Annotated in this window: 168 protein-coding genes, 5 tRNA genes, 1 rRNA gene and 1 other RNA gene (1 of these 175 cut by a window edge); 112 read left to right on the forward strand and 63 right to left on the reverse strand. The window is 45.6% G+C overall.

What is annotated here, in order from left to right; translation table 11 throughout:
- Positions 1-344, forward strand: partial view of a DUF924 family protein gene (locus tag D5I41_RS09645; protein ID WP_119009610.1) — the 3' portion only. Its footprint begins 202 nt before the window's first position; the window shows 344 of its 546 coding nt (coding positions 203-546); the start codon falls outside the window, past its left edge; it ends in the stop codon at positions 342-344.
- On the opposite strand, the gene D5I41_RS09650 is transcribed toward D5I41_RS09645, so the two are convergent.
- The 5 genes from D5I41_RS09650 to leuA form a co-directional block, all read right to left on the reverse strand.
- Positions 341-1,120: a DUF547 domain-containing protein gene (locus D5I41_RS09650; RefSeq protein ID WP_119009611.1), complete on the reverse strand. Its 780-nt coding sequence runs from the start codon at positions 1,118-1,120 to the stop codon at positions 341-343. The two genes, D5I41_RS09645 and D5I41_RS09650, sit on opposite strands and share 4 nt — an antisense overlap.
- A 91-nt stretch (positions 1,121-1,211) precedes the next feature.
- Positions 1,212-1,814, reverse strand: a complete 603-nt coding sequence (gene leuD / locus D5I41_RS09655; RefSeq protein WP_119009612.1) for a 3-isopropylmalate dehydratase small subunit — start codon at positions 1,812-1,814, stop codon at positions 1,212-1,214.
- An 11-nt stretch (positions 1,815-1,825) separates the two neighbouring features.
- On the reverse strand, positions 1,826-3,232 hold the full coding sequence (gene leuC / locus D5I41_RS09660; protein WP_119009613.1) for a 3-isopropylmalate dehydratase large subunit: 1,407 nt from the start codon (positions 3,230-3,232) through the stop codon (positions 1,826-1,828).
- Positions 3,233-3,282: 50 nt separating this feature from the next.
- Positions 3,283-4,374: a 3-isopropylmalate dehydrogenase gene (gene leuB / locus D5I41_RS09665; protein ID WP_119009614.1), complete on the reverse strand. Its 1,092-nt coding sequence runs from the start codon at positions 4,372-4,374 to the stop codon at positions 3,283-3,285.
- 68 nt (positions 4,375-4,442) lie between these two features.
- The gene (leuA, locus tag D5I41_RS09670; protein ID WP_119009615.1) at positions 4,443-5,993 is read right to left on the reverse strand and encodes a 2-isopropylmalate synthase; all 1,551 of its coding nucleotides are present in this window, start codon (positions 5,991-5,993) and stop codon (positions 4,443-4,445) included.
- A 428-nt stretch (positions 5,994-6,421) separates the two neighbouring features.
- Here leuA and D5I41_RS09675 point away from each other — a divergent pair, with 428 nt between their 5' ends.
- From D5I41_RS09675 to ilvN, 9 genes are all read left to right on the forward strand, one after another.
- The gene (locus tag D5I41_RS09675; protein WP_119009616.1) at positions 6,422-7,072 is read left to right on the forward strand and encodes a TetR/AcrR family transcriptional regulator; all 651 of its coding nucleotides are present in this window, start codon (positions 6,422-6,424) and stop codon (positions 7,070-7,072) included.
- Entirely contained in the window at positions 7,072-8,397 is a 1,326-nt protein-coding gene (locus D5I41_RS09680) for an efflux RND transporter periplasmic adaptor subunit (protein WP_119009617.1), read from the forward strand. Before D5I41_RS09675 ends, D5I41_RS09680 begins: the two co-directional genes overlap by 1 nt.
- Entirely contained in the window at positions 8,394-11,501 is a 3,108-nt protein-coding gene (locus tag D5I41_RS09685; RefSeq protein ID WP_119009618.1) for an efflux RND transporter permease subunit, read from the forward strand. Before D5I41_RS09680 ends, D5I41_RS09685 begins: the two co-directional genes overlap by 4 nt.
- Before the next feature lie 147 nt (positions 11,502-11,648).
- The gene (locus D5I41_RS09690) at positions 11,649-12,206 is read left to right on the forward strand and encodes a phosphatase PAP2 family protein (protein ID WP_119009619.1); all 558 of its coding nucleotides are present in this window, start codon (positions 11,649-11,651) and stop codon (positions 12,204-12,206) included.
- 3 nt (positions 12,207-12,209) lie between these two features.
- Positions 12,210-13,268 carry an MJ1255/VC2487 family glycosyltransferase gene (locus D5I41_RS09695; protein ID WP_119009620.1) on the forward strand — a complete coding sequence of 353 codons (1,059 nt, stop codon included), beginning with the start codon at positions 12,210-12,212 and terminating at the stop codon, positions 13,266-13,268.
- A 378-nt stretch (positions 13,269-13,646) separates the two neighbouring features.
- Positions 13,647-14,615, forward strand: coding sequence for a transcriptional regulator LeuO (gene leuO / locus D5I41_RS09700; protein WP_119009621.1), 969 nt, complete (start codon positions 13,647-13,649; stop codon positions 14,613-14,615).
- 229 nt (positions 14,616-14,844) lie between these two features.
- A complete protein-coding gene (locus tag D5I41_RS09705) occupies positions 14,845-16,680 on the forward strand; it encodes an AMP-dependent synthetase/ligase (RefSeq protein ID WP_119009622.1) in 1,836 nt (611 codons plus the stop codon).
- 355 nt (positions 16,681-17,035) lie between these two features.
- On the forward strand, positions 17,036-18,757 hold the full coding sequence (locus D5I41_RS09710) for an acetolactate synthase 3 large subunit (protein ID WP_119009623.1): 1,722 nt from the start codon (positions 17,036-17,038) through the stop codon (positions 18,755-18,757).
- A gap of 2 nt (positions 18,758-18,759) precedes the next feature.
- A complete protein-coding gene (gene ilvN / locus D5I41_RS09715; RefSeq protein ID WP_026012667.1) occupies positions 18,760-19,254 on the forward strand; it encodes an acetolactate synthase small subunit in 495 nt (164 codons plus the stop codon).
- Between the two features lie 482 nt (positions 19,255-19,736).
- Here ilvN and pykF read toward each other — a convergent pair whose 3' ends face one another.
- Entirely contained in the window at positions 19,737-21,149 is a 1,413-nt protein-coding gene (pykF, locus tag D5I41_RS09720; protein ID WP_119009624.1) for a pyruvate kinase PykF, read from the reverse strand.
- Between the two features lie 505 nt (positions 21,150-21,654).
- Between pykF and D5I41_RS09725 the strand changes: the two genes are divergently transcribed.
- Both D5I41_RS09725 and D5I41_RS09730 read left to right on the forward strand, forming a co-directional pair.
- A complete protein-coding gene (locus D5I41_RS09725) occupies positions 21,655-22,629 on the forward strand; it encodes a Gfo/Idh/MocA family protein (RefSeq protein ID WP_119009625.1) in 975 nt (324 codons plus the stop codon).
- A gap of 114 nt (positions 22,630-22,743) precedes the next feature.
- Positions 22,744-23,658, forward strand: coding sequence for a LysR family transcriptional regulator (locus D5I41_RS09730; protein ID WP_119009626.1), 915 nt, complete (start codon positions 22,744-22,746; stop codon positions 23,656-23,658).
- A 10-nt stretch (positions 23,659-23,668) separates the two neighbouring features.
- Here D5I41_RS09730 and D5I41_RS09735 read toward each other — a convergent pair whose 3' ends face one another.
- Together D5I41_RS09735 and D5I41_RS09740 are read right to left on the reverse strand one after the other, a co-directional pair.
- Positions 23,669-24,163, reverse strand: coding sequence for a hypothetical protein (locus D5I41_RS09735; protein WP_119011489.1), 495 nt, complete (start codon positions 24,161-24,163; stop codon positions 23,669-23,671).
- Between the two features lie 102 nt (positions 24,164-24,265).
- Entirely contained in the window at positions 24,266-26,326 is a 2,061-nt protein-coding gene (locus tag D5I41_RS09740) for an alkyl/aryl-sulfatase (RefSeq protein WP_119009627.1), read from the reverse strand.
- A gap of 281 nt (positions 26,327-26,607) precedes the next feature.
- Between D5I41_RS09740 and D5I41_RS09745 the strand changes: the two genes are divergently transcribed.
- The 5 genes from D5I41_RS09745 (at position 26,608) to D5I41_RS09765 (ending at position 30,587) form a co-directional block, all read left to right on the forward strand.
- A complete protein-coding gene (locus D5I41_RS09745) occupies positions 26,608-27,039 on the forward strand; it encodes a YMGG-like glycine zipper-containing protein (RefSeq protein WP_119009628.1) in 432 nt (143 codons plus the stop codon).
- 346 nt (positions 27,040-27,385) lie between these two features.
- Entirely contained in the window at positions 27,386-27,787 is a 402-nt protein-coding gene (locus D5I41_RS09750) for a hypothetical protein (protein ID WP_147094822.1), read from the forward strand.
- Positions 27,787-28,935, forward strand: a complete 1,149-nt coding sequence (locus D5I41_RS09755; RefSeq protein ID WP_119009630.1) for an HlyD family secretion protein — start codon at positions 27,787-27,789, stop codon at positions 28,933-28,935. Before D5I41_RS09750 ends, D5I41_RS09755 begins: the two co-directional genes overlap by 1 nt.
- A 107-nt stretch (positions 28,936-29,042) precedes the next feature.
- Positions 29,043-29,639: an alpha-ketoglutarate-dependent dioxygenase AlkB family protein gene (locus D5I41_RS09760; protein WP_119009631.1), complete on the forward strand. Its 597-nt coding sequence runs from the start codon at positions 29,043-29,045 to the stop codon at positions 29,637-29,639.
- A 30-nt stretch (positions 29,640-29,669) separates the two neighbouring features.
- Positions 29,670-30,587 carry a M14 family metallopeptidase gene (locus D5I41_RS09765; RefSeq protein WP_119009632.1) on the forward strand — a complete coding sequence of 306 codons (918 nt, stop codon included), beginning with the start codon at positions 29,670-29,672 and terminating at the stop codon, positions 30,585-30,587.
- Positions 30,588-30,593: 6 nt separating this feature from the next.
- Here the strand turns inward: D5I41_RS09765 and D5I41_RS09770 are convergent, their stop codons facing one another.
- Positions 30,594-31,961 carry an MATE family efflux transporter gene (locus D5I41_RS09770; protein ID WP_119009633.1) on the reverse strand — a complete coding sequence of 456 codons (1,368 nt, stop codon included), beginning with the start codon at positions 31,959-31,961 and terminating at the stop codon, positions 30,594-30,596.
- 94 nt (positions 31,962-32,055) lie between these two features.
- Here D5I41_RS09770 and D5I41_RS09775 point away from each other — a divergent pair, with 94 nt between their 5' ends.
- Complete coding sequence (locus D5I41_RS09775; protein ID WP_119009634.1) at positions 32,056-32,946, forward strand: LysR family transcriptional regulator; 891 nt, start codon at positions 32,056-32,058, stop codon at positions 32,944-32,946.
- Between the two features lie 23 nt (positions 32,947-32,969).
- Here D5I41_RS09775 and D5I41_RS09780 read toward each other — a convergent pair whose 3' ends face one another.
- Positions 32,970-33,350 carry a hypothetical protein gene (locus D5I41_RS09780; protein WP_119009635.1) on the reverse strand — a complete coding sequence of 127 codons (381 nt, stop codon included), beginning with the start codon at positions 33,348-33,350 and terminating at the stop codon, positions 32,970-32,972.
- Between the two features lie 444 nt (positions 33,351-33,794).
- Between D5I41_RS09780 and D5I41_RS09785 the strand changes: the two genes are divergently transcribed.
- The 4 genes from D5I41_RS09785 (at position 33,795) to D5I41_RS09800 (ending at position 38,540) form a co-directional block, all read left to right on the forward strand.
- Entirely contained in the window at positions 33,795-35,756 is a 1,962-nt protein-coding gene (locus D5I41_RS09785) for a metallophosphoesterase family protein (RefSeq protein WP_119009636.1), read from the forward strand.
- A 73-nt stretch (positions 35,757-35,829) separates the two neighbouring features.
- Positions 35,830-36,363 (forward strand): DUF3299 domain-containing protein, encoded by a 534-nt coding sequence (locus D5I41_RS09790; protein WP_235868900.1) that lies wholly within the window; start codon positions 35,830-35,832, stop codon positions 36,361-36,363.
- Positions 36,364-36,565: 202 nt separating this feature from the next.
- Positions 36,566-37,417 carry a formate transporter FocA gene (gene focA, locus D5I41_RS09795; protein WP_017028757.1) on the forward strand — a complete coding sequence of 284 codons (852 nt, stop codon included), beginning with the start codon at positions 36,566-36,568 and terminating at the stop codon, positions 37,415-37,417.
- A gap of 115 nt (positions 37,418-37,532) precedes the next feature.
- On the forward strand, positions 37,533-38,540 hold the full coding sequence (locus D5I41_RS09800) for a LacI family DNA-binding transcriptional regulator (protein WP_119009637.1): 1,008 nt from the start codon (positions 37,533-37,535) through the stop codon (positions 38,538-38,540).
- A gap of 57 nt (positions 38,541-38,597) precedes the next feature.
- Here the strand turns inward: D5I41_RS09800 and edd are convergent, their stop codons facing one another.
- Together edd and D5I41_RS09810 are read right to left on the reverse strand one after the other, a co-directional pair.
- Complete coding sequence (edd, locus tag D5I41_RS09805) at positions 38,598-40,394, reverse strand: phosphogluconate dehydratase (RefSeq protein ID WP_119009638.1); 1,797 nt, start codon at positions 40,392-40,394, stop codon at positions 38,598-38,600.
- Positions 40,391-40,912: a gluconokinase gene (locus tag D5I41_RS09810; protein WP_119009639.1), complete on the reverse strand. Its 522-nt coding sequence runs from the start codon at positions 40,910-40,912 to the stop codon at positions 40,391-40,393. Before D5I41_RS09810 ends, edd begins: the two co-directional genes overlap by 4 nt.
- Positions 40,913-41,066: 154 nt before the next feature.
- Here D5I41_RS09810 and D5I41_RS09815 point away from each other — a divergent pair, with 154 nt between their 5' ends.
- Together D5I41_RS09815 and D5I41_RS09820 are read left to right on the forward strand one after the other, a co-directional pair.
- Entirely contained in the window at positions 41,067-42,443 is a 1,377-nt protein-coding gene (locus tag D5I41_RS09815) for a GntP family permease (RefSeq protein WP_119009640.1), read from the forward strand.
- 8 nt (positions 42,444-42,451) lie between these two features.
- The gene (locus tag D5I41_RS09820; RefSeq protein WP_119009641.1) at positions 42,452-43,060 is read left to right on the forward strand and encodes a bifunctional 4-hydroxy-2-oxoglutarate aldolase/2-dehydro-3-deoxy-phosphogluconate aldolase; all 609 of its coding nucleotides are present in this window, start codon (positions 42,452-42,454) and stop codon (positions 43,058-43,060) included.
- 71 nt (positions 43,061-43,131) lie between these two features.
- Here the strand turns inward: D5I41_RS09820 and D5I41_RS09825 are convergent, their stop codons facing one another.
- On the reverse strand, positions 43,132-44,325 hold the full coding sequence (locus D5I41_RS09825) for an MFS transporter (protein WP_119009642.1): 1,194 nt from the start codon (positions 44,323-44,325) through the stop codon (positions 43,132-43,134).
- A 114-nt stretch (positions 44,326-44,439) separates the two neighbouring features.
- Between D5I41_RS09825 and D5I41_RS09830 the strand changes: the two genes are divergently transcribed.
- Positions 44,440-45,354, forward strand: a complete 915-nt coding sequence (locus D5I41_RS09830) for a LysR family transcriptional regulator (RefSeq protein ID WP_119009643.1) — start codon at positions 44,440-44,442, stop codon at positions 45,352-45,354.
- A 63-nt stretch (positions 45,355-45,417) separates the two neighbouring features.
- On the opposite strand, the gene D5I41_RS09835 is transcribed toward D5I41_RS09830, so the two are convergent.
- The 9 genes from D5I41_RS09835 to rpsU form a co-directional block, all read right to left on the reverse strand.
- Positions 45,418-46,635 carry a quaternary amine ABC transporter ATP-binding protein gene (locus D5I41_RS09835; RefSeq protein WP_119009644.1) on the reverse strand — a complete coding sequence of 406 codons (1,218 nt, stop codon included), beginning with the start codon at positions 46,633-46,635 and terminating at the stop codon, positions 45,418-45,420.
- Complete coding sequence (locus tag D5I41_RS09840; RefSeq protein ID WP_017028748.1) at positions 46,628-47,527, reverse strand: ABC transporter permease; 900 nt, start codon at positions 47,525-47,527, stop codon at positions 46,628-46,630. Before D5I41_RS09840 ends, D5I41_RS09835 begins: the two co-directional genes overlap by 8 nt.
- Before the next feature lie 66 nt (positions 47,528-47,593).
- Positions 47,594-48,583 carry an ABC transporter substrate-binding protein gene (locus tag D5I41_RS09845; protein WP_119009645.1) on the reverse strand — a complete coding sequence of 330 codons (990 nt, stop codon included), beginning with the start codon at positions 48,581-48,583 and terminating at the stop codon, positions 47,594-47,596.
- Positions 48,584-49,037: 454 nt separating this feature from the next.
- Positions 49,038-49,541: a tetratricopeptide repeat protein gene (locus D5I41_RS09850; protein WP_119009646.1), complete on the reverse strand. Its 504-nt coding sequence runs from the start codon at positions 49,539-49,541 to the stop codon at positions 49,038-49,040.
- Positions 49,542-50,191: 650 nt separating this feature from the next.
- Positions 50,192-50,268: transfer RNA gene (locus tag D5I41_RS09855), tRNA-Ile, on the reverse strand.
- Between the two features lie 150 nt (positions 50,269-50,418).
- A complete protein-coding gene (gene rpoD / locus D5I41_RS09860; RefSeq protein ID WP_119009647.1) occupies positions 50,419-52,260 on the reverse strand; it encodes an RNA polymerase sigma factor RpoD in 1,842 nt (613 codons plus the stop codon).
- A 96-nt stretch (positions 52,261-52,356) separates the two neighbouring features.
- Entirely contained in the window at positions 52,357-54,120 is a 1,764-nt protein-coding gene (gene dnaG / locus D5I41_RS09865; protein ID WP_119009648.1) for a DNA primase, read from the reverse strand.
- Between the two features lie 86 nt (positions 54,121-54,206).
- Positions 54,207-54,650 carry a GatB/YqeY domain-containing protein gene (locus tag D5I41_RS09870; protein ID WP_119009649.1) on the reverse strand — a complete coding sequence of 148 codons (444 nt, stop codon included), beginning with the start codon at positions 54,648-54,650 and terminating at the stop codon, positions 54,207-54,209.
- Between the two features lie 24 nt (positions 54,651-54,674).
- Complete coding sequence (rpsU, locus tag D5I41_RS09875) at positions 54,675-54,890, reverse strand: 30S ribosomal protein S21 (RefSeq protein ID WP_001145625.1); 216 nt, start codon at positions 54,888-54,890, stop codon at positions 54,675-54,677.
- Positions 54,891-55,111: 221 nt separating this feature from the next.
- Between rpsU and tsaD the strand changes: the two genes are divergently transcribed.
- Entirely contained in the window at positions 55,112-56,131 is a 1,020-nt protein-coding gene (gene tsaD / locus D5I41_RS09880) for a tRNA (adenosine(37)-N6)-threonylcarbamoyltransferase complex transferase subunit TsaD (RefSeq protein WP_119009650.1), read from the forward strand.
- Positions 56,132-56,302: 171 nt separating this feature from the next.
- Complete coding sequence (locus tag D5I41_RS09885) at positions 56,303-56,938, forward strand: alternative oxidase (protein ID WP_119009651.1); 636 nt, start codon at positions 56,303-56,305, stop codon at positions 56,936-56,938.
- A gap of 218 nt (positions 56,939-57,156) precedes the next feature.
- Here the strand turns inward: D5I41_RS09885 and plsY are convergent, their stop codons facing one another.
- Complete coding sequence (gene plsY, locus D5I41_RS09890) at positions 57,157-57,750, reverse strand: glycerol-3-phosphate 1-O-acyltransferase PlsY (RefSeq protein WP_119009652.1); 594 nt, start codon at positions 57,748-57,750, stop codon at positions 57,157-57,159.
- Positions 57,751-57,922: 172 nt separating this feature from the next.
- Here plsY and folB point away from each other — a divergent pair, with 172 nt between their 5' ends.
- The 3 genes from folB to D5I41_RS09905 are packed head-to-tail and all read left to right on the forward strand — an operon-like array spanning position 57,923 to position 59,588.
- Positions 57,923-58,282 (forward strand): dihydroneopterin aldolase, encoded by a 360-nt coding sequence (gene folB / locus D5I41_RS09895; RefSeq protein ID WP_119009653.1) that lies wholly within the window; start codon positions 57,923-57,925, stop codon positions 58,280-58,282.
- The gene (gene folK, locus D5I41_RS09900; protein ID WP_119009654.1) at positions 58,279-58,788 is read left to right on the forward strand and encodes a 2-amino-4-hydroxy-6-hydroxymethyldihydropteridine diphosphokinase; all 510 of its coding nucleotides are present in this window, start codon (positions 58,279-58,281) and stop codon (positions 58,786-58,788) included. The genes folB and folK overlap by 4 nt, the downstream gene beginning before the upstream one ends.
- Entirely contained in the window at positions 58,785-59,588 is an 804-nt protein-coding gene (locus D5I41_RS09905; protein WP_017026803.1) for an undecaprenyl-diphosphate phosphatase, read from the forward strand. The genes folK and D5I41_RS09905 overlap by 4 nt, the downstream gene beginning before the upstream one ends.
- Positions 59,589-59,663: 75 nt before the next feature.
- On the opposite strand, the gene D5I41_RS09910 is transcribed toward D5I41_RS09905, so the two are convergent.
- On the reverse strand, positions 59,664-60,896 hold the full coding sequence (locus D5I41_RS09910; RefSeq protein WP_119009655.1) for a multifunctional CCA addition/repair protein: 1,233 nt from the start codon (positions 60,894-60,896) through the stop codon (positions 59,664-59,666).
- Between the two features lie 167 nt (positions 60,897-61,063).
- Between D5I41_RS09910 and D5I41_RS09915 the strand changes: the two genes are divergently transcribed.
- On the forward strand, positions 61,064-62,695 hold the full coding sequence (locus D5I41_RS09915) for an ExeA family protein (protein WP_119009656.1): 1,632 nt from the start codon (positions 61,064-61,066) through the stop codon (positions 62,693-62,695).
- Positions 62,695-63,519, forward strand: a complete 825-nt coding sequence (locus D5I41_RS09920) for a general secretion pathway protein GspB (RefSeq protein ID WP_119009657.1) — start codon at positions 62,695-62,697, stop codon at positions 63,517-63,519. The genes D5I41_RS09915 and D5I41_RS09920 overlap by 1 nt, the downstream gene beginning before the upstream one ends.
- Positions 63,520-63,568: 49 nt before the next feature.
- On the opposite strand, the gene D5I41_RS09925 is transcribed toward D5I41_RS09920, so the two are convergent.
- The 3 genes from D5I41_RS09925 to D5I41_RS09935 form a co-directional block, all read right to left on the reverse strand.
- Complete coding sequence (locus D5I41_RS09925; protein ID WP_119009658.1) at positions 63,569-64,180, reverse strand: TIGR04211 family SH3 domain-containing protein; 612 nt, start codon at positions 64,178-64,180, stop codon at positions 63,569-63,571.
- 156 nt (positions 64,181-64,336) lie between these two features.
- Positions 64,337-65,602 (reverse strand): inorganic phosphate transporter, encoded by a 1,266-nt coding sequence (locus D5I41_RS09930; protein ID WP_119009659.1) that lies wholly within the window; start codon positions 65,600-65,602, stop codon positions 64,337-64,339.
- A gap of 44 nt (positions 65,603-65,646) precedes the next feature.
- Positions 65,647-66,327, reverse strand: a complete 681-nt coding sequence (locus D5I41_RS09935; protein ID WP_119009660.1) for a TIGR00153 family protein — start codon at positions 66,325-66,327, stop codon at positions 65,647-65,649.
- A 187-nt stretch (positions 66,328-66,514) separates the two neighbouring features.
- Here D5I41_RS09935 and D5I41_RS09940 point away from each other — a divergent pair, with 187 nt between their 5' ends.
- The 3 genes from D5I41_RS09940 to hldE all read left to right on the forward strand — a co-directional run bounded on the left by D5I41_RS09940 (position 66,515) and on the right by hldE (position 72,530).
- Positions 66,515-68,032, forward strand: coding sequence for a CYTH and CHAD domain-containing protein (locus tag D5I41_RS09940; RefSeq protein ID WP_119009661.1), 1,518 nt, complete (start codon positions 66,515-66,517; stop codon positions 68,030-68,032).
- A gap of 122 nt (positions 68,033-68,154) precedes the next feature.
- Entirely contained in the window at positions 68,155-71,019 is a 2,865-nt protein-coding gene (glnE, locus tag D5I41_RS09945; RefSeq protein WP_119009662.1) for a bifunctional [glutamate--ammonia ligase]-adenylyl-L-tyrosine phosphorylase/[glutamate--ammonia-ligase] adenylyltransferase, read from the forward strand.
- A gap of 80 nt (positions 71,020-71,099) precedes the next feature.
- Complete coding sequence (gene hldE, locus D5I41_RS09950; protein ID WP_119009663.1) at positions 71,100-72,530, forward strand: bifunctional D-glycero-beta-D-manno-heptose-7-phosphate kinase/D-glycero-beta-D-manno-heptose 1-phosphate adenylyltransferase HldE; 1,431 nt, start codon at positions 71,100-71,102, stop codon at positions 72,528-72,530.
- A 193-nt stretch (positions 72,531-72,723) separates the two neighbouring features.
- On the opposite strand, the gene tolC is transcribed toward hldE, so the two are convergent.
- A complete protein-coding gene (tolC, locus tag D5I41_RS09955; protein ID WP_119009664.1) occupies positions 72,724-74,040 on the reverse strand; it encodes an outer membrane channel protein TolC in 1,317 nt (438 codons plus the stop codon).
- Between the two features lie 261 nt (positions 74,041-74,301).
- On the opposite strand from tolC, the gene nudF reads away from it, so the two are divergent.
- The 6 genes from nudF to parC all read left to right on the forward strand — a co-directional run bounded on the left by nudF (position 74,302) and on the right by parC (position 81,394).
- Positions 74,302-74,937, forward strand: coding sequence for an ADP-ribose diphosphatase (gene nudF, locus D5I41_RS09960; RefSeq protein ID WP_119009665.1), 636 nt, complete (start codon positions 74,302-74,304; stop codon positions 74,935-74,937).
- Positions 74,919-75,359, forward strand: coding sequence for a DUF1249 family protein (locus tag D5I41_RS09965; RefSeq protein ID WP_119009666.1), 441 nt, complete (start codon positions 74,919-74,921; stop codon positions 75,357-75,359). The genes nudF and D5I41_RS09965 overlap by 19 nt, the downstream gene beginning before the upstream one ends.
- 33 nt (positions 75,360-75,392) lie before the next feature.
- Positions 75,393-76,211, forward strand: a complete 819-nt coding sequence (gene cpdA, locus D5I41_RS09970) for a 3',5'-cyclic-AMP phosphodiesterase (protein WP_119009667.1) — start codon at positions 75,393-75,395, stop codon at positions 76,209-76,211.
- A gap of 6 nt (positions 76,212-76,217) precedes the next feature.
- Positions 76,218-76,805: an esterase YqiA gene (gene yqiA, locus D5I41_RS09975; protein ID WP_186811073.1), complete on the forward strand. Its 588-nt coding sequence runs from the start codon at positions 76,218-76,220 to the stop codon at positions 76,803-76,805.
- A gap of 453 nt (positions 76,806-77,258) precedes the next feature.
- Entirely contained in the window at positions 77,259-79,139 is a 1,881-nt protein-coding gene (parE, locus tag D5I41_RS09980; RefSeq protein ID WP_119009669.1) for a DNA topoisomerase IV subunit B, read from the forward strand.
- Between the two features lie 2 nt (positions 79,140-79,141).
- Positions 79,142-81,394 (forward strand): DNA topoisomerase IV subunit A, encoded by a 2,253-nt coding sequence (gene parC, locus D5I41_RS09985; RefSeq protein WP_119009670.1) that lies wholly within the window; start codon positions 79,142-79,144, stop codon positions 81,392-81,394.
- A gap of 55 nt (positions 81,395-81,449) precedes the next feature.
- Here parC and degS read toward each other — a convergent pair whose 3' ends face one another.
- The 3 genes from degS to zapG form a co-directional block, all read right to left on the reverse strand.
- Positions 81,450-82,532 carry an outer membrane-stress sensor serine endopeptidase DegS gene (gene degS, locus D5I41_RS09990; RefSeq protein WP_119009671.1) on the reverse strand — a complete coding sequence of 361 codons (1,083 nt, stop codon included), beginning with the start codon at positions 82,530-82,532 and terminating at the stop codon, positions 81,450-81,452.
- A 103-nt stretch (positions 82,533-82,635) separates the two neighbouring features.
- Complete coding sequence (locus tag D5I41_RS09995; protein ID WP_119009672.1) at positions 82,636-84,006, reverse strand: Do family serine endopeptidase; 1,371 nt, start codon at positions 84,004-84,006, stop codon at positions 82,636-82,638.
- Between the two features lie 113 nt (positions 84,007-84,119).
- The gene (gene zapG, locus D5I41_RS10000; RefSeq protein WP_119009673.1) at positions 84,120-84,554 is read right to left on the reverse strand and encodes a Z-ring associated protein ZapG; all 435 of its coding nucleotides are present in this window, start codon (positions 84,552-84,554) and stop codon (positions 84,120-84,122) included.
- 119 nt (positions 84,555-84,673) lie between these two features.
- On the opposite strand from zapG, the gene zapE reads away from it, so the two are divergent.
- From zapE to sspB, 8 genes are all read left to right on the forward strand, one after another.
- Positions 84,674-85,792 (forward strand): cell division protein ZapE, encoded by a 1,119-nt coding sequence (gene zapE / locus D5I41_RS10005; protein ID WP_119009674.1) that lies wholly within the window; start codon positions 84,674-84,676, stop codon positions 85,790-85,792.
- A gap of 266 nt (positions 85,793-86,058) precedes the next feature.
- Positions 86,059-86,487, forward strand: coding sequence for a 50S ribosomal protein L13 (rplM, locus tag D5I41_RS10010; RefSeq protein WP_119009675.1), 429 nt, complete (start codon positions 86,059-86,061; stop codon positions 86,485-86,487).
- A gap of 15 nt (positions 86,488-86,502) precedes the next feature.
- Positions 86,503-86,895 carry a 30S ribosomal protein S9 gene (gene rpsI, locus D5I41_RS10015; protein ID WP_017026825.1) on the forward strand — a complete coding sequence of 131 codons (393 nt, stop codon included), beginning with the start codon at positions 86,503-86,505 and terminating at the stop codon, positions 86,893-86,895.
- A 329-nt stretch (positions 86,896-87,224) separates the two neighbouring features.
- The gene (gene petA, locus D5I41_RS10020) at positions 87,225-87,815 is read left to right on the forward strand and encodes a ubiquinol-cytochrome c reductase iron-sulfur subunit (protein WP_119009676.1); all 591 of its coding nucleotides are present in this window, start codon (positions 87,225-87,227) and stop codon (positions 87,813-87,815) included.
- Positions 87,815-89,077 carry a cytochrome b gene (locus D5I41_RS10025; protein WP_119009677.1) on the forward strand — a complete coding sequence of 421 codons (1,263 nt, stop codon included), beginning with the start codon at positions 87,815-87,817 and terminating at the stop codon, positions 89,075-89,077. The genes petA and D5I41_RS10025 overlap by 1 nt, the downstream gene beginning before the upstream one ends.
- Positions 89,077-89,814 (forward strand): cytochrome c1, encoded by a 738-nt coding sequence (locus D5I41_RS10030; RefSeq protein ID WP_119009678.1) that lies wholly within the window; start codon positions 89,077-89,079, stop codon positions 89,812-89,814. The genes D5I41_RS10025 and D5I41_RS10030 overlap by 1 nt, the downstream gene beginning before the upstream one ends.
- A gap of 84 nt (positions 89,815-89,898) precedes the next feature.
- A complete protein-coding gene (gene sspA / locus D5I41_RS10035) occupies positions 89,899-90,534 on the forward strand; it encodes a stringent starvation protein SspA (protein ID WP_017026829.1) in 636 nt (211 codons plus the stop codon).
- Positions 90,534-91,022, forward strand: coding sequence for a ClpXP protease specificity-enhancing factor (gene sspB / locus D5I41_RS10040; RefSeq protein WP_017031317.1), 489 nt, complete (start codon positions 90,534-90,536; stop codon positions 91,020-91,022). The genes sspA and sspB overlap by 1 nt, the downstream gene beginning before the upstream one ends.
- Positions 91,023-91,244: 222 nt before the next feature.
- On the opposite strand, the gene D5I41_RS10045 is transcribed toward sspB, so the two are convergent.
- Genes D5I41_RS10045 through D5I41_RS10060 form a run of 4 tightly spaced genes read right to left on the reverse strand, consistent with a single transcriptional unit; the run spans position 91,245 to position 94,827 of the window.
- Positions 91,245-92,027 carry a BON domain-containing protein gene (locus D5I41_RS10045; RefSeq protein ID WP_119009679.1) on the reverse strand — a complete coding sequence of 261 codons (783 nt, stop codon included), beginning with the start codon at positions 92,025-92,027 and terminating at the stop codon, positions 91,245-91,247.
- 28 nt (positions 92,028-92,055) lie between these two features.
- On the reverse strand, positions 92,056-92,646 hold the full coding sequence (locus D5I41_RS10050) for a phosphoheptose isomerase (RefSeq protein ID WP_017026832.1): 591 nt from the start codon (positions 92,644-92,646) through the stop codon (positions 92,056-92,058).
- Positions 92,647-92,648: 2 nt separating this feature from the next.
- Positions 92,649-93,017 (reverse strand): YraN family protein, encoded by a 369-nt coding sequence (locus D5I41_RS10055; protein WP_119009680.1) that lies wholly within the window; start codon positions 93,015-93,017, stop codon positions 92,649-92,651.
- Entirely contained in the window at positions 93,001-94,827 is a 1,827-nt protein-coding gene (locus tag D5I41_RS10060; RefSeq protein ID WP_119009681.1) for a penicillin-binding protein activator, read from the reverse strand. Before D5I41_RS10060 ends, D5I41_RS10055 begins: the two co-directional genes overlap by 17 nt.
- Before the next feature lie 62 nt (positions 94,828-94,889).
- Here D5I41_RS10060 and rsmI point away from each other — a divergent pair, with 62 nt between their 5' ends.
- From rsmI to lpxC, 16 genes are all read left to right on the forward strand, one after another.
- On the forward strand, positions 94,890-95,753 hold the full coding sequence (gene rsmI / locus D5I41_RS10065; protein ID WP_119009682.1) for a 16S rRNA (cytidine(1402)-2'-O)-methyltransferase: 864 nt from the start codon (positions 94,890-94,892) through the stop codon (positions 95,751-95,753).
- A 64-nt stretch (positions 95,754-95,817) separates the two neighbouring features.
- Positions 95,818-96,198, forward strand: an RNA gene (gene rnpB, locus D5I41_RS10070) — RNase P RNA component class A.
- A gap of 203 nt (positions 96,199-96,401) precedes the next feature.
- Positions 96,402-97,352, forward strand: coding sequence for a 16S rRNA (cytosine(1402)-N(4))-methyltransferase RsmH (rsmH, locus tag D5I41_RS10075; protein ID WP_119009683.1), 951 nt, complete (start codon positions 96,402-96,404; stop codon positions 97,350-97,352).
- Positions 97,349-97,684, forward strand: coding sequence for a cell division protein FtsL (ftsL, locus tag D5I41_RS10080; protein WP_119009684.1), 336 nt, complete (start codon positions 97,349-97,351; stop codon positions 97,682-97,684). The genes rsmH and ftsL overlap by 4 nt, the downstream gene beginning before the upstream one ends.
- The gene (locus tag D5I41_RS10085; protein WP_119009685.1) at positions 97,684-99,441 is read left to right on the forward strand and encodes a penicillin-binding transpeptidase domain-containing protein; all 1,758 of its coding nucleotides are present in this window, start codon (positions 97,684-97,686) and stop codon (positions 99,439-99,441) included. Before ftsL ends, D5I41_RS10085 begins: the two co-directional genes overlap by 1 nt.
- 8 nt (positions 99,442-99,449) lie before the next feature.
- Positions 99,450-100,934 carry a UDP-N-acetylmuramoyl-L-alanyl-D-glutamate--2,6-diaminopimelate ligase gene (murE, locus tag D5I41_RS10090; protein ID WP_119009686.1) on the forward strand — a complete coding sequence of 495 codons (1,485 nt, stop codon included), beginning with the start codon at positions 99,450-99,452 and terminating at the stop codon, positions 100,932-100,934.
- Entirely contained in the window at positions 100,934-102,295 is a 1,362-nt protein-coding gene (locus D5I41_RS10095) for a UDP-N-acetylmuramoyl-tripeptide--D-alanyl-D-alanine ligase (RefSeq protein WP_119009687.1), read from the forward strand. The genes murE and D5I41_RS10095 overlap by 1 nt, the downstream gene beginning before the upstream one ends.
- On the forward strand, positions 102,292-103,374 hold the full coding sequence (mraY, locus tag D5I41_RS10100; protein WP_065599709.1) for a phospho-N-acetylmuramoyl-pentapeptide-transferase: 1,083 nt from the start codon (positions 102,292-102,294) through the stop codon (positions 103,372-103,374). The genes D5I41_RS10095 and mraY overlap by 4 nt, the downstream gene beginning before the upstream one ends.
- 3 nt (positions 103,375-103,377) lie before the next feature.
- Positions 103,378-104,706, forward strand: a complete 1,329-nt coding sequence (gene murD / locus D5I41_RS10105) for a UDP-N-acetylmuramoyl-L-alanine--D-glutamate ligase (RefSeq protein WP_119009688.1) — start codon at positions 103,378-103,380, stop codon at positions 104,704-104,706.
- A gap of 58 nt (positions 104,707-104,764) precedes the next feature.
- Positions 104,765-106,033 carry a cell division protein FtsW gene (gene ftsW, locus D5I41_RS10110; RefSeq protein ID WP_119009689.1) on the forward strand — a complete coding sequence of 423 codons (1,269 nt, stop codon included), beginning with the start codon at positions 104,765-104,767 and terminating at the stop codon, positions 106,031-106,033.
- Between the two features lie 2 nt (positions 106,034-106,035).
- Positions 106,036-107,112: an undecaprenyldiphospho-muramoylpentapeptide beta-N-acetylglucosaminyltransferase gene (gene murG / locus D5I41_RS10115; protein ID WP_119009690.1), complete on the forward strand. Its 1,077-nt coding sequence runs from the start codon at positions 106,036-106,038 to the stop codon at positions 107,110-107,112.
- A 30-nt stretch (positions 107,113-107,142) separates the two neighbouring features.
- Complete coding sequence (gene murC, locus D5I41_RS10120) at positions 107,143-108,603, forward strand: UDP-N-acetylmuramate--L-alanine ligase (protein WP_119009691.1); 1,461 nt, start codon at positions 107,143-107,145, stop codon at positions 108,601-108,603.
- Positions 108,604-108,729: 126 nt separating this feature from the next.
- Positions 108,730-109,527 carry a cell division protein FtsQ/DivIB gene (locus D5I41_RS10125; RefSeq protein WP_119009692.1) on the forward strand — a complete coding sequence of 266 codons (798 nt, stop codon included), beginning with the start codon at positions 108,730-108,732 and terminating at the stop codon, positions 109,525-109,527.
- Positions 109,508-110,773, forward strand: a complete 1,266-nt coding sequence (ftsA, locus tag D5I41_RS10130) for a cell division protein FtsA (RefSeq protein ID WP_119009693.1) — start codon at positions 109,508-109,510, stop codon at positions 110,771-110,773. The genes D5I41_RS10125 and ftsA overlap by 20 nt, the downstream gene beginning before the upstream one ends.
- A gap of 30 nt (positions 110,774-110,803) precedes the next feature.
- Entirely contained in the window at positions 110,804-112,009 is a 1,206-nt protein-coding gene (gene ftsZ / locus D5I41_RS10135; protein WP_119009694.1) for a cell division protein FtsZ, read from the forward strand.
- 93 nt (positions 112,010-112,102) lie between these two features.
- Positions 112,103-113,020 carry a UDP-3-O-acyl-N-acetylglucosamine deacetylase gene (lpxC, locus tag D5I41_RS10140; protein ID WP_017026849.1) on the forward strand — a complete coding sequence of 306 codons (918 nt, stop codon included), beginning with the start codon at positions 112,103-112,105 and terminating at the stop codon, positions 113,018-113,020.
- A gap of 76 nt (positions 113,021-113,096) precedes the next feature.
- On the opposite strand, the gene D5I41_RS10145 is transcribed toward lpxC, so the two are convergent.
- The gene (locus D5I41_RS10145; protein WP_119009695.1) at positions 113,097-113,552 is read right to left on the reverse strand and encodes a DUF721 domain-containing protein; all 456 of its coding nucleotides are present in this window, start codon (positions 113,550-113,552) and stop codon (positions 113,097-113,099) included.
- A 283-nt stretch (positions 113,553-113,835) separates the two neighbouring features.
- On the opposite strand from D5I41_RS10145, the gene secA reads away from it, so the two are divergent.
- From secA to D5I41_RS10175, 6 genes are all read left to right on the forward strand, one after another.
- Positions 113,836-116,562 (forward strand): preprotein translocase subunit SecA, encoded by a 2,727-nt coding sequence (gene secA, locus D5I41_RS10150; protein ID WP_119009696.1) that lies wholly within the window; start codon positions 113,836-113,838, stop codon positions 116,560-116,562.
- Between the two features lie 77 nt (positions 116,563-116,639).
- Positions 116,640-117,047 (forward strand): 8-oxo-dGTP diphosphatase MutT, encoded by a 408-nt coding sequence (gene mutT, locus D5I41_RS10155; protein WP_119009697.1) that lies wholly within the window; start codon positions 116,640-116,642, stop codon positions 117,045-117,047.
- A 57-nt stretch (positions 117,048-117,104) separates the two neighbouring features.
- Positions 117,105-117,929 carry a 4-hydroxy-tetrahydrodipicolinate reductase gene (gene dapB, locus D5I41_RS10160; protein WP_186811071.1) on the forward strand — a complete coding sequence of 275 codons (825 nt, stop codon included), beginning with the start codon at positions 117,105-117,107 and terminating at the stop codon, positions 117,927-117,929.
- 459 nt (positions 117,930-118,388) lie between these two features.
- Positions 118,389-119,528, forward strand: coding sequence for a glutamine-hydrolyzing carbamoyl-phosphate synthase small subunit (gene carA, locus D5I41_RS10165; protein ID WP_119009699.1), 1,140 nt, complete (start codon positions 118,389-118,391; stop codon positions 119,526-119,528).
- A gap of 16 nt (positions 119,529-119,544) precedes the next feature.
- Complete coding sequence (gene carB / locus D5I41_RS10170) at positions 119,545-122,775, forward strand: carbamoyl-phosphate synthase large subunit (RefSeq protein WP_119009700.1); 3,231 nt, start codon at positions 119,545-119,547, stop codon at positions 122,773-122,775.
- A gap of 202 nt (positions 122,776-122,977) precedes the next feature.
- A complete protein-coding gene (locus D5I41_RS10175) occupies positions 122,978-123,772 on the forward strand; it encodes a TSUP family transporter (protein ID WP_119009701.1) in 795 nt (264 codons plus the stop codon).
- Here D5I41_RS10175 and D5I41_RS10180 read toward each other — a convergent pair.
- The 8 genes from D5I41_RS10180 to gltB (D5I41_RS10215) all read right to left on the reverse strand — a co-directional run bounded on the left by D5I41_RS10180 (position 123,687) and on the right by gltB (D5I41_RS10215) (position 138,649).
- Complete coding sequence (locus D5I41_RS10180; protein ID WP_119009702.1) at positions 123,687-124,553, reverse strand: LysR family transcriptional regulator; 867 nt, start codon at positions 124,551-124,553, stop codon at positions 123,687-123,689. The two genes, D5I41_RS10175 and D5I41_RS10180, sit on opposite strands and share 86 nt — an antisense overlap.
- A gap of 67 nt (positions 124,554-124,620) precedes the next feature.
- Positions 124,621-125,235 carry a trimeric intracellular cation channel family protein gene (locus D5I41_RS10185; RefSeq protein ID WP_017243583.1) on the reverse strand — a complete coding sequence of 205 codons (615 nt, stop codon included), beginning with the start codon at positions 125,233-125,235 and terminating at the stop codon, positions 124,621-124,623.
- Positions 125,235-125,936 carry a 5'-methylthioadenosine/S-adenosylhomocysteine nucleosidase gene (mtnN, locus tag D5I41_RS10190; RefSeq protein WP_119009703.1) on the reverse strand — a complete coding sequence of 234 codons (702 nt, stop codon included), beginning with the start codon at positions 125,934-125,936 and terminating at the stop codon, positions 125,235-125,237. Before mtnN ends, D5I41_RS10185 begins: the two co-directional genes overlap by 1 nt.
- A 125-nt stretch (positions 125,937-126,061) precedes the next feature.
- Positions 126,062-126,487: a DUF1499 domain-containing protein gene (locus tag D5I41_RS10195; RefSeq protein WP_119009704.1), complete on the reverse strand. Its 426-nt coding sequence runs from the start codon at positions 126,485-126,487 to the stop codon at positions 126,062-126,064.
- Between the two features lie 9 nt (positions 126,488-126,496).
- Positions 126,497-127,909, reverse strand: coding sequence for an FAD-dependent oxidoreductase (locus D5I41_RS10200; protein WP_119009705.1), 1,413 nt, complete (start codon positions 127,907-127,909; stop codon positions 126,497-126,499).
- 26 nt (positions 127,910-127,935) lie between these two features.
- Positions 127,936-132,399: a glutamate synthase large subunit gene (gene gltB, locus D5I41_RS10205; protein WP_119009706.1), complete on the reverse strand. Its 4,464-nt coding sequence runs from the start codon at positions 132,397-132,399 to the stop codon at positions 127,936-127,938.
- A gap of 236 nt (positions 132,400-132,635) precedes the next feature.
- Positions 132,636-134,105 (reverse strand): glutamate synthase subunit beta, encoded by a 1,470-nt coding sequence (locus D5I41_RS10210; protein ID WP_119009707.1) that lies wholly within the window; start codon positions 134,103-134,105, stop codon positions 132,636-132,638.
- Between the two features lie 2 nt (positions 134,106-134,107).
- On the reverse strand, positions 134,108-138,649 hold the full coding sequence (gene gltB / locus D5I41_RS10215; RefSeq protein ID WP_119009708.1) for a glutamate synthase large subunit: 4,542 nt from the start codon (positions 138,647-138,649) through the stop codon (positions 134,108-134,110).
- 522 nt (positions 138,650-139,171) lie between these two features.
- Between gltB (D5I41_RS10215) and mnmL the strand changes: the two genes are divergently transcribed.
- From mnmL to D5I41_RS10230, 3 genes are all read left to right on the forward strand, one after another.
- Positions 139,172-140,110 (forward strand): tRNA modification radical SAM protein MnmL/YtqA, encoded by a 939-nt coding sequence (mnmL, locus tag D5I41_RS10220; protein WP_119009709.1) that lies wholly within the window; start codon positions 139,172-139,174, stop codon positions 140,108-140,110.
- 86 nt (positions 140,111-140,196) lie between these two features.
- Positions 140,197-142,566, forward strand: coding sequence for an aerobic respiration two-component sensor histidine kinase ArcB (gene arcB, locus D5I41_RS10225; protein WP_119009710.1), 2,370 nt, complete (start codon positions 140,197-140,199; stop codon positions 142,564-142,566).
- Positions 142,567-142,616: 50 nt separating this feature from the next.
- The gene (locus D5I41_RS10230) at positions 142,617-143,081 is read left to right on the forward strand and encodes a hypothetical protein (RefSeq protein WP_119009711.1); all 465 of its coding nucleotides are present in this window, start codon (positions 142,617-142,619) and stop codon (positions 143,079-143,081) included.
- A gap of 67 nt (positions 143,082-143,148) precedes the next feature.
- On the opposite strand, the gene arcA is transcribed toward D5I41_RS10230, so the two are convergent.
- Both arcA and D5I41_RS10240 read right to left on the reverse strand, forming a co-directional pair.
- The gene (gene arcA / locus D5I41_RS10235; RefSeq protein ID WP_017026869.1) at positions 143,149-143,862 is read right to left on the reverse strand and encodes a two-component system response regulator ArcA; all 714 of its coding nucleotides are present in this window, start codon (positions 143,860-143,862) and stop codon (positions 143,149-143,151) included.
- A 417-nt stretch (positions 143,863-144,279) separates the two neighbouring features.
- Positions 144,280-144,792 (reverse strand): hypothetical protein, encoded by a 513-nt coding sequence (locus D5I41_RS10240; protein ID WP_119009712.1) that lies wholly within the window; start codon positions 144,790-144,792, stop codon positions 144,280-144,282.
- Between the two features lie 427 nt (positions 144,793-145,219).
- Between D5I41_RS10240 and thrA the strand changes: the two genes are divergently transcribed.
- From thrA to thrC, 3 genes are read left to right on the forward strand one after another with little or no spacing between them, the layout of a single operon-like run.
- Positions 145,220-147,679: a bifunctional aspartate kinase/homoserine dehydrogenase I gene (thrA, locus tag D5I41_RS10245; protein WP_119009713.1), complete on the forward strand. Its 2,460-nt coding sequence runs from the start codon at positions 145,220-145,222 to the stop codon at positions 147,677-147,679.
- Between the two features lie 2 nt (positions 147,680-147,681).
- Entirely contained in the window at positions 147,682-148,644 is a 963-nt protein-coding gene (gene thrB / locus D5I41_RS10250) for a homoserine kinase (RefSeq protein WP_119009714.1), read from the forward strand.
- Positions 148,641-149,921: a threonine synthase gene (thrC, locus tag D5I41_RS10255; protein ID WP_119009715.1), complete on the forward strand. Its 1,281-nt coding sequence runs from the start codon at positions 148,641-148,643 to the stop codon at positions 149,919-149,921. Before thrB ends, thrC begins: the two co-directional genes overlap by 4 nt.
- A 123-nt stretch (positions 149,922-150,044) precedes the next feature.
- On the opposite strand, the gene grcA is transcribed toward thrC, so the two are convergent.
- Positions 150,045-150,422: an autonomous glycyl radical cofactor GrcA gene (grcA, locus tag D5I41_RS10260; RefSeq protein WP_017026874.1), complete on the reverse strand. Its 378-nt coding sequence runs from the start codon at positions 150,420-150,422 to the stop codon at positions 150,045-150,047.
- 319 nt (positions 150,423-150,741) lie between these two features.
- Here grcA and nfo point away from each other — a divergent pair, with 319 nt between their 5' ends.
- From nfo to D5I41_RS10275, 3 genes are all read left to right on the forward strand, one after another.
- The gene (nfo, locus tag D5I41_RS10265; protein WP_119009716.1) at positions 150,742-151,593 is read left to right on the forward strand and encodes a deoxyribonuclease IV; all 852 of its coding nucleotides are present in this window, start codon (positions 150,742-150,744) and stop codon (positions 151,591-151,593) included.
- 240 nt (positions 151,594-151,833) lie between these two features.
- Positions 151,834-152,514 (forward strand): uracil-DNA glycosylase, encoded by a 681-nt coding sequence (ung, locus tag D5I41_RS10270; RefSeq protein ID WP_119009717.1) that lies wholly within the window; start codon positions 151,834-151,836, stop codon positions 152,512-152,514.
- A 70-nt stretch (positions 152,515-152,584) separates the two neighbouring features.
- Positions 152,585-153,136, forward strand: coding sequence for a hemerythrin domain-containing protein (locus D5I41_RS10275; RefSeq protein ID WP_119009718.1), 552 nt, complete (start codon positions 152,585-152,587; stop codon positions 153,134-153,136).
- 57 nt (positions 153,137-153,193) lie between these two features.
- Here the strand turns inward: D5I41_RS10275 and D5I41_RS10280 are convergent, their stop codons facing one another.
- Positions 153,194-153,379, reverse strand: coding sequence for a DUF3545 family protein (locus D5I41_RS10280; RefSeq protein WP_119009719.1), 186 nt, complete (start codon positions 153,377-153,379; stop codon positions 153,194-153,196).
- A 401-nt stretch (positions 153,380-153,780) separates the two neighbouring features.
- On the opposite strand from D5I41_RS10280, the gene D5I41_RS10285 reads away from it, so the two are divergent.
- The 4 genes from D5I41_RS10285 to D5I41_RS10300 all read left to right on the forward strand — a co-directional run bounded on the left by D5I41_RS10285 (position 153,781) and on the right by D5I41_RS10300 (position 157,229).
- Positions 153,781-155,277: an alanine/glycine:cation symporter family protein gene (locus D5I41_RS10285; protein WP_147094823.1), complete on the forward strand. Its 1,497-nt coding sequence runs from the start codon at positions 153,781-153,783 to the stop codon at positions 155,275-155,277.
- A 105-nt stretch (positions 155,278-155,382) separates the two neighbouring features.
- Positions 155,383-156,156, forward strand: coding sequence for a peroxide stress protein YaaA (yaaA, locus tag D5I41_RS10290; RefSeq protein WP_119009721.1), 774 nt, complete (start codon positions 155,383-155,385; stop codon positions 156,154-156,156).
- A gap of 51 nt (positions 156,157-156,207) precedes the next feature.
- Complete coding sequence (locus tag D5I41_RS10295; protein WP_119009722.1) at positions 156,208-156,768, forward strand: GNAT family N-acetyltransferase; 561 nt, start codon at positions 156,208-156,210, stop codon at positions 156,766-156,768.
- Positions 156,769-156,800: 32 nt separating this feature from the next.
- Entirely contained in the window at positions 156,801-157,229 is a 429-nt protein-coding gene (locus D5I41_RS10300) for a VOC family protein (protein ID WP_119009723.1), read from the forward strand.
- A gap of 38 nt (positions 157,230-157,267) precedes the next feature.
- Here the strand turns inward: D5I41_RS10300 and srmB are convergent, their stop codons facing one another.
- Positions 157,268-158,488, reverse strand: coding sequence for an ATP-dependent RNA helicase SrmB (gene srmB / locus D5I41_RS10305; protein ID WP_119009724.1), 1,221 nt, complete (start codon positions 158,486-158,488; stop codon positions 157,268-157,270).
- Positions 158,489-158,562: 74 nt separating this feature from the next.
- Positions 158,563-159,288, reverse strand: a complete 726-nt coding sequence (locus D5I41_RS10310) for a tRNA1(Val) (adenine(37)-N6)-methyltransferase (RefSeq protein WP_119009725.1) — start codon at positions 159,286-159,288, stop codon at positions 158,563-158,565.
- A 307-nt stretch (positions 159,289-159,595) separates the two neighbouring features.
- Between D5I41_RS10310 and brnQ the strand changes: the two genes are divergently transcribed.
- Positions 159,596-160,909 carry a branched-chain amino acid transport system II carrier protein gene (gene brnQ, locus D5I41_RS10315; RefSeq protein ID WP_119009726.1) on the forward strand — a complete coding sequence of 438 codons (1,314 nt, stop codon included), beginning with the start codon at positions 159,596-159,598 and terminating at the stop codon, positions 160,907-160,909.
- A gap of 93 nt (positions 160,910-161,002) precedes the next feature.
- Here brnQ and fldB read toward each other — a convergent pair whose 3' ends face one another.
- Positions 161,003-161,521 (reverse strand): flavodoxin FldB, encoded by a 519-nt coding sequence (gene fldB / locus D5I41_RS10320; RefSeq protein WP_026026340.1) that lies wholly within the window; start codon positions 161,519-161,521, stop codon positions 161,003-161,005.
- Positions 161,522-161,638: 117 nt separating this feature from the next.
- On the opposite strand from fldB, the gene xerD reads away from it, so the two are divergent.
- The 5 genes from xerD (at position 161,639) to lysS (ending at position 167,879) form a co-directional block, all read left to right on the forward strand.
- The gene (gene xerD / locus D5I41_RS10325; protein WP_119009727.1) at positions 161,639-162,550 is read left to right on the forward strand and encodes a site-specific tyrosine recombinase XerD; all 912 of its coding nucleotides are present in this window, start codon (positions 161,639-161,641) and stop codon (positions 162,548-162,550) included.
- 52 nt (positions 162,551-162,602) lie between these two features.
- A complete protein-coding gene (gene dsbC, locus D5I41_RS10330) occupies positions 162,603-163,343 on the forward strand; it encodes a bifunctional protein-disulfide isomerase/oxidoreductase DsbC (protein ID WP_119009728.1) in 741 nt (246 codons plus the stop codon).
- A 62-nt stretch (positions 163,344-163,405) separates the two neighbouring features.
- A complete protein-coding gene (gene recJ, locus D5I41_RS10335; protein ID WP_119009729.1) occupies positions 163,406-165,145 on the forward strand; it encodes a single-stranded-DNA-specific exonuclease RecJ in 1,740 nt (579 codons plus the stop codon).
- Positions 165,146-165,262: 117 nt separating this feature from the next.
- Positions 165,263-166,361, forward strand: a protein-coding gene (gene prfB, locus D5I41_RS10340; protein WP_102322210.1) for a peptide chain release factor 2 whose coding sequence is annotated in 2 segments (ribosomal slippage) — positions 165,263-165,337 and positions 165,339-166,361 — 1,098 coding nt in all. Because the reading frame shifts where the segments join, the coding sequence is not laid out codon by codon here.
- Between the two features lie 12 nt (positions 166,362-166,373).
- A complete protein-coding gene (gene lysS / locus D5I41_RS10345) occupies positions 166,374-167,879 on the forward strand; it encodes a lysine--tRNA ligase (RefSeq protein WP_119009730.1) in 1,506 nt (501 codons plus the stop codon).
- 51 nt (positions 167,880-167,930) lie between these two features.
- Here lysS and D5I41_RS10350 read toward each other — a convergent pair whose 3' ends face one another.
- Positions 167,931-168,374, reverse strand: a complete 444-nt coding sequence (locus D5I41_RS10350; protein ID WP_119009731.1) for a CBS domain-containing protein — start codon at positions 168,372-168,374, stop codon at positions 167,931-167,933.
- Between the two features lie 294 nt (positions 168,375-168,668).
- Here D5I41_RS10350 and D5I41_RS10355 point away from each other — a divergent pair, with 294 nt between their 5' ends.
- The 8 genes from D5I41_RS10355 (at position 168,669) to ispH (ending at position 177,455) form a co-directional block, all read left to right on the forward strand.
- Positions 168,669-169,955, forward strand: a complete 1,287-nt coding sequence (locus tag D5I41_RS10355; RefSeq protein ID WP_162892820.1) for a S1 family peptidase — start codon at positions 168,669-168,671, stop codon at positions 169,953-169,955.
- 160 nt (positions 169,956-170,115) lie between these two features.
- A complete protein-coding gene (gene queA / locus D5I41_RS10360) occupies positions 170,116-171,168 on the forward strand; it encodes a tRNA preQ1(34) S-adenosylmethionine ribosyltransferase-isomerase QueA (protein ID WP_119009733.1) in 1,053 nt (350 codons plus the stop codon).
- A 204-nt stretch (positions 171,169-171,372) separates the two neighbouring features.
- The gene (tgt, locus tag D5I41_RS10365; protein ID WP_119009734.1) at positions 171,373-172,509 is read left to right on the forward strand and encodes a tRNA guanosine(34) transglycosylase Tgt; all 1,137 of its coding nucleotides are present in this window, start codon (positions 171,373-171,375) and stop codon (positions 172,507-172,509) included.
- A gap of 144 nt (positions 172,510-172,653) precedes the next feature.
- Complete coding sequence (yajC, locus tag D5I41_RS10370) at positions 172,654-172,986, forward strand: preprotein translocase subunit YajC (protein ID WP_119009735.1); 333 nt, start codon at positions 172,654-172,656, stop codon at positions 172,984-172,986.
- A 22-nt stretch (positions 172,987-173,008) separates the two neighbouring features.
- Positions 173,009-174,862, forward strand: coding sequence for a protein translocase subunit SecD (gene secD / locus D5I41_RS10375; protein WP_119009736.1), 1,854 nt, complete (start codon positions 173,009-173,011; stop codon positions 174,860-174,862).
- A 14-nt stretch (positions 174,863-174,876) separates the two neighbouring features.
- A complete protein-coding gene (secF, locus tag D5I41_RS10380; RefSeq protein WP_119009737.1) occupies positions 174,877-175,824 on the forward strand; it encodes a protein translocase subunit SecF in 948 nt (315 codons plus the stop codon).
- 88 nt (positions 175,825-175,912) lie between these two features.
- Positions 175,913-176,344 carry an FKBP-type peptidyl-prolyl cis-trans isomerase gene (gene fkpB, locus D5I41_RS10385; protein ID WP_119009738.1) on the forward strand — a complete coding sequence of 144 codons (432 nt, stop codon included), beginning with the start codon at positions 175,913-175,915 and terminating at the stop codon, positions 176,342-176,344.
- Between the two features lie 166 nt (positions 176,345-176,510).
- Complete coding sequence (ispH, locus tag D5I41_RS10390) at positions 176,511-177,455, forward strand: 4-hydroxy-3-methylbut-2-enyl diphosphate reductase (RefSeq protein ID WP_119009739.1); 945 nt, start codon at positions 176,511-176,513, stop codon at positions 177,453-177,455.
- A 65-nt stretch (positions 177,456-177,520) separates the two neighbouring features.
- Here ispH and D5I41_RS10395 read toward each other — a convergent pair whose 3' ends face one another.
- Positions 177,521-179,005 (reverse strand): carbon starvation CstA family protein, encoded by a 1,485-nt coding sequence (locus tag D5I41_RS10395; protein ID WP_119009740.1) that lies wholly within the window; start codon positions 179,003-179,005, stop codon positions 177,521-177,523.
- Positions 179,006-179,223: 218 nt separating this feature from the next.
- On the opposite strand from D5I41_RS10395, the gene D5I41_RS10400 reads away from it, so the two are divergent.
- Positions 179,224-179,580, forward strand: a complete 357-nt coding sequence (locus D5I41_RS10400; RefSeq protein ID WP_119009741.1) for a DUF2799 domain-containing protein — start codon at positions 179,224-179,226, stop codon at positions 179,578-179,580.
- Between the two features lie 44 nt (positions 179,581-179,624).
- Here the strand turns inward: D5I41_RS10400 and murQ are convergent, their stop codons facing one another.
- Positions 179,625-180,527: an N-acetylmuramic acid 6-phosphate etherase gene (gene murQ, locus D5I41_RS10405; RefSeq protein ID WP_119009742.1), complete on the reverse strand. Its 903-nt coding sequence runs from the start codon at positions 180,525-180,527 to the stop codon at positions 179,625-179,627.
- An 8-nt stretch (positions 180,528-180,535) separates the two neighbouring features.
- A complete protein-coding gene (locus D5I41_RS10410) occupies positions 180,536-181,654 on the reverse strand; it encodes an anhydro-N-acetylmuramic acid kinase (protein ID WP_119009743.1) in 1,119 nt (372 codons plus the stop codon).
- Positions 181,655-181,748: 94 nt separating this feature from the next.
- Between D5I41_RS10410 and nagZ the strand changes: the two genes are divergently transcribed.
- A complete protein-coding gene (gene nagZ / locus D5I41_RS10415; RefSeq protein ID WP_119009744.1) occupies positions 181,749-182,738 on the forward strand; it encodes a beta-N-acetylhexosaminidase in 990 nt (329 codons plus the stop codon).
- Here the strand turns inward: nagZ and btsR are convergent.
- Positions 182,712-183,437, reverse strand: coding sequence for a two-component system response regulator BtsR (gene btsR / locus D5I41_RS10420; RefSeq protein WP_119009745.1), 726 nt, complete (start codon positions 183,435-183,437; stop codon positions 182,712-182,714). The two genes, nagZ and btsR, sit on opposite strands and share 27 nt — an antisense overlap.
- Positions 183,430-185,115, reverse strand: a complete 1,686-nt coding sequence (locus D5I41_RS10425) for a sensor histidine kinase (RefSeq protein ID WP_162892821.1) — start codon at positions 185,113-185,115, stop codon at positions 183,430-183,432. The genes btsR and D5I41_RS10425 overlap by 8 nt, the downstream gene beginning before the upstream one ends.
- 265 nt (positions 185,116-185,380) lie before the next feature.
- On the opposite strand from D5I41_RS10425, the gene D5I41_RS10430 reads away from it, so the two are divergent.
- On the forward strand, positions 185,381-186,451 hold the full coding sequence (locus D5I41_RS10430) for a 3-deoxy-7-phosphoheptulonate synthase (RefSeq protein ID WP_017031266.1): 1,071 nt from the start codon (positions 185,381-185,383) through the stop codon (positions 186,449-186,451).
- Between the two features lie 16 nt (positions 186,452-186,467).
- A complete protein-coding gene (tyrA, locus tag D5I41_RS10435) occupies positions 186,468-187,595 on the forward strand; it encodes a bifunctional chorismate mutase/prephenate dehydrogenase (protein WP_119009747.1) in 1,128 nt (375 codons plus the stop codon).
- 329 nt (positions 187,596-187,924) lie between these two features.
- Here the strand turns inward: tyrA and ettA are convergent, their stop codons facing one another.
- Positions 187,925-189,592, reverse strand: coding sequence for an energy-dependent translational throttle protein EttA (gene ettA / locus D5I41_RS10445; RefSeq protein ID WP_119009748.1), 1,668 nt, complete (start codon positions 189,590-189,592; stop codon positions 187,925-187,927).
- A 198-nt stretch (positions 189,593-189,790) separates the two neighbouring features.
- On the opposite strand from ettA, the gene D5I41_RS10450 reads away from it, so the two are divergent.
- Positions 189,791-191,713 carry a transglycosylase SLT domain-containing protein gene (locus D5I41_RS10450; protein ID WP_119009749.1) on the forward strand — a complete coding sequence of 641 codons (1,923 nt, stop codon included), beginning with the start codon at positions 189,791-189,793 and terminating at the stop codon, positions 191,711-191,713.
- A 32-nt stretch (positions 191,714-191,745) separates the two neighbouring features.
- Positions 191,746-192,042, forward strand: coding sequence for a trp operon repressor (gene trpR / locus D5I41_RS10455; protein ID WP_017243547.1), 297 nt, complete (start codon positions 191,746-191,748; stop codon positions 192,040-192,042).
- Between the two features lie 56 nt (positions 192,043-192,098).
- On the opposite strand, the gene yjjX is transcribed toward trpR, so the two are convergent.
- The 5 genes from yjjX to bamD form a co-directional block, all read right to left on the reverse strand.
- Positions 192,099-192,614 (reverse strand): inosine/xanthosine triphosphatase, encoded by a 516-nt coding sequence (yjjX, locus tag D5I41_RS10460; protein WP_119009750.1) that lies wholly within the window; start codon positions 192,612-192,614, stop codon positions 192,099-192,101.
- A gap of 12 nt (positions 192,615-192,626) precedes the next feature.
- Positions 192,627-193,805 (reverse strand): prephenate dehydratase, encoded by a 1,179-nt coding sequence (gene pheA, locus D5I41_RS10465; RefSeq protein ID WP_119009751.1) that lies wholly within the window; start codon positions 193,803-193,805, stop codon positions 192,627-192,629.
- 128 nt (positions 193,806-193,933) lie between these two features.
- Positions 193,934-194,290 carry a ribosome hibernation-promoting factor, HPF/YfiA family gene (gene hpf, locus D5I41_RS10470; protein WP_017026914.1) on the reverse strand — a complete coding sequence of 119 codons (357 nt, stop codon included), beginning with the start codon at positions 194,288-194,290 and terminating at the stop codon, positions 193,934-193,936.
- Between the two features lie 267 nt (positions 194,291-194,557).
- Positions 194,558-196,009: an MltF family protein gene (locus tag D5I41_RS10475; RefSeq protein WP_119009752.1), complete on the reverse strand. Its 1,452-nt coding sequence runs from the start codon at positions 196,007-196,009 to the stop codon at positions 194,558-194,560.
- An 89-nt stretch (positions 196,010-196,098) separates the two neighbouring features.
- Positions 196,099-196,824 carry an outer membrane protein assembly factor BamD gene (gene bamD / locus D5I41_RS10480; protein ID WP_119011491.1) on the reverse strand — a complete coding sequence of 242 codons (726 nt, stop codon included), beginning with the start codon at positions 196,822-196,824 and terminating at the stop codon, positions 196,099-196,101.
- Between the two features lie 142 nt (positions 196,825-196,966).
- Here bamD and rluD point away from each other — a divergent pair, with 142 nt between their 5' ends.
- The 8 genes from rluD to D5I41_RS10520 all read left to right on the forward strand — a co-directional run bounded on the left by rluD (position 196,967) and on the right by D5I41_RS10520 (position 203,893).
- On the forward strand, positions 196,967-197,941 hold the full coding sequence (rluD, locus tag D5I41_RS10485; protein WP_119009753.1) for a 23S rRNA pseudouridine(1911/1915/1917) synthase RluD: 975 nt from the start codon (positions 196,967-196,969) through the stop codon (positions 197,939-197,941).
- Positions 197,941-198,663: a peptidoglycan editing factor PgeF gene (pgeF, locus tag D5I41_RS10490; protein WP_119009754.1), complete on the forward strand. Its 723-nt coding sequence runs from the start codon at positions 197,941-197,943 to the stop codon at positions 198,661-198,663. Before rluD ends, pgeF begins: the two co-directional genes overlap by 1 nt.
- Before the next feature lie 89 nt (positions 198,664-198,752).
- Positions 198,753-201,329 (forward strand): ATP-dependent chaperone ClpB, encoded by a 2,577-nt coding sequence (gene clpB, locus D5I41_RS10495; protein ID WP_119009755.1) that lies wholly within the window; start codon positions 198,753-198,755, stop codon positions 201,327-201,329.
- Positions 201,330-201,835: 506 nt separating this feature from the next.
- Positions 201,836-203,389: ribosomal RNA gene (locus D5I41_RS10500) — 16S ribosomal RNA — on the forward strand.
- A gap of 127 nt (positions 203,390-203,516) precedes the next feature.
- Positions 203,517-203,592, forward strand: a tRNA-Glu gene (locus tag D5I41_RS10505).
- A gap of 2 nt (positions 203,593-203,594) precedes the next feature.
- Positions 203,595-203,670: transfer RNA gene (locus tag D5I41_RS10510), tRNA-Lys, on the forward strand.
- Positions 203,671-203,706: 36 nt separating this feature from the next.
- A tRNA-Ala gene (locus D5I41_RS10515) sits at positions 203,707-203,782 on the forward strand.
- 35 nt (positions 203,783-203,817) lie between these two features.
- Positions 203,818-203,893: transfer RNA gene (locus D5I41_RS10520), tRNA-Val, on the forward strand.
- Positions 203,894-204,171: the final 278 nt, after the last annotated feature.

Here is a 204,171-nt window from a genome sequence, read left to right on the forward strand (position 1 = left end):
TTTCTCGTAATTTATTTAGAGAGTCATCATTGGCGTTCGCTAGTGACTCTCTAGCCCTTGCCTTAGCTCAAGAGGCAGTTTCGCTTGGCGTTGACGTTAAACTCCCGCCTATGCTGCGCAGCTTTCTTTATATGCCCTATATGCACAGTGAGTCGCTGCTGATTCACGAGCATGGATTGCAACTGTTTACTCAGAGCGATTTGCAGCACAACGTCGAGTTTCACTTAAAGCATACCGCTATTTTACGAAGGTTTGGTCGCTACCCTCATCGAAACAAGGCTTTAGGTCGAGAAAGCAGTAGTGAGGAAATTGAGTTCCTCACCCAGCCTGATTCAAGCTTCTAGTTGGCTTTGTTGAGCTTCCAGTCGTAATCAAAGCTCACTTTTCCTTTAAAGCTCGTGAGCTCTGGGCGATATCTTGCGAGGTGCTTGAGTACGCCTTTCTCCCCATCAAAATCCACTGCAAACCAGTCATAGATTGAAGATAGTTGGATCTTGCCATTGCTTAGTTTTGCCCCTTTATCACTGTTGATAAAGGCGTGCGCGCTTTGTTCTAGTAGCTGCTCAGTATTTTCGGCAGTAAAGGCCTGTGTTTGAAGGTTAGGGCAACCTAGACTGGCACAATTTACCGCATAGTGAGTACGAGGGTCTTGCCAGATTGGGCGCAGAATTCGGTGTTCAATATCATTGAGACTCAATGGCTTACCTGCTACCTCAATAATCTCCTTTCCCCATGGCCCAAAGCTAAATAATCCGCCGAGTTTAGTGATGGTTTTTACTGGGTAGTTATCTAGGATTAGGTCGACAGTCAAAGCATTGTAAAGGTTAACCCAGTACGCGTATTGCTCTGCTTGAGAGTACTGACGAGGGTCGATGTCGGCTAAAGATGAGACATAGGCTTTGAGGGCTTGCTTGTCTTTGTCTGTGACAGAGGCATAACGAAACAGTGTATTTTCCCCACGCTCAACCAGATAAGCGTCAAGCAGAGCCTGCCACTGGCTGTGATCGATGCTTTGCGTGCTTTGAGTATGCTTATCCCAAAATGGCCAAGGTTCAGATTTTGGCGCGCTAAAGGCGTTAAATGACAGCAGTGAGAGAATCAATATCCATACCTTGTACATGTCTTTCTCCAGTGTGATTGGTATTAGCAATAAAAAAGGCCTTGTATAAACAAGACCTTTCAATTGGGAACTCTATTTCAACAAATACTGTTTAACGCATAAATGCTGGGATATTGTTCTCATACTCTGTGATTTTCTCAGCGTGCTGCAACGTCAAACCAATATTATCTAAACCATTCAGCAGGCAGTGGCGACGAAACTCATCAATGTCAAAGCTGTACTGCTTGTCATTAGCTGTCACTAGCATCGCTTCTAAGTCTACCGTCACCTCAGCACCTTCGTTCGCAGCAACAAAGGTGAATATTTCATCGACTTCTTGTTCCGTTAGACGCACTGGAACCATCTGGTTATTGATAGAGTTACCATAGAAAATATCCGCAAAGCTTGGTGCAATCATTACTTGAATGCCGTAATCAGCCAGTGCCCAAGGTGCGTGTTCACGTGAAGAGCCACAGCCAAAGTTCTCGCGTGCTAGCAAGATACTAGCGCCCTTGTAGCGAGGTTCATTCATTACAAACTCTGGATTTTCTTGCTGGCCAGCATCATCTAAGAAGCGCCAATCATGGAACAAGTGCTGACCAAAGCCTGTGCGTGTTACCTTTTGTAGGAACTGCTTTGGAATGATGGCATCCGTATCCACGTTAGCAGCGTCAAGAGGAACGACTAAGCCTGTATGTTGTTTAAAACCTGACATGTTATTTCCTCTTACTGCTGTTCAAAAGTGCGAATATCAACAAAATGACCCGCGATTGCGGCCGCTGCTGCCATTGCTGGGCTAACTAGATGCGTACGACCTTCACGGCCTTGGCGTCCCTCAAAGTTACGGTTACTAGTAGAGGCACAACGCTCTTTTGGACCCAAGCGATCGTTATTCATTGCAAGGCACATCGAACAACCTGGTAGGCGCCATTCAAAACCCGCTTCGATAAAGATTTTATCTAGCCCCTCAGCTTCAGCTTGCGCTTTCACTTGCTCAGAACCAGGAACGATAAGTGCTTGAACGTGACTTGCGACTTGGCGACCTTGTGCAACTTTTGCCGCAGCACGCATGTCTTCAATTCGAGAGTTAGTACAAGAGCCCACAAATACTTTATCGACAGGGTAATCAGAAAGCGACTTGCCCGCTTCTAGTCCCATATAAGCCAGTGCCTTTTCCGCAGAGGCTTTTTCTACAGGGTCGCTGAAGCTTGTTGGGTTAGGAATTGGCGTATCAACTGAAATTACCTGACCTGGGTTCGTTCCCCAAGTTACTTGGGGTTTGATCTCTGTGGCGTCCAATGTCACTACAGCGTCAAACTCAGCGTCATCATCAGACTTTAGGCTTGACCAGTAAGCAACAGCCTCATCCCAATCATTGCCTGTTGGTGCAAACTTGCGGCCTTTAATGTAATCAAAGGTAGTTTGGTCTGGAGCGACTAGGCCTGCTTTAGCACCTAGCTCAATCGCCATATTACATACTGTCATACGGCCTTCCATAGACAGATCGGTAATGGCTTCACCACAGAACTCAACCACATAGCCAGTGCCGCCAGCCGCCGTCGTCTTGCCGATAATGGCAAGTACGATGTCTTTAGCGGTAATGCCTTCTGAAACCTTACCCTTAACCTCAATCTTCATGGTTTTAGCGCGAGATTGCTTTAGGGTTTGAGTCGCTAGCACGTGTTCAACTTCAGAGGTACCGATGCCAAATGCGATAGAGCCAAATGCGCCGTGAGTCGCGGTATGAGAATCGCCACACACAATGGTCATGCCTGGAAGGGTAATACCTAACTCAGGGCCCATAACGTGCACTATGCCTTGATACTTGTGGTTCAAGTCATAAAGGCGAACACCGAACTCAGCACAGTTGTGAGACAATGTTTCCATTTGGATACGAGCCATTTCACCAGAGGCATTGATGTCTTTGGTGGTGGTGGATACGTTGTGATCCATAGTGGCGAAGGTTTTGCTTGTTTGACGTACGCGACGCCCTTTTTCACGCAGACCATCAAACGCTTGTGGTGAGGTCACTTCATGAACTAGGTGGCGGTCAATGTACAAGATAGGGTTTTCACCCTCAGCTTCTACAGCAATGTGCGCATCGTAGATTTTTTCGTATAAGGTTTTAGCCATTATTCTTTCCTTTTTCCTTCGCAAACGAATGCGAAGGAAATTAATCTATTTTAAGAGTTGCGAATGTATTCTGCGATCTTATCGCCCATCTCTGACGTTGTCAGCGCAGGTTTGTCCCCCGCTAGGTCTGCAGTAAGCTCACCAGCGGCTAACGCTTTAGATACTGCATTCTCGATATCTTTTGCTGCTGCTTCTTCACCTAGGCTGTAGCGCAGCATTAGCGCTGCTGACAGGATTTGCGCTACAGGGTTAGCAATATTTTTGCCTGCGATGTCTGGAGCACTACCACCTGCTGGTTCGTATAGGCCAAAGTTGCTTTCATTTAGGCTTGCTGAAGGTAGCATACCCATTGAGCCTGTGATCATTGCACATTCATCAGAGATGATGTCGCCGAAGATGTTTGAGCACAGCATGATATCGAACTGAGATGGGTCCTTGATAAGCTGCATTGTCGCGTTATCAATGTACATGTGGTTCAACTCAACATCAGGGAAGTCCTTCGCTACTTCTTCTACAACTTCGCGCCAAAGGATAGAGCTTTGTAAAACGTTCGCTTTATCAATGGAGTAGACGTTTTTTTCACGTAAACGAGCAGATTCAAACGCGATACGAGCAATACGTTCAATCTCATAGCGATGGTAAACCTCAGTATCAAACGCCTTCTCATTTGCGCCTTCGCCTTCACGACCTTTCGGTTGGCCAAAGTAAATACCGCCGGTTAATTCGCGAACTACTACGATATCAAAGCCACGGTCCGAGATATCTGCACGAAGCGGAGAGAAGCCCTCTAAGCCTTTGTGGATTTGTGCTGGACGCAGGTTACAGAACAGTTGGAAGTGTTTACGTAGAGGAAGTAGGGCACCACGCTCTGGTTGATCGTTTGGTGGTAGGTTTTCCCACTTAGGGCCGCCTACAGAGCCAAACAAGATAGCATCAGAAGCCTCACAACCGTTTAGCGTTGACTCTGGTAGTGGTGAGCCGTGATTGTCGATAGCAATACCACCTACATCATGCTCACTACGCTCAAACTTAATAGAGTGCTTGCTTTCAATTGCATCAAGAACTTTGTGCGCTTGTTGCATTACTTCTGGGCCAATACCGTCACCCGGTAAAACGGCAATCTTGTAAGATTTATCTGCCATGAAATGGTCTTCCTTAAATTTATAAATGTTTGAGCTGCCCCTTGCGAATATGACAAGGGGCGAAAGTATTAAACGGTTTCTTTGTTTCTTTTTTGTTTCATCACTTCGATTTGGTCGGCACGATGAATGCTATTAATTACGTGAAGGAGTGCTTGTCCCGATGCTTCTACGATATCGGTCGCAAGACCTGTACCGTGATATTTACGCCCTTTATAGTTGGCAATGATATCTGCCTGGCCTAGGCCATCTTCACCTTCCCCTTTTGCTGTAAGGTGGAACTTATCTAGATCAATCTCATAGCCGGTTAAGCGGTAAATGCATTGATAAAGGGCATCAACAGGACCGTTGCCCACTGCGGCTTCGCATTTTTCTTCATCGCCACACTGCAATTTGATGCTAGTGGTTGCCATTACACTACCCGATTGAACGCTCAAGTAATTAAGCTTGAAGAAGTCATCTTCGTCACGAAGGTTGGCAAAGTGCATCAATGCTTCAAGGTCGTAGTCGAATACCTGGCCCTTGCGATCGGCCAATTTCAAGAAATCAGCGTACAGGGTATCAAGGTTATACTCTTCCTCTTTGTAGCCCATGCTATCCATATGGCTCTTCACAGCAGCACGGCCAGAACGGCTGGTCAGGTTCAGCGCTTGGTTTTTAAGGCCGATAGACTCTGGAGTCATGATTTCGTAGGTGTTCTTATTCTTTAGCATGCCATCTTGGTGGATGCCTGAAGAATGGCTAAAGGCATTGGCACCGACAATCGCTTTGTTTGCTTGTACTGGCATATTACAAAGCTGAGAAACCAACTTGCTGGTGCGGTGAATTTCATCGTGTTTAAGGTTGGTTTGAACACCCAAGAAGCTTTCGCGAGTCTTGATGATCATCGCGACCTCTTCTAACGAGCAGTTACCCGCACGTTCGCCAATACCGTTGATGGTGCCTTCGATTTGACGAGCACCCGCTTGTACCGCTGCAATCGAGTTTGCCACAGACATGCCTAGGTCATCGTGACAGTGCACAGAGATGATCGCTTTGTCGATATTAGGAACGCGATTAAATAGGGTCTCGATGATGCTACCAAACTCATTAGGAACGGTGTAGCCCACAGTATCCGGGATGTTGATGGTGTTGGCACCAGCATTGATTGCCGATTCCACCATACGACATAGATTGTCGATAGGGGTACGGCCTGCGTCTTCACAAGAGAACTCAACGTCATCAGTGTATTTACGTGCGTGTTTTACTGCGTTTACACCCATTTCAATAACATCATCGTAGCTACGACGAAGCTTGTCTTGAACATGAATGGTTGAGGTTGAAATAAAGGTGTGAATTCGGAACTGATCCGCAACCTTTAGTGCCTCTGCAGCAGCGTCGATATCTTTGGCGACTGCGCGTGAAAGTGCACAGATACGGCTATTTTTGATGTGCTTAGCAATGGTTTGCACTGACTCAAAATCACCCGGAGAGGAAATAGGGAAGCCAGCTTCAATAACGTCCACACCCAAGCGCTCGAGTGCATAGGCAATCTGTAGTTTCTCTTTGACTGTTAAGCTTGCAGAAAGTGCCTGCTCGCCATCTCGTAGTGTGGTGTCAAAGACAATGACCTTATCGCTCATGTTGGCATCCTTTTTCCAGCGTTGTGATTAAATTTCAGCATAAAAAAACCCGCATTCAAGTTGCGGGTTTTATCAATCTTGGTGGTGTTTTTCGCCCACTAGCAACCCGCGTGTTTAAGTCACGATCAGGAGGAGCAGTAGAGAAGTTGAAACACCAAATTTCATAATAGAAAAACAATCCACCAATTAAGTTAACAAATTAGTACCGCAATTCGCCTGCAAGCGTCAAGGGGTAAGTGGAATAAATCTTCAACATTTCTTCAAAATTAGATTTACCAGTAAAACTTGCCATCCTAATTTCATCTTTAACGCGTTGATTAAGCTAAATTAATCACTTTCAGCGTTTTTGATTAATTTAACTCCTCTCTATTTTAGTTTTACGTCACTATAATTAATCAGTTGAGTAATTAAAGAGTGGTTAGAGTTAGATGTCTAGAAAGGCGGGTCGCCCAGCAGAAAAGACAGAGGCAAGAGAGAGTCTTATTCGAAGCGCCAAGTTGTTGTTTAGCGGTATGCCCTATGAAAAAGTATCAACGCGCCTGATTGCAGAAAAGGCGGGGGTAAACTCAGCCATGATTCGTTATTACTTTGGTAATAAAGAAGGACTGTTTGAAGCTATGATAACCGCGGTAATGACACCGATACTCGACAGCATGCGCAGGCATAAGCAAAGTCCAAGCTCGCAGTCTTTAGAGAGTATCATGCGTGCTCACTATCTGGTCATGAGTAAGGACCCTGAGTTTCCTCGTATGCTCGCGCGTATCATGATGCAACCTCCTTCAGAGGTTCAGCGACAAGTGACGGAAAAAATGTTTGATCAACTCGTAGGCGCACTTGGTGATGACCTACTCTTTACTCAAAATAAACAAAATGTATTCCGCTCGGATTTAGATGTTAAGAAGTGCAAGCTTACCTTCATCAGCATGCTGATGTTTCCCTTCATCTCTCCGCCAGCAATACTGGAAAAGCATCAAATAGAGCTCACACCGACTTTTTTAGAAGAGATGCTACAACACAACCTCAGTGTCATCGCATCAGGAATGATAAATACCAAGGTTCAGAACCAGGACAACACTTAATGAAACTTAACCGAAAACTTCTGTTTTTCCCCGCGTTGGCTGTCGGGATTATCACCCTTGTTGTGATGATTGAAACTCGACCTGATGTACCCACTAAACCAGCAGGAGACAGAGCAAGACCTGTCGAAGTTATGACAATGACTCCGGTATCTATGGCGCCAGAAGCCATAGGATTTGGGCAGGTATCCCCCAAGTTTGAGTGGAAGGCGATTGCTGAGGTTACCGGAAAGGTGGTTTATAGAAATCCTGATCTTGAGCGTGGGCGTATCTTAACGGCGGGCACAGAAGTGCTCAGAATTGATCCATTAGATTATGAGCTAAAGCTGATTCAAGCCAAAGCGGACTTAGGCTCCAGTGAAACCCAGCTTAAAAAGCTGGCTCTAGAGAACAGCAACAGTAAGAGCAGCTTGAAGATTGAAAAGAACCGATTAAAGCTAGCAGAAACAGAGCTCAAGCGTATTCAAGATTTGAGGAGCAAAAAAGTGGCCTCTCAGTCTGACGTTGACGCACAGCAACAGACTTACCTTGCGCAGCAGAAGCTAGTTCAAGACATTGAAAACCAGATGGCGCTGTATCCTGATGAGAAAAAAGTTGCAGAAGCCTTGGTAGAAGTTAATCAAGCTAAAGTGCAAGAGGCGGAACGCTCCCTTGAAAAAACCAGTATTGTTCTTCCTCGCGATTTGCGAATTTCTTCCGTGGATATCGAGCTTAATCAGGTGGTAAACCTGCAACAAGAGATGATAGTCGCTCAAGGGCTAGATGTAATGGAGGTTGAGGCTCAGCTTTCCATCCATGATATGCAGCTGCTGGTGCAAAGCCTTGAAACGAAAGAGCGTGATGCGGTGGGCTCTCCACTGCCAAGTTTTTCACGCCTTAATGCAGAGGTCACTCTATCTAGTGGTAATTTGAAAGCGACCTGGCCAGCTAAGGTGGCGAGGGTGAGTGATTCTATCGACCCTACCCAAGCAACTGCTGGCGTTATTCTTGAGGTTGAACAAGACTACAGCCAGCTCACTCCCACCAGCACGCCACCTATGGTCAGCGGCATGCTGGTTCAAGCGAAGATAGAGGGAACAGAGTCTGCTGCATGGGTGATCCCAGAGCGAGCTTTACACGGCGATAAGGTGTATCTATTCGAAGACAGTAAGCTGAAAATAATGCCGGTTACCGTACTCTATCGACGTGATCAGCAGGTGGTGATTGATGGTGACTTCTCTGACGGGGATACCTTGATCCTTAACGATCTATTACCAGCGATACCGGGTATGCTGCTGAAGCTTGAAATGCTCGAAGACGATCCTAAAGCATCGGAGGGTGACGCGTGATTCGTTTTTTTGCAAGACACCCAACAGCAGCCAACCTGCTGATGCTACTCATCTTTTTAGTGGGTGTTCTTACTTTACCTACCATCAAGAGAGAAACCTTTCCAGAGTTTTCGCCCCCCTACATTATGGCGACTATTGTCTATCCTGGTGCCTCACCAATGGAGGTGGAAGAGAGCTTGTGTGTCAGGATGGAAGATGCGGTAGATGGACTGTCCAATATCGAAGAAACCACTTGTGAGGCGATTGAAGGCAGTGCTCGACTGACGTTAAAGCTGGATAATTCTGCAGATATTGGCCGTATGCTGGTGGATGTGCAAACGCAGATCAATTCTATCAATGACTTCCCTGATGAGATTGAATCTCCAATGGTGCAAGAGCTGGACTGGAACGAGCCTGTGGTGGATGTTGCGATTACTGCAGATACAAGCTGGCCAGAGCTAAAAGCTTATGCAGAGAGTCTGAAGCGCACCATGAAGCTGGATTATGGCGTCTCTCTGGTTGATGTTTCAGGCTTTTCTGATCATCAATACCGTGTCGAACTCAATACCTACATCATGCGCCAGCTTGGGCTGAGCGTAAATGACATTGCCTCCCAGATTGGCAAGCAGAACGTAAAACTGCCTAGTGGCAACGTAGAGACGCCAGAAAAGAATTTATTGATTCGCTTTGATGAAAGGCGGGTCACCCCACAGCAACTAGAGAGTATCGTGGTGGGCTCAGGACCCAATGGCTCTATTGTCCGTCTTCGTGATGTAGCAACCATTACCGATCGCTTTGAGCTGGATGAGCAGAAGGTGCTGTTTGACGAAAAGCCTTCGGCTATACTCAAAATCAGTAAAAACAAAGAAGATGATGCCCTTAGGATCAAAGACAATGTCACCCGTTTTGTTGATGATCAACGTGCAATCGCACCTGATGGCGTCACTATTGAGATGACCAACGATCTGTCATCTGTGCTTTGGGATCGATTGAGCATGATGGTGCGTAATGGTTGGCAAGGTATCGTATTAGTGTTCGCCACTATGTGGCTGTTCTTTAGTTTGCGATATTCATTTTGGGTTGCGGCAGGCCTTCCCGTTGCCTTCCTCGGTGGCATTTTCATGATGGCGAATCTGGGTATTTCCATCAATATCATGTCGCTGGTGGGCTTGCTGATGGCCATCGGTATTATGATGGATGACGCCATAGTGATTGCCGAGTCGATAGCCGCGCATCTTGATCGGGGGCAAAGCATTGATGATGCGGTAATTAACGGCGTGAAGAAGGTTCTCCCCGGAGTTGTATCTTCATTTCTAACCACAGTGTGTATCTTTGGTAGCTTACTGTTCTTAGATGGCGAGATGGGTGCTGTGTTAAAAGCGGTACCGCAAGTATTGATTCTCGTACTGAGTATCAGTCTTATCGAGGCTTTCTTGATCTTGCCTCATCACTTATCACATTCATTGCACAGTGCTAAGAAAGAGCGCCCAGACCTGCGCTTTAAAACGGCTTTTCTTGAGAAGTTTGAAGAGTTTCGTAACGGTCCGTTAGTGAGAGCGGTGGACAAAGCGGTTGAGCATCGATACCTCTTTATGGGCTCGGTCATCGCAGCCTTACTCATTTCCGTCTCTTTGCTTGCCGGTGGCCATCTTAAGTTTGTGCCCTTTCCTGAGTTGGATGGAGATATCGCAGAGGCGCGAATTATCCTACCTCCAGGTTCGTCATTGAGCCAAACTGAAAAAGTAGTAGATCGACTGGTTAAATCTGCAGAGAAATTGGATAAAGAGTGGACCGAAAACGTAGAAAATGGTGTCCCTTTAATCCAGCATATTACCGCAAGCTTTAACAGTAATGCTGATGCTAATGAGTCAGGCCCACACATTGCAACAGTGCGCTTAGATCTCCTTGGCGCAGAAGTGCGAAATACCATCCTTGATGAGTTTATTGATGCCTGGCGTGAAGATACGGGAGAGATGGCTGCGCCTATTTCACTGGTATTTAAGCAGCCGACTATGGGACCTGGCGGGCGCGCAATCGAAATCCGTTTACAACATGATGATCTCGAGTCTCTAAAGGCTGCTTCAGTAGAGATACAGTCTTATCTGAATGAGTTTGATGGCGTGCACGGCGTACTTGATGACATGCGAATGGGGAAAGAGGAGGTCTTGGTTAAGTTGCGTCCTGGGGCTGAAAGCTATGGTGTGAATGGGCAGATGATCGCAAGTCAGTTGCGCGCCGCCTTCTATGGTGAAACGGCAGATGAGATCCAGATTGGCGTTGAAAACATTAAGATTGAGGTGCGTTTAGACAAAGAAGAGGCAGGCAACCTTGAGCATCTGGCTAACTTCCCAATTATCATGCCTAACGGAGCACAGATCCCTCTCGCAACCCTAGCAAGCTTTGATTTTCAACGCAATTACGTGCGAATACAACGTATCAATGGCATGCGAACCGTTGCGGTATTTAGTGACTTAGATACCTCAAAGGCAAGCTCAGGGGAAATTATCAGTAAGTTCAAGACTCAAGAGCTTCCAAAGCTCCAGCAGAAGTACCCGGGTATTCGAGTCGATTTTGAAGGAGAGTCTAAGGACACAGCAAAAACGGGTTCATCCATGGGTAAAGGCTTCTTAGTGGGCTTGTTTGGTGTGTTTGCTATTTTGAGTTACCAGTTCCGCAGTTATCTCGAGCCCTTTGTGGTTATGTTGGCGATTCCTTTGGCCTTTATTGGGGTGATTTGGGGGCACTTCTTACTAGGGCATAACATGAGTATGCCAAGTATCATGGGGTTTGTTTCTCTTGCTGGGATTGTAGTGAACGATTCTATACTCTTGGTTCAATACATACGCTTTCATGTGGACGAAGGGGATACAGTGCATGATGCTGTAGTTAAGGCGAGTCGGGAGCGTTTCCGAGCGGTATTTATTACTTCAATGACAACGGCTGCCGGTTTGTTGCCATTGCTCCTAGAAACTAGCCTGCAGGCTCAGGTCATTCAGCCTCTGGTGATATCGATAGTGTTTGGTATCTTCGCCTCAACAGTGTTGGTGCTGTTTATGGTGCCTTGTGCTTATTCCATATTGGCTGATTTTGGCAAGGTATCTAAGCATGAGAACCTTAATGCCTAACAATCAAAGGCTTAGTCTGAGTACATCAAAACGTGCTTAAAATGTAATCTCAACTCAAACAAAACGTCACCTTCTTGTCATTTAACTTCCTTAGTTTGGGCATTAACCCAATGGGTATCCCTCTGGGAAGTTGATAAGGAAGGCGACATGAGTAGTTTTGATTTAGAAAATCTGGGTGTACAGCGAATAAACCCTATCGTTCGTTTTGATCTGGCATTTTCATTGTTCTGTCTTGAGCATAGGTTTGCTTCTCAGGTTGGTTTATTTAGCAGGGCCGTCTCTCACTCTGGAGACGGCCACCTTTACGCCGCAATTGCCCTAATCGCTTGGGTTGCCGATTCGACTATCGGTAGTCTATTTCTTGCCTGTGGACTGATTTCGTTTGTTATTGAGCTGCCTATTTACTGGGTTGCCAAGAACAGCTTTCGCCGTCGCCGTCCCCATGATTTGTCCTCTCGATTGACCAACTTTATTGAACCGTCGGATAAGTACAGTATGCCCTCAGGCCATACTGCTGCTGCGACCATTATGGCGGTATTAACCTGCGCCTTCTTCCCGAGCTTGGCCGTGATAGCGGTGGTTTGGGCTAGTCTCATTGCTCTCTCTCGAATTCTACTCGGCGTTCATTTCTTTAGCGATATCGTTGCTGGTGTGATGCTGGGGTTAGCCAGTTCATTCATCGCAATGGCAATGGTAGGGGTCTAATTTGTGAAGATACTCTATGGCGTGCAAGGTACCGGAAATGGACATATCGCTCGTGCAAGGGCTATGGCTGAGGCTTTTAAAAATCGAGATGGGATACAGGTCGACTTTGTATTTTCAGGCAGAGAAAGAGAAAAGTACTTCTCGATGGAGTCCTTTAACGGCTATCGCTCTTTTTCTGGACTCACATTCAACTCTCATTGTGGCAAGGTGGACTACCTAAAGACCGCCACCAATAACAATTTGGTGGAGTTGTTCCAAGACATTAACAGCTTGAATGTCAAAGACTACGACTTAGTACTGAATGACTTTGAGCCTATTTCTGCGTGGGCGGCTAAGAAGCACAAAGTGCCTTGTATTGGCATCAGTCATCAAAACGCGTTTCGTTTTCAGGTTCCGAAGAAGGGTTTTGGCTTGATGGATAAAACCATCATTCATCACTTCGCACCTTCAGATTTTCAATTGGGCCTGCATTGGTATCATTTCGAGCAACCCATCTTGCCACCTATTGTTCATACGTGTGCACAAGATGCAGTAACCGAAGAAGCATTTATCTTAGTCTATCTGCCTTTTGAGGACTTAAAGCAAGTGGCAGACTTGTTGCAGCGTTTCTCTGACCATTCTTTTCGCTGCTATCACCCTGATGTAAGGGATGCGGATGACATCGGCAATGTGCAGTTTCGTCCCCTGTCGTTTTCTTCTTTTCAGGGCGACCTTTCTCGATGTCAGGGCGTGATTGCGAACGGTGGATTTGAGTTGCCATCGGAGGCGCTCTCTCTAGGTAAAAAACTACTGCTTAAACCCCTCAATGGACAATTTGAACAGCAAAGCAATGTGGCGACTTTGGAGTATCTGGGCTTGGGTTCTGCAATGCTGGAACTGGAAGCGGGAACAATACGAAAATGGTTAGGGGAACAAAAGCCGGAACCAATTCGTTATCCTGATGTTGCTGGTGCTATCTCTGATTGGGTTATAGAAGGAGACTGGCATCAGCAGGAAGCATTAAGCCAAAAACTGTGGAAACAAGTGGATTTTCCTAGCCATATAACACATTTATTGGATTGATCTGAGCGACTCGCTCGATCTCATTTCTTTAGTGGTAAGCGACCATTTATTACGGTTTGCCTACCACTTTTGCTATCTGTCTTTTTCACTAATGACTGTATTTTGTCTAATTATTCATCACAAAACATGATTTAGGTTTTTTTATGCTTATATTAAGTGGTTGTTATATATAGACAATGCCTTCTTGTTGATAAAATGTACTGATTCTTTATCAATTTGCTTGTTCCTTGGTGATGATTTGAAACATATTAGCGCTATTGAATATTCATCCCGTTGATGATTCGCCGGTTGGTTAGTAGTTTCGTAACTCCTTTTTTGATACGAGCTATGCAGTAGTACTGACTCGCGGTTGGCTAAATAGAATAAAGAGAAGAGTATATGTTAACTAGCAATTCACATGATTGGCAGCAAGGATTAGCTCACCAAGGAACAACCCTACGTGGAGTCGATTTAAATCTGCTAACTGTGTTTGATGCAGTTATGCAGGAGCAAAATATCACTCGCGCAGCAAAAAATCTGAACATGTCCCAGCCTGCAGTAAGTAATGCGGTAGCGCGTTTGAAAGTGATGTTTAAAGACGATCTATTTATGCGTCAAGGTCGAGGTATTTCGCCCACTCTTCGTGCTCGTCAATTGTTTGTCCCTGTTCGTCAGGCGCTGCAATTGGTTAAGAATGAACTGCCTGGTGCTGTATTTGATCCAGCAACATCGACCAATACATTCTCTATTGCAATTGGAACGCCTAATGATGTCCGCTTTGCACCTCAACTTATTAAAAACACCACAGAGAAAGCGCCTAATGTTAAGTTGAGTCTGGACTCGCTTGGCGGAGTTTCCTTGCATGAGAAGCTTAAGCAGCAAGAGCTCGATTTTGTGATTGATTATACTCGCTTCGAACAGCCTGGCTTTGTAAGTACTGAACTATACAGCGATGAGCTTGTGGTCATTTGTGCAAACGATCACCCTCGTCTTGGGAACCAGCATCAGATCTCTATGGAGCAACTTCTGGCGGAGCAGCATGCACGCTTGTCTCCTGCTAGCGATGTGATGGGCTTGAGCGATCGAATCTATAAAAGCCTAGAGGTGACCTCTTCATACCGAGGTGCGACCTTGGGTAACTTGATCGCAGTTTCTGCGCAATCTGAACTTATTTGTGTTGTGCCGCGCTGGGTAAAAGATTTTTTCCCGACAAACCTTGGTATTCATGCATTGCCATTTCCTGGTGAGCTAGCTGAGATTAAGGCGTACCTAACATGGCATGAATCGCGTGAAAATGATGAAGCACATGTGTGGATGAGAGAGCAATTAATGACGGTTTGCGGAGAAGTGGTAGCAAAACATCGTTAGGGATCTTTAGCCAAAAATAGCGCATAAAATCATCAAGCACCAAAAACTAGGTTTTTTGGTGCTTTTTTATTAGCCATATGCAATTAGTGACTACTCTTACCAGTAAGTAAAAACTGGATATATGTCCAATTTTGTATGATGAGAAAGCTATTAGAATTGCGTTTTATTTGCCCGACTGTAAACTATGCGCTCACTCAGCTTACACCTGTAAGCCAAAAGGTAGAGGTTTATGACCAGTTCAGAGTTTCACATTGTAAAAAAGGTTCGCCAACAGGTTGTAGATGGAGGAGATCGCGCGGCACTCAAGCATAAGTTTGATGGTGCTTGGCACGATATTTCTTGGTCGCAATTTGGACAGCAAATGGACGCTGTTTCTATGGCACTTTTGGCTCAAGGATTGAGTGTTCAGGATAAGGTCGGTATCTATGCCAACAACATGCCAAAATGGACTATGGCAGATATTGGTGCGTTACAAGCGCGTGTTGTAACCGTTCCTATTTATCCTACTAATACAGCAGAACAATCTGCTTATGTTATTCAAAACGCAGACGTGAAGGTGTTGTTCGTTGGTGAACAAGAACAGTATGACGCGTCTGTGGGCATCTTCGAGCAATGCGAACAGCTGGAGCTGATTGTTGCCATGTGCGACAGCATTAAACTTGAAGACAATAGCTTCAGCCTTTCTTGGGATGACTTCCTTAAGTCCTCAGAGCAAAATGATACCGAAACGCTCAACACTGAATTTGAGCAGCGTCTTGCTGATGCGAACCTAGATGACCTTGTGACGCTGATTTACACCTCAGGAACCACAGGCCAACCAAAGGGCGTGATGCTGGACTACGCAAACTTTGCCTCGCAACTGGAAGGGCATGTTGAGCGTTTGAACCTAACCAAAGACGATGTATCTTTGTGTTTTTTACCTCTTTCGCATGTATTTGAGCGCGCATGGACCATGTTTGTTCTGTATACCGGCGCAACTAATGCCTATTTGGTTGATACCATGCAGGTTAAAGATGCGTTAGGTGAAGTTAAGCCTACTGTTATGTGTGCTGTGCCTCGTTTCTACGAGAAGATTTTCTCAGCGATTCATGAAAAAGTGTCTCGTTCTTCTTTTGTGAAAAAGGCGATGTTCACTTGGGCTGTTAACATGGGTGCACGTGTTGCACTGTGTAAGCAAGAAGAGCGTGAGCCTTCTTACTTACTAAAGCGTAGCCACGCCTTAGCGGACAAGTTAGTACTGAGTAAGCTTAGAGCCCTATTAGGTGGCAACATTACGATGATGCCATGTGGCGGAGCCAAGCTGGATGAAACCATTGGCCGCTTTTTCCATGCACTTGGCTTGAACGTGAAGCTAGGCTATGGCATGACAGAAACAACGGCGACCGTGTCATGTTGGGATGAGCCTGCATTTAACCCTGACTCTATCGGTACTTCAATGCCGGGAGCTCAAGTTAAGATTGGTGAAAATAACGAAATCTTAGTGCGTGGCCCTATGGTTATGCGTGGTTACTACAAGTTGCCAGAAGAAACAGCGAAAACCTTCGATGAGCATGGTTTCTTGAAGACGGGAGATGCGGGTCAATTTGATGACAATGGTAACCTGTTTATTACTGACCGAATCAAAGAGTTGATGAAGACTTCTGGTGGTAAGTACATTGCTCCTCAAGTGGTTGAAGGCACTATTGGTAAAGATCATTTTATCGAACAGATTGCCGTTATTGCGGACACACGCAAGTTTGTTTCTGCTTTGATCGTACCAAGCTTTGAGGCGCTAGAAGAGCATGCTAAAGAGCTTAACATCAAATACCACGACAAGGTTGAGCTATTAAAGCATAGCCAAATCGTTGAAATGCTTGAGGCTCGAGTGGCTGAACTACAACAAAACTTAGCCAAGTTTGAGCAAGTCAAAAAGTTCAAACTACTGCCTAAAGCCTTCTCTATGGAAAAGGGAGAACTGACTCCTACTCAGAAGCTTCGCCGTAAGGTTATCAATGACCGTTACCAAGACGAAATTGATGAAATGTACGATGAAACGGGCAAGAGCAAATCAAAGCCTAAAAAGTAGTGCATTAACGTAAACAATTAGAGCCCGCCACTTTATTAAGTTGGCGGGCTTTTTTTATTTAACGCTATTAAAAACAGATAGTTAAGAATCATGAGTCATATGGCTGTGCTTTTTTGTGATTTTTGTTAATGAAATGTGGTTTTTGCGTGGACAGTAGTAGGTCAAAAACGGTATGGTGGGCAAGTTATCCCACGCCTGCTATGGCCTGTGTGGGGACATAGTTGAATTGTTATTGAGGCACTTAAACGCGTTCAGTAATGATAAGGATACTTTTAGGCTACGAATAAGCCCTAGCTATGTAAAACCTAGCGGATAAGTGGACCAAACCTATTCGCAATTGGTAAGGAGAGATTTAATGAAAATGTTATCTGGCGCAGAAATGATCGTCCAGTCATTGATCGAAGAAGAAGTAGAGCAGATCTTTGGCTATCCCGGCGGTTCGGTTCTCGACATCTACGATGCCCTTCACGCAAAGACTGATAAGATCAAGCACGTCTTAGTACGCCATGAACAAGCAGCAACGCATATGGCCGATGGTTATGCCCGCTCAACAGGTAAGCCTGGCGTAGTGCTTGTGTGTTCTGGTCCTGGTGCGACGAATACCGTTACTGGTATTGCGACAGCGTATATGGATTCGATCCCAATGATCGTCATTTCAGGAAACGTGCCAAATAGCCTGATTGGTAATGATGCGTTTCAAGAGTGTGACATTGTCGGTGTATCGCGCCCGATCGTTAAACATAGCTTTTTAGTAAAGCGTGCTGAAGATATTGCCGAAACGGTTAAAAAAGCATTTTTCATCGCTTCGACTGGTCGTCCCGGCCCTGTGGTTATTGATGTGCCGAAAGATGTCATGAATCCTCAGATTAAACTCCCTTACGAGTATCCTGAATCTATCAAAATGCGCTCTTACAACCCAACCACATCTGGACATAAGGGGCAGATCAAAAAGGCGTTGAAGGCGCTTTTAGAGGCGAAAAAGCCTGTACTGTATGTCGGTGGTGGTGCGGTTATCTCAGAATCAGACCAATATCTAATTAGTTTGTCTGAGAAACTGAACTTGCCAGTGGTAAGTACTCTTATGGGCTTAGGTGCTTTCCCTGGAATGCACAGCAACTCTTTGGGTATGCTGGGCATGCACGGCACTTACGAAGCCAACATGGCGATGCATAATGCGGATCTTATTTTTGGTGTGGGTGTACGATTTGATGACCGTACCACCAATAACCTAGAGAAGTACTGCCCTGACGCTAAGATTATCCATGTGGATATTGACCCGTCTTCAGTCTCTAAGAATGTTCGAGCAGACCTACCGATTGTGGGTTCTGCCGATAAGGTTCTTGAGTGCATGGTGTCACTGCTGGAAAATCAAAACAGTGACAACGATAAAGAAGCTTTGGATCATTGGTGGAGTGAGATTGCGACTTGGCGCGAGCGTCAATGTTTAGCTTACGAAAAATCGCCAGACAAAATTAAACCGCAGCAGGTTATTGAAACGCTACACAAACTGACAGATGGTGATGCCTATGTTGCTTCTGACGTAGGTCAACATCAGATGTTTGCGGCGCTTTACTACCCATTTAAACAGTCTCGCCGTTGGATTAACTCGGGCGGTCTAGGCACTATGGGCTTTGGTCTTCCTGCGGGAATGGGGGTTAAGTTCGCACACCCTGAAGAAGAAGTAGTGGTTGTGACTGGTGATGGCAGTATTCAAATGAATATTCAAGAGCTGTCTACGGCGCTCCAATACGGCATTCCAGTTAAAATCATTAACCTAAACAACCGCTTCCTAGGAATGGTTAAGCAGTGGCAAGATATCATCTACGAAGGACGCCACTCAAATTCCTACATGACTTCTGTACCTGATTTCGCAGCCATTGCTGAGGCTTATGGGCATGTTGGTATTCGTATTTCCTCGCCAGACGAGCTCGAATCAGGCCTGCAAAAAGCATTAGATATGAAAGATCGCTTGGTATTTGTCGATATCAGCGTAGATGAAACCGAGCACGTGTATCCAATGCAAGTCAAAGGCGAAGGCATGGACAATATGTGGCTAAGCAAGACGGAGAGAACCTAACTATGAGACATATCATTTCTCTACTAATGGAAAACCAACCAGGTTCACTGTCTCGAGTAGTGGGTCTGTTCTCACAGCGTGGCTATAACATTGAATCTCTGACGGTATCACCAACAGACGATGAGACCCTTTCACGTCTGAATATCACAACAGAAACCAATGAACTGCAACTAGAGCAAATTCAGAAGCAACTGCACAAGTTGATTGATGTACTCAAGGTGCAAGAAGTGACTGAGTTTGACCACATTGAGCGTGAGCTTATGATGGTGAAACTAAAGGCATCGGGGTTTGCTCGTGCTGAGGTGAAGCGAACCGCTGATATCTTCCGTGGTCAGATTGTTGATGTCACCGCCTCTCAGTACACAGTGCAACTGGCGGGCACGAGTGAGAAGCTCGATGCCTTCATTCAAGCGGTATCTGAAATTACCGATGTGATTGAGGTGGCTCGAAGCGGAGTCGTGGGTATTGCTCGTGGTGAAAGAGCGCTGAAAGCATAGTTTTCATTTCAGGTGTATTGAAAAGCGGTCGCTTACTTAGTGGGTTTGTATCTAGATTAAGCTACTGAAAAATTGGAACTTTGTGCTTGTTGTTAAAGTCATCTCTGTCACAGGGATGGCTTTTTTAATGCCTAGAACTTTGAGTTAGTGCAAATAGTATGATTATTGTGATTGCGTGGTGCTTTTTTGAACGATACACTGCGCCCAGTTTGAATGAACACAGCATCGCTGAGTGGGATAGGGATAGCGCAACTCTGTGATCATATCGAGGCGAAGTATGTTAAAGAATGCATTTGTAAGATTAGTAGTTGGTGGTTTATTGATGATGGCAGTGACATTTAACGCTGTTTACTTTTTACCACTAGTGTTGTTGATGAACACACATAGAAGTGAATTGTTCTCCTACTAAAACTTACTAAGAAATAGACATAAAAAAAGAGAGCCGATTGGCTCTCTTTTTTGTATCTGTATCGAACTACAAATTATAGTACGTGTACAGATGCAGTGTTAGTAGTACCTGAAGCAACTAGAGCGCCAGAAACCATAACTACGATGTCGCCTTTCTTACCAAAACCAGCTTCTAGAACGTATTCTTTACCGTTTTTGTAGAAATCATCAGTGCTGTTGATTGACTCAACAAGAACTGGACGAACACCCTTAGAAAGAACTAGCTGTGCAGCAGTCTTAGGGTTAGTAGTTAGAGCAACGATGCTTGCAGTTGGGAAGTACTTACGTACAGAACGTGCAGACTTGCCGCCTTCAGTAGCAACGATGATTAGTGGAGCAGCTAGCTTCTCAGCTGTGTCTACTGCGCCTTTACATACTGCTTCAGTGATGCGTAGACGTGGGCTGTCAAGACGAGAACCTAGTTCTGCTTTTAGCGCGCTGTCAGTACGGTTAGCGATTTGAGCCATGATAGCTACTGATTCTACTGGGTACTTACCTTTAGCAGTTTCACCAGAAAGCATTACTGCGTCAGTACCATCCATGATTGCGTTTGCAACGTCACCCGCTTCAGCGCGAGTTGGACGTGGGTTGCTGATCATAGAATCAAGCATTTGAGTTGCAGTGATAACAACTTTACGTGCACGGTTACACTTCTCGATCATCATCTTCTGAGCGAAGATTACTTCTTCAGCTGGGATCTCAACACCTAGGTCGCCACGAGCAACCATGATGCCGTCAGAAGCTTCAAGGATAGCGTCAAAGTTATCAACACCTTCTTGGTTCTCGATCTTAGAGATGATGTGGATGTTTTCGCCACCGTTGGCGTTTAGAAGCTCACGGATTTCTTTAACGTCTTCTTCTTTACGGATGAAAGAAGCAGCAACGAAATCAACGCCTTGCTCACAACCGAACTTAAGGTCAGCTTTATCTTTCTCAGAAAGAGCAGGAAGTTGAACAGAAACGCCAGGAAGGTTAACACCTTTGTTTTCGCCTAGTGCGCCGTTGTTAAGAACTTTACACTTAACTTCAGTTTCAGAAGTTGAGATAACTTCCATTTCGATTAGACCGTCGTCTACTAGGATAGTGTTACCAGCAGTTAGGTCGTTTGCGAAACCAGTGTAAGTTACAGCAACGATGTCTTTGTTACCAACTACAGAAGCATCTGTAGTGAAAGTGAATTCTTGACCAGCTACTAGATCAACGTCGTTGCCGTCTTCTAGTTTGATTGTACGGATTTCTGGACCTTTAGTGTCTAGAAGGATAGCTAGTTGCTTGCCTACTTTAGACATAACTTCGCGGTAGTTTTCGATACGCGCAGCGTGCTCTTCAAAGTTACCGTGAGAGAAGTTCAGGCGCATTACGTTCATGCCTGCATTTACTAGTTCAGTTAGCTTCTCTACAGATTCAGTTTTAGGGCCAATCGTACATACGATTTTGGTCTTTTTCATGGAAAATACTCTCCGGTAAGTATTACGTAAGTTTAAATAGGGTACTGGCGGCCATATTACTTCATTTGTAATTAAATTACAAAATTTACAGCGAGTCGTTAATTTGTGACTCAAAAAGCATTTATTGGCAACCACGACGACCAATCACACATTATTAGTCAATTTAAGACCGATAATTGGATTATTTTTCGTCTAATCCGCCGTTAAAGTCTGAATGGACGCTTTAGTCAATCAGGCACTACCGGCAAAAATTCTGTAATAAAGTTTCTTTCTGGTGTCGGATTCTAACACCGAACTTAATGAAGTTCACGATTTAGAATTGTCTTAGAACAAGGTTTTAGCGCAAAATTATTATTTTTAACATTGAAATAAATCCACAGGGCTAAAACTAGGCCGGATCAGGTCTCGGCGGTGTTGTTGTTATCTAAATTTGCTCTTTCGGAACGTGTTATATTCTTCGGTTATTGACTGATAGATCATCTGAAACGTTCAAAGAGGAATTGAGATGTTGAAACTGGGAGTTATAGGCTCAAACTGGATTACAGAGCGCTTTATAGATGCAGCAAAGGCAAGCGACTCATTTACATTACAGGCTGTCTATTCAAGGAAGATAGATAACGCGAAGCTGTTTGCCCAAAAACATCAAGCAAGTGATTACTTTGACTCGCTAGAAGCACTTGCCAACAGCAATGTTGATGCTATCTATATTGCCAGCCCCAATTCATTACACTCCCCCCAAGCGATCCAAATGATGAAAGCAGGTAAACACGTTATTGTGGAGAAACCTATTGCTTCAAACTTTGCACTGGCGCAAGAGATGTATCAGGTCGCAGAAGAGCAAGGTGTCATCCTCTTTGAAGCATACATGTCTAGCTATCTTCCCAACTTCGATATTGTTAGGCAGTCTATCCCCAAGTTAGGGAAGCTTCGTAAGGCGAATATTAATTACTGCCAGTATTCTTCTCGCTATCAAAAGTACTTGAATGGAGAGAACCCTAATACCTTCAATCCTGCATTCTCCAATGGATCTATTATGGATATCGGTTTCTATTGTATTGCGGCCTGCGTTGAACTCTTTGGTGAGCCTCAATCTATAAAAGCACATGCAGCTTTGCTGGAATCTGGTGTCGACGGCCATGGCAGTGTCATCCTTAACTATGGGGATTTTGATGCGGTGGTTACCCATTCCAAGGTGAATGATTCTTACCTGCCTTGCGAAGTACAAGGAGAGGATGCCGCGCTGCAAATTGACATGATTTCTTTGTGCCAAAGCGTGGAATGGCATCAAAGGGGGCAGTCGCCTAGGTCTATTGCAGTAGAGCAACACGCTAACCCTATGTACTACGAAGCCAAAGCCTTTGCCAAAGCCATAAAAAGTGGGCGAATTCACTCAGTAGACAAACAAAGAGCCTTGATAACTTCAAAGGTCATTACTGAGATTCGAGCGCAAACAGGGGTGGTTTTTCCTGCCGATCAGTAATTCAACAAGCCGAGATATCGATAAATTTCAGAGTTTTACGCCTAGATGACGGTTGGTAGCGGTTTCTTGGTTTATTCTTAGGGCTGAGCAAATACCTGTGGGACAGCATCTTATATGCGAACTAAAAATAAACGCTTCGACCTCAATTTACTAAGAGTCTTTGTGATTGCTTATCGCAGCCAGTCTGTCACTAAGGCTGCAGATGAGCTAGACATGACACAATCAGCGGTCAGTAATGCATTAGCTCGCTTAAAAGAGAATGCCGGGCAGGAGTTATTTTCTCGAACGGGTAGGGGAATAAAGCCAACTCGTTTTGCGCAGGATCTTTATGAAAGACTATCAACGCCTTTATTAGATATAGAGGCATGTTTGTTTGGGCTAGAAAGTTTCGATCCTGCTCAAAGCAAACGCTCATTTGTTGTTTATGTGCATGAGGGCCTTATCTATACCTTGCAGCGAGCTTTAGTGGAATCTTCAATGCCAGCAGGCATAGATGTGATCACCAAAGAGTTACCAGCTACAGAAGAAGAGATCTATGACGATCTAAGTAATGAAAAGGTGGATCTTGTTATTGATGTTGTGAAGCCGACATCTCGAACGTATGCGAGTCAGCCTTTAACGAAAAGTAGAATTTGTTGTGTGGTGCGAAAGGGCCATTCTAGGCTCAGTAATAGCTCGATCAGTAAAGATCAGTATTTAAGTGAAAAGCATGCAATATTCAACCTACGAAGAAGAAACTTACCCTTTGTAGGGTGGATAGTGGATGAGGTGTTGCCGCAAAGAGCTGTCTACTCCCAACACTCTTCGTTAATGGGGATGATGAGCGCAATATCTTTTAGCGATGCAGTTGCGACGGTCCCTCATCACCTTGCCTTGCAGTATCAAGACACCTTTGATCTTCAGGTAATGGATTTTCCTTTTGATGTTGATACCTATCAATCCTATCTGGTATGGAATAGCAGAATGAATCAAAACAAGGCAAACCTGTGGCTTCGTGATCTCATATCTGACTTGATTGGTAAGGATTAGCACTTGGGTGTTAAATCATAACCAGATTGCTCGCATTAGTGGGCAAATACAGGATGCCTATTTCTGAGGCTTGTTGTGCAGTAAGTTGCTTGCTCACTATGGCATTGAGAACATCGATATCCACTATGATAGATTCCTCGCTATTTCCTTGAGGAACCTCATGCTGTCTGATCTTGATGCCCTTATCTGAGCTAATGATCTTGTAGTAATGGCCCTTACTCGATTCGAATAGGAACCACTCACCTTTATCTTGCGAGCTTAATTGTTGCTGTAGTTGAAACATTAGCATCATCATTCTTTGCTCATAATTGGCGTTATGAGTAGCCTTTAATTTCTCTGACTCAATCGCTCTAGCTGTGGCGAGTTGAATGCTGAATGTTTTTTTGGGCACCTTATAAAGGACTCCGCTTCCAATCCCATCCATAACGCAAGCCGAAGCAATCGAAGGCAACAGCAATAACACGCTTAGGAGTGATGAGGTTATTCTCTTGAAAAAACGGGTCATATAAAGCTCCAGATACAAAGACATTAAGCACTTCCATGTGCTGATAGCTTATCGGGATAAGCTTGCCTCCAAGGACTTTAGCCAACGCGTGTTATTATTCGATTATCGATTAATTGGTGATTCACCTGATGTTGAGTAGCCAACACTGTATTTAGAGTGATCTTGTGGCTCGATCACATTGAAATACATCTCAAAATTATCAAGATAGCCAGTGAGCTCTCCCAGTTTATCTAAGCTACCTTCGGCCTCAATATCACCTGATTTAATCAGCTCTTGCATCGTTGCTTGCTGCGTTAGCAATTGATTGAATACCGAGCGTGACATGGCGAGCGTAAAGTGTGGTTGAATCACATCGTAACCCTCGATGGAACTCATTCGCCCATTCTTCACCTCGATGGCAAACTTTTCCTTCTCATCATTGATGATTAGGTTTGCACGCATCTCAAAGTTATCTTGTGCTGCCTGTGGTCCATTTAAGCGCACCCCCATGTAGTTCAAGAAGTCAGACGTAGGCATGTTTTGAATCATATCTGCTGATGCTGTTTTGGTAGAGGCTCCTTTTACAATGCCTCGACGAAGTTCATCAGCGCCGACGAGGAACACGTTTCGCTCGCCAGATGATTCGCTTTGATAGCCTAGTTGCTCAAGACAATCAGCTTGTAGGTATCGAGCTTGTTTGTTTTCAGGCTGAGCAAAAACCACCTTATTCACGATCTCGGCACACCAACGATAATCGCCTCTTTCAAAGGCTCGGCTGCCTGCAGATAGGATGTTGTCTGCACCAAAGTCTTCGACATAACGTTTAGCTGACTCAGTGGTATTATGAGGAATTAAGCTCGCAGGGTTCATATCAAAATAGCCCAGATATTTATTCAGTACGGCCTTAGCGTTACGATGGTATGAGCCATGATAGCCTCGCAGATACCATTCACTGGCCAATGTTTCTGGAACCTTAAACTCATCCTGAATATCATTGATATTCACACCATGGTTAGCTAGGCGCAGAGACTCGTCATGCAGGTAACCATACATATCACGTTGCTTTTCAAGAAACTCGACCACATTCTCATTGCCCCAACGAGGCCAACTGTGCGATGCAATCAATACATCTGATTGATGCCCAAACTCATAGAGAGCTTCATTGATGACATCAGCCCATTGCAGGGAGTCACGCACGAATGCACCGCGTAGGGTGTACAGGTTGTGCAGTCCACCTACCGTCGTCTCTGCCCCCCAATAGGTTTTATACTCTGGGATATAGGTGTTCATCTCTGACGGTGCTTCAGTTTCTGGGGCGTTTTGCATGACTAAATCTAGGCCATCTACCGTAACGGTTTGAATGTCTTCCTTAACCTCTAAGGTAGGAATAATTAAAGACAACTCCCCCGAGGCGACCGACTTTCCGATAGCAGCATCAACTTGGCCCTGAGCCCCTTTTTCGAGAGACGTACCGTATTGATAAAGCACACGGCGAGCCATTGCGGTCCCTGCGAGTACGTTCTCAGAGATAGAGTGTTTGGTAAATCCGCGCGGAGCGATAATGTCCACCTCACCCGAATCCACCTGTTGCTGTGTGACTATACCTTTCACTCCACCAAAGTGGTCTGCATGTGAATGAGAATACACGACCGCTTTGATGGGCAGGTTTGCATCCTTTACATGCTTTTTGAATAGCTCATAAGCTGCCGCTGCCGTCTCTGGAATGGTCAAAGGATCGAATACGATCCAACCATTTTCTGAGCGTACGAAGGTGATATTGGCAAGGTCATAACCGCGTACTTGATAGACACCATCACGAACCCTATACAGGCCATGTTTCATATTCAATACAGCTTGGCGCTGCATACTAGGGTGGATAGAATCGAAGTCCTTGCCTTGTAGCAAAAAGTCATAACTGCCAAGCTCCCACGCGACTTTAGTGCCATCTTTGCTCATGATTTTCAGATTGTCTTCGCGAGCAATAAATCCTTTATCTGCCAATTCAAAATCCTTGTTATTGGCAAAGTTGAGTTGTGCACGAAGTGAGTTGTTAAACTCCGACGTATAGGCTGTTGGACTTTTTGATTCAGCATTGAACGTTGGAATAGCTTGATTGGCAAACGTACAAGTTGCCGATAGACAGCTGACAATGGCTAAAGATAAAGGAAGATATTTGGCTTTCATAATTTCTCTCTTGGGTGGACTTCTCTCCGACGGCAACTAGGTTAAGAGAATATGAAATTCAAAACATCGCACTAAAGTCCTTATCAGATATTTTTAAAATAAATATCAATTGAAGGCTATGATAGCCAGCTAGTATCCAACGGATTGTAGTTTTAGCCTATATAGAAGCGTTAAGATATTTCCACATGAAATATCAGATTTAGTGCTTGGGTGGTTTTTTGAATGACTGATCTTGGTTAAATTGTCAGCGTTCCAAACAATACACACTTATGAGGTCTACTATGGCAATTCGCACAAAATCAACGCTACTTCTATTGGTTGCTTCTTTATTCACGGTGACCGGTTGCGCATCAAACGAGGCGATGGACGCCGAGAATAAGAATGCGGGTCGTAACCGTGGTGCAATTGGTGGTGCATTGATTGGTGTGACTGCCGGTGCGCTGACTGGTGACGCGAGCCTAGCTGCTAAAGGTGCAGCTGCGGGTGCTGTTGCTGGGGGTGTTGCGGGTTCAATGAAAGACGTAGACGATGCCCGAGCAAAAGATCGTTCTGAGATACAAGCAGATGGCCTTAAACAAGATAACCGTTCGGATTCAGAAAAGCGCCTAGCTGAGCTAGAGGCTGAGGTCAAAATCAAAGAGTTAGAGGCGAGGTTGGCAGAGATGGAGCTAGAAGAGAAAGCTGAAAAAACAGAGCGTGAATCTGACAGCTAAACGGCGTTCGATCTTTTAGTCTGCCTTGTTCTGAATTTATTTATCTCAAACCTCACACAGGCTTGAGATTTTTTTTATTGGTTCATAATTATCTAAGTTGTTCCTCTTTCCCTTATATAGCCCCAAATTTGATCTCTATCACCTTTGGCGAATAAAGCCTCTAAAAGTTAAGTTGCATGGCACGTAATGGGCATTCGACCTAGGTTGAATTGCGTAGTATTCGGTCAACATTTTTTCAGATTCAATTGGCTAAGATTTAATAAAAGCTAGTGTCTCTGATTCCAAGTGCAAATCTCTGTAGAGGGTATTTGTGCTTCAACTACGCAGTGATGATCGGGCTAGGGTTATGTACAAAAAACACAAGAAAAAACTGTTAATAGTCATTGGGATTATTGGCTTTGTGGCACTCGCTATGTTTCTAGGGCTGGCGTTTACCGTTCACGGCAATGATATTCCCCTCGACTACTGGAGCAATGTTTCGCCCTTAAAAGCAAAGTTGTTTGATAAGCCTGTGTTTATGGGTTTTTTAGCGGCAATGACCATTTTGACTTTAGCCTTGGCATGCTGGGGATACTGGGTTGTTCATTCACTCCCTAAAAAGCATTCAGAGCATACGGGACAAGTAAAACTTGTTTTTTGGCTGTGTATGTTGGGCTTCTTTTGGGGGTGGTTATGGATTGCTGCGATTCTTATTGTAGTGACTGATTGGTCGAAGATCGCCAATGTAATGAAAGGGAGAATCGCATAATGAAAGAGCTTCTCTATCCTTATATTTTTATTTGTTGGATCTTAATAAAAACCAAGCTAGTTAAACCAACCAAATCAAACTATGCCATCATGATCTTTATTGGTGTCGTGATGAACGTTGCAGTGTACTTTGCACACCGACACTACTCTCCAGTCGATCTCACCAATAGTGCGGTTGTTCGAGCGCAATCAGCGATTCTAAGTCCCGCCACTGAGTCGGTGGAGGAGTACTTTATTACTCACAATGACAAGGTGAAGAAAGGGCAGATACTTTACACCTTGGTCGATAATAATGAGGAAAATCGTTTAGTTGACCTCAAGGCTCAATTGGCGATGTCTGATAATTCAGCGGAACTAAAGGCTAAGCTCAAGACCATTGATATCTCAAGTGAGCTTGAGGCGAGGAAATCTCAGGTTGAACTGCGAATCTCTCAAACGGAGCGAGATATTCAGCGCATGAAGTCGACTACCGACGCATACTCTCCACGTGATATCGAAAATGCAGAAAATCTAGCTCAGGAACAAAGGCTAGAGCTCTTAGTATTGCAAGCCAAGATCGACCAAATTGAATTCCAGAAACAAGAAATTAGAGCTCAGATTACTAACATTAAACACCAACAAGCTTCTATCGAGGCTCAGATTGAACAAGTGAAGTTTGAGAAAGAACGCTTGGTTGTACGAGCGCCTTTTGATGGCATGGTGACTCGTTTGGATACGGCAGCAGGTTCTCGTTTTGGTAATATCCAAATCTGGAATACCGAGACTAAGATTTTAGAGATGAGGGTGCCAGATCAGCTTTGGTCTAAGATTGAAAAGGGCATGTTTGCTGAATTTTATGTGGACGCTTACCCCGGGCATATATTTAGAGGGCGGGTACATTCCTTTACAGGGGCTACCGGTGAAGCTCAAGGCTCTCACTTCAGCGGTGAGACCACGGTATCTCAACAAATTATCCGCAACTCACGTAATATTGGCCGTACCATTTTAATTGAGTTTGAAGAACCAAAGGGTATTGATATCCCCATTGGTGCTCGAGGATCTGCGTGGGTCAGTGCCAGTAAACCATTTGAATTGCTTGGACCTATTGATATGTTAGGTGGTGCCACACTGCGGTTGTCTGCAATCAAGAGTTACTTAGGGACTTTTTAAATCCTTAGGTACCAGATTAAGCCGAGCTTTTGCTCGGCTTTTTGCTATTCATCTAAATGGAATTTACTATCGTATTAACCAAAGGTAACCATGGATACGGTACGCAGATGTCGCTATTCCCCGAGACTGAAAATGGCTGGCAACAGGTTGAGCAGGGTCGAATATACTGGCAACCTGACTTTTTTACTTCTGATGTAAGCCGCCAACTTTTTGAGCGTCTCTATCAAACGCTCCCTTGGGAGCAAGGCTCGATAAAAATGTATGGGAAATCAATTCCCCAGCCCAGACTGCATGCGTTTTGTGGTGATGTGCCTTATCGATATTCTGGATTAACCTTACAACCCTCAGCATGGACCAAAGAGTTATCTCAAATTAAACAGTTGGTTGAAGAGGCTGCAGGGCAGAGCTTCAATACTGTGTTGGTGAATCTATATCGAGATGGACAGGATTCTATGGGGTGGCACAAAGATAATGAAAAAGAGTTGGGCACTCATCCTATGATTGCTTCGGTCAGTTTTGGTGCGACGCGCAGATTTGTATTGCGGCACTGCCAAAGTAAAACAAAATTAGAATTTCTACTCAAGGAAGGGGCGTTGCTAATTATGGCAGGAGAGCTTCAGGAGTATTGGCAACATAGTGTGCCTAAAACGACAAAAATCTCACAATCTCGAATTAATCTTACCTTTCGCAATGTGATAGGCTAATGCGCATATTTATCAGAAATGGAAAGCAGCATGCAGCAAGCACACACTTACCCGATTGGAACACCAGGTCAAAAATGGACTGAGAAAGAAGTTCTTGAATGGCGTGATAGTCGTAAGATCTTGCGCTCTTATCAGCAAGAAGTGGTTTCTAAAATGGAAGAAGTTGGTGAAGACTTCGAGCGTATTCAATACGGTGAGCTTGGTTATCCGTCTGGACCGTACCCTTTGTTTGGCTTCAAATCTAAGGCATGGGATCAGAGCAAACCAACGGTACTTGTCACTGGCGGTGTGCATGGTTATGAGACCAGTGGTGTGCAAGGAGCGCTGTTGTTTCTTAAAGAAACGGCATCACAGTATCTAGAGCATTTCAATTTAGTGGTTGCGCCTTGTGTTTCTCCTTGGGGCTATGAAATCATTAATCGTTGGAATCCAGACGCGATAGATCCAAACCGCTCTTTTGTTGCAAATAGTCTTGCGCCTGAGTCAGCCTTAGTGATGCAATTTGTTGGTGATATGGGTGTGGAAATCTTTGCTCATATCGACCTACACGAGACAACAAATAGCGATGAAGAAGAATTTCGTCCAGCCTTGGCTGCTCGAGATGGATTAGAGTATTTTGAAGGGTCTATTCCTGATGGTTTCTATACTGTGGGTGACACTGAAAACCCATGTGAAGAGATGCAGACAGCCATTATTGCTTCCGTGGAAAAAGTCACTCATATTGCTCCTGCAGACCCAGATGGCACCATCATTGGGTCACAAGTGGTGCAGCATGGCGTAATTAACTACCCGCTAGAAAAGCTGGGCTTATGCGCTGGCTTTAGCAAGGCTAAATACACCACGACAACCGAAGTGTATCCAGACAGTGCCAAAGCGACAGCTGAGGAGTGTAACCGCGCTCAAGTAGCGGCGATTACCGGAATGTTAGATTTTCTTAAAGCGCTTTAATTGACGTTAAGAGGTGGCGGCGACCGCGTCGGAAATAGCCACCTCTTTATTGGTCAGGGCTTGGATATCCTTCCATAGCATTGGGGCTACGATCATTGTCAACGCAAGGTTTGACAATGGCACGGCTACCCAGACTCCTTCAACACCGAACCATTGAGGAACAAAGAAAAGAAACGGCAATTGCACCAGCATGTTGCCCACAGAAACGAACATCGCCTTTCCTGCTTTGCCCACCGCCATAAAGTACACCGAAGCCAAGAATAAGAATCCATCTAGAAATAAAGCCGCTAGGTGCAGTCGCATTCCCGTAACAGTGGTGGCTATTAAATCGGCATTTGAATCCGAGAACCAAAAGATAAAGAACTCAGGAAACAGATTCAATAGCACAACTGTTGCAACACCGGATATCAATACTACCTTAAGTGCTAAAGCAACGGTTCCCTTGATGCGACTATAACGCTTTTCTCCAAAATCGTAGCTCACGGGAGGCTGCATGCCTGATGCGATGCCCTCAGCAAATAAATAGTACATAGTCGCTATATAGCCGATGATGGCAAAGGCACCGACATGAACCTCAGTGCCGTAGTGCATCAACAAGCGGTTGTGCAGCGCGATAACAAATGAGAAATAAGCAAACATCAGCATGCTAGACGCGCCTAACTGACAGATACGAAATGCTTTTTGAAAGTCAAACGCCAGGCTTGTTAAGCGAATCTCGGCTTTATTAGAGACAAAATAAACAAGGCCAAGCACAGTCACGACTAGTTGTGATATTGCCGTAGCAATGGCTGCTCCTTGCAGTCCTTGATCAAGAACGCCTATGTACAGGTAGTCCAAGATTATATTGAGTACAGCACCAATGATGGTTAATACCGTAGCCACCTTTGGGCTGTTGTCGTTGCGGACAAGCATTGGGATAACAGTGGCTGAAATCGCCATAGGTGCACTGTAAGCAAAGATACTGATGTAATTGAAACCGTGAGTAAGTGACTCACCCGCTGCGCCCTGCAGTACCAATAGGTCTCGCCCCCATACACCAATAATTGGCATAGAGATGAGGGAGAACAGGACAGTTAAGGCAATGGCGGTTTGTAAAACATTGGTCGCTTGCTGAGGCTGTTTCTCACCGCGATACATGGAAACAAGGCTTCCTGCCCCCATACCCACGAGGATGCCAAATCCCATAATGGTAGCAATGATAGGCCATGCCATATTGATACCAGCAAGACCTGAATAGCCCACATAATGACCAACAAAAATACCGTCAATGATTTGATACAAGCCACTGATCAGCATTGCCGTTACAGAAGGTATGGCAAAGCGCCAGAATACTTGGCTAACTGATTCGTCTTGTTTTATCGCTTCGGTGGTCATGCTTTTCTATTAGGCTGAATAATTTGGCCCCATTATCTAGTAAAATATGATATATAAAAGTTAGTTACTATCCGTTTAGCGTATAGGTGAGGCCATGAACTGGACCCTAGATCAATTGCAGTCATTTGTATACTCAGCTCAATTGGGCTCCTTCTCTGCTGCTGCCCGTAAGTTAGGCAAGGCACAATCTCGAGTCAGTACCGCGGTCGCAAACTTAGAGGCGGACCTAGGCTTTGAGCTGTTTGATCGCTCTCGTAAACTACCTGAGCTTACTCCTCTTGGAAAAGAGATGCTGGTGGAGGCAAAAGGTGTGCTTGAGCAAGCACAGCGGCTGCAATCACGAGCGTTAAGTGCCTCTAAAAAGGAAGAGATTGAGCTGGTGTTAGCGGTGGATGAGGCGATTCAGGTTATGGCATTTGCCCCTATATTTGTTGAGCTGGGTGAGGCTTTTCCAAATCTAAAACTGACTATTATCAATGGATCTAGAGAAGATATTGCGCTGTATATAGAGCAAGGAAAAGCGGACCTCGGGGTGTTATTTAAGTCACGTCAAATTGATGAAGAACTAGAGTTTACATCCATTGGACAGTATCGATTGCGACTCATTGCAGGGCAAGACCATCCTCTTACTCGCTTAAAGTCACCGACCATAGTGGATCTGCAACAGTATCGGCAGTTTGTTATCTGCGATCGCAATGGAGAAGGTCGCGATGAACCTTTAGTCGCTCACCATTGGTACATTGACAGCTATTTTGTCATCGGTGATTTAGTGGGAAATGGAATGGGGTGGGCGCTCATTCCTGATCATATTGCTTCAGCGCAGTGGTATCGTGATAGTTTGGTGCAGTTACCCGCAGACAACTTGCCAGTTAGCCTTACTGCTGAGGTTGGGTTGATTCGCCGACGAGAAAATGGGATCGGTGTGGTGAGTGAGTGGTTGCATCACGCATTGAAAAATATCTTCATTCAACCATCCAGTATTTAGGCCATGTGCTAGTGAAACAGACCTTACTGTTTCTCCGGCACACTTTGCGCGGTAATGCAGTCATCATGCGTGAAATAGGCCACAGTAATAGCCATAAGAGCAAGTATCCCTGTCGGTATCAAATAGAGTGGGGTTTGATAGTAGTAAAAATAAAAACTCATGCCCGCAAAGATAACGTTCATGCCTACCGCTGACATAGAGGCGACATTCTTTTTGAGAATGCCCACCGCCATTAGCATTTCTAACACAGCAATAAAGTAGCCGTACCAAGTGGATAGGCACATATCGCTAAATGGTCGATGAATCAGTTCCATCCCCGAAAATTTGGCGATACTCGATAGCCCAAAAACGAGCGACAGTATGATGCTGAATACCTTTATCAGCCTCTTTTCTTTTTGATCCATAGATTTCCCTAGATAGCTCTCACATTTAACGGCCACTAGACTCAATCTCGGGGGGCGGGAAAGTGATATGCAACTGAGCGCTTAGTGTGTGGTGTGAATTGAAACAAATCGCGAACAATAATTATACCGTACAGCTCACAGAATAGTAACATTTTGATCCAAAAAGATTTTTTGTTGTAGTGCAGATGGAATAGCTAACGCTTTTAATTACCATCTTAGGTAAAAGGTAACGTGAACTTACATTGGCTGACATTTCCAGTTTTAGTTTTTAGAGTAATAACTAAAATTTTAAGTTCTTTTAAAACAATAATTTAGTGGTGATTGTTTGAATTGAAATGTTACGGTCATGTTTGCGTCACTATTTTCTTAAAAAACTGAAACCAGAATGCAATGTAAGCCTCTTAGTTTCCCTACCCATTAATAACCTAGTAGGGAAACACAACAATGCTACCGTCAAAAAAATCCTTTCTCGCAACCCTAGTTGCCTTAACCCTAGCTGGCTGTAATAGCGGCAGCACCGATTCAGGTAATGATACGCAAAAACCTGATGAGCCGAATATTCCAGAGGCCCAAGCAGAGCTAACCATAGGCTTGCTTCCTGATACTCAGGCTGATGGTATTAAGGTTGCTGAGCACCCAATGAGAGCAGTGCTAGATAAGCATCTTGAGCAAGGGGTTAACATTGTTATTCCTGTTGGTGACCTAACAGACAAAGGCACAACGACCGAGTGGGAAAGCTGGGTTGGAATTGCTCGTGAGTACAAGGCTCAAGGAATGGAGTTTCTACCCTTGATGGGCAACCACGAAGATAGCTTCGCTTATACCACGGAGTGGATTGACTACATGAAGGAATTCATTCCCGAGGACGCGGTGCACATGCCTAAGCGTGAGTGGTTGAACTACTACGTGATTCGTAAGAACACCCTGATTATCCCACTCGCGTATTGGAACCTGCCAATTGCTTTCCCGTGGATAAAAGACGTAGTAGCTGAGCATCGTGACAATATCGATCACGTTGTGATTGCCAGTCATGATGGCTTAGTGGGTGCGAAATATGGTGAGACACGCGAGCTTATCGTTGAAGGCACAGAGGGTGGCTATCGCGACGATAAACTGCACAGCCAGTGGGATCAGATCCGAGACTTCTTCTATGAGAATGACGTGGTATGGGTTCAGGGACACGAGCATCTTTACCAACGTTCAGTAATTAAAGCGCCAGTAGGCACAGAGACTCAATCTTGGACTCCTACAGGGGGCAATTATCGCCTTCCTCAATACACTCAGATTGTTAGCGGTAACGCGTCGTACAAAGGCTATGAGTTCCGCTATGGTGAGCGTGAGCTAGTGCAAAACGTAATTCAGATGAAGATGGGCACATATAACGAGGGGTATGACTCGTACGCCTATGATGTGAATGCGGCGCAACTTGCTATCAAGGGTGATCGCATAGATTACACGGCATTCTCTGCACCACATACCGTTAAGCACAATGACGATGGCGCAAAAGAACTTGCTGATCCAGAGTGGGTATTAATGGACAAGTTTTCACGCACCAATAATCGCTGTGAAAAAATCATCTATGCCAATAGCCTGCCTGAAGATATGCGACCAGTGATGGAGTACACCCCTAGCTATCGCACCAATGAATGTGTTGCCGATGATGGATCACGAGTGAGGGTTTTGGCTGGAGAGAACAATACCTTTAACCGTGTCGATTCAACAGAAAGAACGCTTAGTTGGACAGAGGGTTACAGCAAGGCGCAAAGCCAAAATGAGCTGATGCGTATGGCTTATCAATTCTTGTTCCAAAAGCATGCTTCTTGGACACCGAACTTAAATGGTGATGAGCGTATCTATGCCAATGAAGAGAACGAAAATGTCACCGTTCGTGCTACGACGATTGATATGAAGAAACTGTTATCACTGAGTTGGTCTGAAGCAAGCAAAGAAACGGCATCGGACATTGTGATTATCTCTGGCACTCAAAACCAATCAGGTATTTACCAAAATGCATATGGCGGTGAAAAGGATATTCAGACTGAACAAGGCATGCCAGGAAGCCAACCTGATGGCTCAGCAAAAGCGCCTCATCCTCTACCTAGCTACGCAACGGCAGACTGGGATTTGTTAAAGCAATCATCAGACCCATATGCCTTCCAATTTGAAGTAGCGCCAGGGGTAGACCTTGAAAAGCATCAGCTGGCATGGAAAAAAGGTTGGGGAGAATGGCAGACCATTACCTCTGATGAGTGTGTATTTGAAGGGCGTTTTGAAGACGAGTATCTAGATACACCGCCAAACCGAGCTCCAGGATGTCATGCCGAGCCCTTGGTCGGTATAGACGCTGCGGAGAATAACTTCTGGGTTGTACTTCATGGTGATGCAGAGATTGCTCTGATCAAGTAATTCGAAATTAGAACTATAGGGGTGGCAGAGTCCCACCCCTTATCCTTTCCCCAAACAAGTTTGTACCTTATTTATGTTAAACCGTATCTGTTTACTGTTATCCGCTATTCTGTTGGTTTGGTTTGTTAGTGGCTGCTCCGAATCAATCACTGAAACCAAACCACAAAGCCAACAGATTGATTGGCTGGATCTTATTCCTGAAGAGGAGCGACTAGCTCTATCTCAGCAAATTCAAACCTTGCAAGCAATGCCATTACACAATGAAGAAGCCCCCGGATTAGACCAGCAATATGGATTGGGAGAGGTAGATTATGCCACTTCTTTAGCGGGTGAGAATATTCGCCTAGCTGGTTTCATGGTCCCACTTGAAGGGGAAAATGGCATGGTGACTGAGTTCATCTTGGTGCCCTTCTTTGGCGCGTGTATCCATGTGCCACCACCACCAGCGAACCAAATGATTGTTGTACGCTACGAGTCAGGCATTCCAGCAAGCTATTTCTTTGATTCTATTGTGATTGAGGGAGCTTTGGAGATGACGGAATTTGAAAGCAACGGTATTGGGATCGGATACAAAATGACTGCAACATACGTAGGACCCAACGTATAGAATTAACCAACTATTGAGGGTATTTGACCTATGATAATCAAATAGATCATCATAGGTCAAATACCCTTTAAGCTGTACAGAAGTAAAAATGCTGATTGCCATAAAATCAATATAAAGTTGCATAAACACATCTATGCAATAGGACTGATGAGGAGTAGATTCTGCGTACTCTTTAACCTTTATTTATGTGTGAAATTGCGTAATGGCTGATACAACCCCCACTCCTTTTGAATCTCTTCTTCCTCCAGAAATGGCCGTACGTGCCGCTGATGTAGGTGAAAGCAAAGCAACTAAGAAGCCAATAAAATCATTTATGTTAGCGATTGCAGCTGGCATGCACATTGGTATCGCATTCGTTTTTTATACTGTGGTGACGACGGGCGCTGCGGAAATGCCTTATGGTATGGCGAAGTTGATGGGCGGATTAGCGTTCAGCCTCGGGCTGATACTTGTGGTTATCACAGGCGGTGAGCTATTTACCAGCACAGTGCTGACTCTCGTTGCTAAGGTGAGTGGTCGAATAACTTGGGGTCAACTGGCCAAGAACTGGTGCGTTGTTTACTTCGGTAATTTTGTTGGCGCCATGATGCTGGTGGGTATTATGATGGTCACTAAAGAATATATGAGTGATGGAGGGCTGATGGGGCTCAATGCCATGGCCATTTCACAGCATAAGCTTCACCATACTTTCTGGCAGGCCGTTGCGTTAGGCCTGATGTGTAACCTTTTGGTTTGTTTGGCTATTTGGATGACATATAGCGCTCGTTCCCTTACAGATAAAGTGATTATCTTGATCTTGCCAGTGGCAATGTTTGTGGCATCGGGCTTTGAACACAGCATCGCAAACATGTTCCAAGTGCCTATGGCGATTGCGATTAAAAACTTCGCACCCGCAGAGTTTTGGCAAATGACAGGGGCAAACATTGCTAACTATGCTGATCTCAACGTTCTGGATTTTGTTATAAACAACCTAATACCCGTAACTATTGGCAATATCATTGGTGGTGGTTTGTTTGTGGGTATCTACTTTTGGATGATCTATCTGAAAGACTAAGGAGTAATTTTCCCTCGAATATTGTGCCTGTCACCTTTCCATAGGCGCAATTTGTTGTATGCATTTAAGTGATTGGTCATAATGATGAGAGCATTATTAGGACCTATCGCTTTTTATGACGCAAACCCCAAAGAAGAACAGACCCACGCTACAGGACGTAGCCGATCTGGTTGGCGTAACCAAGATGACGGTATCACGTTATTTACGTAATCCAGATTCAGTAGCCGAAAAAACACGCCACAAGATCTCTGCGGTATTAGAGGAGGTCGGTTATATCGAGAACCGAGCCCCAGCCATGCTTTCAAAATCGTCTAGTAAAGCTATCGGGGTATTGCTTCCATCACTCTCCAACCAAATCTTTGCCTCTTTCGTTCAAGGAATTGAAGCGGTTACAAAAGAGCACGGTTATGAAATTCTAATTGCCCACTTCAGCTATGACGAGCAGGAAGAAGAGCGCAAGATAGCGTCTTTACTTGCCTATCAAGTTGACGGTTTAATTTTAACCGAAAGCCATCACACCAAGCGCACCTTGCAGATGATAAAGAGCGCAAATGTGCCCGTAGTTGAAACAATGGAGCTTCCTGAAAACCCTATTGATATAGCCGTTGGACTAGATCACGTGGAGGCTTCTTATGTCGCGGTCAAAAAGCTGATCGCGGCGGGTAAAACCTCCATCGCCTATTTTGGTGCTCGTCTTGATACTCGTACTAAATTGCGTATGCAGGGCTACGATAAAGCATTGCTAGAAGCAGGATTGGAGCTAAAACACATACTGACCTCAGAGCACTCAAGCTCGTCATTAGGGCATGCGTTGTTAGATAAAGCCTTGCAAACCTATCCTAATCTAGATGGTGTATTTTGTACCAACGATGATATCGCAATAGGTACTGTATTAAGCGCTCAGCAGCGCGGTATAGAAGTGCCTAAGCAGATTTCGGTAATTGGTTACAATGCCTTGGAAATGGGGCAAACCATCCGCCCAATATTGACCAGCATTGATACCCCTAGATACGAAATTGGCTCGAAAAGTGCAGACCTTCTTATTCAGCGTTTGCAGGGTACATTGACGACTAGCCCACAAGTAGATATGGGTTATAGCTTTACTCAAGGTGAGAGTGTATAGGGATAAAAAAGCCAACGAACGTTCGTTGGCCTAAGATTCCTCACATCTAATTAATAGCTAGATGATAAAGCTAGCGCCTTCTTCTGCGCTGGTGACAGTCTGGCGAATCGTCTTAAACAAGTTACGTCCCCATGTCATTTGATCCGCTTCAGTATCGATAGTTAACAATGTACGACCGCTAGTGTCAGCAAGATTGTTTAGCTCCGATGTTTGACAGTCCAAACGAATCATATCGCCATCTCTAACTAAACCAATGGCGCCACCGCGAATTGCTTCAGGAGAGATGTGGATTGCGGATGGGATCTTGCCTGATGCACCGGATAAGCGGCCATCAGTGACCAATGCCACCTTATGGCCTGCCTTTTGGATATTGCCGAGAATTGGCATGAGCTTGTGAAGTTCAGGCATGCCGTTTGCTGCTGGACCATTGTGGGTGACCACCACAACACAGTCTTTATTCAGTTCTCCGCGCTGGTACGCCGCTTCAACATCGTGCTGAGACTGAAAGACAATTGCAGGAGCTTCAATAGTGCGTTGATCTTCTTTTACTGCAGACACCTTCACCACTGAACGGCCTAGGTTGCCATCTAACACTCGAGTACCGCCAGTCGCCTGGAATACTTCATCTGTTGCTGAGATAACACCTGAATCGGCACTCCCTTGGCAGTGATTCCAAACCAATTCTCCATCATTCAAGCTTGGCAGTGTCATCTGCTCTTCGAAGCTTCCAAAGGTCGGAGTCACATCGCGATGCAGTAGGTTTGCTTCATCCAGCCTATGTAATAGAGCAGGAACGCCACCGGCTTCTTGAAACGCGTTCATGTCCGCGGGACCGTTTGGATAGACTCGAGCCAGCAGAGGAACAGTATTAGAAAGATCGCTAATGTCCTGCCAGGTTAGTTGAATACCTGCCGCGCGGGCCACAGCCAACATATGGATGGTGTGGTTGGTACTGCCACCAGAAGCAAGCAAGGCAATCACACCATTGATAAGACTCTTCTCAGTGACAACATCCGAAAGAGGGCGGAAGTTACTTGAGCCCGCGGTCATTGACGCAATCTTTTTGGAGGCAAAGTCTGTTAATGCATGGCGAAGATCAGAGTTTGGTTGAATAAACGCAGAACCCGGCAGCATCAAGCCCATCGCTTCAAACACCAGTTGATTGGTGTTTGCTGTGCCGTAGAAGGTACAAGTACCGGGTGAATGGTATGCCTGACATTCCATTTCAAGAAGGGCATCTTTACCTACTTCACCCGCAGCGTATTGCTGACGAACGCTGACCTTTTCTTCATTGCTGATGCCTGTTGGCATTAGGCCTGCTGGGATGAATGCTGCTGGCAGGTGCGCGTAAGCGAGTGCCCCCATCAGTTGCCCCGGAGCAATTTTGTCACAGATACCCAGTAGCAAGGTGGCATCAAACATATTGTGGCTTAGAGAAAGGGCCGTTGATTGTGCGATTAAATCACGAGAAAACAAAGACATATCCATGCCAGCCTGACCTTGGGTCACGCCATCACACATAGCAGGGACGCCGCCAGCTACTTGTGCTGTGTGGCCTAGCTCGGCAAGAGATTTCTTTATTTGGTCTGGGTAATGCTGATAAGGCTGATGCGCACTTAACATGTCATTGTAAGAGGTAATCAGCGCCACATTTGAGCGTGTAAAATCTAGAATCTGGCTCTTTTCAGATGAGCAGGAGGCAGCTACAGCATGGGCGAGGTTGCCACAGGACAAATGAGCACGCACCTTACCTTGTTCGGCTTGTTGCTGAGTTTGAGCCATAAAAACAGTACGACTTTTAAGGCTACGTTCAATCAAACGCTCTGTTACGGCTTGGACGGTTGGATGAATCATGCAAGGTTCTCACTTTTTTCTGTAATGGCAGCGGCAGAGCGCTCAACGACTTCTGCGATACTGCAGTCAATATCAACGGCAATGGTCTTTGGTTCTGAGTCTGGTCTTTCTAAGGCTTCAAATTGACTGGTGACCATATTCAGTTTCATAAAGTGGCCTTTACGTTGCTTCATACGCTCCATGATAAGGTCGATGCTACCGTCCAAGAATAAGAAGGTAACGTTGCCATTGCCTTCACGAATTTGGTCGCGATATTTCTTTTTTAGAGCAGAGCACACGATAACTCCATGTTCATTTTTGCTTTCTAGGCTATAGGCAGCATCACGAATTCGTTCTAGCCAAGGTGTACGATCGTCATCATCCAATGGCATTCCGGACGCCATTTTCTGAATGTTTGCTCTAGGGTGAAGATCATCACCATCGATGAACTTGTACCCTAACTTCTGTGCTAACTGAGCGCCGATAGTGCTTTTTCCACTCGCACATACACCCATTACGATAATGCTACTGCCCGCCATAATTGTTCCTTTCGATAAAGTTTGCGCGTGATCTCAATTTTCGATATCACTTCAAAATATAGGTTTATCTTATTATTGTTACGGGTAACATGTTACCCGTAACTTAGTTAGATGTGAACCAACACACAAATATTTTAATTCTAAAGGTGAGACCATGGAGCAGATCGCTCAAGCCGCAGATCCTACATATCTGTTAACTATTGCAGGGCTAGCTATAGCAGCATTGCTAATCCTAATCATTAAACTAAAAGTTCACGCTTTTGCTTCTTTGACTCTTGTGAGTCTGGGTACAGCGATTGCAACAGGCGTTAGCACAGACCAAGTGGTACCAACCATGATGGGCGGTTTTGGAGGCACATTAGCCTCGGTTGCTCTGCTTGTTGGCCTTGGCGCTATGATAGGTAAAATACTCGAGGTAACTGGCGGTGCTAAGGTGCTTGCGGATACCTTGATAGGGCGCTTTGGTAAAGAGCGCGCACCTTTAGCTTTGGGTATCGCATCCTTGCTATTTGGCTTCCCTATCTTCTTTGATGCTGGCCTTGTGGTCATGATGCCAATCATCTTTAGCGTCGCTAAGCGCTTTGGTGGCTCACCGCTTAAATATGCTCTGCCTTCGGCAGGTGCATTCGCGGTTATGCATGCCTTTGTACCACCGCATCCTGGTCCAGTAGCTGCCGCTGATTTACTCGGTGCGAACATAGGTCTACTTCTGTTTGTGGGTATCTTGGTAGCAATTCCTACTTGGTACTTTGGCGCTTATCTTTTTGGTTTGTACGCAGGCAAGAAATTCGACATTCCATTATCAAAAGCTTTCTTCAATAGTGACGCTATTGTTGATGAATCTAAGCTACCAAAATTTGGTACGGTAATGGCTATCTTGGTTCTGCCGGTTGTCCTTATCTGTCTTGATACTGGTTTGAATACACTGGCGGTTGCGGGTGTGATTGACGGTAAATCAGCAGTGGTAGAATTCCTGCGTATGTTGGGTAAAACACCGGTTGCGCTTTTGATTACTCTACTGGTTTGTTTGTTGGTATTTGCCAAAGACTACGGCATGGCAAAGCTTGAAAAACTGTGTGGTGACTCTCTTGCGCCTATCTGTGCTGTAATTCTAGTGACCGGTGCTGGTGGCATGTTTGGTGGCGTACTTCGCGCTAGCGGCATTGGTGATGCACTTGCCGGTGTGCTGGCAGATACGGGTATGCCTATCGTGGTTGCAGCTTTTGTGATTTCAACGTGTCTACGAGTGGCTCAGGGTTCAGCAACCGTAGCATTGACCACGACTGCAGCCTTGATTGCTCCAACAGTAGCGGCCACTACAGGCCTTTCTGAGCTAGACCTTTGTTTCATCGTTATCTCTATCGCAGGCGGTGCAACCGTACTGTCTCACTTTAACGACTCTGGCTTCTGGTTGGTTTCCCGTCTAATGGAAATGGATGAGAAGACCACATTGAAAACTTGGACAGTAATGGAGACGCTACTAGGTAGTATTGCCTTCATCATTGTGGCAACTCTTAGCTTCATTCTTTAGAGGTCGACATGTCGAATATTGAACAGCAACTACGTGAGATTAAGGTAGTTCCAGTCATTACTATTAACAATGCACAGCAAGCGGTGCCTTTAGCTAAAGTGCTAGTAGAAAATGGTTTACCGTGCGCTGAGGTTACGTTTCGCACCGAGGCGGGTGCAGAGTCCATTCGCCTAATGCGCGAAGCTTACCCTGACTTGCTTATTGGTGCAGGCACAGTGTTAAGCACTGCGCAAGTTGACCAAGCAATAGAGGCGGGCGCCGACTTTGTTGTAAGCCCTGGCTTAAACCCTAAGGTCGTGACCTACTGTCAGCAGCGCAGCATGCCGATTGTTCCTGGGGTAAACAACCCAAGCTTGGTGGAACAAGCGATGGAACTTGGGTTGAAGACATTGAAGTTCTTCCCTGCTGAGCCATCTGGTGGTGTACCTATGCTCAGGGCACTTACGGCTGTTTATCCAGTAAGCTTCATGCCTACTGGTGGAGTCAGTCCTAAGAACCTACAAGACTATCTTGCAATTGATGCAGTAGTGGCTTGTGGGGGTACTTGGATTGTTCCGACTAAGCTTGTTGATGAACAAGATTGGGATGCGATAGCGCAATTGATAAAGGCGCTATAACTGACTGATTTATCATATATGAGAAGCCGATAGGGAAACCTATCGGCTTTTTTTGTGCGTACGTAAAGGGACTAGTTTGCTGTTATTTGCACAGTGTCATTGGGAGTTTCGCTTTTTTCAATCTTGTTGGCTTTGATGATTAATAGCAACCCAATGAGTGGAACAACCGCTGCGGTGTAAGGAATCATGCTCGCCCCAAGCTGCCCATCTAAGACCATGCCACCAAGGAAGCCGCCAAATGCATTCGCCAGGTTAAAGGCTGAAATGTTGGCTGTAGCGGCGAGTTCTTGACCCTCACCTCCGTGGTTCATTACGCGTAATTGCATTGCAGGTACGTTAGCAAATGAAGCAATACCAAAGATAAATAGTGAGCCGACGAAGAGTATTTTACTGCCAGTAAACATACCGACTAGTAGGAGTGATGCGATGAGGGCGATGGCCCAAAACATGGAGGCCTTGGTTAGGCTTTTATCTGAAGAGCGACCACCCAATGTATTACCAATAATTAAGCCAACACCAACCAATACCAGAATCCAAGTAACCGAGTCTTGCTCAAAGCCAGTCACATGCATGGCGATAGGGGCAATGTAGCCGTAGAGTGTCATAAAGCCTGACCAAGCAAAAGCAGTAATGGCTAAACTTATCAATAGCATAGGATTCTTGAAGGCTTGTAGTTGGGTCTTGATGTCTTTCGCTTCACTGTGTCCTGAAGAGTGGATAGCAAGCATGATAAACACAAGTGCAACAGCGCCAAAACCGGCCACAGTCAAAAAGGTATTGCTCCAACCAAAGGTTAGGCTTATCCAAGTACCTGCTGGTACACCCAGCACGTTGGCTAGGGTAAGTCCTGCAAACATTTGCCCTACAGCTCTACCAGCCATCTTCTCCGAAACTAGATTTGTCGCAACCACCGCACCGATACCGTAAAAAGGTCCCTGTACTAGACCTGCGATTACGCGACTAGCGAGTAGTAAAGTGTAATTAGGCGCCAGCGCCGAGAGTATGTTGCCTAGGATAAATAGCCCCATTAGGCCAATAAGTACGTTCTTTTTATTAAACTTGGCCAGATAAATGGTCAGGATTGGGCCACCGACAACGATAGCCAGTGCGTATGCGCTGATTAAGTATCCCGCTTGTCCTTCAGTGATAGAGAGTGATGTAGCAATTTGTGGAAGGATACCTGCGATAACAAACTCGGCAGTGCCTATGGCAAAGGCCGCCAGCGTTAATATCCAAACCTGCATTGGCATTTTTTGTTGAGTCATAACTTACTCCAGTAATTCGTTTCAATAGCGCAATTATTACTCTTTATTTATATTTTGATAATTAGTTAAAAATTGAATACATTATTTATCTGAAGTTAATAGTGGGGGGTAGTTATGGATAAGCTTTCTGATATGGCGATGTTTGTTTCGATAGTGAAACAGAAAAGCATGGCAGCTACAGCGCGGGAACTGGGGGTTTCAGCCGCCTCTATCACCAATCGATTACAGGCGTTGGAAGACCGTTATGGGGTTAAACTGCTCAATCGCACTACGCGACATTTGTCACTGACTGAGGTAGGGGAGCTTTATTATCGCTCTTGCTTAGACATTTTGGAAAGTGTGAATGAAACTGAGAGTTTGATTAAACAAGGCACACGACTAACCCAAGGGCCAATTAAGATAGTGGCTCCCAAAGACATCAGCAAGCAGATACTTTTGCCTATCATCTCTGAGTTTACAGAGCATCACCCGGAGATCACGCCATCCCTTTATCTGAATGACCACGTACACAACATCGCAGACAGTGGCGTCGATCTGGTGATTCGCTATGGAGAATTGCATGACAGCAACATTATATCCAGAACACTCGGCAAGAGTGAACGCGTGCTGTGTGCCTCGCCTGAGTACTTAAAAGATCATGGTGTTCCTAAAGCTCCAAGAGATCTCACTAAGCATCATGCTTTGGTCATGTTAAGCGCCGAACAAGAATTGAAAACCTGGTACTTCAGGAAAAACTCAAAGCTAGAATCGGTAACTGTGAAGCCAAAGATGTTATCCAATGATGGTGAGATAATTAAACAACTTGCAGTAAATGGGCAGGGAATTGCTATGAAGTCACGCCTAGACATCTTATCTGAGGTTAAAGGCGGAAAGTTGGTTACATTACTCGATGACTACACAAAAAACTTCAATTCTGCCACTACCGGCACTAGTACAGACTTGAGGGTGTATTACCTAGATAAGAAGCATCAGCCGAAGCGTATTCGTTTGTTTTTGGATTTTTTGTATCAGAGTTTTGCTGAAACCTAAGAGCGAAAAGGCCTGATGACATCAAGTGCTATCAGGCCTTCGACTATAAGAAATAGAAAGAAACTAGCTTGCTTTTTCTTCTTCCTTGTCGGTTTTATCTTCTTTGTCGGAGAAGATATCCGCAACCTTTTCTTTTTCTAGGGTGCCTTCTAGTTCTCCCTCGTCGTTAATCACGGGTAGTGAATAGTCGGAAGAAATCGCCTCTGTAAGCACCTCTTCAATGGCAGACTCTGATGAGATGGTGGGCACGTCTTCATACAGGCTTGGCTCTATATTATCGATAGCATCATCTTGTGAGGCTTCTTCTAGAGTCTCCTCGGTGATCAGGCCTTGGTAGCCCTCTTCGGTAACATGGTAGCCGTAGTCGTGTTCGGACTTTCTCATCTGTCTTAACGCACCTTCGATCGTGCTGGTGGTAATGCGTAAAGAAGGCTTTTGCATTACGGTTTCCACAGTCAGAGCGCGAGCGCGATTCACGTCTTTAACAAAGGCTTCAACGTAATCGGTCGCAGGGTGCAATAGGATCTCGTCTGGTGTGCCTTGCTGTACCAATTCACCGTCTTTCAAGATAGCAATCTTGTCACCAATGCGCAGTGCTTCATCTAAATCGTGGGTGATAAAGATGATGGTCTTGTGCAGTTTCTCTTGAAGCTCAATCAACTGATCCTGCATCTCGCTACGAATCAACGGATCGAGTGCGGAAAAGGCTTCATCCATTAACAGGATTTCGGCATCAGTACACAGGGCGCGAGCCAAGCCAACACGCTGCTGCTGTCCACCAGAGAGTTGTGATGGGTATTGGTCTTCGTAGCCTTTCAGGCCTACGGTTTCTACCCATTCGGTGGCCTTTACGAGACGCTCAGTTTTATCAAGGCCTTGGATCTCTAAGCCATAGGCAACGTTGTCTATCACCTTGCGGTGAGGGAGCAGGCCGAAGCGTTGGAATACCATCGACATCTTATGTCGGCGGAACTCTTCGAGCTCTTTTGGGGCGAACTGCATGACATCGGTGCCTTCAACGTCTATTCGACCTTCAGTTGGGTCGATAAGGCGGTTGAAGTGACGAATCAAGGTGGATTTTCCTGAGCCAGATAAGCCCATGATTACAAAAATCTCTCCGTTATTGATCTCTAGGTTGATATCTTTCAAGCCCACTGTGTGACCGGTTTTAGCAAGTACTTCGTCTTTGCTGAGTCCTTCTTTGACCATAGGCAATACAGACTGTGGCTTAGGGCCAAATATCTTATATAGGCCAGAGATTTTGATCAGAGGTTTAGTCATGTCTTAAATCTCCTAGGTGAGCCTGAGTCCGTTTAGCATAAGCCTGTGTCGAACGGTCGATAAGAATAGCCAACACCACAATGGCCAAGCCATTGAGCAAGCCCAGTGTGAAGTACTGATTGGTGATGGACTTGAGTACCGGTTGGCCAAGTCCTTTCACGCCGATCATCGATGCGATAACGACCATAGATAGCGCCATCATTACGGTTTGGTTGATACCAGCCATGATAGTCGGCATTGCTAAAGGTAGTTGCACGCCAAACAAGCGCTGGCTACGGCTTGCGCCAAAGGCTGTGGCGGCTTCCATCACCTCTTTATCAACTAATCTGATACCAAGATTGGTCAGACGAATAACCGGCGGGATAGCATAGATAACAACGGCGATTAATCCAGGGATCTTACCGATACCTAACAGCATTACTACAGGTATCAAATAGACGAATGCGGGCATGGTTTGCATGATATCGAGAATCGGTGTCACGACACTCTGAACTCGATTAGAACGTGCCATTGCAATGCCAATAGGGATGCCGACAACGATGGCGAGTAAGGTACATACGGTAATGATACTGAGCGTTCGCATCGTATCTTCCCACATACCCAAATATCCAATGAAAATAAGTGCAATGACTCCGCCAATAGTCAGTTTAATTGAGCGACTGGCAAGGTAAATAAGGGCAGTAATAACGGCTAAAACAATAAACCAAGGAGTGGCGAGTAGTAATTTCTCAAACCACACCAAGAATGAAAGAAGTGGGTCAAATAGGGATTCGATTAAGTCACCATATTCTCTCGAAAAATCTTTGTAAGCACCGTCTAACGATTTGCGAATATTTCGCATAGTAGAGCGGTCTATTTCCGGAAAACTGGACAACCAACTGCTATCGAACATATATATTCCTTTATATAGTCGAAAGGGCAACTGGCTAGCTGCCCTTAATTAATGGTTTAGATGGGGTTATAGATTGGCAGCAATTTTATCTGCTACTTCAGGTGATACCCATTGCTTCCAAATTTCTGGTGAAGTTTCAAAGAAGTGGTACATAGTGTCTTCTGAGCTTGCTTGCTCATCTTCCATCCATGCTAGCAACTTGTTCATATCGCTGTTCTTGAAGCCACGCTTAGAAAGGTACTCCATAGCCATTGGGTTCTTGTCCGCAAAGGTTGCAGCAACCACAGTGTTCACTGGCGATGGTGGGTACATAGATACTGTTGGGTTTTCACAGCTCTCTAGGGCGATACAGTTAACGAACTCTTCTTCGTTCACACCGCTACCAAAGTCCACCTTAACCATCTCGTACTTACCAAGAACGGCAGTTGGTGCCCAGTAGTAACCGAACCAACCTTCTTTGCGTTCATAGGCTTTTGCAATAGAGCCTGATAGACCAGCGCTTGAGCCTGAGTCAATAAGCTCGAAACCAGCTTCTTCTAGCTCAAGCGCTTCAAATAGGTTTCCACCTGAGATTTGACAGCCCCAACCGGCAGGACAGCCGTAAAAGCCAGCCAAATCTGGATCTTCAGGGTGTTTGAATAGCTTTGCGTGTTTTTTAACGCCTTCGATTGTCGCCAGTTCTGGATACTCTTCAACAAGGTAGGATGGCACCCAGAAGCCTTCTTCACCGCCATCTACAAGGGCTTTACCTGCGTAGGCTAAACGGCCTTCTTCTACGCCTTTTTCAACGGCGTCTTTAACGGAGTTTGTCCAAAGTTCTGGAGCAATATCAGGTTGGCCTTTTTCAATCATTGAGGTTGCGGTTGGCATAGTATCGCCAGGGGTAAGCTCTGCGTCACAACCGTAGCCATGCTCTAGTATGAAGCGATCAATGTTGGCAATGACACTGGCTGAGTTCCAGTTCATATCTGCGATAGTAACAGTGCCACATTCATCAGCTTGAACGTGAGTTGAAACACTAGCGATGAATGCTAGTGAGGCTAGTTTCCATTTCATCATAAGTCCTTTTATATGGTTTAGTCTCCATTTAAGGTTACATTATATCGGTTAGTTATTGTACCCCGCGTTCCTTAGAACTAAAAATAAGCACTTGAAAATTAACTTATTTCCCTCTTTTTTGAGCAAAATGGCCTCTAAATATAAAAATAGAAAACTCGCGAATGGAATTAAATACTCAGCATTAAATTCTTATATATCAGTCACTAAGCGAACTGAAAAACGCAACAATCAAAGTATCTGTTATTCTTAAAAGTAATGCAAATATGGTTTGTTCTACTATTTTGCTATAAGCGTTAGAGGAAAGAGAATAACAGGGCGATTTGCGTGAAATTAAGTAAGAGGACTTATTTAACAGCAAGAGAAATAAGGATATTAGCAGCGAAGTTAATTCGTTAAGAACAAAAAGACATCGAGTTTTATTACCTCGATGTCATCATTGAAAGATTCAAAATTAGAGTTTGTTGGAAACGCCAAAGAACTGCTCAGGTGTTTTTTCTCGACCATTTTTCACTACGTATTCCAGTTCCGTTGCCAAAGGTGAGCCCATTTCCACAAGTGTTTGGTGGTCTTCTAATGCACGCTGTTTATCACCCATTTGGACATACAGTACGCCTCGATACATATAAGGTTCGGGCAATTTCGAATCGAGATAAATGGCTTTATTGTAGTGGGTAAGCGCAGTTTTGTAGTTTTCGGATCCTTGCTTTCTCAAGGTGTAGGCAAGGTTATTGTGTGCCTCAGCCAGCTTGCTATCCTTTCTGATAGCGCTACGAAATTTCTTCTCTGCCTTAGAAAATTTCTTGTCCATCATCAGTTTGACGCCCTGATTGTAGAGTCTCTCTGCGCTGCCGGAAGAACTAGAATGGTATGAGCCTGAGCCCGCAGCAAAGGTCTGGGAGGTAACAAGCGACGAACTAAGTAGCATGGTGAGTAGAGAAACCAATACCTTTGTCATAACGAACCCCTGCTCTAAATCTGCGATGATATGTCAGTTATCTACGAACAAAGTTAGAGTTAGGTTCAATGTAAGAGTGCAGGTACTTGGCTACTTGAGAGCTTAGCCGGCGTTGAGTAAATTCATTGGCGTTTTCATCATCTCAAGAAAGTGGCTCGACGCCTCAAATATTGCCTTAATTTGTCATTAAATGACCTAGTTAATGAGTTCCTCAATCCTTACCTTTGATTCTTTTCTCAAGGGATAAGATTATGCATTCAGTACTCAATAGATTATCCAATAATCACTTGTGTTTATGGTCACAAAGCAGAGTGTCTATCATGTGGCTCAATGTGATTCTTTATGCCGTTATTATGGCTGGATGGAAGGCCTATCAACAGGAACTCTTTGTTTACAATGAAGACGCTGTGCGCTTCACACCAATAGGAATAGCTTATTAGTTTGGGCGCTTTCTTTGGTGGTAATAGATGTGCTTGTGTCGAAGGAAACCTTAAGGCGTTTAGACAGGCATGCTTTCTCAAAGGCTGAGCTAAATGTCATGGCTAAACCATTGAACCTTCGCTCAATGTTAAAGAAAATGACAGGTTAGCGATTTTTAACCTACTAGAAACGACAAAGGCTCGTAGATTTCTCTACGAGCCTTTTGTATATGGTGGCCCCTCACAGACTTGAACTGTGGACCTAACGATTATGAGTCGTGCGCTCTAACCAACTGAGCTAAGGGGCCATGTAGGGTGAGATTATATGAGATGGATAGTGGAGTGTCTAGACGAAGAATCGGGAATGGTACTGATTTACGTATAGTTTTTATGCGATCAAACCACTAGATACAAAAAAGGTGAGCTAGTGCTCACCTTTTAAACGCAATTGCTGTCGATTACTCGTCTAGGAAGCTGCGCAGAGTTTCGGAGCGGCTTGGATGACGTAGTTTACGTAGTGCTTTTGCTTCGATCTGACGGATACGCTCACGAGTAACGTCGAACTGCTTACCGACTTCTTCTAGAGTGTGGTCAGTGTTCATATCGATACCAAAGCGCATACGCAGTACTTTCGCTTCACGAGGTGTTAAGCCTGCTAGAACGTCTTTAGTTGCAAACTTAAGACTCGTTGCCGTTGCTGAGTCTAAAGGCAGCTCTAGAGTCGTATCCTCGATGAAATCACCTAGATGCGAATCTTCGTCGTCACCGATTGGTGTCTCCATAGAGATTGGCTCTTTAGCGATCTTAAGTACTTTACGAATCTTATCTTCAGGCATTTGCATGCGTTCTGCCAATTCTTCTGGCAGAGGCTCACGACCCATCTCCTGAAGCATCTGGCGAGAGATACGATTCAGTTTGTTGATGGTCTCGATCATATGTACAGGGATACGAATAGTACGCGCCTGGTCAGCAATAGAGCGAGTAATTGCCTGACGAATCCACCAAGTTGCATAAGTAGAGAACTTGTAACCACGACGGTATTCGAACTTATCTACCGCTTTCATCAGGCCAATGTTACCTTCCTGGATAAGATCCAAGAACTGTAGGCCACGGTTGGTGTATTTCTTCGCGATAGAGATAACAAGACGTAAGTTCGCCTCTACCATCTCTTTCTTCGCACGGCGAGCTTTAGCTTCACCAATAGACATACGACGGCTGATGTCTTTAATAGACTGAACCGTTAGTGATGTCTCTTGTTCAATGCTCTTAAGCTTCTGGATAGAGCGACGGATGTCTTCTTCGTTACGACGGATCTTCTCTTTATAAGGTGCGTCTGAAGATAGAGTTTGGTCTACCCATGCATCGTTTGATTCATTGCCCGTAAAGAGCTTAACGAACTCTTTCTTCGGCATGCCACCGTATTCTACGGTTTGGCGCATGATCAAACGTTCTTGTGTACGAACGCGCTCCATAGAGGTGCGAAGTTGAGTTACCAGATGGTCAAACTGTTTTGGCGTAAGACGGAATTCACGGAATACGTCATTGACCTTAGAGGTAGCAACCTTAAAGGCTTTGCTATCGCGGCCTTCAGTGTTAGAAACCAACTGCAGATCTTGGTACGTTTTGCGAAGTTCAGTAAATCTTTCTAGAGCGAGCTCTGGATCGATACCTGTATCTTCTTCTTCGTCATCTTCGTCATCTGCGTCATCTGCATCTTCTTCTTTAAGATCAGTTTCAGCTAGCTCAGAACCAACGTGTGTTGCTGTTGGGGCTGTAGTACCGTCATCATCTGGGTCAACAAAACCTGAAATGATGTCTGTTAGGCGAAGTTCTTCAGCTTGAACTTTATCGAACTGCTCTAAAACATACGGGATTGTGCCAGGAAATTCAGCAACTGATGCTTGAACTTGATTGATGCCATCTTCGATACGCTTAGCGATATCGATCTCGCCCTCACGAGTCAGAAGCTCAACAGTACCCATCTCACGCATGTACATGCGGACAGGGTCTGTTGTACGGCCAATTTCACTTTCAACGGTACTTAAAGCGGCAACGGCAGCTTCTGCTGCATCCTCATCGACTTCTTCATTCTCGTCGTTGATAGTGTCGTCATCAATTTCAGTAGCATTTTCAACTACTTTAATGCCCATGTCGTTGATCATCTGAATGATATCTTCAACCTGTTCAGAGTCGACAATCTCAGGTGGAAGATGGTCGTTCACTTCAGCATATGTGAGATAGCCTTGCTCTTTGCCTTTTAGAACAAGTGCTTTAAGCTGTGACTGCTTATTTTGATCCATAGATGGTATCCAAATCCTGGTCTGGTGAAGTAACTAGTTTGCGAAATGCAGACCGCTAATTATAGCAAAGTTTTTACAATACAAGCGTTCAGGGTCTCATGCTTTTAAGTCTAGCATTAAAGCCAGCAGCTCCCTTTTCTCATCGACTGATAAGCCGATACTTCTTTCTTTCGCTTGTAGGGTTTCAATTTGCCTTTCGATACACTGATAAATCACCTTATCGAGTGAATCGCAAAAAATATCGTCATGATTGTCTTCTTCTTTATAAGTGGGAAGATCCCAGCTTGCGAGAAGTGACAATATTCGTTCGTCTTTTTGATCACGCCAGTGCTCTAATAACTGGCCTGTGGTGATATGGGGATGATTTATACACTTATCAACCACATCGAGTAATAAACTTAGTCCAGGCAGGTTAGTTTGCCTAATTGAATCTAAGTTTGGCATTAACTCCACGTAATGCGGGTTCTGAAGCAATAATGCTATGACCACTCGCATTGGGGTTCGCTCAATCTTTTTATGTGGTGCAGGGCGTGTTGCTTGTTCATCTGATTTTGCTATTAGCTGTTGAAGTTGCCTTTCATCAACTAAGCCTAGTTTTCGCCCCAATAATTCACGTAAGTACATACGAAGCGTGCCGCCGGGTACCTTGCTGATCAGAGGGATAGCTAGGGTGCTTAGCTTGGCCATACCCTCTTTACTGCTGGTATCTACCTGCTGCATTAGGGTTTGGAACATAAACTCAGATAAGGTTGTTGCGCTGGCAACTTGTTCTTCAAACGCCTGCTTACCGTGTTGACGAATATAGGTATCAGGGTCTTCACCATCAGGTAAGAACATAAACTTAAGCTGGCGGCCATCGTTCAGATAAGGAAGCGCATTTTCCATCGCTCTCCAAGCTGCATCACGACCTGCTCGGTCACCATCATAACAACAGACAATACTGCTGGTTTGACGAAACAGCATTTGCAAATGATCGCCAGTGGTAGACGTACCAAGGGAAGCCACCGCATAATCGACGCCAAATTGAGCCAGTGCCACTACGTCCATATACCCCTCGACTACCAGAATGTGTTCTGGTGAGCGGTGAGTTTGCAGAACCTCATATAAACCATACAGCTCTTTGCCTTTATGGAATACAGGGGTTTCCGGTGAGTTGAGGTACTTAGGGGTACCGTCACCTAAGACGCGGCCACCAAAGCCAATCACTCGGCCACGTCGATCACGAATAGGGAACATGACACGGCCACGGAAGCGGTCATATCGGTTACCCTTATCGTTTTCGATAAGCATGCCTGCGCTAACTAGCGCATCTTCTGTTGGTTTTTGTTGCCCAAATTGTTTTCGTACAGAATCCCATTCATCCGGTACGAAACCAATCTCAAATTTTTGTGCTATTTCACCACTAAGACCACGATTCTTCAGGTACTCAATAGCGGTTTTTCCTGCACTTGTTTTCAATTGCGAGCGATAGAAATTCGCAATACTACCTAGTAGGTCGTATAGGCTACGTTTCTGCTCTGTATTCGCGGTTGGGCCTTTGCTAAATCCACCCTGACGTTGCTCTCGAGGCACCTCAAGACCAAGGTGTGAGGCAAGTTCTTCTATCGCTTCAACAAACTCAAGACGTTCGTATTCCATCATAAAGTCGATGGCATTACCGTGCACACCACAGCCAAAGCAATGGTAGAACTGTTTTTCTTGGCTAACGCTGAAAGAGGGGGTTTTCTCGTTATGGAATGGGCAGCAAGCGCCGTAGTTCTTGCCTTGTTTCTTTAGTTTTACTCGTGCGTCAACGATATCGACAATATCGAGTCGAGCAAGTAGATCATCAATGAAGGTACGTGGTATATGTCCAGCCATAGATCCTAAAGAAAGTGCAAGTTGCGAGATACAAACAAGCCGTGCATTCAGAGAATAGCACGGCTTGCTTTAATTTTTATGTGGGATTAAGCCAGTTTAGAGCGAACTAAACCACTTACTTTACCCATATCTGCACGCCCTTGAATTTGCGGTTTAAGAACGCCCATTACTTTGCCCATGTCTTGCATGTCCGCAGCGCCCGATTCAGTAATTGCATTTTCAATCAATACAGATACTTCTTCTTCGCTAAGCGGTTGAGGCATAAATTCCTCAAGCACTGTAATTTCAGCTTTCTCAACATCGGCAAGGTCTTGACGATCGGCAGATTCATACTGAGCGACAGAATCGCGACGCTGTTTAACCATCTTAACCATGATAGCGACGATATCATCATCAGAAAGAGTAATTCTTTCGTCAACTTCACGTTGCTTGATTGCAGATAGAGCTAAACGAATAGTGCCAAGGCGCGCTTTGTCCTTGGCTCTCATCGCAGATTTTTGCTCTTCTTTGAGATTATCAATAAGAGCCATTACTAATTCCTAATTAAATCGGGATTAGTAAAGACGAACGCGACGTGCGTTTTCGCGAGCTAGCTTCTTAGCGTGACGCTTTTGAGCTGCTGCTTTAGCGCGTTTACGAACTGTTGTTGGTTTCTCGTAGTGCTCACGACGACGCACTTCAGAAAGAATACCTGCTTTTTCGCAAGAGCGCTTAAAGCGACGTAGAGCTACGTCGAACGGTTCGTTTTCACGTACTTTAACTACTGGCATATGCCTTTCACCTCAGGGGTTATTCGTTAATACTGGATTCCACTTTCCGGGCAAATAAACTTGCAGGGGGAAATACCAGTTTGATCAAAAATGGTGCGGAATTTTAATCCGAAGTGACTGTGTTTGTAAAGCACTTTATTGCGGAGAAAACGATCAATTATTTGTTTGAACAAATAGGACAAGGTAAACTTGCCGCACATTAAAGAAGTCGCGAGAAATTTATGCGTATTTTAGGTATTGAGACCTCCTGTGATGAGACAGGAGTTGCTATTTATGATGATGAGAAGGGCCTACTGTCGCATCAGCTGTATAGCCAAGTGAAGCTGCACGCCGATTACGGCGGCGTCGTTCCAGAATTAGCTTCTCGCGATCATGTAAAGAAAACCATTCCTTTGATTAAAGAAGCACTGAAAGAGGCTGATTTAACCTCAGATGATATCGATGGTATTGCTTATACAGCAGGCCCTGGTCTTGTGGGCGCGCTTTTGGTTGGTGCAACCATAGGCCGCAGTATCGCGTACGCTTGGGGTGTGCCAGCTGTGCCTGTTCACCATATGGAAGGGCATTTACTAGCACCAATGCTAGAGGACAACCCACCGCCGTTTCCGTTTGTTGCGCTGTTGGTTTCTGGTGGTCACACCATGCTAGTGGAAGTAAAAGGCATTGGTGAGTATCAGATTCTAGGTGAATCTATTGATGATGCCGCTGGTGAGGCCTTTGATAAGACCGCTAAGCTAATGGGTTTAGATTACCCTGGCGGTCCATTGCTTTCTCGTTTAGCAGAAATGGGCACTCCAGGCCGATTTAAATTCCCGCGTCCAATGACAGATAGGCCTGGTCTGGATATGAGTTTTTCAGGTTTGAAGACCTTTGCTGCAAACACGATTTCTGCCAATGATAACGATGACCAGACTCGTGCAGATATCGCGTATGCCTTCCAAGAAGCGGTTTGTGCTACCTTGGCGATTAAGTGTAAGCGAGCACTGCTGCAAACGGGTATGAAGCGCATTGTTATTGCTGGTGGTGTAAGTGCTAATAAGCAGCTACGAGTTGAGTTAGAAGCGTTAGCCAAGAAAATGGGTGGCGAGGTTTATTATCCGCGTACAGAGTTTTGTACCGATAACGGTGCCATGATTGCTTATGCAGGAATGCAGCGCCTTAAAAATGGTGAAACCTCTGATCTAGGTGTTAAGGCTCAGCCTCGCTGGCCAATCGATCAGCTAAAGCCTATCGCTGATTAATTACTGGTTAAGCTAGAAACTAAGCGCCCTCATTGTAGGGCGTTTTTTTATGCCTGATTGTTGCTGCTAAAGTATTTTTGAAAGATTAAAATTAATTTTAATTAAAGCTTGATCTAGATCAATTAAGTTGTATATTCAATGTATCTTACTTATGAGAAAGGCGAACACCATATGACGGGATTCAAGATCACTCATCGAGCTGCAACAAAAGCCAGTGACTACATTGCTTATAAGATCACTCAGGTCTTAAAGTTCACGCTGAACATTTTCTATGGCAACAAATACGCGAAGCGTGCGGTTATCCTAGAGACCATTGCGGCAGTACCAGGAATGGTTGCAGGTATGTTTAACCACCTTAAAGCGCTGCGTCGCATGAAAGATGATGAGGGCTGGATCCGAGAGTTATTGGATGAAGCTGAAAATGAACGTATGCACTTGATGATATTTCTCGATATTGCCAAACCAAGCTGGATTGAACGTTTGCTTGTGTTGCTTGGGCAAGGTGCATTCATTGTGGTTTATGGCGTGCTTTACCTTTTATCATCAAAAATCGCCCACCGCATTGTGGGTTACTTTGAAGAAGAAGCCTGTAAAAGCTATACCGAGTACCTAGAAAAAATTGATAGTGGAACCGTCGAAAACGTTGCCGCTCCAGAGATAGCCATCAAGTACTACAACTTGACTGCGGATGCGCGATTAAGAGACGTGATTTTGTTGATTCGTGAAGATGAAGCAAAACACAGAGATAGAAACCATGAGTTTGCCGATTCATATCAAGCTAAAGAGCTGCCTGCTCATCAAAGTTAATCAGTATTAATACCAATCGTACTAAATAACTGGTCATCCTAGCTTGTTAAAATACTCGATGACTGCGTTAGAATTTTTGATTGTAGAATAACTACTTATCGAAAAATTCCGCCTTGTCCTCGAGAATTTTTCCTACGCTATTTCTGATCACTTACTTAGTGTGATTGGTATAACCCATCAAAAACCAGCCTAAAGGGGCTGGTTTTTTGCTTCAATGGTTACTTTTTTTTTGAGCCAACCTTAGGCTCATTCCCCGCCATCAAGCGCTTAATATTCTCCTGATGGCGCCAGATGATAAGGCAACACAGCATAGCTACAGGTAAGGTGTATTGCGGTTTAATAAGCCAAGTATAGAACGGAGCAACAAGCGCAGTCACAAGTGCAGCTAACGATGAATATCGTGAGATAACAGCGGTAACCAACCAAGTTCCCATTAACATGCCCGTTAAATCAAAGCCGATGGGTGCAATAGCGCCAACAGCGGTTGCTACGCCTTTCCCCCCTTTAAAGTGGAAAAAGATGGGGTAGATATGGCCAATGCAAGCGAATATACCGATTAGTCCCAGCATAACGGGTTCTATATCCAAGTAATAAGCAGACCAGACCGGTATGGTTCCCTTAGCCATGTCACTCACTAGTACTAATGCGGCAGGTAGCTTCCCGCCAATTCTCAACACATTGGTGGCACCTGGATTATTAGAGCCAGCAGTGCGGGGATCTGGAAGCTTAAATACTCGACAAATCAAGACGGCACTCGACACCGAACCTAATAGATAGGCCAAGATGATCATGAGTAGAACCGTTGCAGACATAGAGATCCTTTACACTTTGTAGCGATTACCGCTTTATTCAGGATGATAGTTGGGTATTTGATGTAGTATATTACGTTTTTTTATACTTTTGGCTTATCCGACCTCAATCTTTGTAATTGCGCTAAGTTTACCTGCATAAGTTGCAGAAAGAGGCACTAAAGGAATCGAAATCATGAATCAGGACAGAGTCTTCATTGAGCAACTTGAGGTAATTACTACCATTGGCGTGTATGACTGGGAGCAAGAGATCAGGCAGAAGCTAGTGCTTGATATAGAGATGGCTCACAACAATCAGCCAGCAGGTAATAGTGATAATGTTGAAGACGCTCTGGATTACTTTTCGGTAAGCCAAGCGGTGCTCGCTCATATTCAAAATGGTCGCTTTCTATTAGTAGAGAGAGTTGCAGAAGAAGTCGCCGCATTAATCATGAATCAATTTAATGTACCTTGGTTGAGAATCAAGCTGCGTAAGCCTGGCGCTGTTCCACAGGCGAGTAGCGTTGGTGTGGTTATTGAGCGAGGCACGCTGTGACCCAAACCTACTTAGGTATTGGGACAAACATAGAGCGTGATAAACACGCTCATGCCGCGATCATAGAGTTGCAACGTTTAGGTGCTAACCTTCAAGTCTCAACGATTTACCGATGCCCAGCCGCCGGTTTTGAGGGGGCGGAGTTTTATAACTTCGTGATCGGTATTGATACTGATCTAGCATTGCCTGAACTCTCTCGTCGTTTGCGAGCCTTAGAAGTGGCCTATGGCCGACCTAAAAATGCTGCAAAGAAGCAAGATCGTACGCTTGATATCGATATTCTTTTATTTGGCGAGGAGACATCACAACAGTCTCCTCAGCTACCAAGGTGCGATATCTTCAAGTTCAATTTTGTACTGCAGCCCCTATATGAGCTTTGCCCCGACCTGATCGTTCCTTGTGATGGGCGCTCTGTAAGACAAATTTGGCAACAAGAATTTAAATCTATAGGCGGTATGTCTAATCTTACCGCTACATCTTTAAACCTAAGTGATGAATATCAATGAGTTATTTTGAAGCCTTTGCGCTGGCCTTAATTCAGGGCCTAACTGAATTTTTACCAATCTCGAGCTCTGCTCACCTTATTTTGCCTTCAGCGGTTTTAGGCTGGGAAGATCAAGGGTTAGCCTTTGACGTAGCGGTACACGTGGGTACCTTGTTGGCTGTGGTTCTTTACTTTAGAAATGAAGTCGTCACTCTGTTACGTGCATTCTTTGGCTCGGTGTTTAAGCAACAACACAACAAGGAATCTAAGCTCGCATGGATGATCATCCTTGCCACTATCCCTGCAGGCCTTGCCGGATTATTCCTAAATGACCTTATTGAGCTTTACCTGCGCAGTGCTTGGGTTATTGCTTGTACCACAATTATCTTTGGTCTTTTACTGTGGCACGCTGACAAATCATCAAGCTTTGAGATTGATGAATATCAAGCCACTTGGAAGAAAACGCTAGTGATTGGTATCGCGCAGGCGATGGCAATGATCCCGGGCACCTCACGTTCTGGCGCGACGATTACTGCAGCTTTATACCTTGGCTTTACTCGTGAGGCCGCAGCTCGCTTCTCTTTCTTGATGTCTATTCCAATCATCACATTGGCGGGTGGATACCTTGGTACTAAGTTGGCGCTTAGCCCTGAGCCAATGCATTTAGGTGTACTGGGTACCGGTATTCTGGTGTCGTTTATTAGTGCTTACATCTGTATTCACTATTTCTTGAAGCTGATTTCTCGTATGGGTATGACCCCATTTGTGATTTACCGACTGCTGCTTGGCGCAGGCCTGTTTGCATTCCTGCTAAGTCAGTAGACTCTGATTGCACTATGAAAATCCCCGCTGAAGCGGGGTTTTTTTATCCGTGTGTTGTGGTTGGACAGAAGAGACTTAATCCCAAAGCCAGCCTTGTTTTATCTCATCAATAGCTTTCACTCTGCGCCTATTTAGCTCCTCTCGAATCTCTTTTCCTGCAAAGCCATCCTGAATTACTTGCTGTACGTTAACCGATATAGCGGACTGATAGGCTGCCTTGATGTAATCTCTCTGCGGGTATGGCGTGGACTCATGTCCTAGGCGACCTTGTGAGTCTGCTTGGCAGGTAATCAATACTTGCTCGAGTACCGCGGGTTTGCGCCACACATCAAAGCTATCCAGTACTCGAAGCAGGGTTGAGGCCTTGAGCTCTTGAGCTCTATGGATATTGGAGTGATGCTTGCAGACATGCAGTGCCAGTTCTTTATATTGATTGGGAACTCGCAGGCGCTTGCAGAGCTTCTCTATGATCTTTAACCCAGTATGGCAATGCATTTTGTGGCTTGGCCACTCCTGTTCTGGCGTGACGCCTTTGCCCAGGTCATGCATTTGAGCGGCAAAGCGGATCTCTGGCTCGCTGGTTAACTCAGAGGCGCGCTTAGCCACCATGATGGTATGAATGCCCGTATCAATCTCAGGGTGCCATTTTTCTGTTTGTGGAACCCCAAACAATCGGCTTAACTCTGGAATGACCACCTCTAGTGCGCCACAATCTTGCAGAACCTGAACAAATATTTGAGGGTCTTGCGTCAGCAGTGATTTTTGCCACTCTTGCCATACCCGCTCTGAGGTCAGGGTTTCCAGTTCTCCAGATTCTACAATCTCGCGCATGAGCGTTTGTGTTTCCTCAGCAACGCTAAATCCCAGATGGTGCAGCTTTGCGGCAAATCGAGCCACTCTCAGCACTCGAAGAGGGTCTTCTACAAAGGCATCAGATACATGGCGAAGCAGTTTGTTTTGTATATCTTGTTGTCCGCCATAAGGGTCATAGAGCGCTCCACTGCTATCTTGCGCCATAGCATTGATAGTGAGGTCACGGCGAATGAGGTCTTCTTCTAGGGTGACGTCCTCGGAAAAATGGCAATCAAACCCCGTATAGCCAGTACCTGATTTTCGCTCGGTTCTAGCGAGCGCGTACTCTTCATGGGTTTTTGGGTGTAAGAAGACGGGAAAGTCTTTGCCCACCGCTTGATAGCCGAGACTCAACAGCGTTTGTGGTGTAGCGCCAACTACCACCCAGTCTTGGTCGTAGTTGTCGATATTCAGTAGCTTATCTCGGACAGCGCCACCCACTAAATAGGTTTGCAATTGATTTCCCTCTTTTTACGGCATGTTGGAGCAAATGATGTGAACAGTATATCTAGAACCGAATACAGCGTCATTGGGTTCACTTGCCTACAAAGGTTTACTTTACTTTCTTTGTTTCAATGGTAGCTTGGCCGTAGTAGAAAAAGAAGTGTCGATAGAAGTTCTGAATGTATAAGGATTATTTTGGCTTTGTAGAAGAGCCGTTTTCAATTGTTCCCAGCTCAAAGTATCTGTTTTTGAGTGCACGTCACCGTGAGGCTTTGTCTCATCTGCAGATTGGCCTCAATAGTGGTGGCGGTTTTGCTATGCTGACGGGCGAGGTTGGAACAGGGAAAACTACCGTATCAAAGGCGATGTTAGCCAACCTTGAGGGTAACTGGGTCGCAGGTCTAATCCTCAACCCTACCTTTTCTGAAATAGAGCTCCTAGAAGCTATTTGTGATGAGTTCTCGCTTTCTTATGAGCAGCCCACAAGCCTGAAGCAACTTTCTCAAATCATCAATCACTACCTTTTAGATAATCATCAGAAAGGCTTACAGACTTTGGTGCTAATTGATGAAGCCCAACATCTGTCTCGGCAAGTGCTGGAGCAATTGCGTTTGCTGACGAACCTAGAAACGGACAGCCATAAATTACTCAAAGTATTGCTGGTGGGGCAGCCTGAGCTGCAGCATAAACTGCAGACCATAGAACTGAGACAGTTGGCGCAGCGTATTACCGGGCGCTATCACCTGCTGCCTCTAGTCGAGAAAGAAATAGCAGATTACATCGGGTTTCGCCTGCGCATATCCGGCGTGAACGATGCGTTATTTTCCGATAAGGCGATTCGAATCATCGCCTCTCACTCACAAGGCATTCCCCGTCTCATTAATTTAATCTGTGATAAAGCCCTACATTACGCGATGCTGACTCAGCAGCGCTCTGTTGACCATAAGGTGGCGATAAAAGCGAGTGAGGATGTGTTGGCTTATCAGGCCCCTGCGCTTCATCAACCGCAGCCTATAAAATCAAGTTCCAATAACTGGCTATCTCCGACCTTACTAGCGCTAGTAGTAGCAGGTAGCTCTTATGTTGGTCTAACGGCTTGGCAACAGTGGCAGCATTTGCAGACTGAGCATCAAGTGCGGCAGCAGCAGGCTCAGCAAGCGCAAAGCGAAATGGATGAGTTAAATCAAGTCGCCAATGCAAAACAGCAACGCTTTGCTCAACTGATAGAGCAGAGCCGTTCTCCAATGAGTGCCATGCAGTCCCTGTATCGCTTGTGGGGGTACAATGCCTCAATTGTTGATGCAGACTGTGAGTATGGTACACAGCCACCATTTCATTGCTTCCAGGGCGCAGCAGATCTTCCAGAAATAGTCGCGTCCAACAGGCCGGTTGTGTTGACCTTATATGAACAGCAGCTACCTTACTTTGCGGTATTAAGAACTATTAATAGTGACAGTGTGGAACTGTTGCTTGCCGGAGAGCGAGTCCAGCTGCCGATCACGTGGTTAGATGAGCACTGGAAAGGGCAGTTTAGGTATTTGTGGTACAGCGAAATACTGCAAACCCTAAAATTGAATAGCTCAGGCGAGCAAGTTCAGATACTTGATGAGCTTCTGGCCAAAGTGTTAAATGCAAAACCTTTAAACACGGCAGTCTACAACGATGCAATGCAAAAGCGAGTTTCTGCATTTCAATCATGGCAGGGACTTGATGCTGATGGAGTTGCAGGAAATCGAACCTTGCGTCAACTCGATCGATTGACCAGTGAAAAAGCGCCGAGGTTACTGGGTGATGTCAGGGAGGGAATGTGATGTCACAAGTACTGAAGGCTCTTGAGCAATCTCAAAAACATTTTGAACAGACTTCGACATTAACGAATATGTCTAACGTTACGCAGAGAACCCAATCGGGTCTAGGTAAAGCACGATTGATGGTTGCGATAGTTGCCGGGCTAGGTTTAGGTGTCGCGGGGCATGCTATGTTAGCAAACTCTTCACTGACTCAAGGGTTAGAAGAGAGTCTAACGCCATCTCTTAGTCGCTTCATTGGTGATGACCGCCCTATAGGCAGTGAGGTAACCCGAGTTATCGAGCCTAGCTTGGATGTGGCCTTTCTTCCTGCAAAAGCACCTATTGCGCTTATTCCTTTGCCTAGGATTGAAAAGCAAACTCAGGTAGTAGCATCCTCATCTCGCCCGGCGCCTCAGCCCGTAATGACCATTGATAATATGCCTCTACCAGAGCCTGTTAGGACAGAAGGGGAGTGGAGCTTACCAGAGTTAGACCTTTCTGGTTTATCTCCAGAGCTTGCCAGCAGCGTCGCCAGTGTGCTTGAAAATCCATCCAGCTATCAAGTGGATGAAATTAATGAAGATGAGCTGAGCAATGTTCAAGTGGTAGAGCTAGACAAAGACAGTGAGCGCTTTAGAGGACGCTTACCTGCGCTGAACCTGCAAACTCATATGTACGCCAGTAATCCAAAGCACCGTTGGGTGAAGGTGAATGGCAGTGAGCTTCAAGAAGGGGATTCCATTGATGGCGACATCAAGATAGTCGAGATAGCCCCACGCTATATCGTGGTTGAATTCTCTGGCGAGAAGATAGAGATCCCTGCCCTTTACGATTGGCAAGGGTAAGCAAAAATAAAAAAAGCTGCCAATGGCAGCTTTTTTTATTTGATTGGGTTTATGCCCAGCCGTTAGGAGACTTCTTACGACGAGGAATAACGTGTGGAAGCAATAGGCCAAACAGTAGGCCTAGGCCTGCTACACCGCCACCGTACATGAAGTACTTCAATAGAAGGTCTTCTTTTTGAGTGTCTAAGCGAGCGCGGAGTTCACGAACTTCAGTTTGTGCAGAAAGCAGCTGGTCACTTACCTTTTTGTAGTTCACTTCCATTTCAGAAATCTGCGTATTACGCGTTTCTAGAGAGCGTACTAAGCCTTCTTGTTCTTGCTCAGCTTGTTCGTTAAAGCCTGCCAGCTCAGCTTTCACTTGTGCAAGCTCTTTCTCTAGACGAGGCATACGTGTTGCCATGCCTTCCGTGTTGGTTACGTACTTTGATTCTACCCAGCCTTTACGACCACGCTGATCAACGACTTCAGTGTAACCACTGTTCTTATTAGTTTGAACTAGAGTGACTGCTGCACCCGCATCTACGCTACCAATGATTCGGTACTGTGCATTCGGGCCCGAGTGCATGTAGGTAAAGAGGTTATCAGAGATGTAGCGAGTCTGAGCCCACGCCGCTGGTGCTGTCATCACAGCAGCAAGAGCGATTAAAAAAAGTTTTTTCACTGTGCGTCCTTCAGAAAATCAAATTCAGGTGAGGAATGGCATTCCGTCAATGCCTAAATAGTAAGTAGATTCGAGGTTGCCTGCAACTAAAAGAGGGGGCAATGCCCCCTCTCTAACGTAAGTTTGTCAAAATATGACAGACACTTGACATTTTTCCTAGACGAAAATCATCAACATGATTTCGTAGAAGACGATAGCAAGTAATGCACCGGCTGGAAGCGTTACAACCCAAGACACTACGATGTTACGAACAACGCCAAGGTTTAGTGCTGCGATACCACGGGCAAAGCCAACACCTAGTACCGCACCGACTAAGGTTTGTGTGGTTGAAATAGGTAAGCCAGTACCTGAAGCCAACACTACAGTACTTGCAGTTGCAAGCTGAGCGGCAAAGCCACGGCTAGGGGTAAGTTCAGTGATACCTGTACCTACCGTTGACATTACCTTGTGACCCATAGTCGCAAGACCAACCACGATACCAATGCCACCAAGAGGTAGAATCCACCAGGCAATCTTAGTCTTTTCGGCAATCTCGCCCATATTTTCAATGGTAGAAACGATAGCAGATAGTGGACCAATCGCATTAGCAACGTCGTTTGAACCGTGAGCAAATGCCATCGCACATGCTGTGATTACCATTAAGGTGCTGAACACCTTCTCAACACCAGTAAAACTGTGCTCATGGTTGTCATGATCAAGCTTGAAGCGTTTTTGGATGTATAGGTACCCTATGAACATAACCAGTAAAGATACCGCAAATGACCAGAACCAAGCTTCACCATTTGATAGGTGTAAGCCCACGTGTTTCAGGCCTTTTTTGATCGTAACTAGTGCAATAACTATGGTGGTTAAGAACATGTATACAGGCACATACTTCTTAGCGTTTTGCAGAGGCTGATCGGTGTTAAATATGAATTTTTGCGCACTGATAAAAATAAAGTAGGCAAATAAACCTGAGATAAATGGCGTAATAACCCAACTACCCACTATGCCTTGTACTGATCCCCAGTCTACTGCTTCAGAACCCACTGAAATCATAGCGAAACCAATAATCGCACCAATGATTGAGTGAGTGGTTGATACAGGCCAGCCCATATAAGAGGCAAGTAATAACCAAGTACCTGCTGCCAGCAAAGCTGACATCATACCAAATACCAGTAAGTCAGGAGTATCGACGAAGAGAGTCGTATCAATAACGCCCTTTCGAATAGTGTCAGTTACTTCACCACCGGCAAGATACGCACCGGCAAATTCGAAAATCATTGCGATAATGATTGCTTGTTTTACTGTCAACGCTTTAGAACCTACAGAAGTTCCCATTGCGTTGGCGACGTCATTGGCACCGATACCGATAGCCATCATAAAACCGAATACGGCCGCAGCAATCAAAAGTATTGTGCCGTAGTTAGCTAGAATATCCATTAAATATCCTTTGATATTAATTAGTTAAATGGGGTGGAGAATGATTAGCTACGCGCAATCATCAATTCTAAACGGGCACAAACACGTTGTGCTTGGTCCGCAATTCCACCAACCCACTCGAGGATTTTGTACAAGAACATCACATCAATTGGATTGTACTGATCTTCAATGTCTCTGAGGCTTCGGCGCAAATCTATCTGCATTTGATCGGTATCGTCTTCAATACGATCGAGTTCATCGATCATAGACTCTACCAGATCCACTTCACGTCCCTTGAAGCCTGTCTCTAGCAATTCATCTAACTCATTGATTACCTTGTGCATTTGCCCTACAGCATCCAAGCAACGTTTTACGTACACTAAGAATTCTTGGTGCAAAGCTTCAGGTATAAGTAGATTTCGGCCTAGAACACGGCCACAGATGTCTTTAGCAATGTTGGCTACTTTGTCTTGTTGGGTTAACAACTCCAACAGGTCACCCCTATCAAATGCCATGAATAGGCCAGTAGGTAGGTGCAAACGAATCTGACGTTTGAGGGTGTCAGCTTCTTTTTCTAATGTGGAGATCTGCTGACGGTAATCGGCCGCCTTCTCCCAATCATTGGCATTAGAGGCAGCAAAGAATTCTGGCAAAAGTGAAGCACACTCGTAGACCTTTGCTCCGTGTTGTTGCAATGGTTTTATTGGCGATTTTGCGAATAAACCCATGATGGTATTGACTGGCATATTTGTATTGTCATGTGATTGTCATGCTGGGGTGTAACTATAATAGGTTTTTTTCGTATTAAAAGGGTTTCCGTGACTTAAAAGTGCACAAATGTGCTTTTTTTCGTGATTTAGATCAGGAGAATGTCACTTGCTGATAAACTCTTTTCGACTTAATCTGCAATAGACAGTCGATTATGAGTGAATTATGGAAACTGAAATAGAGCTGAAATTTTTTGTTTCACCACAATTCTCAGAAGTTCTGAGAGAGAAAATTCCGCACAACAAAATTCTTCAACATAGTAGCCGAGAACTCGGTAATATCTATTTTGATACCCCAGATAACTGGTTGCGTGAGCATGACATCGGTATGCGTATCCGCCGTTTTGATGATGTCTATGTGCAAACAGTGAAAACCTCAGGCCGAGTCGTGGCTGGTTTGCATCAGCGCCCTGAATATAACGCAGAGCACACCAGTGATGACCCTGACGTATCCTTGCATCCAGAAGAAATATGGCCTGAAGGTCGCAGCGTGCAAGAGCTTGGCGAGCAACTACAGCCTTTATTTGCCACCAATTTTACCCGTGAGCTATGGCTGGTGGGTATGGCTGATGGAAGCCAAGTCGAGGTTGCTTTTGACCAAGGAGTCGTCGTAGCTGGCGAAAAGCGCTCGCCTATCTGTGAGGTAGAGCTTGAGCTTAAGTCAGGTCAAACCGATGCCTTGTTTACGTTAGCAAGACAGCTGTGCGAAGACGGTGGTATGCGTCTTGGCAACCTCAGCAAGGCAGCTCGTGGCTATCGTCTCGCACAAGGGTTTACTGGTAGTAAGACCAAGGCTCTGGGCTTGGTAGAGGTGACTCAGCAAGACAATGTAGAAAGCTGCTTCATTAAATCCTTGGAATACGCGCTGGCACATTGGCTCTATCATGAGCAGGCTTATGTGGAATCGCCATCGATGGATTGCTTGCATGAGATCTGCTATTCATTAAGTTTTGTTAGGCAAACACTCGCAGTGTTTGGTGGCATCGTTCCACGACGCGCTAGTGCTATTTTGAGGCAAGAACTAAAGTGGCTAGAGCAAGAGCTAGATTGGATCAAGTCAGCAGATTATCTGGATGATTTAACCGAAGACAGAGGCCACGCCCTGCGTAAACTAGACGCTCAAAAGGCACTAGTTAAGCAACTAAAAGTTATGCGCAATGACTTGCCATCTGAAGACGAGGTTTTGCAACTGCTAGAGTCGGCTCGTTATACGGGCATTATCCTCGATTTAAGCCGCTGGGTATTAACCAAGGGCTGGCAGCCGTTCTTGGATGAGAAGGCGAGCAATGCGATGTCTGGCAATCTAGTGAGCTTTTCTCAAAACCAACTGGATCGCACCTGGGCTGAATTAGTCAGTGCTTTCCCAGTTGAGCAAACACTCACACCAGAAGACTATATCGATGAGCACTACCATCTCAATAGAAGCCTGTTTTCGGGGATCTGCTTTGCAGCGCTCTACGATCAGGAAATGCGTCAAGCATTTCGCTTGCCGTGGGCGGACCTATCTCAGGGGATAGATGAGCTTCTCACTCTAGCGCCAGTGCGTGAGTTGGTAGGTCAGCTTGAAGGTGAAGAGCAAGAGCAGTTGCAGCGCTGGTTAGAGCGACAGCAAGCCTCTATATTGCATGCCATGGAACAAACCAGAGCTATGTGTATGGAAGTTCAGCCTTACTGGAAGTCATAGATTCCATAGATTCCATAGTTTCCTATGTATTGAAACACATTTCAGTGTCACAGCGCTTGCTCTAGGGTAAGCGCTTTTTTATGCTCTAGTTAATATTGCTTGGACGCAACAATGGAGCCCTCATGCATTCCCATCCAGATCAAGTCGAAATTAATAGGTATCAGCAACTTAGCGAGAAGTATCCCTCCGTTATCGAACAATGGCCATCGCAACGGCTAGAAGAACTGCAAAGGGTGGTTGAGTTTAGCTCGTTTATCTATGAACGATTGCTGTGTGATGAATCCTTGTTGCAGCAACTTCCTGAGATGTTAGATAGTGATGAGCGATGCGATCATTATAGAGAGGATCTTCAGCAACGCTTGGCTGAGTGCCATGATGAAAATGCGGTGATGAAGGCGCTTCGATTCTTTCGCAACCATGAGCTTATCACTATTGCTTGGCGCGATATTGTGGCGAGTTGGCCTGTTGAGCAAAGTCTCTCACACGTCTCTATGTTGGCAGAAGCGATGATCTTCGAGAGTTACGCTTGGCACTATGCAGACTGCTCCCGCCTATGGGGTACGCCAAAAAATGCACAGGGCATTGAGCAACCTATGCTGATCATCGGTATGGGTAAGCTCGGAGGAGGAGAGCTAAATTTTTCTTCCGATATCGACCTTATCTTTACTTATCCCGAAAATGGAGAAACTGAAGGAGCGAGGCGCTCAATTGCTAATGCACAGTTCTTTACTCGCCTAGGGCAACGCCTGATCAAATCCTTGGATCAAATCACTATTGATGGTTTTTGTTATCGTGTAGATATGCGACTGCGCCCCTTTGGTGAGAGTGGTCCATTAGTGATGAGCTTTGCCGCTTTAGAAGACTACTACCAAGAGCAAGGGCGTGATTGGGAGCGTTACGCTATGGTCAAAGCTAGGGTCATGGGTCGGGAGATGTATCCCCAGTACCAGGAATTAAGACAGATGCTGCGTCCATTTGTGTTTCGCCGATATATCGACTTCAGCGCTATCCAATCACTGCGCCGCATGAAGGCGATGATTCGTAGCGAAGTACGCAGACGTGGCCTCACCAACAATATTAAGTTAGGGCCTGGTGGCATTCGTGAAATTGAGTTTATTGCTCAGGTCTTCCAATTGATTAGAGGAGGTCGAGAGCCGAGCCTACGTGGTAGAGGACTACTTGAAACCCTGGAAGCGATAAAGGTACAACACCTACTTGAGCCAAGCGACGTCGATGGTATGACGTCGGCCTACAAGTTCTTGCGTCGCCTTGAGAACCTTATTCAAGCGATGGAAGACAAGCAAACGCAAACCCTTCCTGATGATGAAGAGAGCCAAGAACGATTAGCCGTTGTGATGGGCTTTAGTCGTTATCTTGAAATGCAGACCGAATTGAATGCGCACATGGCAAATGTCCACCAAGTATTCGAGTCGCTAATTGGCGACGAAGAAGAGCAGGGTCAGGAAGTAGACTCTGTTTACGCGGAAATGTGGAGTTTAGCGAAAGAGCCGGAGCAGGTAATTAGTATCCTGCAAGAACTGTCTATCGATGTAAAAGAAAAGCAGTTTTCTGAGCTTTCTACTAGCTTGTGTAACTTCAAAACGGACCTTGGTAAAAAGACCTTAGGCCCTAGAGGACGAGAAGTCCTAGGACACCTAATGCCCAAGCTTCTGCATACGGTATTGAACCACCCAGAAGGGGAGTTTGGTCTAGAGCGCGTATTGGCGGTACTGTCAAAGATCGTCACTAGAACTACTTATCTTGAGCTACTTGATGAGCACTCAGCCGCCCTCCACCAGTTAGTGAGGCTTTGTACCGCAAGCCCAATGATCACAGAGTTATTAGGCCGTTATCCTATATTGCTTGATGAACTGCTAGATCCCCAGCAGTTGTATAAACCCGTTGATCTAAGTAGCTATAAATCAGAACTAAGAGATTATCTTGCCCGTATCCCTGAAGAGGATATGGAGCAACAAATGGAGGCGTTGCGCCAGTTTAAGCAAACCTGCATTTTACGTATCGCCGCTGCGGATATTGCAGGAGTGCTACCGGTTATGCAGGTGAGTGATCACTTAACCTATTTAGCCGAGGCTATTGTTGAGCAAGTTGTCAATCAAGCGTGGCATCAGATGTCGGCAAAATATGGCGAGCCAAATCACTTACAAAATCGTGATGGCCGTGGGTTTGCGGTACTTGGCTACGGAAAAGTCGGAGGATGGGAGCTAGGGTACAATTCGGATCTTGATATTGTGTTTGTCCACGACTGCCCACTGTCCGCTTACACTGATGGAGAGAAATCTATTGATGGTAGGCAGTTCTACCTGCGCCTAGCACAGCGCATTACCCACCTGTTCTCGACACGAACCGCTTCTGGAATCCTTTATGAAGTGGATACGCGTTTAAGGCCTTCAGGGGCATCTGGTTTGATGGTAAGCCCGATTGAGTCTTATGAAGAGTATCAACTTACAGAGGCGTGGACCTGGGAGCATCAAGCCATTGTTCGTGCTCGTCCTATTTATGGTGATGCGATCTTGGTCGATTCCTTTGCTAAAGTTAGACATAAAGTACTTTGCTTGGCTCGTGAGCAGAGTCAGTTGCGAGACGAGGTGGTCAAAATGCGCGAGAAAATGCGCGATCACTTAGGTGGTAAAAAGAAAGATAGATTCATGCTTAAGCAAGATCCTGGAGGGATCACTGACATAGAATTTTTGGCGCAATATTGGGTGCTCAATTACTCCCATCTGCACCCCAGTTTGGTGAAATGGTCTGATAATGTTCGAATCCTTGAGAGCTTGGTTGATGTAGAGATACTGTCACTTGAGCAAGCTAAGTACTTAACTGATGCTTATACGTCGATGCGTAATGAAACTCATCGACGCAACCTTCTGAATCTTGATGCTGATGTCGCTTTAGATAAGTTTGTTGAACAGCGTCATTGGGTGATTGATATGTGGTGTGAATGGATGAAAGAAGCACAACAAAGTTAAATCGCTCAAATGGTTAGCGCCACTTTGATATATCCTTAGCTATGCTAGAATTGCAAACAAAAATTCTTAACGGAGCCTATATGAAGCCTATTCTTCCCGACTACAGTACATCGGGCGTTCTAATTGTTGGTGATGTCATGCTAGATCGCTATTGGTATGGCCCTACTGGACGTATTTCTCCAGAAGCACCTGTACCTGTGGTTAAAGTTGAAAACAATGAAGAGCGACCGGGTGGTGCTGCGAACGTTGCAATGAATATTGCAGCACTAGGAGGAAGTACTCATCTTGTAGGTTTAACGGGTATTGATGAGCCAGCACGAGTGCTGACTGAGAAACTGAATGCGCTTAAAGTGCAGTGTGACTTTGTTTCTCTTCCGGACTACCCAACGATCACTAAGCTTCGCGTGATGAGTCGTGGTCAGCAGCTGATTCGTTTAGACTTTGAAGATAAATTTGAGCAGGTCGATTCACAGCAGATCTTGTCCCGTATAGACCTATCCTTAAGTACTGTGAAGGCGGTGATCTTGTCTGATTATGCCAAGGGTGCTTTAGAGCATTCACGTGCAATGATAGAGAAAGCAAACAGTGCTGGCGTGCCTGTATTTGTTGACCCTAAAGGCGCCGATTTTGAGCGCTACCGTGGTGCGACACTATTGACTCCTAATATGTCTGAATTCGAGCACGTAGTCGGCTCAGTGAAAGGCGATGAAGAATTGGCTGAAAAAGGCTTAGCGTTGATCGAAAAATTCGATCTGCAAGCCCTACTGGTCACTCGCAGTGAGCATGGTATGACGCTACTGCGCCGCGGTGAGAAGCCATTCCATCTTCCAACCCAAGCGCAAGAGGTGTACGACGTTACTGGTGCTGGAGATACGGTAATTTCTGTACTGGCTGCTTCTGTAGCGGCAGGTAAGCCTTTAGACGAAGCCTGTGCGCTTGCCAACGCCGCTGCGGGTGTTGTTGTCGGTAAGCTAGGCACTTCAACTCTATCTACTATCGAGCTTGCAGAGGCTGTACATGGCTCGCAAGATACTGACTATGGAGTGATTGGTGAAGCAGCACTAATTAAGGCAGTGAAAAAAGCACAAGCCAAGGGTGAGAAGGTTGTGATGACCAATGGCTGCTTTGATATCTTACATGCCGGCCACGTTTCATACCTCAATCATGCTGCTGAGCTTGGTGAACGCCTTATTGTCGCGGTGAACACCGACGATTCAGTTAAACGCTTGAAAGGCCCTGCTAGACCTGTGAATCCAACGGATCGCCGTATGGCGGTATTGGCAGGCTTAGGCGCGGTAGACTGGGTGGTCCCATTTTCTGAAGACACCCCACAACGCATAATCTCTGAGATCCTCCCTGACCTGTTAGTTAAGGGTGGCGACTATAAGCCGGAAGAGATTGCTGGTGGTAAAGAAGTGATTGAAGCCGGTGGTCGAGTAGAAGTGTTGAACTTTGAGGACGGTTGTTCAACAACGGAAATCATTGAAGCGATTAAGGGTGGGAAGGAATAATACCAACCACACTAGCTAATCAGAAATAGCGTCGTTATCCAGCGTTTTTCCTTCGCTATTTCTGACCACTTACTTACTGTAATTGGTATAACCAGCTATTTAGTGCGCTTGGTATAACTCATTTCTAATGACAAAACAAAAGGGCTGGTCAATGACCAGCCCTTTTTTATTTCAACCATTTACTAGCGCTAGATTATGATGCTAGTGGATCTGTTTTTGAAGCAATCAAGCCGTTATTTATCTCAAGAATGTCTTGTTCGTTAAGAGTGCCAACCGCTTCTTTTAACTGAAGTACACTGATGATGTAGTTGTAACGAGCATCAGATAGGTTACGTTTTGCCTCAAACACACGGCGAGTGAAGTCTAGAACGTCAACGATGGTACGCGAACCTACTTCATAGCCTGTTTCTACTGCCGCTAATGCGGATTCAGCAGAGATCAAAGATTGCTCGAATGCGCGGATAGAGCCGATGGTTGCATCGATGTTGTTGTTTGATGCGCGAACTGTTTTCACAACTGAACGATAAGACGCTTCTAAGTCTTCGCTTACCGCTACGTAGTTGTACTCAGCTTGCTTAACTTGAGACGTAACGCTACCACCAGTATAAAGAGGTACAGAAAGGTTGATACCTAGGTTGTAGTTAGTGTCGTCAACATCTTGATCACTAAGAGTACCGTTAGCATAACCAGCACTAGCATCGAAGGTCAGTGATGGTAGGTGGCCAGAACTTGCTAGGCGAATGTTATCACGAGCAATGTCTTGGTTAATACGTGCTGCTAGCAAGCTTAGGTTTTGCGATTGAGCTTGATCCACCAGTGCGTCTGTAGACTTATCTGACTTAGAGGCAGAGAAGCGCTCAATATCTAGAATATCTAAATTCTGATGACCTATACCCGTGATTTCACGCAGTGTTTCATAGCTGTTTACTAGGTTGTTTCGAGCGATAACTTCTTCGGCTAGAACGCTATCGTACTCAGCTTGAGCTTCGTGCACGTTAGTGATCGCCGATAGACCTACTTCAAAGCGTTGTTTCTCTTGATCAAGCTGGCGTTCAACCGCACTTTTTTCGGCTTGTACGAATTCTAGGCTGTCTTGAGCACGCAGTACTTCAAAGTAAGCCGTTGCTACTCGAAGGATCAGTTCTTGCTGCTGCGCTGCATATGCAGAGTCGGCCTGACGTGCGTTCTTCTCTGCAGTCTCAAGAGTTACCCAGCTAGAGCGTTGATAAAGCTCTTGGCTTAGACCAATACCTGCGGTAAATGCATTGTCTTCTGCTCCAAAGTAGCTCTCGCCATAGTTGTAACCAGCAGTTAGGTTAATTTGAGGTAGCAAGGTACTGCGTGATGAGGTGACGGATTCAAAAGCCGCATCGCGTTGAGCAGCAGAGCGTAAAAGCGTTGGGTCGCTATTCTTGGCCTGGTTGTAAACGGCAGCTAGATTCTCCGCCATAGTGGGTAGAGATAACCCACCTAGTGAAATTGATACTAAAATGGACAGCGCTTTCTTCATTGTCGTAACTCTTCCTGCTACTTAAATTCGTGTTTAATAACTAGATTATAGTTCTGTGTTTCTATGTGGGTCGATTTTACACAGTCTTGTATAGAGTACTACAAAAACGAGTAAAAACCCTATTGTTACATGCCTTAGTTCAAAACTTTCATGATCTTATATAAGGCTGCGGTAATCTTTCTGAAGACGTGGGAGTAATTTGATGGTCAACGCTGTCTACACTTGATAGGTTTGTTCAATTACTTACTGCAGAGAACCTCTATGTCCAACGATAGCTCCTATCCTACTTTTCACAACGATGACGTCGAAATCCTTGCGACTGATACCTTGTTTAAAGGCTTCTTTAGCCTAGTCAAAGTGAAGTTTCGCCATCGTTTGTTTGCTGGTGGATGGAGTGAAGAGATTGAGCGTGAGCTGTTTGAGCGGGGGCATGCCGTTGCTATGTTGCCTTATGATCCGGTAACTGATCAGGTAGTAATGGTAGAGCAGATTCGAGTGGGCGCGCTAGGTGAGGCAAGACCCTGGCAGTTAGAAATCGTGGCTGGAATGTTAGATAAAGAGGGTGAAGACCCTATAGATGTGGCAAAACGAGAAGCGGTGGAAGAGGCTGGCCTTGACGTGACCCATATAAAACACATTAGTGGCTATTATCCATCGGCCGGCGGATGCTCGGAGCGATTGGAGTTGTTCGTCGGGCAGATCAAAGCACCAACTTCAGCTGGTGTGTTTGGATTAGAGTCAGAAGGTGAAGATATTCGTGTTCATATTTTGACCAGAGAGGAAGCTTATGAGATGGTTAAAAATGGTACAATTGAGAACGCAGCATCAATTATTACGATTCAATGGCTGATGCTGAATCACCAACAACTGAGGGCGCAATGGGCAGTTCAAGGCTAGTGGGTTCAAATTATCATGTTGATTTTGCAGGACTCATGCGACTGTACGAGACCAACTACGCCAAATTAAACGCTCTACTTCCTCGCCAACCTGAAGTTGGAAACAAGCGAACCTATCAAGTTCAATCTCAGGTTTATCAGATAAATGTGCTTGAGATAACTCGCTACACGACCTTAGTTGATGTGTTTCAGTGTGATGAAGCTCCCACTTTTCCACTTCCGCACATGACTGTGCGCTTATATCACGACGCAAGGGTTGCAGAAGTGTGTGCAAGTGAAAAAATGAGGGTAACTCATGCAAGATACGATTACCCCAACAAAAGAATGATGCAGAAGGATGAAAAGCACCAGCTCAATCAATTCCTTGGAGACTGGCTGACATTCTGCCTAAAAATGGGTATCAGTAGAGAGCCCTTACTGTGAGCTCAGGCAAAAATAAAATTGGAAAGACAGATTGTGGAACCACAGATAGTTGCGACGGAAGAGACCGTCCAATTAGTACAGATTACAGATACACACTTATTCGCTGACGACGAAGGATGTCTGCTAAGTGTTAATACAGGTCAGAGCTTCATTGCAACTGTAAACGATATCGTTGAACGAAATGTTGAGTTTGACGCGATTGTGGCGACAGGAGATATTTCTCAAGATCACTCTGCAGCTTCCTATACTCGCTTTGCTGATGGAATCAAACCCCTCGAAAAGCAATGCTATTGGTTACCTGGCAACCATGACCAAAAGTCGAATATGGTCACTGTATTACCTTCACCTCAGATCCAAGAAGTAGGGCATGTGCTCGCTGGCGAATACTGGCAAATCATCATGCTCGACAGCCAAGTTGAGGGCCTGCCGCACGGCTACCTTGAGACAGATCAGCTTGAATTGCTTCACAATAAACTGGCTGAGTTTCCAGAGCGACATACTCTCGTATTGCTGCACCATAACGCTCTGCCGATTGGTAGCGCTTGGTTAGATCAGCACAAACTGCAACGTGCTCATCAATTTTGGGAAGTGCTAGGACGACATCAAAATGTTCGTGCAGTACTAGGCGGACATGTGCATCAAGATTTTGAAAAAGAACATAACGGTGTTCGCGTTCTGGCGACCCCGTCAACGTGTATCCAATTTAAAGCAAACAACGATGAATTTGCTCTCGATACCTTATCTCCAGGCTGGCGTCACTTACAACTGCATAAAGATGGTCAATTAGAGTCACAAGTGCATCGACTAGAAGAGGGCTGCTTTATCCCTGATTTCGAGGCTGAAGGGTACTAAATGCCGATTCAGTCCAAGCCAGCACTACTTCTTTATTTGCACGGCTTCAATAGCTCTCCGCAGTCTCTAAAGGCGCAAGTTATGGCTGAGTTCTGCGCTGAGTATCGGCCAGATATTCGCTTTGTTGCACCTCAATTGCCGGTTTATCCTGAGTCTTGTGTTCAAATGCTCGAGCAGTTGTGTGATGAGCTGATCTTGGAATATCAAGTGGGACTAGTGGGAAGCTCTATGGGGGGCTATTTATCGACGTGGCTCAACAAAAAATACGGCTTCAAAGCGGCATTGGTAAACCCTGCAGTCAAGCCTTATGAACTGTTGCAAGATTTTCTTGGACCACAGCTGAACCCATATACTCAAGAACAGTATTTATTAGAATCTGTACATGTTGAGCAGCTTCGCGCCATCGATGTGCCAGAGATCAACAATACGTCTGATTTTTGGTTGCTACAGCAACAAGGTGATGAAGTTCTGAATTACCAGCAAGCGGTAGATAAATACCACGGGTGCAAACAAACCGTCGAAGAGGGCGGTAATCATAGTTTTGTTGGGTTTGAGCGCTACCCAAGCGCGATAGTAGAGTTTCTTCAACTTTAGGGCCAGAAGCCATTTACTCGTCATTGAGCGTCTTTTACTTAGATGGCTAAGCGGCAAGCCACTCGTCTCGATTAAATAACTTCTGATCGAGCAAAACTTAATCGCAAAAGGTCAGCAGGCCCTAGGCTAAACCTTAATCTCATTGCATGTGAATTGCCTGAATAGCACACAATCATCATGCTTTTTAATCAGGAAGTCAGTGCAAACTTGACATAACTGCCACAGCGCCAGACTATGTAATGTAGCCAAGTTGTATCGCGGTTTGTGGAAGACTTACGAACACTTCAAACTCAATTCATCTACATTCAACGCTAAACAGCTATTTGCACCCGATGTGGTGCGAGTCAGGGTTTCTGAGTTTCGATACACAGAAACACTCCAACCAAGTAGGTTGCGACTTTTCTCATTGATGAGAAGCGATGTTTAACAACGCCAAGAGTAAATTTTCAAATTATGACTGAACAATATAACGCTGGGGCGATAGAGGTCTTAAATGGCCTAGAGCCAGTCCGCCGTCGCCCGGGCATGTATACCGACACTGTGCGTCCCAACCACCTTGGGCAAGAAGTTATCGATAACAGTGTCGATGAAGCGTTAGCAGGGCATGCGTCTAAAGTACAAGTTATTCTTCATCCCGATCAATCTCTAGAAGTCATTGATGATGGTCGTGGTATGCCGGTGGATATCCACCCAGAGGAAGGCGTGTCAGGTGTTGAACTTATTCTATGTAAGCTGCATGCGGGCGGTAAGTTCTCCAACAAGAACTACCAATTCTCAGGCGGTTTGCACGGCGTGGGTATTTCTGTTGTAAACGCACTCTCTAAGCGCGTTGAGGTCAATGTTCGTCGTGACGGTCAGGTATATCAGATTGCTTTTGAGCATGGCGACAAAGTACAAGACCTGACCGTGGTTGGCACTTGCGGCAAACGCAACAGTGGTACAAGCGTTCACTTCTGGCCTGACAGTAAATACTTCGACTCGGGCAATTTCTCAGTCACTCGACTGATCAACAATCTAAGAGCGAAAGCGGTTCTGTGCCCAGGTCTTGAAATCACTTTTAGCGATAAAGTGAACGGAAAGGATCATAAGTGGTATTACGAAAGTGGCCTAAAAGATTACCTAGCCGAAGGTGTTAAAGGGTACACACTGCTACCAGAAACCCCATTTACTGGCCAGTTCTCTGCAGAAACTGAGGCCGCTGATTGGGCGATTATCTGGCAACCAGAGGGTGGTGAACTCATCACTGAGAGCTACGTTAACCTGATCCCTACCCCTCAAGGTGGTACTCATGTTAATGGTCTACGTCAGGGACTGCTGGATGCGATGCGTGAATTTTGTGAATTCCGCAACCTGCTACCTCGTGGCGTAAAACTGACCGGTGACGATGTATTTGAGCGCTGTTCTTACGTGCTATCAATCAAGATGCAAGACCCGCAATTTGCAGGACAAACCAAAGAGCGTCTCTCTTCACGTCAATGTGCCGCGTTTGTTTCTGGTGTGGTGAAGGACGGGTTTAGTCTTTGGTTGAATGAAACCCCGCATATTGCTGAACAGCTAGCAGACGCGTGTATTGCCAATGCGCATCGCCGCATGCGAGCAAGCAAAAAAGTGGTGCGTAAGAAGGTAGCCTCTGGCCCAGCACTGCCTGGTAAATTGACTGATTGCTCAGTACAAGATTTGGCTCGTACAGAACTCTTCCTAGTGGAGGGTGACTCTGCGGGTGGCTCGGCTAAGCAGGCCCGCGATCGCGAGTTTCAAGCCATTATGCCCCTGCGCGGTAAGATCCTTAATACGTGGGAAGTCAGTGCTGATCAGGTACTGGCTTCGCAAGAGGTACATGATATTTCTGTGGCTCTTGGTATAGACCCCGATACCGAAAGCCTAGATGGTCTGCGTTACGGTAAGATCTGTATTCTAGCGGATGCGGACTCCGATGGGTTGCATATCGCAACCTTGCTTTGTGCCCTATTTACTCGTCATTTCAGCTCGCTAGTACGTGCAGGTCACGTCTACGTTGCCATGCCACCGCTGTTCAGAATTGATTGTGGCAAAGAGGTGTTTTATGCCCTTGATGAAGACGAAAAAGAAGGGGTACTTGAGCGTTTAAGTAAGAAGCGAGCCAAGATCAATGTACAACGATTTAAAGGCTTGGGTGAAATGAACCCACTGCAACTTCGCGAAACTACGATGGACCCTAATACTCGTCGTCTAGTGCAACTGACGATAGATGATGATGAACAGACAATGGAAATGCTGGACATGCTGTTGGGCAAGAAACGCGCGGACGATCGCCGTCATTGGCTGCAAAGTAACGGCGATATGGCCGAGGTATAAGAATGTCGAACGAGATTACATATGATGGCGTAGAGCAGCTTCCGCTGCGCAAATTCACTGAAGACGCCTATCTAAATTATTCAATGTACGTGATTATGGATCGTGCATTGCCTTATATCGGTGACGGCTTAAAGCCGGTTCAGCGTCGTATTATTTATGCGATGTCAGAGCTAGGCTTATCGGCTTCGGCTAAATATAAGAAATCAGCACGTACCGTGGGTGATGTACTCGGTAAGTACCATCCACACGGCGATTCTGCGTGTTACGAAGCCATGGTATTGATGGCGCAGCCATTTACCTATCGTTATCCGCTCGTCGACGGGCAAGGTAACTGGGGTGCTCCAGATGACCCGAAATCCTTTGCTGCAATGCGTTACACCGAATCCAAACTTTCTAAGTTTGCTGAGGTGCTACTTGGCGAACTAGGTCAAGGCACGGTTGAATGGCAACCAAACTTTGATGGTTCTATGAAAGAGCCTCAAATGTTGCCTGCGCGCCTGCCGCATATTCTGCTTAACGGCATTACGGGTATTGCCGTTGGTATGGCAACCGACATACCGCCGCACAATGTGCGTGAAGTGGCCGATGCCACCATGACCTTGATTGACAATCCCAAAGCAGAATTGCCAGATGTTATGCAATTTGTGCAGGGGCCAGATTATCCAACAGAAGCCGAGATCATCACGCCAAAACCCGATATTGAGAAGATCTATCGTACTGGACGTGGCAGCATTAAGATGCGCGCGGTATGGCATAAAGAAGCCGGTGACGTCGTCATTACCGCTCTGCCACATCAGGTTTCGGGTTCTAAACTGCTTGAGCAAATAGCGAGTCAAATGCGCGCGAAGAAACTACCTATGGTGGACGATCTTCGTGACGAATCTGATCATGAGAACCCAACACGAATTGTTATCGTGCCTCGCTCAAACCGTGTGGATTGTGATCAGTTAATGAATCACTTATTCGCTTCAACGGATTTAGAGAAGAACTACCGCGTTAACCTGAATATGATTGGTTTAGACAAGCGACCTCAGGTGAAAGGCCTTGTTCAGATTCTAAAAGAGTGGATTGAGTTTCGCCGTGCAACCGTGCGTCGTCGCTTGCAGTATCGCCTTGACAAAATCATGGCGCGTTTGCATATTCTTGAGGGCTTATTAGTTGCCTACCTGAACATCGATGAAGTGATTGAGATTATCCGTACACAGGATGATCCAAAAGCGGTATTGATGTCTCGCTTTGAGCTTTCTGAGATTCAAGCGGATGCAATCTTGGACACCAAATTACGCCAATTGGCGAAATTGGAAGAGTTTAAGATCCGCGGTGAGCAAGATGAGCTAGAAAAAGAGCGTAAGCAGTTAGAGTTATTGCTTGGTTCTGAACGACGCATGAATACGCTCCTTAAGAAGGAACTTCAAGCGGATGCCGATAAATTTGGTGATGATCGCCGCTCTCCAATTGTTGAGCGTGCGGAAGCAAGAGCACTGACAGAGAAAGATCTACTACCAAGCGAACCTATCACCGTAGTCTTGTCAGAGAAGGGCTGGATTCGTCATGCCAAAGGTCATGAGGTTGATGCTTCTACTCTAAACTATAAGTCTGGTGACAAGTTCCTTACTTCAGCAAGGGGTAAGAGTAATCAGCAGGCCGTGTTCTTAGGCTCTGATGGGCGAAGTTATTCATTAGAATCGCATTCGCTGCCTTCCGCAAGAAGCCAGGGCGAGCCGATTACTGGGCGTTTGAATATCTCAACTGGAACTAGCATTCGACAGGTTCTAATGGGGGATGATGAGCAGTTATGGCTAGTGGGCTCTGATGCAGGCTATGGGTTTGTTTGTCGCGGTAGTGACTTATTGTCGAAAAACCGCAGTGGTAAGGCTTTAGTTAACCTACCGCAGGCGGCAGAGATCATGTCACCAAGTGCGATATCAGACCTTGATAGTGATGAAATCTTAGCGATAACTAACCTTGGCCGCATGCTGATCTTTGCAATAAAAGATCTGCCACAACTTGGTAAGGGTAAGGGTAATAAGATCATCAATATTCCTTCTGCAAAAGCGAAGAGCAGAGAGGAGTTCGTTACTCAGCTGATTTCTATACCTGCTGACGCAACCATTACTCTGTACGCGGGCAAACGTAAGCTTGGTCTGAAACCAGCTGACCTTGAAAACTTCAGGGGCGAAAGAGGACGTCGTGGTGCAATGCTACCGCGTGGCTTGCAGCGAGTTACCGAGATCGAAGTGCAGACTAAAGAGTAAGTTGATTTCAGTTTGATCCATTAATAAAAAACCGCCTCGGCGGTTTTTTTATTAGCTATTGTTTTTGGGGAGTGAAGTTTCTGGTGTCTTCACCAATCTCAACGGTTAGCTCTTTTTGTTTTCCATCTCTAACCACCACCACTTGTACTTCAGCGCCAGGGCGAGCATCCGTCACCGCATCCATTACATTCTGTCTATTGTCTGCAACCATATCACCAATTTTTACTATGATGTCTTGTGCCTTGATGCCGGCTTTATCCGCTGGACCGCCGGGCTCGACCCCTAAGACAATAATTCCGCCGGTGAAATTGCCAGCGAGCAAACGGTTGGTCATAGAGCTGATGTCTTGGCCATCAACACCAATGTAGCCACGGATGACGCGACCATCAGCAATGATTTTATTCATGATCTTCGAAGCAAGTTTTTGCGGAATGGCAAAGGAGATACCGTAGGTTTCAAGATCGGTGGCTTGCTGGAAGGAGGCGGTGTTGATTCCGACGAGTTCGCCTTGGGAGTTCACCAAGGCGCCACCTGAGTTACCTTCATTAATTGCTGCATCGGTTTGAATGAAGGCCTGTCTTCCATCGGTACTTATAGATGAGCGTCCAGTGGCTGAGATAATGCCAAAGGTGGTGGTTTGCCCAAGGTTATAGGGGTTGCCTATCGCAAGTACAATATCGCCGACCTTTGCCGAATAGTCTGGATTTAGAGGGATGACGGGGAGATCTGACATGGATATTTGCAATACAGCAATGTCGGTTCGTCTGTCTTGGCCAATTAATTGTGCGCTGGCTACTCGACCATCTTGTAAGGCGACAATCACCTGATCGGCGCTGGCGACCACATGATAATTAGTAATGATATAACCCTTGTCATTCACTATGACGCCAGATCCCAAACCCTGAGTTTTTAGTTTACTGCGATTATCTTCAGAGTATTGGCGACTGTAGATATTAACGACTGCTGGGGCGGCACGTCTCACGGCTTGATTGAATGAGATTGGACCGGATGCGACTAGCGCTTCATGAGGTTCGGTTGGTGCGGGTATGATTTTACTACGCAGATCGGGTACCACAGCAATTACCAAGGCGGCTGCAACCAACCCAAGTAAAATAGAGCGCAATAAAAATCTCAGCATGTTTCCCTCAAAAGTGCGGTGTATTACAGCAAAGCATAACACTCAATTTTGAGTAAAGAAAAGGGAAGCCGCTGGGCTTCCCTAATTAAGTCAATGGTTTGCTCTATCTAACAACAATAACCACTTTGCGATCACCACGCAGAATGTTAAGTGCTAATACACCATCTTGCTTTTCTAAGACATCTCGGAACTCACCGAGGTTAGCAACTTCTTGGCGATTAACTCCGACAATGATGTCGCCTTGCTCGATTTGATATGAAGCGGCCGGAGAACCTTCGGCAACAGAGGTCACTTTCACACCTTTGTACCCATCAGAGTCTTTAGTATTGCTTAGCGCAGCACCGGTCAACCCTGGATGAAGTTGTTCAGCTTTAGTTTGCTGGAGCTGAGACTCACCGAGCGTGACATCAAACTCCTTTTTGTCGCCATCACGGATAACACCTAGTTTGATCTCTTTTCCAGCTCCCAGTGTAGCTACTTTAGCGCGAAGCTCACTGAAGGTATCAATGCGCTTGCCGTCAATAGAGACAATGATATCTCCCGCTTGCAAGCCCGCCTCATCAGCCGCGCTATCTGGCATGACTTGATTTACGAAGGCACCTCGGCTTGACTCATAGCCTAGCGCTTCAGCGAGCTCAGCGGTGATTTCACCACCTTGTACGCCTAACATGCCCCGCTTAACCTCACCAAACTCAATGATCTGATCGGTTAGGTTACGCATCATATTCGAAGGAATTGCAAACCCTATACCTACATTGCCACCATTAGGCCCTAGAATCGCGGTGTTGATACCAATCAACTCGCCATTAAGGTTAACCAGCGCTCCACCTGAGTTACCACTATTAATCGCCGCATCGGTTTGGATGAAGTTCTCAAGGTTTTCAAGATTCAGCCCACTGCGACCGAGTGCAGATACAATGCCAGACGTCACGGTTTGGCCAAGCCCAAATGGGTTGCCAATAGCAACGGTAAAATCACCCACACGCAGCTTATCCGAGTCCGCTAGCTTTATTTCGGTTAATCCTTTCGCCTTCTTCTTTAGTTTGAGCAGGGCGATATCAGACATTTTGTCGCCGCCGACAAGCTCTGCATCGTATTCACGCCCATCGGTGAGCTGTACTTTGATGGTATCAGCGCCATTGATAACGTGGTAGTTAGTGACGATGTGGCCTTTGTCTGCATCAATAATAACGCCAGAGCCTAGTCCTCGAAATGGGCGCTCTTGAACTTGGTCCGTGGGAAATTCGTCACCGAAGAAGAAACGAAAGCTTTCAGGAATGCGTTGAGTTGATACTTGAGTGCCTTCAACAGCAATGCTGACTACCGCCGGTGAAACGCGCTCAAGCATAGGTGCTAAGCTCGGGAGTTCATTGCCTTCAACCTGAACGGGTAGGGCGGCACCAGCATGTAGCGGTGCAATAATAGATCCCAAGCTCAAGGCTACAACAGACAAGGCAAGCAAAGGTTTTTTCATCGTTAACTCCTTTTAATAATATGAAGTTTGAGACATAAAAAATTTGAGCAAGTTCCGTAGCTAGAGATAATTCTAGAACGTGTGGGTAGCCTCAAGCTTTTGAGTAGGCAGAACTATGTTGCCTTGATTGCTTCAGGCGCTTTCAATATTTCTTTCTGTTCTTCCTTCAGCATGCCGGTTGCACCGTTTGCATAATCCTTTGGCGCTTCATTGCCTGAGGTATTAGTTTCTGAGCTTGCTTCACTTGCTCCAAGGCGCTCGGCAAAAGGATTGTCTTGAGCTGGGAGGTTCGGTAGTAGCTCGTTGGATGTGTTCGCCATGTGCTCGTAGAGCTTGCGATATTCTTTCCCAATATTATCAAGAATCTGAGCTGATTCAGAGAAGTGATCATTCAAATCTTGTCGCTGTTGCTCAAGCTCAAACTTAGAGGTTTCTAGTTCTTTTTGTAATTCTTTCTGTTTTTGATATTGCGGGGTGGTGACGCGAGAGATGATCACACCGATGATGATACCCACGAATAGGCCGACGATCGCATAAATCCAAGGCATAGCATTTCCTTTTGTTAATCTGTTAACAATCTAGTTACCGTGTTCTTACACTGCAACATACCTCATGTTACTATGAGAATCTTATCCAATAAAGAATCTAATGTAGTTCATCATTTAAAATGACACCCTTAGAAAAATATCAATACGATATCGAGCATCACGGTTTTCAATTTGACCCTCAACAGCAAAAGGCTGTGCAAGCGTTTGAACACTTGTACGAGCGGCTTCATCAATATGCTCAAACTCCTGCTCCTGAGCCCAAAAAAGGTTGGCGTCAATGGTTTAATAAGCCTGACTCCACCAAGCCACTAGCTCCGCAAGGGCTCTATGTTTGGGGTGGGGTCGGTCGTGGAAAGACCTACCTCATGGATAGCTTTTATGAGTTGTACCCAGGCGACAAGAAAATGCGTATGCACTTTCATCGCTTTATGTATCGGGTCCATGATGAACTGAAGCAGTTGCAACAGCAAAGCGACCCCTTAGAGATTGTGGCTGATAAGTTTAAGAGTGAAGCCGATATTATCTGCTTTGATGAGTTTTTTGTCTCCGATATCACAGACGCCATGTTGCTCGGCACCTTGTTTCAGGCATTGTTTGCGCGAAACATGATTTTAGTCGCGACCTCCAACATTCCGCCACACCTGTTGTATAGAAATGGCTTACAGCGAGCTCGCTTTTTGCCAGCAATCGAATTGATCGAAAAGAACTGTCAGATCTTTGAGCTAGACAGTGAAAATGACTTTCGTATGCGAACATTGCAGCAAGCAGAGCTCTATCATTACCCGCTAGATTTACAAGCTCAACACAACTTGGATGCTTATTTTGAAACCTTGAGTGCTATAAAGGTAGAAAGCGGAGAGGCCGAGACTACGATAGAAGTGAATCACAGACAGTTAGACGTGCAAAGCGCATACAATGGCGTACTGATGGCAAGCTTTGCTCAGTTGTGCCAAACCGCTCGAAGTCAAAACGATTACATTGAGTTGTCGAAGGAGTACCACACGGTATTGTTGTCTGATGTACCTAAGTTGGATGCGAGCAACGATGATGCAGCGAGGCGCTTTATTGCCTTAGTGGATGAGTTCTATGAAAGGCGCGTCTGCCTGATTATTGCTGCCGCAGTGCCTTTGAGCGAATTGTATGCGGGTGGACGACTTGAATTTGAATTTCAGCGCTGTGAATCGCGACTCACTGAGATGCAGAGTAATGACTATTTAGCTGAGGAACACCTTGCCTAGCTAATGCTGTGGCTAGGATATAGTAGAGGCATTCACGCCTTGTGTTCTGGTGTTATGCACTAAAAAGCGTTCAAAAAACTCTCAAATAGGATTGCGTTTTTAGTAGGCTTCGGTATAATCCTGCGACCCACCGTTACTGCAGGTGATTTTCTTTATTGAAACTTACCAAAGAGTGCCACCACTCGAAGGGGTGATGACTGGGCTCTTAGACAGTGGGAGCATTTGCTCCTTTTAGTTTAAATTCAAATTAACGGGTTATTATTAGCATGAAAACTTTCGTTGCTAAACCAGAAACAGTAAAACGTGACTGGTATGTTGTAGACGCTGAAGGTAAAACTCTAGGTCGTCTTGCATCTGAAATCGCTTCTCGCCTACGCGGTAAGCATAAAGCTGAATACACACCTCACTGTGACACTGGTGATTACATCATCGTTGTTAACGCTGAGAAAGTTACTGTAACTGGTAACAAGGCTAAAGGTAAAGTGTATTACCGTCACACTGAATTCCCAGGTGGTCTAAAATCTATCACTTTTGAAAAGTTGATTGATAAGAAACCAGAAATGGTTATCGAACTAGCTGTTAAAGGTATGTTACCACGTGGTCCTCTAGGCCGCGCAATGTACCGTAAGCTAAAAGTATACGCTGGCGCTGAGCACAACCATGCTGCTCAACAACCACAAGTACTAGACATCTAATCGGGGAAATTGGAAATGGCAGAGAATCAATACTACGGCACTGGTCGCCGCAAGAGCTCAGCTGCTCGTGTTTTCATTAAACCGGGTGCTGGTAACATCGTAATCAACAAGCGTAGCCTTGATGTTTACTTTGGTCGTGAAACTTCTCGTATGGTTGTTCGTCAGCCACTTGAGCTAGTTGAAATGTTAGACAAGCTAGACCTATACATCACTGTTTCTGGCGGTGGTATTTCTGGTCAAGCTGGCGCTATCCGTCACGGCATCACTCGTGCTCTTATGGAATACGATGAAACTCTACGTCCTGCTCTACGCGCAGCTGGCTACGTTACACGTGACGCACGTCAGGTTGAACGTAAGAAAGTTGGTCTACGTAAAGCACGTCGTAAGCCACAGTTCTCGAAGCGTTAATCTTTCTTTTCAGAAAGAGCAATGCTCCAGCTTTTTGGTTGGAATTGTGTCAAAAAAGCTCGGTTTTATACCGGGCTTTTTGTTTTTTTACCTCTTCAAAAATTCCTTTCTACTTAGTATCTTCCGCAGTGAATGTTTCACTTTCACCTCTTTTGTGACCTATGCTCTGATTTGCTTCAGATATGTTGTAAAAAAGTAGCTTTATCTTGTCTTAAAGTAGCGTTTTCTTTATCATTTCCCTCATAAAAATAGAATCAAAGTTTGAATTTTTAAGCCGTGCTCTGTTGAAGGAGTAATTCTATCCAAAGGAGCAAATGGGAGAATGTTGGATGAGCAATGCGCCACTAAATAATGGACGTCGCAAGTTTCTAACCGCCACCACCGCCGTGGTCGGGGGATTAGGAGCAGCAGCTGTCGCTGTACCCTTTATCAAATCTTGGAATCCAAGTGCGAGAGCTAAATCAGCTGGCGCTCCAGTTGAGTTCGATATCAGCAAGCTAGAAGAGGGGCAAATGGCCCGTGTAATCTGGCGTGGTCAACCTGTTTGGGTTGTTAAGCGTGGACAAGGTACGCTGGATGAACTTGGTCAGCTTGCTGAACAATTACGAGATCCAGACTCAGTTGAGGAACAACAACCGTCTTACGCACAAAACCCTTATCGTTCCTTGAAGCCAGAAATCTTTATCGCAGTAGGCCTATGTACTCACTTAGGTTGTTCTCCAACCTATCTGCCGAGCAGCTTTGGCGAGCAAGTGAGCGGCGTGAAGTCAGGATTCTTCTGCCCATGTCATGGTTCTAAATTTGATATGGCTGGACGCGTTTTCCAAGGTGTTCCTGCACCTTATAACCTAGCCGTACCGCCACATATGTATCTGGATGATAATCTTATTTTAATCGGCGAAGACCAAGGAGAGGCGTAATGGAGGCTTTACTCGGCTGGATTGAAAAACGCATCCCGGCTATGAATACCTACCGCAAGCACATGTCGGAGTATCCACAGCCAAAGAACTCAAACTTTTGGTATATCTTTGGTGCGTTAGCAATGCTGGTTTTGGTCAACCAGATCGTTACTGGTATTTGGCTAACCATGAACTACGTACCATCGGCAGAGGGCGCATTCGCTTCTGTTGAATACATCATGCGTGACGTAGAATACGGTTGGCTTCTTCGCTACATGCACTCTACCGGCGCATCTTTCTTCTTTATTGTTGTTTATCTGCATATGTACCGCGGCCTCATCTACGGTTCATACCAAAAACCACGTGAACTCGTGTGGTTATTTGGTATGTTGTTGTTTGTGGTTCTGATGGCTGAGGCCTTTATGGGCTACATGCTACCTTGGGGGCAAATGTCTTACTGGGGTGCTCAGGTAATCATCGGTCTGTTTGGTGCAATTCCAGTTATTGGTGATGACCTAACGCTATGGATTCGTGGCGATTACGTTATCTCTGGCGCAACTCTAAACCGCTTCTTCGCCCTGCACGTTATTGCTCTGCCAATCGTTCTGTTGCTGCTTGTTGCTTTGCATATCTTAGCGCTGCACGAAGTAGGCTCTAACAACCCTGATGGTATTGTTACTAAGCTGCCAAAAGGCACTATGGGTGATGATTACGAGCCGGAGTTCAAGTTCCACGAAGACTACAGCAAGAAATACGACATAATCGACTCGATGCCGTTCCACCCTTACGGTACGGTAAAAGACCTGTTCTATGTCGGCGTATTCTTATTGTTCTTTAGCTATGTGTTGTTCTATGCACCCGCGATGGGCGGTTTGTTCCTTGAGCCACCTAACTTCGAAGTTGCTAACCCACTTAAGACCCCTGAGCATATCGCGCCAGTTTGGTATTTCTCTCCAAACTATGCCATTTTGCGTGCTATTCCAGATAAGCTGATTGGCTTCGTCTTCTTTGGTGGTTCAATCGTTGTGTTGTTCTTACTGCCTTGGCTAGACCGCTGTAATGTTCGCTCATTCCGCTACCGCAGTAAGCTGCACCTAGTGAACTTGATCCAGTTTACGATATCGTTTGTTGGTCTGGGTGTGCTAGGTACACTGCCTGCAACTGAGCTGTACACGAACCTATCGCGTCTATTCAGTGTGGGTTACTTCATGTTCTTCGTTGTGTTGTTTATCTACAGCAAGAATGAAAAGACTAAGACACTACCGACAAGGATCACCAAATAATGAAAAAGTTATTCGTATTGTTATTTGCGCTAGTGCCTGCTCTTGGATTCGCAGCGGGCGGTAACTTCGCTCTGGATAAAGCAAACAATGATATTCGTGACAAAGCGTCTTTGCAGCGTGGTGCTCAGACGTTTATGAACTACTGTTTTGCTTGTCACTCAACGCAGTACCAACGCTATGAACGTGTTGCAACAGACCTCGATATTCCTATTGACCTGATGCGTGAAAATCTGATGTTTGATTCAGAGGCCGCAATTGGTGAACTGATGGTTAACAACATGCCAGCAGAAGACGCCGCTAAGTGGTTTGGTGTTGCACCACCGGATCTAACGCTAACAGCTCGCGTTCGCGGTGTAGATTGGTTATACACCTACTTGCGTTCTTTCTATGAAGACCCAAGTCGCCCATTTGGTGTGAATAACGTGATCTTCCCAAGCGTGGGTATGCCTCATGTGTTGCAAGAGATGCAAGGTGTGCCTAAGCCTGTTTTTGAAACGAAAATGGTGGGTGGTCAAGAGGAGCAAGTGGTTGTCGGCGTTAAAGCTGACGGCACTGGTGAGCTAAGTCAAAGTGAATATGATGACGCAGTACGTGACCTTGTGAACTTCCTTGAATATGCGGGTGACCCTGTTCAGGTTGAGCGTGAGAACTTGGGTATTTGGGTGTTGTTATTCCTAGTGATTTTCACTGGTGTTGGCTATCTTCTATATAAAGAGTATTGGCGTGACATTCACTGATTGTGATATCATATCGTGCTGATTTCTGTAATGGAGGCGTGTTGCCTCCATTCTTCTATTTAAAATTACTATACTGGAGGGCTCATGGCTGTAGCTGCCAATAAACGTTCTGTGATGACTCTATTCTCAAGTGCTACTGATATGGCTAGCCATCAGGTACGTATCGTTTTGGCTGAGAAAGGCGTAGCCGTCGAAGTTGAACTTGTTGACGAGGCGAACCTACCTGCTGAACTTGCAGAATTGAACCCATACAAATCTGTTCCAACTCTCGTTGATCGTGAACTGACACTGTACGATTCAAAGATCATCATGGAATACCTAGACGAGCGTTTTCCGCATCCGCCGCTAATGCCTGTATACCCTGTAGATCGTGGTAAGAATCGTCTTATGATGTACCGCATCCAGCGTAACTGGTACAGCGTTGCAGAGAAAATCATTGCTACAACGGGCGAAGAACAAGAAAAAGCACGTCAAAAACTGCGCAACGATCTACTAATGCTTGGTCCTCTGTTTGCAGAAAGCGAGTACTTCATGAGTGAAGACTTTAGCTTGATTGATTGCTACCTTGCTCCACTATTGTGGCGCTTGCCTACGTTCGGTATCGAGCTGACAGGTCCTGGTTCAAAAGAACTTAAGATCTACATGAACCGTGTATTTGAGCGTGATTCATTCCTAGCTTCTTTAACTGAAGCAGAACGTGAGATGCGTCTAGTTCGTTAATGGATATTTCTGCAATGACTCCCCGTCGACCGTATCTGCTTCGCGCATTTTATGACTGGTTGGCGGAGAATGAACTGACTCCTCACTTAGTAGTTGATGCTACTATGCCGGGAGTACGCGTACCCGAAGAGTATGTACAAGATGGACAAATCATCTTGAACGTTGCCCCTCGTGCTGTAGGCAACCTAGAGATTGGTAATGAAGCATTAACGTTTCATGCTCGTTTCGGTGGTCGACCTCACTCAGTTATCGTTCCTATCTACGCTGTTCAGGCTATCTATGCTCGTGAAAATGGCGCAGGAACAATGTTTGAGCCTGAAGAGGCTTATGATGATAACTTAGAGATGGAAGAAGAGAATCATCTGGCTTCCGCTGACTCTTTAACTGCGGTTGAAGATACAGTAGAAGTTGAAGTAGAGCCTTCTCCAGACCCTGATGATGAACCGCCAAGACCTAAAGGTCGTCCAAGCCTTCGCGTGGTGAAATAATACCAATCACAGTAATTAAGTGATCAGAAATAGCGCAGATATAAGGCTTGAGAACAAGGCAGGATTTTTCGATAAGTAGTTATTCTACAATCAAAAATTCTAACGAAGTTATCAAGCCTTTTAACCAGCTAGAATGACCAGTTATTTACTACGATTGGTATAACACCAAAGAAAACAAAAAGAGGAGCCCTAGGGCTCCTCTTTTATTTTCTAAAGCGAGAGTTAGTTTTCAATGGACTCTTCGACGATATCTCCAGAGCGATCAATAACCACATCGCCTTCCATGATATCACTCTCATCTGCTGTGCTATCTACTAGCGGTGCTTGTTCAGGTGCTGCGTCTTCTACGCTAGCATCAACGACAGGGGCTTCTGCTGCAGGTGCCTTAGCATCGCTGGTAGGTGCAGGGGCTTTTTTCGCCTCTAAGGTGGCAAGGTCGGCAATCTCAAAGCCTCGAATCACCAGCTTTACGCCACTGACGTTACGAGCTGTATCTGTGGCAACATCAGCGCTTTCAGGTGTGACATAGCCAAAAAGAAAGACTTCGCTGTTCTCGGTAATTACCTTCACCGATACGCCTTTTAGTTTGTCTTCTCTAACTAGAGCGGATTTAACCTTGGCGGTGATCCAGCTATCACGACTCATCTGAGAGACATTGATAACCGGCTGTGTGCGCAGTTGGTTATAGACCTTTTTAACACCTGCTATTTTTTCAACATGTTCTTCGACTTGAGCACTAAGTTCTTCCGTCGGCGCCTGACCGATCAAGACTACTTTGCCTCTAAAGGAGCTAGCAGCAACACGCACCTTACCAGAGAACGGCGGTTTGTTACCCAAAGCGGCCGCTTCAAATTCAATGTTATTGTCGCTCCAGATTTCTCGTGTAGAGCGATCGTCGGTGACGATATCGGACGAATCGCTGACAAACATGCCCGCGCAACCAGAGAGTAGAAGACACGCCACTAAGGTCGTGACGTATAAGGAGAGTTTACGAGTGTACAACATGGATCTAAATCCTCACTAGTAGTGAATTTTATTCAACGTGTTCGGGGAATAGTACCTGATCAATAAGGTCACACAAACAGTGCAACGTCAGCATATGAACTTCATGGATACGCGCTGTGCGGTTAGATGGAATGCGGATTTCTACGTCGTGTTCGCCGAGAAGACCCGCCATTTCACCACCATCTTTACCTGTCAGGGCAATGATGGTCATGTCTCTTGTTACTGCCGCTTCCATCGCTTTGATGATATTCTTGCTGTTACCACTGGTTGAGATCGCCAGTAAGATGTCGCCCTGTTGACCAATAGCTCTAACTTGTTTTGAAAACACCTCTTGATAGTGATAATCGTTGGCTACCGCCGTTAATGTGGCAATATCTGAGGTTAACGTCATCGCCGGTAGGCTAGGGCGCTCTGTCTCAAAGCGGTTTAAAAGGCAAGAAACGAACTGCTGTGAGTTAGCGCTAGAGCCGCCATTACCACAACAAAGAATCTTCTTACCATTTAGCAGAGTACTCACCATCGCTTGAGCTGCATGTGTGATGGCGTCTGGTAACTCTTCAGCGGCCGCGATTTGAATCTGTATACTCTCTGTAAAGCTGGCTTTTATGCTATCGTGCATTTCTATCCTTCGACAATTGCGTTTTGTATCCACTCGACTTGGCTAAGCTCACTGCTTAGAGCCACCACATCGAATCGAAAATAGGTGTGATCAGGGGAGAGGTTGTTTTTACTCAACCACAATAAAGCGGTTTTTTTGAGTTTTGATTGCTTAGCTTTGGTAACGGCTTCTGCTCCACTACCGTAATGATGCTGTTTTCGGTATTTCACCTCAACAAAAACAATCTCTCGTTGATCGCGCATTATTAGGTCAATTTCACCACATTTTGCGCGAAAATTCTTTTCTAAAAAGATGAGGCCTTGCTTCGCGAGATATCGCTGCGCTTTGGCCTCATATTTGTGCCCAATGGCAAGTCTATTTAGTAGACTCATACTCTGCCCAGCTAAGCTGGCGCTGCACTACACATTGTTCATCGATGCTTAAGACGCCGGTATGTCCTTGCAGTGAATGCCCTGGGCTGACTTTCATGTTGGGCAAAGCATTGATCAGGCTGTAAGCATCCATACCCAGTGCACGTAGGCGTTTTTGCTGGTTGCTCGATTTTTCCCAGATGCCTTGCATCTGAGTGTCTAACTCTTCGTTTGGCTCCACCAACATTGGAATGTCACTGTAGATAACACCAGATAGGTCTTGAGATTCACGCTTCACCCCAGTGTTGCTGCGAGAGTTTGCATACAACTTAGGCGGTGTTGCCTCAGGGTTAATAGCGACGTTAATAAACGGCTTGATAAGGTTAAGCTCAGAATCTCCTGCAATGATGTAGACGGCATCGATGTCTCTGCGAGAGCGCTGCTCCGACTCCATCTCCATACCCATCAGCTTGTCCATCTGTGCGATGCGTTTTTGGCTATCTTGTAGGCCAAATACGGTATTGATAGCAAACTGCAGTTGGTTTTGAGAGCGGAAGTAAGAGATAGCACTCTTGGTATCGTTGTTCTTATTCCATTCTTCATTGAACGCTTCAGCCATGCGCTGGCCGTAGCTTCCACGTGGTGCAATGATTAATGGGTATTCAGCGCCAGTATCCGCTAGGTGTCTTGCCGCCTCAGCCGCTTCTTGCTCTGGAGATAGGGTTACATAACAGAAGTCAGAGCCTTCTAGAATCTGTTTCGGGAAGTTAAGGGCCAGCATCGGGACTGGGTTGTCGCTGTCTTGCTGAATATCTTGCAGCTCTTCAATAGTATTACGCATCAAAGGACCGACCACGAAGTCAACATTCTGCTCTTCCAGCTGTTGCTGAATCTGAGTTGTGTCGTTTTTGTTGCTATCAATAACAACGTACTCTGCTTCTGGAAGCCTAGCTTCATCATTCATCATAGCGAAAACAAAACCATCTCTGATAACTTCAGCTTGCTTGGCAAACTTGCCACTTAGAGGAAGAACCAGTGCGGTTTTGTTTGGTTGCACGATCTCCAAAGCCAGAATGTCTTTTATTTCCTGCGGCGTATAGAGCGCTGCGGGGTGGCTAAAGTTCTCGTCAATCCAAGCTTGCAGAGATTTTTGCAGCTTAGGAAGGTTGTGACTGTATGATTGGTTGTCGATAGCCAGTTCTTGCCATCCCTTCAACTCATGTTCATTTTCAGCAATTTGCATTGCCTTGAGTTCGTCGACAGTGACGCTGTTCATTAATGCCCAGATTTGGTCAACGTTCTCTTGCTGTTGCTCTTCAGATAGAAAGTCTGCGCGCAGTACTTGTTCTCTTGCTGCATCTAATGGCTGATAAAGATCTTGGTAGATCTCAGAGCGCAGCTCGTAGTAGCGTTGCCACTGTGTGCGTTCTAGTCGCCATTCATTGCGAAAGTTAAGTTGCTTTAAGGCATCGGTTGGCTGTTCTTCATTAAGAAGCAACTGAGCTCGTGCTAATTGCCATTCAGCTTGTTGTGTCTGTGACATGTTTTGCTGTGCTAGACGCTGGATAATACGATTAGCTAGGCCAGCATTATCTTCTTCGACTGCGGCTTTTAGAGATAAAATTAACCAATCAATTTGTTCGGAACCGTCAGAAGAATCAGCCTTAATCAGGTAGTATTCTGAGGTTTGAGTTGGCTGATTGAGAATATTGGATTGTTGCGCAGCTTCTGGATCAGAAGAGGGACTTGAACAAGCCGCAAGAAGTACAGACAATGCAATGGGAGTAAGAATGCGTGATACACTGTATCCAGATCGATTTTTTTGCGCCATGAGTTCTTTAATAATTGTGGATTAATTACCTCTATATTAATCCCTCAAGTGACGGTAAACAAATGACAGATAACAATTCTTTTGATTCTTCGACAGCGACCCTCTATATCGTCCCTACCCCAATAGGTAATTTAGGTGATATTACGCAGCGCGCGATTGAAGTTTTGAACGGTGTAGACTTGATTGCAGCGGAAGATACACGTCACACAGGACGACTGCTTTCACACCTAAATGTAGGCACGCGCACCTTTGCCCTGCATGACCACAATGAGCAACAGAAATCTCAATTTCTCGTTGGAAAACTCCTTGAAGGTCAATCAATTGCGTTGGTTTCCGATGCAGGAACTCCTCTAATTAGCGACCCAGGTTATCACTTGGTTAACCAGTGTCGTCAGGCTGGAGTTCGCGTTGTTCCTTTACCGGGAGCTTGCGCAGTCATCACTGCTCTGAGCGCGGCAGGCTTGCCGTCGGATCGCTTTAGTTTTGAAGGTTTCTTACCTCCAAAGAGCAAGGGAAGAAAAGATCGCTTCTTGGAGCTCGCTAAGGTCGAGCGTACCTGTATTTTCTATGAATCGCCGCACCGCATCATGGATTCTCTGGCGGATATGCTTCAAGTATTAGGCCCAGATCGCCAAGTAGTGTTAGCCCGCGAGTTAACTAAGACGTTTGAAACCATACAAGGTATGCCTTTGGGGGAGCTCATTCCTTGGCTTGAAGAAGACGCTAATCGTATACGTGGCGAAATGGTATTGCTGGTTCATGGTTACCGTGAAGAAAGCAATGATGAATTGCCAGAAGAAGCAAGACGTACTTTGGCTATATTGACTAAAGAGCTGCCCCTGAAGAAAGCGGCTGCTCTAACGGCAGAGATCTATAGCCTGAAAAAGAACGCGCTATATAAGTGGGGACTTGAGCACATAGAGTAGCGGATAGGCGGTTAAGCCCTTATTTGATTAGACATCTGTGATCTTTGTCAGTACAATCCGCCCCGGAGCTAACCAGATAGTCGCTGCTTCGTTGATGTCCTTCGGGAGACTGACGGAGGGGAGGAAAGTCCGGGCTTCATAGAGCAGGGTGCCAGGTAACGCCTGGGGGGCGCAAGCCCACGACAAGTGCAGCAGAGAGAAGACCGCCGATGACCTTCGGGTACAGGTAAGGGTGAAAGGGTGCGGTAAGAGCGCACCGTGCGACTGGCAACAGTTCGTAGCAGGGTAAACTCCACCCGAAGCAAGACCAAATAGGCTCTCACATTGCGTTGCTCGCGTAAGAGGGCGGGTAGGTTGCTCGAGCCAGTGAGCGATTGCTGGCCTAGACGAATGGCTATCACCGCGCAAGCGGATACAGAACCCGGCTTATAGGTAAGCTCCACCTATTAAAAAAGCCCCGCCTTGGCGGGGCTTTTTGCTATTCAAAATCGAACAAGATGCTCTTTGCTTCTTTATAAACACATCAAAGGTGCAACCCCTTGCACTGTTTAAGTAATTATTTGGTGATTTTACTTACTAACGCTGACTAAACCAGACTATTTCAGTACACTAAGCTAATAGTTATCTAAATTAAATCGAGCTTTTGTAATGAGCGAATCCTTTAAACACGTCTCCGTTTTACTCGACGAATCCGTTGATGGTCTAAACATCAAACCCGATGGCACTTATATCGATGGTACCTTTGGACGCGGTGGTCACAGCCGAGTTATTTTGTCTAAACTGGGCGAGAATGGTCGACTGTTTAGTATTGATAGAGATCCGCAAGCCATCGCTGAAGCTGCGAAGATTAATGACCCAAGATTTACCATTATCCATGGCCCATTTTCAGGTATGGAAGGCTATGCACAGGAGCGGGATCTTGTAGGCAAGGTTGACGGTGTGCTTCTTGATCTTGGTGTTTCTTCTCCACAGTTAGATGACGCAGAACGTGGCTTTAGCTTTATGAAGGATGGCCCGCTCGATATGCGTATGGACCCAACATCAGGGATCCCTGTATCAAAGTGGCTACAAGATGCTGATGTTGAAGATATTACTTGGGTGATTCGTGAGTTTGGTGAAGATAAGCATGCATGGCGCATCGCTAAAGCTATCGTTGCCTATCGTGAGAATGAAGAAAACGAACCACTTGTTCGGACGGGACAACTAGCGAAGCTGATCTCTGATGCGGCTCCGAAAAGCTTTAAAGAGAAAAAACACCCAGCGACTCGCTCATTTCAGGCATTTCGTATCTACATCAACAGTGAATTGGATGAGATTGCTACTGCCCTTAATGCAGCGAAGAATATTCTAGCGGAAGAGGGGCGTTTGTCTGTGATTAGTTTCCACTCTTTAGAAGATAGAATGGTAAAGCAGTTCATGCGCAAAGAAAGCCGTGGTCCGCAGGTTCCCCATGGGATACCTATGACTGAAGAGCAGATTCGTGCGCTGGGCAGCGCTGCAATGAAAACAGTGGGCAAGGCAATTAAGCCATCAATTTCAGAATTAGACGTCAATATTAGAGCAAGAAGCTCTGTGTTAAGGATTGCCGAGAAGCTATGAGTGAATCAGGGAAGTTGATTCAAACAGAAGTGCCATTATTAGGGAAGATCATTGTACGCGATCTGTTTACCGCAGGTCGTGTGCCACTTTTTTTGTTGATCCTTCTCTTTTTTAGCGCGATAACCGTAGTGCTCACCACGCATATGACGCGACAAGCGATCTCTCAAAAAGATGTCGCTCTGGAAAGCCGTGAGCAGTTAGATGAAGAGTGGCGCAATCTTATCCTCGAGGAGAATGCTCTTTCCGAACACAGTCGTGTCCAGAAAATGGCAACCTCAGAGCTCGAAATGAAGCGACCAGACTCTGATAAGGAAGTCATAGTTAAACTGTAATGAAACCGACTAAAAAGAAACCCGCCAAGACAATCAAAAAGCGCACCCCTAAAAAGGTCGAACCTAGCAAAGTGGTTCCTGCTGACACCAGTATCATTAATTGGCGCTATCAAACGGTACTGGGCTTTATTTTATTACTACTTGGTGCGTTACTCGCAAGGGTGGCTTACATCCAAGTTATTGAACCAGATACATTAATTGAACGTGGTGATATGCGTTCGGTTAGGGTGAAAGCAATGCCTTCTGCGCGCGGGATTATCTCAGATCGCAATGGCGAGCAGATAGCAGTCAGTGTTCCCGTAGAAGCGGTTTATGCTGATCCTCGAAATATTTTCACTAAGGGTGATGCATTAACCGATGTGGCTCGCTGGCATGCTCTGGCAGATGTACTTCAGCTAGATAGAGATGCCTTAATAGAGCGAATCGAGAACAATAAAAATCGCCGTTTCATCTATCTACAGCGTCAAGTTAGCCCTGCAATGGCTAAGTACATCAAAGAGTTAAAGTTAAAAGGCATCGGTCTGCGAGATGAATCTCGTCGCTATTACCCAACGGGAGAGATTAGTGCTCACGTTGTGGGAGTGACAGGTATTGATAGCCACGGGCTCGAAGGTGTTGAGCGAAGCTACGATGAATACTTATCCGGTCAAGCGGGCTCGCGTAAAGTTCGTAAAGACCGCGATGGCCGAGTGGTAGAAAACATCTCTATGACTGAGAGTAAGCAGGGTAACCCGCTGCAACTCACTATAGATCAACGCTTACAGGCCATTGCGTATCGTGCGATCAAACAAGCAGTAGCGGATCATAGGGCGACATCGGGTAGCGTTGTCTTACTTGATGTGAAAACCGGTGGGATATTGGCTATGGTTAACTCCCCATCGTATAATCCGAATACTCGCGATCAGTTACAATCTTTCCGCATGCGAAATCGAGCCATTACCGATTCACTAGAGCCTGGCTCTTCGGTGAAGCCGTTTGTAGTCTTGGCGGCATTAGATAATGGTACAGCTGATCTGAATACGGTTATCGATACTGGTAATGGTGTCATGCGTGTTGGGGGAAGCCGAGTACGAGATACCTCTAAAGTGGGTAAGGCCGATCTAAAAACCATCCTTAAGAAGTCGAGCAACATTGGTGTTGCTACCTTAGCTTTGGATATGCCGCTAGATTCCCTTTTAGGTATGTATCAGTCTATTGGCTTTGGCTCTACGTCTGGAATTAACCTTGTCGGTGAAACAACGGGTTTGTTCCCTAATCGTCGACGCTGGTCTCAGTTTGAAATCGCAACACTCGCTTTTGGTTATGGCTTGTCAGTCACGCCTCTGCAGCTTGCACATGCCTACGCAACCCTAGGAAGTTACGGTAGCTTTAAACCTCTGCACATTATTAAAGATGCTAAGAACCTTGATGCTAAACAGGTCGCCGACCCAGAGCATGCTCGCGAAGTGTTGGAAATGTTGGAGGCTGTGACGCTTAAAGGTGGCACAGCGACACGTGCTGCCGTACCTGGTTATCGTGTCGGTGCTAAAACGGGTACCTCTCGTAAGGCGAAGGCGGGTGGCTACAGTGATGAGTATGTAACCATCACTGCCGGTGTAGCACCGATCAGCAATCCTAGAGTGGCTCTGGTTGTTGTGGTGAATGAGCCACAAGGTGATGATTATTACGGTGGTTCAGTAGCTGCCCCTGTTTTTTCCGAAGTTTTGAAGGGAGCACTGCAGATCTTGAATGTGCCGCCCGATGCTAATAAAAGTTAAGAAATAGTATGAATGTTCAATGCACACTGCAGCACCTTGTTCAGCCTTGGTTGAATAACCTAAGTGAGAAACTGGCTCAGATCTCTGTGTCGGACTTAGAGTTAGATAGCAGGCAAATAGAGCCGGGTTCTACCTTCGTTGCCATTAAAGGGCATACCGTTGACGGCAGACGCTTTATCTCAAGTGCGGTAAAAGCCGGAGCAAGCCTGGTGATTGCGGAAAGTGATGAGGATTATCCTCATGGCAGCACAGTATGGATGGATGAAACCCCTGTATTGTATTTGGATAGCCTGAGCTTAAACCTGTCTGCGATAGCCAGCCGTTTATATCGCTTTGATAACATGGATCTTATTGCGGTTACTGGCACAAATGGCAAAACCACGATTACGCAAATTATCGCCCAGTGGCTAGACAGTGTAGGCAAGCAAGCTGCGGTTATGGGCACTACGGGTAACGGTTTTCTTTCCTCTCTCAAAGAGGCAAAAAATACCACAGGTAGCGCCATTGAAGTGTGTAAGACACTATCACAATTGAGTGAGCTAGGCGCTGATATTACTGCTCTGGAAACCTCGTCACACGGCTTGGTTCAGCATCGTATTAAGGCGTTAAAATTTGTGGCGGCGGTGTTTACCAACCTAAGTCGAGACCACCTTGATTATCACGGAAGTATGGCGGAATACGCTAAGGCAAAACTGAGCCTATTTACCGAGCATTCGTGCAAGCATAAGGTGATCAATGCCGATGATTCTGTAGGTCAGGAATGGTTAGAACTATTGCCTGATGCGATAGCGGTATCTTTGCTAGAAAAGCCTCAAGCTAAGCAATATATGTACGCGAGCAATGTTCGTTACTCAGAGCAGGGTATAGAGATTAGCTTTGAGAGTAGTTGGGGGAAAGGAGTACTAAAGGCGCCGCTTATCGGTGAGTTTAATGCGAGTAACCTGCTACTTGGCTTTACCACTCTTCTTAGTTTGGGCTTTGATATCAGAGCGCTGCAAAAGGCAGCAACACAGTTGCAGCCGGTCATTGGCCGAATGGAACTCTTTCAAACGGCTGACAAAGCTAAAGTAGTGGTGGACTATGCTCATACTCCAGATGCATTGGAAAAAGCATTGTGCGCCTTGCGAGTGCATTGTGAAGGACAGTTGTGGGCGATCTTTGGTTGTGGTGGCGACAGAGACAGTGGCAAGCGACCTATGATGGCTCAGATCGGTGAACGATTCGCAGACCGCATCATTCTTGCTGACGATAACCCACGTAGCGAAGATCCCGCTCTCATTATCCAAGACATGCTAAAAGGCGTTTCAAATCAACAATCTGTGACTGTTGAACATGATAGATTCAAGGCCTTGTCCTATGCTATTGAACAGGCAACGTCTAAAGACATTATTTTACTAGCCGGTAAAGGGCACGAGGATTATCAAATCTTAGGAGATGACACCATTCATTACTCTGATCGTGAATCGGCAATGACCTTGTTGGAGTTAATTTAATGATAAGCACTCACTTATCGGATATAGCGATTGCTGTAGACGGACGTTTGCTTGGAAGCAACTTAACAATTGAGTCAGTTTCCACGGATAGTCGCAACATTGACCGCAATGGATTGTTTGTGGCTTTAGTCGGAGAGCGTTTTGATGCCCATAACTTTTGCGAACAAGCGGTAGAGCAGGGCGCCGTTGCGTTAATAGTAGAAAAAGAACTGCCATTACCCGTTCCACAGCTCATTGTCGAAGATACCAAGTTGGCCTTAGGAAAATTAGGCGCTTGGAATTTTGCTAAAACCAATATGCCCAAGGTGGCGGTCACTGGCAGTTGTGGCAAAACTACAGTCAAAGAGATGCTAGCCTCAATTTTATCTTTAAGAGGCGAGGTTTTAGCGACCGCTGGAAACTTCAACAACGATATTGGCGCTCCACTTACTCTGTTGCGAGCCACTGAGCAGCACGATTTTTCTGTGATTGAACTGGGCGCAAACCATGAGCACGAAATTGAATATACAGTGAGCTTAGTCCAGCCTGATATTGCTCTAGTGAATAATGTCGCCGCCGCTCACCTTGAGGGGTTTGGTTCAATGCAGGGCGTTATGAAAGCTAAGGGAGAGATATTCTCCACCTTAGATGAAGGCGGTCTTGCACTGTATAACTTGGAGAGCCAAGGCGGAGAGTTATGGCAAGACTTGCTTGAAAATAAACGAGTACAAACCTTCTCTTTAGATAATTCGTTGGCTGAGTACTACGCAGGCAATATTGCTATAGATAGTAATGGCTTAGCGAGTTTCCACCTGCACACTCCATTTGGTATGGCAGAGGTAAAACTAGGGGTTGTTGGTCGCCATAATGTAGCGAATGCAGTAGCTACAGCCGCGATTGCCTTGAATTTAGGCACTGAACTGCCAACGGTGGTTCGTGGACTCGAATCGGTTGCTCAAGTTAAGGGCCGAGTCGCGGTTGAGCAACTGACTGACAAAATACGTCTTATTGATGATAGTTATAATGCCAGCGTACCGGCGATGAAGGCTGCGGCTGACTTGCTTGGTGCGTTTCAAGGGAGCCGTTGGCTGATCTTGGGGTTTATGGCTGAATTAGGCAAAGAAAGTCTTGAACTTCATCGGCAAGTCGGTGAATATGCAGCAAAATTTGGGTTTGAGCATGTATTGACTTATGGGGACGACACTAAGGTAATTAGTGATGTGACTCATGGGCGTCATTTTGACGATCACCAAAGCTTAATGGCTTTCATTGAACAACAACTCTCTACTCAACCACACACTCAACATACTTTGCTCGTTAAGGGCGCAAACAGTGCGCAGATGAGCAAGATTGCCGCTGCTTTGAAGGAGAAGCTTAAATGATTATCTGGCTAGCGGATTTACTACAGCCTTATTTTTCGTTCTTTCGTCTTTTTGATTATCTTTCTTTTCGTTCGATACTCAGTGTTATAACTGCTCTAGGCCTATCTCTGTGGATGGGGCCTAAATTGATCCGACGTTTGCAGTTGCTGCAGATCGGTCAGGTAGTTCGTCATGACGGTCCAGAATCACACCTAAGCAAGCATGGTACTCCTACCATGGGCGGTGTGATGATTCTCGCTGCGATTACTATTACGGTATTGCTGTGGGCAAATCTTTCTAACCCCTATGTATGGGCGGTGCTCGCTGTGCTGCTTGGCTATGGCGCGGTAGGTTTTGTGGATGATTACCGTAAGGTAGTGCGCAAAAACACCGATGGACTGATAGCGCGTTGGAAATATTTCTGGCAATCGGCCATTGCTATTGTGGTCGCTTTTGCACTGTATGCTCATGGTAAAGATACCGCAGCTACTCAGCTAGTGGTGCCATTTTTCAAAGACATCATGCCTCAATTAGGCCTGCTTTATATTGTTCTCACCTACTTTGTTATCGTAGGTACCAGTAACGCAGTAAACCTAACCGATGGCTTGGATGGTCTCGCAATTATGCCGACCATTTTGGTGGCGGCAGGTTTTGCGGTTATTGCGTATGCGACGGGCAACGTCAACTTCGCACAATACCTGCATATTCCCTATATTCCTTATACCAGCGAGTTAGTGATCTTCTGTACCGCTATTGTCGGTGCTGGTCTTGGATTCTTGTGGTTTAACACCTACCCAGCTCAAGTATTTATGGGCGATGTAGGTTCTCTTGCGTTAGGCGGTGCCTTGGGCACAATCGCGGTCCTTGTTCGCCAAGAGTTCGTATTGGTCATTATGGGGGGTGTATTTGTAATGGAGACCTTGTCGGTAATTCTTCAGGTAGGCTCTTACAAATTGCGCGGACAACGAGTGTTCCGCATGGCACCTATTCACCACCACTATGAGCTTAAAGGCTGGCCTGAGCCGCGCGTTATTGTTCGTTTTTGGATCATCTCTATCGTGCTAGTACTGATTGGCCTGGCTACGCTGAAGGTGCGTTAATCCATGGCTCAATGGCAAGGTATTCGTGAGGTCGTTGTAGTAGGACTTGGGATCACAGGTTTATCTGTGGTTAAGCATCTGCAAAAGATTTCTGCGCAAGTGGATGTGCCACTGAACATTCGAGTGATAGATACTCGGGCAGTAGCGCCTGGTGCTGATCAGTTGTCCGATGATGTTTCATTGCACAGTGGCGGCTGGGATCAGCAATGGCTCAATGAGGCAGACCTCATCGTGGCAAGTCCGGGCATTGCGCTTGCTACGCCGCAGTTAGCTCAAGCTATTGGCTTGGGTGTGCCTGTAGTCGGTGACATTGAGTTATTTGCGTGGGCGGTGAATAAGCCTGTGCTAGCGATCACGGGTTCTAATGGCAAGAGCACGGTTACTGACCTTACGGGTGTTATGGCTAACGCTGCTGGAGTGAAAACAGCGGTTGGTGGCAATATTGGCGTACCTGCACTTGAATTGCTCAACACCGATGCTGACTTATTCGTACTTGAGCTATCAAGCTTTCAGCTCGAAACGACCTCAAGCTTAAAACTGCGAGCTGCCGCGTTTCTCAATCTATCCGAAGATCACATGGATAGATATGAGGGCATGCACGATTATCGTCAGGCTAAGCTGCGTATTTTTGAGCATGCCGAAGTTAAGATTGTCAACGCTGATGATAAGGCAACCTATCCAGAGGATATCGAAGGACTGATAGAATTTGGGGTTGCTACTGGCGAATATAAGTTGTCTGATTATCAAGGGCAGACGTGGCTAACGGGTCATGAACAGCGCCTACTCGCAGCGAATGAGCTCTCCATTGTCGGTCAGCACAATATGCTCAATGCAATTGTTGCTATCGCACTACTGGAATCTGCTGGCATCAAGGTTGAATCTTCGCTCGACGCACTAAAGACTTACACAGGCCTGACGCACCGCTGTCAGGTGGTAAGTCGTGAAAACGATATTATCTGGGTCAACGACTCTAAGGCGACCAATGTTGCCAGTACCCTAGCGGCATTAAAGGGGCTGAAAATTGCCGGTCGTTTGTATTTGCTTGTTGGCGGTGATGGCAAAGGGGCTGATTTTAGTGAACTACAACCGGCTCTTGCGTCTTTAGATGTTGAGCTTTGCTGTTTTGGTGCCGATGGTAAGCAGTTGATTTCATTATCTGAAAACAGTGTTTACTTTGATAGCATGCAAGAAGCGGTTACTGCCATTCGACAGAAAGCTAAAGCAGGTGATATGGTGATGTTATCTCCGGCCTGTGCCAGTTTCGATCAGTTTGCCAATTTTATGCAGCGCGGAGAAGTGTTTACTCAGCTCGCTCAGACGCAGGATGCTTAGCATCTGCTATGCGTAGCAGGATGCAAATCAATCTAGAGATTAGGACAAAGTGAGAAATATGCGTTGGCTCTCTCGTTTCCATGGAAAGGAATCGACTCCCACATTAAGCCCTGAGCAAGAATCCTCTGAAGAGTCGCTAGACGACGTTCAGCAATACTCTACATTGCCAGTGCTATTTGATAGACAGCTAGTGTGGCTATCACTGATCCTAATGCTAATAGGCTTAGTGATGGTGACCTCTGCTTCGCTACCTGTTAGTTACTCCCATTATGGTTACCCATTCCATTATGCAATTCGTCACGCCTTTTATTTGTGCCTAGCGCTCGGTGTGATGGGGGCTGTTATACATGTTCCTACTGAGTATTGGTTAAAACACAGCTCTAAGTTACTGATTGTCAGTATGATCTTACTGGTTGTGGTGCTATTGGCTGGTAAGTCAGTTAACGGTGCATCGCGTTGGATTCCTCTCGGCCCCATTAACTTCCAGCCAGCAGAGTTGGCTAAGCTAGCGCTGTTCGTTTTTATGGCGAGTTATCTATATCGGAAACAGCAGGAAGTAAGATCGAGCTTTAAGAGTGGCTTCTTCAAGCCCTTTATTGTCTTTGCCTTATCGGCTCTCTTACTCTTAGGACAGCCGGACCTTGGTACCGTGGTTGTAATGTTAGTGACTATCTTCGGTATGCTGTTTATTGCGGGTGCCAAACTGTGGCAATTCCTAGCCTTGGTGTTTGCAGGTGTCTTGGGGATTGGCGTTTTGATCCTAATTGAACCTTACCGAATGAAGCGTGTTACTTCGTTTCTCGACCCTTGGGAAGACCCCTTTGGTAGTGGCTACCAATTAACTCAATCATTAATGGCATTTGGTCGAGGTGAGTGGTTTGGTCAAGGCCTAGGAAACTCAATTCAAAAGCTCGCTTATCTTCCTGAAGCGCATACCGACTTTGTATTTGCGGTGATGGGGGAGGAGCTGGGCTTTATTGGCGTGACGGGGATTCTACTGCTGATCTTTGCTCTAGTGTTTAAGTCGGTGTTTATCGGCAAGCGAGCCTTTGATGCTGGCGACGTGTTTAGTGGCTATCTGGCGCTAGGCTTTGGCATCTGGTTTGCCTTTCAGACTGTGGTCAACGTTGGCGCAGCAGCTGGTATGGTACCGACCAAAGGCTTAACCCTGCCGCTGATCAGTTATGGTGGTTCGAGTCTGATCATCATGTCCATCGCGGTAGCTATCGTGATACGAATCGATCACGAGCATCGAGTATTAGATTATAAAGAGTCGTTACAAGCAGACGACGTGAAGCAAGATGAAGTAAAGCAAGGTGTAGCCTAATAATGACAAACAATAAAAAGCGACTCTTGGTGATGGCGGGTGGCACTGGCGGTCACGTTTTTCCTGGGCTTGCAGTAGCGAAATATCTGCAGCAACAAGGATGGGAAATCCGCTGGTTAGGTACGGCTGATCGCATGGAAGCCGACCTGGTACCAAAGCACGGCATCGAGATTGATTTCATTAAGGTCAAAGGACTAAGAGGCCAAGGCTTAGGTAAATTAATCAAAGCGCCTTTTCAGATCATTAATGCCATTGGCCAGGCGAAAGCGCATATTAAGCGCTACAACCCAGATGTGGTTTTAGGAATGGGTGGCTATGTTAGCGGCCCAGGTGGTATCGCTGCCCGTCAGTGCGGTATTCCATTGGTGTTGCATGAGCAAAACGCTGTGGCAGGGCTGACCAATGGTTGGCTGGCTAAGGTAGCAAGCAAGGTATTCCAAGCCTTTCCTGGTGCGTTTCCCAATGCAGAAGTCGTTGGTAACCCGGTTCGAACAGATGTGGTCGCACTTGAGTCGCCACAGATAAGGCTTGCCTCTCGTGAGGGTGACATCCGAATCTTGGTGATGGGGGGCAGTCAAGGTGCGCGCATTTTAAATCACACACTGCCTGAAACCATAGCAGAGCTAGGCAGTGGTTATACGGTTTGGCATCAAGTGGGTAAAGATAATCGTGAAGATGTCGATTCTCGCTACCAGAAAGCGGGGGTTCAACAAGCGAAGGTCACCGAGTTCATTGATGACGTAGCCGCTGCGTATGAGTGGGCCGATCTCATCGTGTGCCGCTCTGGTGCGTTGACCGTTTCTGAGGTTTCAGCAGCAGGCTTGGCGGCGATATTCATCCCGTATCCACATAAAGATAGACAACAAGCGCTCAATGGCGACTACCTAGTCGACGCTGACGCTGCAAAAATGATTGAGCAGCAGAACCTATCTGCCGCCAAATTAACAAAAACAATTCAGGGGCTAGATAGAGCCTCTTTGCTCGAGATGGCAATAAAGTCACGCCAAGCGGCTAAGCTTGATGCAGATAAAGTGGTTGCTGAGGCGATAGTCGCTCTAAGCAACCGCAGTGATAAATAATCTCGAACAATACTGAGCAAGAGAACAATTATGGTAATCGAACACAAACAAGATTTGGCACACATCCGAGCTATGATCCCTGAGATGCGACGCGTGAAAAGTATTCACTTCGTTGGCATCGGTGGCGCGGGTATGAGTGGCATTGCTGAGGTTTTGCTAAATGAAGGCTACGCCATCTCTGGCTCAGACATTAGTCAAAATGCCGTTACAGACCGACTGCAAAGCAAGGGTGCGACCATCTTTATTGGTCATGACCAAACCAATGTAGAGAATGCCAGTGTGGTAGTGGTATCTACAGCGATTGATCAGGGGAACCCTGAACTTGTTGCGGCTAAAGCTTTACGTATACCTGTTGTGCGTCGTGCAGAGATGCTCGCTGAGATTATGCGTTACCGCCATGGTATTGCCGTCGCGGGTACTCACGGTAAAACCACAACGACTGCCTTAGTGACTCAGATCTATTCAGAAGCAGGCTTAGATCCTACGTTTGTTAACGGTGGCCTAGTAAAGAGCGCGGGAACCAATGCGCGTCTGGGCTCAAGTCGTATCCTTATTGCTGAAGCAGACGAAAGCGATGCCTCCTTCTTGCACCTTCAGCCTATGGTCGCCATCGTTACTAACATTGAAGCTGACCATATGGATACATACGGCGGTGACTTTGAAGTACTCAAGCAAACCTTTGCTGACTTCCTGCACAAACTGCCATTCTATGGCCAAGCAATCATGTGCATTGATGATCCTGTTATCCGTGAGATGCTCCCAACCATCAGTCGCCAAGTTATTACTTACGGCTTCTCTGATGATGCGGACGTGAAGATCGTGAATTACCGTCAGCAAGGGCAACAGAGCTTCTTTACGGTAGAGCGTGAAGGACGAAATGACTTAGAGATTACGCTCAACATGCCAGGTAAGCACAATGCATTGAATGCGTCAGCTGCGATTGCCGTTGCCACTGAAGATGACATCTCTGATGAAGCGATTCTTTCGGCATTACTGGCAACTCAAGGCACGGGCCGTCGATTTGAGCACTTAGGCGAATTTAACACCGGTAATGGTACTGCCATGCTGGTGGATGATTACGGCCATCACCCTAGTGAGGTTGATGTTACCATTGATGCCGCGCGTGCAGGTTGGCCGGATAAGCGTCTGGTTATGGTGTTTCAACCACACCGTTACAGCCGTACTCGCGATCTTTACGATGATTTTGCTAATGTCTTGGACAAAGTTGACGTACTGCTGATGTTAGACGTTTATTCTGCGGGTGAAGCACCTATTGCTGGGGCTGACGGACGTTCTCTATGCCGTACTATCCGTAGCCGAGGTCGTATTGATCCTATCTTTGTTAAAGAGCAAGATGAACTACCGAAGGTACTGGCCAACTTGTTGCAAGAAGGTGATCTTGTTCTCACTCAGGGCGCTGGTGATGTAGGAAAGGTTGCTAAAAGGTTGGAAAAGTTAGAACTTAACATCAGAGCAATGCAAAAAAGCTAGTTTCCTTATCGAAATATCCGTTATTGCTATGGAAAGATAATGCCGGGCAAGTATAATCAGTCAATAGATATACTTGCCTGTAAAGGGTTATGTGCCGTTAATTAGGAAGTCGACGACATTATAAAAATGGAATCTACATTAGACGTCGAAACCGAATATAAACAAAGGCCTAGGTTAAAATTTTCTTGGGTTGATGCGAGTTTTTTATTGTTCGTAGTCGCTTTGATTGTGTTTGGTATTTTTTCCACAGTTGCATGGATGCGAGACAGTGGACGACTACCCCTTTCTCAATTTGTCCTTGAAGGTGACCTTGAATATGTGCACAGCACTGATGTGCAGAGTGCGTTATCACATATTCATCCATTTGGCACATTTATGACTCAGGATGTTAATCAATTGCAAACAGCTGTTGAATCTCTTCCTTGGGTTGCGAGTGCCGCCATTCGTAAGCAATGGCCAAACACCATTAAGGTGTTTTTGATGGAGCATCACCCAGCCGCAATCTGGAATGGTAATGCGCTTCTAAACAGTAACGGCCAGATATTTTATGCCGACGTTGGGCAGTTGCATCAGCAAGACCAAGAAATCGTTAAGCTTTACGGCCCTGAAACTGAAAGTGAAAGGGTGTTAGACACTTGGCGAGAGATTAAGTCGCAATTTGCGAGTCTCGGTTTACAGATCACTTCAGTTGTACTGAATGACCGACACGCTTGGCAGCTGATACTAGACAATGGCATCCGCCTTGAATTGGGTAAAGATGCATTAGAAGAAAGAATTCAGAGGTTTGTTGAGCTATATCGCCACATGGATGAGAGAGTTCAGCAGATCAGTTATATAGATTTAAGATATGACACCGGAGCCGCCATCGGCTGGCTAACGGAAGACCAAAGGCAAGAGAGTAGTAATGACCAAGGGCACGGATGACAACCTGATTGTTGGTCTGGATATCGGTACAGCGACTGTTTCAGCGCTAGTAGGCGAGATTCTTCCAGACGGACAGATCAATATTATTGGCGCTGGTAGCAGTCCATCCCGTGGAATGGATAAGGGCGGGGTGAACGACCTCGACTCTGTGATCAAATCAGTGGAGCGCGCAGTGAATCAAGCTGAGCTTATGGCTGAGCACAAGATCACCAACGTATACCTATCCATCTCAGGTCAGCACATTACCAGTCGTATTGAAAAGGGCATGGGCACCATCTCTGATGAAGAGGTGTCCCAAGAAGATATGGATCGCGCGATCCATACAGCTCGCTCTATCAAGATTGGTGAAGAAGAACGCATCCTGCATGTTATTCCGCAAGAATTTAAAATCGATCACCTTGGTGGGATCAAGAACCCACTAGGGCTTTCTGGCGTGCGCATGGAAGTGAGCGTTCATATGATCTCTTGCCATAACGATATGGCTCGTAATGTTATCAAGGCAGTAGAGCGCTGTGGCCTGACGGTTGAACAATTGGTCTTCTCTGGCCTTGCAGCAAGTGATGCTGTTATTACAGAAGACGAAAAAGAGCTGGGTGTGTGCGTTGTAGATATCGGCGCAGGTACTATGGATGTAGCACTTTGGACTGGCGGCGCACTGCGTCACACCGAGGTGTTCTCCTATGCAGGTAACTCTGTCACCAGTGATATAGCATTTGCCTTTGGCACACCAATTAACGATGCCGAAGAGATTAAGGTTAAGTATGGCTGCGCTATGAGTGAATTGGTTAGCAAAGATGACACAGTTAACGTTCCTAGCGTTGGCGGTCGCCCATCTCGCAGTTTACAAAGACAAACCTTATCTGAAGTGATAGAACCGCGTTATACTGAGCTTATGGGTTTAATAAACCAAGCGATTGAAAACGCTCAAAACAAGATGCGAGAGAACGGTGTTAAACACCATCATATTGCAGCTGGTATCGTATTAACTGGCGGCGCATCGCAAATAGAAGGTTTAGCTGAATGTGCAGAACGCGTATTTGGCAATCAAGTTAGAATCGGTAAGCCTACAGAAGTAAAAGGCTTAACAGATTACGTAAAGGAGCCGTACCACTCTACGGCAGTTGGTTTATTGCATTATGGCAAAGACAGCAGTTTTAATGATGAAGGCGAGTATTCGGAACCGAAACAGTCCTCTCTAACTGGCTTGTTCAGCAAAATGCGTAATTGGATACAAAAAGAATTTTAACCTGGATAGACAGGAAAACGGAGAAAGCACATGTTTGAACCGATGACGGAAATGAATGACGAAGCCGTAATTAAGGTCGTTGGTGTTGGCGGTGGCGGCGGTAATGCCGTTGAACATATGGTGCGTGAGTCCATCGAGGGCGTAGAATTCATCAGTGTTAATACCGATGCACAGGCGCTACGCAAAACTAGCGTTAGCTCTGTTATTCAAATTGGTACAGATATCACCAAAGGTCTTGGTGCTGGAGCGAACCCACAAGTAGGTCGTGATTCGGCGCTTGAAGATCGTGAAGCGATCAAAGAAGTACTAACGGGTGCCGACATGGTATTCATCGCAGCTGGTATGGGCGGCGGTACAGGTACAGGCGCAGCACCTGTTATTGCAGAGATTGCCAAAGAGCTTGGCGTTCTAACGGTAGCAGTAGTGACTAAGCCATTTGGTTTTGAAGGCAAAAAACGCCTATCGTTTGCAGAGCAAGGAATCGAAGAGCTTTCAAAGCATGTTGATTCATTGATTACGATTCCAAATGAAAAGCTACTTAAGGTGTACGGACGCAACGTAACCCTCTTAGAAGCATTCGGCTATGCAAATGACGTACTAAAAGATGCAGTACAAGGTATTGCAGAATTGATTACTCGTCCTGGCATGATCAACGTCGACTTCGCGGATGTTCGTACCGTGATGTCTGAGATGGGTCAAGCTATGATGGGCAGTGGCGTATCTACTGGTGAAGACCGTGCAGAAGAAGCAGCAGAAGCCGCTATTTCTCACTCTCTACTAGAAGATATCGACTTAGCTGGCGCACGTGGAGTACTTGTTAATATTACTGCAGGTATGGATATGCGTCTGGACGAGTTCGAGATTGTGGGTAACACAGTTAAGGCATTCGCGTCTGACAATGCTACAGTTGTAATTGGTACTTCTCTAGACCCTGATATGTCTGACGAATTCCGCGTAACTGTTGTTGCAACAGGCATTGGCAACGAGAAGAAGCCAGAGATTACTTTGGTTGGTGCCGCGTCTAAGCCAAAAGCGGTTTCGACTCCTGAGCCTCGCGTTGCTGCGGCAACAAAAGCAGAGCCAGAGATGAAGATCCAACCCGCTGCGGTTAAGCCAAAAACTGAACCAACAGCGTCACGCCCAGCGAGTGGTGCGGGACAGCAGGTAGCAAACTCAGGTCAAACTGAGAGTGCATACCTTGATATACCAGCATTTTTACGCAACCAAGCGGACTAATTGTTCGTTTTTTTGACAATTGTAAAAAAACTGGTAGGATGTGCGACCAAGCTGATAAACAGCTAGCAACTTTGCTTTAATGAGAGGTATTGCATGATTAGGCAGCGTACTTTAAAAGAGATTGTCAAAACAACTGGAGTGGGTCTGCACTCTGGGCGCAAAGTGACATTAACGCTTCGCCCAGCGGCAACAAACACAGGTGTTATATACCGTAGAACAGATCTAGAACCTGCAGTGGATTTCCCTGCGGATGCTAACTCTGTGCGCGATACAATGCTTTGTACTGCTCTTGTTAACGATGAAGGCGTGCGTATTTCTACCGTTGAACACTTAAATGCCGCGCTTGCTGGTATGGGTATCGATAATATTATTATCGAGGTAGATGCACCTGAAATCCCTATTATGGATGGTAGTGCTAGCCCATTCGTATACTTGCTGCAATCGGCAGGTATCGAGGTGCAAAACGCAGCTAAGCGTTTTATTCGTATCAAGAAACCAGTTCGCGTAGAAGACGGTGATAAGTGGGCAGAGCTTGTTCCTTATGACGGTTTCCGCCTGGATTTTGAGATTGAATTCGAACACCCAGCGATCGATTCAGATGAGCAGCATATGCTATTCGATTTCTCTTCGAAGTCATTCGTAAAAGAGATCTCTCGCGCTCGTACTTTTGGTTTCATGCGTGATATTGAGTACCTTCAGTCTCAAAATCTATGTCTAGGCGGTAGCTTTGACTGTGCAATCGTATTGGACGAATACCGAATTCTTAACGAAGACGGCTTACGTTTCTCTAACGAGTTTGTGACTCACAAAGTACTTGATGCTATTGGTGATATGTACATGTGTGGTTCTCCAATCGTGGGTGAACTGCGTGCATTTAAATCAGGCCATGGCTTGAACAACCAACTTCTTCGTGCAGTACTTGCAGATCAAGAAGCTTGGGAATGGGCAACCTTCGAAGAAGAAGCAGGCTCACCAGTGGCATTCGCTGAACCAAACATGGTTTTAGCGTAATCGCTAATTAGACAGCGTTCTAATAAAAAAGCAGCCAATGGCTGCTTTTTTTGTATCTAATTTTCTAGCTGATAGCCTATTTCTCTGCGAGTTTGGCGATATTCTGCAGTCGCTGCCTGATTTTGTCTGGAGCCATTTCGGCCAACATATTCAGATTGTCCGCTGTGGCTTGTGATAGCGGAGGACGAGAAAGGGGCTTTTTTTCTGCAACGAACAATTGATCGTTTTTATAGAGATCGGGACACACCTTTACTTCTATATTTATAAGGCGAGCAAAACCTTGTTGTCTCAATTGAGATAGTAGATACAAACGGTCATAGTTAAGCTTCATCATGATCGATGCATTGGCGACCTCTAAGATTAACTGACTACCACGACAATTTGCCACGCGACAATAACGCCTGATTTCCTTTGGTAGCAAATCAAGAATGGTGTTATTCAACTTATTGATGGTAGCAGCATGCTCTTGGATTGATCCAAGCTTGGTGTTCTTGATAACGTCTTCAGTAAGTGTAGGTCTATGGTCTCGCACGGCTATGCCTTAATGACAGATAACACTATAATTTTATCACGCCTTCGCCTTTGATTCGCTTTATCTTTGGTCAATACAAAGGAAAAAGTAGAAGCTTGTTCAAACTAAACCAGTTTCTAATGGTGGATAACTTCAAAATTTCATACACTAGAGTGCATTAAATCTAGCTTGAAGCTTGAAATTGCTTGCTTTGAACTCAATATAATTAGCACTCGCTTAATAGATAGACAAGCTGAACAAGTATTTGGGATCTCGAGATCCCACAACAAGAGAAACGATAACAATGATAACTAAGCTACTGACAAAGGTAATTGGCAGTCGAAACGACCGTACTCTTCGCCGTCTTCGTAAGATCGTTAAAGAGATCAATAGCTACGAACCAGATTACGAAAAGCTAAGTGACGAAGAACTAAAAGCCAAAACGGTTGAGTTCCGTCAGCGTCTAGAGCAAGGAGAAACTCTAGAGCAGTTGCTACCTCATGCATTTGCAACCGTACGTGAAGCATCAAAGCGTGTGTACGGCATGCGTCACTTCGACGTGCAGCTGATTGGTGGCATGGTACTGAATAACAGCCAAATCGCAGAGATGCGTACTGGTGAGGGTAAGACCCTAACGGCAACACTACCGGCATACCTAAACGCCCTAACTGGCAAAGGCGTTCACATCGTTACTGTGAACGACTATTTGGCGAGCCGTGATGCTGAGACTAACCGTCCACTATTTGAATTCCTTGGAATGACAGTAGGTGTGAATGTGCCAAACATGGCACCTCCAGCGAAGAAAGAAGCTTACCAAGCCGATATCCTATACGGAACAAACAACGAGTTCGGTTTCGATTACCTACGTGACAACATGGCGTTTCGTAGCGAAGACCGCGTGCAACGCGAGCGTTTCTTCGCAGTAGTGGATGAGGTTGACTCCATCCTAATCGATGAAGCTCGAACTCCGCTTATCATTTCTGGTCCTGCAGAAGACAGTTCAGACCTTTACACTCGCATCAACACGCTAATTCCACATCTTGAGATACAAGATAAAGAAGATAGCGAAGAGTATCGTGGTGATGGCCACTACACTCTGGATGAGAAATCTAAGCAAGTTTACCTAACCGAGACAGGTCAAGAGTTCGTTGAAGAACTAATGGTTAAGAACGGCCTGATGGAAGAGGGTGACACTCTTTACTCTCCAACTAACATCAGCCTACTTCACCACGTGAATGCAGCACTTCGAGCGCATGTATTGTTTGAGCGCAACGTTGATTACATCGTGAACGAAGATGGCGAAGTGGTTATCGTTGATGAGCACACAGGTCGTACTATGCCAGGTCGTCGCTGGTCTGAAGGTCTTCATCAAGCGGTTGAAGCAAAAGAAGGCGTTAAGATCCAAAACGAAAACCAGACGTTGGCATCGATTACCTTCCAGAACTACTTCCGTCTATACGACAAACTATCGGGCATGACAGGTACTGCCGATACTGAAGCATTTGAGTTCCAGTCTATCTACGGCCTAGAAACAGTGGTTATCCCAACCAATAAGCCTATGGTTCGCAACGATATGCCTGATGTGGTTTATCGTACAGAGGCAGAGAAGTTTGCTGCTATTATCGAAGATATCAAAGAGCGTGTAGAGGCGGGACAGCCATCATTGGTGGGTACTGTATCTATCGAAAAATCAGAGCTGCTTTCTAATGCTTTGAAAGACGCGAAGATCGAGCACAACGTTCTGAATGCGAAATTCCACGAACGGGAAGCAGAAATCGTTGCTGGCGCAGGTATGCCAGGTGCGGTAACTATCGCAACCAACATGGCAGGTCGTGGTACCGATATCGTGCTAGGTGGTAACTGGAAAGCGGAAGTTGAAGCGCTAGATAATCCATCTGAAGAGCAAGTAGAGAAGATCAGACAAGAGTGGAAGCAAGTTCATGACGCTGTACTCGAGTCAGGTGGCTTGCACATCATTGGTACTGAGCGTCACGAATCTCGTCGTATCGACAACCAGCTACGTGGTCGTTCTGGTCGTCAGGGTGATGCAGGTTCATCTCGCTTCTACCTATCAATGGAAGATTCATTGCTACGTATCTTTACTTCAGAGCGTATGGCTGGCTTGATTCAGTCTGGTATGGACGAAGGTGAAGCTATCGAGAGCAAGATGCTTTCTCGCTCTATTGAAAAGGCACAACGTAAAGTTGAAGGCCGCAACTTTGATATTCGTAAGCAGCTACTTGAGTACGATGATGTTGCCAACGACCAACGTAAAGTGGTTTACGAGTTGCGCGATGAGTTGATGGAAGTTGACGATATCAGCGTGATGATTGAACAAAACCGTGAAGATGTGGTTGAAAGCACAATCAACGAATACATTCCGCCTCAGTCTCTAGAAGAGATGTGGGACATCGAGGGCCTAGAGAAGCGTATGAAGTCAGATTTCGATCTAGACCTATCAATTCAAACTTGGCTAGACGAAGATGACAAGCTTTATGAAGAAGCATTGCGTGAGAAGATCCTGAACACTGCAGTTGAAGTGTACAAGCAGAAAGAAGAAGTGGTTGGCGCATCTGTGCTACGTAACTTTGAAAAATCTGTCATGTTGCAGTCTCTTGATGGACTTTGGAAAGAGCACTTGGCGGCGATGGATCACCTACGTCAGGGTATCCACCTACGTGGCTATGCACAGAAGAACCCGAAACAAGAATATAAGCGTGAATCATTTGAGTTGTTTGAAGGCCTGCTAGAAACCCTTAAAACAGACGTAATTACTATCCTTAGTAAGGTTCGAGTACAGCAGCAAGAAGAAGTTGAGCGTATGGAAGCTCAACGTCAAGCTCAAGCGGAAGCGGCTGCACGTATGGCGCAAGCTCAGCATCAAACAGCTGAAAGCCAGTTGGCGGATGATGAGCAGTCTGAAGCTGCGGGTCAAACCCCAGTTCGCAATGAACAAAAGGTTGGTCGCAACGAACCTTGCCCATGTGGTTCTGGTAAGAAGTACAAGCAGTGTCACGGTAAAATTGCTTAATTATTCAATTAGGTAATTACGGATACACTAAGAAGAGTCGCGTTAGCGGCTCTTTTTTTGCCTGAAAAGGAGAGTAAATGAAAAGAGTACATATCGTCGCTGGAATCATTTTTAATCCAGAAAAGACTCAAGTTTATATAACAAAGCGCCCTGATAACGCCCATAAAGGCAGCTTCTGGGAGTTTCCTGGTGGAAAAGTAGAAGATAGTGAATCTGTTAGTGACGCAATAGAAAGAGAACTGTTCGAAGAGATCGGTATTCAAGGTTTACACAGTGAGTCATTCCAGCATTTTGATTTTGATTATTCAGACAAGTCGCTGAGTTTTGATTTCTTGTTGATCCACAGCTTTGAAGGCGAGCCTTATGGCAAAGAAGGGCAACTAGGTCAATGGGTCGCTGTGCCGGACCTAGCCAATTACGCCTTCCCAGAAGCAAACGTTCCAGTAGTGGAAGCGGTGATCCAACACTTTTGCGATGAAATGTGAATTGGCTGGATTCCAAAGTGTGATTCAGATACATTAAGTTACCCCCAGCTTTATATAATGGAGACTAGCGTAGTGGTGCGAATAGCAGTTGCCGGAGCGGCAGGCCGTATGGGCCGTAACTTGGTTAAAGCAACAAATGTCATGGAGCAAGCAACCCTTGGTGCAGCCAATGAACGTCCACAATCTTCTTTGATTGGTGTTGATGTTGGCGAGTTGAGTGGTGAAGGAAAGCTTGATGTCGCATTAGTTGATGATTTCAGCAAGGTTGTCGATGAATTTGACGTAATTGTTGATTTTACAGCACCAGAAAACACGTTAGCGAACCTAGAGTTGTGTAAAGAGTACGGTAAGGCAATTGTCATTGGAACGACTGGTTTTACTGAGTCTCAAAAGCAACAGATTAGTGAGTACTCTAAAGACGTTTCTATTGTTATGGCGCCAAACTTCAGTGTGGGCGTTAACCTAGTCTTTAAGCTTCTTGAAAAAGCAGCCAAGGTAATGGGGGATTACACGGACATTGAAATTGTTGAAGCGCATCACCGTCATAAGGTAGATGCTCCATCTGGCACAGCAATTGGTATGGGTGAAGCTATCGCCAATGCTATGGGAAATGAACTTTCAGATGTTGCAGTCTATGCACGCGAAGGCATTACAGGCGAAAGAACCCGTGATGAAATTGGCTTTGCCACTATCCGAGCTGGCGATATTGTCGGCGAGCACACTGCGATGTTTGCAGATCTGGGTGAGAGAGTAGAGATTACTCATAAGGCAACCGATAGAATGACATTTGCCAATGGTGCGGTAAGAGCGGCCCTTTGGTTAGGGAGTAAACCAGCAGGTTTGTATAGCATGACCGATGTGCTCGATTTGAATAATATCTAAAAAAACGCCAGCATTTGCTGGCGTTTTTTTTGTTTGAAATTTACGGCCACTTATAAGCGAGTTTTTATAAGGTTTAGTGTTTATTTTGGTTGTTTCGTATGAAATCAGTATCGAGATTGGTGTTTTTAGTGGTTAACTGTCCAGGTTAACGTTTGCTATTTTTTTTGGATCGCATTTTTACAGCGATGTGAGCAAAATCAGAGCAACGGGTAAAGCTTCTGCTGTTTTTACACTAATAAAGTAGGGTTAAGTTTAAGTTTTACCGGTTTCATATTATAAATTACATATGATAGTTAAAAAGTTTAGTTTTTATTCGTCATTTATTTGACAATTTTGCGCTGCATCTTTAAAATGCCGCCAATTTGTCTGAGTTCAGCAAATGTGATCTGTCTCTACATAGAGTCAGGTACTTGAAATTTAATTTATTAATTTCGCATATTTATTTGTTTGGAGGTTGTCTTGAATAAGCCAGCAATATTGGTCCTTGAAGATGGGACTGTGTTCCGTGGTGTAGCGATTGGAGCTGAAGGCTCTGCCGTTGGAGAAGTTGTTTTTAATACCTCGATGACGGGGTACCAAGAAATTCTTACTGATCCTTCCTATTCTCAACAGATCGTTACTCTTACTTACCCTCACATTGGCAACACCGGAACCAATTCCGAAGATGAAGAATCTACTTCAATTCACGCTCAAGGCCTTGTGATTCGCGATCTCCCTCTTATAGCTTCTAACTTCCGCAACGAACAAACCCTTTCTGATTACCTTAAGTCTCAAAACATTGTCGGCATTGCAGACATCGATACGCGTAAACTAACTCGTATTCTACGTGAGAAAGGTGCACAGAACGGTTGTGTTGTTGCTGGTAACAACCTTGACGAAGCTCTAGCGCTAGCTAAAGCAAAAGAATTCCCTGGCCTAAAAGGAATGGATCTTGCGAAAGAGGTTACAACAAAAGAAGCGTACCAATGGAAACAAGGTTCGTGGACGCTCACGGGTGGTCTTCCAGAAGCGAAAGATGACTCAGAACTGCCATATCACGTTGTTGCCTACGACTTCGGTGCAAAGCGCAACATCCTGCGCATGCTCGTTGACCGTGGCTGCCGCCTAACCGTCGTTCCAGCTGAAACCTCAGCGGAAGAAGTACTGGCAATGAATCCAGATGGCGTTTTCCTTTCGAATGGCCCTGGTGACCCAGCACCGTGTACTTACGCAATTGAAGCAACACAGACTTTCCTAGACAAAGGCTTACCTATTTTCGGCATCTGCCTTGGTCACCAAATCCTAGCTTTGGCTTCTGGTGCTAAAACAGTGAAGATGAAGTTTGGTCACCACGGTGCCAACCATCCTGTTAAAGACCTAGATCGCGATGTAGTGATGATTACTTCTCAGAACCACGGCTTTGCTGCTGATGAAGAAACATTGCCTGCTAACTTACGCGCAACACACAAGTCGCTATTTGATGGTTCTTTGCAAGGTATTCACCGCACAGATAAACCAGCATTCAGCTTCCAAGGTCACCCAGAAGCGAGCCCAGGTCCACATGACGCAGCTCCACTATTCGACCATTTCATTGACCTGATTAAAGAACACAAAGCGTAAGTTGGAGTAGAGAAAAATGCCAAAACGTAATGACATTAAAAGCATTCTGATTCTAGGTGCTGGCCCGATCGTAATCGGTCAGGCGTGTGAGTTTGACTACTCTGGCGCACAAGCGTGTAAAGCACTTCGTGAAGAAGGCTATCGAGTAATCTTAGTTAACTCAAACCCAGCAACTATCATGACTGACCCGGACATGGCCGATGCAACATACATCGAACCAATCCAGTGGGAAGTAGTACGTAACATCATCGCTAAAGAGCGCCCAGATGCAGTCCTACCTACTATGGGTGGCCAGACCGCGCTTAACTGTGCACTAGACCTTGAAAAGCACGGCGTTCTTGAAGAGTTCGGTGTAGAGATGATTGGTGCAACGGCTGATGCGATTGATAAAGCAGAAGACCGCTCTCGCTTTGATAAAGCGATGAAATCAATCGGACTTGAGTGTCCAACTGCTGATACTGCAAAAACTATGGAAGAAGCTTACAAAGTTTTAGACATGGTTGGCTTCCCTTGTATCATTCGTCCATCGTTCACTATGGGCGGTACGGGTGGCGGTATCGCGTACAACAAAGAAGAATTTGAAGACATCTGTCGTCGTGGTTTGGACCTATCTCCGACTAACGAGCTTCTTATCGATGAATCTCTTATCGGTTGGAAAGAGTACGAGATGGAAGTGGTTCGCGACAAAGCGGATAACTGCATCATCGTGTGTGCGATTGAAAACTTTGACCCTATGGGTATCCACACCGGTGACTCAATCACAGTAGCACCAGCTCAGACCCTAACGGATAAAGAATACCAATTGATGCGTAATGCGTCTCTTGCAGTACTTCGTGAGATTGGTGTAGAGACAGGTGGCTCAAACGTACAGTTTGGTATCAACCCGAAAGATGGCCGTATGGTTATCATCGAGATGAACCCACGTGTATCTCGTTCTTCAGCTCTAGCTTCTAAAGCAACAGGTTTCCCAATCGCTAAGATTGCAGCGAAATTGGCTGTGGGTTATACCCTAGATGAGCTACAAAACGACATCACTGGCGGTGCAACGCCAGCATCATTCGAACCAACAATCGACTACGTAGTTACTAAGATTCCTCGCTTTAACTTCGAGAAATTTGCAGGTGCTAACGACCGTCTAACCACACAGATGAAGTCTGTTGGTGAAGTGATGGCTATCGGCCGTAACCAACAAGAATCTCTACAGAAAGCACTGCGTGGCCTAGAAGTTGGCGCGACGGGTTTTGATGAGATGGTTGACCTAGATGCACCTGATGCCCTGACTAAGATTCGTCATGAGCTGAAAGAAGCAGGCGCTGAGCGTATTTGGTATGTAGCGGATGCATTCCGTGCCGGTATGTCTGTAGATGGTGTATTTAACCTGACACAAATCGACCGTTGGTTCCTAGTTCAAATTGAAGACCTAGTAAACCTAGAGCAACAAGTTAAGGCAAACGGCTTTGCTGGTCTTAATAAAGATGCTCTAAACCAATTGAAGCGCAAAGGCTTTGCTGACGCTCGCCTATCTAAGCTTCTTGGTGTATCTGAAAGCGAGATTCGTCGCTTGCGCGACCAGTACGATATCCACCCTGTTTATAAGCGTGTTGATACCTGTGCTGCGGAGTTCTCATCTGATACTGCTTACATGTACTCATCTTACGATGACGAATGTGAAGCGAACCCAACAGACAAAGACAAGATCATGATCTTAGGTGGCGGTCCAAACCGTATCGGCCAAGGTATTGAATTTGATTACTGTTGTGTACACGCATCTCTAGCACTGCGTGAAGATGGTTATGAAACCATCATGGTTAACTGTAACCCAGAGACTGTTTCTACAGACTACGATACATCTGACCGTCTGTACTTCGAACCAGTAACTCTGGAAGACGTACTAGCAATCGCTCGTGTTGAGAAACCAAAAGGCGTTATCGTTCAGTACGGTGGTCAAACACCACTTAAACTGGCTCGTGCTCTTGAAGCTGCTGGCGTACCAATCATAGGTACTAGCCCAGACGCTATCGACCGCGCAGAAGACCGTGAGCGTTTCCAAGTTGCTGTAGACCGTCTAGGCCTACTTCAACCAGAGAATGCGACAGTAACAACCATGGAGCAAGCGGTAGAGAAATCTCGCGAAATCGGCTTCCCACTTGTTGTACGTCCTTCTTACGTACTAGGTGGTCGTGCGATGGAAATCGTATACGACGAGCAAGACCTACGTCGCTACTTCAACGAAGCAGTAAGCGTATCAAACGAATCCCCAGTACTACTTGATAGCTTCCTAGATGATGCTGTTGAAGTAGACGTGGATGCCATCTGTGATGGTGAGCGCGTTGTTATCGGCGGTATCATGGAGCACATCGAGCAAGCGGGTGTTCACTCTGGTGACTCAGCATGTTCTCTTCCTGCATACACGCTAAGCCAAGAAATCCAAGACGTAATGCGTGAGCAAGTTGAAAAGCTAGCGTTCGAGTTGGGTGTTCGCGGCCTTATGAACACGCAGTTTGCGGTTAAGAACAATGAAGTGTACCTAATCGAGGTTAACCCTCGTGCAGCACGTACCGTTCCATTCGTATCTAAAGCAACTGGCGCACCAATCGCTAAGATTGCAGCGCGTGTTATGGCGGGTCAATCTTTAGAGTCTCAAGGCTTTACTAAAGAAATCATCCCACCTTACTACTCAGTGAAGGAAGTGGTACTGCCATTCAACAAATTCCCTGGCGTTGACCCACTATTAGGCCCAGAAATGCGCTCTACTGGTGAGGTTATGGGTGTTGGTGCAACGTTTGCAGAGGCTTACGCTAAAGCTGAACTGGGTTGTGGCAATGTTTACCCTGAAGGTGGCCGTGCGCTTCTTTCTGTTCGTGAAGGTGACAAAGAGCGTGTCGTTGACCTAGCCTCTAAGCTAACTAAGCTTGGCTACCAATTAGACGCTACTCACGGCACTGCAGTGATCCTTGGTGAAGCTGGTATTAACCCGCGTCTAGTGAACAAGGTACACGAAGGCCGTCCTCATATTCTTGACCGTATCAAGAACAATGAGTACACCTACATCGTGAACACTGCAGCTGGCCGTCAAGCGATTGAAGACTCTAAGGTACTTCGTCGTGGCGCTCTAGCTGAGAAGGTGAACTACACTACAACGCTAAACGCAGCATTTGCTACTTGCATGGGTCACACTGCGGACGCTAAGACTAGCGTAACGTCAGTACAAGAACTGCATGCAAAGGTTAAATCTAGCCTAGCGTAACAACGATTTAAAAATAATAAATAGGCGGGGGTATAGCCTCCGCCATGACAACCTCATTTGCCCGCTTTATGCGGGCTTTTTTCTGTTTGTCGCTTGTTAATTGATGAATTTTTGGAATGAGTTGCTTGCGCAGAATTCGCTATTGTGACGTTAGTCACAATGATACTGTAGCGCCCTAACATTATCAGATGGTCCCCTATACATGGAAGTCAGCTTCGAGGTTCTTACATTTCTATTTTTTGTTGCCGGCATAGCGGGGTTTATCGATGCTATGGCAGGTGGTGGCGGACTTTTGACACTACCTGCTCTATTGGCAGCAGGTGTACCCCCAACGCAAGCCCTTGCCACGAATAAGCTTCAGAGCTCATTTGGCAGTTTCTCTGCCAGCTTTTATTTTGTTCGTAACGGTCTGGTTAACCTAAAAGAGATGCGCCTTGCGATTGGGTGTACCTTTGTTGGTGCGGCAATCGGCGCTGAAGCAGTACAGTATATTGATGCTAGTCTTCTAACCAGTCTTATCCCTGCGCTACTGATTTTGATTTCTCTGTACTTTTTATTGGCACCGCAGACGCGTGAATCTACCGGTAAGCAGACGATGTCTGAGGCGATGTTTGCCTTAATGATCGGCGGTGGCGTTGGCTTTTATGATGGTTTCTTCGGACCTGGCACAGGATCAATCTTTACGGTTTGCTTTGTGGCTATTGGGCACTTCTCATTAGTGGATGCGACCGCTAGAACCAAGGTATTGAACTTTACCTCAAATATTGCCGCGCTGACCTTCTTTATTTTAGCGGGTCTGCCTATTTGGGAAATAGGACTGGTTATGGCTGTTGGCGGATTTATCGGTGCTCGATTTGGCGCTAAGGTGGTGGTATCCAAGGGGCAAAAATGGATTCGCCCATTGGTGATCTTTATGTCAATGACGATGGCTCTGAAGCTGCTCTGGGAACAGCATCAGCAATGGTTTCAATCAGTGTTTTCACTCTTTCATTTTTAAGTGATTTGGCGCGAATACAAAGGTGAACAGGACGCACTAAAGACTGCAACTCTTCAAACTCGAATATATGTTGTGGGGCAATGTTGAGTGTCTTAATGATTGACTGAGGGATCAGAGCGGGAGCAAGTCCGCCCAGCGCAAGTCTAGCCGCCGCCGTATAAGAGTCCATTTCCATTAATGGGGATACCCCAAGTGCACTTAAATATTCCAATTGATAAGTATTGGCTGGGTTGATCAGATCGTTGCAGATAAGGCCTGTGGGCAAGTTAGTTAGATGATTACCACTGACTACAAAGAAAGGCTCATCAAATAGATGGAAGGTTTTTAAACCATGGCGCTTGGGCAGGTATCCTGCACACAAGCCTAATGTTGCTCTTCCTGACTGTACATTCTCTACGATTCTTGGGGTATGGTTGGTAGTGATAGATAGGGCTCTATCTACTGCCCTAAAGTACTCTATTTGAGTGGACAGGTAACCTGATAACAAGGTTTCTGAGCAGTCCATTTTGATGATGGCATCGGATGATAGGGTTTGCTCGTCACTGATTAGGCCTTGCAGCTCAATAAAAGTAGGGCCGACATTACGAATTAATGCCTCTGCCGCTGGTGTTAAGCGAATGAGTCTACCGTCGGGTTCAACCAACTTTTTGTCTAACTTCTTTTCAAGATTTGCGATGCGTTTACTTACGGCTGATTGGCTAATATAAAGCTGAGAGCCAGTGCGACTCATGGTTTTTTCTTTATTTAACACCAACAGTGTTTCGATACCTTCGAGTAGCATGCTTAGTCGTGAAAATGTGGAATAGATAGCTGACAGTGTAGTGCTGTCAGCCTTATGCTACAAGGTGTTATCGATTGAGGGCAAAGGTGGGCAAAGATAAATGCCAACGAATGGCGGCTAAGCGTATGGATAGGGTTACCGCGATACCACCTAACATGGCGCTGGTAGAGCTTAACCCAAGCATCAACAAACCTACGTGCATGCTTCCTCCAGCCATACAGGCTGTGGCGTAGACTTCACTACGAAGTACCATAGGGATTTCGCGAGCGAGAATATCACGCAAGATACCACCGCCACATCCCGTGAGTACGCCCATCATCACTGCAATTAAGTGAGAGTCTTGGTAGGTCAGTGCTTTTTCAACGCCAATGCCGACGAAAGCGGCTAAACCTATGGCATCACACACCGGGAGCAGGTACCAAGCCACGCGCTTGGGGCGTCGCACAATCAGCATGGTGATTAAGCTAGTGATTATAATCACCCAGATATAGCTGGTATCGCCGATCCAAAAGACCGGCGTTGCGCCAAGCATCATATCGCGGATAGTCCCGCCACCAATGGCGGTCACCGATGCCAGAACCATCACCCCAAAAGGGTCCATTCTTAATCGACCTGCTAGCAGTACTCCTGAAATCGCAAAGATCGCGGTACCAAACAGGTCGATAAAGTACAGCAGGCTCATTACGCAGCTTTAACCAATGACAACATGTTAAGAACCATCTCAGACGAGCTTTTTGCTGCTAGCGGTAAGAATTCTTCAAAGCTCATTGGTGACTCTTTGTCTGCTACATCAGAAATAGCGCGAACTACAACAAAGGGTACATCAAATTGGTGACAGGTCTGTGCAATCGCAGAGGCTTCCATTTCTACAGCAATAACAGAAGGGAAGTTTGTACGAATTCGTTGCTGGGCTTCAGCTGTGCAGACGAAGGTGTCGCCAGTACAAATTAGGCCATGAACCGCATGTTGGTCACTCATTTTATCCAGTGCAGATTGCGCTAGATTAATTAGGTTTTCATCCGCTTTAAATGCCGCAGGTTGGCTAGCCATTTGGCCAATTTCGTAACCAAACGCTGTGACATCGGCATCGTGGTGGCGAACCTCTGTGGAGATAATCACATCACCTAGGTTTAGTGTCGAATCGAAACCGCCCGCAGAGCCAGTATTGATGATGACGTCAGGTTGATGTTCACTGATCAGTAGCGTTGTACCTACTGCTGCCGCCACCTTACCGATGCCCGATTGAAGTAGAACGACTTCAACACCATCGATATCGCCAGAGAAGAAGGTACAGCCACCTTTTTTCTCTTCCTTCATTTGGTTGATAGATTGTTTTAGGATGGCAACTTCTTGTTCCATCGCGCCGATAATGCCGACTTTCATGAAAATCTCGCTCTGATCAATATAGCTATGTAGATAGAGCGAGATTGTAGCATAGGAGTATTAGGGAGGAGAGTTTTATACCCATCGAACTCAGTATTTTAATCCGCTATTGAGTTCGACGGGTATCAAATTAATCCTGCTTGTTTCAGCGCTTCACGAAGTGCGTCAGCACGCTTGCGGTTCACTCCAAAATCCGAGTGCCCAGTGCGAGATTCTGAGCGAACAATCAGCGTGTTACCATCGATTCGAAGCTCAAGATCATCCACAAAGCGGAATACTCGGCTGGTGTACTCGATCCGCAAATAGTCCTGATCTTTGTCTGCGGTCTTTGCGCGTCCTAGACTTAATGCCGCTTTTTCAATGTCGTCCAAGCTGGCATTTTGCGTTAGCGTAAAGGGCGCTAGTGTAAACTCCTCACGGCTATCTTGCGTTGATACACAATTGGGTTTGTCACCACAAGGCTGTGCACTTCGGTCTTGCATGGTTATCTCTCCATTACTGCAGCCAAGTAGCGTTGTTGCGACTAAGGCTAATGTGAATATTTTGAACATCTTATCTCTCTATATATCAAGGAAGTCGAGTATGCCATCGGCAGCCTTGCGACCTTCATCAATAGCCGTTACCACTAAATCAGACCCTCTTACGGCATCGCCACCAGAGAAGATCTTCTGGTTAGAGGTTTGAAAGGCAAACGCTTGTTCGGCAGGGGCTTTAATTCTTCCCCATTGGTCCAAATCAACACCATGAGGTGTTAACCAGTCCATAGCATGGGGTTGAAAACCAAAGGCCATAATCACTGCATCTGCCGCTAACACGTGTTCACTGCCAGCAACCTCGACAGGGCGGCGACGGCCTGCGTCATCGGGTTCACCAAGGGTGGTTTTTACTACTTTGACGCCTGTGACATTGCCATTGTCATCGACTTCAATTCCCAGTGGCTGCAAGTTAAACTGAAAATCAACGCCTTCTTCGCGCGCATTTTTCACTTCACGTCGTGAGCCAGGCATATTCTTTTCGTCACGGCGATAGGCACAAATAACGTTGCTGGCATTTTGACGAATGGAGGTGCGTACACAATCCATCGCCGTATCGCCACCACCAAGCACAACCACTCGCTTGTCTTGCATGCTGACAAGTGGGTGATTGTCCTCAAACCCCATAACGTCATAGGTGTTGGAGATCAAAAATGGCAGGGCATCATAAACGCCATTGGCATTCTCATTGTCCAAACCCGCTCGGATATTCTTATAAGTGCCAACACCTAAAAAGACAGCGTCATGTTTATTGATGAGCTCATCCATAGAGATGTCTTTGCCAACTTCTGTATTGAGCTGAAAATCAACGCCCATTTCAGTGAATATCTTGCGTCGGTTTTGCATCACTTCTTTTTCTAGCTTAAAGGAGGGGATGCCAAAGGTAAGAAGTCCGCCGATTTCAGGGTAGCGGTCATAAACGACAGCCTTAACGCCATTGCGAACCAAGATGTCTGCAGCCGCTAAGCCCGCTGGACCCGCACCTATGATGGCAACGGTCTTGTCTGTCCATTCGACATTCGACATATCGGGCTTCCAACCCATCTCAAAGGCTTTGTCGGTGATGTATTTTTCAATGTTGCCAATAGTGACCGCGCCAAATTCATCATTTAGGGTGCATGAGCCCTCGCATAGTCTATCTTGAGGGCAGACTCGTCCGCATACTTCAGGTAATGAGTTGGTTTGATGAGACAGCTCTGCTGCCTCAATGATGCGTCCTTCATTGGCTAGTTTTAGCCATTGAGGGATATAGTTGTGAACGGGGCATTTCCACTCACAATAGGGGTTACCACAATCTAGGCATCGATCCGCCTGTGCACTGGCTTGCTGCTTGGTAAAGGGTTCATAGATCTCCACAAACTCTATCTTGCGGATCTTCAATGGTTTCTTCGCCGGATCGACACGACTTACATCGATGAATTGATAAACATTCTGACTCATAACTCAGTATCCTTACTTCGAGCTCATTACTGAGCTTGAACCCTTAGTTCAGCGGCGCTACGGCTTTGGTGCCCTAGCAAGGTATTCAAATCTGCAGCCTTTGGTTTGATCAGGTAGAACCTTGGTATCCAATGATCGAAATTCCCCAAGATAGCCTCTGCATGAGAAGACGCCGTTTCTTCAAGATGCTCTGCAATTAAGCCTCGCAAGTGCTCTTGGTGAATAACCAAAGATTCAAGAGAGATAGCCTCTACAGACTCTTGGTTCACTCGACCTTGGAAGTCTTGGTTATGGTCAAATACGTAAGCGAAACCGCCCGTCATACCTGCGCCAAAGTTCACGCCAGTTGCCCCTAAAATGGCGACAATACCACCTGTCATATATTCGCAGGCATTGTCACCCGCCCCCTCGACCACCGCAATAGTGCCAGAGTTACGTACCGCAAATCGCTCTCCTGCTCGCCCTGCCGCAAACAACTTGCCACCCGTTGCACCGTACAAACAGGTGTTACCGATAATGGCCGCTTGCTGGCTTTCAAAGGCTGAACCTAAATGAGGTCGGATGGAGATCTTGCCTCCAGCCATGCCTTTACCCACGTAGTCGTTGGCATCGCCAGTGAGCTTAATGTTCACGCCTCCAGCATTCCAAACCCCCAGAGACTGTCCTGCTGTGCCATTTAGGTTTAAGCAAATAGGAGAGCCTGCGACGCCTGCATTACCATATCGCTTGGCAATCTCACCAGAAAGACGAGCGCCAATAGAGCGGTCGGTATTCTTCACGTCATAATAAAGATTCAACGGCGCTTTAGCTTCAACCGCTGCTAGTGCTTCTTCAACGATAGTTTGGTTGAGGAAGGCTTTATCAAACGGCTTGTTCGGTTCAGACCAGAATACAGGCGCACCCGTAGGAGAGATTGGAGTCTCAAGGATATCACTGAGATCAAGCTTACTTTGCTTAGCGGTAAAGCCTTCGACAACCTCAAGTAAGTCGGTGCGACCAATCAAATCTGTTAGCTTCTCTACGCCCAATTCGGCCAGATAACCTCGAACCTCTTCGGCAAGACCTGTGAAATAGTTGATGACCATTTCAGGTAAGCCTTTGAAGTATTCCTTACGCAGGGTTTCATCTTGAGTGGCTACGCCAGTAGCACAGTTGTTAAGGTGGCAAATTCTTAAAAATTTACAGCCCATTGCTACCATTGGCGCGGTGCCAAAGCCAAAGCTCTCAGCGCCCAATATTGCGCCTTTAATAACGTCTAACCCTGTTTTTAAGCCGCCATCTACTTGTAGGCGAATCTTGTGGCGAAGCCCATTTGCCACCAGTGCTTGTTGGGTTTCAGCAAGCCCTAATTCCCATGGGCTGCCAGCATATTTCACAGAGGTCAGAGGGCTAGCGGCCGTGCCTCCGTCGTATCCTGAGATAGTGATAAGGTCGGCATAAGCCTTAGCAACACCGGTAGCAATGGTGCCTACACCTGGTTCTGAAACCAACTTCACCGATACTAAGGCATTTGGATTGACCTGCTTAAGGTCAAAGATCAATTGCGCCAGATCCTCGATAGAATAAATGTCGTGGTGAGGAGGAGGAGAGATCAAGGTCACCCCTTGCACTGAATGCCTTAGCTTGGCGATTTCAGCGGTCACCTTATGACCTGGTAACTGACCCCCTTCGCCGGGTTTCGCCCCTTGCGCTACCTTGATCTGCAAAACATCAGCGTTGGTAAGGTAATGAGGGGTGACACCAAAGCGTCCTGAGGCGACCTGTTTAATGCGAGAATTGCGGTTGGTGCCAAAGCGACTTGGATCTTCGCCCCCTTCTCCAGAGTTGGAGTAGCCACCGAGATGGTTCATAGCCTGAGCCAGTGCTTGGTGAGCCTCAGGGCTAAGAGCGCCGATGGACATAGCTGCAGAGTCGAAGCGCTTGAACAGCTCTTTAGCGGGTTCAACTTGCTCATTGGCCAGTGGCTTTTGTGCTTTCTTTAGCTGCATTAAATCACGCAGAGTTGAGACTGGGCGCTGATTTACCTGATTGGCGTAGGTTTGATAATCTTGGTTTTCCCCTGTTTTTACTGCTGTTTGCAGTTGGCTAACGACGTCAGGGTTGTAGGTATGATATTCACCACCGTGCACATATTTTAGTAGACCACCATGTTCGATATCTTTACGTTTCGCCCACGCTTTTCGCGATAGATTAAACAGGTCTTGTTGGAAGTCATCGAAGTGAGCACCTTGAATACGGCTACTTACCCCTTTAAAGCACAGCTCAATGATGTCTTGATGCAGGCCAACGGCTTCAAATAGTTGTGAGCAGCGATAAGAGGCAATGGTCGAAATGCCCATCTTTGACATGATCTTAAACAGCCCTTTATCTATGCCCTTACGATAGTTCAGCATAACCTCGGCATACTGCTTATCGATGCCACCCTTATCTATTTGCTCTGCCAGTATTTCATAGGCGAGGTATGGGTAAACGGCTGTTGCACCAAAGCCAAATAGAACCGCAAACTGATGAGGGTCGCGGGCGGTGGCGGTTTTAACGATGATATTGGTATCACAACGTAATTGCGCTTCCACCAATCGGTTTTGTACTGCGCCCACTGCCATAGCAGCAGGAATAGGTAGCTTACCTTTTTCTAGGTTTCTATCGGATAACACCAGTAACACAGCGCCATCACGCACCGCTTGCTCCGAGGCATCACACAAGGCTCTAATGGCTTGCTCTAGAGAAAGATCAGCGGGTGAGTAGCATAGATTAAAGTACTGATGCTTATAATGTTTCTGATTCAGCTCTAGTAGTTGTTGCATGTCAGAGTAGAGCAACACAGGGGAATCAAAGGTGACTCGATACGCATGCCCATCCGTCTCGTTAAAGACATTCATCTCTTTACCGACACTTGTGGCAAGAGACATGACGTGTTTTTCACGTAATGGGTCTATTGGAGGGTTGGTGACCTGAGCAAATTTCTGTCTAAAATAATCGGTCACTAAGCGCTCGCGTGAAGAGAGCACCGCCATAGGCGTATCATCACCCATAGAGCCAACCGCCTCTTGGCCCATGTCACCGAGAACCTTAAGAACTTGCTCTCGCTCTTCTCGGCTGAAGGCGAATTGCTTTTGGTAGGTCTTAAGCTCGTCATTGCTCAGGCTACGCTGTCCGATTTCATCACTGCTCAATTCAGAGAAGGGGGTGAGCTTATGAACGTTATTCTCCATCCATTCACGATAAGGGTGACGACTCTTTAAGTCGTTATCGATTTCGTCGGAATGCCACAATTTGCCTTCTTTGGTATCGACAACCAGCAGTTCGCCAGGAGCAACTCGCCCCTTTTCAGACACCTCGTCAGGAGCGTAATCCCAGATCCCAACCTCTGAAGCTAGGGTGATCAGCTTGTCTTTAGTGATGACGTATCGCGCAGGGCGTAGGCCATTTCGATCCAAGTTACAGGCTGCGTAGCGTCCATTAGATAACACAATACCTGCTGGCCCATCCCAAGGTTCCATATGCTTAGAGTTGAAATCATAGAAAGCACGCAAGTCAGGATCCATATCTGGGTGATTTTGCCACGCGGGTGGCACGAGCATACGCATGGCCCTAAAGATATCCATGCCTCCAGCGAGGAAGAGATCAAGCATATTATCTAGGCTTGATGAATCAGAGCCTGTTTCATTGACAAATGGAGCGGCGGTTTGCAGATCGGGCAACAATGGAGAAGAAAATTTATACGCTCGAGCTTTCGCCCACTGTCTGTTTCCTTGAATGGTGTTGATCTCACCGTTATGAGCAAGGTAACGAAACGGCTGTGCCAGTGGCCAGCGAGGCTGAGTATTGGTGGAGAATCGCTGGTGGAATAAACAGATCGCAGACTCAAGGCGAAGATCTGCGAGATCAAGGTAGAAGCGCGGTAGATCCGCGGGCATGCACAGGCCTTTATAGACGATCACCTTAGTTGAAAGGCTACAGATATAGAAGTCTTGTTGCTCAGCGAGTACTTTCTCAATTCGACGTCGCGCTATGTATAGACGGCGCTCAATGTCTTTTTCACTCCAACCTGCGGGTGCAGAAACAAAGACTTGCTCAATAGAGGGCAGGGATTCTAATGCGATAGGACCTAGTACATCGCTGTTGGTTGGCACGTTTCGCCAGCCTTCGACTGATAGTGTCTCTTGTCCTAGTTCTGTATTGATGGCCGCTTTGCACTGCTGACTGATAACAGGGTCGCGACTTAAGAAGAACATGCCAACGGCATATTGTTTACCTAGGTTCCATTGCTGCTCTTGGGCAATCATACGGAAGTAAGAATCGGGTTTTTGCAGCAACAGTCCACAGCCATCTCCCGTTTTACCATCGGCGGCGATACCACCACGGTGAGTCATTCTATCCAGTGCTGATATAGCTGTGCGTACTAATTTATGACTTGCCTCGCCTTCCATATGGGCGATTAATCCAAATCCACAGTTGTCTCGTTCTAAGCTCGGATCATACAAAGCCATCGCATTACTCCTTTTGCTCATTGCCTTAGCAATGACATCTCCAATGAATATTTAGGCAGTTCAATGTCTAAAATATGTCACATTATGGATACATTTTTTTTGCATGGGTTTGACAAATTAAATCCAAAACGGAAAAAGGTCAAGGAGTGAGCGATGCAGTGAGGCAGTTTACGTGAGATATAAAAAAGGCCAGCGTTGTTACGGCTGGCCAAAGATTGAAATTTTTAACTGTCTAACTATTCAGCAAGCATTAAAGAATCAGCTTTAGCTTCAAGGTTAGAGTTTTGCATTAGGTATTTGTCGATTGCGATTGCGCTCTCGCGGCCTTCGTTGATACAACGAACAACTAAAGACTGTCCTGTGCGCATATCACCTGCAGCAAATACCCCTTTTTGGTTTGTTGCAAAGCCTTCGCTTGCGACATTGCCTCGATCATCCAGTTTAATGTCCAATTGAGCTAAAACGCCCGTTGGTTCTGGATGCAAGAAGCCCATTGCTAGGAACGCCAAATCACAAGGGATCACACGCTCACTGCCTGCCACTTCTTTAAATGATGGACGCTCACCAGGAGCTGCGTCTTGCCAAACGATATCAGCAATACGTAGACCGGTTACCTCACCCTTATCGTTGCCGATAAACTCTTTGGTTAGGATGTTCCAATGACGCTCACAGCCTTCTTCGTGAGAAGTGGTTGTTTTCATGATCATTGGGTATTGCGGCCATGGCATGTTAGCAGGGCGTTTCTCTGGTGGGAGTGGCATGATCTCAACCTGAGTGATGCTCGCCGCTTTATGGCGGTTAGAGGTACCGACACAGTCAGAGCCTGTATCACCACCACCGATAACGACAACATGTTTGCCTGCAGCGTGGATTTCTTCACCCTTTAGGTTCATATCGTTAGCGCGACGGTTGTTTTGACCCAAGAACTCCATAGCGAAATGAACACCTGATAGTTCGCGACCTGGGATCGGAAGATCACGCGGTACAGTCGAGCCACCGGTCAGCAACACAACGTCAAAGTCTTGGCGTAATTGCTGAGCGTTGATATCAACACCAATGTGAGCGTTCACTTCGAACTTCACACCAGCTTCAGCCATAAGGTTAATCTTACGGTCGATGATATCCATGCCTAGTTTAAAGTCAGGGATACCAAAACGCAGTAGACCACCTACTTTCTCATCACGTTCAAATACCGTCACGCAGTGACCAGCACTGTTTAGCTGCTCAGCCGCGGATAGGCCAGCAGGACCACTACCAATGATTGCAACGCTCTTGCCTGTGCGAGCACGAGGCTTCTTAGGCTTGGCATAGCCTTCTTTGTAGGCACGCTCAACAATCGTCTTCTCTATGTTACAGATAGTAATAGGGTCTTGGTTGATCCCTAATACACACGCTGTTTCACATGGAGACGGACAGACTCGCCCCGTAAACTCTGGGAAGTTGTTGGTAGAGCTTAGAATGTTCCAAGCCTCTTCCCAGCTGTCACGGTAAACTGCATCGTTGAACTCAGGGATGATGTTACCGATTGGACAACCGCTGTGGCAGAAAGGTACGCCACAGTCCATACAACGTGATGCCTGAGTATTGATCTTTTCACCGAACTCTTCGTTGAGTACAAACTCTTTGTTGTCCTCGATACGAACAGATGGGTCGCGTTTTTGTGGAAGCTCGCGACCGTGCTCCATAAATCCAGTAGGCTTACCCATGATTAAACTGCCTCCGCTTCTGTTTGTTGCTCAGCGACTGCCTTACGCTTCTGAAGAACCGCTTTGTAGTCACGTGGCATTACTTTCACCATTGACTGTAAGCTCACTTCAAAGTTGTCTAGGAAAGACTGAGCAACCTCACTTCCTGTGAATTGAACATGTTTAGTTAACATATCGAGTAGCAGAGCTTTGTCTTCTGCTTCGATAGGGTCTAGGTCTACAAGCTCAGCGTTAAGCTTGCTTTCAAAATCGCCACCTTTATCCCAAACGTATGCGACGCCGCCACTCATACCAGCAGCAAAGTTACGACCTGTTGAGCCAAGGATTACTGCTGCACCACCGGTCATGTATTCACAACCATGGTCGCCGACACCTTCAACAACAACTTTCGCGCCCGAGTTACGAACACAGAAGCGCTCGCCAGCTAGACCACGGATGTAAGACTCGCCTGAGGTTGCACCGTAGAAACAAACGTTACCTACAACGATGTTGTCTTCAGGAATGATGCTTGAGTTAGCATCAGGGTAGAGTACTAGCGTACCGCCAGATAGGCCTTTACCCCAGTAGTCGTTCGCGTCGCCCTCAACCTCAAACTTCACGCCCTTAGCAAGGAACGCACCAAATGACTGGCCTGCGCTACCGTTGAACTTAACTTTCATTGGTTCTGGTAGGCCTTGGTCTTTGTACACCTTCGAGATTTCGTTAGACAACATGGTGCCTACGCTTCGGTCGGTGTTGATGATTGGGAATTCAGCCTCAACAGCAGCGCCATTCTCTAGAGCAGGAATCGCCGTTTGGATAAGCTTGCGGTCCAATACATCTTCAAGATTATGGTTTTGCTCAATCTGGTTAAATACGCCGTCTTCTGCACGCGCTGGTTCTACATGCAGAACAGGCGTCAAATCTAGGTTTTTGTATTTCCAGTGTGCGATATCTTCACGAACTTTTAGCTTGTGAGACTGACCAACCATCTCTTCGATAGTACGGAAGCCAAGCTCAGCCATGATTTCTCGCATGCCTTCAGCCATGTACTGGAAGAAGGTCACAACGTCTTCTACGCGACCATCAAAGCGCTCACGCAGAGTTTTGTTTTGAGTTGCGATGCCAACAGGACAGGTGTTTTTATGACACTTACGCATCATGATACAGCCTTCAACAACCAATGCTGCCGTTGCCACGCCCCACTCTTCAGCGCCAAGTAGTGTTGCCACTGCAAGGTCACGAGGAGTCTTCATTTGGCCATCAGACTGAACAACGATACGGTTACGTAGACCGTTTTTCAGCAGGGTTTGGTGAGTTTCAGCTAAACCTAGCTCCCACGGCAAACCAGTGTGACGGATAGATGACATTGGCGATGCACCTGTACCACCATCAAATCCAGCAATAAGAACCACGTCGGCTTTCGCTTTCGCTACACCTGATGCGATGGTACCTACACCCGCTTCTGATACCAGCTTCACGTTAACGCGGCCAGCACGGTTTGCGTTCTTCAAGTCGTAGATTAGCTGAGCCAAATCTTCGATTGAGTAGATATCGTGGTGTGGCGGTGGTGAAATCAAGCCAACTCCTGGAGTGGAGTGACGCGTTGCACCGATCCAGTCATCGACTTTATCGCCCGGTAGCTGACCACCTTCGCCTGGCTTAGCACCCTGCGCCATCTTAATCTGAACTTCATCAGAGTTGGTTAGGTAGTAAGAGGTTACACCGAAGCGACCTGAAGCTACCTGTTTAATAGCAGAGCGCTCCCAATCGCCGTTCTCTTTGCGCTCAAAACGAGATGGGTCTTCACCACCTTCACCTGAGTTTGATTTCGCACCGATGCGGTTCATAGCAACAGCAAGGGTAGAGTGCGCCTCGTAAGAGATAGAGCCAAATGACATTGCACCTGTGGCAAAGCGCTTCAGGATGCTTTCGATTGGTTCTACTTCTTCAATTGGAATAGAGCCTGCTGGGTTCTTGACAAAATCTAACTGGCTACGCAGTGTGGCTGCATTATCACCTTGGCTGTCAACAGCGCTGGTGTATTGCTTAAACTGAGCAAAGTCTTTATTGCGAGTTGACTGCTGTAGCAATGAGATGGTTTCTGGGTTAAACAGGTGTTTCTCACCACGTTGTTTCCACTGATAAACACCACCGACATCGAGCAGTTGTACTGGGATCTCACGCGTCGGGTAGCCGATACGGTGACGAACCATTACTTCTTTGGCAATGTCATCAATGGTTAGACCCTGAATACGAGAAACCGTACCCGTGAAGTACTTATCAACAACAGACTTGCTGATACCGAGTGCCTCAAAGATTTGAGCGCCGTGGTAAGACTGCAGTGTTGAGATGCCCATCTTAGAGAAGATCTTCAGTAGGCCGCCATTCACGCCCTTACGGTAGTTCTCGAATAGGTCTTTAATGTGTGTTTCTGGATCTAGCTTCTTAGTACGTTGCAGATCAACCATAGTTTCAATAACTAGGTAAGGGTTAATTGCGTTAGCACCGTAACCGATTAGCGTTGCAAAGTGGTGCGTTTCGCGAGCGTCGCCCGTCTCAACAACAATGTCACACTTAGCACGTAGACCTTTACGGATTAGGTGGTGGTGTACTGCGCCCACTGCCAGCATCGCAGGGATTGCGGCATGGTTCGAGTTCACTGCACGGTCAGTCAGAAGGATGATTGAGTAGCCATCGACTACTGCATCTTCTGCGTATTGGCAGATACGTTTTAGGGCACGCTCTAGCTTGCCTTTGTCTTCGCCTGCTTGGAATACGATATCCAGAGTTTTAGCTTGCAGGTGCTCATTATCGATAGCACGCAATTTCTCAAGTTCAGAGTTTGATAGAACAGGAGACTCAAGCTCTACTTTTTGGCAGTGTTCAGGTGTTTCTGTCAGTAGGTTATGATCCTTACCAAGGTAAGTATTCAGAGACATAACCATGCGCTCACGAATTGGATCGATTGGCGGGTTGGTTACCTGAGCAAACAACTGCTTAAAGTAGTTAGAAAGGTGTTGAGACTGGTGCGATAGCACCGCTAGTGGCCAGTCAGCACCCATAGCAGAAAGAGGCTCTTTACCTTCCTTTGCCATTGGTACAATGATTTCGTTGACTTCTTCTGAGCTAACACCGAATGCTTGTTGCTTATGCAGTAAGCGCTCAGCTGAAGGTTGGTTGAATTCGTTCTCTGCGTCAGGCAGCTTCTTCAGGCTCAATAGGTTTTCTTCAACCCACTTCTCATACGGCTGAGCGTTTGAGATTGAATCTTTTACTTCTTCATCAGAGATGATGCGACCTTGCTCTAGATCGGCAACGAAGATGCGGCCAGGTTGTAGGCGACCACGGAATTCAACGTTTTCTGGTTCAATTTCTACTACGCCAGACTCTGATGCCATAACTAGGAAGTCATCTTTAGTCACTGTGTAGCGAGATGGGCGCAGACCGTTACGGTCTAGTGTGGCACCTACTTGAACACCATCAGTAAAACATACTGATGCAGGGCCGTCCCATGGTTCCATGATGTTTGCGTGGTACTGATAGAAAGCACGACGCTTAGGGTCCATGTTTTTGTTTTCTTGCCAAGCTTCTGGGATAAGCATCATCAGAGCATGCGGAAGAGTGCGGCCGGATAGCACTAGAAGCTCTAGCGCCATATCAAAGTTGGATGAATCTGAGCTACCTTCTTGACAGATAGGTAGAAGCATATCGATTTCAGCTTGGCTGAATAGGTCAGATTCAAGAATCGCTTCACGCGCCTTCATCCAGTTCAGGTTACCGCGAACTGTGTTGATCTCACCATTGTGCGCAATATAGCGGAAAGGCTGAGCCAGACGCCATCTTGGGAAGGTATTGGTTGAGAAGCGTGAGTGTACCAAGGCAAGCGCAGTCACCATGGTTGGGTTTTGTAGGTCAAGGAAGTACTGAGGTACTTGCTCTGTGGTTAGCTGACCTTTATAAACCAATGTCTTATAAGACAGTGAGTTGATGTAGAAGTCATCGCCAATGTTAGAAACACTTTCCAGACATACTCGAACAGTATAGTTACGCAGAACGTACAGCTTTCTTTCAAGCTCTTCAGGCGTTGTGCTTGGGCCACCTGTAATGAATACGTGTTCGAATTGAGGCTCAGTGCTTAATGGATCGGCACCCAGCATAGAGTTATCAGTAGGCAGAACGCGATAGCCTAGAACTTCAAGGTCTAGTCGTTGCGCGTTGCGCTCTAGAATGTCGCGACACTGTGCACGTTTGTACTCATCACGAGGGAAAAGTACGACACCCACACCGTATTTCTCGAAAGACGGCAGGCGAATGCCCAGTTTAACAGTCTCTTCTAGTAGAAACTCATGTGGCTTCTGAAGCAGGATACCTGCACCATCACCTGAACATGGATCACAGCCTTGGCCACCGCGGTGTTCCATACGGGCTAGCATATCCAATGCTTGAGTTACTACTCGATGAGATTTTCGGTTTTTGAGGTGAGCAACAAAACCGATGCCACAAGCGTCATGCTCCAATTCAGGAGTATATAAACCCTGGGCTGATTGCTCTCTATCCAACATAGGTAAATCCTTCCAATCTAATACGGCAGTGGGAGTACTCCCGTGCCATTCCTTATAATTGTCTTCTTAAGGGCTAATTGTGTGCATTAGCCTGCTTCCATTCCGTCTCTCGCTGAAAAGTTTGCGAGAAAAACATTCCTTGGTCATTTCCAATATTTAGCTTCTGATTAATAGAATCTTATAAAGGTAGGTGTGGAATATGACCGACTATTCATCTAAATCGAAGGCTTTAAATGAGCCGATTTTAGGCGATAGTTGTAACTATCCTACAATTTTGTCTAGCTTAATTCCAACTAAAGTTGCACCAAAATGGATTTTTTATGAACAGTTATTGGTTACATTTAGTTAACAAATCTGCGTTTATATTCACATGCAACCCTTTGCGTGAATAGATAGTACAAAAAATACCCGTCGATATAAAAAGACGAAAATGCTAAAATACGCGACCTTTGCTTGCAGGGATGTAATTTAGTTTCATGACAGGATGTCAGCCATAAATCGCTTTTACAGGTTAATACTCCAATGCAGTTACATGAACTCGTCAATACACTAGGTCAGGACCTTCAGCGTCGTTACGGCGAAAAGGTGCATAAACTGACTCTTCATGGTGGTTTTAGCTGTCCCAATCGCGATGGCACGATTGGCCGTGGTGGCTGTACGTTCTGCAACGTTTCATCATTTGTTGATGAATCGACACAAGCACAAGCAATCCAAGTTCAATTGAGCGACCGCTCCAAGGAAATAAAGCGCGCTAAGAAGTACTTTGCGTACTTTCAGGCGTATACCAATACCTTTGCTGAGGTTCAGGTCCTTAGAAACATGTATGAAGAAGCTTTAGAGTCTGCCGATATAGTGGGGCTTTGTGTTGGAACACGCCCAGACTGTGTTCCTGATGCGGTGATGGATCTGCTGGTGGAGTACAAGCAAAAAGGCTATGAAATCTGGCTAGAGTTGGGTCTGCAAACGGCAAACAACGGTACGCTAAAGCGTATTAATCGTGGCCATGACTTCGAGTGTTATGCAGAGATCACCAAGAAAGCTCGTGAAAATGGCATTAAGGTGTGTACGCACTTGATTGTGGGTCTGCCTAAAGAGACCAAACAAGACAATATTGAAACACTGCAAAAAGTGCTCGAAGTTGGGACTGATGGTATTAAGCTGCACGGCTTACATATTGTGGAAGGCAGCACCATGGCTAAGGCGTGGAAAGCAGGAAAACTTGAAGCTCCAGAGCTAGAGGTTTACGTTGATATTGCGTCGGAATTGATTCGAATGACACCTCCAGAGGTGGTTTATCACCGTGTCTCTTCGGCTGCGCGCAGACCGACTTTGTTATCCCCATTATGGTGCGAAAACCGCTGGCTAGCGATGACTGAAATAGGGCGAGCGTTGGATCGCGATGGTGCGCAGGGCTCTCTTGTTGAGCAACCCTTCATCTACACTAAGCCGGTGTTGAGCTAACTCACCTCTAAATTACTCTCTTGCCTTACTTACTTTTATGGTTAGGCAAGATAGACTACAAGCAGTTACAGCAATTGGACTGCTTGATGAAACAGCTGAAAACCTACTCACAATACTACGTCGATCTACTGGTTAAACTCGGGATCTATCGATTCTCTTTTCTCATTGCCGTTGCATTGATCACTTTGGCGATCTTGGTACAGCTAGGTATTAGCTGGGTCTTAGCAGAAGAGTTTGAGTATAAGCACATGCTTCGCTCCCTCGCTTTTGGTCTGATCATGACGCCTTGGGCGGTGTATTTTATCTCAATAGTGGTTGAACAACTTGAAGAGTCTCGCCGTCGCCTCTCAAAATTGGTTTCTAAACTCAGTGATATGCGAGAGCGAGACCTCGAACTCAATAATCAGCTTACCCAGAACCTAGATAAATTGAATCTTGAGATGAAGGAGCGCTTGTCCGCTGAGGAGTCCCGAGAGCAAGCGATGTTGGATCTTGAGCATGAGGTGATTCAGCGAGAAGTCACCCAGATAGCCCTTTCTGAGAGAACAGCACTACTTCGCTCATTTATTGATGCCTGTCCGGATTTGTTTTATTACCGCACCGCCGATGGCGTCTTTTCTGGATGTAACCAAGCGGTAGAAAAACTGACAGGTAAAACGGAAAAAGAACTCGTTGGCCTAACGCCATGGCAGGTTTATAAAAAAGAGATCGCACAACAGATCGTAGAAACCGATCAGATCGTGTTTGAAAACAAAGAAGAGCTCATTTACGAGCAGTGGCTCGAGTACCCTGATGGGAGAAAGGCCTACTTTGAATTACGTAAGGTGCCATTCTTCAATAAAGATGGCCAGCACCTTGGTTTGGTGGGCTTTGGTCGTGATATCACAGAGCGTAAACTCAATGAAAAATCCCTAGAGAAGGCGAGTAGAGACAAAACTACCTTTATCTCTACCATTAGTCATGAGTTAAGAACGCCACTGAACGGCATCGTCGGTCTCAGTAGAATGCTGTTGGGCACCAGTCTCGATAAAGAGCAGCGCCAGTATATGCAAACCATCAATGTCAGTGCGATTACACTGGGGCATATCTTTAACGATATCATTGATATAGATAAGTTCGACCGCAATAAACTGGAGCTTGTGCCATCAGAGCTGAATTTTAATGATTTTGTTACTGAGCTCGATAGCTTATCGCGCCTTATGGCAGAACAAAAAAGCCTAAGGTTTGAGTTAGAAAGGCTGACTGATATGCCCGATAGCATCGTTGTTGATGCTACACGACTGCGCCAAGTGTTGTGGAACCTAATCAGCAACGCGATGAAGTTTACCGCTGAAGGTGGGGTATTCGTTAATGTGAGTGCTGATCCTACAGAAGATAACCAAATAGCCATCCGCTTTGAAATAGAAGATACCGGTGTCGGGATCCCAGAATCTGAACTTGAGAAGATCTTTGCCATGTATTATCAGGTGAAGTCAGAAGAAGGGAATCTACATGCGGTGGGCACCGGCATTGGCCTAGCTGTTTCTCAATCCTTGATTCGAAAAATGGGTGGTGACATCTACGCGAATAGTGAATTGGGGCACGGCAGTACCTTTACTGTAGAGATTATTGTACCGCGCGGAAAAGGAATGACAGAGGTTGTTGAAAACCCTGAGCCTCTGCAACGTCCCCTTTCTATCTTTATGATTGAGGACATTGAACTCAATATCACAGTGGCGCGCTCATTGATCAACAGCTTTGGTCATTCAGTTGATGTGGCAATGACTGGCAAAGAGGCCTTGAGTAAGTTTGAGCCCACCAAATACGACATAGTGCTGCTGGATATACAATTGCCGGATATGACCGGGTTTGATATCGCTAAAGAACTACAAAACCGCTATACCAATCTGCCTCCTATCGTTGCGCTAACGGCTAACCTTGTGAAGGACAAAACCGCTTATCGAGAGGCTGGTATGCAGGACGCGATTAGCAAACCGTTGTCGGCAAAAGCGCTGCGAAAAATATTGAAGAAGCTTTGCTATTTAGATGATCAAAGCGTCGATGAAAAAACCCACGCCACCAAGTCTGTACTCGAAGACTCTACTGTAGAGCAAGTGGTAACAGATGAGCTGGTTGATAAAGAGATGCTCACCTCTTATATAGAGATTGTAGGTAAAAAGCCGGTATTGGATAGCGTACAGCTGTTCAAAGAGATGATGCCTGAATATGTCGCTATCTTGGATTCCAACTTGGTGGCTAGGGATCAAGAGGCAATTGTCTCTGAAGCGCATAAAATTAAAGGTGCAGCAGGATCGGTTGGACTCAAGCGCATTCAAATGGTCGCTCAACAAGCTCAGTCACCAGAATTGCCTGCGTGGTGGGAGAACATCAATGATTGGATCGATGAGATAAAAACAAGCTATCTATCGGATATAGATGTTCTTAAAGATTGGATTGAGCAAGAGTTTGATAAATAATAAGTTTATAATCAAATACATTCATAATGGTTTACGTACAGGAGTCAGCCATGAGAGTTAAAGTATTAGGAACCGTATTACTCAGTTCTGCGTTGTTGTTCGGTTGCGCCTCTACCGGTGAAGAAGTGCCTTGGATGGAAGCTGCACCCACAGCACAGGTTGAGCAAACCAGCGTGACACTTGAGTCAACTATGTGGGGCAACAAAATGCCGACCTTTGACGAGGCGCATTCTATCCCACTGCATGGCAGCTTAATCCTGACGTCAAATGATGCCATTCCAGCGGATCTGGGTGTGACCTCAATCTGGATTCGACACAATGGTGAGGCACTGCAAATTGACGCTGATGCTTTTGATGTAGAAGCGATCACTGAAAAGCAGTGGAAGATTTCATTTAAACAGACGGAATACTACGACGGTAATTTTGAGTCTGCTGACGTGGCGGTAGAGCTAGAGAACGACGTTCAAAAAATCTGGCTGGTGGAAAAGTCCGTTGATGTGGATACGGTTTACTAGCTTGGTCCCAGAAACGAAAAAACCCAGCGCTCGCTGGGTTTTTTTATAATCAGTATAAAATCGACTATTAGTCTAGGTCACCACAAAAGCGGTAGCCTTCACCGTGAATGGTCGCGATGATCTCTGGAGTACCAGCAACTGATTCGAAGTGCTTACGAATACGACGGATAGTTACGTCTACTGTACGGTCGTGTGGCTTAAGCTCACGTCCAGTCATCTTCTTCAGCAATTCTGCACGAGTTTGGATTTTGCCTGGGTTTTCACAGAAGTGAAGTAGGGCACGAAACTCAGAACGAGGTAGCTTGTAGCCTTCGCCGTTTGGATTAACCAAAGATCGACTGTTGATATCTAGAACCCAACCGTTGAAGGTGTACTTCTCAACGTTTTTGCTTTCTTCTTCATCTTTGCTCACATTCATTGAACGAGATAGAAGGTTACGAGCACGGATAGTCAGTTCACGAGGGTTGAAAGGCTTAGTGATGTAGTCATCAGCGCCGATTTCAAGACCCAAGATTTTGTCAACTTCGTTGTCACGACCTGTTAAGAACATAAGTGCAACGTTCGCTTGCTCTCTTAGCTCACGAGCTAAAAGTAGACCATTTTTACCTGGTAGGTTGATATCCATTATCACCAAGTTTACTGAGTGCTCAGAGATCACTTGATGCATAGAGTCGCCGTCGATAGCTTCGAATACACTGTATCCTTCAGCTTCAAAGATGCTCTTGAGGGTACTACGAGTAACTTGTTCGTCTTCTACAATAAGAATGTTAGGGGTTTGCATTGGCTCTACCTAAACTATGTGTAATGGGTTTTAAATATATAAATTCTAGGCAAAAAAATAACATTAAGGTAATCATTTTGTGCATACATATTGATGCGACTTATGACCTTTTGAACCTCAATGTCCCCCTCCTTGGAAATTCTCTAAGATACCTATAAGTCCGTAAGTATCTTTCATTCTTAGCCAAATTAGTTGCGCATCATACCGACTTAACAGCTTTCTAACAATCGGTCATTGTTAATTTATTTCACTTTATTGATTTAAATCAATCGATATTTTTAACAATGTCTCGAAAAGGCAGTGAAAAACCGTGATGTAGCTCTATATTCGCTGTTACTAAGTTACAGAACTGCGTTTCATCATGTGACTTAAAGGGGGTATCGTTACGCAGGTGTAAAAATCATGTGTAAGAAAACCTTAAAAACTGAAGCCTAGCTTGACTTCGATGGCACTTTGCCAGTCTTCATAATCTAGCGTCGCTTTTAGGTTAAGGCTTTCGGTAAGCATATATTTACCTGATAGTTCAGCGCCCATGGAGTCTGTGATGCGTTCCTCTTTGGAGTCTGCCGAGGTATAGATAGCACTGTTCAGAGACAGTTTTTGGTTTAATTGATAGTTAACACCACTGAGGAATCCTCGGTTGGGTTGGTTATCACCTGAATTTGAGATTCGGGTCGCGACAAATAGGTCTATGTTATCGAGGACAGAGTAGGCATACCCAGTGTCCATTCGCCATTCATCAAACTGCTCACCAGAGGTGGAGTCTGCAGACATAAAAAGCTTGTGAGGGGATTGAGAGCTAAGGGTAATGGCACTGTCATCGTACTCGGCTTCGTTGTCAAAATCAGAAGCAGCGCGAGCAAATGTAGTGAGCAACAAAGGTAAGACTAGCGCAGCAAAAAGCATCGCAGTACGAAGATTCAATCGCATTTTGCCTCCTAATCAGTCCTTTGAAGAGTATCAATTATGGATGGAGAAAAGACGATTTTCCAATCTGTTAGTTATAATTTGTCTGTCTAGTCTATGCAATATCGTGCATTTCCTTTTTTTAGCTAAATTTTTCATGCTGTTATGTGACGGCTGTAGTCTCATTTTTATTACCAAAAATGAAAAATTAATCTGTTTTGTTAATTTGTCGTTGACGAATTAAAGCAAAATAGGTAATTCTAGAGCCAGACAAAGAAAATAGATTGATTAAAACATACTGATGAATACACGTAGCCTGATTACCCGAATGATTATTACCAGCACCACGAGTGTTGGGGCAGGCTGCTGAAAGAAACATTTTTTAAAAAAGGCCTGTATCCCACCAGATACAGGCCTTTTTTTTTACAATTTTTAGCTCAGGGAGAATGGAATGCGAGTATTGAAATTTGGAGGATCTTCGCTAGCGGATGCAGATAGATTTTTGCGAGCGGCGAACATCATTGCGAATAATGCGGATCAGGAAGAGTTAGCAGTAGTGCTGTCAGCTCCAGGGAAAACCACCAACAAGCTGGTAGCGATCATCGAAGCAGCTTTAAACAAGCAAGATGCTGAGCTGCAAATCAAAGAGCTGCGCAACTCTTTTACTGGGTTGTCTAACGAGATAAAGAAAGAGCTACCTAACATTCAACTCGCAGAGTTTGAGGCTCAAGTTAAGGAGTCTCTAGATAATCTGGTTGAGTTTGTTCAAGGCATCAAGCTTTTAGGCATGTGCCCAAACAATGTTAATGCTCGCATCATCAGTAAGGGTGAGAAAGTCTCTATTCGCCTGATGAAAGCGGTTCTTGAAGCGAAAGGCCAAGCAGCAGGTCTTATAGACCCAGTTCAATACCTATACGCTAAAGGTGACTACCTTGAAGCTATGGTTGATGTTGACGTCTCAACGCAAAACTTTGTTCAATCTCCACTTCCAAAAGGACAAGTGCACCTAATGCCTGGCTTTACTGCCGGCAATGAAAAGGGTGAACTAGTGACATTAGGTCGTAATGGCTCTGATTATTCAGCGGCAGTATTGGCTGCATGTTTACGTGCAGACTGCTGTGAAATCTGGACAGATGTTGATGGTGTCTACAACTGTGATCCTCGCCTAGTAGAAGATGCACGCCTATTAAAATCTCTGAGCTACCAAGAAGCGATGGAGCTTTCTTATTTTGGTGCATCGGTTTTACATCCCAAGACCATCGCTCCTATTGCTCAGTTCCATATCCCATGTCTCATTAAGAACAGCTTTAATCCGCAAGGTGCAGGCACCTTGATTGGCCTAGATACCGGTGAAGATAATCTGGACATTAAGGGTATTACTACCCTAAATGAGCTAACAATGGTCAACGTATCAGGTCCTGGAATGAAGGGCATGGTAGGTATGGCGAGCCGCGTATTTGGCGCTATGTCCTCGGCTGGTATCTCTATTGTTCTTATTACTCAGTCTTCTTCAGAATACAGCATCAGTTTCTGTATCGAAGCGGCGAATCGTCAGCGAGCTAAATCAGTACTTGAAGAGGCGTTTGAGCTAGAGCTAAAAGACAGCCTATTAGAGCCTGTAGAATTTATTGATGACGTGGCTATTTTAACGCTGGTAGGCGATGGTATGCGCACCTCTCGCGGTGTAGCGTCTAAGTTCTTCACCTCATTAACTCAGGTGAACGTGAACATTACCGCTATTGCTCAGGGCTCATCTGAGCGCGCAATCTCAGCCGTTATCCCTGAAGATAAGATCTCTAAGGCGATCAAGGCGTGTCATGAAAACCTATTTAACTCTAAGCACTTCCTTGACCTATTTGTCGTTGGCGTAGGTGGTGTTGGCGGTGAGCTTGTGGATCAAGTGGCTCGTCAGCAACAGAAACTGGCCAAGAAAGGGATTGTCATTCGCGTATGTGCTCTAGCAAACAGCCAAGGCATGTTACTCGACGGTGAAGGCCTAAACCTTGAGCATTGGCGTGACCGTATGAACAATGCAAGCGAGAAGTTCAGCCTAGCGTCGCTAAGCGCAATGGTTCAGCGCAACCACATCATCAACCCTGTATTAGTGGACTGTACTTCAAGTGAGAATGTTGCGGGACAATACGCTGATTTCCTTCAAGCGGGCTTCCATGTCGTTACACCGAACAAGAAGGCCAACACAGCAAGCATGGCGTACTACCATCAGCTTCGTCAGGTGGCGCGCTCTTCTCGTCGTAAACTCATGTATGAAACAACGGTTGGCGCGGGCTTGCCAGTGATCGAAAACCTACAAAACCTAATCAATGCAGGTGATGAACTGGTTAAGTTCAACGGCATCCTATCCGGCTCCCTTTCTTTCATCTTTGGTAAGCTAGATGAAGGAATGACACTGAGTGAAGCGACTAAGGTTGCAATGGAAAATGGCTTTACTGAGCCAGATCCTCGTGATGACCTATCAGGCATGGATGTGGCGCGTAAGCTGCTTATCCTAGCTCGTGAAACCGGCATGGCCATAGAACTAGAAGACGTTGTTGTCGACCAAGCGCTACCACCAGGCTTTGATGACTCAGGCTCTATTGAAGAGTTTGTCGAACGTCTACCTCAAGCTGATGCGTACTTCTCGGAAATGTCGCAAAAGGCGGCAGAAGAAGGCAAGGTACTTCGCTATGTAGGTGAAATCGTTGATGGCAAATGTCGCGTGACGATTGCTGCAGTCAATGAAGACGATCCTCTATTTAAAGTTAAAGATGGTGAAAATGCCCTAGCATTCTATAGCCGTTACTACCAACCAATTCCACTGGTTATGCGTGGCTACGGTGCGGGTACTGAGGTAACTGCTGCTGGTGTATTCTCTGATGTTATGCGTACATTGGGCTGGAAACTGGGGATCTAAACATGAAAGAGAGTGTTTGTGTTTATGCTCCAGCATCAATCGGTAATGTGAGCGTTGGCTTTGATGTGCTAGGAGCAGCGGTATCACCTGTTGATGGCACGCTGCTTGGTGACCGAGTGATGGTCACTGCTGGTGAATCTGCATTTGAACTAAAAACAGCGGGCCGTTTTGTTGCAAAGCTACCTGCTGATGCGAAACAAAATATTGTGTATCGCTGCTGGCAGGTGTTTACTCGTGAAATGTCGAGCAAGGGACAGCCTATGCGTCACCTTGAAATGACCCTAGAGAAGAACATGCCAATCGGTTCGGGCTTGGGCTCAAGTGCTTGCTCTATTGTCGCGGCATTGGATGCGCTGAATCAGTTCCATGACAATCCGCTTAACGAAACAGAATTGTTGGCGTTAATGGGGGAAATGGAAGGCGAAATCTCAGGTGGTGTTCACTACGACAATGTCGCACCTTGCTACCTTGGTGGCGTGCAGTTGATGGTTGAAGAGCTTGGCATTATCAGTCAAGAGGTGCCGAGTTTTGACAGCTGGTACTGGGTAATGGCTTATCCTGGCATCAATGTGTCCACAGCTGCCGCGCGCGAGATCTTGCCGGCTCAATACCGTAGACAAGACATCATCGCTCATGGGCGTCATTTAGCTGGCTTTATTCATGCTAGCTATTCAGGCCAACCCGAGCTTGCCGCTAAGATGATCAAAGACGTCATTGCTGAACCTTATAGACAGCGTCTATTGCCAGGTTTCCCTGAAGCTCGCAGCTATGCGGCAACCGCAGGCGCTCTGACCTCAGGAATTTCAGGCAGTGGTCCCACAATGTTTACTATCTGTGATAGTTTAGAGGTTGCGGAGCGAGTCAAATCTTGGCTTGAAGTTAATTATGTACAAAATGATGAAGGATTCGTGCACATCTGCAAGATAGATCAGCAGGGCTCGAAAGTAACAGGAAGTAAATTATGAAGCTGTATAACATCAAAGAAAATGACGAGCAGGTCTCTTTTGGACAAGCGGTTCGTCAGGGGTTAGGTCGCAATCAAGGGTTGTTTTTCCCAACCAATATCCCAGCACTCGATAACATCGACGCGTTGCTCGAGGAAGACTTTGTAACCCGAAGCAGTAAGATACTTTCGGCGCTTATTGGTGATGAGCTTTCTGAGTCTCAAGTCTCTCAGATGGTAGATACCGCATTTCAGTTCCCAGCGCCTATCAAATCAGTTAAAGACGGCACTTATGCACTAGAGTTGTTCCACGGTCCTACACTCGCGTTTAAGGACTTTGGCGGTCGCTTTATGGCTCAGTCACTAGCAACGGTTTCTAAGGGTGGCAAGATCACTATCTTGACGGCAACCTCAGGTGACACAGGCGCAGCGGTTGCTCATGCCTTCTACGGCATGGCGGATATCAACGTCGTTATTCTGTATCCAAAAGGCAAGATCAGCCCTCTTCAAGAGAAGCTATTTTGTACGCTTGGTAAGAACATTCATACTGTTGCCATTGATGGTGACTTTGATGACTGTCAGGCATTGGTAAAGAAAGCATTTGATGATGAAGCTCTACGTCAAGAGATTGGGCTGAACTCAGCGAACTCAATTAACATCAGCCGTTTGATGGCTCAAATCTGTTACTACTTTGAAGCGGCTGCTCAAATGAGCAAGTCAGAGCGCGAGAATCTGGTGATTTCAGTGCCAAGTGGTAACTTTGGCAACCTAACAGCAGGCTTGCTTGCCAAGGCCTTAGGCCTGCCGATCAAGCGTTTTATCGCAGCCACTAATGCCAATGATACTGTGCCACGCTACCTAGAAACCGGTAAGTGGGAGCCAAAACCAACGGTTGCTACTACTTCAAACGCAATGGATGTTAGCCAGCCAAATAACTGGCCTCGTATTGAAGAGCTTTGTCAGCGCGAAGGCTGGGGATTAGATACTCTTGGTAGCGCAGCCGTAACGGATGAGCAAAGTGCCGCGAGCGTGAAGGAGTTGTACGATTCAGGCTATCTATGTGAGCCTCATGGCGCGATTGCATACCGTGCTCTTCAAGAGCAACTTGCTGAGGGTGAAACTGGCCTGTTCCTATGCACTGCTCACCCTGCGAAGTTCAAAGAAGTGGTCGATGATATCCTAGGTACTGATATCGAATTACCAGGACCTCTGGCAAAGCATGCTGCGATGGACCTGTTGTCAGAAGATCTTGCTAATGATTTTGACCTGTTAAAAACAGTGTTGAGAAAAGTACAGTAATCTTCTGTAGATAAAAAAACGGCGCTCAGGCGCCGTTTTTTTATGTCTGTGGCAAGCTATAGACACAAAAAAGCCCGGCAACGTGAATTGCCAGGCTTTTAGAATTTTTACTAAAGCTCTAGATTATAGAGACTCAGTGAAAGTACGTGCGATAACGTCTTTTTGTTGTTCAGCCGTTAGAGAGTTGAAACGCACAGCATAGCCCGATACACGGATAGTTAGCTGAGGGTATTTCTCTGGGTGCTTAACAGCGTCTTCTAGAGTATCACGCTTAAGAACGTTCACGTTTAGGTGCTGACCGCCTTCGATTTTAGGTGCTTTTTCGATAGCGATTTCGCGGCTCTCGTAGTCACCTAGATCTGAAGCAGGGATTACTTGATCTGCTTCATAGCCAGACGCTGCAACAACACAACGAGCTTCGTTCTTTTCAGAATCTAGTAGCCAGATAGAGTTTAGAAGCTCATCGTTAGCTGCCTTAGTGATTTGAATTCCTTGGATCATAATTTTCTCCTCAGCCACATAAGTGGGTTCGATTTACGGATAAACTTGGAGCTTTTTCAATCGCTCACTGCATGTTTGCCATTTTAATATTGATTTACGTCAAAAAACAACTAAAAACCATATTTTTTTTAAGGTGTTTTCCATGACTATGATCAAGTTATAATTAATTCATTGATTTACAGTTCGATCTTTAACAAGATTGGCGAAATTAGCTGTTATTGTGTAGTTTTTTAACAACATTTGTATCAAGTTTGTTGCTGTATGCGTCGAGTATATCGTGGTGTAAGTGACAACAATTAGAAGATAAAGAGAACTTTTTATGTCGACAAACAAGTTTATTGGCGCGCATGTCTCCGCCGCTGGTGGCGTAGAAAACGCTCCTCTTAGAGCAAAAGAAATTGGTGCAAATGCCTTCGCCTTGTTTACTAAGAATCAGCGACAGTGGGTGGCTAAGCCTTTAACGCAAAAAAGCATTGATTCGTTCAAGAAAAACTGTACGGCGTTAGGGTTCAAATCTGAGCAGATCCTGCCACACGACTCATACTTGATAAATTTGGGTGCCCCTGAAGAAGAAAAGCTAGAGAAATCTCGCGCCGCATTTATTGATGAGATGGAGCGTTGTGAGCAACTTGGTTTGACGCTATTGAATTTCCACCCAGGTAGTCACTTAAAGAAAATCTCAGAAACAGAGTGCCTGGCGCGTATTGCTGAATCCATCAACCTTGCTCACAAAGCTGTACCGAATGTCATAGCGGTTATTGAGAACACCGCAGGGCAGGGTACTAACCTCGGCTGGCGATTTGAACACCTAGCCGAGATCATTGAACAGGTTGAAGATAAAAGCCGCGTTGGCGTATGTATCGATACTTGCCACACCTTTGTTGCAGGGTACGACCTACGAACGTTTGAAGCGTGTGAGGAGACATTTGCAGAGTTTGATCGTGTAGTGGGTATGCACTATCTGCGTGCAATGCACATCAATGATTCAAAAATAGTACTGGGTGGTAAGGTCGATCGACACCACTCATTGGGGGCTGGAGAAATCGGTTGGGATTGCTTTAAGTACATTTGTCAGGACTCCCGTTTTGATGGAATCCCGCTGATCCTAGAGACCATCGAGCCTGAGATATGGAAAGATGAGATTCAAAGCCTGCGAGCGTTCGCACTTTAAATTATTTTTCTAATAGTTTGCTTTATTGGCACGCTTCTTCCATTACTTAAAGTGACAGCCGTCACAAATAGAATTGGAGTGTGCCATGTTTACATCTATCTTCCCTCAAGCTCGTCCATGTCAACGTGGTCAAGGTCACCATCGCTCTCCTCAGCGCAGTACTAAAAAGAAGTAATACCTAAATCCGACTCAGTATGCCAATATCTTCTTTATTGTGACAAAGAGATAGAGAAGACGGCATTGAGTTGGCAAGATTTTATTGAACAGGAGCGCTCGCAAGAGTACTTCCAAATCCTACAAGCTTTTATCGATGAAGAGCGGGCTTCAGGTAAAGCCATTTACCCTGCACCGGAACATGTTTTTGCAGCATTTGAGCAGACACCGATAGAGAAGACTAAAGTGGTCATTCTTGGTCAAGACCCTTATCACGGCCCAAATCAAGCCCACGGTCTTAGCTTTTCAGTGTTGCCGGGTAATAAGATCCCGCCTTCTCTTCGCAACATCTACAAAGAACTCTCACAAGACATTGAAGGCTTTGAGGTGCCAGATCATGGCTATCTAAAGTCTTGGGCAGAGCAGGGCGTGCTGCTACTGAATACAGTGTTGACAGTTGAACAAGGCAAAGCCCACTCTCATGCGAAAAGTGGCTGGGAGATATTCACACAAAAAGCCATTGAGTATTTGGTTAACCAGCAGAAAAATATCGTTTTTATACTTTGGGGAGCGCACGCTCAGAAAAAAGTGGCCAGCATCAATGCGGATGATCACTGTATATTAACGTCACCGCATCCATCTCCATTATCGGCCCGACGTGGCTTTTTTGGTTGCCGACATTTTTCCTTAGCTAACCACTATTTAGATCAATGCGGCAAAAACGGCATAAACTGGCATATCCCAACGGCTAATTTGACGCTTTTTTGAGGTATCCCTAAAACATAGATCGGTAAAATTGCTTAAACTTAAGTTAGTTATTGATATGGAGGGATGAATCATGATGATTGAAAGGATCCGTCGCGAGCACGGGTACATGGTGCGCTTGCTCGCGATCTTGAGGAAGAAACTGACGCAACTGAAAAGTGAAGAACCGATCAACTATACCTTGTTAAAAGAGATTGTTGATTATCTTTGCGATCACTCTGAAAAAACGCACCATCCTAAAGAAGACCTTATTTATCATTACTTTATTGAGAAGTATGGCAAGCAAGATAAGATCAGCAATCTTGAAGCCGAACACATAGTCCTATCTAAGACAACGCACGAATTTTTGGATGTTGTGGAGATGGTATTGCAAGATGCTGTGGTTCCTTTGGATGTATTTTCACAGCAACTTGAAACCTTTATTCAAGAGCAAAAACGACATCTGGATCTTGAGGAGCGTGAAGTTCTACCTTTGATCAATAAAACTTTTAGCACTTCAGATTGGCAATTTCTTGAGAAAAAATGGGGTGCACAAGAAGACGACCCTGTATTTGGTGAGACTATTGCTGATAAGTACAAGCAGCTGGCTGCTAGAGTCAAGCAAACGGATGAAGAGTGCATTTAGTACAGATATAAAAAAGGATGGGTTAGACCCATCCTTTGTCTTTCAAGGGAATCCGTTTTACAGCTGAATGTCTTCTAAGCGATATTCACTGCACACGTCCAAATCTAACAACTCCTTTTGTAGTCTCTGACGATCTTTGATTGCTTCAATTTCACGCCACTTACGTTTTACCGGTTTTGAGCGACCTCTGCGAGTCCCACTTTCTTGTGATTCAAAGATACTTTCAAGTTGCAAGCCATCCATAAGCTATCCCTTCTAACTGTAATTAAGTACTTTTCTAGCGATTACCTAGCGTGGGTTAAAAACCCTTTAACCAGCTAAGCAAGCTTGCCGACATTATTACCATGAACATTGCCACTTTATCTTTGAACTGTTTCGCAATTATTTCTCAATCGTGAAGCTTTTGTTCGTCAATGAGGGCTATTTCACACTGGTCAATAACATAGCTGTATGAAAAGTATACGAAAAAGTGTGCAATTTGATTTCTGATGTCGATGACGGCATGATGCGCTCGAAAACTGTAATTCGAAGAATGGTGTATGGGTAATCGTTTGCCATCTACAATACTCAGGTCAAATTATAAAAAAACCGAGTAGTAACCATTCCATTGCTCTTAATCGAGCCTATTTGAGTACGAGGTTGATGTGACAGACTTAATCAATTTAATGAGTGATCTTCTTTGGGGATCAATTCTTATTTATTTACTTGTTGGTGGTGGTATTTACTTCACCATTCGTCTTGGTTTTATTCAGTTCAGACACTTTGGTCACATGTTCAGTGTCCTGAAAAACAGCCGCAAAGCCGATAAAGCTGGTATTTCTTCTTTCCAAGCACTTTGTACCAGTCTTGCTGCCCGTGTTGGTACCGGTAATATGGCCGGTGTTGCGGTAGCACTAACTTTGGGCGGCCCTGGTGCTATCTTCTGGATGTGGCTAATTGCTATGTTAGGCATGGCAACATCATTTGCTGAGAGTGCTCTGGCACAGCTATACAAGACTAAAGATGAAGACGGTAACTACCGTGGCGGACCTGCCTACTACATGGAAAAAGGTCTAGGCATGCGTTGGATGGGGGCATTGTTTTCTATTTTCCTCATCATTGCGTTTGGTTTGGTTTTTAATGCCGTTCAAGCAAATGCAATTGTTAATGCTGTCATCCATGACTTAGCACTTCCTGCGCATATGCTATCTATTGGTGAGTTTGAATTTGATAGAAATGCACTTATCGGTGGTGTACTTATTGCCGCTCTTGCTTCTTTCGTTATTTTTGGTGGCATTCGAAAAATAGCCCGAACAGCTGAAATTATTGTTCCTTTTATGGCGTTAGCTTACTTAGGCCTCGCGCTGTTTGTAATGTTCACTAACTTGGATAAAGTGCCAGATATATTAGCTCTTATTTTCAAGAGTGCATTCGGTTTACAAGAAGCAGCTGCTGGTGGCGTAGGTTACGCTATTACGCAAGCGATGATTAATGGCATCAAACGTGGTTTGTTTTCGAATGAAGCTGGTATGGGTTCTGCTCCTAACGCAGCTGCGTCTGCAACTCCTTACCCACCGCACCCTGCATCACAGGGTTATGTGCAGATGTTAGGTGTATTTATGGACACTATTGTCATCTGTTCTGCAACTGTAGCAATTATTCTTGTTTCTGGAGAATATGTACCAGGAGGTGAAATGACTGGTATTGAGCTAACTCAGCGAGCATTGACTTCAGAGGTTGGCAATTGGGGTGGCTCATTTATTGCAATCGCAATCTTCTTCTTTGCGTTCACTTCTATTATTGCGAACTACTCGTATGCAGAAACGAACCTTATTTTCCTTGAGCACAACCACAAAGCGGGTCTTAACATCTTCCGTGTGATTGTACTTGGCATGGTATTGTTTGGTTCTGTTGCAAGTATAGATATTGTCTGGGTATTGGCTGATGTCTCTATGGGCTTGATGGCGATAGTGAACATGGTGGCTATCTTGCTACTGTCTGGCATCGTAGTGAAGCTGGCAAAAGACTATAATCAACAGCTAAAAGCGGGCAAGGTGCCAACCTTTAACGCTAAAGACTACCCAGAGCTTCACTCTCAACTAGAAGAGGGTATCTGGGACGACCACGAAGAGCTCAAGGCTCAGGTGCAAAGAAACAAATAATCGACTACGCCGATTAAAACAATAGTAAGAGCCGTGCTGACTTAGCACGGCTTTTTTTATACTCTAGAGAACATATGGTAAGAAACCCGAGTAAAGGACATTGGTATGCTGATTTTAGTCTCACCGGCAAAAACGCTAGATTTTGAATCACCACTGGCAACAGAGCGCTATACACAACCTGATTTTATTGCTGATTCAGCGGAGTTGGTGAAGGTGTGTAAAAAACTGACTCCAGTGGATATCTCTGGCTTGATGAAAGTTAGCGATAAGATTGCAGGACTGAACGTGGCCCGCTTTCAAGAATGGAGCAAAACCTTTACACCAGACAACTCACGTCCAGCGATCCTTGCTTTTAAGGGTGACGTCTATACAGGACTAGAGGCAGAGACATTCAGTGAGCAAGACTTTGACTATGCCGAGCGCCATTTCCGCATGCTATCGGGCCTGTATGGGCTGTTAAAGCCATTGGACCTTATGCAGCCCTATCGCCTAGAGATGGGAACAAGACTCGCCAATAATAGAGGCAGTAATCTGTATCATTTCTGGGGAGATAAGATCACAGAGAAGGTCAATGAAACCTTAGCTGAGCAAGGTGATGATCTTCTGATCAATCTAGCATCAAATGAGTACTTTAAAGCGGTTAAGCCAAAGAATGTCCAAGGCCGAGTTATTACCCCTGTGTTTAAAGACCTGAAAAACGGCCAGTATAAGGTGATTAGTTTCTTTGCTAAAAAGGCAAGAGGCATGATGGCAAAATACATCATTCAGAATCAAGTCGATAGCCTCGATGCTCTAAAGCAATTTGACTACGCGGGTTACTACTTTAGTGATACGGATTCGACGCCGAGAGAGTTAGTCTTTAAGCGAGACCAACAATAACGGTTAACCATTAAACCCAGCTCTTGCTGGGTTTAATATAAGGATACACCCATGATTCTAGAAACACCCAGACTGCTTTTAAGAACATGGAAGCCTACCGACTTTGATGCCTTTGTGCAGATGAACCTCACTCCTGAGGTGATGCGATTTTTCCCCAGTACATTGACCCCAATGCAAAGTGTTGAATCAGCGCGACGCTTGTCTGAAGAACTCGACAAGCAAGGTTGGGGAATGTGGGCTGTAGAATGCAAGCAAACCCATCAATTTGTCGGTATGGTGGGACTGCAGCAACGCTTGGCCGAAGATGGCATTCTGGACACTCATTTTGTGGAAGTGGTTTGGCGATTGCAGCAAGCATTTTGGGGACAAGGCTTAGCCCCGGAGGCAGCAAGTGCAGCAATTACCTATGCCTTCGCACAGTTGCCATTCGATACTATCTACAGCCTAACAGCATTGAGCAATCTTCCCTCTCAGCGAGTAATGCAGAAGATAGGTATGCACAATACTGAAAAAGACTTCCAGCACCCAAAGCTCGGTGCTGATTCTCCTCTTAGCTGGCACTGTCTTTATAAACTCACCAAATCACAGTGGTTAAGCTCGAGACGATCCTAAACTAAGGGAGTCATTTATTTGGGAGTAAAATAATGGAAGCGAGAGTAAGCATCATTACATTGGGGGTGTCAGACTTGAAGCGCTCGCATGCCTTCTATTCCGCACTTGGCTTTCCCTCTAGCTACACTGAAGAGCAAGATATTGTATTTTTCAGAACGTCGGGAGTTTGTATAGCCCTCTATCCAATGCATAAATTGGCTGAAGATATTGGAATTAACCTGCCAGATTATCAAAACCAAGCACCAATGATGACATTAGCGCATAACACCAAAGCACAGCATCAGGTGGATGAGATCCTAGACCTTGCGGTAAAAGCGGGTGGCACTCTGGTTAAGCCCGCTCAGCGAGTATTTTGGGGGGGTTACAGTGGTTATTTTCGAGATCCAGATGGGCATTATTGGGAAATAGCTCATGCCGATTTTTGGCAGTTCAATGAAGATGGTAGTTTACTGATTGAGTAACAAAGAAAAATCCCCGGCTCAAAGAGCCGGGGACTGTATTATTTCTTCTTTTTCTTAGCCTTGGTTGCGGTTTTTGCAGCTGGCTTCTTTTTCTTCTTCTTAAACACTGGTTTTTTGTGTTTAGGGCGAAGCTCCTTGATGAAGCGTTCTTTGATCGCTTCTTTCGTGTAGCGCTCAACACGGTCAATCATTGGTTGATCGTGCGCCTCAACGATAGATACTGCGTTACCTTTTTTGCCTGCTCGCGCTGTACGACCAATACGATGAAGGTATACATCAGCGGTGCGAGGTAAATCGTAGTTAATTACATGGCTAACGTCTGGTAAGTCAATACCACGAGCGGCAACATCGGTCGCCAGTAATACGTTCACTTGGCCATCACGGAAGCGAGCAATCGCGTTGTTACGACGATCTTGAGGCATCTCACCTTGGATCCAGCTACAAGGGATTTGAGCACTGTCCAGTTGTTGACGAAGCTCTGCAAGGCGTTCACGCGTTTTCAGGAAGATAATGCTTCTTTCCGCTTGCTCGGTAATGATGTACTTAAGCAGTTCTAGCTTATGCTCTGCATCATCGGCACGGTGATACCACTGTTGAATTTTTTTACGTTCTTTTAGTGAAGGCTGTGCATCAATTTCTGCAGGGTCTTTAAGTAGGCCTTCGGTGAAGCCTTCAACGCCTTTGCCTTCAAGAGTTGCTGAGAACAATAGCGTCTGTTTACGCCAGCGACACTCGTTCGACAGTCGGTCTACGATTGGGCCAAAGCCCATGTCTAGCATTCGGTCAGCTTCGTCTAAGATTAGCCATTCGATAGCTCGGCAGTCGAAACGCTCTGCGTTGATGTATTCCATCAATCGACCTGGCGTCGCAACCACAATGTCTTGAGTAGTTGATAGGATATCAGCGTGGTCTTGATACATAACACCACCGGTGATGGTGAAAATATTAAGGCTGGTATGTTTTGCTAATTCTTTAGCTTGTTCCGTAATCTGCATCGCCAACTCGCGAGTAGGAGTCAGAATCAATACTCGTGCTGGACCGCCACGACGACGTGGAAAGTCTAAAAGGTATTGCAACGCAGGAAGTACAAAAGCCGCGGTTTTACCTGTGCCTGTTGGGGCAGAAGCTAGGATATCTCTACCGTCCAGGGCTTGAGGGATCGCTTCACTTTGTACTTTTGTTGGCCTTTCAAAGCCGATTTCTTCTATGGCTTTAATAAGGGATTGGTCTAAATCTAACTCAGCAAAAGTTCTTAACACTGCAGTGCTCCGCAAACGGGTGGACGATAAAAGAAAGTATTATAGTTTAATGGTGACGCACGTCACACTCTTATTTACATCTTTAAGTAAAAACTCTGTGTTAGCGCAACAAACTCCGCGCTATAGCCATCACCTTTATGGATAATGAGCTCTGTTTCTTCGGTTGGACCGCTGTTATCCATACCCAATTGCAATTCAAACAAGTAGCGGGTGTAAGCTTTCTTGGGTGTGGTTTTTACCTTACACAATCGACTCAAGTGCCAACCGTTGTTGGTAGCGCGCAAAATACACTGCTTGGCTTCTTCTACGGGTAATATAAAACTCGCGCTACCGCTACTTAAGAGTAGCGCTTTACAAGAGTCTAGAAGGTCTGGGTGAGATAAGGTGTCAGTATGTCTCGCGGTCGCTCTTGTGGTCAGAGAGGATTGTTCACCTGAATTAAAATAAGGAGGATTACAGATAATGGTATCAAATGTTTCCTTATTTGATTTTGAGAAGGAGGCGATATCCGAATGATACAGTCGGAAACGCACTCCCCATGGGCTAGCGTCAATGTTCGTTTTTGCCGCTTCAATCGCAGAGTGATCAATATCTACAGCCACAATATCCAGTTCAGTGTTTCGCTGCGCACACATCAGAGCCAGCAACCCCGTGCCTGTGCCAATATCAATAAGCTTGTTGCTGCGAGTCACATTTGTCCAAGCGCCTAATAGCACCCCGTCGGTGCTCACTGGCATGCCACTATTACCTCCCCAAATAGAGAATGACTTGAACTGGAAGTTCTTTGTTTTTGTCGTCATGGCTAGATTGAACCCTAGGTTGTTTGTAACGAGAATTGTGCTTTGTTTTATGCAAATGCGGTGTATGCAATGGTTTTGTTATTATTTCTGGGTGTTCTGTTGGTTTTTGGTTTAGCTTGAAACACTGCTTTGGTGCGCCTAAACTAGTTGAACACACTGCCATTTGGTTAAAAAATCGAAACTATATGGCGTTTAAGCTCGTTTACTTGAGATTGTTGAATGCCCTGTTCATTATGCTTCTCATAAAAATTAATCATAGAGGCGCTGAATTAGCGCGTCCAGCAAACTATTTATCTTCGAGGTTATTTTGAAGAAGAGCTTATCCATTTCAGACATTGTTGCACTTGGCTTTATGCTATTTGCGTTTTTCTTAGGTGCTGGCAACATCATCTTTCCACCAATGGCCGGCCAATTAGCAGGCGAAAACCTCATACCGGCAATGGGGGGCTTTTTGCTTACCGCTGCGGGACTACCTCTAATTACTGTGGTTGCTGTGGCTACAGCGGGTGGCACATGGGATCATTTAACTAGCGATCTTCCTAAGAAGGTGGCTCTGCTAATCGCTGCGCTAATTTTCATTATCATAGGCCCTGCATTTGCTGCGCCACGAGCAGGCTTAGTAGCTTATGAAATGGGTATTCGCCCGTTTGTTTCTCAACCGGGAACGCTGCACCTTGCACTCTTTTCGATTACCTTCTTTGTTCTAGCGATGGCACTGGCTTGGGCTCAAGGGTCTTTGCTAGATACTATTGGTAAGGTTTTAACCCCTATCATGTTTGTGGGCTTGGTCGCTCTCTCTGTTGCTGTAGTGCTTAACCCTCAAGGTCCGATTATTCATGCGCAGGGTGACTATATGAGTCAGCCCTTTACCAAAGGGATTTTGGAAGGCTACCTAACTATGGATACCTTTGCATCACTGATGTTTGGTATGCTACTTGTTCAAGCGATTAATTCTAAGGGTGTGACAGAACGTAAAGATGTTGGACGCTACCTTATCGCTGCAGGTGTTATTGCTGCTGTAGGACTATGCCTTGTATATATTGCTCTGTTCTATCTAGGAGCGACAAGTAACGGCATTGCTGCTGGGCTTGAGAATGGCGGCGCTATTCTTGCTGAATATGTGAAGGCACTGTTTGGAGATAAAGGTCAGTGGGTTCTTTCGGTCATTGTGCTATTGGCTTGTTTAACTACTGCGGTTGGTTTGATTTCTGCGAGTTCAGATTTCTTCAGCAAAAACACTAAGCTAGACTACAAGTTCTGGGTTGTTGTAAATGGCAGTGCTTGTGCGCTTGTGGCTAATGTTGGCCTTGCACAGTTAATTGAGCTATCTGTCCCTGTACTGTTTGCGCTTTACCCAATTGCTATTGCCTTGGTCGCACTGACTTTTGTTCGCCCATGGCTACCTAATCCCAAATTGGCCTATCGTTTTGTCCTCATGATCGCTTTTATTTGCGCGTTAATCGATGCAGCAAAAGTGGCAGGGCTTGATGTATCGCTATTTAAGTTCTTACCAATGTTTGAACTGGGCCTAGGCTGGGTATTGCCTACCTCTGCTGCTTTAGTTGGCATGCTATTCACGGGTTCACAACAGGCAGGCATAGAGAAGCAAGCAGAAGCCTAATTCATTTAGGATAAAATACGCTTCTCGATACGCGAAAAATCAATAAAAAAGGAGGCACTTTAAATGCCTCCTTTTTTCTATTTCTGTTTTTACTTACAGTGAGTCAGCGTACTCAACAAGGATCTGCTCACACCAAGAAGCGATGCGTTCGTCGCTGAATTCGTACTGAGAGTCTTCATCAAGTGCGAGCCCTACAAACTTGGAGCCATCTTCGGTGAGTGCCTTTGATGCTTGGAATTCATAGCCTTCTACTGGCCAGTAGCCGATAAAGTTAGGTTTGCTTGGCTGAAGCTGCTGATGAAGTAGTCCCATCGCATCCTGAAACCATTCGCCATATCCTTCTTGATCCCCTAAGCCGAATAACGCGACGTGCTTGCCTGTTAGCGGTACGCCATCTATGTCGTGCCATAATGCTCCCCAATCCTCTTGAAGTTCACCGAAATCCCATGTGGAAATCCCTAGAATCAAAAACTCATAGTCGTTCATTAGGGAGAGTGGGGTATCTTTTACATTGTGCAGATCTACAATATCGCTTCCAATGATGTCTCGAATTTTTTCTGCTGCCATTTCGGTATAGCAGGTGGTAGAGCCGAAAAATAGTCCTATTTTCATCATTTTAATTATAGCTAATGGTCATGTTGCTAATTCTACCTTTATTTTTACTAACTTTCAGTGCCCGCCTCTAGCAATCGGCCCAATGCTTGTATACTTTAAGGTGACTATATTGGTATTACTGGAACTTTTAGCTTGTTAAATCAGAATCTTATAGAGCAATTCTTAGATGCCGTCTGGATGGAAAAGGGCTTGTCTGAAAATACCTTAGCCTCTTATCGGTTGGATCTAAGCAAGCTATCGCAATGGCTTGAGCAGAATAAGTCCGATTTATCCTCAGTCAGTTACCAAGAGCTATTAGATTATCAAGCTTGGCTGGTGGACAAGAACTTTGCCCAATCTAGTCGCGCTCGAATGCTGTCTGCTATGCGCCGATTGTTTCAATATCTTTATCGAGAAAAAATACGCTCTGATGACCCTAGTGCGTTATTGATCAGGCCTAAGCTTCCAAAGCGGCTACCAAAGGATATTAGCGAGCAACAGGTGGAGAGTCTGCTTGATGCGCCCAATGTAGATGACCCGATAGAGCTTCGCGACAAGGCGATGCTTGAGCTTTTATATGCAACTGGTTTGCGTGTATCAGAGCTTGTAGGGCTTACCATGGAAAACATGAGCTTGCGCCAAGGTGTAGTACGAGTAGTGGGTAAAGGGGGAAAAGAGCGATTAGTTCCTATGGGTGAAAATGCCATTGATTGGATTGAACGTTTTCTTACCCATGGCCGGTCTCAATTAATGGGAGAAAATTCCTCGGACGTTGTATTTCCGAGTAAGCGCTCTCGTCAAATGACACGACAAACATTTTGGCACCGTATCAAGTACTATGCACAGATTGCTGGTATTGATACTGATACGTTATCACCACACGTGATGAGACATGCTTTTGCCACTCATTTATTGAACTATGGTGCAGACTTACGTGTCGTACAGATGTTGCTGGGGCATAGTGACTTATCTACGACTCAAATTTATACTCATGTTGCCACAGAGAGATTGAAACAAATTCATCAGCAGCATCACCCAAGAGCGTGATCGTGCAGTTTTTATGTTCACACGCTGTACCCATTATTTAGTAGGAAATTGTATGAATATTTTAGGTCGAGTCTTCGGCTTGGTTATGTGCTCTTTAGTTGCCTTTAGTGTGAGTGCAACAGAGTTTAACGAGGCTCAGATTAAGGAACGATTCGCTAAAATCGGTGTATCCGTAATGCAAATCGAATCTATTGAGGTTGATGGATTGGTAGAAGTGACCACCAATCAGGGAACCTTTTATGCAACCCCAACGGGCGATTACTTTATTCCTGGTAAATTGTACTCTCTCGATGATAAGGGTAATTTCCAAGATGTTGCTGCACTTAGGAATGGCCCAAAGATCGTAAGCCTACTAGACCAAGCCAGCGATGAGATGATTGTATACAAGGCAGACAATGAAAAATATGTTGTGACTGTCTTTACGGATATCTCTTGTGGCTACTGCCTGAAGCTACATCGCCAAATGGCGGAATACAACAAGCTAGGCATCACAGTGCGCTACCTTGCGTTCCCAAGAGCGGGTGATCGCAGTGATATCGGCCAAACTATGGCTAATATCTGGTGCAGCGCCGACCCAGCTAAAGCGATGAACGATGCTAAGCTACGTGGTGAAGACGTGAGTGCTTCTAGCGACAGTATTCAGCAGTGCCAAACTACGGTTTCAGAGCAATACCAATTAGGCAAAGCCATTGGCGTGTCAGGTACTCCTGCGGTTTATACCTCAAAAGGTATGAATGTGGGCGGTTATCTGTCACCTGAAGACCTACTGAAGCGACTAGAATCACAAGGCTAACCCCTATAAGCGCTGTCATTGAGCACAGCGCTTTTCTTTCTCATTACTAGACCTAAGAAGCCATGATCGAGATTAAACGTCGTCCCGCTGCTGATATTTCCAATCTGCCCACAACACTGTCTGCATTGATGCGACGCATTTATGCCGCTCGTGGTATCGAGTCTTCGGTGCAACTTGAGCGCGGTGCTAAAGGGTTGCTTCCACCGCAGAAGCTTCATGGCATCAAAGCGGCAGCAGAGCTGTTGCTTAGTGCTATTAAAGAGAACAAGCGCATTATTGTGGTTGGAGATTTTGATGCGGATGGCGCCACCTCGTCGGCATTGTCAGTGCTGGCGCTGCGAATGCTAGGTTCGAGCAATGTCGATTATCTCGTGCCGAACCGTTTCGAAGATGGCTATGGCTTAAGTCCTGAGGTGGTGGAACAAGCCATTGAGATGGGCGTTGATCTCATCATGACAGTAGATAATGGCGTTTCGTCTATCGAAGGGGTGCGATTTGCCAAGCAAAACAACATTCAAGTATTGGTGACGGACCATCACTTGCCTGGACATGTATTGCCTGAAGCCGATGCAATGGTGAACCCAAACCTTCATGAATGCGACTTTCCATCCAAGGCATTAGCTGGGGTTGGTGTTGCCTTTTATTTGATGGTGGCGTTGCGAGCATTGATGCGCCAAACCAATTGGTTTAATGAATCTGGCGTGGCAGAGCCTAATCTTACGGAACTGCTTGATTTAGTGGCGCTAGGTACTGTCGCCGATGTCGTGCCTCTGGATGAGAACAATCGAATCTTGGTGCATCAAGGCCTGCAGCGCATTAGAGCTGGCCTAGGTCGTCCCGGTATTCAGGCTCTCATTGAGGTATCAAAGCGAGAGTCTAGCCGTTTGGTGGCGTCTGATTTTGGCTTTGCATTAGGGCCACGTATTAACGCGGCTGGACGCTTGGATGACATGTCGTTTGGCGTAGAGCTATTGATGTGCAATAACATTCATGCCGCCAGACGTATGGCCACTGAGCTTGATGCGCTTAATATCACGCGCCGAGAAATTGAAGAGGGAATGAAGCAAGAAGCGCTCGCCTTTTGTGAGCGATTGCAGTTCAGCTCCGATCAAGAAATGCCCTATGGAATAACGCTATTCCAACGTGATTGGCACCAAGGGGTGATTGGCATTCTTGCTTCAAGAATCAAAGATAAATTCCATCGACCTGTCATCGCATTTGCCGATGGTGGTGATGGTTTTATTAAAGGATCCTGTCGTTCAATCAAAGGGCTACATATGCGTGATGCCTTAGATAAGATTGACGTACAAAATCCTGGATTAATCCTAAAATTTGGTGGGCACGCCATGGCTGCGGGTTTGACGATTAAAGAGATGGACTTTACTCGCTTCAGTGAATTATTTGATCAAGCGGTTCGAGATGAGGTAGATGAGCATGCCTTAAAGGGCATTGTATTGTCTGACGGTGAGTTAACACCGGAAGAGTTCAATATGCACACCGCAATGGAGATCCGTAATGGTGGTCCTTGGGGGCAAGCCTTTCCTGAGCCTATCTTTGATGGTGAGTTTAAGGTATTGCATCAAAAACTAGTGGGCGAGAAGCACCTTAAGCTCATGCTTGAGCCTTTGCATAAATCTCATGCCACCAACATAATGATCGATGCGATTGCCTTTAATGTCGATCTGCGTCGCTGGCCAGATCCTGCAACCACTAAGATAAAAATGGCCTATCGGCTTGATATCAATGAGTTTAGAGGCAACCAATCACTACAACTTATGGTTGAACATATTGATGCTGCCTAACAAGGCAGCTCAGTTTACTTCTTCTTAATATCCACTAACTTCAAAATATTTCTGTATCTTGGTCACATTTTTGAGTAAAATTCCGCGGTTATTTTCTATTCAAAATATTGGCCAAAGATGTTTGAAATCAATCCGATTAAAAACCGCCTACAGGACGTGTCTGAACGCACGAATGTCCTGAGGGGGTACCTTTGACTATGACGCTAAGAAAGAGCGCCTAGAAGAAGTAAATGCAGAGCTAGAACAACCGGATGTATGGAATGAACCTGAGCGTGCCCAAGCGCTAGGTAAAGAACGTGCATCATTAGAAGCTGTCGTTGAAACTATTGATTTATTGGATCAAGGTGTAGAAGACGCAGAAGGCTTACTTGAGTTAGCGGTTGAAGAAGAAGACCAAGAAACCTTTGACGAGATTGAACCTGAACTGGCTGAGCTTGAAGCTAAGCTCGCGAAATTAGAGTTCCGTCGTATGTTCTCTGGTGACCACGATGGCGCCGATTGCTACATAGACCTTCAATCTGGTTCTGGTGGTACAGAGGCGCAAGATTGGACCAACATTATGCTACGTATGTATTTGCGCTGGGCTGATGCTAAAGGGTTCAAGACAGAGGTTATCGAGGTTTCCGAGGGTGAAGTTGCTGGCCTTAAGGGTGCAACAGTGAAGATCTCTGGCGAGTACGCCTACGGCTGGCTTCGCACTGAAACGGGTGTACACCGTTTGGTACGTAAATCACCGTTTGACTCCAGTGGTCGTCGCCATACCTCGTTTGCATCTGCATTTATTTACCCAGAGATTGATGACAACATTCAGATCGATATTAACCCATCAGATCTTCGTATTGACGTATACCGCGCCTCAGGTGCTGGTGGTCAGCACGTAAACACCACTGAATCTGCGGTTCGTATTACTCACGTACCGACTAATATTGTGGTTCAGTGTCAGAATGACCGTTCTCAACATAAGAACAAAGACCAAGCAATGAAACAGCTTCGCGCTAAATTGTTTGAGTTTGAACTGCAAAAGCAAAACGCTGAGAAACAAGCGAACGAAGATGCGAAATCAGACATAGGTTGGGGTAGTCAAATCCGCTCGTATGTATTAGATGATTCGCGAATCAAAGACCTTCGCACTGGTGTAGAAAACCGAAATACTCAAGCCGTTCTCGACGGTGACCTAGACAAATTTATCGAAGCCAGCCTGAAGTCTGGACTGTAAAAAGGGTGAAATATGACTGACCAAGTTCAAATTGATGAAAACAAACTGATTGCAGAGCGCCGTGCGAAATTGGATTCAATCCGCAAGGAGTGTCAAGCAAACGGTCACCCTAACGACTTTCGTCGTGACAGCCTAGCGGGTGACCTGCAAGCTCAGTTTGGTGAGAAATCAAAAGAAGAGCTAGAAGAACTTAACCATGTTGTGGCTATTGCTGGCCGTATCATGGCAAAACGTGGTCCATTCTTGGTAATTCAAGAAACCTCTGGCCGCATCCAAGCATACGCTGCGAAAGATGTGCAGAAAGATCTTAAAGCGAAATACCAAGGTCTTGATATCGGTGACATCGTTGGTGTCAAGGGTGCGCTACATAAATCAGGTAAGGGTGACCTATACGTGAACATGGAAGAGTACGAGTTGCTGACTAAGGCACTGCGTCCTCTACCAGAGAAGTTCCACGGTCTAACAGACCAAGAGATGCGTTACCGTCAGCGCTACGTTGACCTTATCGTGAACGAAGATTCTCGCTCTGCATTCATCATTCGCTCTAAGCTAGTATCGTCAATCCGCAACTTCATGAGCTCAAAAGGCTACCTAGAAGTTGAGACGCCAATGATGCACGTGATCCCTGGTGGTGCGACTGCGCGTCCATTTATCACGCATCACAACGCGTTAGATATCGACATGTACTTGCGTGTTGCTCCTGAGCTTTACCTTAAGCGTCTAGTAGTTGGTGGCTTTGATCGCGTATTTGAGATCAACCGTAACTTCCGTAACGAAGGTCTATCTCCACGCCACAACCCAGAATTCACCATGATGGAATTCTACCAAGCTTACTCTGACTACAAGGACCTTATGGACCTTACCGAAGAGATGCTAAGCACAGTAGCTGTAGATGTATTGGGTTCAACGTCAATGCCTTACGGTGAAGAAACCGTTGAGTTTGGCGGCACTTACGCTCGCATGAGCATGTTTGAAGCGATCAAGCACTACAACCCAGACCATGCTGAGATCCAGGCGCTAACGGAAGCAGACCTACAAGATCGTGACAAGATGGTAGCCATCGCTAAATCGGTACACGTACAAGTAGAAACATTCTGGACTTGTGGTCAGCTTCTTGAAGAGATCTTTGGTGAAACGGCTGAGCCTCAGCTAATTCAGCCGACTTTCATTACAGGTTACCCAGCAGATATCTCTCCACTGGCTCGTCGTAGCGACAGCAACCCATTCTTCACTGACCGCTTTGAGTTCTTCATTGGTGGCCGCGAAGTAGCAAATGGTTTCTCTGAGCTTAACGATGCAGAAGATCAAGATGCGCGCTTTAAAGCGCAGGTAGATGCGAAAGATGCAGGTGATGATGAAGCAATGTACTACGATGCTGATTACATTACAGCACTAGAGCACGGTCTTCCGCCGACAGCAGGTCAAGGTATTGGTATTGATCGCCTAGCGATGCTATTTACCAACACTCACACTATTCGTGACGTAATCCTATTCCCTGCGATGCGCCCTCAGCAATAATCGCAGTTATAGAAGAATGAACAAGCCACATCAGTAATGATGTGGCTTTTTTTATGTTCCTGACTCTACGGGCTCAACTTCTTCTTGAAGTTCAAGTAGATTAATCGCAATAGCGACAAAATCACTATCAGTAATAATGCCGACCAACTTGCTATTTTGGACGACGGGTAGACAGCCAACCTTGCGCTTTTGCATCATCATTGCACTTTCTCGCAACCCTGCATGAGGGCTTACTGTGATGACACTCTTACACATAGCTTGGTTCAGAGGAGTATCCAAGTTATACGCGCTTTTGTCAGGGTTAATCTGCAAGCTAGAGTCTTGAGCGGCCAAAATATCCCTTTGAGTGACTAAGCCTAATAGCTCATCATCAACATCGACAACAGGCACGTGCCTAATATCATGCTCTGCCATCAGCTTTTTAGCATCAGCCAGAGTGTTGGAACGCAACAGGGTGTAGGGGGTGCGAGTCATAAGCTCGACAATTTTTATCATAATAATCTCCTAGCAAGTTCCTAATCGATTCAACTGATTTAACTATAGTAATCAGGGCAAATTTATACTTTGATTTACACCTAATATTTGCTCAAATATTTGTACTTTTTGTTCCTCATAATCAACAAGTTATTACATGTAAACTCGATTTTATTTGCATACCATGTGTGACTGGTATCATATGATTGAATTATTTGTAGTTGTAACCTTTTGTATTCGATATAGATCTTCCATTTTTACAAGTGGCTTAGATAGAAAATTAAACTAATTAAATACTTATAAATGGATATAACTATGAATAAATGGATGTTGGCTACGTTCCTAAGTTCAGTGGCATTAAATGGATATGCAATAACGTTGGGAGATGAAGCGACCGAGAGTCGATACAATGTGAGTATTCGCTCTAGTGAAATGGCTGAATTTCCCATCTGTATGGGATCACTAGTGGATAGATACTGGGTGTTAACCGCCGCGCATTGTGTGGTGATGCCTGGAGACGATGAGGAGAGTGAAAAAGATTACCATGTGACTCTACCTGGAAAACTCGCTATAACATTTGGTTCTATTAGCTTAGAGGTATCTGACGATGGTACTCCAAGCGATATCAATAATATTATCAATGTATCTCATATTGTTGTTCATCCCAGTTACAGAAGAGTGCATCAGGTCGAAATGACAGAACTTGGCGATGAGCTCATCAGTACAACGATGACAGATGACATCGCACTACTTAGATTAGAATTACCGTTAGACTCTATTGCTCCAGTGACTCTTGCGTCACCGGCCAAAATGGCAGAAATAGAACCCGTGTTAATGGATGCATGGCGCGCTTTAGTTGGGGGAGACACGCGTCCCTCAAATATACATTTGGCCGGTTGGGGAAGTAAAAATGAACAAGACCCGTACGCCAAAAAAGTGTCGGTTAGTTTGCAGGAAACCCAGTTAGCGTACTTCCCCGTATTAGAATGTTTTAATCGACTTGAGTCAGGAAAAAATTACCCAGAGTTTATCCCTAATAGTGCAGACCCATCAAAATTTTGTACCCAACCTACTAAGTGGAGTGAATATCAATATATAGATCCTGATGATCCAGAAGAAGAGCCGATTTATGAGGGGCAATTGGTAGGTAACTCAGCGTGTCTAGGTGATAGTGGTACAGCATTGATTGCAACAGATGTAAACAATACAGAATATCAAGTAGGAGTTGCTAGTGGTGGCCCTCTTGTTGAGCCTATTTGTGGCTCTGTGACAATTCCAAATTTCCATTCCAAAGTTTCTTATTATTATGATTGGATTCAGGAGTATTTAGGTAATGAAAGTGCTCCTGAATCTACAATCGTGCCTCCAGAGTTCATTGAAAATGCGAATCAAAGTATTGATGCTCCTGAGGATGAAGGGTCTGCGGGTGATGGGGATTCCGACGAAGTTACATTACCAGAAGAAGATACTGAAATTTGTGACGAATCAGCATCAGTATTTAAAGAATGTGGTGAGTCGAGCTCTGGTAGCCTCGGTACTTTAGGGGTTGGGCTTCTAGGCTTAATCGTTCTGTATAGAAGGCTAAGGAATAGGGTCCTCTAAGTATATAGATTGCCTCTAAGTGCGCGTCCAATGACTTCATTGGGCGTTTCTGCATTTATATGGTTTGCAGTTAGGTACTTCAGCATCTTTTCTTGATCTTGTCTGGTGGCAATCTATACTAGCGCCCTGCAAAATATTTAGCCTAGGATCCTTAGTCGCCATGCAAGTTTCAGATTTTCATTTTGATCTACCCGATGAGTTGATCGCTCGTTATCCAATGCCAGATCGTACCTCAAGTCGTCTGCTGCACCTGACGGGTAATAGCGGAGAGCTTCAAGATAAAAACTTTACGGATGTATTAGACTCGATCAATGAAGGCGATTTATTGGTGTTCAATAATACTCGAGTGATTCCTGCTCGCGTATTCGGTCGTAAGGCCAGTGGCGGAAAGATTGAGGTCTTGGTTGAGAGAATGGTGGATGAGCACACTATCTTGGCTCATGTTCGCTCTTCTAAATCACCTAAGCCAGGTACGCAATTGTTCCTTGGTGATAAAGATCAATACTCGGCTGAGATGATTGCTAGGCACGGCGCTCTATTTGAGATTCGCTTCAGCTCAGACAAGGCAGTACTGCAGATCTTAGAAGAGGTTGGGCACATGCCTTTACCTCCCTATATTGATCGCCCAGATGAAGACTCAGATCAAGAGCGCTATCAAACGGTATACAATGAGAAACCAGGCGCGGTGGCAGCACCTACTGCGGGACTGCACTTTGATGATGTGATTCTTGAAAAGATTAAGGCCAAAGGCGCTAAACTCGCTTTTGTTACCTTGCATGTTGGTGCAGGTACCTTTCAGCCGGTAAAAGTAGATAATATTCTCGAGCACCACATGCATGCTGAGTATGTCGAAGTCACTCAGGAAGTGGTTGATGCCATCAATGAAACCAAGGCATCTGGTGGCCGTGTCATCGCTGTTGGCACAACGTCTGTGCGTTCGCTAGAGAGTGCAGCTCAAGATGCTCGTAATAATGGTACTGAGCTTAAGCCTTTCTTTGGCGATACTGACATCTTTATCTACCCCGGTTATGAGTTTCAGTTGATAGATTGCCTGTTAACCAATTTCCACCTGCCTGAGTCGACCTTGATCATGTTAGTCAGTGCGTTTGCTGGCTATGACAATGTGATGGGTGCTTATAAGCATGCAGTAGAGCAGGCGTATCGCTTCTTTAGTTATGGCGATGCGATGTTTGTGACTCGTAAGGGTTTGTAAGTAAGTTGAAAAGTTAGAAACCGTTTCGGTTTATTCGGAAGGGTTCTATACAATTCTTTTTCTGAGAGTTGCTGTTTTATGGGGGCCTTGTTTCGCAAGGCCTTTCGCGTAAAACTTAGCAACTCTTTTTTGGGACAAGTCTGAAAGTCGATTAATGTCCTAAACTAACCGTCAGATTGTTTCTCTGGCGCATTGGAGTTATTAGTGAAATTTGAACTAAAGAAAACCGACGGTGTAGCTCGTCGTGGTCAACTAGATTTTGAACGAGGTTCTGTTCAAACCCCTGCTTTCATGCCTGTAGGTACCTATGGCACAGTGAAAGGCATGACACCAGAGGAAGTAAAGGGGACTGGCGCTGAGATTCTATTGGGCAATACCTTTCACCTTTGGCTTAGACCTGGCCAAGAAGTGATGAAGCTGCATGGTGATTTGCATGACTTCATGAACTGGCAAGGTCCTATCCTTACGGATTCAGGTGGTTTTCAAGTATTCAGCCTAGGTGATATCCGTAAGATCACTGAAAAGGGTGTGCATTTCCGTAACCCAGTAAATGGTGACAAGATTTTCATGGATGCTGAGAAATCTATGGAAATTCAAAAAGATCTTGGCTCTGATGTAGTGATGATCTTTGATGAATGTACGCCTTACCCAGCAACGCATAACGAAGCACAGAAATCGATGGAGATGTCTCTTCGTTGGGCTCAGCGCTCGCGCGATCACTTTGATAAGCTAGAAAACCCTAATTCTCTATTTGGAATTGTGCAGGGTGGTGTTTACGAAGATCTGCGTGATGTTTCAGTTGAAGGTCTGACTAAGATCGGTTTTGATGGTTATGCGGTTGGTGGTCTTGCTGTGGGTGAGCCAAAAGAAGACATGCACCGTATCCTTGAGCATACGTGTCCGCAATTGCCTATCGACAAGCCTCGCTACCTAATGGGTGTAGGTAAACCTGAAGACTTGGTAGAAGGTGTTCGTCGCGGTATCGACATGTTTGACTGCGTAATGCCGACTCGAAATGCACGTAATGGTCACCTGTTTGTGACTGGCGGTGTGATCAAGATCCGAAACGCGAAACATAAAACGGATACAACCCCTCTAGATCCTGAGTGTGACTGTTACACTTGCCAGAACTATTCTAAATCGTATTTGCATCATCTAGATCGTTGTAATGAGATCTTGGGCTCTCGCCTGAACACCATTCATAACCTTCGTTACTATCAGCGCTTAATGGAGAGCATCCGCACAGCGATTGATGAAGACAGGTTTGAATCTTTTGTAGAAGAGTTTTATGCGCGTCGTGACCGCGATGTGCCGCCGATGCTAAAAGCTGACGCAGAATAAAAAAACAATCATAGAAGGTGATGTAATCGTACAAATTGTTGCATCTTCCTTAGTGGCTTTATCGCTTACCCCTTGAAAAAGGGCGGATGAGGCCACATTTAGTCTTATAACTTAAATTTATTATTTTTAAAAAGGGGATTTTTAATGAGTCTATTCATTTCTCAAGCTCACGCAGCTACTGAAGGACCTGCTGGTGGCGGTTTTGAAATGCTGATCATGCTAGGTATGTTCGCAGTTATTTTCTACTTCATGATTTACCGTCCACAATCTAAGCGTGTTAAAGAGCACAAAAACCTAATCGCTTCTATGGGCAAGGGTGATGAAGTTCTAACTAGCGGTGGTCTAGTTGGTAAGATTTCTTCAATCTCTGAAGAGAATGATTTTCTTGCTATCGAACTGAACCCAAATAACGAAGTTGTAATCAAAAAGGACTTTGTTACTGCAGTGCTACCAAAAGGTACGCTGAAATCTCTTTAAGAACAGCTAGAGGATCCTCGCTGTGTTAAACCGTTATCCGTTATGGAAGTACTTGATGGTGGTTATGGCCATCTTAGTTGCGGCTTTGTACGCGCTTCCGAATCTTTACGGTGAAGATCCAGCCATTCAAGTCACAGGGGCACGTGGTGCCTCTGTTGATATGGCAACCATGGACTCTGTCACCAATGCTCTTGATAAAGAGAATCTTTCCCACAAATCTATCGCACTAGAGAATGGCTCCATTCTTGTTCGCTTCAATGACACTGATACCCAAATTAGTGCACGTGATGTAATTAGCGAAGCGCTAGGCTCAGATCTTATCGTTGCACTTAACCTTGCTCCAGCCACTCCAAGTTGGCTAGAAAGCATTGGTGCTAACCCTATGAAGCTTGGTCTTGACCTGCGTGGCGGTGTTCACTTCTTGATGGAAGTGGATATGGACGCTGCGATGGACAAGCTGATATCGCAGCAAGAAGAAGCCTTCCGCAGTGAATTACGTGAAGACCGAATTCGTTACCGTGCAATTCGTGCCGGTGAAGATTCAGTTGAAGTGATTTTGCGTGATGCAGAGCAGCTTGCTCAAGCAGAAACCACGCTTAAGTCTAAGCACCCAGACATGATATTTGTTGATTCTGATAGCAATGGTCGCTTTATGCTGACGGCTACCTTCAACGAAGCGCGTCTTACTGAAATTCGCAACTACGCTGTTGAGCAAAATATCACTATCTTGCGTAACCGTGTGAACGAATTAGGTGTTGCTGAGCCATTGGTTCAACGTCAAGGTTCTAGCCGTATCGTTGTTGAACTGCCAGGTGTTCAAGACACTGCGCGCGCTAAAGAAATCCTAGGTGCTACGGCAACACTAGAGTTCCGTGAAGTTGATATGCAGGCAGACTTAGCCGCTGCTGCCAATGGTCGTGTACCAGCAGGTAGTGAAGTTAAGTATGACCGAGATGGTCGTCCGGCTGTATTGAAAAAGCGTGTCATTCTTGGTGGTTCTAGCATTACCGATGCAAGCTCAAGTGCTGATGAATATGGCCGTCCTCAAGTAAACATCTCGCTAGATAGCGAAGGTGGTAGCAAGATGTCTGCTTTCTCTCGTCAGAACATTGGCAAGCTGATGGCAACGGTATTTGCTGAATACAAAGACAGTGGTAAGCGCACACCTGAAGGTAAAGTCATCCTTGATAAGCATGAAGAAGTCATCAACCAAGCGACCATTCAGTCTGCTCTTGGTCGTAGCTTCCGTATCACAGGTATTGACTCTGCTTCTGAAGCACACAACCTAGCATTGCTACTTCGTGCCGGTGCATTGATTGCGCCAATCTCGATTGTAGAAGAGCGTACCATTGGTCCTTCTATGGGTCAGCAGAATATCGATATGGGTATTCAGGCGTGTATCTGGGGTATGGTGGCAGTAATGCTATTTACTCTTATTTACTACCGTAAGTTTGGCTTTATTGCCAACATGGCACTAATGGCGAACCTTGTATTGATTATCGGTGTAATGTCGATGATTCCTGGTGCGACAATGACGCTACCGGGTATTGCGGGTATCGTATTGACAGTCGGTATGGCGGTCGATGCCAACGTTCTGATATTCGAGCGTATCCGTGAAGAATTGCGTGAAGGTCGAAACCCTCAGCAAGCTATTCACCAAGGTTATGCGAACGCATTTAGTACCATTGCCGATGCCAACATTACAACGCTACTGACTGCAATCATCTTGTTTGCTGTAGGTACCGGTGCGATTAAAGGCTTTGCTGTGACTCTGTCTATCGGTATTTTAACCTCAATGTTTACTGCGATTATCGGTACACGTTGTGTGGTTAACCTGCTGTACGGCGGCAAGCGTGTTAACAAACTGTCGATCTAATTGAAGGTATTTCCATGTTTCAAATAATGAAAGCTGACAAAACGATCGACTTTATGCGCTGGTCAAAAGGCGCAGTAGTATTTTCGTTGTTAATGATTGCAGCTTCTATCTATACCATTTCAACCAACTGGTTGAACTGGGGTCTAGATTTTACCGGTGGTACTCTGATTGAGGTGGGTTTTGAACACCCAGCTAATCTAGAGGAAATCCGAGCCTCTCTGGATGAAAAAGGCTTTGGCGATGCAACCGTGCAAAACTTTGGTTCTGCTCGTGATGTAATGGTGCGTTTGCGCCCACGTGAAGACCTACAAGGTGAGCAGCTTGGTAGCCAAATCATTCGTGCTCTAGAAGAAGGCACTGGCGAATCTGTTGAGATGCGTCGTGTTGAATTTGTGGGGCCTAATGTAGGTGACGAACTGGCAGAGGCGGGTGGTCTGGCGATCATCGTTTCTCTTATCTGTATCTTGCTGTACGTGTCTATGCGATTTGAGTGGCGTCTGGCTGCGGGTGCGGTACTTGCACTCGCGCACGACGTTATCATTACGGTGGGTATCTTTTCTATCATGCAGATTGAGGTAGACCTGACCATCGTTGCGGCACTATTGACGGTTGTCGGTTACTCCCTCAACGATACCATCGTTGTATTTGACCGGATTCGTGAGAACTTCCGTAAGATGCGTAAGGGTGACTCGGTTGAGATCATCAACGGTGCAATTACTCAGACATTGAGCCGTACCTTGATAACATCCGGTACAACCTTGTTCGTAGTTATTGCCCTATTTACTAAAGGCGGCGCTAACATCCACGGCTTTGCAACAGCATTGCTATTGGGTATCACAGTAGGTACATACTCATCTATCTACGTAGCATCGAACTTGGCGCTGAAACTGGGTGTCTCTCGTGAGCACTTAATGCCACCTCAAGTTGAGAAGGAAGGCGCAGAATTTGACGAAATGCCTTAAGCCTTCGTTTAATTTCTAGTAGTCTTTTAAAGCGGTCAACGGTGAGTTGGCCGCTTTTCTTTTGAGCCCAATGTTGTAAGGAAACACCATGTCAGTAATTACGAATAACAGTGCAGTGACTATGCACTTTGCTATCAAGCTTGAAGATGGGTCTATTGCCGATAGCACCTATCAAATGGGTAAGCCCGCTAAGTTAGTGATTGGTGATGGCAGTTTGAGTGACAACTTTGAGGCATGCTTGCTGGGTTTGCAGGCAGGAGATAAAAATAGTGTTGAGCTAAAAGCGGTCGACGCTTTTGGTTTATCTAACCCAGATAACATTCACCATATGGATCGTGCCAAGTTTGTTGGTGAGGCGCAGGTTGAGGTTGGCACTATCATGGCGTTTAACGGTCCTGATGGTGTAGAGATCCCTGGCATCATTACTGAGATTGCCGGTGATTCAGTGACCGTCGATTTCAACCATCCTCTAGCAGGTCGTGATGTCACCTTCGACGTAGAAATCGTCGCGATTGATTAGCCCTCGAACATCCTACTCTTCAACTAAACTTACCTAGCAGGAATACCCACTCACTATTCGTGGTCATTCCTGTCTTGAGGTTACCTCGATAATATCGGTACAATGGCGCGACTTTGAGTTGCTCATTGACTGGGTAACAAGGCCTTCACTAATGAAAGATAAGACAATGGAAATCCTATTAGCTAACCCTCGTGGTTTTTGTGCTGGTGTAGACCGAGCAATCAGCATCGTCGAGCGAGCGCTTGAGATGTATCAACCACCGATCTATGTCCGTCATGAAGTGGTGCACAACCGTTTTGTGGTAGAAGGACTTAAGGCACGTGGAGCCATTTTTGTCGAAGAACTCAGTGAAGTACCAGACGACAATATTGTTATCTTTTCGGCGCACGGTGTTTCTCAAGCAGTACGCAAAGAAGCCAAGCAGCGTGATTTAACCGTCTTTGATGCAACCTGTCCTCTAGTGACTAAAGTGCATATGGAGGTGGCTCGCGCTAGCCGTAAGAGTATTGAAGTAGTACTTATTGGTCATGCTGGACACCCAGAAGTAGAAGGCACCATGGGGCAGTACGCCAGCGAAACCGGTGGTATGTATCTAGTGGAGAAGCCGGAAGATGTAGACTCACTAGTAGTGAAAGACCCGTCTAATCTACACTATGTGAGCCAAACTACGCTCTCAGTTGATGAAACAGCAGATGTTATCGATAGATTGCGTCAAGTGTTCCCAGAGATCCAAGGTCCACGTAAGGATGACATTTGCTACGCTACTCAAAACCGTCAAGATGCAGTACGCACAATGGCAAATGAAGTAGACGTGATGATAGTCGTTGGTTCTAAGAATTCATCGAACTCGACACGACTCAAAGAACTAGCGGAGAAACTAGGCACTCCAGCCTATCTGACAGACTGCCCTGAAGATCTCGATTCACAGTGGTTCAAGGGTAAGAATAAGGTTGGGATGACAGCAGGAGCCTCTGCACCTGAAGAGCTCGTTAATACGATCTTAGATAAGATCAAGACCTTATCAGATTGCAATGTGGTGACGGAAATTACCGGTCGCGAAGAGAACATGTTCTTCGAGGTCCCTAAAGAATTGCAAGTTAAAGCGGTTTAGCGTTTCTATGAACTAAAAAACGGGCTCCCAATTGGGAGCCCGTTTTGTTTTGTGTTGACTAAGTCCTAAGCGTTTTCAGTGACTGGCTTAGGTTTCTCTTCGTCAAGGTACTCGTCATCGCCCTTGCCTTTCGAGATCTTAATCACCGTGCCTGTAATACCTAGCATCGTTAGTACACCAACTATGGTAGAAACCTGCATACCTAGGCCAAAGCCAAGTGTTGAGTTGTTTAGGATGAAGGTAATAACTACAGTGGTCATGAACATTGCAGGAACCGTTGTTACCCAGTGGAACTTGTTGTGACGCAATAGGTAAGCAGAAGCAGTCCAAAGCATCATTACTGCGGTCGTTTGGTTAGCAAAACCAAAGTAGCGCCAGATAACACCGAAGTCTACTTGAGTTAGGATGCCACCCACAACGAACAGTGGAACAGCCATCATTAGGCGGTTACGCATAGCGCGTTGGTCTAGATTGAAGTATTCAGCAAGGATCAAGCGGCTTGAGCGGAATGCAGTGTCGCCTGAAGTGATTGGCAGGATAACAACACCTAGGAAGGCGATGATGCCACCAAATACGCCCAGTAGACCAAATGATGAGTCATAAACCACTTTACCTGGGCCGCCATTTGCAACCACGTCAGCCAATGCTTCTACAGAGCCGAAGAAGGATAGTGCTAGTGCACACCAGATAAGAGCGATAATGCCTTCACCAATCATTGCGCCGTAGAATACGAAGCGACCATTCTTTTCGTTATCCATGCAGCGAGCCATCAGTGGAGACTGAGTCGCGTGGAAACCAGAGATAGCACCACAAGCGATGGTGATGAATAGAGCAGGCCATAAAGGCAAGTCGTTAGGGTTCATGTTCGAGAACATATCGCTCATTTCAAAGCTACCCATAACGGTGTGTTCACTTGATACCGCAACGGCTGTAATCAGGCCTACCGACATGAAGATCAGTAATGCACCGAACAGCGGGTAGAAACGACCGATGATTTTGTCTACTGGTACGATGGTAGCAATGATGTAGTACGTGAAGATGATGGCAACCATAGTGCCCATGGTCACTGTCATATCGGTTTGGTCATTCACAAGATTTGTGATCATGCCTGCTGGAGCCGATACGAAAACTACACCTACAAGAAGAAGCAGAACAATGGCAAAAATGTTCATAAAGTGTTTTGCGCCATTGCCTAGGTAACGACCTGTCAGCGTTGGTACAGAAGCACCACCGTTGCGTACGGAAAGCATACCAGAGAAGTAATCGTGTACCGCACCCGCGAAGATACAGCCTAATACGATCCAAAGCATTGCTGCTGGGCCGTAAAGTGCACCCATGATTGGGCCGAAGATTGGGCCAACACCTGCAATGTTAAGCAGCTGAACTAGGTAAACCTTTTTCGTCGACATTGGTACGAAGTCAACGCCATCTTGCTTAGTAATTGCCGGGGTTTGACGGTTTTCATTGATGCCGAATATTTTCTCTATCACGGCGCCATAGATAAAGTAGCCTGCAATCAATGCTGCTACACAGGTAAGAAACCACATCATAATTTTATTCTCTTTAGGGTTCGGGTTTGTTTCACAAAAATTTCTGATTACATAATATGAAAACCCCAGTGCAACTACATTCGGAGCTTGGGTTAGTGGTCGAATAGTCATTTAAGTGGCGAAATATCCGCTTGAGTGGTTTAGAGAAAGGCTACTTTTTAGGTAATGTGATCTGTGTATGCTAAGCTCTTAAAAAACAATATGTTAAGTGAGTCACAATGAAAGGATTTAAGCTGGTTCTACTGTCTGTTATTCCATTTCTGTTTGCCTGTGCAACCGGAGATGAGGCAATGGCCGAGAAGGGTGATTGGGAAGGCATAGGTTATGCCGATGGTGTGAAAGGACGCTCTCAGCGTTCCTATTCCACTCTCAATGAGCTTGGCTCTGCCAATATGGGCGATTATGAAAAGGGCTATAGCAAAGGCGTTGCAGAGTTCTGTAACCCTAATTTTGCCTATCAAATGGGATTGTCTGGCGTGTATTACGAAGGGGTTTGTTCAGGTACCAAAGATGCGCAAAAATTTCGTATGGAGTGGCAACGTGGTTGGAATGAGAGCAGCCAAGCCAGCTATTAAAATAACGAACTTACTGCTCCTCAAGTACAAGCCAAGGAAAGGATTTATCCGCGAATAAATCCTTTTTGTTGCTCTAGTTGCTGCTGAGCTTGTTGTCGGTCTTGCCCAGTAAGCTGCATCATGATCGCAAGCTTTACTTGCATATCGGCATCAAATAACACCTTTTCGGCTTCTTGTTCACTGCACTCGGTAGCCTGTATAATAATTCTCACCGCGCGTGCATTCAGTTTTTCATTACTGGGTTTAACATCGACCATCAGGTTTTGATAAGCCTTACCTATCTTAATCATACTGGCTGTGCTCAACATATTAAGCACTAACTTCTGCGCAGTTCCTGCTTTTAATCGAGTCGAGCCCGTCAACACCTCTGGCCCCACAACGGGACTAATTGCGGTCTTAGCCAAAGAAGCAATGGCTGAATCCGGATTGCAAGACAGTGAAACTGTATAAGCACCCAGAGCATTAGCATAGTTTAAAGCGCCAATCACATAAGGGGTTCGGCCACTGGCTGCGATACCTACAACCACATCTTTATCTGTTAGGTTCAGCTGCTTTAGGTCTTGCTCGGCTAGGGTTAAGCTATCTTCCGCTCCTTCTTGAGCGCGAAACATCGCCTCTTTACCCCCGGCAATTAACCCGATCACCATGTTGTCATCCACGCTGAAGGTGGGAGGACACTCAGAAGCATCGAGTACGCCAAGTCGCCCACTGGTGCCAGCCCCAAGATAGATGAGTCGCCCACCTTGCTGGAATGCCTCGCAGATGACCTCTACAGCCTTAGCTATATGTGGCAACTCTTTTTGGATAGCCCTTGGGACTTCCGCATCCGCTTGGTTCATTTTCTCAACGATCTCTAAACAGCTTAGAGTATCGATATCCATGGTCTCAGGATTTCGATTTTCTGAGACTAATTTTGACAGTGAGTCGATCAATGTACTTTGTGACATGTAAAACCTTATTCTGGGTTGTAGACGACGCCAAGAGAGGTAGCTTGGCGTGCTCCTGTGACCTTAGGTAGATTGCTGGGAAGATGATGAATGCGGCGATAGGCCAGCCAAGCAAAGGCCAGTGCTTCCATATAATCACTGCTAATGCCTTGAGAATCCGTAGTATCAAGACTCCAATCTGCTAGCAGTACCTGTAGCCTTTGCATCAGCGCTGAATTGCGAGCGCCCCCACCACAGACCAATAACTGGTCACTATTTTGAGTGTTGTAGAGTTGGCACTGCTGGGCAATGCTAAGGGCTGTAAACTCTAGGAGCGTTGCTTGCACATCTTCAGCTAGCAATGGCTCTGCCATCTCATTAAGAATATTCTCTAGCCACGCCAAGTTGTAGTGCTCTCTACCTGTGCTCTTTGGTGGAAGCTCGAATAGGTAGGGGTCTTGCATCAATTGGCTCAGCAAGTGTGGATGAATTTTACCACTGCGAGCAAAAAGCCCATCATGATCAAATTGCTTGTTAAGGTGTTTTTGCACCCAGGCATCCATCAACATGTTGCCCGGCCCAGTATCGTAACCAAGCACCTCTCCTGTAGGTCGAAGCACTGAGATATTAGAGATGCCTCCAATGTTCAATATTAACTTACAACCACTGGTTACCGTGAACAAGGTTTGATGATAGGCAGGCACCAAGGGAGCGCCTTGACCACCAAGGGCCATATCTTTGCGTCTAAAATCTGCTACCGTGGTAATGCTGGTGCGAACCGCAATCAGGTTGGCGTCACCAATTTGAGTGGTAAAAGGGGTATCGCCCGTAGGCTGGTGATAAACGGTTTGACCGTGACAGCCGATGGCGGTGATCTCGGTAGAGTCTAGTTCTAGAGACGACAAAAACGCCTTAACCGCATCGGCGTACAGCACAGCAAACTGATGATCGAGTGTGCCAAGTTCTTGTAGCGTCGTAGATTGCCCTTGGCATACGTTCAATGTTCGTTGTTTTAGGTCTTTGGGTAGAGGGAATTCAAAGGTCTCGAGGCAATGGGTTTTGCCATGCTCAAAGTGAGCGAGAGCGAGGTCGACACCATCTAAACTAGTGCCAGACATGATTCCAATATAGAGCTCTTTTTTGTCCATATTTGAGGGGTCAAATCCGTTCAGTCATTGTCAAAATACAATAAACTGAATACCCTGCTAATGCCACACTAGATATGCGATATAAGGATGAAAGATGGGCCCGCTTTGGTTAGATGTTGAAAGCTTTGAAGTTGATGCAGAAGAAAAGGAAATCTTGCAGCACCCTACGGTAGGAGGTGTGATCCTTTTTGCTCGTAACTACCACGATAATGAGCAGCTACAAGCTTTAACTGAGTCTATCCGTGCTGCTGCGAAACGCCCAATATTGATTGGTGTTGACCAAGAGGGTGGTCGAGTACAGCGCTTTCGAGACGGATTTACTCGCATCCCTGCAGCGCAAAGCTTTGCTACTCACTCCAATGGTGAACAACTCGCGAAGCAAGCAGGCTGGTTAATGGCGTCAGAAGTGATCGCACATGGTATTGACCTTAGTTTTGCCCCTGTTTTAGACCAAGGGCATCAGTGCTTGGCGATAGGCTCGCGCGCTTTTGGTGAAGATAAAAAGACCATACTTCGTCATAGCACGGCATATATGCTTGGCATGAGACAGGCGGGTATGGCCACAACAGGCAAGCACTTTCCTGGCCATGGTGGTGTAGTTGCTGACTCCCACAAAGAGACCCCTATTGATCAACGCGAGAATATCTTTGATCTCGATATGGATATCTTCCGCGCGCAGATTAATGCAGGACTACTTGATGCAATGATGCCTGCGCATGTGATTTATCCAGCTTATGACGATAAGCCTGCCAGTGGCTCTGAATATTGGCTTAAGTCGGTACTTCGTCAAAAGCTAGGCTTTCAAGGCTTGGTATTCTCTGATGATTTAAACATGGAAGGGGCGGGTATCATGGGTGGCGCCGCAGATAGGGCAATACAAAGCCTAAACGCGGGGTGCGATATGGTTCTGATGTGCAACAACCGCGAGCGAGCTGTACAGATCCTTGATGCTCTACCTGTCACTGAGGTGCCAAAGGCACAGCAACTAGTGAAGAAAAAGTCTTTCCATTTGAACGAACTGCGTACCAGCAGAGAGTGGAAAGAAGCGACGGAAAGTTTAGCTAAAGCCGAGCTTTTCCTTTAACACCTTCAAATAACGCCTGCTAACAGGGGCTTGGTGGCCACCAATGGTGATGATTTCCGCCAAGCCTTGATCCAGTAATTTAATCTCGCGAATCGCTTTTGGACTGACTAGGTATTGTCGATGGCAATGCATCAGTGAGGTTTTCTCTTCAAGTACCTTCAGAGTTAATTGACTGCTGGTGGTGTGTTCACTGGTTTGTATATTCACACCGCTAATATCGCTATAGGCCACCTCAATATCCTCCACCGGAACCAACATTATTCTGTTGTGGCCAATACACGGTACTTGCTCGAGCGTGGCTGGAGTAATGGCGGATAGATCATTGCTAAGTTGTTCTTTATTAAAGCGTTTAATGAGTCGGCAAACCGTTTTTTCTAGTCGCTGGGGGTCAACAGGCTTGAGAAGATAATCAAAGGCATTGTCCTCAAAGGCTTGCAGAGCATATTGATCATAGGCAGTAATAAACACGACCAATGGCATAGTGTCTGGGTCTAGCATGCTTAGCAATTCAATACCGGATACCTGCGGCATGTGGATATCTAGAAATACCACATCGGGTTTCAAGGTATTGATCTTTTGTAGCCCTTGTATGGCATTTGCTGCTTGATCAATGACTTCTATCTGCTGTGTTTGTTCGAGAAGCTCTATAAGCTCCTCTCTAGCAAATAATTCGTCATCGATGACGAGGGCTTTAAGCATGCTTGTCCTTATGGTTGCTTGGGATGATAAAACTCATTCGAGTGTAATTGTTGGGGTCGCACTCAATCTTCAACTGGTATTGCTCCCCAAAGTAGTTTGTTAGACGCTTGGCGACAATCTGCATACCCAATCCGGTCTGGTCTTTGTTCTCAGGTTCATAAGAACCGGCATTATCTTCTACGGTAATACGATCGCCAGTGGCATCAGGGCTGCTATAGATCTTCACTATGCCATTTTCTAACAGGTTAGAGACACCGTGCTTAATGGCATTTTCCACTAAGGGTTGCAGTGTGAAGCTGGGTACCATTTTGTCTAACAGATGCTCTGCAATATCAATCTCAACCTCTAACCGGTCGACAAAGCGTGACTTCTCGATGGTTAGGTAAGAATTGACGTGTGTTAACTCTTCTCTAAGGGTAACAAATTCAGTATTTCGCTTCAGATTGCCACGAAAAAACTGTGAAAGATGCTGGATAAGTTCTCTGGCTTTGTGAGGATCTCGACGCGTTATGGCACTAATAGTGTTCAATGCATTGAACAAGAAATGTGGGTTTACCTGCGCATGCAGCAGTTTGATCTCAGCCTGAGAGAGCAGCATCTTTTTCTGCTGATATTCACTGTTGAGGATCTGGCTGGAAAGTAGCTCTGCAATCCCTTTTGCCATTGTCATGTTGATGGAAGAAAAAAGCTTCACCCTTGGCTCATACAGCTTGATAGTGCCAATAACCTTATCGTCGGCAATAAGGGGAATAACCAATGCAGACCCTAGTTTACAGTCAGAGGAGAGGGAGCATTGATAAGGACTTTCTCTCCCATCTAGGTAGATTATTCGCTGCTCTCTGATAGAGGTGTGGGTGTATTCAGAAGAGATTGGCGTATTGGGCCTATGATGATCCGAACCAATGCCTTCGAAGGCTAATATCTTATCTTTATCGGTAATGGCAACCGCGCCCACATGGGTTTCATCTTGAATAATTGACGCTATTTTCTGCGCGCTTTGTGTATTGAGCCCATCGGACAATACGCCGACGCTTCTCTCTGCAATATTTAGCGCTCGTCTCGAGTAAGCCGAAGAGTATTTTTCTAAAATGGCGCGCCTATCTTGCAGAATGCTAATAAAGAATGCCGCGCCAAGGGAGTTGGCCAGAATCATAGGTATAGCGATAGCCTCTACCAGCGATATTGCTTGTTCCATGGGCTTGGCGACAATCACAATGATCAGCATCTGCATAATTTCAGCTACCAAGGTGACGTTAAATACGATCACAGCACTGAACAGGCGATCTGTCTTGCCTTTTTTGACCATATACAAGTGCACTAGACCGCCAATTAACCCTTCAGCCGTAGTAGAAATGGCACAAGCCAGGTCGGTAAATCCGCCCATTGAGTAGCGGTGCATGCCACCAGTGAAACCCACCGCGAATCCAACCAATGGCCCGCCAAATATTCCACCAAGTACCGCACCAATTGCGCGAGTGTTAGCGATAGCATCATCAATCTGCAAGCCAAAATAGGTACCAAGAATACAGAACAGTGAAAACATCACATAACAGATAAGTTTGTGGCTGCGCCTCTCTGAAATATTGAGAAGAGGGATAACCAATGGAGTCTTACTTAGGGTGTAAGCCACCATAAGGTACACACACATTTGCTGTAGGAGAGAAAGGATTAATTCCATTTTGGTGAACTCAGCGCAATAGATACCCCTAATTCTATACTTATTGTTGTTTTGGGCTGGATTTTTTATTGTGAAAACAAGGGGTAGAGCACTCGTGAGGTGAGCGGATAACGACAGCAAATAATCATCATTAATTACCGGTGTAAATTTTAATTTACAGTAAGTGTAACTTATAGCGTACAAAGTTGTTGATTTTAATTCTGAGTTAGGTATTGTTTGGGGCATACCTTGAAAGTTTATGTACAGATTTATTTACGGTGACACTATGCAACGCAGCGAACTTAGCAACATTCATATCAGTGACGAACAAATCCTTATTACTCCAGAAGAGCTAAAGGCAAAGATTCCTTTAAGTGAATCTGCAAGACAGTTTGTTCAACAATCGCGTGAAACAATTGCTGATATCATCAAAAAGAAAGATCACCGCTTACTGGTAGTATGCGGCCCTTGCTCTATTCATGATGTTGAAGCGGCTAAAGAATATGCGAAGCGTTTAAAGGCATTGTCTGAGGTTGTTGGTGATCAGCTATACCTTGTGATGCGAGTGTACTTTGAGAAGCCTCGTACTACGGTAGGTTGGAAAGGTCTTATCAATGACCCGCATCTAGATGGATCATTTGATATTGAACACGGCCTGCACACAGCGCGTAACCTGCTGGTGGAACTGGCAGAAATGGGTATCCCTCTTGCAACAGAAGCGCTAGACCCAATCAGCCCACAGTACGTGGCAGATACCTTTAGCTGGTCAGCGATTGGTGCTCGTACTACTGAGTCGCAAACACACCGTGAAATGGCCAGTGGCTTATCAATGCCTGTTGGCTTCAAAAACGGTACTGATGGCAGTCTTTCTACTGCGATTAATGCAATGCAAGCGGCATCGTCTAGCCACCGATTCATCGGTATTAACCGTGAAGGACAAGTTGCACTGCTGACGACCAAAGGCAACCCAGATGGTCACGTTATTCTTCGTGGTGGTAAGCAGACTAACTACGATTCAGTGTCTGTTCGTGAGTGTGAAGATGAATTAGCAAAAGCGGGCCTAGACGCCGCGCTTATGATTGACTGTAGTCATGCGAACTCTCGTAAAGATTTTCGTCGCCAACCATTGGTTGCGTCTGATGCCATTCAACAAATCAGAGAGGGTAATAAATCTATTATTGGCCTGATGATTGAAAGTAATATTAATGAAGGCAATCAAGGTTCAGATATTCCTCTAGACCAAATGAAATACGGTGTTTCTATTACTGATGCATGTATCAATTGGGAATCAACTGAGGCACTATTGACTAAAGCTCATGAAGAGCTGATTCCGTTTTTACAAGACAGATTGAAGTAAGTAGTAGAGTACGAAAATGGCAAAGGAACTACAGGGTTTAAGAGATAAGATTGATTCAGTAGACAAGCAAATGCTTGATCTATTGGAGCAGCGATTGAAGTTGGTGGAAGAGGTCGGTGAGGTTAAGAGCGAACATGGTCTGCCTATCTATGCCCCAGATCGTGAAGCAGCAATGCTAGCATCACGTCGACAAGAAGCAGAAAAACGTGGCGTTCCTGCTCAACTTATTGAAGATATCCTACGCAGAGTCATGCGTGAGTCCTATGCCAGTGAAAAAGACTCTGGCTTCAAGTGCCTTAAACCCGATTTGGGTGATGTGGTCATTATCGGTGGTAATGGTCAGCTAGGTGGCTTGTTCAAGAAGATGTTTGAGCTGTCTGGCTATAAGGTCAATGTTGTTGGTAGCAAGAACTGGCACGAAGCGGACTCATTATTTGCAACAGCGGGTCTGGTGGTAGTTACTGTACCCATCAACAAGACTGAGTCGGTCATTGCTAAGCTAGGCAACCTGCCTAAGGATTGCATCTTATGTGACTTCACTTCCATTAAAGCCAAGCCATTACAGGCAATGATGGATGTTCACGCAGGCCCAGTAGTGGGCCTTCACCCAATGTTTGGACCCGATGTACCTAGTCTTGCGAAGCAGGTTATCGTTCATTGTAAAGGACGCGACGCAGAGAGCTATCAATGGCTTTTAGACCAGTTTGCTATCTGGGGTGCAAGTCTATGTCCTATGGATGCAGAGCAACACGACAATGGCATGACCTTGATTCAGGCGCTTCGTCACTTTACCTCTTTTGCTTATGGCTTACATTTAAGCAAAGAAAACCCAAACATTGATACCTTGCTGAAATTAAGCTCGCCAATTTATCGCCTTGAGATTGCGATGGTCGGTCGACTGTTTGCCCAGGACCCTGATCTTTACGGGGATATTATTCTCTCTTCAGAGCAAAACGTGGAGATGATCAAACGCTTCCATGCTCGATTCGGTGAGGCGTTGGCGTTATTGGATAACCACGACAAAACAGCCTTTGTAGAGCAGTTTAATGCGGTATCAGGATGGTTTGGCGACTACTCACAACAATTTATGAGTGAGAGTCAAAACCTGTTGAAGCAAGCTAACGATTCAATACAAAGAAGCTAAATAAAGAAAGGGCCGCAATTTGCGGCCCTTTTACTTATCACTGATAGCTAGGGTCTGTTGACCTTTTGCGATTAAATTTTGCTCGACTAGAAACCATTTAATCAAGGCGAGGGGCTTGCCGCCTAGTCATCTAAGCAAAAGACGCTCAACGACGAGTAAATGGTTTCTAGCCGAGCCCTTCGGGTAGCGTTTGTTGGGCATTTCTACGGCGTTAGTCCCTTTTCATGTGGAACCACCACACCTAAAAGTGACTGCCTTGTTTAAATACCCAACAAATCGCTACAAAAATAAACTCAAAAGATCAACAGACCCTAATATCTGAACGCTAATTATTTAGTCACACGCTTGTACTTGATGCGATGTGGTTCAGCTGCTTCAGGACCAAGAGTCTTCTTCAGCCATTCCATGTATTCGTTGTAGTTACCTTCGTAGAAGTTAACCTGACCCTCATCACGGTAGTCGATGATGTGAGTTGCGATACGGTCAAGGAACCAACGGTCATGCGAGATAACCATTGCACAACCAGGAAACTCAAGTAGAGCCTCTTCTAGTGCACGCAAGGTTTCAACATCAAGGTCATTGGTTGGCTCATCGAGAAGCAATACGTTGCCGCCCGTTTTAAGAAGCTTAGCAAGGTGAACACGGTTGCGTTCACCACCAGAAAGCTCGCCGATGATTTTTTGCTGATCTGAGCCTTTGAAGTTAAAGCGCGAGCAGTAAGCACGTGCTGGAATTTCAAAGTTGTTGATCTTGATGATGTCAGCACCCTCAGAGATCTCTTGGAAGACTGTCTTCTTGTTATCCATGCTGTCACGGAACTGATCAACAGAGGCCAGCTTGACGGTATCACCCATTTCAACACTGCCTGAATCAGGCTGTTCTGTGCCGCTAAGCATCTTGAATAGAGTAGATTTACCTGCACCGTTGGCACCAATAATACCGACGATAGCACCCTTAGGCATGCTAAATGACAAGTCATCGATTAGGACACGGCCATCAAAAGATTTGGTTAGGTTCTTAACCTCGATAACCTTATCACCTAGACGCTCACCTGGTGGGATGAACAATTCATTGGTTTCGTTACGCTTCTGACGATCACCGCTTTGCAGTTCTTCAAAGCGAGCCATACGAGCCTTAGACTTAGATTGACGGCCTTTAGGGTTTTGACGAACCCACTCAAGCTCTTTCTCGATAGTCTTTTGACGAGCGCTCTCTTGAGATGATTCTTGTTGTAGACGTGCATCTTTTTGCTCAAGCCAAGAGGTGTAGTTACCTTGCCATGGAATACCTTCACCACGGTCAAGTTCTAGAATCCAGCCAGCAGCGTTATCTAGGAAGTAACGGTCGTGGGTAATTGCCACAACGGTGCCTGTATAGTCAACAAGGAAGCGTTCTAGCCATGCAACAGACTCTGCGTCCAAGTGGTTGGTTGGTTCATCAAGAAGCAACATATCAGGCTTCTCAAGAAGCAGACGACAGATAGCAACGCGGCGACGCTCACCACCCGATAGGTGTTCAATCTTTGCATCCCACTCAGGTAGGCGAAGTGCATCAGCAGCACGTTCAAGAGAGTTCTCAAGGTTGTGTCCGTCTTTGGCTTGGATAAGCGCTTCTAGGTCACCTTGCTCTTTAGCGAGAGCATCAAAATCAGCATCAGGTTCAGCGTAAGCCGCGTAGACCTCGTCTAGGCGCTTCATTGCACCCGCTACGTCTGATACTGCTTCTTCAACGATTTCACGAACAGTCTTGGATTCATCCAGCTTTGGTTCCTGTGGAAGGTAACCAACGTTCAGTCCTGGTTGAGGACGTGCTTCACCATCAATGTCTGTATCGATACCCGCCATGATGCGAAGAAGTGTCGATTTACCAGCACCGTTTAGACCTAGAACACCAATCTTGGCGCCAGGGAAGAAACTGAGTGAGATGTCTTTTAGGATTTGACGTTTTGGTGGCACAATTTTGCTCACCCGAGACATGGTATAGACGTATTCAGCCATTACCTAGAGATCCTGTGTTAAATGGAGATAAAGCGTTATTTTATACCATGCGAGCGCTTTTTGTTACTGCGTAAGACGCAAAATCCTACCTCCTTGAATTCATAAATAGTTATTTACATGTTTCTTACAAATGTCACCAATTGTTGCGTATTATGAAAGAAGGCAATTGAACCATTATCATCACCGTAAGAGAGAAATATGTCTGCATTCATCAAATGGTTAGGAGTAGGGGTAGGGATGGTTTCCCTATCTGTCTCAGCATTAACACTGCAACAACAGCGAGATATTTATGAGGAAGCTCAATCTCTAATCACTGAAAACAAGTTAGCCGAATATCAACCTCTTAGAAAACAAATAGATAGTTATGCACTGACGCCTTATCTGGATTATCGCGTGTATATGGCTGATATCGCGACGCGTACTCCTGATGAAGTCGAGCAGTACATTAAAGACCACTATCAATACCCTTTTTCTCAGTCGGTGAGAGGGGCTTATCTTGACGCTTTAGTTGAAGCGGAAGATTGGCACGGTTTTTATCGCTTTCAAGCCAATAAACCGCGAATGCAAAGCTATCAATGCAGCTATTACTTTGCTCAGTATCAAGTAGGTAAAACCGTTGATGCATTCAAGGGTGCGTCAGAGTTGTGGCTGACGGGCTCGAGTGTCGCCCCTGAGTGTGATGAATTATTTGAAGCTTGGAGTGACGCAGGGTTGCGCAAGGATGAACTGATCTTGCAACGTATTGAGCTGGCATTTGCACGTCGGAATGGTCGATTATTGAATTACCTAAAAGATCTACCCAAGTCGGAAGCCGCAAGAGAAAACGCGGTCGCCATCTATAACCTCTACAAAAATAAATCGAAGATAGAAAAGTTTGCCACTTCTCAGCCTCAGAATGAGATAAATAAGAACGTCTCGTTGGCCGCGTTAAAACGCATTACGTATCAAGAAGCGAATCCAGAGCTTGCCATACAGGTATTAGACAATGTGGCGAAGGCTCAGCAATTTTCCGATAAAGAGTACCAGGATACGGCGGATTACATCGCTTATAGCTTGATCAACACGGAAGACGAAGACCTTGCTAAATGGCGAGATAAAGCGCTTTTGAGCAGCACTAACCCCAAATGGCTGGAGCGAAGAGCGCGCTTAGCCATTCAACATCAGGATTGGGAAGGTCTCGATGTGTGGATCAGCAAGTTGCCAAGCAAAGAGAAAAACTCCAAGCGCTGGAAGTATTGGCAAGCTCGTACGGATATCGCTTTAGGTGATGTTGAGCAGGGCAAGGCTCAAATGCAGAGTCTACTCGGTAGCAGAAACTTCTACAGCATTGCTGCTGCAGACTACCTAGGTAAGCCGATTAAATACAGCACCTCTGTGTTGACTGAGCAGAAGGCATCGGTCAAGCCATTCTCATCATCACTGTCGCGAATAAAAGAACTGATTGCCGTTGATAAGATCACTGCTGCAAAGCGTGAGTGGCGCTGGTTATTGGCCCGCGCCAATGCCGAACAGAAAAAAGCATTGGCTCAATATGCGGCGTCGATGCGTTGGAATCACCTAACGGTCATTGCCACTATCGATGCCAAGATGTGGGATCACATTAGTTTGCGTTTTCCTATTGCGCATCAATGGTGGTTTAACTTTTATGCTGAGAAATACGACCTTGATCCGGTGACCCTGATGGCTCTGGCAAGACAAGAAAGTGCGTTAGATATTGATGCCCAATCACCTGTTGGCGCGCGCGGACTCATGCAGATTATGCCAAAAACAGCCTCATACACGGCCAAGAAATACGATATCGACTACGCCGGTGAAGAAGAGCTTTTTGAGGTGAACAAGAATATAGAAATAGGTAGTCAATACCTTGCGGGATTACTTGGTGACTATCAGGGCAATCGCATACTGGCGTTTGGTGCTTATAACGCAGGGCCACATCGGGTTAAGCTATGGAGAGCGCGCACTGGTGGTAAAGTAGATGCCTACTCGTATATAGAAGCGATTCCATTTAAAGAAACACGTGGCTACATCCAAAATATCCTGATGTTTGAGGTCTATTACCGCGACATTTTAAACGAGCAAGGGTCATTTTTATCTGACTTAGAGTCTGAAATGAAGTATTAATAGGGGAGTTTCAATTAGTCAGTCAACATACTATGAATTCAGTTGAGCAAGAGTGGCAAAAGCTGCTTTTCACCATTGCCAAGGCCACAGAAGAAGGAGAGCATCAGACGCTACTGTCGATTATGCTCACTCCTGACGAAAAAGAGGCCTTGGTCACTCGCGCTAAAATTTTGCATAAATTGCTTAATGAGAAATGCTCACAGCGCCAGATCAGCCAAGAACTTGGTGTAGGTATTGCGACGGTAACGCGTGGCTCTAATGAGTTAAAAAGGCGTTCAGAAGAGGAGCAGCAACTGGTTTCTCGCCTGCTTAAACCCTTTATAGAATAAAGCCTCAGCACTAATTAAAGATACTGAGGCTTTAGTGTTGTTTGTGATCAAGACGCTTAAAAGGCGTCTTGATTAACAAATGGAATCAGAGCCAAGATCAAAGCTTGGTGATACACACTGCTTCGGCTCAATCGGTTATTAGTTAAGATACCAATCGCGCCGCCTTTTTGTTTTATATTGTTTGTGTCATAGACTTCATCCATAGCATCGCCGAGTTCTTTGCCTTGCCCTATTAAGCTCAGTACCTTGGGAGGCAGCATCAAACTAGACGAGCGTGATTCTCCATGCTGATCTTTTGATTCGATGACCATCCACGCGAACGTGGCATTGCCTTCAATACCCGCCTCAAGACCCACATAATAATCCGCACTCTGGATGACCTGTTTTGCATTTGAAACTCGATTTTGAGCGCCTAATTTTGTCTCTTCGTTAGAGAGAGGTTGATCACTCACTCCGCTATCAACGCTTACACCATCAAAACTGAAGGCTTGCTCAGGAAATACCTCACCAAAAGCACTTTCCACCGCTTTTATTTTGGCAGGGTTCAGAGAGGCGACAATGACTGTTTGCATTTCAATGCTCTCCTAAGGAACCTTAATCTGAGTAGGCTTGATATTCTCACTTGGATAACAGCCCAACACTTTTAGGAAACGAGTGATTTTCACTAGTTCGTTGATGGCCATTTGGGTAGCTTGTGAGTCTAAGTGCGCCTCAAGGTCCATATAGAACATTTCTTCCCAAGGGTTACCCATTATTGGGCGAGATTCTAGCTTGGTAATGTTGATGCTGTGGCGCTGTAATACCAATAGTGTTTCAACAAGCGAACCAGCTTCTTGAGAGGTGGACATAATCAGGGTTGTTTTTGCTGGGATCTGATCCGAAACGCTAACAGACTTGCGAGCGACAACAATAAAGCGGGTATGGTTTTCTGTTTGGTTGGCGATATTTTCTTGGACGTTTTGCAGGCCATACAGCTTGCCACTTAATGCGTTACCAATAGCGGCTGCATCAGGGCGATTAAGTTCTTTCACCTTCAGCATAGCATCCGCTGTACTTGCACAGGTCTCCAGTTTAACGCCCTTTAAGCGTCCCAAGAAGTCACTGCATTGCTGGTGAGGCTGTGGATGAGAGTAAAGGGTCTTAATCTCTTCTAATCGCACGTCTATTGTGGATAGTAAGCAGTGCTCAATAGGCTGTGATAGTTCTCCAACGATATACAGGGTAGTGTGCTGAAGAAGGTCGTATACCTCGTTGATAGAGCCAGAGCTGGTATTCTCTATTGGCAATACGCCGTAGTCGGCATGTCCGGACTCAACCGTTTTGGTGACCTCTTTAAAGGAATCACAGTTGAGTTCTATAAGGTCGGTATTACGACGGCTGAAGTAATCGCGACTTGCTAAGTGTGAATATGATCCTTTAGCCCCCAAGAAAGCGACTCTTGCTAGTGGTTTACGTTGCAGAGCAGGGTTCACTAGGTTTTGCAGGTAGGATTGCTGTAGCAATACAGAATCTTCAATGATGGTGTGAAACACCTTAGTAATGTATTCCGCATCCAATTGGTACTTGTCTTTACCATTGTTAATCAGCTTTACAAGGAGCTGCTGCTCTCTATTGGCATCGCGAACAGGCTTCGATGTTTCCACTTTGCTTTTCGCAACTTCTAGGCTCAAGCTACGACGTTCTGACAGCAAGCTCAGTAGCTTGTCATCTAGAACATTGAGTCGATTGCGAATTTCATCGAGAGAAAGTGGTGTTTCAGCCATTCCTAATTCCTTTATATGGGGGTTGCGAAAGTGATATACGATTCACAATAAGCTAAGGCGGGAATTAGGGTCAAGGAAAAACAGCGCCATTGAGGCGCTGTTTGTGTAAGTTAAGTTCCAGTGATCTGTTAGTAGACTTCTTCTTCTTCAATGACAGGCTCTTCTGGTTCAGCAGGAACCTCGGCATGACTAGCTCGTCGTGCTTCTGGTTTGTGACGAAGTTTGTTCAGTTGTCTCTCTAATTTTTGTTCTACTTCGTTAATGGCTGTGTATAGGTCCGCGTGAACAGCTGAGGCAACCAGTTGGCCTTTTGGTACGCTAAGTACGGCTTCAAATTTCTTATTTTTGTTTGGCTCTTCTTGGAAGCTAGCGTTGCAACCAATAATGTCGACTTGCCATTTTTCTAGTTTCTTAAACTTTTCTTCAATGTGAGCGCGAATCGCAGAGGTGATTTCGATGTTTTTGCCAGTGATATTCATTTTCATATATGTCGCTTCCTCTGTGTAAACCCCTTATGGGATGGATTCAGATTACGACTCTGACGAAATAATTTTTGTGATATAGATCACGTTAATGTGTGGTTGTTTAATAGCGGGTAATGTTTGTGATTATTTGCATAGCTTTGCAAGAAAACCCTTGCGGTCATCACTTTTTGATGTCAAATTTGAATGGATAGAGGCACTAAGAATCAATGATTTTTAGTGCCTCTGTTCGTTCTATAGCTGCTTGATTTATAACGCAAGTGGACGGAATTAATCATCAACGTCAAAGATTAACTGCACCGCTTCGATCTCTTCAATTAATTCACTGTTATGTTCGTTTCGCTGATCTTGGATCTCACCTAGCTGTTTATAGATGGTGTAGTAGCGATTGATGTTGGCAACATACTGTACAGGCTCACGGCCAATGTTGCGTCGGGCCACAATCTCAACATTGTTAAACCATACGTTATGGTCAAAGCCTTGCTTCTTTGCCAATGCTCGCATTCTGCGTATCTTAGCTGGGCCTGCATTGTAGGAAGCTAGGCTAAAGTATACTTTATCGTTGGCCTCGATGTCTGGGTCGCTGAAGTATCGGTCGTGAATAAAGCGAAGGTATTTTGTGCCAGCGTGAATGTTGTTTTCAACGGGCTTGATGTTGGGAATGTTGATGTAAGGGTCTTTCGCCGTAGCGGGTAATACCTGCATTATCCCAACGGCTCCTCGATGGGAGACCTTGCTGTTGTCTAAACCTGATTCTTGGAAAGCCTGAGCCGATAACATCACCCAATCAATCTCGTACTCCTGTCCATAGCGCTCAAATAACTTAGACAAGTTCGCTAGTCTTTCCATTTTTTTAGGATTCAATGCACGAGTCAACCAGCGGGTGTCTTGTAGGTACTTACCGTAGATGACATTACCTAGTAAGGTTCCCCCCTTGGCGGTCTTCAAGTAGCTATTAATGACCTTTTTAAATTCAGGGCTGTCATGGCGCAGAGCCCATGCAATCTGTCCGTCAGTACGCAATTGCAATTGCTCGTGTACTTGAACGTTTTCCATGACGTTCACCCATAATTGCGCTTTGTGGCTATCAATGATGGTGGCTGGAATCAGTCCTTGATTGACCATTTCGATCAGTTCAATGTCTTGAAGGTTTTCTTGAATAAAGTTGACTCTAACCGGTGTGAATCCGTTGCTGGATAGCTTTCGGTTGAGAACTTGGATGCTTTCAAAGTAGCTAGAGCTGGCGCGTATCCACACTTCCATGCCGCTGGCCTGCTCGAAGGAGGTAATTTCTTCAACCTTGTCACTGGTTAGAAAGAGTTCACTCACCCCTATTAAGATAGGGGTGCTGAAGTCGATGATCTTTTCTCGGCGTTCTGTAATGGTAAGGTTTGCTACCGCAATATCACCATAACCCTCATTCAAAGCGTCAAACAGTTCGTCTCTGGCGACGGGAATGATTTTAACCCTCATAAAAGGGTGCGCCTTCTTGAGGTTCATTTCGAAGTGATGAAGCTGTTCGGCGATAATGCCTTTTGGTCTACCGCCCTCGACATAATAAAAACCAAGATCAGCGGATACTAGTGCGCGTACAACACCTTTCTCTTTAAGGGTTTTATAGTCACCAGTATAGGTATTGTTAAGTAAAGGAGACAGCTCCAATGCTTGTGTAGAAAAGGATATTAACGATGAGGCAAGTAGCCAAATTATAAGATTTTTCATACAACATTCCGTGTTGGGTTATGAAAAAGTGACGCATGCGCCACAACGGAATGTTAAAAATTTAACATTCCGTCTCTAGAATTTAACACTTAAAGGGGATTTAGCTCAATCAGTTTTTCAGTTCGAGCTACAGCATCGTCTAAATTAAGCTCTTTATAAGCAATAAGTTGCAAGCGTAGAGACTTTCTAGCCGCTTCTGTATCAGGATAGCTGCGCTGAATCTCTTGGCTGCGATTGATAGCAGCGATCCATGCTTCACGACGGATATAAAAATCTGCTGTCGCATAATCATAGTTTGCTAGACGGTTCTTTAGAAAGACTAAGCGTTGCTCTGAATCTTCAGCGTATGGGCTATTTGGATAACGTTGTAGCAGGCGCTTGAAATCATTAAATGCCAGTTTAACAGGCTCTGGATCTCGATCTGAACGGTCGATGTTAAACACATCGTGAAGGAAGTTCCTGTCCTGCGCCATATGAGAAAGACCACGCATATACAGAATCCAATCTGATTTTTCGTGCGTTGGGTTTAAGCGAGTAAAGCGCTCAATGGTCGCCAAAGCGAGTGGCAGCTCATCGTTCTTATAGTAGGCATACACAAGATCTAGCTGAACTTGCTCTGAATACGGACCGAATGGGTAACGAGAATCCAAAGCTTCCAGTTTTTCTACAGCAGAAGACCAATTACCTGCTCGTAAAGAGATTTGAGCCTCAGTATACAATTCTGCAGGTGGGATATCAGGTACGATTTCATCGCTACTGCTGCATCCAAAAAGCAACAAAGCAGACAGAAGACCGATTATAGTTTGATGTTTCATGTTAAAACGAGAAGCCATGCTCAATTAATTTATTTCCTTGGTTGCCGTTACAATCGACGAGTAAGCAGATACAATAACGGATAGAACGCTTATTTTTTCATATAAACAAGCATTAGTCCCACAGTTTTTTAAAAAGTTCGATATGGCCCAGCAGATAGAATTAAAAAGTACCGTAAAAGAGAGCCAACTAGGCCAACGCCTAGATCAGGCCATTGCAGAATTGTTCGACGATTTTTCTCGTTCGCGCATGAAAGAATGGCTGCTTGCTGGAAAAGTCAGCGTTGATGGCGTTGTCGTGACCAAAGCTCGCATAAAGGTAATGGGCGGTGAAGAGATCACTGTTCAAGCCGAGATCGAAGATGAAGAACGTTGGGAAGCGCAAGATATCCCTCTAGATATCGTCTACGAAGACGACGATTTGTTGGTTATCAACAAGCCTCGTGGCTTTGTTGTTCACCCTGGAGCGGGTACCCCTGATAGCACAGTGCTTAACGCCTTGTTGTTCCATTATCCACAAATCGCCGAAGTACCGCGTGCAGGTATTGTGCACCGTCTTGATAAAGACACTACCGGTTTGATGGTTGTGGCGAAGAATGTTCCGACGCAGACTCGTCTTGTACGTGCTTTGCAAAAGCGCCGTATTACTCGTGAATACGAAGCGATTGCCATTGGTAAAATGACAGCAGGTGGCATGGTAGAAAAACCCATTGGTCGTCACTCTACCAAGCGTACCTTGATGGCAGTAAACGAATTAGGTAAGCCGGCAGTAACGCACTATCGAGTTGCGGAGCATTTCCGTGAACATACTCGTATTAGACTTCGTCTAGAGACTGGTCGTACCCACCAGATTCGCGTACACATGTCTTATTTGCAACACCCTCTACTTGGGGACATTGCATACGGCGGCCGTGCGCGCATCCCTAAAGGGGCTTCAGAAGAGCTAACTGCGATGATTCGTGGTTTTGATCGTCAAGCCCTGCATGCGGTTATGCTGAAGTTCGACCACCCATCAAGCGGTGAAGAGATGCAGTTTCATGCACCTGTGCCTGATGACATGGTCGAAATGGCAGAAGCTCTGCGTCAAGATATGCGTCTGAACCACGAAGACGAATATTAATGAGTTACTTGCATCCTAGTTGGGACGTTGTAGAACGCGTGAAATCCATTAGCTCTACTCGAGTTGGTGGCTTCTCATCAGACGATTTTGCGAGTCTTAATCTAGGGATGCATGTGAATGATGACCCTGTTATCGTTCAAAAAAATCGAGATCATCTTGCTCAGCTGAGCAAGATGCCCTTATCTCCTGTGTGGATGAATCAAACCCACTCTACCACTGTGGTCGAATTGACCGAACCTACCTCTGAAACCATTGAAGCTGATGCCTTAGTGACGTCTGTACCAGGGATTGTATGCAGTGTAATGACCGCAGATTGCCTACCTGTTTTATTCGCTAGCGTCGACGGCACGAAAGTGGCGAGTGCTCATGCTGGATGGCGCGGTTTAGTCGGTGGGATCTTAGAGAATACATTAAGCCATTTTACCTCTCCCGTTATTGCTTGGGTTGGTCCAGCCATTAGCTTGGATGCATTTGAAGTGGGAGATGAAGTAAGGCAGCAATTTGTTGATATAAACAATGACGATGCCATTGCTTTTCATCAGCACAAACCGGGCAAGTGGATGGCCGATCTTCCCTTACTCGCTAAGCTGAGACTGAAAAGAGCGGGTTGCGATGATGTGACCCTTTCAGGCTTATGCACATACTCTGACCCAGAGCGTTTCTTTTCTTACCGCAGACAAGCATCTACTGGACGCCAATCTAGCTTTATTTGGATTGAATAACCCTCCTTCTTATACCTAACACTTGAAAATGTCTTTTGATGCAACCATGTGATTATTAAATAATCATTTATTGCTCTCAGGAGGCCAACATGCGTTACGATCGTTTAACCGGTAAATTTCAAGCCGCACTTTCTGATGCCCAGTCTTTGGCAGTAGGCCGAGATCATCAATATATCGAGCCATCACATCTACTTTTCTCTTTACTCAATCAAGAGGGAGGGAGCGTAAGACCACTATTAACCTTAATACAGGTTGATATTGCGCAGCTGCGTGCTCAATTATCACAAAAGCTGGATAGCTTTCCAAAAGTCAGTGGCATGTCTGCTGATGTACAAGTCTCTTCATCACTGACCAAATTACTGAATTTGTGCGATAAGTTTGCGCAAAAACGCAACGATAGCTACATCTCATCCGAGTTATTCTTGCAAGCGGCGATTCATGACAACAGCCAGCTTGGGCCAATGCTCAAGTCTCAAGGTGTCACTGAAAAAAAGATCGTTGAAGCCATCGAAAAGATCACTGGTGGTCAAAAGGTAGATGACCCTAATGCCGAAGAGCAGCGTCAAGCATTAGAGAAATACACCATTGACCTTACTGCTCGTGCAGAGCAGGGCAAACTCGACCCTGTTATTGGTCGAGATGATGAGATTCGTCGTACCATTCAAGTGTTGCAGCGCAGAACCAAAAACAACCCCGTACTGATTGGTGAACCGGGTGTAGGTAAAACCGCCATTGTCGAAGGGCTTGCTCAGCGCATCATCAATGATGAAGTCCCAGAAGGACTTAAAGGACGTCGCGTACTTGCTTTGGATATGGGCGCACTGATTGCCGGTGCCAAATATAGAGGTGAGTTTGAAGAGCGTTTAAAAGCAGTGCTTACTGAACTGGCTCAAGAAGAGGGGAATATCATCCTCTTTATCGATGAAATGCATACCATGGTCGGTGCGGGTAAAGCCGATGGCGCCATGGATGCGGGTAATATGCTAAAACCAGCATTGGCTCGAGGTGAACTTCACTGCGTCGGAGCAACAACATTAGATGAACATCGCCAATATATAGAGAAAGACCCTGCGCTTGAACGTCGTTTTCAAAAAGTGCTGGTGGATGAGCCTAGTGTGGAAGATACCATCGCAATCCTACGTGGCTTAAAAGAGAAGTATGAGCTTCACCACCATGTTGATATTACTGACCCTGCTATTGTTGCAGCCGCGACCCTATCACATCGTTATGTCTCTGACCGCCAATTGCCAGACAAGGCCATTGACCTAATAGATGAGGCAGCCTCTTCTATTCGTATGCAGATCGACTCAAAGCCAGAGGCGATGGACAAGCTTGATCGTCGAATCATTCAATTGAAGATGGAGCAGCAGGCGTTAAATAAAGAAGATGATGATGCCAGTCGTAAGCGCATAATGCTGATCAATGAAGAGTTGTCTGACAAAGAACGCCAGTATGCTGAACTTGATGAGGTATGGATGGCTGAAAAGGCCTCACTATCGGGTACGCAAAATATCAAAGCTGAGCTAGAACAAGCGCGTTTAGATATTGAGTTTGCGCGCCGAGCTGGCGACCTCAATCGAATGTCTGAGCTGCAATATGGTCGTATCCCTGAATTAGAGAAGCAACTGCAACTTGCCTCTGAAGCTGAGCAGAAAGAGCTGACCTTACTTAAGAATAAAGTAGGGGATGCTGAAATCGCAGAAGTGCTCTCAAAACAAACCGGTATTCCTGTGGCGAAGATGCTTGAGGCTGAAAAGTCAAAGCTATTGCGTATGGAAGAAGAACTGCATGAAAACGTCATTGGGCAAAACGAGGCGGTAAACGCGGTTTCTGATGCAATTCGTCGCAGTCGTGCGGGGCTCTCTGATCCTAATAAACCCATTGGGTCATTCTTATTCCTCGGTCCAACGGGGGTAGGCAAGACCGAATTGTGCAAGACACTAGCCAACTTTATGTTTGATAGCGAAGATGCCATGGTTCGCATTGATATGTCCGAATTCATGGAAAAACACTCTGTTGCTAGATTAGTAGGCGCACCTCCTGGTTATGTAGGTTACGAAGAGGGTGGGTACCTTACCGAAGCGATAAGACGTAAGCCTTATTCGGTTATTCTATTGGATGAAGTAGAGAAGGCGCATCCTGACGTATTCAATATACTTCTACAGGTGCTTGACGACGGACGACTTACTGATGGACAAGGTCGTACGGTCGATTTCCGTAATACTGTCTTGATCATGACCTCAAATTTAGGGTCTACGCAGATCCAAGAGGGATTTGGTGAGGCGTCCTATACGCAAATGAAAGAACGAGTAATGGAAGTGGTGAAAAGTCATTTCCGTCCAGAGTTTTTAAACCGCGTGGATGAAAGTGTCGTATTCCACCCTCTAGGTGAAAAACATATTCGCAATATTGCTTCTATTCAGCTTCAAGCGTTGATTGCGCGTTTAGAAGCGAAAGAGTACCTGCTGTCTATTACTGATGAAGCGTTGGATAAAATTGCTCATATTGGCTTTGATCCTGTTTATGGTGCGAGACCGCTTAAGCGTGCCATTCAGCAATACATTGAAAATCCTTTGGCAAAATCACTGTTGTCGGGGAAATTTGCTCCAGGAGAGCCAATAGAACTGGTTGTTGAAGGTGACAATATTGTAGCGAGACAAGGTTAATCGACTAAATCGCTCGTTTATTTCACGGTAGAATTAGCGCGTAAACGTTTGCTTTGTTTGAAAAGTAAACGGTCGGTGCTTTTTGTTGAAAAAAGTCCTTTCTAGGGGTTGTCAGGGGGCGTTTTATTCTTATAATGCGCCTCCGTTGTCACGATAAACATCGCAGACAACAAGCGGTTCTAAAAAGATGAAATGATTAATAAAAAAGTGGTTGACACTGATAATTATCTCATTAGAATAGGCCGTCCGCTTGGAGAGGTAACCCTTGAAAAGCAACGCTCTTTAACAATTTAAACCTATCAATCTGTGTGGGCACTCGTTGATGATAATCGAAAAGATTTATCAATGAACTGAGTGACCAAAACGATGACTTTTAGTCATTGGCACAGTCAATTCATTATCGTTCTGTTGGAACGATAATAGCTTTAAAATTACTTCTTACTTTCGAGTAAGGAACAGTTTTGAAGTCAGTATTCATTGAGCCGGTCGCAAGACCAAAAAAACTTTAATTGAAGAGTTTGATCATGGCTCAGATTGAACGCTGGCGGCAGGCCTAACACATGCAAGTCGAGCGGAAACGATGATTCTGAACCTTCGGGGAACGAATTAGGCGTCGAGCGGCGGACGGGTGAGTAATGCCTGGGAAATTGCCCTGATGTGGGGGATAACCATTGGAAACGATGGCTAATACCGCATAACGTCTACGGACCAAAGAGGGGGACCTTCGGGCCTCTCGCTTCAGGATATGCCCAGGTGGGATTAGCTAGTTGGTGAGGTAATGGCTCACCAAGGCGACGATCCCTAGCTGGTCTGAGAGGATGATCAGCCACACTGGAACTGAGACACGGTCCAGACTCCTACGGGAGGCAGCAGTGGGGAATATTGCACAATGGGCGCAAGCCTGATGCAGCCATGCCGCGTGTATGAAGAAGGCCTTCGGGTTGTAAAGTACTTTCAGTCGTGAGGAAGGCGTTGAAGTTAATAGCTTCAGCGTTTGACGTTAGCGACAGAAGAAGCACCGGCTAACTCCGTGCCAGCAGCCGCGGTAATACGGAGGGTGCGAGCGTTAATCGGAATTACTGGGCGTAAAGCGCATGCAGGTGGTTTGTTAAGTCAGATGTGAAAGCCCGGGGCTCAACCTCGGAACCGCATTTGAAACTGGCAGGCTAGAGTACTGTAGAGGGGGGTAGAATTTCAGGTGTAGCGGTGAAATGCGTAGAGATCTGAAGGAATACCAGTGGCGAAGGCGGCCCCCTGGACAGATACTGACACTCAGATGCGAAAGCGTGGGGAGCAAACAGGATTAGATACCCTGGTAGTCCACGCCGTAAACGATGTCTACTTGGAGGTTGTGGCCTTGAGCCGTGGCTTTCGGAGCTAACGCGTTAAGTAGACCGCCTGGGGAGTACGGTCGCAAGATTAAAACTCAAATGAATTGACGGGGGCCCGCACAAGCGGTGGAGCATGTGGTTTAATTCGATGCAACGCGAAGAACCTTACCTACTCTTGACATCCAGAGAACTCGCTAGAGATAGCTTGGTGCCTTCGGGAACTCTGAGACAGGTGCTGCATGGCTGTCGTCAGCTCGTGTTGTGAAATGTTGGGTTAAGTCCCGCAACGAGCGCAACCCTTATCCTTGTTTGCCAGCACGTAATGGTGGGAACTCCAGGGAGACTGCCGGTGATAAACCGGAGGAAGGTGGGGACGACGTCAAGTCATCATGGCCCTTACGAGTAGGGCTACACACGTGCTACAATGGCGCATACAGAGGGCGGCCAACCAGCGATGGTGAGCGAATCCCAAAAAGTGCGTCGTAGTCCGGATTGGAGTCTGCAACTCGACTCCATGAAGTCGGAATCGCTAGTAATCGTGAATCAGAATGTCACGGTGAATACGTTCCCGGGCCTTGTACACACCGCCCGTCACACCATGGGAGTGGGCTGCAAAAGAAGTGGGTAGTTTAACCTTCGGGGAGGACGCTCACCACTTTGTGGTTCATGACTGGGGTGAAGTCGTAACAAGGTAGCCCTAGGGGAACCTGGGGCTGGATCACCTCCTTATACGATGATTACTCACGATGAGTGTCCACACAGATTGATACGGTTTAGAAAGTAAAGAGATTTTGAAACACCCCCCAAGGTGTTTCGACAGTTTATGTTTGCTCTTTGGAGTAAAGATAAATCTAGTGTCCCGTTCGTCTAGAGGCCTAGGACACCGCCCTTTCACGGCGGTAACAGGGGTTCGACTCCCCTACGGGATACCATTGGGTCGTTAGCTCAGCTGGTAGAGCAGTTGACTTTTAATCAATTGGTCGCAGGTTCGAATCCTGCACGACCCACCATTTTCTCCCTTAAAAGGAGAAAATAGTTCCTAAGATGGGGCTATAGCTCAGCTGGGAGAGCGCCTGCCTTGCACGCAGGAGGTCTGCGGTTCGATCCCGCATAGCTCCACCATCTTAGAATGTTCATACCACTGAACAATAAAATGTGGGCGATTAGCTCAGTTGGGAGAGCACCTCCCTTACAAGGAGGGGGTCACTGGTTCGAGCCCGGTATCGCCCACCATTCTCTAACTATTTTTGGAAACTTATTCCAAACCAGAACAAGAAATTGATACTGGTTGGGATTTTTGTCGCCTAAGCGAAGTAACTGAAAGTAATTAGAAAATGTTTTTTTATTGCCTTTTGGCTAGAAAATCATGCTCTTTAACAATTTGGAAAGCTGACGAATAGTATTTGATTAATACTATTCAAATTTAAAAGTTCTCAAATCCTAGTGTCTATTTATAGATGTTAGGTACCAACACACATTCAAGTGTTCTTGGGAATGTATCCTTGCCAGGA

The sequence above is a fragment of the Vibrio superstes genome, assembly GCF_003569005.1.
In the GTDB taxonomy this organism is placed as follows: Bacteria; Pseudomonadota; Gammaproteobacteria; order Enterobacterales; family Vibrionaceae; genus Vibrio; species Vibrio superstes.

Bases quoted from the DNA above. Each gene is read 5' to 3' on its own strand.
- recJ (WP_119009729.1), top strand. From the start codon at position 163,406: ATGATCGAGATTAAACGTCGTCCCGCTGCTGATATTTCCAATCTGCCC.
- D5I41_RS10310 (WP_119009725.1), bottom strand. From the start codon at position 159,288: ATGACGACAAAAACAAAGAACTTCCAGTTCAAGTCATTCTCTATTTGG.
- D5I41_RS09770 (WP_119009633.1), bottom strand. From the start codon at position 31,961: ATGACCACCGAAGCGATAAAACAAGACGAATCAGTTAGCCAAGTATTC.
- secF (WP_119009737.1), top strand. From the start codon at position 174,877: ATGTTTCAAATAATGAAAGCTGACAAAACGATCGACTTTATGCGCTGG.
- plsY (WP_119009652.1), bottom strand. From the start codon at position 57,750: ATGTCTGCAACGGTTCTACTCATGATCATCTTGGCCTATCTATTAGGT.
- mtnN (WP_119009703.1), bottom strand. From the start codon at position 125,936: ATGAAAGTCGGCATTATCGGCGCGATGGAACAAGAAGTTGCCATCCTA.
- queA (WP_119009733.1), top strand. From the start codon at position 170,116: ATGCAAGTTTCAGATTTTCATTTTGATCTACCCGATGAGTTGATCGCT.
- D5I41_RS09760 (WP_119009631.1), top strand. From the start codon at position 29,043: ATGTCGCTATTCCCCGAGACTGAAAATGGCTGGCAACAGGTTGAGCAG.
- D5I41_RS09940 (WP_119009661.1), top strand. From the start codon at position 66,515: ATGGAAACTGAAATAGAGCTGAAATTTTTTGTTTCACCACAATTCTCA.
- leuD (WP_119009612.1), bottom strand. From the start codon at position 1,814: ATGTCAGGTTTTAAACAACATACAGGCTTAGTCGTTCCTCTTGACGCT.
- degS (WP_119009671.1), bottom strand. From the start codon at position 82,532: ATGCTGAGATTTTTATTGCGCTCTATTTTACTTGGGTTGGTTGCAGCC.
- tsaD (WP_119009650.1), top strand. From the start codon at position 55,112: ATGCGTATTTTAGGTATTGAGACCTCCTGTGATGAGACAGGAGTTGCT.
- D5I41_RS09845 (WP_119009645.1), bottom strand. From the start codon at position 48,583: ATGAAATGGAAACTAGCCTCACTAGCATTCATCGCTAGTGTTTCAACT.
- hldE (WP_119009663.1), top strand. From the start codon at position 71,100: ATGAAGCCTATTCTTCCCGACTACAGTACATCGGGCGTTCTAATTGTT.
- arcB (WP_119009710.1), top strand. From the start codon at position 140,197: ATGAAACAGCTGAAAACCTACTCACAATACTACGTCGATCTACTGGTT.
- secA (WP_119009696.1), top strand. From the start codon at position 113,836: ATGATAACTAAGCTACTGACAAAGGTAATTGGCAGTCGAAACGACCGT.
- rpsI (WP_017026825.1), top strand. From the start codon at position 86,503: ATGGCAGAGAATCAATACTACGGCACTGGTCGCCGCAAGAGCTCAGCT.
- D5I41_RS10355 (WP_162892820.1), top strand. From the start codon at position 168,669: ATGAATAAATGGATGTTGGCTACGTTCCTAAGTTCAGTGGCATTAAAT.
- clpB (WP_119009755.1), top strand. From the start codon at position 198,753: ATGCGTTACGATCGTTTAACCGGTAAATTTCAAGCCGCACTTTCTGAT.
- D5I41_RS09995 (WP_119009672.1), bottom strand. From the start codon at position 84,006: ATGAAAAAACCTTTGCTTGCCTTGTCTGTTGTAGCCTTGAGCTTGGGA.
- D5I41_RS09885 (WP_119009651.1), top strand. From the start codon at position 56,303: ATGACGGGATTCAAGATCACTCATCGAGCTGCAACAAAAGCCAGTGAC.
- nudF (WP_119009665.1), top strand. From the start codon at position 74,302: ATGTCCAACGATAGCTCCTATCCTACTTTTCACAACGATGACGTCGAA.
- D5I41_RS09930 (WP_119009659.1), bottom strand. From the start codon at position 65,602: ATGGATATTCTAGCTAACTACGGCACAATACTTTTGATTGCTGCGGCC.
- D5I41_RS09790 (WP_235868900.1), top strand. From the start codon at position 35,830: ATGTTAAACCGTATCTGTTTACTGTTATCCGCTATTCTGTTGGTTTGG.
- glnE (WP_119009662.1), top strand. From the start codon at position 68,155: ATGCATTCCCATCCAGATCAAGTCGAAATTAATAGGTATCAGCAACTT.
- dsbC (WP_119009728.1), top strand. From the start codon at position 162,603: ATGAATATTTTAGGTCGAGTCTTCGGCTTGGTTATGTGCTCTTTAGTT.
- D5I41_RS09730 (WP_119009626.1), top strand. From the start codon at position 22,744: ATGCGAACTAAAAATAAACGCTTCGACCTCAATTTACTAAGAGTCTTT.
- D5I41_RS09835 (WP_119009644.1), bottom strand. From the start codon at position 46,635: ATGACTAAACCTCTGATCAAAATCTCTGGCCTATATAAGATATTTGGC.
- D5I41_RS10295 (WP_119009722.1), top strand. From the start codon at position 156,208: ATGATTCTAGAAACACCCAGACTGCTTTTAAGAACATGGAAGCCTACC.
- D5I41_RS10095 (WP_119009687.1), top strand. From the start codon at position 100,934: ATGATAAGCACTCACTTATCGGATATAGCGATTGCTGTAGACGGACGT.
- leuO (WP_119009621.1), top strand. From the start codon at position 13,647: ATGTTAACTAGCAATTCACATGATTGGCAGCAAGGATTAGCTCACCAA.
- bamD (WP_119011491.1), bottom strand. From the start codon at position 196,824: ATGAAACATCAAACTATAATCGGTCTTCTGTCTGCTTTGTTGCTTTTT.
- ftsA (WP_119009693.1), top strand. From the start codon at position 109,508: ATGACCAAGGGCACGGATGACAACCTGATTGTTGGTCTGGATATCGGT.
- parE (WP_119009669.1), top strand. From the start codon at position 77,259: ATGACTGAACAATATAACGCTGGGGCGATAGAGGTCTTAAATGGCCTA.
- rpsU (WP_001145625.1), bottom strand. From the start codon at position 54,890: ATGCCAGTAGTTAAAGTACGTGAAAACGAACCGTTCGACGTAGCTCTA.
- ilvN (WP_026012667.1), top strand. From the start codon at position 18,760: ATGAGACATATCATTTCTCTACTAATGGAAAACCAACCAGGTTCACTG.
- D5I41_RS10055 (WP_119009680.1), bottom strand. From the start codon at position 93,017: ATGAGTCTACTAAATAGACTTGCCATTGGGCACAAATATGAGGCCAAA.
- fldB (WP_026026340.1), bottom strand. From the start codon at position 161,521: ATGAAAATAGGACTATTTTTCGGCTCTACCACCTGCTATACCGAAATG.
- dapB (WP_186811071.1), top strand. From the start codon at position 117,105: ATGGAGACTAGCGTAGTGGTGCGAATAGCAGTTGCCGGAGCGGCAGGC.
- tyrA (WP_119009747.1), top strand. From the start codon at position 186,468: ATGGCAAAGGAACTACAGGGTTTAAGAGATAAGATTGATTCAGTAGAC.
- D5I41_RS10300 (WP_119009723.1), top strand. From the start codon at position 156,801: ATGGAAGCGAGAGTAAGCATCATTACATTGGGGGTGTCAGACTTGAAG.
- parC (WP_119009670.1), top strand. From the start codon at position 79,142: ATGTCGAACGAGATTACATATGATGGCGTAGAGCAGCTTCCGCTGCGC.
- ftsW (WP_119009689.1), top strand. From the start codon at position 104,765: ATGCGTTGGCTCTCTCGTTTCCATGGAAAGGAATCGACTCCCACATTA.
- leuA (WP_119009615.1), bottom strand. From the start codon at position 5,993: ATGAGCGATAAGGTCATTGTCTTTGACACCACACTACGAGATGGCGAG.
- zapE (WP_119009674.1), top strand. From the start codon at position 84,674: ATGACACCCTTAGAAAAATATCAATACGATATCGAGCATCACGGTTTT.
- petA (WP_119009676.1), top strand. From the start codon at position 87,225: ATGAGCAATGCGCCACTAAATAATGGACGTCGCAAGTTTCTAACCGCC.
- ftsL (WP_119009684.1), top strand. From the start codon at position 97,349: ATGAGTGAATCAGGGAAGTTGATTCAAACAGAAGTGCCATTATTAGGG.
- gltB (WP_119009708.1), bottom strand. From the start codon at position 138,649: ATGTTGGATAGAGAGCAATCAGCCCAGGGTTTATATACTCCTGAATTG.
- D5I41_RS10395 (WP_119009740.1), bottom strand. From the start codon at position 179,005: ATGATGTGGTTTCTTACCTGTGTAGCAGCATTGATTGCAGGCTACTTT.
- D5I41_RS10430 (WP_017031266.1), top strand. From the start codon at position 185,381: ATGCAACGCAGCGAACTTAGCAACATTCATATCAGTGACGAACAAATC.
- D5I41_RS09850 (WP_119009646.1), bottom strand. From the start codon at position 49,541: ATGACAAAGGTATTGGTTTCTCTACTCACCATGCTACTTAGTTCGTCG.
- nfo (WP_119009716.1), top strand. From the start codon at position 150,742: ATGTCGACAAACAAGTTTATTGGCGCGCATGTCTCCGCCGCTGGTGGC.
- ettA (WP_119009748.1), bottom strand. From the start codon at position 189,592: ATGGCTGAATACGTCTATACCATGTCTCGGGTGAGCAAAATTGTGCCA.
- D5I41_RS10030 (WP_119009678.1), top strand. From the start codon at position 89,077: ATGAAAAAGTTATTCGTATTGTTATTTGCGCTAGTGCCTGCTCTTGGA.
- D5I41_RS09680 (WP_119009617.1), top strand. From the start codon at position 7,072: ATGAAACTTAACCGAAAACTTCTGTTTTTCCCCGCGTTGGCTGTCGGG.
- D5I41_RS09735 (WP_119011489.1), bottom strand. From the start codon at position 24,163: ATGACCCGTTTTTTCAAGAGAATAACCTCATCACTCCTAAGCGTGTTA.
- ispH (WP_119009739.1), top strand. From the start codon at position 176,511: ATGGAAATCCTATTAGCTAACCCTCGTGGTTTTTGTGCTGGTGTAGAC.
- zapG (WP_119009673.1), bottom strand. From the start codon at position 84,554: ATGCCTTGGATTTATGCGATCGTCGGCCTATTCGTGGGTATCATCATC.
- D5I41_RS09920 (WP_119009657.1), top strand. From the start codon at position 62,695: ATGTCACAAGTACTGAAGGCTCTTGAGCAATCTCAAAAACATTTTGAA.
- D5I41_RS09775 (WP_119009634.1), top strand. From the start codon at position 32,056: ATGAACTGGACCCTAGATCAATTGCAGTCATTTGTATACTCAGCTCAA.
- murE (WP_119009686.1), top strand. From the start codon at position 99,450: ATGAATGTTCAATGCACACTGCAGCACCTTGTTCAGCCTTGGTTGAAT.
- grcA (WP_017026874.1), bottom strand. From the start codon at position 150,422: ATGATCCAAGGAATTCAAATCACTAAGGCAGCTAACGATGAGCTTCTA.
- D5I41_RS10475 (WP_119009752.1), bottom strand. From the start codon at position 196,009: ATGAAAAATCTTATAATTTGGCTACTTGCCTCATCGTTAATATCCTTT.
- D5I41_RS09965 (WP_119009666.1), top strand. From the start codon at position 74,919: ATGGGCAGTTCAAGGCTAGTGGGTTCAAATTATCATGTTGATTTTGCA.
- mnmL (WP_119009709.1), top strand. From the start codon at position 139,172: ATGCAGTTACATGAACTCGTCAATACACTAGGTCAGGACCTTCAGCGT.
- D5I41_RS09765 (WP_119009632.1), top strand. From the start codon at position 29,670: ATGCAGCAAGCACACACTTACCCGATTGGAACACCAGGTCAAAAATGG.
- D5I41_RS10230 (WP_119009711.1), top strand. From the start codon at position 142,617: ATGAGAGTTAAAGTATTAGGAACCGTATTACTCAGTTCTGCGTTGTTG.
- rsmI (WP_119009682.1), top strand. From the start codon at position 94,890: ATGACAGATAACAATTCTTTTGATTCTTCGACAGCGACCCTCTATATC.
- leuB (WP_119009614.1), bottom strand. From the start codon at position 4,374: ATGGCAGATAAATCTTACAAGATTGCCGTTTTACCGGGTGACGGTATT.
- D5I41_RS09815 (WP_119009640.1), top strand. From the start codon at position 41,067: ATGGAGCAGATCGCTCAAGCCGCAGATCCTACATATCTGTTAACTATT.
- murD (WP_119009688.1), top strand. From the start codon at position 103,378: ATGGCTCAATGGCAAGGTATTCGTGAGGTCGTTGTAGTAGGACTTGGG.
- D5I41_RS10060 (WP_119009681.1), bottom strand. From the start codon at position 94,827: ATGGCGCAAAAAAATCGATCTGGATACAGTGTATCACGCATTCTTACT.
- thrA (WP_119009713.1), top strand. From the start codon at position 145,220: ATGCGAGTATTGAAATTTGGAGGATCTTCGCTAGCGGATGCAGATAGA.
- D5I41_RS10195 (WP_119009704.1), bottom strand. From the start codon at position 126,487: ATGTTCAAAATATTCACATTAGCCTTAGTCGCAACAACGCTACTTGGC.
- D5I41_RS10350 (WP_119009731.1), bottom strand. From the start codon at position 168,374: ATGATAAAAATTGTCGAGCTTATGACTCGCACCCCCTACACCCTGTTG.
- btsR (WP_119009745.1), bottom strand. From the start codon at position 183,437: ATGCTTAAAGCCCTCGTCATCGATGACGAATTATTTGCTAGAGAGGAG.
- D5I41_RS09745 (WP_119009628.1), top strand. From the start codon at position 26,608: ATGGCAATTCGCACAAAATCAACGCTACTTCTATTGGTTGCTTCTTTA.
- pheA (WP_119009751.1), bottom strand. From the start codon at position 193,805: ATGGCTGAAACACCACTTTCTCTCGATGAAATTCGCAATCGACTCAAT.
- D5I41_RS10025 (WP_119009677.1), top strand. From the start codon at position 87,815: ATGGAGGCTTTACTCGGCTGGATTGAAAAACGCATCCCGGCTATGAAT.
- gltB (WP_119009706.1), bottom strand. From the start codon at position 132,399: ATGGCTTTGTATGATCCGAGCTTAGAACGAGACAACTGTGGATTTGGA.
- arcA (WP_017026869.1), bottom strand. From the start codon at position 143,862: ATGCAAACCCCTAACATTCTTATTGTAGAAGACGAACAAGTTACTCGT.
- D5I41_RS10045 (WP_119009679.1), bottom strand. From the start codon at position 92,027: ATGTTGTACACTCGTAAACTCTCCTTATACGTCACGACCTTAGTGGCG.
- edd (WP_119009638.1), bottom strand. From the start codon at position 40,394: ATGATTCATCCAACCGTCCAAGCCGTAACAGAGCGTTTGATTGAACGT.
- D5I41_RS10185 (WP_017243583.1), bottom strand. From the start codon at position 125,235: ATGAGCCTGCTGTACTTTATCGACCTGTTTGGTACCGCGATCTTTGCG.
- D5I41_RS09750 (WP_147094822.1), top strand. From the start codon at position 27,386: ATGTACAAAAAACACAAGAAAAAACTGTTAATAGTCATTGGGATTATT.
- D5I41_RS10425 (WP_162892821.1), bottom strand. From the start codon at position 185,115: ATGGAATTAATCCTTTCTCTCCTACAGCAAATGTGTGTGTACCTTATG.
- D5I41_RS09840 (WP_017028748.1), bottom strand. From the start codon at position 47,527: ATGTTCGATAGCAGTTGGTTGTCCAGTTTTCCGGAAATAGACCGCTCT.
- carB (WP_119009700.1), top strand. From the start codon at position 119,545: ATGCCAAAACGTAATGACATTAAAAGCATTCTGATTCTAGGTGCTGGC.
- D5I41_RS10200 (WP_119009705.1), bottom strand. From the start codon at position 127,909: ATGAGTCAGAATGTTTATCAATTCATCGATGTAAGTCGTGTCGATCCG.
- thrB (WP_119009714.1), top strand. From the start codon at position 147,682: ATGAAAGAGAGTGTTTGTGTTTATGCTCCAGCATCAATCGGTAATGTG.
- pykF (WP_119009624.1), bottom strand. From the start codon at position 21,149: ATGAAAAAGACCAAAATCGTATGTACGATTGGCCCTAAAACTGAATCT.
- rsmH (WP_119009683.1), top strand. From the start codon at position 96,402: ATGAGCGAATCCTTTAAACACGTCTCCGTTTTACTCGACGAATCCGTT.
- sspA (WP_017026829.1), top strand. From the start codon at position 89,899: ATGGCTGTAGCTGCCAATAAACGTTCTGTGATGACTCTATTCTCAAGT.
- D5I41_RS10400 (WP_119009741.1), top strand. From the start codon at position 179,224: ATGAAAGGATTTAAGCTGGTTCTACTGTCTGTTATTCCATTTCTGTTT.
- trpR (WP_017243547.1), top strand. From the start codon at position 191,746: ATGAATTCAGTTGAGCAAGAGTGGCAAAAGCTGCTTTTCACCATTGCC.
- ftsZ (WP_119009694.1), top strand. From the start codon at position 110,804: ATGTTTGAACCGATGACGGAAATGAATGACGAAGCCGTAATTAAGGTC.
- focA (WP_017028757.1), top strand. From the start codon at position 36,566: ATGGCTGATACAACCCCCACTCCTTTTGAATCTCTTCTTCCTCCAGAA.
- D5I41_RS09675 (WP_119009616.1), top strand. From the start codon at position 6,422: ATGTCTAGAAAGGCGGGTCGCCCAGCAGAAAAGACAGAGGCAAGAGAG.
- nagZ (WP_119009744.1), top strand. From the start codon at position 181,749: ATGGGCCCGCTTTGGTTAGATGTTGAAAGCTTTGAAGTTGATGCAGAA.
- dnaG (WP_119009648.1), bottom strand. From the start codon at position 54,120: ATGGCTGGACATATACCACGTACCTTCATTGATGATCTACTTGCTCGA.
- D5I41_RS10175 (WP_119009701.1), top strand. From the start codon at position 122,978: ATGGAAGTCAGCTTCGAGGTTCTTACATTTCTATTTTTTGTTGCCGGC.
- D5I41_RS09870 (WP_119009649.1), bottom strand. From the start codon at position 54,650: ATGGCTCTTATTGATAATCTCAAAGAAGAGCAAAAATCTGCGATGAGA.
- D5I41_RS10410 (WP_119009743.1), bottom strand. From the start codon at position 181,654: ATGGACAAAAAAGAGCTCTATATTGGAATCATGTCTGGCACTAGTTTA.
- mutT (WP_119009697.1), top strand. From the start codon at position 116,640: ATGAAAAGAGTACATATCGTCGCTGGAATCATTTTTAATCCAGAAAAG.
- D5I41_RS10240 (WP_119009712.1), bottom strand. From the start codon at position 144,792: ATGCGATTGAATCTTCGTACTGCGATGCTTTTTGCTGCGCTAGTCTTA.
- D5I41_RS10450 (WP_119009749.1), top strand. From the start codon at position 189,791: ATGTCTGCATTCATCAAATGGTTAGGAGTAGGGGTAGGGATGGTTTCC.
- rpoD (WP_119009647.1), bottom strand. From the start codon at position 52,260: ATGGATCAAAATAAGCAGTCACAGCTTAAAGCACTTGTTCTAAAAGGC.
- D5I41_RS10180 (WP_119009702.1), bottom strand. From the start codon at position 124,553: ATGCTACTCGAAGGTATCGAAACACTGTTGGTGTTAAATAAAGAAAAA.
- D5I41_RS10275 (WP_119009718.1), top strand. From the start codon at position 152,585: ATGATGATTGAAAGGATCCGTCGCGAGCACGGGTACATGGTGCGCTTG.
- D5I41_RS10280 (WP_119009719.1), bottom strand. From the start codon at position 153,379: ATGGATGGCTTGCAACTTGAAAGTATCTTTGAATCACAAGAAAGTGGG.
- D5I41_RS10210 (WP_119009707.1), bottom strand. From the start codon at position 134,105: ATGGGTAAGCCTACTGGATTTATGGAGCACGGTCGCGAGCTTCCACAA.
- D5I41_RS09725 (WP_119009625.1), top strand. From the start codon at position 21,655: ATGTTGAAACTGGGAGTTATAGGCTCAAACTGGATTACAGAGCGCTTT.
- rplM (WP_119009675.1), top strand. From the start codon at position 86,059: ATGAAAACTTTCGTTGCTAAACCAGAAACAGTAAAACGTGACTGGTAT.
- D5I41_RS09690 (WP_119009619.1), top strand. From the start codon at position 11,649: ATGAGTAGTTTTGATTTAGAAAATCTGGGTGTACAGCGAATAAACCCT.
- murG (WP_119009690.1), top strand. From the start codon at position 106,036: ATGACAAACAATAAAAAGCGACTCTTGGTGATGGCGGGTGGCACTGGC.
- D5I41_RS09780 (WP_119009635.1), bottom strand. From the start codon at position 33,350: ATGGATCAAAAAGAAAAGAGGCTGATAAAGGTATTCAGCATCATACTG.
- D5I41_RS09740 (WP_119009627.1), bottom strand. From the start codon at position 26,326: ATGAAAGCCAAATATCTTCCTTTATCTTTAGCCATTGTCAGCTGTCTA.
- D5I41_RS09915 (WP_119009656.1), top strand. From the start codon at position 61,064: ATGTATAAGGATTATTTTGGCTTTGTAGAAGAGCCGTTTTCAATTGTT.
- yaaA (WP_119009721.1), top strand. From the start codon at position 155,383: ATGCTGATTTTAGTCTCACCGGCAAAAACGCTAGATTTTGAATCACCA.
- thrC (WP_119009715.1), top strand. From the start codon at position 148,641: ATGAAGCTGTATAACATCAAAGAAAATGACGAGCAGGTCTCTTTTGGA.
- yjjX (WP_119009750.1), bottom strand. From the start codon at position 192,614: ATGCAAACAGTCATTGTCGCCTCTCTGAACCCTGCCAAAATAAAAGCG.
- D5I41_RS09810 (WP_119009639.1), bottom strand. From the start codon at position 40,912: ATGGCGGGCAGTAGCATTATCGTAATGGGTGTATGTGCGAGTGGAAAA.
- D5I41_RS09755 (WP_119009630.1), top strand. From the start codon at position 27,787: ATGAAAGAGCTTCTCTATCCTTATATTTTTATTTGTTGGATCTTAATA.
- D5I41_RS09820 (WP_119009641.1), top strand. From the start codon at position 42,452: ATGTCGAATATTGAACAGCAACTACGTGAGATTAAGGTAGTTCCAGTC.
- D5I41_RS09905 (WP_017026803.1), top strand. From the start codon at position 58,785: ATGAGTTATTTTGAAGCCTTTGCGCTGGCCTTAATTCAGGGCCTAACT.
- D5I41_RS09935 (WP_119009660.1), bottom strand. From the start codon at position 66,327: ATGCCAGTCAATACCATCATGGGTTTATTCGCAAAATCGCCAATAAAA.
- sspB (WP_017031317.1), top strand. From the start codon at position 90,534: ATGGATATTTCTGCAATGACTCCCCGTCGACCGTATCTGCTTCGCGCA.
- yajC (WP_119009735.1), top strand. From the start codon at position 172,654: ATGAGTCTATTCATTTCTCAAGCTCACGCAGCTACTGAAGGACCTGCT.
- lpxC (WP_017026849.1), top strand. From the start codon at position 112,103: ATGATTAGGCAGCGTACTTTAAAAGAGATTGTCAAAACAACTGGAGTG.
- murQ (WP_119009742.1), bottom strand. From the start codon at position 180,527: ATGTCACAAAGTACATTGATCGACTCACTGTCAAAATTAGTCTCAGAA.
- D5I41_RS10085 (WP_119009685.1), top strand. From the start codon at position 97,684: ATGAAACCGACTAAAAAGAAACCCGCCAAGACAATCAAAAAGCGCACC.
- mraY (WP_065599709.1), top strand. From the start codon at position 102,292: ATGATTATCTGGCTAGCGGATTTACTACAGCCTTATTTTTCGTTCTTT.
- tolC (WP_119009664.1), bottom strand. From the start codon at position 74,040: ATGAAGAAAGCGCTGTCCATTTTAGTATCAATTTCACTAGGTGGGTTA.
- murC (WP_119009691.1), top strand. From the start codon at position 107,143: ATGGTAATCGAACACAAACAAGATTTGGCACACATCCGAGCTATGATC.
- leuC (WP_119009613.1), bottom strand. From the start codon at position 3,232: ATGGCTAAAACCTTATACGAAAAAATCTACGATGCGCACATTGCTGTA.
- D5I41_RS09785 (WP_119009636.1), top strand. From the start codon at position 33,795: ATGCTACCGTCAAAAAAATCCTTTCTCGCAACCCTAGTTGCCTTAACC.
- D5I41_RS09705 (WP_119009622.1), top strand. From the start codon at position 14,845: ATGACCAGTTCAGAGTTTCACATTGTAAAAAAGGTTCGCCAACAGGTT.
- pgeF (WP_119009754.1), top strand. From the start codon at position 197,941: ATGAGTTACTTGCATCCTAGTTGGGACGTTGTAGAACGCGTGAAATCC.
- D5I41_RS09650 (WP_119009611.1), bottom strand. From the start codon at position 1,120: ATGTACAAGGTATGGATATTGATTCTCTCACTGCTGTCATTTAACGCC.
- lysS (WP_119009730.1), top strand. From the start codon at position 166,374: ATGACTGACCAAGTTCAAATTGATGAAAACAAACTGATTGCAGAGCGC.
- folB (WP_119009653.1), top strand. From the start codon at position 57,923: ATGAATCAGGACAGAGTCTTCATTGAGCAACTTGAGGTAATTACTACC.
- D5I41_RS10050 (WP_017026832.1), bottom strand. From the start codon at position 92,646: ATGCACGATAGCATAAAAGCCAGCTTTACAGAGAGTATACAGATTCAA.
- D5I41_RS09825 (WP_119009642.1), bottom strand. From the start codon at position 44,325: ATGACTCAACAAAAAATGCCAATGCAGGTTTGGATATTAACGCTGGCG.
- D5I41_RS09710 (WP_119009623.1), top strand. From the start codon at position 17,036: ATGAAAATGTTATCTGGCGCAGAAATGATCGTCCAGTCATTGATCGAA.
- D5I41_RS09800 (WP_119009637.1), top strand. From the start codon at position 37,533: ATGACGCAAACCCCAAAGAAGAACAGACCCACGCTACAGGACGTAGCC.
- rluD (WP_119009753.1), top strand. From the start codon at position 196,967: ATGGCCCAGCAGATAGAATTAAAAAGTACCGTAAAAGAGAGCCAACTA.
- fkpB (WP_119009738.1), top strand. From the start codon at position 175,913: ATGTCAGTAATTACGAATAACAGTGCAGTGACTATGCACTTTGCTATC.
- D5I41_RS09830 (WP_119009643.1), top strand. From the start codon at position 44,440: ATGGATAAGCTTTCTGATATGGCGATGTTTGTTTCGATAGTGAAACAG.
- hpf (WP_017026914.1), bottom strand. From the start codon at position 194,290: ATGAAAATGAATATCACTGGCAAAAACATCGAAATCACCTCTGCGATT.
- D5I41_RS10125 (WP_119009692.1), top strand. From the start codon at position 108,730: ATGGAATCTACATTAGACGTCGAAACCGAATATAAACAAAGGCCTAGG.